The sequence below is a fragment of the Sphingobium sp. JAI105 genome, from assembly GCF_015752145.1.
Taxonomy (GTDB): domain Bacteria; phylum Pseudomonadota; class Alphaproteobacteria; order Sphingomonadales; family Sphingomonadaceae; genus Sphingobium; species Sphingobium xenophagum.
On sequence record NZ_JADOUC010000001.1, the window covers coordinates 911566 to 1139014 of the forward strand.

General features: G+C 63.9%; 218 protein-coding genes, 5 tRNA genes and 1 pseudogene (1 of these 224 cut by a window edge). 115 read left to right on the plus strand and 109 right to left on the minus strand.

All coding sequences use genetic code 11. The features are described 5' to 3' along the window. Positions 1 to 76: 76 nt before the first annotated feature. Complete coding sequence (locus IWY39_RS04250) at positions 77 to 268, minus strand: hypothetical protein (protein WP_017184628.1); 192 nt, start codon at positions 266 to 268, stop codon at positions 77 to 79. A gap of 102 nt (positions 269 to 370) precedes the next feature. Between IWY39_RS04250 and rpiB the strand changes: the two genes are divergently transcribed. The 4 genes from rpiB (at position 371) to IWY39_RS04270 (ending at position 3899) form a co-directional block, all read left to right on the plus strand. Beyond that, positions 371 to 808, plus strand: coding sequence for a ribose 5-phosphate isomerase B (rpiB, locus tag IWY39_RS04255; RefSeq protein ID WP_017184629.1), 438 nt, complete (start codon positions 371 to 373; stop codon positions 806 to 808). Positions 809 to 832: 24 nt separating this feature from the next. Further along, entirely contained in the window at positions 833 to 2134 is a 1302-nt protein-coding gene (gene glyA, locus IWY39_RS04260) for a serine hydroxymethyltransferase (RefSeq protein WP_019052530.1), read from the plus strand. A 129-nt stretch (positions 2135 to 2263) separates the two neighbouring features. Further along, complete coding sequence (gene nrdR / locus IWY39_RS04265) at positions 2264 to 2722, plus strand: transcriptional regulator NrdR (RefSeq protein WP_026002674.1); 459 nt, start codon at positions 2264 to 2266, stop codon at positions 2720 to 2722. Positions 2723 to 2804: 82 nt separating this feature from the next. Next, positions 2805 to 3899 carry a TrmH family RNA methyltransferase gene (locus tag IWY39_RS04270; protein ID WP_107125078.1) on the plus strand — a complete coding sequence of 365 codons (1095 nt, stop codon included), beginning with the start codon at positions 2805 to 2807 and terminating at the stop codon, positions 3897 to 3899. Between the two features lie 35 nt (positions 3900 to 3934). Here the strand turns inward: IWY39_RS04270 and IWY39_RS04275 are convergent, their stop codons facing one another. Then, positions 3935 to 4231 carry a chorismate mutase gene (locus IWY39_RS04275; RefSeq protein ID WP_017184633.1) on the minus strand — a complete coding sequence of 99 codons (297 nt, stop codon included), beginning with the start codon at positions 4229 to 4231 and terminating at the stop codon, positions 3935 to 3937. A gap of 214 nt (positions 4232 to 4445) precedes the next feature. Between IWY39_RS04275 and rpsD the strand changes: the two genes are divergently transcribed. The 4 genes from rpsD (at position 4446) to IWY39_RS04295 (ending at position 6041) form a co-directional block, all read left to right on the plus strand. Next, positions 4446 to 5060, plus strand: a complete 615-nt coding sequence (gene rpsD, locus IWY39_RS04280; protein ID WP_017184634.1) for a 30S ribosomal protein S4 — start codon at positions 4446 to 4448, stop codon at positions 5058 to 5060. Between the two features lie 57 nt (positions 5061 to 5117). Next, entirely contained in the window at positions 5118 to 5369 is a 252-nt protein-coding gene (locus IWY39_RS04285; RefSeq protein ID WP_017184635.1) for a hypothetical protein, read from the plus strand. Positions 5370 to 5412: 43 nt separating this feature from the next. Continuing rightward, on the plus strand, positions 5413 to 5943 hold the full coding sequence (gene folK, locus IWY39_RS04290) for a 2-amino-4-hydroxy-6-hydroxymethyldihydropteridine diphosphokinase (protein ID WP_107125077.1): 531 nt from the start codon (positions 5413 to 5415) through the stop codon (positions 5941 to 5943). 22 nt (positions 5944 to 5965) lie between these two features. Beyond that, a tRNA-Lys gene (locus IWY39_RS04295) sits at positions 5966 to 6041 on the plus strand. A 2-nt stretch (positions 6042 to 6043) separates the two neighbouring features. Here the strand turns inward: IWY39_RS04295 and IWY39_RS04300 are convergent. The 7 genes from IWY39_RS04300 to IWY39_RS04330 all read right to left on the minus strand — a co-directional run bounded on the left by IWY39_RS04300 (position 6044) and on the right by IWY39_RS04330 (position 17321). Further along, a complete protein-coding gene (locus tag IWY39_RS04300; RefSeq protein ID WP_017184637.1) occupies positions 6044 to 6604 on the minus strand; it encodes a PaaI family thioesterase in 561 nt (186 codons plus the stop codon). Positions 6605 to 6719: 115 nt separating this feature from the next. Beyond that, on the minus strand, positions 6720 to 8606 hold the full coding sequence (gene glgX / locus IWY39_RS04305; protein ID WP_107125076.1) for a glycogen debranching protein GlgX: 1887 nt from the start codon (positions 8604 to 8606) through the stop codon (positions 6720 to 6722). Next, the gene (gene glgA, locus IWY39_RS04310) at positions 8603 to 10051 is read right to left on the minus strand and encodes a glycogen synthase GlgA (RefSeq protein ID WP_107125075.1); all 1449 of its coding nucleotides are present in this window, start codon (positions 10049 to 10051) and stop codon (positions 8603 to 8605) included. Before glgA ends, glgX begins: the two co-directional genes overlap by 4 nt. Positions 10052 to 10059: 8 nt before the next feature. After that, complete coding sequence (gene glgC / locus IWY39_RS04315) at positions 10060 to 11322, minus strand: glucose-1-phosphate adenylyltransferase (RefSeq protein WP_107125074.1); 1263 nt, start codon at positions 11320 to 11322, stop codon at positions 10060 to 10062. A gap of 56 nt (positions 11323 to 11378) precedes the next feature. Beyond that, the gene (gene glgB, locus IWY39_RS04320) at positions 11379 to 13538 is read right to left on the minus strand and encodes a 1,4-alpha-glucan branching protein GlgB (RefSeq protein ID WP_107125073.1); all 2160 of its coding nucleotides are present in this window, start codon (positions 13536 to 13538) and stop codon (positions 11379 to 11381) included. Between the two features lie 20 nt (positions 13539 to 13558). Continuing rightward, positions 13559 to 16027 carry a glycogen/starch/alpha-glucan phosphorylase gene (locus tag IWY39_RS04325; protein ID WP_107125072.1) on the minus strand — a complete coding sequence of 823 codons (2469 nt, stop codon included), beginning with the start codon at positions 16025 to 16027 and terminating at the stop codon, positions 13559 to 13561. 85 nt (positions 16028 to 16112) lie between these two features. Beyond that, entirely contained in the window at positions 16113 to 17321 is a 1209-nt protein-coding gene (locus IWY39_RS04330; protein WP_107125071.1) for a serine hydrolase domain-containing protein, read from the minus strand. 289 nt (positions 17322 to 17610) lie between these two features. Between IWY39_RS04330 and IWY39_RS04335 the strand changes: the two genes are divergently transcribed. From IWY39_RS04335 to IWY39_RS04350, 4 genes are all read left to right on the plus strand, one after another. Further along, positions 17611 to 18123, plus strand: a complete 513-nt coding sequence (locus IWY39_RS04335; protein WP_107125069.1) for an RNA polymerase sigma factor — start codon at positions 17611 to 17613, stop codon at positions 18121 to 18123. A 55-nt stretch (positions 18124 to 18178) separates the two neighbouring features. Further along, complete coding sequence (locus IWY39_RS04340) at positions 18179 to 19120, plus strand: FecR family protein (protein ID WP_107125068.1); 942 nt, start codon at positions 18179 to 18181, stop codon at positions 19118 to 19120. Next, the gene (locus tag IWY39_RS04345; RefSeq protein WP_107125067.1) at positions 19104 to 21527 is read left to right on the plus strand and encodes a TonB-dependent receptor domain-containing protein; all 2424 of its coding nucleotides are present in this window, start codon (positions 19104 to 19106) and stop codon (positions 21525 to 21527) included. The genes IWY39_RS04340 and IWY39_RS04345 overlap by 17 nt, the downstream gene beginning before the upstream one ends. An 87-nt stretch (positions 21528 to 21614) precedes the next feature. Beyond that, positions 21615 to 24818 (plus strand): autotransporter outer membrane beta-barrel domain-containing protein, encoded by a 3204-nt coding sequence (locus IWY39_RS04350; protein WP_107125066.1) that lies wholly within the window; start codon positions 21615 to 21617, stop codon positions 24816 to 24818. Between the two features lie 174 nt (positions 24819 to 24992). On the opposite strand, the gene gatB is transcribed toward IWY39_RS04350, so the two are convergent. The 3 genes from gatB to gatC all read right to left on the minus strand — a co-directional run bounded on the left by gatB (position 24993) and on the right by gatC (position 28427). After that, on the minus strand, positions 24993 to 26498 hold the full coding sequence (gene gatB / locus IWY39_RS04355; protein ID WP_017184648.1) for an Asp-tRNA(Asn)/Glu-tRNA(Gln) amidotransferase subunit GatB: 1506 nt from the start codon (positions 26496 to 26498) through the stop codon (positions 24993 to 24995). 160 nt (positions 26499 to 26658) lie between these two features. Beyond that, entirely contained in the window at positions 26659 to 28143 is a 1485-nt protein-coding gene (gene gatA / locus IWY39_RS04360; RefSeq protein WP_107125065.1) for an Asp-tRNA(Asn)/Glu-tRNA(Gln) amidotransferase subunit GatA, read from the minus strand. After that, positions 28140 to 28427 (minus strand): Asp-tRNA(Asn)/Glu-tRNA(Gln) amidotransferase subunit GatC, encoded by a 288-nt coding sequence (gatC, locus tag IWY39_RS04365; RefSeq protein WP_017184650.1) that lies wholly within the window; start codon positions 28425 to 28427, stop codon positions 28140 to 28142. The genes gatA and gatC overlap by 4 nt, the downstream gene beginning before the upstream one ends. A 140-nt stretch (positions 28428 to 28567) precedes the next feature. Here gatC and IWY39_RS04370 point away from each other — a divergent pair, with 140 nt between their 5' ends. Together IWY39_RS04370 and ruvX are read left to right on the plus strand one after the other, a co-directional pair. Next, positions 28568 to 29686, plus strand: a complete 1119-nt coding sequence (locus tag IWY39_RS04370; protein ID WP_107125064.1) for a DUF3089 domain-containing protein — start codon at positions 28568 to 28570, stop codon at positions 29684 to 29686. Beyond that, entirely contained in the window at positions 29683 to 30153 is a 471-nt protein-coding gene (ruvX, locus tag IWY39_RS04375) for a Holliday junction resolvase RuvX (RefSeq protein WP_017184652.1), read from the plus strand. Before IWY39_RS04370 ends, ruvX begins: the two co-directional genes overlap by 4 nt. A 163-nt stretch (positions 30154 to 30316) precedes the next feature. Here ruvX and IWY39_RS04380 read toward each other — a convergent pair whose 3' ends face one another. The 3 genes from IWY39_RS04380 to serB all read right to left on the minus strand — a co-directional run bounded on the left by IWY39_RS04380 (position 30317) and on the right by serB (position 33178). After that, complete coding sequence (locus IWY39_RS04380) at positions 30317 to 31867, minus strand: L,D-transpeptidase family protein (protein WP_409994353.1); 1551 nt, start codon at positions 31865 to 31867, stop codon at positions 30317 to 30319. An 8-nt stretch (positions 31868 to 31875) separates the two neighbouring features. Beyond that, positions 31876 to 32130: a hypothetical protein gene (locus tag IWY39_RS04385; RefSeq protein ID WP_107125151.1), complete on the minus strand. Its 255-nt coding sequence runs from the start codon at positions 32128 to 32130 to the stop codon at positions 31876 to 31878. Between the two features lie 169 nt (positions 32131 to 32299). Further along, entirely contained in the window at positions 32300 to 33178 is an 879-nt protein-coding gene (gene serB, locus IWY39_RS04390; RefSeq protein ID WP_107125062.1) for a phosphoserine phosphatase SerB, read from the minus strand. Here serB and miaA point away from each other — a divergent pair. The 7 genes from miaA (at position 33177) to leuA (ending at position 40987) form a co-directional block, all read left to right on the plus strand. Next, positions 33177 to 34121, plus strand: a complete 945-nt coding sequence (miaA, locus tag IWY39_RS04395) for a tRNA (adenosine(37)-N6)-dimethylallyltransferase MiaA (RefSeq protein ID WP_107125061.1) — start codon at positions 33177 to 33179, stop codon at positions 34119 to 34121. The two genes, serB and miaA, sit on opposite strands and share 2 nt — an antisense overlap. Before the next feature lie 100 nt (positions 34122 to 34221). Continuing rightward, positions 34222 to 35973, plus strand: coding sequence for an acetolactate synthase 3 large subunit (locus IWY39_RS04400; protein WP_107125150.1), 1752 nt, complete (start codon positions 34222 to 34224; stop codon positions 35971 to 35973). A 10-nt stretch (positions 35974 to 35983) separates the two neighbouring features. Further along, positions 35984 to 36343 carry a hypothetical protein gene (locus tag IWY39_RS04405; RefSeq protein WP_017184658.1) on the plus strand — a complete coding sequence of 120 codons (360 nt, stop codon included), beginning with the start codon at positions 35984 to 35986 and terminating at the stop codon, positions 36341 to 36343. Then, positions 36343 to 36858, plus strand: a complete 516-nt coding sequence (gene ilvN, locus IWY39_RS04410) for an acetolactate synthase small subunit (protein ID WP_107125060.1) — start codon at positions 36343 to 36345, stop codon at positions 36856 to 36858. Before IWY39_RS04405 ends, ilvN begins: the two co-directional genes overlap by 1 nt. 219 nt (positions 36859 to 37077) lie before the next feature. Further along, positions 37078 to 38097 carry a ketol-acid reductoisomerase gene (ilvC, locus tag IWY39_RS04415; RefSeq protein ID WP_017184660.1) on the plus strand — a complete coding sequence of 340 codons (1020 nt, stop codon included), beginning with the start codon at positions 37078 to 37080 and terminating at the stop codon, positions 38095 to 38097. A gap of 248 nt (positions 38098 to 38345) precedes the next feature. Then, positions 38346 to 38972 carry a YceI family protein gene (locus tag IWY39_RS04420; protein ID WP_017184661.1) on the plus strand — a complete coding sequence of 209 codons (627 nt, stop codon included), beginning with the start codon at positions 38346 to 38348 and terminating at the stop codon, positions 38970 to 38972. Positions 38973 to 39316: 344 nt separating this feature from the next. Then, on the plus strand, positions 39317 to 40987 hold the full coding sequence (gene leuA / locus IWY39_RS04425; protein WP_019052555.1) for a 2-isopropylmalate synthase: 1671 nt from the start codon (positions 39317 to 39319) through the stop codon (positions 40985 to 40987). Positions 40988 to 41079: 92 nt separating this feature from the next. Here the strand turns inward: leuA and IWY39_RS04430 are convergent, their stop codons facing one another. Beyond that, the gene (locus IWY39_RS04430) at positions 41080 to 42447 is read right to left on the minus strand and encodes a M20/M25/M40 family metallo-hydrolase (RefSeq protein WP_107125059.1); all 1368 of its coding nucleotides are present in this window, start codon (positions 42445 to 42447) and stop codon (positions 41080 to 41082) included. Between the two features lie 328 nt (positions 42448 to 42775). On the opposite strand from IWY39_RS04430, the gene IWY39_RS04435 reads away from it, so the two are divergent. Beyond that, complete coding sequence (locus IWY39_RS04435; protein ID WP_107125058.1) at positions 42776 to 44080, plus strand: dicarboxylate/amino acid:cation symporter; 1305 nt, start codon at positions 42776 to 42778, stop codon at positions 44078 to 44080. Between the two features lie 126 nt (positions 44081 to 44206). After that, entirely contained in the window at positions 44207 to 45550 is a 1344-nt protein-coding gene (gene trmFO / locus IWY39_RS04440; RefSeq protein WP_026149581.1) for a methylenetetrahydrofolate--tRNA-(uracil(54)-C(5))-methyltransferase (FADH(2)-oxidizing) TrmFO, read from the plus strand. 76 nt (positions 45551 to 45626) lie between these two features. Here trmFO and IWY39_RS04445 read toward each other — a convergent pair whose 3' ends face one another. Together IWY39_RS04445 and IWY39_RS04450 are read right to left on the minus strand one after the other, a co-directional pair. After that, complete coding sequence (locus tag IWY39_RS04445) at positions 45627 to 46091, minus strand: EF-hand domain-containing protein (RefSeq protein WP_107125057.1); 465 nt, start codon at positions 46089 to 46091, stop codon at positions 45627 to 45629. A 35-nt stretch (positions 46092 to 46126) separates the two neighbouring features. Further along, positions 46127 to 46801 (minus strand): hypothetical protein, encoded by a 675-nt coding sequence (locus IWY39_RS04450; protein ID WP_107125056.1) that lies wholly within the window; start codon positions 46799 to 46801, stop codon positions 46127 to 46129. Between the two features lie 83 nt (positions 46802 to 46884). Here IWY39_RS04450 and IWY39_RS04455 point away from each other — a divergent pair, with 83 nt between their 5' ends. From IWY39_RS04455 to IWY39_RS04465, 3 genes are read left to right on the plus strand one after another with little or no spacing between them, the layout of a single operon-like run. Further along, positions 46885 to 48918, plus strand: coding sequence for a TadE/TadG family type IV pilus assembly protein (locus IWY39_RS04455; protein WP_107125055.1), 2034 nt, complete (start codon positions 46885 to 46887; stop codon positions 48916 to 48918). Beyond that, positions 48915 to 49535 carry a TadE/TadG family type IV pilus assembly protein gene (locus IWY39_RS04460; RefSeq protein WP_107125054.1) on the plus strand — a complete coding sequence of 207 codons (621 nt, stop codon included), beginning with the start codon at positions 48915 to 48917 and terminating at the stop codon, positions 49533 to 49535. The genes IWY39_RS04455 and IWY39_RS04460 overlap by 4 nt, the downstream gene beginning before the upstream one ends. A 10-nt stretch (positions 49536 to 49545) precedes the next feature. Next, positions 49546 to 50223, plus strand: a complete 678-nt coding sequence (locus tag IWY39_RS04465; RefSeq protein ID WP_107125053.1) for a TadE/TadG family type IV pilus assembly protein — start codon at positions 49546 to 49548, stop codon at positions 50221 to 50223. Positions 50224 to 50284: 61 nt separating this feature from the next. Here IWY39_RS04465 and IWY39_RS04470 read toward each other — a convergent pair whose 3' ends face one another. From IWY39_RS04470 to eno, 4 genes are all read right to left on the minus strand, one after another. Next, positions 50285 to 51667, minus strand: coding sequence for a pyruvate dehydrogenase complex E1 component subunit beta (locus IWY39_RS04470; RefSeq protein WP_107125052.1), 1383 nt, complete (start codon positions 51665 to 51667; stop codon positions 50285 to 50287). Then, on the minus strand, positions 51667 to 52743 hold the full coding sequence (gene pdhA / locus IWY39_RS04475; RefSeq protein WP_026002681.1) for a pyruvate dehydrogenase (acetyl-transferring) E1 component subunit alpha: 1077 nt from the start codon (positions 52741 to 52743) through the stop codon (positions 51667 to 51669). The genes IWY39_RS04470 and pdhA overlap by 1 nt, the downstream gene beginning before the upstream one ends. Before the next feature lie 224 nt (positions 52744 to 52967). Then, a complete protein-coding gene (locus tag IWY39_RS04480) occupies positions 52968 to 53279 on the minus strand; it encodes an FtsB family cell division protein (protein WP_017184673.1) in 312 nt (103 codons plus the stop codon). A gap of 77 nt (positions 53280 to 53356) precedes the next feature. Beyond that, positions 53357 to 54631, minus strand: a complete 1275-nt coding sequence (eno, locus tag IWY39_RS04485) for a phosphopyruvate hydratase (protein WP_017184674.1) — start codon at positions 54629 to 54631, stop codon at positions 53357 to 53359. A gap of 231 nt (positions 54632 to 54862) precedes the next feature. Here eno and IWY39_RS04490 point away from each other — a divergent pair, with 231 nt between their 5' ends. From IWY39_RS04490 to IWY39_RS04510, 5 genes are all read left to right on the plus strand, one after another. After that, entirely contained in the window at positions 54863 to 55528 is a 666-nt protein-coding gene (locus IWY39_RS04490; protein WP_107125051.1) for a hypothetical protein, read from the plus strand. 40 nt (positions 55529 to 55568) lie between these two features. Then, positions 55569 to 55958, plus strand: a complete 390-nt coding sequence (locus tag IWY39_RS04495) for a phage holin family protein (protein ID WP_107125050.1) — start codon at positions 55569 to 55571, stop codon at positions 55956 to 55958. Further along, positions 55955 to 56278 carry a hypothetical protein gene (locus IWY39_RS04500; RefSeq protein WP_107125049.1) on the plus strand — a complete coding sequence of 108 codons (324 nt, stop codon included), beginning with the start codon at positions 55955 to 55957 and terminating at the stop codon, positions 56276 to 56278. The genes IWY39_RS04495 and IWY39_RS04500 overlap by 4 nt, the downstream gene beginning before the upstream one ends. Beyond that, positions 56271 to 56825: a DUF883 family protein gene (locus IWY39_RS04505; RefSeq protein WP_107125048.1), complete on the plus strand. Its 555-nt coding sequence runs from the start codon at positions 56271 to 56273 to the stop codon at positions 56823 to 56825. The genes IWY39_RS04500 and IWY39_RS04505 overlap by 8 nt, the downstream gene beginning before the upstream one ends. 104 nt (positions 56826 to 56929) lie before the next feature. Continuing rightward, complete coding sequence (locus IWY39_RS04510) at positions 56930 to 57151, plus strand: DUF4170 domain-containing protein (RefSeq protein WP_017184679.1); 222 nt, start codon at positions 56930 to 56932, stop codon at positions 57149 to 57151. A 4-nt stretch (positions 57152 to 57155) separates the two neighbouring features. On the opposite strand, the gene IWY39_RS04515 is transcribed toward IWY39_RS04510, so the two are convergent. The 6 genes from IWY39_RS04515 to carA form a co-directional block, all read right to left on the minus strand. Continuing rightward, positions 57156 to 57794, minus strand: a complete 639-nt coding sequence (locus IWY39_RS04515; protein ID WP_107125047.1) for a rhomboid family intramembrane serine protease — start codon at positions 57792 to 57794, stop codon at positions 57156 to 57158. A gap of 23 nt (positions 57795 to 57817) precedes the next feature. After that, positions 57818 to 58294: a transcription elongation factor GreA gene (greA, locus tag IWY39_RS04520; RefSeq protein ID WP_017184681.1), complete on the minus strand. Its 477-nt coding sequence runs from the start codon at positions 58292 to 58294 to the stop codon at positions 57818 to 57820. Positions 58295 to 58374: 80 nt separating this feature from the next. Next, positions 58375 to 61710: a carbamoyl-phosphate synthase large subunit gene (carB, locus tag IWY39_RS04525; RefSeq protein WP_107125046.1), complete on the minus strand. Its 3336-nt coding sequence runs from the start codon at positions 61708 to 61710 to the stop codon at positions 58375 to 58377. Continuing rightward, positions 61694 to 61963, minus strand: coding sequence for a hypothetical protein (locus IWY39_RS04530; RefSeq protein WP_019052571.1), 270 nt, complete (start codon positions 61961 to 61963; stop codon positions 61694 to 61696). The genes carB and IWY39_RS04530 overlap by 17 nt, the downstream gene beginning before the upstream one ends. Positions 61964 to 61980: 17 nt before the next feature. Further along, a complete protein-coding gene (locus tag IWY39_RS04535) occupies positions 61981 to 62349 on the minus strand; it encodes a ribonuclease E inhibitor RraB (protein ID WP_017184684.1) in 369 nt (122 codons plus the stop codon). After that, on the minus strand, positions 62346 to 63596 hold the full coding sequence (gene carA / locus IWY39_RS04540; protein WP_107125045.1) for a glutamine-hydrolyzing carbamoyl-phosphate synthase small subunit: 1251 nt from the start codon (positions 63594 to 63596) through the stop codon (positions 62346 to 62348). Before carA ends, IWY39_RS04535 begins: the two co-directional genes overlap by 4 nt. Before the next feature lie 157 nt (positions 63597 to 63753). Here carA and IWY39_RS04545 point away from each other — a divergent pair, with 157 nt between their 5' ends. The 10 genes from IWY39_RS04545 (at position 63754) to IWY39_RS04590 (ending at position 74298) form a co-directional block, all read left to right on the plus strand. Further along, positions 63754 to 64206, plus strand: coding sequence for a GatB/YqeY domain-containing protein (locus IWY39_RS04545; protein ID WP_107125149.1), 453 nt, complete (start codon positions 63754 to 63756; stop codon positions 64204 to 64206). A 121-nt stretch (positions 64207 to 64327) separates the two neighbouring features. Beyond that, positions 64328 to 64732 (plus strand): GIY-YIG nuclease family protein, encoded by a 405-nt coding sequence (locus tag IWY39_RS04550; protein WP_107125044.1) that lies wholly within the window; start codon positions 64328 to 64330, stop codon positions 64730 to 64732. After that, the gene (dnaG, locus tag IWY39_RS04555) at positions 64732 to 66633 is read left to right on the plus strand and encodes a DNA primase (protein ID WP_107125043.1); all 1902 of its coding nucleotides are present in this window, start codon (positions 64732 to 64734) and stop codon (positions 66631 to 66633) included. The genes IWY39_RS04550 and dnaG overlap by 1 nt, the downstream gene beginning before the upstream one ends. A gap of 77 nt (positions 66634 to 66710) precedes the next feature. Further along, on the plus strand, positions 66711 to 68768 hold the full coding sequence (rpoD, locus tag IWY39_RS04560; protein ID WP_017184689.1) for an RNA polymerase sigma factor RpoD: 2058 nt from the start codon (positions 66711 to 66713) through the stop codon (positions 68766 to 68768). A 335-nt stretch (positions 68769 to 69103) separates the two neighbouring features. Continuing rightward, entirely contained in the window at positions 69104 to 69259 is a 156-nt protein-coding gene (locus IWY39_RS04565) for a hypothetical protein (protein WP_196871397.1), read from the plus strand. 45 nt (positions 69260 to 69304) lie between these two features. Further along, positions 69305 to 69985, plus strand: a complete 681-nt coding sequence (locus IWY39_RS04570; RefSeq protein WP_017184690.1) for a DUF6975 family protein — start codon at positions 69305 to 69307, stop codon at positions 69983 to 69985. A gap of 87 nt (positions 69986 to 70072) precedes the next feature. Further along, positions 70073 to 70918 (plus strand): AAA family ATPase, encoded by an 846-nt coding sequence (locus tag IWY39_RS04575; RefSeq protein ID WP_026002685.1) that lies wholly within the window; start codon positions 70073 to 70075, stop codon positions 70916 to 70918. Between the two features lies 1 nt (position 70919). Beyond that, positions 70920 to 71333, plus strand: a complete 414-nt coding sequence (locus IWY39_RS04580; RefSeq protein WP_107125042.1) for a GFA family protein — start codon at positions 70920 to 70922, stop codon at positions 71331 to 71333. A gap of 91 nt (positions 71334 to 71424) precedes the next feature. Beyond that, positions 71425 to 72447 (plus strand): hypothetical protein, encoded by a 1023-nt coding sequence (locus IWY39_RS04585; protein WP_107125148.1) that lies wholly within the window; start codon positions 71425 to 71427, stop codon positions 72445 to 72447. Between the two features lie 180 nt (positions 72448 to 72627). Then, a complete protein-coding gene (locus IWY39_RS04590) occupies positions 72628 to 74298 on the plus strand; it encodes an MFS transporter (RefSeq protein ID WP_107125041.1) in 1671 nt (556 codons plus the stop codon). A 31-nt stretch (positions 74299 to 74329) separates the two neighbouring features. Here IWY39_RS04590 and putA read toward each other — a convergent pair whose 3' ends face one another. Then, entirely contained in the window at positions 74330 to 77929 is a 3600-nt protein-coding gene (putA, locus tag IWY39_RS04595; protein ID WP_107125147.1) for a trifunctional transcriptional regulator/proline dehydrogenase/L-glutamate gamma-semialdehyde dehydrogenase, read from the minus strand. Positions 77930 to 78027: 98 nt separating this feature from the next. Here putA and IWY39_RS04600 point away from each other — a divergent pair, with 98 nt between their 5' ends. After that, entirely contained in the window at positions 78028 to 78507 is a 480-nt protein-coding gene (locus IWY39_RS04600; RefSeq protein WP_107125040.1) for an Lrp/AsnC family transcriptional regulator, read from the plus strand. Between the two features lie 6 nt (positions 78508 to 78513). Here the strand turns inward: IWY39_RS04600 and IWY39_RS04605 are convergent, their stop codons facing one another. From IWY39_RS04605 to IWY39_RS04615, 3 genes are read right to left on the minus strand one after another with little or no spacing between them, the layout of a single operon-like run. Further along, positions 78514 to 79983 (minus strand): mannitol dehydrogenase family protein, encoded by a 1470-nt coding sequence (locus IWY39_RS04605; protein WP_107125039.1) that lies wholly within the window; start codon positions 79981 to 79983, stop codon positions 78514 to 78516. Further along, positions 79980 to 81395: a glucuronate isomerase gene (gene uxaC / locus IWY39_RS04610; protein WP_107125038.1), complete on the minus strand. Its 1416-nt coding sequence runs from the start codon at positions 81393 to 81395 to the stop codon at positions 79980 to 79982. Before uxaC ends, IWY39_RS04605 begins: the two co-directional genes overlap by 4 nt. A gap of 3 nt (positions 81396 to 81398) precedes the next feature. Further along, complete coding sequence (locus IWY39_RS04615; protein ID WP_107125037.1) at positions 81399 to 82685, minus strand: MFS transporter; 1287 nt, start codon at positions 82683 to 82685, stop codon at positions 81399 to 81401. Between the two features lie 513 nt (positions 82686 to 83198). Here IWY39_RS04615 and IWY39_RS04620 point away from each other — a divergent pair. Continuing rightward, complete coding sequence (locus IWY39_RS04620) at positions 83199 to 84290, plus strand: LacI family DNA-binding transcriptional regulator (RefSeq protein ID WP_145169697.1); 1092 nt, start codon at positions 83199 to 83201, stop codon at positions 84288 to 84290. A gap of 92 nt (positions 84291 to 84382) precedes the next feature. On the opposite strand, the gene purB is transcribed toward IWY39_RS04620, so the two are convergent. Next, on the minus strand, positions 84383 to 85699 hold the full coding sequence (gene purB, locus IWY39_RS04625; RefSeq protein WP_107126129.1) for an adenylosuccinate lyase: 1317 nt from the start codon (positions 85697 to 85699) through the stop codon (positions 84383 to 84385). A 281-nt stretch (positions 85700 to 85980) separates the two neighbouring features. Between purB and IWY39_RS04630 the strand changes: the two genes are divergently transcribed. Next, the gene (locus IWY39_RS04630) at positions 85981 to 86421 is read left to right on the plus strand and encodes an EF-hand domain-containing protein (protein WP_017184702.1); all 441 of its coding nucleotides are present in this window, start codon (positions 85981 to 85983) and stop codon (positions 86419 to 86421) included. A 117-nt stretch (positions 86422 to 86538) separates the two neighbouring features. Here IWY39_RS04630 and IWY39_RS04635 read toward each other — a convergent pair whose 3' ends face one another. Continuing rightward, positions 86539 to 86733, minus strand: coding sequence for a hypothetical protein (locus IWY39_RS04635; protein WP_019052590.1), 195 nt, complete (start codon positions 86731 to 86733; stop codon positions 86539 to 86541). A 208-nt stretch (positions 86734 to 86941) separates the two neighbouring features. On the opposite strand from IWY39_RS04635, the gene IWY39_RS04640 reads away from it, so the two are divergent. The 4 genes from IWY39_RS04640 (at position 86942) to pyrF (ending at position 90287) form a co-directional block, all read left to right on the plus strand. Further along, positions 86942 to 88354, plus strand: a complete 1413-nt coding sequence (locus IWY39_RS04640) for a sugar porter family MFS transporter (protein ID WP_019052591.1) — start codon at positions 86942 to 86944, stop codon at positions 88352 to 88354. Continuing rightward, positions 88351 to 89208, plus strand: a complete 858-nt coding sequence (locus IWY39_RS04645; protein ID WP_181316845.1) for an aldose 1-epimerase — start codon at positions 88351 to 88353, stop codon at positions 89206 to 89208. The genes IWY39_RS04640 and IWY39_RS04645 overlap by 4 nt, the downstream gene beginning before the upstream one ends. 69 nt (positions 89209 to 89277) lie before the next feature. Then, entirely contained in the window at positions 89278 to 89616 is a 339-nt protein-coding gene (locus tag IWY39_RS04650) for a lipopolysaccharide assembly protein LapA domain-containing protein (RefSeq protein WP_181316844.1), read from the plus strand. After that, positions 89613 to 90287, plus strand: coding sequence for an orotidine-5'-phosphate decarboxylase (gene pyrF, locus IWY39_RS04655; RefSeq protein ID WP_017184707.1), 675 nt, complete (start codon positions 89613 to 89615; stop codon positions 90285 to 90287). The genes IWY39_RS04650 and pyrF overlap by 4 nt, the downstream gene beginning before the upstream one ends. 82 nt (positions 90288 to 90369) lie before the next feature. On the opposite strand, the gene IWY39_RS04660 is transcribed toward pyrF, so the two are convergent. The 5 genes from IWY39_RS04660 to IWY39_RS04680 form a co-directional block, all read right to left on the minus strand. Then, a complete protein-coding gene (locus IWY39_RS04660; protein WP_017184708.1) occupies positions 90370 to 91023 on the minus strand; it encodes an outer membrane protein in 654 nt (217 codons plus the stop codon). A gap of 209 nt (positions 91024 to 91232) precedes the next feature. Then, positions 91233 to 95411: a translocation/assembly module TamB domain-containing protein gene (locus IWY39_RS04665; RefSeq protein ID WP_107126122.1), complete on the minus strand. Its 4179-nt coding sequence runs from the start codon at positions 95409 to 95411 to the stop codon at positions 91233 to 91235. Further along, positions 95411 to 97453, minus strand: a complete 2043-nt coding sequence (locus IWY39_RS04670) for a BamA/TamA family outer membrane protein (RefSeq protein WP_181316843.1) — start codon at positions 97451 to 97453, stop codon at positions 95411 to 95413. The genes IWY39_RS04665 and IWY39_RS04670 overlap by 1 nt, the downstream gene beginning before the upstream one ends. Positions 97454 to 97530: 77 nt before the next feature. Further along, entirely contained in the window at positions 97531 to 98010 is a 480-nt protein-coding gene (locus IWY39_RS04675; RefSeq protein WP_017184711.1) for a DUF1465 family protein, read from the minus strand. A gap of 121 nt (positions 98011 to 98131) precedes the next feature. Then, the gene (locus IWY39_RS04680; protein WP_017184712.1) at positions 98132 to 98311 is read right to left on the minus strand and encodes a YdcH family protein; all 180 of its coding nucleotides are present in this window, start codon (positions 98309 to 98311) and stop codon (positions 98132 to 98134) included. Positions 98312 to 98499: 188 nt separating this feature from the next. Between IWY39_RS04680 and IWY39_RS04685 the strand changes: the two genes are divergently transcribed. Continuing rightward, positions 98500 to 98658, plus strand: a complete 159-nt coding sequence (locus IWY39_RS04685) for a YdcH family protein (protein ID WP_006966541.1) — start codon at positions 98500 to 98502, stop codon at positions 98656 to 98658. A 146-nt stretch (positions 98659 to 98804) separates the two neighbouring features. On the opposite strand, the gene IWY39_RS04690 is transcribed toward IWY39_RS04685, so the two are convergent. The 5 genes from IWY39_RS04690 to IWY39_RS04710 all read right to left on the minus strand — a co-directional run bounded on the left by IWY39_RS04690 (position 98805) and on the right by IWY39_RS04710 (position 101764). Next, positions 98805 to 99179, minus strand: a complete 375-nt coding sequence (locus IWY39_RS04690) for a PilZ domain-containing protein (protein ID WP_107126121.1) — start codon at positions 99177 to 99179, stop codon at positions 98805 to 98807. Positions 99180 to 99247: 68 nt separating this feature from the next. Then, positions 99248 to 99712: an RNA polymerase-binding protein DksA gene (dksA, locus tag IWY39_RS04695; protein WP_006966545.1), complete on the minus strand. Its 465-nt coding sequence runs from the start codon at positions 99710 to 99712 to the stop codon at positions 99248 to 99250. Positions 99713 to 100271: 559 nt separating this feature from the next. Further along, positions 100272 to 100841 (minus strand): hypothetical protein, encoded by a 570-nt coding sequence (locus IWY39_RS04700; RefSeq protein ID WP_107126120.1) that lies wholly within the window; start codon positions 100839 to 100841, stop codon positions 100272 to 100274. Between the two features lie 18 nt (positions 100842 to 100859). Then, complete coding sequence (locus IWY39_RS04705) at positions 100860 to 101225, minus strand: hypothetical protein (RefSeq protein WP_229380771.1); 366 nt, start codon at positions 101223 to 101225, stop codon at positions 100860 to 100862. Between the two features lie 98 nt (positions 101226 to 101323). Next, positions 101324 to 101764 (minus strand): host attachment family protein, encoded by a 441-nt coding sequence (locus IWY39_RS04710; protein WP_017184716.1) that lies wholly within the window; start codon positions 101762 to 101764, stop codon positions 101324 to 101326. 93 nt (positions 101765 to 101857) lie between these two features. Here IWY39_RS04710 and serS point away from each other — a divergent pair, with 93 nt between their 5' ends. From serS to rimO, 5 genes are all read left to right on the plus strand, one after another. Continuing rightward, positions 101858 to 103138 (plus strand): serine--tRNA ligase, encoded by a 1281-nt coding sequence (gene serS, locus IWY39_RS04715; protein ID WP_107126118.1) that lies wholly within the window; start codon positions 101858 to 101860, stop codon positions 103136 to 103138. Between the two features lie 110 nt (positions 103139 to 103248). Beyond that, the gene (gene surE / locus IWY39_RS04720) at positions 103249 to 104013 is read left to right on the plus strand and encodes a 5'/3'-nucleotidase SurE (RefSeq protein WP_107126117.1); all 765 of its coding nucleotides are present in this window, start codon (positions 103249 to 103251) and stop codon (positions 104011 to 104013) included. Positions 104014 to 104085: 72 nt separating this feature from the next. Then, positions 104086 to 105096: a M23 family metallopeptidase gene (locus IWY39_RS04725; protein ID WP_107126116.1), complete on the plus strand. Its 1011-nt coding sequence runs from the start codon at positions 104086 to 104088 to the stop codon at positions 105094 to 105096. Between the two features lie 62 nt (positions 105097 to 105158). Next, positions 105159 to 106148 (plus strand): potassium channel family protein, encoded by a 990-nt coding sequence (locus IWY39_RS04730; protein WP_409994352.1) that lies wholly within the window; start codon positions 105159 to 105161, stop codon positions 106146 to 106148. 46 nt (positions 106149 to 106194) lie between these two features. Continuing rightward, complete coding sequence (gene rimO, locus IWY39_RS04735) at positions 106195 to 107577, plus strand: 30S ribosomal protein S12 methylthiotransferase RimO (RefSeq protein ID WP_181316841.1); 1383 nt, start codon at positions 106195 to 106197, stop codon at positions 107575 to 107577. 126 nt (positions 107578 to 107703) lie between these two features. On the opposite strand, the gene IWY39_RS04740 is transcribed toward rimO, so the two are convergent. After that, on the minus strand, positions 107704 to 108540 hold the full coding sequence (locus IWY39_RS04740) for a PdaC/SigV domain-containing protein (RefSeq protein WP_107126114.1): 837 nt from the start codon (positions 108538 to 108540) through the stop codon (positions 107704 to 107706). Further along, positions 108540 to 108740: a hypothetical protein gene (locus IWY39_RS04745; protein ID WP_017184723.1), complete on the minus strand. Its 201-nt coding sequence runs from the start codon at positions 108738 to 108740 to the stop codon at positions 108540 to 108542. The genes IWY39_RS04740 and IWY39_RS04745 overlap by 1 nt, the downstream gene beginning before the upstream one ends. Before the next feature lie 144 nt (positions 108741 to 108884). On the opposite strand from IWY39_RS04745, the gene IWY39_RS04750 reads away from it, so the two are divergent. The 4 genes from IWY39_RS04750 to argC all read left to right on the plus strand — a co-directional run bounded on the left by IWY39_RS04750 (position 108885) and on the right by argC (position 112558). Further along, positions 108885 to 110279 carry a leucyl aminopeptidase family protein gene (locus IWY39_RS04750; RefSeq protein WP_107126113.1) on the plus strand — a complete coding sequence of 465 codons (1395 nt, stop codon included), beginning with the start codon at positions 108885 to 108887 and terminating at the stop codon, positions 110277 to 110279. Positions 110280 to 110341: 62 nt separating this feature from the next. Next, on the plus strand, positions 110342 to 110749 hold the full coding sequence (locus tag IWY39_RS04755; RefSeq protein ID WP_017184726.1) for a MarR family transcriptional regulator: 408 nt from the start codon (positions 110342 to 110344) through the stop codon (positions 110747 to 110749). Continuing rightward, positions 110709 to 111617: a C40 family peptidase gene (locus IWY39_RS04760; protein WP_107126112.1), complete on the plus strand. Its 909-nt coding sequence runs from the start codon at positions 110709 to 110711 to the stop codon at positions 111615 to 111617. Before IWY39_RS04755 ends, IWY39_RS04760 begins: the two co-directional genes overlap by 41 nt. After that, positions 111614 to 112558 (plus strand): N-acetyl-gamma-glutamyl-phosphate reductase, encoded by a 945-nt coding sequence (gene argC, locus IWY39_RS04765; RefSeq protein ID WP_107126111.1) that lies wholly within the window; start codon positions 111614 to 111616, stop codon positions 112556 to 112558. The genes IWY39_RS04760 and argC overlap by 4 nt, the downstream gene beginning before the upstream one ends. Before the next feature lie 27 nt (positions 112559 to 112585). Here the strand turns inward: argC and IWY39_RS04770 are convergent, their stop codons facing one another. Beyond that, on the minus strand, positions 112586 to 112795 hold the full coding sequence (locus IWY39_RS04770; protein ID WP_017184729.1) for a hypothetical protein: 210 nt from the start codon (positions 112793 to 112795) through the stop codon (positions 112586 to 112588). Between the two features lie 235 nt (positions 112796 to 113030). Here IWY39_RS04770 and IWY39_RS04775 point away from each other — a divergent pair, with 235 nt between their 5' ends. Together IWY39_RS04775 and IWY39_RS04780 are read left to right on the plus strand one after the other, a co-directional pair. Next, positions 113031 to 113204: a hypothetical protein gene (locus IWY39_RS04775; RefSeq protein WP_017184730.1), complete on the plus strand. Its 174-nt coding sequence runs from the start codon at positions 113031 to 113033 to the stop codon at positions 113202 to 113204. Between the two features lie 60 nt (positions 113205 to 113264). Next, positions 113265 to 114590, plus strand: a complete 1326-nt coding sequence (locus IWY39_RS04780; RefSeq protein WP_107126110.1) for a PQQ-dependent sugar dehydrogenase — start codon at positions 113265 to 113267, stop codon at positions 114588 to 114590. An 87-nt stretch (positions 114591 to 114677) separates the two neighbouring features. On the opposite strand, the gene IWY39_RS04785 is transcribed toward IWY39_RS04780, so the two are convergent. Continuing rightward, the gene (locus tag IWY39_RS04785) at positions 114678 to 115493 is read right to left on the minus strand and encodes an ATP-binding protein (RefSeq protein WP_107126109.1); all 816 of its coding nucleotides are present in this window, start codon (positions 115491 to 115493) and stop codon (positions 114678 to 114680) included. A gap of 136 nt (positions 115494 to 115629) precedes the next feature. On the opposite strand from IWY39_RS04785, the gene IWY39_RS04790 reads away from it, so the two are divergent. Then, entirely contained in the window at positions 115630 to 116586 is a 957-nt protein-coding gene (locus tag IWY39_RS04790) for an L-threonylcarbamoyladenylate synthase (RefSeq protein WP_107126108.1), read from the plus strand. 49 nt (positions 116587 to 116635) lie between these two features. Here the strand turns inward: IWY39_RS04790 and IWY39_RS04795 are convergent, their stop codons facing one another. The 7 genes from IWY39_RS04795 to IWY39_RS04825 all read right to left on the minus strand — a co-directional run bounded on the left by IWY39_RS04795 (position 116636) and on the right by IWY39_RS04825 (position 123648). After that, complete coding sequence (locus IWY39_RS04795) at positions 116636 to 116902, minus strand: hypothetical protein (RefSeq protein ID WP_107126125.1); 267 nt, start codon at positions 116900 to 116902, stop codon at positions 116636 to 116638. 98 nt (positions 116903 to 117000) lie between these two features. Continuing rightward, positions 117001 to 117534, minus strand: coding sequence for a peptide-methionine (S)-S-oxide reductase MsrA (msrA, locus tag IWY39_RS04800; protein WP_107126107.1), 534 nt, complete (start codon positions 117532 to 117534; stop codon positions 117001 to 117003). 87 nt (positions 117535 to 117621) lie between these two features. Further along, positions 117622 to 119328, minus strand: coding sequence for an AMP-binding protein (locus IWY39_RS04805; protein ID WP_107126106.1), 1707 nt, complete (start codon positions 119326 to 119328; stop codon positions 117622 to 117624). A gap of 137 nt (positions 119329 to 119465) precedes the next feature. Next, positions 119466 to 120149, minus strand: a complete 684-nt coding sequence (locus IWY39_RS04810) for a DUF1013 domain-containing protein (protein WP_017182776.1) — start codon at positions 120147 to 120149, stop codon at positions 119466 to 119468. 115 nt (positions 120150 to 120264) lie between these two features. Beyond that, complete coding sequence (locus tag IWY39_RS04815; RefSeq protein ID WP_107126105.1) at positions 120265 to 121293, minus strand: glycosyltransferase family 4 protein; 1029 nt, start codon at positions 121291 to 121293, stop codon at positions 120265 to 120267. A gap of 112 nt (positions 121294 to 121405) precedes the next feature. Then, positions 121406 to 122281: a UDP-2,3-diacylglucosamine diphosphatase gene (locus IWY39_RS04820; RefSeq protein ID WP_107126104.1), complete on the minus strand. Its 876-nt coding sequence runs from the start codon at positions 122279 to 122281 to the stop codon at positions 121406 to 121408. 335 nt (positions 122282 to 122616) lie between these two features. After that, entirely contained in the window at positions 122617 to 123648 is a 1032-nt protein-coding gene (locus IWY39_RS04825) for an NAD(P)H-quinone oxidoreductase (protein ID WP_229380770.1), read from the minus strand. 78 nt (positions 123649 to 123726) lie between these two features. On the opposite strand from IWY39_RS04825, the gene IWY39_RS04830 reads away from it, so the two are divergent. Continuing rightward, a complete protein-coding gene (locus IWY39_RS04830) occupies positions 123727 to 123924 on the plus strand; it encodes a DUF1192 domain-containing protein (RefSeq protein WP_017182772.1) in 198 nt (65 codons plus the stop codon). 156 nt (positions 123925 to 124080) lie between these two features. After that, entirely contained in the window at positions 124081 to 126411 is a 2331-nt protein-coding gene (clpA, locus tag IWY39_RS04835; protein ID WP_019052618.1) for an ATP-dependent Clp protease ATP-binding subunit ClpA, read from the plus strand. Positions 126412 to 126754: 343 nt separating this feature from the next. Here the strand turns inward: clpA and IWY39_RS04840 are convergent, their stop codons facing one another. After that, a complete protein-coding gene (locus tag IWY39_RS04840) occupies positions 126755 to 127954 on the minus strand; it encodes an MFS transporter (RefSeq protein ID WP_107126102.1) in 1200 nt (399 codons plus the stop codon). 294 nt (positions 127955 to 128248) lie between these two features. On the opposite strand from IWY39_RS04840, the gene IWY39_RS04845 reads away from it, so the two are divergent. Further along, positions 128249 to 128878 (plus strand): glutathione S-transferase family protein, encoded by a 630-nt coding sequence (locus tag IWY39_RS04845; protein ID WP_107126100.1) that lies wholly within the window; start codon positions 128249 to 128251, stop codon positions 128876 to 128878. A gap of 179 nt (positions 128879 to 129057) precedes the next feature. On the opposite strand, the gene IWY39_RS04850 is transcribed toward IWY39_RS04845, so the two are convergent. After that, positions 129058 to 129792 carry a Bax inhibitor-1/YccA family protein gene (locus IWY39_RS04850; protein ID WP_107126099.1) on the minus strand — a complete coding sequence of 245 codons (735 nt, stop codon included), beginning with the start codon at positions 129790 to 129792 and terminating at the stop codon, positions 129058 to 129060. 125 nt (positions 129793 to 129917) lie between these two features. Here IWY39_RS04850 and thpR point away from each other — a divergent pair, with 125 nt between their 5' ends. Further along, a complete protein-coding gene (gene thpR / locus IWY39_RS04855; RefSeq protein WP_107126098.1) occupies positions 129918 to 130460 on the plus strand; it encodes an RNA 2',3'-cyclic phosphodiesterase in 543 nt (180 codons plus the stop codon). Between the two features lie 66 nt (positions 130461 to 130526). Here the strand turns inward: thpR and IWY39_RS04860 are convergent, their stop codons facing one another. The 11 genes and pseudogenes from IWY39_RS04860 to IWY39_RS04910 form a co-directional block, all read right to left on the minus strand. Beyond that, positions 130527 to 131060, minus strand: coding sequence for a superoxide dismutase family protein (locus IWY39_RS04860; protein WP_107126097.1), 534 nt, complete (start codon positions 131058 to 131060; stop codon positions 130527 to 130529). 383 nt (positions 131061 to 131443) lie between these two features. After that, the gene (locus IWY39_RS04865) at positions 131444 to 132520 is read right to left on the minus strand and encodes an OmpA family protein (protein WP_196871398.1); all 1077 of its coding nucleotides are present in this window, start codon (positions 132518 to 132520) and stop codon (positions 131444 to 131446) included. A gap of 201 nt (positions 132521 to 132721) precedes the next feature. Further along, positions 132722 to 133219: a DUF2793 domain-containing protein gene (locus IWY39_RS04870; RefSeq protein WP_017184499.1), complete on the minus strand. Its 498-nt coding sequence runs from the start codon at positions 133217 to 133219 to the stop codon at positions 132722 to 132724. Positions 133220 to 133251: 32 nt separating this feature from the next. Then, a complete protein-coding gene (locus IWY39_RS04875; RefSeq protein WP_181316840.1) occupies positions 133252 to 135441 on the minus strand; it encodes a phage tail protein in 2190 nt (729 codons plus the stop codon). A gap of 47 nt (positions 135442 to 135488) precedes the next feature. Further along, positions 135489 to 135854: a hypothetical protein gene (locus tag IWY39_RS04880; RefSeq protein WP_107126094.1), complete on the minus strand. Its 366-nt coding sequence runs from the start codon at positions 135852 to 135854 to the stop codon at positions 135489 to 135491. Beyond that, positions 135851 to 136672, minus strand: coding sequence for a DUF2163 domain-containing protein (locus IWY39_RS04885; RefSeq protein WP_107126093.1), 822 nt, complete (start codon positions 136670 to 136672; stop codon positions 135851 to 135853). Before IWY39_RS04885 ends, IWY39_RS04880 begins: the two co-directional genes overlap by 4 nt. After that, positions 136669 to 139017, minus strand: a pseudogene (locus IWY39_RS04890) (DUF2460 domain-containing protein). The gene IWY39_RS04885 and the pseudogene IWY39_RS04890 overlap by 4 nt, the downstream one beginning before the upstream one ends. Then, entirely contained in the window at positions 139017 to 139571 is a 555-nt protein-coding gene (locus tag IWY39_RS04895) for a hypothetical protein (RefSeq protein WP_019052629.1), read from the minus strand. The pseudogene IWY39_RS04890 and the gene IWY39_RS04895 overlap by 1 nt, the downstream one beginning before the upstream one ends. Before the next feature lie 256 nt (positions 139572 to 139827). Further along, entirely contained in the window at positions 139828 to 140025 is a 198-nt protein-coding gene (locus tag IWY39_RS04900; RefSeq protein WP_019052630.1) for a phage tail assembly chaperone, read from the minus strand. Beyond that, positions 140022 to 140345 carry a gene transfer agent family protein gene (locus tag IWY39_RS04905; protein WP_107125249.1) on the minus strand — a complete coding sequence of 108 codons (324 nt, stop codon included), beginning with the start codon at positions 140343 to 140345 and terminating at the stop codon, positions 140022 to 140024. The genes IWY39_RS04900 and IWY39_RS04905 overlap by 4 nt, the downstream gene beginning before the upstream one ends. Further along, positions 140342 to 140749, minus strand: a complete 408-nt coding sequence (locus IWY39_RS04910) for a phage major tail protein, TP901-1 family (RefSeq protein ID WP_017184507.1) — start codon at positions 140747 to 140749, stop codon at positions 140342 to 140344. Before IWY39_RS04910 ends, IWY39_RS04905 begins: the two co-directional genes overlap by 4 nt. Positions 140750 to 140803: 54 nt before the next feature. On the opposite strand from IWY39_RS04910, the gene IWY39_RS04915 reads away from it, so the two are divergent. Beyond that, the gene (locus IWY39_RS04915; RefSeq protein ID WP_017184508.1) at positions 140804 to 141133 is read left to right on the plus strand and encodes a hypothetical protein; all 330 of its coding nucleotides are present in this window, start codon (positions 140804 to 140806) and stop codon (positions 141131 to 141133) included. A gap of 103 nt (positions 141134 to 141236) precedes the next feature. On the opposite strand, the gene gp17 is transcribed toward IWY39_RS04915, so the two are convergent. From gp17 to IWY39_RS04940, 5 genes are all read right to left on the minus strand, one after another. After that, entirely contained in the window at positions 141237 to 141629 is a 393-nt protein-coding gene (gene gp17 / locus IWY39_RS04920; protein WP_107125248.1) for a tail completion protein gp17, read from the minus strand. Then, positions 141626 to 141817: a hypothetical protein gene (locus IWY39_RS04925; protein WP_107125247.1), complete on the minus strand. Its 192-nt coding sequence runs from the start codon at positions 141815 to 141817 to the stop codon at positions 141626 to 141628. The genes gp17 and IWY39_RS04925 overlap by 4 nt, the downstream gene beginning before the upstream one ends. After that, positions 141814 to 142350, minus strand: a complete 537-nt coding sequence (locus IWY39_RS04930) for a head-tail connector protein (protein WP_026002648.1) — start codon at positions 142348 to 142350, stop codon at positions 141814 to 141816. The genes IWY39_RS04925 and IWY39_RS04930 overlap by 4 nt, the downstream gene beginning before the upstream one ends. Continuing rightward, a complete protein-coding gene (locus IWY39_RS04935) occupies positions 142350 to 142628 on the minus strand; it encodes a phage fiber-tail adaptor protein (protein ID WP_107125246.1) in 279 nt (92 codons plus the stop codon). Before IWY39_RS04935 ends, IWY39_RS04930 begins: the two co-directional genes overlap by 1 nt. 156 nt (positions 142629 to 142784) lie before the next feature. Further along, positions 142785 to 143915, minus strand: a complete 1131-nt coding sequence (locus tag IWY39_RS04940; protein ID WP_107125245.1) for a phage major capsid protein — start codon at positions 143913 to 143915, stop codon at positions 142785 to 142787. A 180-nt stretch (positions 143916 to 144095) separates the two neighbouring features. Here IWY39_RS04940 and IWY39_RS04945 point away from each other — a divergent pair, with 180 nt between their 5' ends. Further along, positions 144096 to 144764, plus strand: coding sequence for a phytanoyl-CoA dioxygenase family protein (locus IWY39_RS04945; RefSeq protein WP_107125244.1), 669 nt, complete (start codon positions 144096 to 144098; stop codon positions 144762 to 144764). Positions 144765 to 144825: 61 nt separating this feature from the next. On the opposite strand, the gene IWY39_RS04950 is transcribed toward IWY39_RS04945, so the two are convergent. From IWY39_RS04950 to IWY39_RS04970, 5 genes are all read right to left on the minus strand, one after another. Beyond that, positions 144826 to 145275, minus strand: a complete 450-nt coding sequence (locus tag IWY39_RS04950) for an HK97 family phage prohead protease (RefSeq protein WP_107125283.1) — start codon at positions 145273 to 145275, stop codon at positions 144826 to 144828. A 167-nt stretch (positions 145276 to 145442) separates the two neighbouring features. Continuing rightward, positions 145443 to 145763, minus strand: a complete 321-nt coding sequence (locus tag IWY39_RS04955; protein WP_017184515.1) for a DUF6127 family protein — start codon at positions 145761 to 145763, stop codon at positions 145443 to 145445. Positions 145764 to 145824: 61 nt separating this feature from the next. Next, on the minus strand, positions 145825 to 146946 hold the full coding sequence (locus IWY39_RS04960; RefSeq protein WP_107125243.1) for a phage portal protein: 1122 nt from the start codon (positions 146944 to 146946) through the stop codon (positions 145825 to 145827). A 297-nt stretch (positions 146947 to 147243) separates the two neighbouring features. Further along, positions 147244 to 147582 carry a hypothetical protein gene (locus tag IWY39_RS04965; protein ID WP_017184517.1) on the minus strand — a complete coding sequence of 113 codons (339 nt, stop codon included), beginning with the start codon at positions 147580 to 147582 and terminating at the stop codon, positions 147244 to 147246. 62 nt (positions 147583 to 147644) lie between these two features. Continuing rightward, complete coding sequence (locus IWY39_RS04970; RefSeq protein ID WP_229380670.1) at positions 147645 to 148910, minus strand: DNA-packaging protein; 1266 nt, start codon at positions 148908 to 148910, stop codon at positions 147645 to 147647. 214 nt (positions 148911 to 149124) lie between these two features. Between IWY39_RS04970 and IWY39_RS04975 the strand changes: the two genes are divergently transcribed. Next, complete coding sequence (locus tag IWY39_RS04975) at positions 149125 to 149667, plus strand: hypothetical protein (protein WP_107125241.1); 543 nt, start codon at positions 149125 to 149127, stop codon at positions 149665 to 149667. A 65-nt stretch (positions 149668 to 149732) separates the two neighbouring features. On the opposite strand, the gene IWY39_RS04980 is transcribed toward IWY39_RS04975, so the two are convergent. From IWY39_RS04980 to IWY39_RS04995, 4 genes are all read right to left on the minus strand, one after another. Continuing rightward, on the minus strand, positions 149733 to 151031 hold the full coding sequence (locus IWY39_RS04980; RefSeq protein ID WP_107125240.1) for a M28 family peptidase: 1299 nt from the start codon (positions 151029 to 151031) through the stop codon (positions 149733 to 149735). Between the two features lie 63 nt (positions 151032 to 151094). Then, positions 151095 to 151634 (minus strand): hypothetical protein, encoded by a 540-nt coding sequence (locus tag IWY39_RS04985; RefSeq protein WP_196871399.1) that lies wholly within the window; start codon positions 151632 to 151634, stop codon positions 151095 to 151097. A gap of 158 nt (positions 151635 to 151792) precedes the next feature. Continuing rightward, on the minus strand, positions 151793 to 152443 hold the full coding sequence (locus IWY39_RS04990; protein ID WP_107125238.1) for a glutathione S-transferase family protein: 651 nt from the start codon (positions 152441 to 152443) through the stop codon (positions 151793 to 151795). 75 nt (positions 152444 to 152518) lie between these two features. Then, a complete protein-coding gene (locus tag IWY39_RS04995; RefSeq protein ID WP_107125237.1) occupies positions 152519 to 153244 on the minus strand; it encodes a hypothetical protein in 726 nt (241 codons plus the stop codon). An 83-nt stretch (positions 153245 to 153327) separates the two neighbouring features. On the opposite strand from IWY39_RS04995, the gene IWY39_RS24305 reads away from it, so the two are divergent. The 5 genes from IWY39_RS24305 (at position 153328) to trmB (ending at position 157856) form a co-directional block, all read left to right on the plus strand. After that, positions 153328 to 153459 (plus strand): hypothetical protein, encoded by a 132-nt coding sequence (locus tag IWY39_RS24305; RefSeq protein ID WP_261375936.1) that lies wholly within the window; start codon positions 153328 to 153330, stop codon positions 153457 to 153459. A 12-nt stretch (positions 153460 to 153471) separates the two neighbouring features. Beyond that, positions 153472 to 154107, plus strand: a complete 636-nt coding sequence (locus tag IWY39_RS05000; protein ID WP_017184525.1) for a YqaA family protein — start codon at positions 153472 to 153474, stop codon at positions 154105 to 154107. 1 nt (position 154108) lies between these two features. Then, positions 154109 to 155764 carry an apolipoprotein N-acyltransferase gene (gene lnt, locus IWY39_RS05005; RefSeq protein ID WP_107125236.1) on the plus strand — a complete coding sequence of 552 codons (1656 nt, stop codon included), beginning with the start codon at positions 154109 to 154111 and terminating at the stop codon, positions 155762 to 155764. 57 nt (positions 155765 to 155821) lie between these two features. Continuing rightward, on the plus strand, positions 155822 to 157021 hold the full coding sequence (gene metK, locus IWY39_RS05010) for a methionine adenosyltransferase (RefSeq protein ID WP_107125235.1): 1200 nt from the start codon (positions 155822 to 155824) through the stop codon (positions 157019 to 157021). A 139-nt stretch (positions 157022 to 157160) separates the two neighbouring features. Continuing rightward, positions 157161 to 157856: a tRNA (guanine(46)-N(7))-methyltransferase TrmB gene (gene trmB, locus IWY39_RS05015; protein ID WP_107125234.1), complete on the plus strand. Its 696-nt coding sequence runs from the start codon at positions 157161 to 157163 to the stop codon at positions 157854 to 157856. Positions 157857 to 158009: 153 nt separating this feature from the next. On the opposite strand, the gene IWY39_RS05020 is transcribed toward trmB, so the two are convergent. The 3 genes from IWY39_RS05020 to IWY39_RS05030 form a co-directional block, all read right to left on the minus strand. Next, positions 158010 to 159746 carry an acyl-CoA dehydrogenase family protein gene (locus tag IWY39_RS05020; protein WP_107125233.1) on the minus strand — a complete coding sequence of 579 codons (1737 nt, stop codon included), beginning with the start codon at positions 159744 to 159746 and terminating at the stop codon, positions 158010 to 158012. Between the two features lie 164 nt (positions 159747 to 159910). Beyond that, entirely contained in the window at positions 159911 to 160351 is a 441-nt protein-coding gene (locus IWY39_RS05025) for a DUF1772 domain-containing protein (RefSeq protein ID WP_107125282.1), read from the minus strand. 278 nt (positions 160352 to 160629) lie between these two features. Beyond that, positions 160630 to 160893 (minus strand): hypothetical protein, encoded by a 264-nt coding sequence (locus tag IWY39_RS05030; protein ID WP_017183673.1) that lies wholly within the window; start codon positions 160891 to 160893, stop codon positions 160630 to 160632. A 65-nt stretch (positions 160894 to 160958) separates the two neighbouring features. On the opposite strand from IWY39_RS05030, the gene IWY39_RS05035 reads away from it, so the two are divergent. Next, the gene (locus tag IWY39_RS05035; RefSeq protein ID WP_107125231.1) at positions 160959 to 162095 is read left to right on the plus strand and encodes a pyridoxal phosphate-dependent aminotransferase; all 1137 of its coding nucleotides are present in this window, start codon (positions 160959 to 160961) and stop codon (positions 162093 to 162095) included. Between the two features lie 253 nt (positions 162096 to 162348). Here IWY39_RS05035 and IWY39_RS05040 read toward each other — a convergent pair. Continuing rightward, positions 162349 to 162433: transfer RNA gene (locus tag IWY39_RS05040), tRNA-Leu, on the minus strand. Between the two features lie 229 nt (positions 162434 to 162662). Here IWY39_RS05040 and zwf point away from each other — a divergent pair. From zwf to IWY39_RS05065, 5 genes are all read left to right on the plus strand, one after another. Next, positions 162663 to 164126, plus strand: coding sequence for a glucose-6-phosphate dehydrogenase (gene zwf, locus IWY39_RS05045; RefSeq protein ID WP_026002580.1), 1464 nt, complete (start codon positions 162663 to 162665; stop codon positions 164124 to 164126). Continuing rightward, positions 164119 to 165960: a phosphogluconate dehydratase gene (edd, locus tag IWY39_RS05050; RefSeq protein ID WP_107125230.1), complete on the plus strand. Its 1842-nt coding sequence runs from the start codon at positions 164119 to 164121 to the stop codon at positions 165958 to 165960. Before zwf ends, edd begins: the two co-directional genes overlap by 8 nt. Before the next feature lie 111 nt (positions 165961 to 166071). Next, complete coding sequence (gene glk / locus IWY39_RS05055) at positions 166072 to 167046, plus strand: glucokinase (RefSeq protein ID WP_019052660.1); 975 nt, start codon at positions 166072 to 166074, stop codon at positions 167044 to 167046. A gap of 2 nt (positions 167047 to 167048) precedes the next feature. Beyond that, positions 167049 to 167672 (plus strand): bifunctional 4-hydroxy-2-oxoglutarate aldolase/2-dehydro-3-deoxy-phosphogluconate aldolase, encoded by a 624-nt coding sequence (gene eda, locus IWY39_RS05060; protein ID WP_026149598.1) that lies wholly within the window; start codon positions 167049 to 167051, stop codon positions 167670 to 167672. Positions 167673 to 167730: 58 nt separating this feature from the next. After that, positions 167731 to 168243: a hypothetical protein gene (locus IWY39_RS05065; RefSeq protein ID WP_017184182.1), complete on the plus strand. Its 513-nt coding sequence runs from the start codon at positions 167731 to 167733 to the stop codon at positions 168241 to 168243. Positions 168244 to 168349: 106 nt separating this feature from the next. Here the strand turns inward: IWY39_RS05065 and IWY39_RS05070 are convergent, their stop codons facing one another. After that, positions 168350 to 168919 (minus strand): gamma carbonic anhydrase family protein, encoded by a 570-nt coding sequence (locus IWY39_RS05070; RefSeq protein WP_181316778.1) that lies wholly within the window; start codon positions 168917 to 168919, stop codon positions 168350 to 168352. A 1-nt stretch (position 168920) separates the two neighbouring features. Beyond that, positions 168921 to 169916 (minus strand): porphobilinogen synthase, encoded by a 996-nt coding sequence (gene hemB, locus IWY39_RS05075; protein WP_107125228.1) that lies wholly within the window; start codon positions 169914 to 169916, stop codon positions 168921 to 168923. A 149-nt stretch (positions 169917 to 170065) separates the two neighbouring features. Here hemB and gloA2 point away from each other — a divergent pair, with 149 nt between their 5' ends. Further along, complete coding sequence (gloA2, locus tag IWY39_RS05080; RefSeq protein WP_107125227.1) at positions 170066 to 170452, plus strand: SMU1112c/YaeR family gloxylase I-like metalloprotein; 387 nt, start codon at positions 170066 to 170068, stop codon at positions 170450 to 170452. Positions 170453 to 170458: 6 nt separating this feature from the next. Here gloA2 and IWY39_RS05085 read toward each other — a convergent pair whose 3' ends face one another. Then, positions 170459 to 172048: a M28 family metallopeptidase gene (locus IWY39_RS05085; protein ID WP_107125226.1), complete on the minus strand. Its 1590-nt coding sequence runs from the start codon at positions 172046 to 172048 to the stop codon at positions 170459 to 170461. A gap of 108 nt (positions 172049 to 172156) precedes the next feature. Here IWY39_RS05085 and IWY39_RS05090 point away from each other — a divergent pair, with 108 nt between their 5' ends. The 6 genes from IWY39_RS05090 (at position 172157) to IWY39_RS05115 (ending at position 175723) form a co-directional block, all read left to right on the plus strand. Next, positions 172157 to 172918, plus strand: a complete 762-nt coding sequence (locus tag IWY39_RS05090; RefSeq protein ID WP_107125225.1) for a head GIN domain-containing protein — start codon at positions 172157 to 172159, stop codon at positions 172916 to 172918. Then, a complete protein-coding gene (locus IWY39_RS05095; RefSeq protein WP_107125224.1) occupies positions 172870 to 173592 on the plus strand; it encodes a GIN domain-containing protein in 723 nt (240 codons plus the stop codon). The genes IWY39_RS05090 and IWY39_RS05095 overlap by 49 nt, the downstream gene beginning before the upstream one ends. Before the next feature lie 65 nt (positions 173593 to 173657). Continuing rightward, positions 173658 to 174422 (plus strand): 4-hydroxy-tetrahydrodipicolinate reductase, encoded by a 765-nt coding sequence (gene dapB / locus IWY39_RS05100; protein WP_107125281.1) that lies wholly within the window; start codon positions 173658 to 173660, stop codon positions 174420 to 174422. Positions 174423 to 174439: 17 nt separating this feature from the next. Further along, a complete protein-coding gene (gene nth / locus IWY39_RS05105) occupies positions 174440 to 175081 on the plus strand; it encodes an endonuclease III (RefSeq protein ID WP_107125223.1) in 642 nt (213 codons plus the stop codon). A gap of 100 nt (positions 175082 to 175181) precedes the next feature. Then, positions 175182 to 175559, plus strand: a complete 378-nt coding sequence (locus IWY39_RS05110; protein WP_017184191.1) for a hypothetical protein — start codon at positions 175182 to 175184, stop codon at positions 175557 to 175559. Between the two features lie 87 nt (positions 175560 to 175646). After that, a tRNA-Arg gene (locus IWY39_RS05115) sits at positions 175647 to 175723 on the plus strand. Between the two features lie 39 nt (positions 175724 to 175762). On the opposite strand, the gene modB is transcribed toward IWY39_RS05115, so the two are convergent. The 7 genes from modB to IWY39_RS05150 all read right to left on the minus strand — a co-directional run bounded on the left by modB (position 175763) and on the right by IWY39_RS05150 (position 184561). Continuing rightward, on the minus strand, positions 175763 to 176464 hold the full coding sequence (modB, locus tag IWY39_RS05120; RefSeq protein WP_107125222.1) for a molybdate ABC transporter permease subunit: 702 nt from the start codon (positions 176462 to 176464) through the stop codon (positions 175763 to 175765). A gap of 37 nt (positions 176465 to 176501) precedes the next feature. After that, complete coding sequence (locus IWY39_RS05125; protein WP_107125221.1) at positions 176502 to 177185, minus strand: ATP-binding cassette domain-containing protein; 684 nt, start codon at positions 177183 to 177185, stop codon at positions 176502 to 176504. A 90-nt stretch (positions 177186 to 177275) separates the two neighbouring features. Then, complete coding sequence (locus IWY39_RS05130; protein ID WP_107125220.1) at positions 177276 to 178055, minus strand: SDR family NAD(P)-dependent oxidoreductase; 780 nt, start codon at positions 178053 to 178055, stop codon at positions 177276 to 177278. A gap of 144 nt (positions 178056 to 178199) precedes the next feature. Beyond that, positions 178200 to 178691 (minus strand): methylated-DNA--[protein]-cysteine S-methyltransferase, encoded by a 492-nt coding sequence (locus IWY39_RS05135; RefSeq protein WP_107125219.1) that lies wholly within the window; start codon positions 178689 to 178691, stop codon positions 178200 to 178202. Positions 178692 to 178840: 149 nt separating this feature from the next. Further along, the gene (locus tag IWY39_RS05140) at positions 178841 to 180253 is read right to left on the minus strand and encodes an efflux transporter outer membrane subunit (protein WP_107125218.1); all 1413 of its coding nucleotides are present in this window, start codon (positions 180251 to 180253) and stop codon (positions 178841 to 178843) included. 3 nt (positions 180254 to 180256) lie between these two features. Beyond that, positions 180257 to 183409 (minus strand): efflux RND transporter permease subunit, encoded by a 3153-nt coding sequence (locus IWY39_RS05145; RefSeq protein ID WP_107125217.1) that lies wholly within the window; start codon positions 183407 to 183409, stop codon positions 180257 to 180259. 3 nt (positions 183410 to 183412) lie between these two features. Then, entirely contained in the window at positions 183413 to 184561 is a 1149-nt protein-coding gene (locus tag IWY39_RS05150) for an efflux RND transporter periplasmic adaptor subunit (protein WP_107125280.1), read from the minus strand. 172 nt (positions 184562 to 184733) lie between these two features. Between IWY39_RS05150 and IWY39_RS05155 the strand changes: the two genes are divergently transcribed. After that, the gene (locus IWY39_RS05155; protein ID WP_107125279.1) at positions 184734 to 185279 is read left to right on the plus strand and encodes a TetR/AcrR family transcriptional regulator; all 546 of its coding nucleotides are present in this window, start codon (positions 184734 to 184736) and stop codon (positions 185277 to 185279) included. A gap of 37 nt (positions 185280 to 185316) precedes the next feature. On the opposite strand, the gene IWY39_RS05160 is transcribed toward IWY39_RS05155, so the two are convergent. From IWY39_RS05160 to IWY39_RS05170, 3 genes are all read right to left on the minus strand, one after another. After that, the gene (locus IWY39_RS05160; protein ID WP_107125216.1) at positions 185317 to 188205 is read right to left on the minus strand and encodes a M16 family metallopeptidase; all 2889 of its coding nucleotides are present in this window, start codon (positions 188203 to 188205) and stop codon (positions 185317 to 185319) included. A 133-nt stretch (positions 188206 to 188338) separates the two neighbouring features. Beyond that, positions 188339 to 189721 carry a DEAD/DEAH box helicase gene (locus tag IWY39_RS05165; protein ID WP_017184201.1) on the minus strand — a complete coding sequence of 461 codons (1383 nt, stop codon included), beginning with the start codon at positions 189719 to 189721 and terminating at the stop codon, positions 188339 to 188341. A 342-nt stretch (positions 189722 to 190063) separates the two neighbouring features. Beyond that, on the minus strand, positions 190064 to 190534 hold the full coding sequence (locus IWY39_RS05170; protein ID WP_107125215.1) for a pyridoxamine 5'-phosphate oxidase family protein: 471 nt from the start codon (positions 190532 to 190534) through the stop codon (positions 190064 to 190066). A 97-nt stretch (positions 190535 to 190631) separates the two neighbouring features. Between IWY39_RS05170 and IWY39_RS05175 the strand changes: the two genes are divergently transcribed. The 10 genes from IWY39_RS05175 to IWY39_RS05220 all read left to right on the plus strand — a co-directional run bounded on the left by IWY39_RS05175 (position 190632) and on the right by IWY39_RS05220 (position 198320). Beyond that, positions 190632 to 191207: a NifU family protein gene (locus IWY39_RS05175; protein ID WP_107125214.1), complete on the plus strand. Its 576-nt coding sequence runs from the start codon at positions 190632 to 190634 to the stop codon at positions 191205 to 191207. Between the two features lie 83 nt (positions 191208 to 191290). Next, positions 191291 to 191920: a tRNA (adenosine(37)-N6)-threonylcarbamoyltransferase complex dimerization subunit type 1 TsaB gene (gene tsaB, locus IWY39_RS05180; RefSeq protein ID WP_017184205.1), complete on the plus strand. Its 630-nt coding sequence runs from the start codon at positions 191291 to 191293 to the stop codon at positions 191918 to 191920. Beyond that, the gene (gene rimI / locus IWY39_RS05185; RefSeq protein ID WP_107125213.1) at positions 191917 to 192396 is read left to right on the plus strand and encodes a ribosomal protein S18-alanine N-acetyltransferase; all 480 of its coding nucleotides are present in this window, start codon (positions 191917 to 191919) and stop codon (positions 192394 to 192396) included. The genes tsaB and rimI overlap by 4 nt, the downstream gene beginning before the upstream one ends. Before the next feature lie 111 nt (positions 192397 to 192507). Continuing rightward, on the plus strand, positions 192508 to 192936 hold the full coding sequence (locus IWY39_RS05190; protein ID WP_017184207.1) for a MucR family transcriptional regulator: 429 nt from the start codon (positions 192508 to 192510) through the stop codon (positions 192934 to 192936). Between the two features lie 123 nt (positions 192937 to 193059). Then, on the plus strand, positions 193060 to 193482 hold the full coding sequence (locus tag IWY39_RS05195; protein WP_017184208.1) for a Fur family transcriptional regulator: 423 nt from the start codon (positions 193060 to 193062) through the stop codon (positions 193480 to 193482). A gap of 4 nt (positions 193483 to 193486) precedes the next feature. After that, positions 193487 to 194269 carry a lysophospholipid acyltransferase family protein gene (locus tag IWY39_RS05200; protein ID WP_107125278.1) on the plus strand — a complete coding sequence of 261 codons (783 nt, stop codon included), beginning with the start codon at positions 193487 to 193489 and terminating at the stop codon, positions 194267 to 194269. Positions 194270 to 194276: 7 nt separating this feature from the next. Next, a complete protein-coding gene (gene miaB / locus IWY39_RS05205) occupies positions 194277 to 195626 on the plus strand; it encodes a tRNA (N6-isopentenyl adenosine(37)-C2)-methylthiotransferase MiaB (protein WP_026149825.1) in 1350 nt (449 codons plus the stop codon). Positions 195627 to 195727: 101 nt separating this feature from the next. Beyond that, positions 195728 to 196729: a PhoH family protein gene (locus tag IWY39_RS05210; protein WP_017184211.1), complete on the plus strand. Its 1002-nt coding sequence runs from the start codon at positions 195728 to 195730 to the stop codon at positions 196727 to 196729. Positions 196730 to 196851: 122 nt separating this feature from the next. Continuing rightward, positions 196852 to 197367, plus strand: a complete 516-nt coding sequence (gene ybeY, locus IWY39_RS05215) for an rRNA maturation RNase YbeY (protein ID WP_107125212.1) — start codon at positions 196852 to 196854, stop codon at positions 197365 to 197367. An 8-nt stretch (positions 197368 to 197375) separates the two neighbouring features. Further along, complete coding sequence (locus IWY39_RS05220; RefSeq protein WP_107125211.1) at positions 197376 to 198320, plus strand: hemolysin family protein; 945 nt, start codon at positions 197376 to 197378, stop codon at positions 198318 to 198320. A 48-nt stretch (positions 198321 to 198368) separates the two neighbouring features. Here the strand turns inward: IWY39_RS05220 and IWY39_RS05225 are convergent, their stop codons facing one another. Both IWY39_RS05225 and IWY39_RS05230 read right to left on the minus strand, forming a co-directional pair. Next, a complete protein-coding gene (locus IWY39_RS05225) occupies positions 198369 to 199016 on the minus strand; it encodes a histidine phosphotransferase family protein (protein ID WP_017184214.1) in 648 nt (215 codons plus the stop codon). Between the two features lie 100 nt (positions 199017 to 199116). Further along, entirely contained in the window at positions 199117 to 199518 is a 402-nt protein-coding gene (locus tag IWY39_RS05230; RefSeq protein WP_017184215.1) for a Mov34/MPN/PAD-1 family protein, read from the minus strand. A 17-nt stretch (positions 199519 to 199535) separates the two neighbouring features. Here IWY39_RS05230 and IWY39_RS05235 point away from each other — a divergent pair, with 17 nt between their 5' ends. The 4 genes from IWY39_RS05235 (at position 199536) to mtgA (ending at position 203652) form a co-directional block, all read left to right on the plus strand. Beyond that, positions 199536 to 200492, plus strand: a complete 957-nt coding sequence (locus tag IWY39_RS05235) for an RluA family pseudouridine synthase (RefSeq protein ID WP_107125210.1) — start codon at positions 199536 to 199538, stop codon at positions 200490 to 200492. A 77-nt stretch (positions 200493 to 200569) separates the two neighbouring features. Next, positions 200570 to 201484, plus strand: coding sequence for an RNA polymerase sigma factor RpoH (gene rpoH, locus IWY39_RS05240; protein WP_196871400.1), 915 nt, complete (start codon positions 200570 to 200572; stop codon positions 201482 to 201484). A gap of 150 nt (positions 201485 to 201634) precedes the next feature. After that, positions 201635 to 202924, plus strand: a complete 1290-nt coding sequence (locus IWY39_RS05245) for an MFS transporter (protein ID WP_107125209.1) — start codon at positions 201635 to 201637, stop codon at positions 202922 to 202924. A gap of 32 nt (positions 202925 to 202956) precedes the next feature. Then, positions 202957 to 203652: a monofunctional biosynthetic peptidoglycan transglycosylase gene (mtgA, locus tag IWY39_RS05250; RefSeq protein WP_107125277.1), complete on the plus strand. Its 696-nt coding sequence runs from the start codon at positions 202957 to 202959 to the stop codon at positions 203650 to 203652. 123 nt (positions 203653 to 203775) lie between these two features. On the opposite strand, the gene IWY39_RS05255 is transcribed toward mtgA, so the two are convergent. The 6 genes from IWY39_RS05255 to IWY39_RS05280 form a co-directional block, all read right to left on the minus strand. Further along, positions 203776 to 206277 (minus strand): TonB-dependent receptor, encoded by a 2502-nt coding sequence (locus tag IWY39_RS05255; protein WP_107125208.1) that lies wholly within the window; start codon positions 206275 to 206277, stop codon positions 203776 to 203778. Positions 206278 to 206643: 366 nt separating this feature from the next. Then, positions 206644 to 207912 (minus strand): ATP-dependent Clp protease ATP-binding subunit ClpX, encoded by a 1269-nt coding sequence (clpX, locus tag IWY39_RS05260; RefSeq protein WP_017184221.1) that lies wholly within the window; start codon positions 207910 to 207912, stop codon positions 206644 to 206646. A gap of 140 nt (positions 207913 to 208052) precedes the next feature. Then, the gene (gene clpP, locus IWY39_RS05265; RefSeq protein ID WP_017184222.1) at positions 208053 to 208688 is read right to left on the minus strand and encodes an ATP-dependent Clp endopeptidase proteolytic subunit ClpP; all 636 of its coding nucleotides are present in this window, start codon (positions 208686 to 208688) and stop codon (positions 208053 to 208055) included. An 89-nt stretch (positions 208689 to 208777) separates the two neighbouring features. Continuing rightward, positions 208778 to 209755: a glycosyltransferase family 2 protein gene (locus IWY39_RS05270; RefSeq protein WP_017184223.1), complete on the minus strand. Its 978-nt coding sequence runs from the start codon at positions 209753 to 209755 to the stop codon at positions 208778 to 208780. Between the two features lie 144 nt (positions 209756 to 209899). Further along, positions 209900 to 211504, minus strand: a complete 1605-nt coding sequence (gene tig, locus IWY39_RS05275; protein WP_107125207.1) for a trigger factor — start codon at positions 211502 to 211504, stop codon at positions 209900 to 209902. 59 nt (positions 211505 to 211563) lie between these two features. Continuing rightward, positions 211564 to 211648: transfer RNA gene (locus IWY39_RS05280), tRNA-Leu, on the minus strand. A 127-nt stretch (positions 211649 to 211775) separates the two neighbouring features. Between IWY39_RS05280 and IWY39_RS05285 the strand changes: the two genes are divergently transcribed. The 3 genes from IWY39_RS05285 to IWY39_RS05295 all read left to right on the plus strand — a co-directional run bounded on the left by IWY39_RS05285 (position 211776) and on the right by IWY39_RS05295 (position 213702). Next, positions 211776 to 211973: a hypothetical protein gene (locus IWY39_RS05285; protein WP_017184225.1), complete on the plus strand. Its 198-nt coding sequence runs from the start codon at positions 211776 to 211778 to the stop codon at positions 211971 to 211973. 177 nt (positions 211974 to 212150) lie between these two features. Continuing rightward, complete coding sequence (locus IWY39_RS05290; RefSeq protein WP_017184226.1) at positions 212151 to 212756, plus strand: sigma-70 family RNA polymerase sigma factor; 606 nt, start codon at positions 212151 to 212153, stop codon at positions 212754 to 212756. Further along, positions 212674 to 213702, plus strand: a complete 1029-nt coding sequence (locus IWY39_RS05295) for a FecR family protein (protein ID WP_107125206.1) — start codon at positions 212674 to 212676, stop codon at positions 213700 to 213702. Before IWY39_RS05290 ends, IWY39_RS05295 begins: the two co-directional genes overlap by 83 nt. A gap of 196 nt (positions 213703 to 213898) precedes the next feature. Here the strand turns inward: IWY39_RS05295 and IWY39_RS05300 are convergent, their stop codons facing one another. Next, positions 213899 to 214600: an NAD-dependent deacylase gene (locus tag IWY39_RS05300; protein ID WP_019053815.1), complete on the minus strand. Its 702-nt coding sequence runs from the start codon at positions 214598 to 214600 to the stop codon at positions 213899 to 213901. Positions 214601 to 214709: 109 nt separating this feature from the next. On the opposite strand from IWY39_RS05300, the gene IWY39_RS05305 reads away from it, so the two are divergent. Both IWY39_RS05305 and IWY39_RS05310 read left to right on the plus strand, forming a co-directional pair. Then, on the plus strand, positions 214710 to 215981 hold the full coding sequence (locus IWY39_RS05305) for an ammonium transporter (RefSeq protein ID WP_107125205.1): 1272 nt from the start codon (positions 214710 to 214712) through the stop codon (positions 215979 to 215981). Between the two features lie 5 nt (positions 215982 to 215986). Further along, entirely contained in the window at positions 215987 to 216832 is an 846-nt protein-coding gene (locus IWY39_RS05310) for a glycosyltransferase (RefSeq protein WP_107125204.1), read from the plus strand. 31 nt (positions 216833 to 216863) lie between these two features. On the opposite strand, the gene IWY39_RS05315 is transcribed toward IWY39_RS05310, so the two are convergent. Continuing rightward, the gene (locus tag IWY39_RS05315; protein ID WP_107125203.1) at positions 216864 to 218198 is read right to left on the minus strand and encodes an MFS transporter; all 1335 of its coding nucleotides are present in this window, start codon (positions 218196 to 218198) and stop codon (positions 216864 to 216866) included. Between the two features lie 164 nt (positions 218199 to 218362). On the opposite strand from IWY39_RS05315, the gene cyoA reads away from it, so the two are divergent. The 9 genes from cyoA to IWY39_RS05360 all read left to right on the plus strand — a co-directional run. Then, positions 218363 to 219493 carry a ubiquinol oxidase subunit II gene (cyoA, locus tag IWY39_RS05320; RefSeq protein ID WP_107125202.1) on the plus strand — a complete coding sequence of 377 codons (1131 nt, stop codon included), beginning with the start codon at positions 218363 to 218365 and terminating at the stop codon, positions 219491 to 219493. A 150-nt stretch (positions 219494 to 219643) separates the two neighbouring features. After that, positions 219644 to 221662, plus strand: a complete 2019-nt coding sequence (gene cyoB, locus IWY39_RS05325) for a cytochrome o ubiquinol oxidase subunit I (RefSeq protein ID WP_107125201.1) — start codon at positions 219644 to 219646, stop codon at positions 221660 to 221662. Between the two features lie 5 nt (positions 221663 to 221667). Then, positions 221668 to 222312 (plus strand): cytochrome o ubiquinol oxidase subunit III, encoded by a 645-nt coding sequence (cyoC, locus tag IWY39_RS05330; protein ID WP_017181379.1) that lies wholly within the window; start codon positions 221668 to 221670, stop codon positions 222310 to 222312. Beyond that, the gene (gene cyoD, locus IWY39_RS05335) at positions 222309 to 222671 is read left to right on the plus strand and encodes a cytochrome o ubiquinol oxidase subunit IV (RefSeq protein ID WP_107125200.1); all 363 of its coding nucleotides are present in this window, start codon (positions 222309 to 222311) and stop codon (positions 222669 to 222671) included. The genes cyoC and cyoD overlap by 4 nt, the downstream gene beginning before the upstream one ends. Next, entirely contained in the window at positions 222668 to 223366 is a 699-nt protein-coding gene (locus tag IWY39_RS05340; protein ID WP_107125199.1) for an SURF1 family protein, read from the plus strand. The genes cyoD and IWY39_RS05340 overlap by 4 nt, the downstream gene beginning before the upstream one ends. Then, positions 223363 to 224688 carry an ATP-binding protein gene (locus IWY39_RS05345; protein ID WP_107125198.1) on the plus strand — a complete coding sequence of 442 codons (1326 nt, stop codon included), beginning with the start codon at positions 223363 to 223365 and terminating at the stop codon, positions 224686 to 224688. The genes IWY39_RS05340 and IWY39_RS05345 overlap by 4 nt, the downstream gene beginning before the upstream one ends. After that, positions 224678 to 225211 carry a response regulator transcription factor gene (locus tag IWY39_RS05350; protein ID WP_107125197.1) on the plus strand — a complete coding sequence of 178 codons (534 nt, stop codon included), beginning with the start codon at positions 224678 to 224680 and terminating at the stop codon, positions 225209 to 225211. The genes IWY39_RS05345 and IWY39_RS05350 overlap by 11 nt, the downstream gene beginning before the upstream one ends. A 50-nt stretch (positions 225212 to 225261) precedes the next feature. Then, positions 225262 to 225335: transfer RNA gene (locus IWY39_RS05355), tRNA-Gly, on the plus strand. Positions 225336 to 225420: 85 nt separating this feature from the next. Beyond that, positions 225421 to 227449, plus strand: the 5' portion of a protein-coding gene (locus IWY39_RS05360) for a DNA methyltransferase (RefSeq protein WP_229380664.1). The gene runs 350 nt beyond the window's last position; only the first 2029 of its 2379 coding nucleotides appear in the window; its start codon is at positions 225421 to 225423; its stop codon lies off the right edge, out of view.

Consider the following 227449-nt stretch of genomic DNA (forward strand, 5'->3'; position numbering starts at 1 on the left):
CAGGGCTTCGACTGCGCTCAGCCCGAACGGTGTTAAAACAGGCCGTTTGCCCCTTGCTCGGCCTTGCCCGTATGGCTCAGCGCTGTTCCAGCCCCGGCAGGTCCGGCCCCGGAATCGCCGTGATCGCTACATTGCCAAACATAACCAGCCCCGCGACGATCATCAGCGCGCCGCGCTTGCGATCGCGCAGCTTGACCATCACATACAGCCCGCCGCCTGTCAGCAGCAGCCCGGCCAGCATCAATATAGATAAAATCGTGCCTGTCATGGCCCTTCCCATAAGGGCGTCGGTCCAAGGTGGCAATTGCCGCCCTCACCCCCTATGAGGCGCGGGAACGAATCACCCCCGTGGTGAAGGGACACATTCCATATGAAAATCGCCATCGCATCCGATCATGCCGCCGTCGATCTGAAAGCGGAACTAGCCCAATGGCTGCGTGATGAAGGACATGATGTCGCCGATCTGGGTCCGGCCACTGCCGACCGGGTCGATTATCCCGATTATGGTTACAAACTGGCGACAGCCATAGCGTCTGGCGACGCCGAACGTGGCATTGCGCTCTGCGGCTCCGGCATTGGTATTTCGATCGCGGTCAATCGCAACCCGGCCTGCCGCGCCGCGCTGGTCGGGGAACCGCTGTCCGCCGCGCTCAGCCGCGAACATAATGACGCCAATGTCCTGGCCATGGGCGCGCGCCTGACCGGCGTGGACATGGCCAAGGCCTGCGTCACCGCTTTCCTCACCACCGAATTTGGCGGAGGCCGCCACAGCGGCCGCGTCGAAAAACTGTCCCAACCCGCAATCTGACCCGCGCTCTGAAAGGAATTTTCGATGAGCATCGACACCCTCGCCCCCGCCATCCGCCAGGACGGCTTTTTCAGCGAAAGCCTTGCCAGCGCGGACCCGGAAATCTTCGGCGCGATCGGCAATGAGCTGAAGCGTCAGCAGGACAAGATCGAACTGATCGCGTCCGAAAACATCGTGTCGAAGGCGGTGCTGGAAGCCGCTGGCTCCATCTTCACCAACAAATATGCCGAAGGCTATCCGGGCAAGCGCTATTATGGCGGCTGCGAATATGCCGATGTGGTCGAAACGCTGGCGATCGAGCGCGCCAAGCAATTGTTCGGCGCCAATTTCGCCAATGTGCAGCCCAATAGTGGCAGCCAGATGAATCAGGCCGTATTCCTGGCGCTGCTCCAGCCGGGCGATACCTTCATGGGTCTCGACCTGTCGTCGGGTGGCCACCTGACCCATGGGTCGCCGGTCAATATGAGCGGCAAATGGTTCAACCCGGTTCCCTATGGCGTGCGCGCCGACGATCATCTGATCGATATGGACGAAGTCGCCCGCATCGCGCGCGAGTGCAAGCCCAAGCTCATCATCTGCGGCGGCACCGCTTACTCGCGCGTGTGGGATTTCCCGCGCTTCCGCGAGATTGCCGACGAAGTGGGCGCCTATCTGCTCGCCGACATGTCGCATTTCTCCGGCCTGGTCGCGGGCGGCGCGCATCCCTCGCCCGTCCCTCATGCCCATGTCACCACCACCACAACCCACAAGTCGCTGCGTGGCCCGCGCTCCGGCATTGTCCTGTGCAATGACGAAGCGATCGCCAAGAAGATCAACAGCGCCATTTTCCCCGGCATGCAGGGCGGCCCGCTGATGCACATCATCGCGGCCAAGGCAGTCGCGTTCAAGGAAGCGCTCAGCCCTGAATTCAAGGCCTATGCCCACCAGATCGTCGCCAATGCCCGGACGCTGGCCGCCACGCTGGCCGATGCTGGGCTGTCGATCGTATCGGGCGGCACCGACAATCACCTGATGCTGGTCGATCTGCGCGCCAAGAACACCACGGGCAAGGCCGCTGAAAAGGCGCTCGACCGCGCTTTCATCACCTGTAACAAGAATAATGTGCCGTTCGACACCGCTAGCCCGTTCGTGACGTCGGGCGTCCGCCTTGGCACCCCCGCCGGCACCACCCGCGGTTTTGGTGAAGCGGAATTCCGTGAGATCGGCGAACTGATCGCGCAGGTCGTCGAAGGGCTCAAGCGCAACGGCGACGAAGGCGACGGCCAGGCCGAAGCCCATGTGCGTGACAAGGTGCTGGCCCTGACAAGCCGCTTCCCGATTTATTGAGCAACATGAAGCCCCTCTCCTTCAGGGGAGGGGTTGGGGTGGGGCCTGTCCGGCTTAGGCAGCGTTAGGACAGGCCCACCCTCTGGCCCCCTCCCGCAAGCGAGAGGGGGAACTTGTGGGAGAATGTGAATGCGCTGCCCCTTTTGCGCCCATGAGGACAGTCAGGTGAAGGACAGTCGGCCGACGGAAGATGGCAATGCCATCCGCCGTCGCCGCCAGTGCGAAGCCTGCGGCGCGCGCTTCACCACCTTCGAACGCATCCAGTTGCGCGACATCTGGGTAGTCAAGAGCGAGGGCCGCAAGGAAGCCTTTGAGCGCGACAAGCTGACCCGTTCGATCGGCATCGCCTGCCGCAAGCGCCCGATCGACCCCAGCCGGATCGAAAAACTCATCTCAGGCATCCAGCGCCAGCTCGAAACCAGCGGCGACAGCGAAGTCTCTGCCCGCACGATCGGCGAACTGGTGATGGAAGGCCTCAAACGCCTCGACAGCGTCGCCTATATCCGCTTCGCCAGCGTCTATAAGGACTTCACCGACGCCAAGGATTTCGAGGAATTTGCGAGCACGGTGAAGGAAGTGGGGGGGTGAGTATGAGACGCGCAACCCCTCACCCGTTCGCCCTGAGCGAAGTCGAAGGGCTCGACCGAGCGCAGCGAGGTTCTGATAGGCAATGACTTTTCACGCCTATATGCTGCGCTGTTCAGACGGTTCTTATTATACTGGCCACACAGACAGTTTTGAGACCCGGATTGCCCAGCACCAGTCAGGCGCAATCAAAGGTTACACGTTCGACCGTCGCCCTGTCGAACTTGTCTGGTGTGCCGAGTTTGGAACCCGCGCAGAAGCGCTCGCCAGTGAACTGCAAATAAAGGGCTGGTCTCGCAAGAAAAAGGAAGCCTTGATCGCGGAAAATTGGGATTCGCTGAAGAAGGCTTCTGTTTCCCGCACTTCGCCTTCGCTCAGTGACGCCCTTCGACTTCGCTCAGGGCGAACGGAGGATAAGACTGATCCTTCTGACCAATCGGAACCCGTCATGTCCCCTCCCCCCGTCACCACCCCGCCCGTCATCGTCCTGGTCCGCCCCCAGCTTGGCGAAAATATCGGCAAGGCCGCGCGCGCCATGCTCAATTTCGGTCTTACCGAAATGCGGCTGGTCGCGCCGCGCGATGGCTGGCCCAATCCGGATGCCGGCCCTTCAGCCGCGGGCGCAGACTTCATTCTCGATCAGGCGCAGGTCTTTGAAACCCTGGCCGACGCTGTGTCCGATTGCGCCCATGTCTATGCGACCACCGTGCGCAAGCGTGGCGTGACCAAGCCCGTCGTCACACCAGAGGAAGCCGCCCGCGAAATCCACGTCGCTCAGGGCCGCTGCGCCTATATTTTCGGGCCGGAGCGATCCGGTCTGGAAACCGAGGATGTGGCGCTCGCCCGCAAGATCTTGACCGTGCCGATCAACCCGGAATTCGGTTCCCTGAACCTTGCCCAGGCGGTCATCCTCTGCGCCTATGAATGGTCGAAACAGGCTAATCTGTCGCAACCGACCGTCACCGACCTGGGCGAACCCGCGCCGCAGGTGGAGTTGGAAGGGATGATCGAGCAGCTCAACACGCTGCTGGAAAAGGTCGGCTATTTTTTCCCACCCGATCGCGCGCCCGCAACCAAGCTGACGTTGCGCAACCTGCTGACCAAGCCGGGCTGGAACCATCTGGAGGTGCGGACGCTGCGTGGCGTCCTGTCCCACCTCAATCGCCCGCGCGAACGCTAAGGGTCTGGCGCCCCTCCTCCGAACGGGTCGGGATTCTATCCTCGCGTCCGGTCGAATTCGGCCATTTCATAGGCAATCGACGCTTCGACCAGCTGCTCCCAAAGATCGGCGACGATTGCCACCGGCACGCCCAGTTGCGCCGCCTGCGCGCAGGCCTGATCGATCACCTGACGCTTGCGCGCCTCGTCCCGCACGGCGCCGCGATCCGGCTTGATCCGGGCGGCGGCGCGCATATGGGCAAAGCGTTGGGCCAGCAGCGCCACCAGATCGCGGTCGATCGCATCGACGCCCGCCCGCACCTCTGCCATGCTGCTATAGTCATCAGGGTTCATGCCCCGCCAATTAGGCGCAGCCTGCGCCCCTGTCGAGGGTTGACATGCCGCCCCCTTGTGGCCATAGGCGCGCCTTCGCAATTGGCCTCGCATCCCGGTGAAGCGGCGGCCCTGCCCCTGAGCGCACCAACGCAAAACGGACGTAGGCGATACCGGGAATGATGCTCACCCTTTCAGGGCGGGCTTAGTTGTTAGCATTTGTAAGGAATTATCTATGACGAAGCGCACAAGCGCCAAGTATAAACTCGACCGTCGCATGGGCGAGAATATCTGGGGCCGTCCCAAATCGCCTGTCAACAAGCGCGAATATGGTCCCGGTCAGCACGGCCAGCGCCGCAAGGGCAAGGTGTCCGACTATGGCATCCAGCTGCGCGCCAAGCAGAAGCTGAAGGGCTATTACGGCGACATCACCGAAAAGCAGTTCAAGAAGAACTATTTCGAAGCCAGCCGCATGAAGGGCGACACCGGCCAGAACCTCATTGGTCTGCTCGAACGCCGCCTGGACGCCGTCGTCTATCGCGCCAAGTTCGCGCCGACCATCTTCGCGTCGCGCCAGATCGTTTCGCACGGCCACATCTATGTGAACGGCGTGAAGTGCAACATTGCCTCGCGTCTGGTGAAGCCGGGCGACGAAATCACCCTGGGCAAGAAGGCGCAGGAAATGGCGCTGGTGATGGAAGCGCAGGCTCTGGCCGAACGCGACATCCCCGACTATGTCTCGCCCGATGGCGCTGCCAAGGTCACCTATGTCCGCGTTCCCACGCTGGACGAAGTGCCCTATCCGGTGAAGATGGAACCCAATCTGGTCGTCGAATTCTATTCGCGCTGATCGGCTTTCACCCAAGGCTTTACAAAAGGGCGGCCCCGCAAGGAGCCGCCCTTTTTCATGCACAAGGTTCCACCACAGACCATGACCGACACCGAAAGCGCGTCGCCGATCGGCAGGACGCAACGACGCCTGCTCAGGCGAATCTATAATGGCCGCACCGTGCCGATCATCGCCGATGGCAAGGATTTCCTGACCTACAAGGCCGCGATCAAATATCTGGAGGCGCTGGAGCCCGATGCGCGCGACGTCGTCTATGAAGAAATGAAGGCATCAGCGAAACATGGCAAAGCGCCACCCGCACAATCCTGAACGCGCGACTTGCGCGCGCGCGCCACAGCTGTAAGCGCAGCCCATGGCGACCGCGATCCTCCATCTCTATGCCCTGGCGCTGGGATCGAACCGCGCCCTGTCCGCTCGCCTGACGCCGCGCAGGCTATTGGTCGAAGCGACTGCGCGAATCGCGCAGCGCGGCCGGGTGATCGCAATCTCGCCGACGATCAAAACGCCACCCATCGGTCCGTCCCGCCGCCGCTACGCCAACGCCGCGCTGCTGGTCCAAAGCCCGCTTGCCCCGCCCGCCATGCTGGCATGGCTCCAGTCGATCGAACAGGCGCTGGGCCGGCGCCGCTACCGCCGCTGGGGCGCGCGCAGCATCGACATCGACATCATCCTGTGGTCGGGCGGCGCATGGGACAGCCCTGCACTGACGATCCCCCATCCCGCCTTTGCCGCGCGCGATTTCGTTTTGACCCCGCTCCGCAGCATCGCCCCCACCTGGCGCGATCCTCGCTCAGGGCTCAACGTCCGTCACCTCCGCGCCCGCCTGCAAAAAGCCAGCCAAAGCATGCCACAAGAGGTTGACCATCCCCGCCGCCCCCTCTAGGGCGTCCGCACCTAAGCAGTTGGGGTCCATAGCTCAGTCGGTAGAGCAACTGACTTTTAATCAGTAGGTCGCTGGTTCGAACCCAGCTGGACTCACCACATCATTGCTGGCCGGGCAGCAGTTCCAGAAACAGCCCGTCGGCATCGGCGCACAGCCGCTCGCCATCCTTCAATTCCCCGCGCACGAACCGCTTTCTGCCTTCGATTGCATAAACGGTCGCGGTCACCGTCAATGGCCGGTTCATGGGTGTGATCGCGCGATAATTGATGTGCAGATAGGCAGTGCGCGCCACGCCGCCCGGACCAGCATTGGCCGACATGCCCAGCAGTTCGTCGAACATCAGCGACACCGCACCACCATGAGCGGCCGCATTGCCCCCCAGAAAATAGTCGCCAAAGGTCACCTGCGCCCGAACAGACGTCTCATCCAGCTCTTCGATGTCGATGGCGGGACACATGACCTGACCATGGCCCGGCACATTGTCGACCCGCCCGAACATCCGATGTTCCTCACTCGCCTTCAACGGCGCCAGTCGCCCGCGCCATTGCTGCAGGTCCGCTGCCAGCGCCTCTATCGTCGTTTCATCAAGCTTGGCAGCGGCGAGATCGTCCAGAAAATCGCGCAGCGTGTCGATCATCGCTGGATAGGCCGAACCCGGCATGGCCCCCTTGCCCTTTCCGCGCCGATAGCCTCGAAATATGGGGGGCTGTTCTTCCGGCATCAGCTCAACTTTCTCTTGCTCGTTCCAATCCCGACCGTCGGGAGACTCACGCCCCTTAGCGGGGTAATGGATCGAGCAACAACAGGCTTCGGCTGGCAACAGTTACGCAACGATCATCGCCCAGGTGAAATTCGCGGGGCTCTGCGCTGCCATTCACGCACAATGTCCATCCCGATCGCAGGAAATGCAGCGCAACGCAGCGTCGCTCCGGCTGCTCCCATTGGGCAACGTCCATGGCGCGGCCGCTCTCGTCGGTCCATGCCACATCCTCCGCACGCAGCATGGCAATATCCTTGAAATCAGGACATCGCGCCCGCAGCGCTGCCAGGGTGAAGGCGTGGGCTTCAATCTCCCGGTCACGCCCGGACCAGTCGATCCATCCAATCGCATTATCCTGCGCATAGGCATTATTATTGCCCTGCTGGCTGCGGCCAAATTCATCCCCCGCGCTCAGCATGATCGCCCCGCGCGAACAGAAGAGGGTGGAGAGCAGCGCCATCACGTCGCGCCGCCGGGCCGCTATGATGACGGGATCGTCGCTTACCCCCTCGACACCATTGTTCCAGCTCAGATTTTCGCCATGGCCATCGCGATTCTGCTCGCCATTGGCGTGGTTATGCCGCTGCTCATAGGCGGTAAGGTCCGCCAGCGTGAAACCATCATGCGCGGCCAGAAAGTTGACGGTCCGGGTCACATCCCCGCCGAATATGTCGGACGATCCCGTCAGGCGCGTGGCAAATCCACCCAGCATCCCGGCGTCGCCCCGCCAGAAGCGCCGCATGTCGTCGCGATAGCGGTCGTTCCACTCCAGCCACCCCTGCCCGAACCGGCCCAGTTGATAACCGCCCGGTCCAATATCCCATGGTTCCGCGATCATAACCCGGTCGGCCAGCACCGGATCGGCCCGCATCTCTTCCAGCAACGGCGCATGGGGATCGAACCCGTCCGTCATCCGCCCCAGCGCTGGCCCCAGATCGAAACGGAAGCCATCCACCCCCGCCTGCGTCACGAAATGGCGGAGTGTATCCAGGATCAGGCGGCGCACCATCGGCTGGTTGCACGCGATGCTGTTGCCGGTCCCGGTATCGTTGATCAGTTCCCCACTGTCGGCATGGCGGAAATAGTCGCGGGCATTGAGGCCACGCAGCGACAGCGTTGGCCCCTGCATGTCGCTCTCGCCATTATGATTATAGACCATGTCCAGGATCACGCCGATCCCTGCGTCCTGCAAAGCCGCCACAGTGGCGCGCAGTTCCGCCATGCCGCCCGGCGCCAGGCGCGGGTCGATCGCAAACCAGCTGACCGGATTATAGCCCCAATAGTTGGTCAGGCCGATCGGCCCCAGATGCCGCTCGTCGATCCAGGCGTTGATCGGCATCAGTTCCACGGCGGACACATGCAACTGCTTCAAATGCGCGATGATCGCCGGATGGGCCAGCGCGGCGATGGTCCCGCGCAGCGCCTCCGGCACATCGGGATGCAGCATCGTAAAGCCGCGCACATGCAGTTCGTAGATCAGGCCGCCCGGCGTCAAATGCGGCGGCCTGGCCGGGACAGGCATTAACGGCGCAGCCACCACCCCCTTCGGGCAAAGCGGCGCCGTATCCTCGCCCTCCCCCCGCTTGGCCGTCAGCGCCGGGTCATAGACGAAGGCCCGGTCGACTGCCGGAGCATAGGGATCGAGCAGCAGCTTGTCGGGATCGAACCACAGCCCCGCCGCCGGATCATAAGGGCCATCCGCGCGCACGCCGTACCGCGCGCCCGCCCCGACACCGGACAGCTCGACATGCCACACGCCATCGACGTCGCGCAGCATCGGCACGCGCCGCTCCCGATCCGCGTCATCGAACAGGCACAGCCATAGCTGTTCGGCCTCCGGCGCCCAGATCGAAAAGCGGGTGGCGGTGGCGCCGATGACCGGCGCACATCCGCCCCCGCTCACGCCACCTCCGCCAGCAACGCCCGGTACAGCGCCGCATAGCGCGCCGCGCTATGATCCCACGACACTTCGCTGCGCATCCCCGCCCGCTGCATCGCCTGCCAGACCGGCCGTTGCCCATGCAATCGCACCGCCCTGCCGATCGCACCATGCAAGGCCAGCGGATCGGACGGGGCAAAGACGATGCCTGTCGCCGCCCCTGCCGCCAGCGCCGCCTCATTGGCGTCGATCACCGTATCGGCCAGCCCGCCGACCCGCGCCACCACCGGCACGCAGCCATAGCGCAACGCATAAAGCTGGGTCAGTCCGCACGGCTCGAACCGCGACGGGATCAATATGGCGTCTCCCCCCGCCTGCATCAGGTGCGACAGCGGCTCATCATAGCCGATCTGCACGCCGATCCGTCCGCGATGCCGGTCCGCCGCGCCCAGAAATGCACCCTCCAGCGGATGGTCGCCCGATCCCAGCACGGCGAGCTTCGCCCCCAGCCCGACCAGATGATCGATCGCGTCCACCAGCAGGTCCATCCCCTTCTGCCAGGTCAACCGGCTGACGATGATGAAGATCGGCGCACCGTCATGATCCAGGCCAAATCGGCTTTCCAGCGCCCGCCGGTTGGCCATCCGCCCACCAAGCGATCGTGCGGAATAAGTTTTTGAAATCAAAGCATCATTTGCCGGATTCCAGATGTCGGTATCGACCCCGTTCAATATGCCGTGCAGGCGGTCCACCCGCCCGTTGATCAGGCCGTCCAGCCCCATGCCGTGGACCGGCGAGCGAATTTCCTCCGCATATGTCGGACTGACTGTCGTAATCGCATCCGCCGATACCAGCCCCGCCTTCAAATAACCGATGCCGCCATAATATTCGACGCCATCCACCCCCCACGCCTCCTGCGGCAGGCCCAGCGCGGCAAAGATGTCGGCACCGAACCGCCCCTGAAACGCCAGATTGTGGATCGTCACCACCTTGGGCACGCCATGGGCCGGGCCAAAGCGCATATAGGCCGCGGTCATTGCCGCCTGCCAGTCATGGACATGGACGACATCGGGCCGCCAGCTCTTCAGTCCCTCCGCTGCAATATCCGCCCCCACCCGCGACAGGGCCGCAAAACGCCGCCAGTTGTCAGGCCACTCATTGCCCGCAGGATCGCCATAGGGACCGCCTTCGCGCGCGTAGAAATCGGGCGCATCCAGTACCAGCAGGTCCAGTCCGTCGACGCTCGCCGCCAGCACCGTCGCGGGAACGCCGAACAGCGCCTCATAACGACGCACCACCTTCGCCTTGCCCAGACGCGCAATCACGCCGGGATAACCCGGCACCAACGTGCGCACCTGCACATCCTGCGCCGCCAGCGCCCCCGGCAGCGCACCTGCGACGTCAGCCAGACCGCCCGTCTTGACCAGCGGATAGATTTCGGACGCAACCGACAGCAATTTCATCGCCATGCGACCGCTCAAGCCACCAGCCGCTCGATCATCGGCTGCGTGACCAGACATATGCCGCTGTCGGTCCGGCGAAAGCGTTGCGCATCCTCCTCCGGATGTTCGCCGATGATCAGGCCGGGCGGAATGATGATGCCGGAATCGAGCACGCATTTGTGCAACCGCGCGCCGCGCCCGATCTCGCAATTCGGCATGATCACACTATCGGTGACAGACGAGAAGCTATGCGTCTTGACCCCGGAAAACAGCAGGCTGCGATGCAGCGATGAACCCGACACGATGCAACCGCCCGCCACCAGCGACGATGTCGCGGACCCGCGCCGCCCATCCTCATTATGCACGAACTTGGCTGGCGGAGTGACTTCGGAATAGGTCCATAGCGGCCAGCTGCGGTCATACAGATCCAGCGAGGGTACCACGTCGGTCAGGTCGATGCTCGCCTGCCAATAGGCATCGATCGTCCCCACGTCGCGCCAATAGGGAACCAGCTCGCTTTCGGCACGTACGCAACTGCTCGAAAAGCGGTGCGCCACCGCTTTGCCATGCTTGACGATATGGGGGATGATGTCGCCGCCAAAGTCGCGCTCGCTTGCCGGATCGTCCGCATCGCGGCGCAACTGCTCGATCAGGAACCGGGTCTGGAAAACATAGATGCCCATCGACGCCAGGGCCATGTCGGGCTGGCCGGGAATGGCAGGCGGGTCTTTCGGCTTTTCGACGAAGGCGGTGATCCAGTCCTTTTCATCGACATGCATCACGCCAAAGCCGGACGCCTCGCTACGCGGCACTTCCATGCATCCGACCGTCACGTCCGCGCCGCTATCGACATGCTGCTGGAGCATCAGCTCATAGTCCATTTTATAGACATGATCGCCCGCCAGCAGCACCATATATTCGGGCGCATAACTTTCGATGATGTCGATATTCTGGAACACGGCGTCGGCGGTCCCTTCATACCATTGGCTTTCCGATACGCGCTGGCTGGCGGGCAGAATATCGAAGCTCTCGTTGCGTTCGGGGCGAAAGAAGTTCCAGCCGCGCTGCAAATGGCGGATCAGCGAATGCGCCTTATACTGCGTCGCCACGCCGATGCGGCGAATACCGCTGTTAAGCGCATTGGACAGGGCAAAATCGATGATCCGCGCCTTGCCACCAAAATGGACGGCAGGCTTGGCGCGCTTGTCGGTCAGTTCCGCCAGGCGACTGCCGCGCCCTCCCGCCAGCACATAGGCCATGGCGTCACGGGCGATCGGCTGGTTTCGTGGTTGCTGCATTTCGGGCCTCTCCTCGCTTTGCCCCGTCCGTCGCCTGCACGCGCCCGTCGGCTTCCTTAAATATCCAGTTCCAGCATCAACGTCGCGAATGGGGGAATGGTTACATTGGCCCATCCCTCCTCATCCGCCGTCACCATGCCCATATTTCCTGCATTGCTGCCGCCATAACCGGCCGCGTCGCTGTTCAATATTTCGCGCCACGTTCCGCCCGATGGCAAACGCATCCGGTAACCATGCCGCAGCAATGGCGTAAAATGGCTGATGACGACGATCGGACGCGCGCCGGGTGCCCGCCGCACCCAGGCAAAGACGGAGTCGGCGGCGGCATCTACCAGCACCCATTCAAACCCCTCCGGCTCGCAATCGCGCGCGTGCAGCGCCGGTCGGGAGCGATAGAGATGGTTGAGATCGCTCACCCATTGCTGCACGCCTTGATGGGGGGCATGATCGACCAGATGCCAGTCGAGCGCCCGTTCCTCGCTCCACTCCCCGCGCTGGGCGAACTCCTGCCCCATGAACAGCAGCTTCTTGCCCGGATACCCCCACATCAGGCCATAATAGGCCCGTAGCGTGGCGAATTTCTGCCAGTCATCGCCCGGCATCTTGTGCAGCAACGACGCCTTGCCATGCACCACCTCGTCATGGCTCAGCGCCAGCACGAAATTCTCGGTAAAGGCGTAGAGCAGGCCGAAGGTGATGTCGTCATGATGATGGCAGCGATGCACCGGATCGCGCTGCAAATAGCGCAGCGTGTCGTGCATGAACCCCATATTCCATTTGAAACCGAAACCCAGGCCACCGCTATGCACCGGGCGCGACACATCGGGCCAGCTGGTCGATTCCTCCGCGATCGTCATCACCCCGCCATGGGTGCCGTACAGGACGGTGTTGAGTTGCTGGAGGAAGGCCACTGCCTCCACATTCTCCCGCCCGCCATGATCGTTGGGCACCCACTCGCCGGGCGCCCGCGAATAATCGAGATAGAGCATGGAAGCGACGGCATCGACGCGCAGCCCGTCGACATGATAGCGCTCGGCCCAGAACAGCGCGTTATTGACCAGATATTGCGATACCTCGCGCCGCCCGAAATTATAGATGGCGGTGTTCCAGTCGGGGTGGAATCCCTTGCGCGGATCGGCATGTTCATACAGCGCCGTGCCGTCAAAATAGGCCAGCCCATGTTCGTCGGTCGGGAAATGCGCCGGCACCCAGTCGAGGATCACGCCGATCCCGGCCTGGTGCGCCCCGTCGACAAAACGCGCAAAGCCCGCCGGATCGCCGAACCGCGCGGTCGGCGCATAGAGACCCAGCGTCTGGTACCCCCAACTGGGATCATAGGGATATTCGCTGATCGGCAGAAATTCGATATGGGTAAAGCCCATGCCGACGACATAGGGGATCAACCGCCGCGCCAGTTCATCCCAGCTCAGGAAATCGCCGGACTCGTCCCGCTGCCATGACCCGGCATGGACTTCATAAATCGACACCGGCTCACGCCGTGCATCGGCCTTCTGCCAATGGTCCTTATGCCGTTCGTCGCCCCATTCATGGTCAAGCGGCGCGGCGACGATCGACGCGGTGGAGGGGCGCAGTTCGGACTGAAAGGCAAAGGGGTCGGCCTTGAGCGGCAGGATGACGCCATCGGCGCCCATAATCTCATATTTATACGCGCTGCCCGGCCCGACATCGGGCAGGAAAATCTCCCACACGCCAGCGTCCGCCCGGTGGCGCATCGGCGCGCGGCGGCCATCCCAGCGATTGAAGTCGCCCACCACCGACACGCGCTTTGCATTGGGCGCCCACACGGCAAAATGCGTGCCGGTCACCCCATCATGGGTCATTGCATGCGCGCCCAGCTTGTCGAACAGGCGTCCGTGCGATCCTTGCGCGAAATAATAATCATCCATCGGCCCCAGGACCGGGCCGAAGCCATAGGGATCGATCATGACATGGTCGCCGCCATCGCCATAATGGGCGACGTAACGCAACGGCTGGCGCTTGCGGATTTTCACCTTCCCGAAAAACAGCCCGTCCGGGTGGATCGCCGCCAGTTCGCCGACCGGCTTGCCATCCAGCGTCTGGGCGCTGACGCCGACCGCTTCGGGCAACAGCACACAGGCGGTAAAGCCGCTTTCAGCCGGATGCACGCCAAGCGTGGCAAAGGGGTCGTCCTCGCGACCTTGTATCAGCCGGTCAATCTGTTCCGGCGTCAACACCGCTTATCCTCGCATTCCGCTCATGGCTTTATCTTCCAGATGTCGGTCGCATATTCGCGGATGGTCCGGTCCGACGAGAACCAGCCCATCCGGGCAACATTATGTATCGCCTTCTTCGCCCACAAAGCGCCATCCGTCCAGAGCGCATCGACATTGCGCTGCGCGGCGGAATAGCTGTCGAAATCCGCCGCCAGCATGAACCAGTCATGGTCATAGATGCCCTGGATCAGCCCCCTGTAGCGATCGGGGTCGTCGGGCGAGAAGACGCCGCTGGCAATCGCGTTCAGTGCCTGCGACAATTCGCGGCTCTGATCGATCACCTCACGCGGATTATAGCCGTTGGCACGGCGCTCGTTCACCTCCTGCGCGGTCAGGCCGAAGATGATGATATTCTCCTCACCCACATGATCGCGCATCTCGACATTGGCGCCATCCAGCGTGCCGATGGTCAGCGCGCCATTGACCGCGAACTTCATATTGCCGGTGCCCGACGCCTCCATCCCCGCGGTCGAAATCTGTTCGGACAGGTCAGCCGCCGGGATCATGACTTCGGCCAGCGACACGTTATAATTGGGCACGAACTGCAATTTAAGCAGCCCCTGCACTGCCGGATCATGGTTGACCGCGCGCGCCACGTCGCCCGCCAGCTTGATGATCAGCTTGGCATTATGATAGCTCGATGCCGCCTTGCCGCCGAACAATTTGACCCGCGGCACCCAGTTCTTTTCCGGGTGTGACCGGATCTGGTCATAGAGCGACACGGCCTCGACGATGTTGAGCAATTGCCGTTTATATTCGTGGATGCGCTTGATCTGGATGTCGAACATCGCGCCCGGATCGATCCGGGCGTTCACCTTCTGGCGCAATATATTGGACAGCGCTTCCTTGTTCGCCCGCTTCACGCCCAGGAATTTCTCCTGAAACGCGCTGTCGTCGGCAAAGGGATCAAGGTCGCGCAGCGCTTCGGGATCGTCCATGAAACGGTCGCCAATCGCCTCGCGGATCAGCGCGAACAGCCCCGGATTGCACTGCATCAGCCAGCGGCGGAAGGTGACGCCATTGGTCTTGTTGTTGATCCGCGTCGGATAGAGATTGTGCAGGTCGGCAAAGACCGTGACCTTCATCAGATCGGTATGCAGCGCCGACACGCCATTGACGCTGTGCGATCCGGCAAAGGCCAGATTGCCCATCCGCACCCGCCGGTCGCCGCCCTCGTCGATCAGGGAGATGGCGCCAATCCCATGGTCGTCAAACTGACCGGATTTGCGCGCTTCGGCCAGCAGGCGGCTGTTGACGGCATAGACGATCTGCATGTGCCGGGGCAGCAATCGCTCGAACAGCGGCACCGGCCAGCTTTCCAGCGCTTCGGGCAGCAGCGTATGGTTGGTGTAGCTGAAGGTGCGCCGGGTGATGTCCCACGCCTCGCCGAAATCCAGCCCATGATCGTCGAGCAATATCCGCATCAACTCGGCCACCGCAACCGCCGGATGGGTGTCGTTAAGCTGGATCGCGGCCTTGTCCGGCAGGGTCAGGATGCTGCCGAAATATTGCAGATGCCGCCGCACAATGTCCTGCAGGGACGCGGAGGAGAAGAAATATTCCTGCCGCAGCCGCAATTCCTGCCCCGCGGCTGAACTGTCCGCGGGATAGAGAACACGGGTCAGCGCCTCGGCACGATTGCTTTCGGCCAGCGCGCCCAGATGGTCGCCCGCATTGAATTTTTCGAGCAGGATCGGATCGATCGGCTGCGCCTGCCACAGCCGCAGCGTATTGACCCGCTTGCCGCGCCAGCCGGCGATCGGCGTATCATAGGGCGTCGCGATCACCCGTTCGGACGGATGCCAGTGCATCTGATGCGGTCCGGCATCCTCGCTCTCGACGGGATCGACCCGTCCGCCAAAGCCGATCTCGTAACTGGCCTCGCGCCGCTCAAACTCCCAGGGATTGCCGTGCGCCAGCCAGGTTTCGGGCAGTTCCACCTGCCAGCCGTCGGAAATTTCCTGCCGGAACATGCCGTTCACATAGCGGATGCCATAGCCATAGGCTGGCACGTCCGTCGTCGCCATGCTCTCCATGAAGCAAGCGGCCAGACGGCCAAGCCCGCCATTGCCCAGCGCCGCGTCCGGCTCCAGCGCCGCGATAATGTCTATATCGACGCCCAAAGAGGCAAGCGCTGCCTGCATGTCGTCCAGCATTTCCATATTGGACGCGGCATCGCGCATCAGGCGGCCGATCAGAAATTCCAGCGACAGATAATAGACCCGCCGCCCTTCTTCCTCATAGGTTTTCTGGGTCGACGTGATCCAGGCGTCGATCACCCTGTCGCGGATGGAAAGGATGACGGCGTGCAGCCAGTCGTGCGGCTTGGCGGCGGCGGCATTCTTGCCGATGCGATAGGTGAGCCGCTCGACAATCTCATGGGCAAGAACCTGGGGATCGACCCGGCGCGGTTCGGGGATAGGAAGTTTGGTCTGGCCCTTGAGGTTCATGCGGCTGGTCCCCCTATATTGTCGGCGCGATGATGGCACAGCGTCGCGCCCCAAGCCAAAGGGTTTTTGCGGCGCAGCAAAAAAATCAATGCGCCTGACCGCCCCGATGATCGACAATCGAAGCCCGGACACCACCGCGCAGATCGGCCCGCACCGGATAGGCGCTGGACGGGAGCAACTGGGTCATGAAAATGCCGATCAGTCGCTCGATCGGGTCGATCCAGAAAAAGGTCGAAAACACCCCGCCCCAATAATATTCCTGGCTTTTGAGATCCATTGCAAAGCCGAGGCCAAAGCCGACGCCATTATAGTCGGCCTCACTGAACATGCCGGTCGAATAGCGGGCCAGGTCGCTGCCGCCCGGCAACTGATTGTCCCGCATCATCCCCACGGTTTCGGGCCGCAACAGCCGCGCGCCATCCAATTCTCCGCCGCGCAGCAACATGCGCGCAAAGCGATGATAATCCGACACGCCCGATACCAGCCCGCCGCCGCCGGACAGGAAGCGGCCCTGCCGCCGCCAGCCGCTGCGCGCGCCCAGGTCGGCGATGACGCGTTCGCCATCCTCGTTCAGCCGCCAGGCATCGGTCATCCGCTCGACCTGATCGTCGCGCAGGACGAAGCCGGTGTCGATCATGCCGAGCGGATCGAATATGCGGGCGCGGAAAAACGCATCCAAATCCATGCCGCTCAGCCGTTCAACCACCACGCCCAGCACATCGGTCGACACGGAGTAGATCCACCGCTCACCGGGCGAATATTCCAGCGGCAGCCGGGCAAGATCGGCAATGAATTCGTCCGACGTGCGTTTCTGCTGAAATTCGTCCAGCCCCAGTTGCCGGTATCGCGCGTCGATCGGCGTCTGGCGTTGCAGCCCATATGTCAGCCCCGACATGTGCCGCAGCAGGTCGATCATCCGCATCACCTGCTTGGGCCGCGCGCGATTGCCCCGTCCGACGCGCAGGTTGGCGAATTCGGGGATGACGTCCGTCACCGGCGTATCCAACGCCACCTTGCCAGCCTCCACCAGCATCATGAAGGCGACCGACGTGATCGGCTTGGTCATCGACGCAATGCGGAGCAAGGCATCGTCCCGTAGCGGCTCGCCAGTCGCCCGCGCCGCGCCGCGCGCCACCGCCAACACGGGTTGTTCATCGCGCGAAATCAGCAATTGCATGTGCGCCAGCTTGCCAGACGCCAGATAGGTCGTGTCGAGCTGGTCAATCAGCGCACCAAGCCGGTTGGGGTCCATCCCCGCCGCCTGCGCCGCCGCCTTGTCCACGCCATCTGTCATGCTCAACGCTGCTCCCTATAAGGATTGAGATTTGAACCCATCCTCCCCTGCAAGGGAATGTGGATGGCCGCAGGCCGGACGGAGGGGGGCAAGCTATCGATGGCTTCACACCCCTCCATCATCGCTCCGCGCTGACACATCCCCTTCCAGGGGAGGATGGTAAAGTCTGGATCAATTCCGACCCTAAAACAGCAACGCACGCCCGTAAACAGCTTGCCGATTGCCAAGACCCCGCTCGGCCATCTATGGCAACCTGCCAAGACTTGCCTCGCATTGGATATAGACAGGCATGGCCACCGGCCTCTCCGCACTATTCATGGCAAACCGCGCCGCCTTGCTGCGCTTCCTTCGGGCGCGCGGCGCCGGGGAAAATGCGGAGGACTTGATCCAGGACATGTGGATGAAGCTGGAGTCGAAGGATATCGGCCCGGTCGCCGATCCGCTCCCCTATCTTTATCGCATAGCCAATAATCTGATGCTGGACCGATACCGATCCGCCACGCGGCGCGAACGGCGCGAACAGGATTGGGCGGAAGGGGCAGGCGGCGTGATGGCCGATCCGGTCGACGACATGCCGGTCGACGAACGACTGATCCTCAACCAGACGCTGGATGAAGCGCGCGAGGCGCTGCGCGCGCTCGGCCCGCGGGTCGAGATGGTGTTCCGTCGCTTCCGTATCGAGGGTGTCGGGCAACGCGCGATCGCCGAGGAACTGGGGGTCAGTCTGACCACGGTGGAGAAGGATCTGCAAAAGGCCTATCGTGCCATGATCGCGCTCAAGCAGAAAATGGATACGGCATGAGCGGGTCGGCGGCGTCAGTCTCTGCAAGGGGCAAGAAATGAACAGGGCTGGAGCCATGATGCAAGAGGAAGCGCTGGGATGGGTCATCCGCACGCGCGATCCCGACTTTGTCGATTGGGAGGCGTTCACGCTGTGGCTGGAGGGCGACCCGGCGCGCGCCGCCGCCTATGACGCATTGATGGTGGCCGACGCCGACCTGGACGCCATCATCCCGTCCAGTCCCGCAGCCCTGCCCGCTGCCTTGCCCATTGCCGCCAATGATCCGGGCGAACCCCGGCACCGGACATGGCGCTGGGTTGGCGGTGGCGCGATTGCAGCAGCGCTGGTCGCGACCATTTCGCTGAGCATGATGAACCGTGCCGACATCTACACCATCACCACCCGGCCCGGCGAAACGCAGACCATCGCGCTGGACGATGGCACGCGGATCGACGTCAATGGCGGCACGACGCTGCGGCTCGACCATAACAATACCCGCTTTGCCGCGCTCGACAGCGGCGAAGCGGCCTTCACCGTACGCCATGATGCGGCCGATCCCTTCCGCGTGACCGTGGGCGATGCCGTGTTCGAGGATGCGGGCACGATATTCAACATCGTCCACACCGGCGGCGCGACCCGGATCGGCGTATCCGAAGGCAAGGTGATCTACAATCCGCAGGCCGAAGCGATCAGCCTGCCCGCCGGACGCGCGCTGGCCGATGATGGCGATGGATTGCGGGTGATGGACGTTGCGCCTGCCGCCGTCGCTAGCTGGCGGCAGGGACGCCTCGTCTACGCCAATGCCGCCGTGGCCGACATCAGCCAGGACATCGCCCGCTCGCTCGGCATCGCGCTGACCACCACGCCCGGCGCGCGGGCGATGCGCTTTACTGGCACGATCCGGCTGGACAAGGACCCTGCGCGCTTCTTCGCCGGGGCCGCGCCGCTCATGGGGCTGAGCGCGATACGCACTGGCGACGGCTGGGTGCTGAAGGAAGGGAATGGGCCGCAAAGCTGAGCTCCTGATCGTCACCGCCCTAGCGATCGCAACGCCCGCGCACGCGGCGGACAGACAGACTATCAGCATCGCCCCTTCACGGCTGGGCGAGGCCGTGGTGGCGCTTGGCCGCCAAACCGGCGTCAGCGTCGGCATGTCGGACCAGTCGCTCGCCGGCATAGCCACCCCCGCCGTCAAGGGCCGCCTGTCGGTTGAAGCGGCGCTCAAGCGCCTGCTGCGGGGAAGCGGTGCCAGGGCCATGATGATCGACGCCTCGACCTGGCGCATCGTGCGCGCGCGCCCGGCGGCAACCGCCCAAGCCCCCGTCCGCGCACCGGCAGCCCCCCTGCCCGATCAGCCCGTTGCGGAAATCATCGTCACCGCGTCCAAACGCTACACGCCCCTGCCCCGCTATGCCGGCATGGTCGAAGCGATCGACGCCAATCTCTTTTCCAGCGGCGAAGCGTCGGGCGGCACGGCCACGCTGCTGGCGCGGGTCGCCAGCCTCAGTTCCACCCATGCGGGCAATGGCCGCAACAAACTGTTCATCCGCGCCATCGCCGATTCCGGCGTCGCGGGACCAACCCAGGCCACAACTGGCCAATATCTGGGCGACATGCGCCTCAATTATGCCGCGCCTGACCCGGACCTCAAACTCTATGATGTCGGCCGGGTCGAGATATTGGAAGGACCGCAGGGTACGCTTTACGGCGCGGGGTCGCTTGGCGGCATCATCCGCATCATGCCCAATGCCCCCAATCTGGGTGAATTTGGCGGGCAGGTATCGGCGGGCCTTTCCGCCACCCAGCATGGCGCGCCGGGCGGCGATCTGTCGGCGACGATCAACCTGCCGATCATGCCGGAAAAAATTGCGCTGCGGGTCGTTGGCTATGGCGTGCAGGAGGGTGGCTATATTGACGATGTCAGGCGCGACCTGAACGATGTCAATCGCACCCGCACCTATGGTGGCCGGGCGGCTTTGCGCTTTGCCCCGGACGAAAACTGGACCGTCGACCTGAACGGCGTGTACCAGCATATTCATGGTCGCGACGCGCAATATGCGACCCAGTCGCTCGACCGGCTCCAGCGCGCCTCCAGCGTCGCCCAGCCTTATTTTTCCGACTATCTGCTTGGCAATATCAGGGTCGAGCGCCAATGGGACAGCCTGCGCTTCGTCTCCTCCACCGGCTTCGTCCATCATGAACTCGCCGAAAGCTACGACGCCACGCAACAGGATGGACCCAGCGCGCTGTTCCGCCAGCGCAATGACATCGACATCTTCTCGACCGAAAACCGGCTGGTGCGCGATCTCGACAACGGTCTGGGCTGGATATTGGGCGCATCCTATCTGCAAAGCCAGTCGAAGCTCCGGCGATCGCTGACCTCCTATGGCACCGCCATGTTCCAGCCGCAGGTGATCCCCGGCGTGCCCATGATCGGCCGCGGCTTGCCCGCCACCGCCACCGGGGTCCGCAACAAGGTCAAGGAAGCGACCCTGTTCGGCGAAGCCTCTTTCGAGCCAGCCAGGGGCCTGATCGCGACCGTTGGCGGACGGCTGACCAACAGCCGCCTGTCGGGCGAGGCGCTCGATCCCATTGCCGCCCTGTCCTTTGCCGAGATCGCCCGCGCCGAAGCGCAGGCGGACCGCAGCGAAACCATCTTCCTGCCCTCCTTCGCGCTGCTGACGGACGCGATCCCCGGCGTCACCCTCTACGCCCGCTATCAGCAAGGCTTCCGGCCCGGCGGTCTGGCGGTGGATGACCAGCGCGTCCGCCGGTTCCAGAATGACCGCATCTCGACGGCCGAAATCGGTTTTCGCAAAGGCGTGGCGGGGCGCGACGCCATCGCGATCAGCGCCAACCTCGCCTATACCGACTGGCGCAATATCCAGGCCGACGTGACCGACCGGATCGGCCTGCCCACCACCGCGAATATCGGCGATGGGCGCATATATACCGCCGAAGGACGCATCGTTGTGCGCGCGATGCAGCGCCTGACGCTGGATGCCAGCATCATCTATAATGACAGCCGCCTGACCCAGCCGGCGCAATTCCTGCGGGCGCTATCCTTCGAAGGGCGCTCGCTGGACTTGCCCAACGTCGCCAATCTGGGCGGACGGCTGGCGTTCGACTATCGCACTGTGATGGGCAATGGGATGCGTCTGCATCTGTCAGGATTGGCCCGTTATGTCGGCAAGTCGCAACTGGGCGTCGGACCGATATTGGGGCGGACGCAGGGCGATTATGTCGACACCAGCCTGTCGGCCAGCGCGACGCGCGGCCCGGTGCAAATATCCCTTTCGCTGGCCAACCTGCTCGACAGCGACGGCAACCGTTTCTCGCTCGGCACGCCGTTCGACCTCCATACCGACTATTACACCCCGCTACGCCCCCGCACCGTCCGCATCGGCATGGATTTCGCTTTCTGAACATCGGTTCAGACGGAAATGCCGATCCGGCACCGTCCTTCCTGCACGCGCGCATAAAAATCAGGCGCGGGACGCAGAGGAGACATCATGCGACATCTACTGGCCTGCACGGCCATCGCCCCGGCGCTGGTCGCGCTGACGCTGGCCAATGCAACGGCCGCCACCACGATCGGCACTTCGACCACTACCCCAGTCAGGACATCGACCGTAGCGAATGGATCGGCGGACGACATCGTCATCAGTTCCGCTGGATCGATCACGCTGACCAGCGGCACCGGGGTCACGCTCGACAGCAACCATGACGTCAGCAATGCCGGCACGATCACGATCAATGACGCGAACGATGTTACCGCCATCCTCGCCGCACCCGGCACGACGGGGGACATCACCAACAGCGGCACGATTACCCTGACCGAAAATTATACCGCGACCGACACCGACAGTGATGGCGACATAGACGGCCCCTTCGCCAAAGGATCGGGCAAGACCGGCATCCGGGTCCAGTCCGGTGCGCCGCATGTCGGCAATATCGACCATAGTGGTACAATCACGATCGAGGGTAACCAGTCGGCGGGCCTTCGGCTGGACGGTGCGCTGACCGGCAATCTGTCGACCAGCGGCATCACCAACGTCACCGGCGACAATAGCTACGGACTGGTCGCCAATGCCGTCACCGGCAACGTCACGCTGCGCGGTTCGACGTCGGTGCAGGGCGCCAACAGCATCGGCGCGGCTTTGCTGGGCGACATCAATGGCGCGCTCAAAATCCAGGGCAACATTGCCAGCACTGGCTATCGCTCCACCACCCGTCCGACCGACGTGACCAAGCTGGATGCTGACGATCTGCTGCAGGGCGGCTCCGCCGTCGTCATCGCTGGCAATGTCAGCGGCGGCGTGATCTTCGACGTACCGCCGACGCCCAGCAGCACGGATACCGACGTGGACGATGACGGCCTGCCCGACGCCAGCGAAGGCAGCGCCTCAATCGTCACCTATGGCTCCGCCGCTGCGGTGCAGGTCGGCGCTTCCAATGCCGACACCGTCATCGGCGCGGTCGCAGCCGACAGTTCGGGCTATGGCCTGATCGTCAAGGGCCAGATTGGCGGCTTTGGCGTGTATGACGGGGTTGCCGCCAATGGTTTGAGCATCGGCGGACTGGGCGGCAATGTCACCATCGCCAACGGCATCGGGATCGACGGCACGGTGTCCGCCGTCTCCTACGACAGCAACGCCACTGCATTGCGGCTTGGATCGGGCGCCAGTACCGGCACGATCAAGGTCGGCGGCACGGTCGGCGCGGCAGGATCGGCGCTGGCTGGCACATCGGCTCGCGCCATCGTCATCGACGCTGGCGCGTCGGCCAACGCCCTTACCATCGGCGGCACCGTCAGCGCGTCGGCAGCCAATCAGGAAAAAGGTACGGCGATCGCCATACTCGATTCCTCCGGCACGCTCGCCAGCCTGTCCAACACTGGCCGGATCAGCGCATCGGGCGGCCTGACCAACACCGCCATAGACCTGACCGCCAACAGCAGCGGCGTCACCCTGACGCAGGCGCTCGCGTCCTCGACAGCTGCTGCGCCGACCATTATCGGCGATATTCGACTGGGATCGGGCAATGACGGGCTCACCGTTTCGGCCGGCAGCATCACCGGCAATCTGACGCTGGGCGCAGGCAATGACAGCATAGCCCTGTCCGGCGCATCCAGCCTGACCGGCAATGTCGACTTCGGTGTCGGCAATGCGAACCTCTCCCTGGCCGACAGCGCCAGACTGGACGGCGCGGTCGATTTCGGCAGCGGCAGCGGCACGCTGACCCTGGGCGGCACGTCGGCGCTGACCGGCGCGATCAGCAACAGCGGTAACATGGCTGTCGTACTGAACGGCGGCACGCTCAACGCCACCAACAGCGGCCCGGTGTCTCTTGCGTCGCTGTCCGCCAGCGGCACATCGACATTGGGCGTCACCATCAACGCGGCGACCAATGCCGCCACCGTCTATAATGTGGCGGGCGCGGCCAGCTTCGCCAGCGGATCGCAGGTGAAGGTCAACCTGACCCAGGTCGGCGGATCGGCGGGCGACTATATCATCGTCCGTGCCGGATCGCTCAGCGGAGCCCCGGCGTTGGCGACCAGCACCCTGCTCCCCTATCTGTTCAAGGGCAACATCAGCGGCGACAGCAATGCCGGGACCGTCACCCTCTCGATTGCCGCCAAAAGCGTGACCGAACTGGGGCTGACCGGCTCGCTCGCCCGCGCCTATCCGGCGATCTTCAATGCGCTCGATAATGATGCCGCCGTCGCCACCGCCTATCTCGGCATCAGCGATGGCACGACTCTGGCCACCAATCTGCGCCAGATGCTGCCCGATCATGCGGGCGGCACGTTCGAAGCAGTGACGTCGGGATCGCGCGCGACCGCGCGCATCCTGTCGGATCCCAATGGCGTGTATCGGACCAAGGACGGGCGGCTGGGCTTCTGGCTGCAACAGGTGGGCTTTGGCGGCGCCAAGAGCGTGGGCGATACAGCCTCCTACGACATCAACGGCTGGGGCGCAGGCGGCGGGGTCGAATATCTGACCGATCTGGGCGCGTTCGGCGGCTCCTTCGCCTATATCCACGCCAGCGACAGCGGCGGCAGTTCCAACAATGCGGTCGATTCCGATCAATATGAACTGGCGGCGCACTGGCGCGGCCAATGGGGTCCGCTGCTGGCCTTTGCCCGTCTGTCCGCCGCCCATATCGGCTTTGACGGCACCCGCCGTTTCGACAATGGCGATGTCACCCGCACCGCGAACGGCAACTGGAACGGCAAACTCTATTCCGCCACGGCCGGCGCCTCCTATCAATGGCAGATGGGCCGCATCAGCCTGCGCCCGGCGATCGGCATCGACTATTATCGCCTGAAGGAGGATGGCTATAGCGAGAGTGGCGGCGGCGACGCCTTCAACCTCACCGTATTGGGCCGGACCAGCGACGAAACCACGGCCAGCGGCACAGTGACGGCGGGCTATGACTTTGGCAGCCTGAAGCGTGAAGATGGCTGGGTCCGACTGGAACTGGAGGGCGGTCGTCGCCAGATCATTGGCGGATCGCTGGGCGACACGGTGGCCAATTTCAAGGATGGCGATCGTTTCACCCTGGTTGCCGACGATCGCACCAATGGCTGGACAGGCCGCGCGCGCCTCTATGGCGGCACCGACACGTTCCGGGTCGGCGGCGAATTCGGCGCGGAAGAACAGCAAAATCACGTCGCCATCTCATTTCGGGCGACGGTTAACTTCGTGCTGTGACGTCTTGCCTATGAATGGACGGGCCACACCCCACAGACTTCCCGGCCCGTCCATTTCCGCCCCGGCATGATCCCTCCCCCAGGGGCCGGGCACAAAAGAGGGGCGTCGCCATCCCCACCGGCGACGCCCCTTAAATTTGCCCCATCCTCGCCAGCCGGAGGATGAATTTTCCGCTTACCCGGCCAATGCCTTCTTCACCAGTTCGTTCACGACCTGTGGGTTGGCCTTGCCCTGCATGGCTTTCATGGTCTGACCCACGAAGAAGCCGAACAGCGCTTCCTTGCCGCCGCGATATTGTTCGACCTTGTCGGCGTTGTTCGCCAGCACAGTGGCCACTGCCGCCTCGATCGCGCCAGTGTCGGACGTCTGCTTCAGGCCCTTTTCCTCGACGATCTTGCCGGGCTTATCGCCGGTTTCCAGCATGATCTCGAACACCTGCTTGGCGATCGTGCCGCTGATCGTGCCGTCGGCGACCAGTGCCAGCAGTTCCGCGCCATCGGTTGGGCCGACCGGGCTGGTCTCCAGCGTCTTGCCCAGCCGATTGAGTGCGCCATAGAGTTCCGACAATAGCCAGTTGGCCGATGCTTTCGCGACATCGCTCTCGCTTTTGCCCTGGATGCGCGCGGCTTCGGCCACCAGCGTCTCGAACCAGCGCGCCGTGTCGGCGTCGGCGGTCAGCGTCGCGGCATTATAGGCGGACAGGCCCAGCGCCTGCTCATAGCGCTTGCGCTTGACGTCGGGCAGTTCGGGCAGCGAGGCGCGGCATTCGTCCAGAAACGCATCGTCCAGCACCAGCGGCAACAGGTCGGGATCGGGGAAATAGCGATAGTCGTGCGCGTCTTCCTTCGACCGCATCGACCGCGTTTCGTTGCGATCGGGATCGTAGAGCCGGGTTTCCTGCACGATCTTGCCGCCGGCTTCCAGCACATCGACCTGCCGGTTGGCCTCATGCTCGACCACGGCCATGACGAAGCGGACCGAATTGACATTCTTCGTTTCGGTACGGGTGCCGAATTCTTCGCCGGGCTTGCGAACCGACACGTTCACGTCGGCACGCATCGACCCCTGGTCCATATTGCCGTCGCACGACCCGACATAGCGCAGGATCGTCCGCAGCTTGGACAGATAAGCCCCGGCTTCCGCTGGCGAGCGCATGTCGGGCTTCGACACGATCTCCATCAGCGCTACGCCCGACCGGTTGAGGTCGACATAGGAACTGGTGGGATGCTGGTCATGCATCAGCTTGCCCGCATCCTGCTCGACATGGATACGCTCGACGCCGATCACCTTGGTGCTGCTGTCCGGGTTCTTCTCGTCCAGGACGATCTCGATCTGCCCCTCACCCACGATCGGGTGGTAGAGCTGGCTGATCTGATAGCCCTGCGGCAGATCGGCGTAGAAATAATTTTTCCGGTCAAAGCGCGACCATTTGTTGATCTGCGCCTCGATCGCCATGCCGGTGCGGACTGCCTGACGGATGCACTCGCGGTTGGGGACGGGCAGCATGCCGGGCATCGCCGCGTCGACCAGGCTGACCTGCGTGTTCGGCTCTGCCCCGAACGCGGTTGCCGCGCCGGAAAACAGCTTCGCGTTCGACGTCACCTGCGCGTGAACTTCCAGGCCGATCACGACCTCCCACTCGCCGGTTGCGCCCTGGATGCGATAGGTTGATTCAGTCATCTATGCTTCCGTCTGTTCGCGCGCTCGCGAGCGCGCCGTTCCAGAATTTTCTGTCTATCGCGGGTCTGCGATGCGAGCTTCGACCGCCCGAATTTCAGCCGCTTGAAACCTTCGACGAGGCCTTCTCCAATAAATTGGACGAAAATCTCGCCGATCCAGTTCACCACCACTTGTCCGGCCGCGCCGTGAACCCGGCCCGCTCTTCAATGGCAAGGCTCGCGTTCAGCACAGTCTGCTCGTCCAGCGCCTTGCCAATCACCTGCAAACCAATTGGCAGCCCCGCCGAATCCAGCCCGCCCGGCACAGCCATCGCGGGCAGCCCCGCCAGCGACGCGGGCACGGTGAAGACGTCGTTCAGATACATGGCCAGCGGATCGGCCTGCTTCTCGCCCAGCGCGAAGGAGGAACTGGGCGCGGTCGGCGTCAGCAGCAGGTCGCATTTTTCAAATGCCAGTTCGAAGTCGCGCGCGATCAGTGCCCGGACCTTCTGGGCCTGGGTATAATAGGCGTCGTAGAAGCCCGCAGACAGCACATAGGTGCCGATCATGATCCGGCGCTTGACCTCCGGCCCGAAACCGGCGGCGCGGGTCGCGGCATACATGTCCTGCAAGCCTGCGCCATCGGGCAGGTCGCGCTGGCCATAGCGCACGCCGTCATAGCGGGCGAGGTTGGACGACGCTTCGGCAGGCGCGATGATATAATAGGTCGGCAGCGCATATTGGGTATGCGGCAGCGATACCTCCACCACATTGGCGCCTGCGTCCTTCAGCCATTCGATGCCGCGATCCCACATGGCGGAGATTTCGGCGTTCAGGCCATCGGGACGATATTCCTTCGGAATGCCGACCGTCTTGCCCTTAAGGTCGCTCGACAGATTGGCTTCCCACTGCGGCACCGGCAGGTCGAGGCTGGTCGAATCCTTGGGGTCAAAGCCCGACATGACTTCCAGCAGGATCGCATTGTCGCGAACCGTCCGCGCCATCGGCCCCGCCTGATCGAGCGAGGACGCAAAGGCCACGATGCCCCAGCGCGAGCAGCGGCCATAGGTCGGCTTGATCCCCGAAATGCCAGTGAAGGCGGCAGGCTGGCGGATCGAGCCCCCAGTATCCGTGCCGGTCGCCGCCGGGCACAGCCGCGCGGAAATGGCCGAGGAGGAACCGCCCGAAGAGCCGCCAGGCGCGAGCGCGGCATTTTCGCCGCCGCCACGCTTCCATGGGGAGATGACATTGCCGAAATAGCTGGTCTCGTTGGACGATCCCATGGCGAACTGATCCAGGTTCAGCTTGCCCAGCATCCCCGCGCCCGCCGCCCACAGCTTGCCCGACACGGTGGATTCATAGGTCGGCACGAACCCTTCCAGCATGTGCGATGCCGCGGTGGTCTGCACGCCTTTGGTGCAGAACAGATCCTTCATGCCGATCGGCACACCGGCCAGCGCGCCCGGCGTTTCGCCAGCAGCCTTCGCCTTGTCGGCCGCGTCGGCGGCTTCCAGCGCCTTGTCCGGCGTCTCGACGATGAAGGCGTTGAGCGCCTTGGCCGCCGCGACATTGGCGTTGAACCCTTCGGCCACTTCGCGCGCAGAAAAATCGCCAGCGCGGAACCCGTCGCGGATTTCGGCTACGGTCAGGTCAGTCAGATTGGTCACTCGATCACCTTGGGAACGGCAAAAAAGCCATGTTCGGCCTGGGGGGCATTGGCCAGCACGAGTTCGCGGACATTGCCGTCGGTCACGACATCCTCACGCAGGCGCTGAACATTGGGAATGACGGCGGTCATCGGCTCTATGCCGGTGACGTCCACCTCGCCCAATTGCTCCACCCAGCCAAGGATGTTGTTGAGTTCGGGCACCATCGCTTGCGCTTCGGCGTCAGTCACCGAAATGCGCGAAAGGCTGGCGATCTTTTTTACGGTTTGAAGGTCTATCGACATGGCTTCGCCGCTAGCACTCGGTTCAACCTGCTTCAAGGGGCGACCTGTCGACCATGGTTCATCTTGCGCAGGCGCAGCGCTTGCGCCAGACAGGCGGGAAGAAGGGCGGGCCAGGGTCCGCCCGACATCGGAGAGCAGTCGTGGCGCGCAAATTCCTCTATGTCATCGCTGGCCTGATTGTGTTGGTGATCGTGGGTAAGCTGGCTTATGGAATCTTGCAGCCCCAATTGATGCGTATTGCGATGGTCCCGCGCGAAGCGTTTAGCGACCTTCAACCCCTGCCTGCCGACGCTTATGACAAGCAGGCGATGTGGATCGCCAGGCCCGACATCTTAAAGGATAATCCCGCGCTCTGGACGCCACAGGGGGTCAAGGATGCGCCCGTTCCGGAAAAGGCTGCGGTATTCTTCATCCACCCTACCAGCTACATCACCACCTTTAGCAACGCTCATTGGAACGCGCCGATTGGCGAGAAAGAAGCTGACGCAACCGCGCGCCGCTTCGTGACCGGCCAGGCCAGTGCGTTCAATGCGGCTGGCAATATCTGGGCGCCGCGCTATCGCCAGGCCAACTTTGGCGCTTTTCTGACCGACGGGCCGGAGGGGGACAAGGCGCTCGCTGTCGCCTATCGCGACGTGGCCCAGGCGTTCGCCGCTTTCCTGAAAGCCAATCCTGCCGGGCCGCTGATACTGGCCGGGCATAGCCAGGGGTCGCGCCACCTGCTGCAATTGCTGCGCGAACAAGTCGCGGGTAAGCCGGTAGAGAAGCGGATCGCCGCGGTCTATGCCGTGGGCTGGCCGATTTCGGTCGAGGCAGACCTGCCCGCACTCGGCCTGCCTGCCTGCGCGCGGGCTGCGCAGGCACATTGCATCGTCAGTTGGCAAAGCTATGCCGAACCGGCAGATCCGTCAGCGGTGATCGAAACATTCGGCAAGAAAACCGGCTATACCGGCAAGCCGCGCAAGGGCACCCACATGCTCTGCACCAACCCCATCACCGGCGCGTTCAACGGCGCAGCGCCCGCCAGCGCCAATCGCGGCACGCTCGACAGCCGCGACGCAGGCAAGCCCCCGCGCCTCCTGTCAGGCATCGTGCCTGCCCGCTGCGACACCAGCGGCGTGCTGATGATCGGCGAACCGGTGGACATGGGCCCCTTCACCCTGCCCGGCAACAATTACCATGTGTATGATTACAGCCTGTTCTGGGCCAACGTCCGCAACGACGCCCGGCAACGGCTGGCCGCATTCCTGAAGTCATGAGCCTCCTGACCACGGATCGCGTCGCCTTTCGCGAGTGCCTGCCCGAAGGCGGGCGACTGATCGGCATGGATGTCGGCACCAAGACGATCGGACTGGCGCTGTGCGACGATCGCTGGTCGATCGCCAGCCCGGCCCACACGATCAATCGCGGCAAGTTCACCAAGGACAAGATCGCGATCGCCGCCTTCATCGCGCAGCAGCAGGTCAAGGGCATCGTCATCGGCCTGCCGCTAAACCTGGACGGCACAGGCAGCCCGCGTAGCCAGTCCAGCCGCGCCTTTGCGCAAAATCTGACCGATCTGGGCCTGCCCATCCTGTTGTGGGACGAACGCTGGTCGACCCAGGCCGTCACCCGCACCCTGCTGGAAGCCGACGCCAGCCGCGCCCGGCGCGAGGTACTGGTCGACAAGCTGGCGGCGAGTTACATTTTGCAGGGCGCGATTGATGGGCTGGTGGCGGGTCTTTAGGCCAGCGAATGCTCCATCCTCAACGTCATCCTGAATTTATTTCAGGATCCATCGTGCCCCAAAAGCCGCCGCTGGAGACGAGAAATGGATGCTGAAACAAGTTCAGCATGACGATGATGGCGGGGGCGGAGTCATATATGATAGCCCCGCATTTGATGCGCCCCTAATCCCCGTCCCGCCCGTACACATCCGGCAGAAACTGCACCCCCTGCGCGGTCGGAACGGCGGTCAGATAAGTGAGATATACCGGCACCGGCTGCGGCAAAGGCCGATGCTGTTCCGGCGCGCTGCCGTCCGCCACCGGCTGCTTGCCGAAGAACCAGCGGCCAAGGCGCTGCGCATCCTCCAGACGGACGCAACCATTGCTGAAATGGCGCGCAGGCTTGGCGAACAGGTCGCGCGAAGGCGTGTCGTGCAGGTAGATGCCAAGGTCGTTGGGAAACATGAATTTCACCCGGCCCATGGCATTGTCGCCGCCCGGCAATTGCCGCACCCGCACTTCGCTGCGCCCCGCCGCGACCGAACCCCAGTCGACCGCACTCTGGGCAAGAGGCGCGGGATTGGCGCTCCAGTCGGCCAATGCCTCATAATGCATGCCCTTGAGCGAGGCGCCTTTCAGGATTTTTGGCGCGACCCGGCTTTGCACCAGATCGGGCGGGATGTTCCAATAGGGGTTGAGCGTGGCGTAGCGGATCATGCCCGCCATCATCGGCGTCTGCGATTCCCTGGCGCCCGCCACGACCTTCATCGTGCCGTCGAGCGCGCCTTTGCTGTAATACCAGAGGCGGGCCGATGCGGCATCCACCACGACATGCCGCACCCAGGGTCCGGGCAACAAGCGAGCCCGCTCCATATTGAGCGCCAACTGCTGGTCATAATAAGCCGGTCCCCGGTTGAGCGCGCTGATCGTCTGCCCGCCCGCTATGCCGTCCGCGGCCAGCCCATGATCGCTCTGGAACGCGCGCACACGCGCTGTCAGTGCCCGGTCATAGGCGGCGCCCTGGGCCAGGCCGAGCCGATGGCGCAGCAGCGCGATTTCCGGCGTACTGCCGCCGGGGCGCAGCTTCACCCCTTCCGGCACCGTAACGCCCGGCAGGTCGCCCCAGCGCGCCCGGTAATCGGCGCGGGCCGTGCGCAGGCGCATATAGAAGGGACTCATCCAGCCAGCGGTCTGGATATAGTCGGTGAGCGACGGGGTCACGGCAGCGGCACGCAGCAGGTCCGATGGATCGGGATCGCGCGGTTCGACTTCCGGGTCCAAATAGCGCATGCCGATGCCGCGTGCGGGACGGCGCATGTCTGCGACCAGCGCGGCAAAGGCTTTTGACAGCGCCAGATCGGCGCGGGCCAGTGCCTTGGGCGTGGGGCTGGCGTCCGCTTCCTCGATCAGGCGCTGGAGGCCGCGCGGATCATAGTCACGCGGGGCCAGGCCATCGACATCGACGCTGGCGATCAGCGCCAGCAATGCGTCGGCCTGCGGCCCGATCGCGTCCTTTTCCACCCAGAGCGGCCAATAGCCGCGCGGGCCGTAGAAATCCTTGAGCTTTCCGCTCACGCCCGCGCGAATTTCGCTCGCGACGCTGGCTTTGGCCGCATCCGCAGGCGCATCGGCGGGCTGGGCACGCGCGGACACAGACGGCGAGACGGCGCAGGCCGCAAGCAGCATAGCGAGGGGAAAGGCGCGGGCGCGGCGGTGGTGCCGCGCCCGCTTCATCTTACGGATCAGCCGCGTTCTCCGCGACGGGGCGGCGGCGGCGGGGGCGGCGGCGGGCAAGGCGGACCCTGCACGGCGTGATACATGCCGTCCGACGTGTAATAGCCATCGACATAGCCGTCGCCATCACGATCGGCAGCGACCGTGCCGGCAATCGCGCCCGGCCCGACGGGCGGCGCTGCGGTGACGGGCGGTTCATTCTTGGCGCAGGCGCTCAGCGCGAACAGCCCGGCGGCAGCCAAAGCCATATGGTTGATTTTCATATCTTCTCCCTGGGCGCGATGGCGGGGATCGCCGGACGCCGCATTGACCTCTAGCCGCAGCAGGTGCGACGCGAGGGCAACGTGCGAACCGCGCAAAATAATCCATTACCGGAGCGAAATGACGGCGAACAGTGGCTTAACCACGATAATGTGACGAAATGGCCGACAATCAGTCCTGCACCCAGTCGGCCGAGGCGATGCCCTGCGCATAAAGCAGCACCGACAGGTCGCCATGGACGATTTCCGCAGCGGCCGCCGCGCGGGTCTTGGGCTTGGCATGATAGGCGACGCCCAGCCCCGCCCCCTCGATCATCGGAATATCATTGGCACCATCGCCCACAGCCAGCGTCAGCGCGCGATCCATGCCGCCAGCGATCATGCCTTCCAGTTCCGCCCGTTTGCGCGCGGCATCGACGATCGGGCGCGTGACAGTGCCCAGAAGCGCGCCGTCGGCTATCTCCAGCACATTGGCGACAGCGGCATCGAAGCCGATTTCCGCCGCGACCGGATCAGTGAAGCGGGTAAAGCCGCCCGACACCAGCAGGGCTTTGGCACCCCGCGCCTTCATCGTGCGAACCAGTGCCCTGGCGCCGGGCATGATTGTCACCCGTTCGGCGCGGCAGCGGTCGATGGCGCTGTCCTCCAGCCCTTTGAGCAGCGCGACCCGCTCGTCCAGCGCACCCGCAAAGTCCAGTTCGCCGCGCATCGCCCGTTCGGTGATTTCGGCGATCTGCGGTTTGATCCCGGCATAGTCGGCCAGTTCGTCGATACATTCGACCGTGATCATGGTCGAATCCATGTCGGCGATGATCAGCTTTTTTTCGCGGGTGGCGGCGGGTTGGACGATCACGTCGATGCCCTGCCCCAGATCGGCAAGCGCGGCACGGGCTCCGGCCGGGTCGGCGGCGAAAAGGATGTCGGCGGCTTTGCCCGCGTCCAGCCAGATTATATCGCCCGGCCTGCATCCCGCCTGAGCGAGTCTGTCCGCCCCTTGCGCAATATCCCCCTGCCCCATCGAGGCGCTTGCCACTAAGGTCGCGACGAACATGCACACTCCTGAACCACAACAGGGCGAATCCCGCCCACGGGTCGCGCTTATTGCCGGGCCGACCGCCAGCGGCAAGAGCGCGCTTGCCATTGCGCTGGCCAAAGCCGCAAATGGCATCGTCATCAATGCCGACGCCAGCCAGGTCTATGCCGATCTGGCGATCCTGTCCGCCCGTCCTTCGCCAGAGGAAATGGGCGACGTGCCGCACAAGCTGTTCGGCCATATCGACGGGGCGGATGCCTGCACCGCACCGCGCTGGGCGGCGGAGGCCAAGGCAGAGATTGCTGCCGCCCATGGCGCCGGACGCCTGCCCGTGCTGGTCGGCGGGACCGGCCTTTATATCCGCACGCTGCTGGACGGCATCGCGCCGGTGCCTGAGATCGACCCGGAGATTCGCGCGGCGGTGCGGGCGTTGCCGGTCGCTGACGCCCATGCGGCATTGCGCGTCGAAGATCCCGAAGCTGCCGCCCGACTGGCCCCTGCCGATACGACGCGGGTGGCGCGGGCGCTGGAGGTCGTGCGATCGACCGGCAAGCCGCTCAAAGCCTGGCAGCAGCATAAAAGCGGCGGCATCGGCGACGCCATCACCCTGACCCCGATGATCCTGCTGCCGCCGCGCGAGTGGCTGATGGAGCGGTGCGACCGGCGGTTCGGGCAGATGATGGAACAGGGCGCAGCGGCGGAGGTGGAGGCGCTGCTGGCGCGCAATCTGAACCCCGACCTGCCGGTGATGCGGGCGATCGGCGTGCCGGAAATCCGCGGCTGGATCAAAGGCGACACTGAGCTGGACATAGCAATTGAAAAAGGTCGGCTGGCGACGCGGCAATATGCCAAGCGGCAATATACCTGGTTTTCGAACCAGCCGCCGCCAGGCTGGACGCGCGAAAGGCGGGATATTGATGATAAAATAGTCGACGAATTGGCAATTAAATTACAACAATAGTATTTGACACGTCATTTTGTGTCAGATAGTGGCGGCTACCTTGCCATTTCGCGTCGCTTGACGCAAAGGGCCCGGCTTGAACAATGCGAAGGAATCTATCGTGGCCGAAAAGAGCGGCGCGGACATTTTGGTCGAATGCCTGCTGGATCTGGGTGTCGAAGTCGTGTTCGGCTATCCGGGCGGCGCAGTGCTGCCCATTTACGACGCACTCTTCAATCATCCCACGATCAAGCATGTGCTGGTCCGCCACGAACAGGGCGCGACCCATATGGCGGAGGGCTATGCCCGGTCGACCGGCAAGCCCGGTGTCGTCCTGGTCACGTCCGGCCCCGGCGCGACCAATGCCGTCACCGGCATCACCGACGCGCTGATGGATTCGATCCCGATGGTCGTCATCACCGGCCAGGTTCCAACCCAACTGATCGGTACCGACGCTTTTCAGGAAGCGGATACGGTCGGCATTACGCGCCACTGCACCAAGCATAATTATCTGGTGAAAGACCCGGCGAAACTGGCAGGCGTCATTCATGAGGCGTTTCATATCGCCACGACTGGCCGCCCCGGCCCCGTCGTCATCGACATTCCAAAAAATGTCCAGATCGCCACCGCGCCCTACAAGCGTCCCGCGCCGGTCGCCCATGCCAGCTATCATCCGCAGACCAAGGCGGACGCCGCCGGGATCGACGTTGCGGTCGAGATGCTGGCCGCTGCGGAACGGCCGGTTTTCTATACGGGTGGCGGTGTCATCAACAGCGGGCCGGAAGCCTCCGCCCTGTTGCGCGAACTTGCGGCCCTGACCGGCGCGCCCGTCACGTCGACGCTGATGGGCCTGGGCGCCTATCCCGCGACCGGCCCGCAATGGCTGGGCATGCTGGGCATGCACGGCACCTACGAAGCCAATTTCGCGATGAACAAGGCGGACCTCATCATCTGCGTCGGCGCGCGTTTCGACGACCGGGTTACTGGCCGTCTGGATGCTTTCGCGCCCAACAGTCGCAAGGTCCATATCGACATCGACCGCAGCAGCATCAACAAGATCGTCGATGTCGACGTCGCCATCGTCGCCGATGTCGGCAGCGCGATGGCGGACATGGTGGCGCTGTGGAAGGCGCGCGGTCATGAAGCCGCCGACCTGTCGGCCTGGTGGGCGCAGATTGACGGCTGGCGTGCGAAAAAGTCGCTTGGCTATGCCGAAGACGGCGCCGAAATCATGCCCCAGCGCGCGATCGCCGACCTGTACTCGGCCTGCACCGCGACCGGCAAGGACGTCATCATCACCACCGAAGTCGGCCAGCACCAGATGTGGGCGGCGCAGCATTTCGGCTTCGATGCGCCCAACAAATGGCTGACCTCCGGGGGTCTCGGCACGATGGGCTATGGTTTCCCGGCCGCCATCGGCGCGCAGATGGGCAATCCCGACAGCCTGGTCATTTGCGTCGCGGGCGATGCGTCGATCCAGATGAACATTCAGGAAATGGGCACCGCCAGCCAGTATCGCCTGCCGGTCAAGATCTTCATCCTGAACAATGAATATATGGGCATGGTCCGCCAGTGGCAGGAACTGACCTATCAGAGCCGCTATTCCAACAGTTATTCCGACAGCCTGCCCGATTTCGTGAAGCTGGCCGAAGCCTATGGCTGGACCGGCATTCGTATCGAGGGGCCGGACGATCTGGAAAGCGGCATCCGCGCCATGATCGACACGCCCGGCCCGGTGATCGTCGACTGCCGCGTGGCCAAATTGTCCAACTGTTTCCCGATGATCCCGTCGGGTGCGGCGCACACCGACATGCTGCTCGACCCCAGCCAGGTGAAGGGCAGCATGACGGACGAAGCCAAGGCGCTGGTATGAGGATGACGGTGTGACGCAGCACCTGAAACTGCGCATTCACGTCACGGAACCATGGGATTTCGAGCGGAACGTGGGCAGCGCCGAGCTGACCGGCTGGACCATCGACCATGCCGATCCGGACAATGACGAATGGGAAGTGCATCTGGACCAGGGGTTCGACCATCATGAGCGGCATATCGGCACGCTGCTGATCGGCCCGCGCTATGTGGGCGAGCATCTTAGCCGGATGTTCGATGCGGTTACGGGCTTTCCCGTCCGCCTCGCCCACCGGCAGGATGGCGGCTGGCACTATGCCTTTACGGCGATGATTTCGCAGCGACCCGACAAGGCGGACGGGGACGCAGAGCAGGAAAACGGGACAAGCATCTGATGCATATTCAGGAAGAATTGAGCCAGCGACACGTCCTGTCGCTGACCGTCTCGAACGAGGCCGGCATATTGGCGCGCATCGCGGGCCTGTTCACCGCGCGCGGCTATAATATCGACAGCCTGACCGTGGCCGACATCACCCCCGACCATGGCGTAAGCCGCATCACCATCGTCACCAGTGGCCCGCCCAAGGTGATCGACCAGATCATCGCCCAGCTCGACCGGCTGGTCCCGGTGCATAAGGTGACGGACCTGACCGAAAGCGGCCCCTTCGTCGAGCGCGAGCTGGCGCTGGTCAAGGTGTCGGGCACAGGCGAGGACCGGATCGAGGCGCTGCGCCTGGCGGACGTGTTCCGCGCCAAGGTGGTCGACACGACGATCGAAAGCTTCATTTTCGAAATCACCGGCACAACCGACAAGGTGGACAATTTCGTCGGCCTGATGCGCCAGATCGGCCTGGTCGAGGTTGGCCGCACCGGCGTCGTCGGCCTGATCCGGGGGAAAGAAGCGATTTAACCTGAATTCTCCTCTCCCCGGCGGGGAGAGGAAGCGAGACCAGGCAGTCGATTTAGAGCACATGACTCTGATCGACTGCCTGGTCGCAGCTGGAGAGAGGGCTGACACAGCGGTCCTCCTCTCCAACTTCATCTAGGCACGGCTTCGCCGCGCCAAGATTTCGTATCCTCTCCCCTGAAGGGGCGAGGAAAATGGCACGGTTCGAGGGAAGAGACACTCATGAAGGTTTATTACGATCACGACGCGGACATCGGCCTGATCAAGGGCAAGAAGATCGCTATTCTGGGCTATGGTTCGCAGGGTCATGCCCATGCGCAAAACCTGCGCGACAGCGGCGTTGCGGAAGTCGCCATCGCGCTGCGCCCCGGTTCGGCGTCGGCCAAGAAGGCCGAAGGCGCCGGGTTCAAGGTGTTCCCGAACGCCGAAGCCGCCGCCTGGGCCGATGTCCTCATGATCCTGGCCCCCGATGAGCATCAGGCCGCCATCTACGCCGACGACATCCACGCCAATCTGCGCCCCGGCGCGGCGCTGGCCTTTGCCCATGGCCTGAACGTCCATTTCGGCCTGATCGAGCCGCGCAAGGATGTGGACGTCATCATGATCGCCCCCAAGGGTCCGGGCCACACCGTGCGCAGCGAATATCAGCGCGGCGGCGGCGTCCCCTGCCTGATCGCCGTCTATCAGGACGCGACCGGCAACGCCCATGACATCGCCCTGTCCTACGCCAGCGGCGTTGGCGGCGGCCGCAGCGGCATCATCGAAACCAACTTCCGCGAGGAATGCGAAACCGACCTGTTCGGCGAGCAGGCCGTGCTGTGCGGCGGCGCGACCGCGCTGGTCCAGGCCGGCTTCGAAACGCTGGTGGAAGCCGGTTACGCACCCGAAATGGCCTATTTCGAATGTCTGCACGAACTGAAGCTGATCGTCGACCTGATGTATGAAGGCGGCATCGCCAACATGCGCTATTCGATCAGCAACACCGCCGAATATGGCGACATCAAGACCGGCCCGCGCATCATCACCGAAGAAACCAAGAAGGAAATGAAGCGCGTATTGGCCGACATCCAGTCGGGCCGCTTCGTCAAGGACTTCGTGCTCGACAACCGCGCCGGTCAGCCGGAACTCAAGGCCAGCCGCATCGCGGCCAAGCGTCACCCGATCGAGGAAACCGGCGCGAAGCTGCGCGCGATGATGCCCTGGATCGCCGCCAACAAGCTGGTGGATCAGGAAAAGAACTGACCGATCATTCCTCCCCTGCAAGGGGAGGGGGACCGCCGCGTAGCGGTGGTGGAGGGGTGTCGCCCTATCGTGAGGGCGACACCCCTCCGTCTGGCCTTCGGCCATCCACCTCCCCTCAAAGGGGAGGATTTTTGATCTCGTGACAGCGCCAGAAGGGGGAACGATCCGGTTCTGGTTACGGCTCTGGAACTTGTCGGGGGCGCTGCCTATTGTGGTAGCGCCCCTTGATCGTTGTGGAGAGTTTTCCCATGCAAAAATATCTCATCCCCGCCGCTGCCCTGATCGCCCTGACCGGCGGCACAGTCCTGATCGCGCAGGCGCCGATGACCGCGCCCGGCACCAAAGATCCGGCCAAGGTGACAGGCGGCACCTACACCGTCGATCCGGGCCATACCCAGGTGGTTTTCGCGTGGGACCATATGGGTTTCACCAGCAATATGGGGACCATCGCCGAACCGACCGGCACGTTGACCCTGGACAAGGCGAACCCGGCCGCATCCAAAGTGTCCGTCACCTTCACGGTCGCCAATCTGCGCACGGGCGTACCCAAGCTGGACGAGCATCTGATGAAGGCGGATTTCTTTGACGCCGCCAAATTCCCGACCGCGACCTTCGTGTCGACCAGCGTGAAGCCCGATGGCGCGACCGGGGCGGACATCACCGGCAATCTGACGATCAAGGGCGTGACCAAGCCCGTGACGCTGGACGCTGAACTTTATGGCGCGGGCAAGGCTCCGGCGATGGCGGGCGGCAAGGAAAATGTCGGCTTCGTCGCAACCACGACGATCAAGCGCAGCGATTTCGGCATGGCCTATGGCGTGCCGATGGTCGGCGACGCGATCGAACTGAAAATCGTCGCCGCGTTCCAGAAATAAGGCGATCAATCCCCCTCCGTCACCCCGGACTTGCTCCGGGGTCCAGAGCGTCCGGCGCTGTGTGCCGGACCCTGGATCCTGACTTTCGTCAGGATGACGGATCCGGGTTGGGCAATAACCACTGGACGCCCCGCCACAAAAGCGGCTATGCCGTCCCCATCATGCAGAGCGCGACGCTTCTTCCCCTGCTACGACTTACACGCCCTTAGGCGTGGTTTTTGCGCTGCCTTTCGATTATGGGCAGCAACGATACGCCTAAGGGCTTCCTTTTCGCTGATCATCGTTAACCGGGCCGCGCGCCATCGAATAGCCGCGCGCCCGTTCGCAAAAGAAGTAGCTGACCCATGATGTTGACTGATCCATCCCAGAAATATCGCGCCTTCCCACAGATCGACCTGCCCAACCGCCAATGGCCGGGCAATGTCATCACCAGCCCCCCACGCTGGCTCTCGACCGATCTGCGCGATGGCAATCAGGCGCTGATTGACCCGATGAATGCGGAGAAGAAGAGCCGCTTCTTCGACCTGCTGGTAAAAGTCGGCGTCAAGGAGATCGAGGTCGGTTTCCCGTCCGCTGGCGCGACCGAATTCGACTTCATCAGCGCGCTGGTGAAGGATGGGCGCATTCCCGACGATGTGATGGTGCAGGTGCTGACGCAGGCGCGTGAGGATCTGATCGCGACGACGTTCGAAAGCCTGCGCGGCGCGAAGAAGGCGATCGTCCATGTCTATAACGCGGTGTCGCCTGCCTGGCGGCGGATCGTGTTCGGCATGGAGCGCCCGCAAATCAAGGAGATCGCCGTCACCGCTGCCAAGCTGCTGCGCGACAATGCGGCGGCCCAGCCCGATACCGACTGGCATTTTGAATATTCGCCCGAAACCTTCTCCACCGCTGAACTGGATTTCAGCCTGGAATGTTGCGAGGCGGTGATGGACATTTTGATGCCCACGCCTGACAAGCCGCTGATCCTGAACCTGCCCGCGACGGTCGAGTGCGCCACGCCCAACATCTATGCCGACCAGATCGAATGGATGTGCCGCCATATCAGCAAGCGCGACAGTGTCGTCATTTCGCTGCACCCGCATAATGATCGCGGTACTGGCGTTGCAGCGGCGGAACTGGGGCTGATGGCGGGCGCGGACCGTGTCGAAGGCTGTCTGTTCGGCAATGGCGAGCGCACCGGCAATTGCGATCTGGTGACGGTGGCGCTCAACATGTACACGCAGGGGATCAACCCCGGTCTGGACTTCAGCGACATTGACGAGGTCATTCAGACGGTCGAATATTGCAATCAACTGCCCGTCCATCCGCGCCATCCCTATGCCGGCGAACTGGTGTTCACCGCTTTTTCCGGCAGCCACCAGGACGCGATCAAGAAGGGCTTTGCCGCGCAGGAAGCGCGCAACGACCTGATCTGGGACGTGCCCTACCTGCCGATCGACCCCAAGGATCTGGGCCGCGACTATGAGGCGGTGATCCGGGTCAATTCGCAGTCGGGCAAGGGCGGCGTCGCCTGGGTATTGCAGCAGGACAAGGGCTTCAAGCTGCCCAAGCGGATGCAGGCCGATTTCAGCCGCGTGGTGCAGGGCATGGCCGACCAGTCCAGCCGCGAACTCAATGCCGCCGACATCTGGACCGCGTTCCAGGACCATTATCATCTGGGCGGCGAACAGGCCTATCGCCTGATCGACTATCAGGAAGGCGGCGCGGCAGGCGACCGCATCTTCACCGGCAAGATCGCGCACAAGGGCGGCGAACGCTCAATTTCGGGGCGTGGCAACGGCCTGCTGTCGTCCGTGCTGGCCGCGCTGCGCGAGGAACTGGGCGTCGAACTGGAAATCGCCGACTATAGCGAACATGCGATCGGATCGGGCAGCGACGTGAACGCCGCCGCCTATGTCGAATGCCGCACGCCCGACGGGCGCACCGTGTTCGGCGTGGGAACCGACGCCGACGTCGCGACGGCTTCGGTGCAGGCGGTGCTGTCGGCTGCCAACGCGGTGGCGCGGGGGTAATAGCCTCACCGTTCGGGCTGAGCGAAGCGAAGTGCCCTCCCGCTGGTCGGGCGAGCCCTTCGACTTCGCTCAGGGCGAACGGAGGTTGTGTTCTACTTCGCCAACGCCCGCAACACAGTGTCCCATTGCAGCAGCGACTCCCCGATCCCAGCGACCGGCACCCGCTCGTTCAGACCGTGGGCAAAACCATCCTCCGCCTTCATGAACAGGCTGGAGACGCCGTAACTCGGCACCCCCAGCGCGCGGAAATAGAGGCTGTCGGTCGCGCCCGCCGACATGCCGGGCATGACTATGATGTCAGGCGAACGGGCGGTTACCGCGTCGCGCACCACCTTCATGACGTCGGTGCGCAGGGGTGACGCATCGCTGGCCAGCGGATCGCCCAGCGTTTTGACGGTCGCGCCGCTGTCGGCCACCACTTTCACCAGTTCAGCCTTTACAGCCTCAATAGCCACGCCGGGGAAGATGCGACAATTGACCATCACCTTGGCGCTCTGTGGCAGGGCGTTGAGCGCATGGCCCGCCTGCGCCATGGTGGCGACGCACGTGGTGCGGACCTGCCCGACAAATTCCGGCCTGGTCGACAGCAATTCCGCCGCTGCCGCATCGCCCGTTTCGGCATAACGCCGCATCGCCGCGCCAACCTCTCCGCCGATCCGGTTTGCCGACAGCGCCAGCGACGCCCTGGTCAGTTCATTGCGCATTGCAGGAAATTGATAGGCGGCGATCCTGTCGATTGCTTTGGCCAGCCGATAGATGGGATTGCCCGGCGTCGGCGCGCTCGAATGCCCGCCCGGATCGGTGAAGGCGATTTCGAAATCGGCATAGGTCTTCTCGCCAGCCTGCAATTGATAGAGGACCGGCTTCCCCTCCTCATTCAGCAGTCCGCCGCCGCCATCGCCGTTCAGCAGCATTTCCGCTTCCTTATATTGCGCGGCCAGCGCCCTGGTCGTCACCATCGCGGTTTCTTCATCGCCTGACAGCAGCAGGATGACGGTGCGGCGCGGGGTCCAGCCCTGATTTTTCAGTTGCGCCAGCGTCGCGACCATCATCGCGACGTCATATTTATTGTCTTCTGCGCCGCGCCCGAAAATATAGCCATTTTCTTCGACCGGGACGAAGGGGTCGCGGGTCCAGTCCGCCCGATCGGCCGCCACCACATCCATATGGCCGATCATCAGCAGCGGCTTCAATGCGGCGTCGCGGCCCTTGATCGTCGCGGCCAGCGTCGCCGTCTCGCCCATTGGCGTGATGACGACGTCCGCGTCGGCAAAGCCAGCGCTTTTCAGCACCGATGCGTAATAGGCCGCCAGCTTTGGCACCTGCCCCGCCCCCTCGACCGTGCGGAAGGCGACCGAGCGCATCAATATATCCTTCGCCGCCGCCGGGTCAGCCGCCGCCATCGCCCCTTGTGGCAGCATCGCCGCCGCGCCCGCCAACAGCCCCAGTCGCCAGTTCATATATGCCCTTTCAATCCATTTGCCCGGCAATGTGGCATAGTGGTGGGCAGCCGCCAATCTGATCGCATGAAAGAACTCTACGTCCGTTCGCCCTGAGCCTGTCGAGCCGGAGGCGACCGAAGATCAACGAACGTCCTTCTTCTCAAGGCAGAAAGGACGAGGCTTCGACAAGCTCAGCCCGAATGGTTGTTGTGACTGAACGCGAAGGGGGGATGCCAAACCCCCGACCCACCCCGGCAAAAACTAAACCCGGCGCAATTTTTGCTTGCGCGCAATTATATGTCGTCGTCCCATATTGATCGGCCTTAGCCCCGCAGGACGTTCAGCCATGGCCCTACCCTATCGCAGTTTCGGATTTCAGGTACTGGTCGGCATGGTCGCCGGACTGGCGCTGGGCGTTGTCGCCCGCCAGATCGGCGCGGGACCGGATGGCGACCTCAACTGGCTGGCGACCACGCTCCAGACGGTCGGGTCGATCTTCGTTTCCCTGCTGAAAGCCATCGTCCCGCCATTGGTGTTCGCGGCCATGGTCGCGTCGATCGCCAATCTGCGCGCGCTCGACAATGGCGCGCGGCTGGCCGGGCAAACCTTGTTATGGTTCGCCATCACGGCCCTGATCGCGGTCATCATCGGCCTTGCCATCGGCCTGATCGTTCAGCCGGGCGTGGGGCTGAGCACCGCTGCGCTTGCCGCCAAGCAGCCGGACGCCGTGGGCGGCTGGCTCGATTTCCTCAAAGGATTGGTGCCGGGCAACAGTCTGGCGCTCAGCGGCAGCACCTCGGTGGGTGCGGATGGCACGACCAGCACCAGCATCGGCTTCAACATCCTGCAATTGCTGGTCATCGCCATCGCGGTCGGGCTGGCGACGCTGAAGGTCGGGGAAAAGGCGGAGCCATTCCTTGCCTTCGTCCGCTCCCTGCTGGCGGTCGTGCGCGCGCTGCTCGGCTGGGTCATTCGCCTGACGCCGATCGGCTCGGCAGGCCTGATCGGCGCGGCGGTCGCGACCTATGGCTGGGACGCGCTGGCACGGCTGGGTGTGTTTACCGGCGCCATCTATCTGGGTTTGGCGATCGTCCTGCTGATCGTTTACCCCACGCTGCTGATCGCCCATGGCCTGAAACCCCTGCCCTTCTTTGCGAAGGCATGGCCCGCGATCCAGCTGGGGTTCGTCTCCCGCTCCTCGGTCGGCACCATGCCGGTCACCGAAGCCGTGACCGAACGCCTGGGCGTCGACAAAAGCTACGCCGCCTTCGCCATTCCGCTGGCGTCGACCACCAAGATGGATGGCTGCGCGTCGATCTACCCCGCGCTGTCGGCGATCTTCGTCGCGGGCTTTTACGGCATCCCGCTGAGCGCGGTCGATTATGCGCTGATCGCGCTGGTATCGGTGATCGGTTCGGCAGCAACGGCAGGCCTGACCGGCGCGACCGTGATGCTGACGCTGACCCTGTCGACGCTCGGCCTGCCGCTGGAGGGCGCGGGGCTGCTGCTGGCGATCGACCCGATCCTCGACATGGGCCGTACGGCGGTCAACGTCACGGGACAAGTGCTGGTGGGCGTGGTCGTTGCCAAGCGCGAGGGGATTTTGGACGAAAGCGCTTATTATGGCGAGGGGGTTTTGGTGGGGGTTTGAGCGCCCGCCGGTCCGCGCCATGACGATCGCAAGGCAATGAAGCTGCATCACTGCCCTGTCCTGTCGCGTCACCTTGGTCTATAGGCCGTGGCCCGAACGGCAGAAGTGCGACATCAAGGCGGATCAGTGACAGAGTATCAGGTGCATATCATCGGCGGCGGTTTGGCCGGGTCCGAGGCGGCGTGGCAATTGGCGCAGGCGGGGGTGAAGGTGCGCCTGTCGGAAATGCGCGGCGCGGGGGATATGACCCCTGCGCACCAGACCGAGGGGCTGGCGGAGCTGGTCTGTTCCAACAGTTTCCGGTCCGACGATGCCGACAAGAATGCCGTAGGGCTGCTGCATCAGGAAATGCGGCGGCTCGATTCCGTCATCATGGCGCAGGCCGAGCCGGCCAAGGTGCCCGCCGGCTCCGCTCTGGCGGTGGATCGGCACGTCTTTTCGGGCGGCGTGACCCGCGCGCTGGCCGATCATCCCAATGTCGAGATCGTCCGCGAACGGATCGACACGCTGCCCACGTCCGGCATGACCATCGTGGCGACCGGGCCGCTGACCGCGCCTGCGCTGGCGGCCAGCATCGGCCAAGCGGCTGGCATGGAGCATCTGGCCTTTTTCGACGCGATCGCGCCGGTCGTCCATCATGACAGCATCGACATGGATCAGTGCTGGATGGCCAATCGCTGGGACAAGATCGGCCCCGGCGGTGGCGAGGGCAAGGATTATATCAACTGCCCGATGAACCGGGAGCAATATGAGGCTTTCGTCCAGGGGCTGATCGACGGCGAAAAGACCGAGTATAAGGAGTGGGAGGCCAACACCCCCTATTTCGAGGGCTGCATGCCGATCGAGGTGATGGCGTCACGCGGCCCGGAAACGCTGCGCCATGGGCCGATGAAGCCGATGGGGCTGGACAATCCGCGCACCGGGCGCTGGCCCTATGCCGTCGTGCAGTTGCGGCAGGACAATGCCAGCGGGACGTTGTGGAACATGGTCGGGTTCCAGACCAAGCTGAAACATGGCGCGCAGGTGGAACTGTTCCGCACCATACCGGGGCTGGAGAAGGCCGAATTTGCGCGGCTGGGCGGGCTGCATCGCAATACGTTCATCCAGTCGCCCAAGCTGCTCGATCCGACGCTGCGCCTCAAAAGCGCGCCGCATATCCGCTTTGCCGGGCAGATGACGGGGTGCGAGGGCTATGTCGAAAGTGCCGCGATCGGGCTGCTGGCGGGGCGGTTCGCAGCGGCGGAATTGCAGGGCCGCGTCATGACGCCGCCGCCCGCCGACACCGCGCTGGGCGCGCTGCTCGGCCATGTGACGGGCAATGTCGTGAGTGCCGACTATCAGCCGATGAATGTCAATTTCGGCCTGTTTCCAACGCTGGACGAGGTGAAGAAAAAGCAGCGCAAGGAGGCCTACACGGCGCGCGCGCGCGCATCGCTGGGGGCGTGGCTGGGCGAGATGGAGATCGCCTGAACAACAAGGTGCTCCCGCGCAGGCGGAGCCTAGTTCGGAGCGTGGGACTGGGTTCCCGCCTGCGCGGGAACACGAATCAGCATTTGCACTTGGGCTTTGCACTGCGTTTGGGCGCTGTCGCCGCGAACTCCGCCGGGGTGAGCTTGCCATCCTTGTTCCCGTCCGCCGCGCCAAAACGATCGGATGTCGCGACCGCCCACTCCTCGAAAGAGAGGAGATTGTCGCCATCCTTGTCGAGCGCCTTGAACGCCTTGGTCCGGCTGCCCATCATCTCGATCCGGGTGATGACGCCATCGCGATTGCGGTCGTAACGGGCAAAACGCCGCTGCTCGCGGCTTTGCGGGCTGGCCTCGGCCGGCATGGGCGGCGCGTCGCCGATGGCGTCTGGATCGCCCTGCGGCAGGCTCTCGACCGGCGGCGGTGGCGGCGGGGCGAATGCGAGTTGCGGGACCGGCTGGTTGCTCGCTTGCCCCTGCCACCAGAACAGGCCGCCCGCGATCAGCAGCAGCATCGCCATCGCGCCTGCCAGCAATCGCCCCATGCCCTCATTCTCCCCGGCTGCTTCGCCAGCCTATCCTAGCGCCCGAACAGCGCAACCCGCAACAGCCGCAACGCCAAGGCGCGCGGCATGGCGGCGGGCGCGCGGCGTCCGGCCAGCACATCCTGCCGGGCGAGCGTATAGGCGATCCGCAGCGGCTTCCAGGCGCGCGGCCAGTCGGGTGGCGGGTCCGTCACGAATTGCTTGGCCAGCGCCAACGCTTCATCGGCCAGCCGATCATCGCCGACATGGCCCGAAAGATCCCATAATGCCCACACCTGCCCGGCCTGCACCAGCCAGTCGGGGGCGTCCGCCTCCCCCGCCAGGGCGCGGAACAGCCCGCCGCCGCGTCCCACCGCATAGCTGCGCAGGCCCGCCACATCGATTTCCGGCTCCACCACCAATATTTCCCAGCCGTCGATCATCGCGACCAGTCCCGGTGCGGCAGCGGCGCCCGTCGCGCGCATCGCGTCGATCACTGGCTCCCCCTGCCCCTTGATCCCCGACGCATCGTCGATGACGTCATTCCACCATGCCAGCCGCATCTGGCCGATCGTGGGTTCGCGGGTCGATCGCGCGATATGCGCCAGCCGCCCATCATAGGCCCAGATCGCCCGATGCCGCGCCCCGTCCGCCCCCGCATGGGCGCTCAGCAGCGTCGCCAGCGGGGAAAGGCCATCATCAGGCGCGGTAGTTATCGGTCCTTTAACCATCTTCCTCATACACATTCTAACCAGAGTGCCTGCATAGGCGAACAGAATTGCCCCGCCCGGACATGGGGGGTGTTGGGCGCGACATGGGTGATTGCGGACAGATGGGCAAGCAGATCAATCGGACGAACGGGTTTATGGCCCGGTTGGCACATAACGAGGCTGGCAATGTCCTTGCCATCGTTGCCGCGGCGATTTTCCCGCTGGCGGGCCTGATCGGCGGGGGTATCGACGTCAGTCGGCTCTACCTGGCCAAGACCCGCCTTCAGCAGGCATGCGACGCGGGCGCGCTGGCGGGGCGCCGCTCCATGTCAGGCATTACCTGGACGACCGGCACGAACAGCAATGAAGAAACCGCCAAGAATTTCTTCAATCTGAATTTTCCCGCCAACAAATATGGCGCGGGGGCACCCACGATCCACTATGCCGCATCAGACACGGGCGCCGTGACCGGCACCGCGTCCGTCGCGGTGCCCATGACGCTGATGAAATTGTTCGGCTTCAGCAGCCGTACCATTTCGGCTGAATGCACGGCGGATTTGCAACTGCCCAACACAGACGTCATGTTCGTGCTAGACACCACCCTGTCGATGAACGACGTCAACCCCGGCGACAGCGAAAGCCGCATCGCCGTGCTACGCACCGCCGTCCAGAATTTCTACAATGCCCTGCAACAGGTGAAGCCGGCGGGCAGTCATATCCGCTATGGTTTCGTGCCCTATTCCTCGACGGTCAATGTCGGCATGTTGCTCAAGCGCAACTGGATTCAGGACAATCCGGTCTATGATTCCCGCGTGCCGGACGGAACATCGGTTATTCCGGGGTCAACCCAGGGCGGAACCATCACTACCAACACATCTGTCTTGGATAGTGGCGATAAATCGACAGGCACGAAATATCAGGGCTCTTCGGAAACATGCTCCGCGCCTGCGAATTCGCTGAGCGATAGCTACACCCCATGGTCGGCATGGTCGCCGTCCGCCACCGCCCTGCCCCGATCGCGGACGCGCGTCCGGACGCGCGATGGCGTCACCTATTCGGCAGGCCTGAATAAAGGCATCTGCTGGATAACGCCCACCAACTGGAATAACTATATCGAAACCTACACCCAGACGGTGTCAGAAAATCCCAATGCCGGTGACCAGAATGCGGATAAGACAGCCTATCACTGGATTTATCAGCCAGTGACATACCCCGCCGCCGATTTGAAGGGCGCCGGTTCAGGCGATGAACTGGTCAGCGGCGGCTTTTTTACAGCACCAGTATCCAATAATTTCGGCGCGGCTCGAAAAATCAGTTGGACTCAGGCCAACGGCTGCATCGAGGAACGCGCCACCCGTCGCAACAATGAAGGGACTGATGTTCCCCGCTACGACATGGACATCGATCTGATTCCCGATCCGGCCAAGCCTGAAACGCAATGGAAGCCATTCCTTCCTGGGGTTATCTATGGCCGCCGCGCCAGTGGTGCAACCTCGACGTCGGGCTGGGAATATAGCGGTTCGGCGCCGACCTACACCCGCGTCGTCTCGCCCAATTCCACGACCAACTATTACACGCCCAACGGGTCAACCGACCAATATGCCGCCTGTCCGACCTATGCGCGCAAGCTGGCGGAAATCGACTCCTCTACCCTGTCGACCTACATGAACGGGCTGACGACGGCGGGCTTTACCTATCATGATATCGGCATGCTCTGGGGCCTGCGTCTCATGTCACGCGAAGGCTTGTTCGCGGCCGAGCATGCAGCAGCGGAATCGACCGGGCGCTACGCCCGCAACCTCATCTTCATGACCGACGGTGAAACCGACACGCGCATCGGGAGCTATGACGCATGGGGTCTGTCCGCCGTGTCCCGGCGCCGGACATCCACGGCGTCCATCCCAACCGACGCCGATCAGAATGCCATCACGGAAGCTCGTCTCACTGAATTGTGCACGATTGCCAAGACCCAGAAGAATATCACCGTCTGGGTCATCGCCTTCGGCACCAATCTCACGACGCTACTGTCGAACTGCGCATCGCCTGGCCGTGCCTATCAGGCGGACAATGCCGATCAGTTGACGACGACCTTCTCGCAGATCGCGTCGCAGATCGCCCAATTGCGGATCACACGATGAAACACGCTGCCTCGCGATGGCCCGGCAGGGGGCTGCTGCGCGCCCTGCGCCTTGACAAGCGCGGGGTGACGGTCCTGGAATTCGCCTTTGTCGCGCCAGTGCTGATCCTCATCCTGATGTTCCTGTTCGACACTGCCTATTATCTTTATGCGCGGGCGATCCTGAGCGGCGAGGTACAGGCAGCCGGGCGCGCATCGGCGCTGGAAACGGCAACCCAAGCCAATCGCGATGCGCTCGACGGGATCGTGGAAGCGTCGGTAAAGCGCCTCGTGGCGGGCGGCGATTTCAGCTTCTCGCGCATGGCGTACAAATCCTATGGCCGCGCGCAATCGAAGGCCGAAGCCTTTGTCGACGGCAATGGCGACGGCATATGCAACAATAACGAAACCTTCGATGACGCCAACGGCAACAATGTGCGCGATCTGGATTCAGGCGTGACTGGCCAGGGCGGTGCGAAAGACGTGACCATTTATACCGTAACGCTGCGCTACAATCGCATCTTCCCGATGGCCTATCTGCTGGGCTGGTCGCAACAAGTGACCATGGCGTCCAGCACCATCCTGCGCAACCAGCCCTTCGACAAGCAGTCCGAACCCCTCACCGGCAATTGCATATGAAGATCACAGCATGACCGCGATCCTGCCTTCCCCTTCCGCCCTTCGCAACGGATGGCGACATCATGCGCGCAGTCTGCGGCGCAGTGAAAGCGGCATGGCGCTGGTGGAATTCGCCATGGTCCTGCCTTTCCTCATGATCCTGACGACATCGGCGCTGGAGCTGACCAACTATGCCATCACGGTCAAACGGGTCGGCGAACTGGGCGTGATGGTGTCGGACAATGCGTCCCGCATGGGCGCGCAAAGCGCGATCAACGACAAGCCGATCAGCGAAGCGGAAATCAACGATGTGTTCATCGGCGCGGATCTTCAGGCATCGGGCCTGAACCTGGCAGCCAACAGCCGCATCATCCTGTCCAGCCTGCAACTGAACGGCGATGGCGGACAGACGATCAAATGGCAGCGCTGTTTTGGAGCGGTCAACTATGCCTCGGCCTATGGCACGCAGGGCACTGGCGCAACCGGTACATCATTCGCGGGCATGGGACCGACCGGCAAGGAGTTGAAGGCAGCGACCGGAACCGCCGTGATGTTCGTAGAAATCCGATATCGTTACAAAAGGCTGATGCCGTTATTCTGGTTGCCGCTCAATGACATCACCGAAACCTCAGCCTTCAATGTCCGCGACAGCCGCGATCTGACCCAGGTTTACAATTCGGAAAATGTCACAGCCTCGACCTGCTCCTGACGGGCCGTAGCGACTGAAGGAAGAAACGGGCGGCGTTTTTCCGCCGCCCGCACCCTGATATTTATTTGTAGCAGACCTTCTTGGCCGCCGCGACGACGCGGGCCGAGTCGATCAGGGCTGCCTTTTCCAGGTTCGCGGCATAGGGCAGCGGCACGTCTTCGTTCGCGACGCGCAGGACCGGGGCGTCGAGATCGTCAAAGCCCTGCTCCATGACCACGGCGGCGATTTCCGACGCGATCGAGCAGGTCGGCCAGCCTTCTTCCACCACGACAAGGCGGTTGGTCTTTTTCAGGCTTTCCAGCACCGTCGCCGTATCCAGCGGGCGCAGCGTGCGCAGGTCGATGACCTCCGCATCGATACCCTCTGCCGCCAGCGTTTCGGCGGCTTCGAGGGCAAGGCCAACGCCAATCGAATAGCTGACCAGCGTGACGTCGCTGCCCGGCCGCATGATCCGTGCCTTGCCGATCGGCAGGACATAGTCATCGATCTTGGGCACGTCGAAGCTGCGACCGTAGAGCAGTTCGTTTTCAAGGAACACGACCGGGTCCTGGCTGCGGATCGCGGCCTTGAGCAGCCCCTTGGCATCGGCAGCGTCATAAGGGGCGATGACGATCAGGCCGGGGACGGCGGCATACCAGGGGCCGTAATTCTGGCTATGCTGCGCGCCCACGCGGCTGGCCGCGCCATTGGGACCACGAAACACGATCGGGCAACGCATCTGGCCGCCGGACATATAATTGGTCTTGGCCGCCGAGTTGATGATGTGGTCGATCGCCTGCATGGCGAAGTTGAACGTCATGAATTCCACGACCGGGCGCAAACCGCCCATCGCCGCGCCCGTGCCGATGCCGGCAAAGCCATATTCGGTGATCGGCGTGTCGATGACCCGCTTGGCGCCGAACTCGTCGAGCAGCCCCTGCGTTACCTTATAGGCACCCTGATATTCGGCGACTTCCTCACCGATCACGAACACGCGCTCATCGGCACGCATTTCCTCGGCCATGGCGTCGCGCAGCGCTTCGCGGACCGTGGTTTTCACGAACTCGGTGCCTTCGGGGATGGCGGGGTCCTGAACCGACGCCTTGACGTTGCTGGCCAGCTTGGACGTGCCGCTCTCGGCCTTCTTCGGCGCTTCGGACGCGGCCTCTGTTTTAGGCGCTTCCTTGGCTTCCGCCTTGGGTGCGGGCGCAGCGTCCTCGCCGCCCTCGCCCGCCATCTCGGCGATCACGGTGCCGACCTTCACGCCTTCGGTGCCCTCGGCAATCATGATCTTGCCGATCTTGCCTTCGTCGACCGCCTCGAATTCCATCATCGCCTTGTCGGTTTCGATTTCGGCCAGAATGTCGCCCGAACGGACCTCATCACCTTCCTTGACCAGCCATTTGGCCAGCGTGCCCTCTTCCATCGTCGGCGAGAGCGCCGGCATCTTGATTGCGATACCCATTAATATTGCTCCACCAGCACGTCTGTATAGAGTTCAGCCATCTCCGGCTCAGGCGACGTTTCAGCAAAATCAGCCGCTTCGCTGACGATCTTGCGAATGTCCTGATCGATCTTCTTGAGTTCGTCCTCACCCACGCCTTGCGCGGAGAGATAGGCTTTGACGCCCTCGATCGGGTCGGACTTGTCGCGCATCGCCTGGACTTCCTCACGCGAGCGATATTTGGCCGGGTCGGACATGGAGTGGCCGCGATAGCGGTAGGTTTTCATTTCCAGCAGGATGGGGCCATTACCGCCCTGCACCCATTTGAGCGCTTCCTCGGTCGCGCCGCGCACGGCCAGCACGTCCATGCCGTTGACCTGGATACCGGGAATGCGGAAGCTTTCGCCCCGGCGATAGAGCTGGTCCTCGGCCGACGAGCGGTTGACGCTGGTGCCCATGGCGTACTGATTATTTTCGATGACGAAAATGATCGGCAGCTTCCACAGTTCGGCCATGTTGAAGGATTCATAGACCTGGCCCTGGTTGGCCGCGCCGTCGCCGAAATAGGCGACGCACACGCCGCCATCGCCATTATATTTGTGCGCAAAGCCCAGCCCTGCGCCCAGCGACACCTGCGCACCGACAATGCCATGTCCGCCGTAAAATTTATGTTCGACGCTGAACATGTGCATCGAACCGCCCTTGCCGCGGGAAATGCCCGCTTCACGGCCGGTCAGTTCTGCCATGATGACATTGGGGTCGATACCATAGGCCAGCATGTGGCCATGGTCGCGATAGCCGGTGATGACGCTGTCCTTGCCGGGCTTGAGCGCCGACTGGATGCCGACGGCGACCGCTTCCTGGCCGATGTAAAGATGACAGAAGCCACCGATAAGGCCCAGGCCGTAAAGCTGGCCGGCTTTTTCTTCAAACCGGCGGATGAGGACCATCTGTCGGTAGAATTCCAGCAACTCTTCCTTGGATGCCTTGTAATCAGTGGGAGTTTCAGGGCGAGGCCGGTTATGGTCCGCGCCGGCGGCGGGTGCAGCCGCCTTTGCCGTTGCGCGTGAAGGACGCGGCGTCGTTGGTTTCGCCAAGGCTCTTATCCTTTTGCGTGGGGTAGGATGGAAGGAAGTCCGATATAGCGGGAGTGCTGGAGATATTGCAACGACGAAGCCCCTGAATCCGGGCCAGATCAATAAGAATTCCGCAAACTTCACCCCATCTGCGAAGTTTGCAAAGCCAAGATCAATCCGTCCGCAGTAAAATTGCGGCTACGGCGATTTCTACGCAAAAACCTTACGTTTTCCTTGAAGGCGGCTCAGTTGAGCGGAACGATCACTTCGTCATGGTGGATGACGCCGAGCTGGCGACGGATCAGTTCATCGGCCAGATCGGGATCGACACGGCGCGGATCGAGCGCCTCGACGCGATTGCGCAATTCGGCGCGCGTCGCCTGCGTGCTTTTCAGTTCGGCCTTGGCCGCGCGCAACTGACGCGAATAATCGCCCCACGCCAGCACCCCGTTCGACCCCAGCACGACATAGAGGGCAAAGACGAGCAGCAGCAGCAGCGCGACCGCCGGACCAAAGGCCGAGAAAAGAAGGGAACGAAGCTTCGCGATATGCGCCATGACCAAGATGAATCACAGGGAGAGACTGGCCGCAAGTAAAAAATGGTTAACTTGCGGCCAACCGAATCCCGACAGTTTTAGCGGAAGATGGAGCGGCCCGCATAGACGGCGATGTCGCCCAGTTCTTCCTCGATACGGATGAGCTGATTATATTTGGCAAGCCGGTCGGAACGCGCCAGCGAACCCGTCTTGATCTGACCGCAATTGGTGGCGACGGCGAGGTCCGCGATGGTCGCGTCCTCGGTCTCGCCCGACCGATGCGACATGACGGCGGTGTAGCGCGCGCGATGGGCCATATCGACGGCCGCCAGCGTCTCGGTCAGCGTGCCGATCTGGTTGACCTTGACCAGCAACGAGTTGGCCAGCCCCATGTCGATGCCCATGGCCAGACGCTTGGGATTGGTGACGAACAGGTCGTCGCCGACCAGCTGGACCGAACCACCGATCTTGTCGGTCAACGCCTTCCAGCCTTCGAAATCATCCTCGCTCATGCCATCCTCGATCGACTTGATCGGATAGTCGGCACACAGGGCGGCAAGATAATCGGCCATTTCGACCGGGCTGAGCGACAGGCCTTCGCCCGAAATCTCATATTTGCCGTTCTTGAAAAATTCGGTCGCGGCGCAATCGAGCGCCAGCACGACATCGTCGCCCGGCTTGTAGCCCGCCTTTTCGACCGACAGCATGATGAAATCCAGCGCATCGCGGGTAGAGGCGATGTTGGGGGCAAAGCCGCCCTCGTCGCCCACCGACGTCGCCAGCCCCTTGTCATGCAGGCCTTTTTTCAGCGTGTGGAAGATTTCCGACCCGATCCGCACGGCGTCGGCGATGCTTTCCGCGCCGACCGGCATGATCATGAATTCCTGAAAGTCGATCGGATTGTCGGCATGTTCGCCGCCGTTGATGATGTTCATCATCGGCACCGGCAGGACATGCGACGACACGCCGCCGACATAGCGGTAGAGCGGCAGGCCGCGCGCATCGGCAGCCGCTTTCGCCACCGCCAGGCTGACGCCCAGGATCGCGTTGGCGCCAAGGTTCGACTTGTTGTCGGTGCCGTCCAGCTCGATCATCGCGGCGTCGACTTCGCCCTGATCTTCCGCGTCCAGGCCGATCAGTTGTTCGGCGATCGTGTCATTGACGGCGGCAACCGCCTGCAGCACGCCCTTGCCCATATAGCGGCTCTTGTCGCCGTCGCGCTTTTCCACCGCTTCATAGGCGCCGGTCGATGCACCGGACGGGACGGCGGCGCGGCCAAAGCTGCCATCTTCAAGGGTGACGTCGACTTCGACGGTGGGGTTGCCCCGGCTGTCGAAAATCTGGCGGGCGTGAATGTCGAGAATGGCGGTCATGGTCGCTCCCTGAAATATGGCCTGCGCTGCGGCAGGACGCCTATTTTCGCGCTCCGCTTAGCCAGCGCCCCCGTGCTTGGCAATGCAGAGGGGCTTGCATGGGCGGAAAAAATGCCGATGGTCGAAATTGGAACGGCTACGGAACTGTGAGCGACCGCAAAGCATTTGACCCAAGTATCATTTGCCGCGGCGCGCGCCCCAGCCGCGCAACCGAAAGGGAGACTTAGGACCATGGCCGACACGCCCGACACCCCGCCCGCCAAGACAGCGCCGAAAAAGTCGGTCGGCAGGCCGCGCAAGGCCAAGCCGGTCGAGGCCACCGCAGCCAGCGCCCCCGTGGTCAAGGCAACGCCAGTGCGCAAGACGCCCGTGCGCAAGGTAGCGGCCGCAAAGGCAACGACCGCAAAGGCGACCACCAGCGCGAAGGCCACGAAGAAGCCCGGCAACGGCGCATCATCGACCGGCTGGTCGGCGCAGATCGCGCCCATCAAGGCGAAGGCGGAACAGGCGGCCAAGTCCGCCACCGACGCGCTGGGCGCTGTCGACTGGAAGTCGCATATCGACCCGATCAAGGAACAGGCAGGCAAGACCGCCAAGTCGGCTGCTGGCGTCGCCAAGGAAAAGACCGGCACGGCGATGCAGAGCCTGGCCAAGCTGATTTCCGATACGGCAGGCACGGTCGATGCAAAGCTAGGCCCGCAATATGGCGATTATGCCCGGCAGGCGGCCGAATCGGTTGCCGGCGCGGCGGACACGCTGGACAGCAAGGATGTCGACCAGTTGATGAGCGAAGCGCGCGATTTCGTGCGTAAAAGCCCGGCTGTCGCCATCGGCGCGGCGGCGGTGGTCGGCTTCGTGTTGATGCGTCTGGCCAAGGGTTCGGACAGCGACACCTGACATCTGCGCAAAGGCCCCGGCGAACGGGGCGGAGGAAGATTTGACAGACAAGCCAGCGGAAACGGCGGTCACGCCGCAAGCCGACGGGCATGAGGACGGCGCGCCCGACGAATCGGTGCGTGATGTCTTTGCCCGTCTCTATGCCGATGGCCGTGCTTATGCAGCGGCGGAAGCGGACAAGCAGAAGGCGCGCGCCGGCCTTATCGGGGCAGGCGTGCGCGATGCCGCGATCTTTGCCGTGGTAGCGATCATGCTGATATTCGCCACGCTGGTGGCATTCCTGATCGGGCTGATCATCGCGCTATCGCCACAGCTTGGCCCGCTTTGGGCGACCTTCGCGGTGCTGGGCGCCAGCCTGCTGGTCACGACCGGGCTTTTGCTGATAGCAAAGGCACGGATCTCCCGGATGAAGAAGGCGATTACCCCATGAGTGGTCCGTTGCAATATCGTGAGGCTGTCGCGCGGGCCGAGGCCGCAAAACAAAGCCTGATTTCCAGCGCTCAGGCTGCCAAAGCGCGGGTAACGCCCGCCCGGTTGAAGCAGGACGCCACGACCAAGGTGGTGGATGTTGCGATGGACGGCATGGCCTATGCCGCCGCCACGGCACGCCAGCGGCCAGCCATGGTCGGGGCGGCGGGCGCGGCCATCCTCCTCTTCCTTGTCCGTCGCCCGCTCGCGGCACTTTTCGGGCGGCTGTACGTTGGACATACCGACACGAACCCCGACCATTCGGAGACTGAAAATGGCTGATATTCGCGCCCAACTGAGCCGCGTTCGCGAAGCGGCAAATTATGTCGCGGCAAGCGCGACGGACAAGATCAAGGATGGCACCGGAAAGGCCCGCGAAGGCGCAGGCGAGCTGATCCAGACCAGCCGGGATAAAGCGAGCGAAGCCTATGGCGACGCGCGCGACCGTACGCAGAAAATCGCAACGCGCGCCAACCAGATCGTGCAGGAGCATCCGGTCGTGGCCGTCGCTGGCGCCGTCGCGGCGGGCGCGCTGGTCGCATGGATGTTCCCCAAGAGCCGGGCTGCAATGAAAGCGCTGCCGGGCATTGCCAGCGCCGCTGGTGCGCGCGTGGTCGAGGCAGCGCTTGCTGCCCGATCGGCCGCGACCGACGGCGCGGAATCGATCAAGCAGAGCGCAAGCGATCTGGCCGCCACGGCGCGCAAGACGGCAGCGTCGAGCGATCTGCCGGGCAAGGCTACGCACATCACCGAAGATGTCGTGGCCCTCGTCAACGCCAAGGTTGACGCGCTGGCCGATGCGATAAAGGCGCGATTGCCGAAAAACTAATCGCGCCGGCAGCAAAAGCACGCAATTGCCCCCTCTGCCCCCCTTGGATGGACGCTGCACCGCTGCTAGGAGCAGCGTTCACCCAAAAGAGGACAGATAACGCCATGAGCAAAATGCATCTGGTGATGGGCGGTCGCGTTACCGATCCACAAACACTGGATTTTCAGGACCTGAGCAAGGTCGATCTGGTCGGCGTGTTCCCTGACTATGTGTCGGCGGAGAAAGCGTGGCGCAGCGCCGCGCAGCGGACCGTCGACGACGCGGAAATGCGCTATGTGATCGTGCATCTGCACCGGCTGCTGGAACCGGAACTGCCGTCCAGCTGATGATTTAGTTGAGGGGCTGGGGCGGCTTTCGGAAACGCCAGCGCAACAGCGGGCGCGTCAGCACCAGCCCCACAAGAAAGCCGCCAATATGCGCGGCAATGGCGATCTGGCCAAGCTGCCCCATCCTGCCAGCGGTCGCGATGCCGATCATCAGTTGCAAGCCGATCCACGCCGCCGCCAGCCAGAGCAGGCGCACGATATTTGCCGAGATCGGCCCAATGCTACGCACCGTCTGCTGGCTGTATAGCAGGGCATAGGTCGCCATGATCGCCGATATCGCACCGCTGGCGCCCACCATGGGATTGGTCGAACCGGGGTCGATCGCCCATTGCGCGGCGCATGCGCCATAAGCGCCGGTCAGATAGAGGCAGAGCGTACCGCCCTTCCCCAACACCTGTTCGACCTGCCGCCCGCAAAACACCAGCATCAGCAGGTTGAAGCCGATATGCAGCCAGCCTGCGTGGATCAGCGTGCAGCTGAGCGGCGTCAGCCAGGCAGGGACAGCCGCCATGCCATCCAGCAGCGCCGGATCGGCAATGCGCGCAGGAATGAAGCCGCCGATGATGGCCGCATCATCCGTGCGCCCGGTCAGATCAAGCAGCAGAAACGCGACGAAGGTTATCGCCGCGATCCCGTTGGTCATCCTGCCTGCAGGTAATCTCACGATCAGATGAAATCGATTTTTTCGACCTGGTAGAATTTGTCGCCCGACGGGACAGACACTTCCACATCTTCACCGACCGTGCGGCCAATCAGCGCGCGGCCAAGCGGGCTGTTATAGGAAATCATGCCCAGCTTCGCGTCCGCTTCGGCCTGACCCACAATCTGATATTTGACCGGCTTGTCATCCTCGTCCAGCAAGGTGACAGTCGCGCCGAACACGATCTTGTCGCCCGACAGGCTCTTGGGATCGATGATCTGCGCGCGCGAAAGCTTGTCCTCCAGATCGGAGATGGTGGCCTCCACCTGCCCCTGACGTTCCTTCGCCGCATGATATTCGGCATTTTCCGACAGGTCGCCATGGGCGCGCGCCTCTTCGATGGCGTCAACGATCAATGGCCGTTCAGCCTTGAGTTCGCGGAGTTGCCCCATGAGCTTGTCATAGCCCACCTGCAACATCGGCATCTTCTCAACGGTCGCCATTATGCAAATCCTTCGTCAAAACTTCCCTTTGGCGGCGACCAACATGGTGCCACCCGCAGCGTGTGTCCTTGTGCAGGGGATCAGGCTTGCGACAGGGGATAATAGGACTGGAGCGACCGCACTTCAAGGGGATGGTCCCGCAAAGCCTCGATTGCATCCGCTGCGGCGACGCTGGCGGCGGCCGTGGTGAAACTGGCAATCTTCGCCCGTAGAGCCGATGTGCGGATCGCCTTGCTGTCCTTCAAGGACTGCCAGCCTTCGGTGGTGTTGAAGATCAGTTGCACGTCACCGTCGGTGATCCGGTCGACGATGTGCGGACGGCCCTGCGCCACCTTGTTGACGGTTTCGACCGCAATGCCATGGTTGGCCAGGAAGGTGGCGGTGCCGCCGGTCGCGATGATGCGGAAGCCCATGGCGGCCAGCTTCTTGGCAGCGGGCAGGATGACCTGCTTGTCGCCATCCTTCAGCGATATGAACACCGTGCCGCCAGTCGGCAACATGGTGCCAGCGCCGATCTGCGCCTTGGCGAAGGCGGTGGCGAAATCGCTATCGATTCCCATGACTTCGCCGGTGCTCTTCATTTCCGGTGACAGGACTGGATCGACGCCGGGGAAGCGACCGAAGGGGAATACCGCTTCCTTGACCGCGACATGGTTGATCGCATTGCGGTCGATCGTGGGCAACGTTTCCAGCATCTCGCCCGCCATCACGCGCGCGGCGATCTTGGCGATGGGGGTGCCGATCGCCTTGGCCACGAAGGGGACGGTGCGGCTGGCGCGCGGGTTCACCTCAATGAGGTAAACCGTGCCATCCTTGACCGCGAACTGGATGTTCATCAGCCCGCGCACCGACAGGGCATGGGCCAATATTTCGGTCTGCCGTTCGATTTCCGCGATGATGTCATTGCTCAGGCTATAGGGCGGCAGCGAGCAGGCGCTGTCGCCCGAATGGACGCCGGCTTCCTCGATATGCTGGAGCACGCCAGCCACGACGACGTCGGCGCCGTCGCACAGGGCATCGACGTCAACCTCTATCGCATCACGCAGATACTGGTCGATCAGCACAGGCGATTCGCCCGACACCAGAACGGCGGTCGTGATATATTCTTCCAGCTGCGCCTGTCCGTCGACAATCTCCATCGCCCGGCCACCCAGAACATAGCTGGGGCGCATGAGGACGGGATAGCCGATGCGGTTGGCGACCGCGATCGCCTCCTCCCGGCTGCGGGCGATGCCGTTGGCGGGCTGACGCAGCTTCAGCTTGTCGATCAGCGCCGCGAAACGCTCGCGGTCTTCGGCCAGGTCAATGGCGTCGGGCGAAGTCCCCAGGATCGGGATGCCCGCATCCTCCAGCGCCTGCGCCAGCTTGAGCGGGGTCTGGCCGCCAAACTGGACAATGACGCCCTTCAACGTGCCATTCGACTTTTCAATGTCGAGGATTTCCAGCACATCCTCGGCAGTCAGCGGTTCGAAATAGAGGCGATCCGACGTGTCATAGTCGGTCGACACGGTTTCGGGGTTGCAGTTGACCATGATGGTTTCATAGCCAACGTCGCTCAATGCGAAGCAGGCATGGACGCAGCAATAGTCGAATTCGATCCCCTGCCCGATCCGGTTCGGCCCGCCGCCCAGGATGACCACCTTTTCGCGATCCGTCGGGGCGGATTCATTTTCCGCTTCCCCAAAGATCGGCGCTTCATAGGTCGAATACATATAGGGCGTTTTCGCCTCGAACTCGGCGGCGCAGGTGTCGATGCGCTTGAACACCGGGCGCACGCCCAGCTTATGGCGCAGCGCGCGCACTTCATCCTCGGTCACGCCGCCGGTCATCGCCTTGACCGCTTCGTGGATCAGGCCGGAACCGCGCGCGATGCCGCGTTCCATGCCGCGCAGATTGGCAGATTTGAGCGCGAGATAGGCCAGGCGCTTGTCGGAAAAGCCCATGGATTTCAGGCGCCGCATCCCGTCCGCATCGCGCGGCAGGCCGTTTTCCAGAACCTCGCCTTCCGCATCGATAATTTCCTTGATCCGTTCAAGGAACCAGGGATCGAACTTGGCGATATTGTGGATTTCGCTGACGCTCAGCCCTTCGCGCAACGCCTGGGCCGCGACCAGCAATCGGTCGGGCGTGGGCTGCGACAAGGCGGCGACGATGTCATCCTTGGGCGCGCCGGCCAGATGTTCGACATCGTTGAAGCCGCACAGGCCGGTTTCCAGACCGCGCAGCGCCTTCTGCATCGATTCATGGATGTTGCGGCCAATCGCCATGACTTCGCCAACCGATTTCATCGCGGTGCCAAGCAGCGGTTCCGCGCCCTTGAACTTTTCGAACGCGAAGCGCGGGATTTTGGTCACGACATAGTCGATGGTCGGCTCGAAGCTCGCTGGCGTCGCGCCGGTAATGTCGTTGGTAATCTCGTCGAGCGTATAGCCCACGGCCAGCTTGGCCGCGACCTTGGCGATCGGGAAGCCGGTCGCCTTCGACGCGAGAGCCGAGGAGCGCGAGACGCGCGGGTTCATTTCGATCACGATCAGGCGGCCATCCTTGGGATTGACCGCGAACTGTACGTTGGAACCGCCTGTTTCGACGCCGATTTCGCGCAGCACCGCAATGGATGCGTTGCGCATGATCTGATATTCCTTGTCGGTCAGCGTCAGCGCCGGGGCGACGGTGATGCTGTCGCCGGTATGAACGCCCATCGGATCGACATTTTCGATCGAGCAGATGATGATGCAATTGTCGTTGCGGTCCCGCACGACCTCCATCTCATATTCTTTCCAGCCGAGCAGCGATTCCTCGATCAGCACTTCGGTGGTGGGCGATGCGTCCAGGCCACCGCGCACGATGGTCATGAACTCATCGCGATTATAGGCGATGCCGCCGCCGGTGCCGCCCATGGTGAAGCTGGGGCGGATGATGGAAGGCAGGCCGGTAAATTCCAGCGCCTCCAGCGCCTCCTCCATGGAGTGGGCGATGCGCGAACGGGCGGATTCCAGGCCGATCTTGTCCATGGCGTCGCGGAACTTGATCCGGTCCTCCGCCTTGTCGATGGCTTCGGCGTCCGCGCCGATCATCTGAACGCCGAACTTCTCCAGCGTGCCGTCATTGAACAAAGCCAGCGCGGTGTTGAGCGCGGTCTGCCCGCCCATCGTCGGCAGCACCGCATCCGGCCGCTCCTTCTCGATGATCTTCGCCACGATTTCGGGCGTGATCGGCTCGACATAGGTGGCGTCGGCAAATTCCGGGTCGGTCATGATCGTGGCCGGGTTGGAATTGACCAGGATGATGCGATAGCCCTCTTCCTTGAGCGCCTTCACCGCCTGCGTGCCCGAATAATCGAACTCGCACGCCTGGCCGATGATGATCGGACCAGCGCCGATGATGAGGATGGAGGAGATGTCAGTGCGCTTGGGCATTGGAAGCCTCTTCTTTATAGAGTTCGTTACCAACAAAGCCCATTTTCAATGGATAGTTGGCTTTTTTAAGTTCTTTGAGGATGCAATCGACCGCTTCATATTTTGCGTCCAGTGGCGGCTGGAGTTGAAGCTCGTCCTTGCCCCTCAAATTCAAAGTTGATCGCGGCAAGCCACATTTATCGGAGATCTTATCGAAATCGCTTTGAGAAAATTTGCGATCACTTGCACATCCCGCAAGCGCGATTGCGATCAAAATCCACGGTACTTGCCTCAATGCACCGCCCCCGTCCGCGCCTCGCACCCCCAGCCGTCATATTCGACGCCGCAGAGGATTTCGATCTGGAGGCATTTCTTCGTCAGGGCGCGGATCGAAGCTTCGTCGACTGCCTGTTCGCATTCCAGGAACAGGAACAGGTCGCCTTCCTCATCTTCCTCCCGGTCCAGTTCCACCATGCCGAACTGGCTGGCAATGGTCAGGACGCGCTCGAAATCCTTTTCCGATCCGCGAAAGCTCACGTCCACCGGGCGCGGGATCATCGCCTTGTCGCCATTGGCGGCGAGGTTGGCGAGGACTTGACGGTCCGCTTCCCATTCGGCGGCCAGCCGCGCCTCATCGACGGGGGGCAGCTTGATGCTCATGCCGCCACGGCTTTTTTGAGGCCATCGACGAAGCGCTGGAACAGGTAGAAACTGTCCTGCGGGCCGGGCGAGGCTTCGGGGTGATACTGGACCGAGAAGGCGTTTTTGTCAGTGAGCGCAATGCCGCAATTGCTGCCGTCGAACAGCGAGACATGGGTGGCGCGGACATTGGCGGGGAGCGTGGCCGCGTCGACCGCAAAGCCGTGGTTCATGCTGGTAATCTCGACCAGCCCGTCCTCCAGCCGCTTGACCGGATGGTTCGCGCCGCGGTGGCCCTGATGCATCTTGATGGTCTTTGCGCCGACGGCAAGGCCAAGCAACTGGTGACCAAGGCAGATACCGAACACGGGAATGTCCGCGTCCAGCACCTGCCGGATCACCGGCACGGCATATGCGCCGGTCGCGGCGGGATCGCCCGGACCGTTGGAGAGGAACACGCCATCGGGCGACAGGGCCGACACCTGATCGAAGGTCGCGGTGGCGGGCAGCACGGTCACGCGCGCGCCGGCCTTCACCAGATTGCGGAAGATATTGTTCTTCGCGCCATAGTCGATGGCGACGACATGGGGTCTTGAACTGGCTCCGTTCGCTTCGAGCGCAGTCGAGAAGCCGCTTTCCGGTGTCTCGACTGCGCTCGACACGAACGGAGTTTGGGTTTCGTTCAGGCTATAGCCCTTGCCCAGCGTCCACCCGCCATCGTTCCACAAGCGGCTGTCCTTGGCGGTGACTTCGATGGCCAGGTCCATGCCCTCCAGCCCCGGCCAGGCGGCGGCCTTGGCAGCCAGTGCGGCGATGTCGAACTGACCGTCGGGATCATGGGCGATGACGATGTTGGGCGCGCCCTTTTCGCGGATCATGCGGGTCAGCGCACGGGTATCGACCCCCGACAGGCCGATGCGGCCATGATCGCGCATCCATGCGTCAAATGGCTGGACGTTGCGGAAATTGCTGGGTTCGGTGACGTCCTGCCGCACGACGCAGCCCAGCGCGAAGGGCGTATCCGCTTCCACATCGTCGGCGTTGGTGCCGACATTGCCGATATGGGGAAAGGTGAAGGTCACGACCTGACCCGCATAGCTGGGGTCGGTCATGATTTCCTGATAGCCGGTGATGGCGGTGTTGAAGCAAAGTTCGCCCACCGCTTCGCCCACAGCGCCGAAGCCACGGCCGAACACGGCGGAACCATCGGCAAAAACCAATACCCCTGTCGCTCCTTTGGGCACAATGAGGGTCTTGGCGTCAGCCATGGTCGGGTGGTCCTTTTTTGCTTTTGCGGGGTCCCGTCTGGTGCGGGTTAAACGGCCGGTCACCTATGCCTGTGCGACGTCGCGGTCAACGCCTGTTAAAAATCTCTTTTGGCGTTATATCTACTTCTTTCCCGATCAGAACAGGATTCGCTTCGCCATGATTCGCGATACCATCAAGAGCGCCCAGATCACAGCCATGAAGGCGGGCGACAAGGAACGGCTGGCCGCCGTGCGCCTGATCCTGGCCAAGCTGAAGGACCGCGACATCGAATTGCGCGTGGCCACCAGCGTGCCCGACGACGATGTGGTCGTGGTCGAAGTGCTGCAAAAGATGGTCAAGCAGCGCCGCGAATCGATCGACATGTTCAAAAATGGCGGGCGCGACGAATTGGCCGCCAAGGAACAGAGCGAACTGGACGTGATCGAAAGCTTCCTGCCGCAACAGTTGAGCGAGGAGGAGACGAAGGCGGCGATCGAGGGGATCAAGGCCGAAGTCGGCGCGGCGAGCGTCAAGGATATGGGCAAGGTGATGGCGGTGCTGAAGGAACGGCACGGCCAGGTGATCGACATGAGCAAAGCAAGCGCGCTGGTGAAGGCGGCGCTTGGTTGACATATTATAGCCCCTCCCGCCCAAGGGAGGGGTTGCCCACAACCGCCGTTCGTTTCGAGCGAAGTCGAGAAACGCTGGGCATGACGCTCGACTTAAAGGCCGGTTCAGGCATATTCCGCACATGGCTTTCTGGACCTACATGCTGAAATGCTCTGACGGTCGATATTATACCGGCCACACCGACAATCTGGATCACCGCGTGGGCCAGCATCATAATGGTGAAGGCAGTGCGTTTACGCGAAAACGCCGTCCGGTAGTGCTGGTCTGGAGCGAAACGTTCGGCACGCGGATCGAGGCGTTGGAAGCCGAGCAGGTCATTGGCGGCTGGTCGCGCGCCAAGAAAGAGGCGCTGATTGCCGGGAACTGGTCAATGCTATCGCACTTCGCCAGACCGCCGCACGAGCGAAATCCGTCCCGCACGCCGTTCGTTTCGAGCGCAGTCGAGAAACCGCAAATGCCGCGTGTGGGTTTCTCGACTTCGCTCGAAACGAACGGCGGTGGTGAAGTGCCGCCGGAGGGGAGTTAATGTCCCTGACCCCCGCCTTTCTCGATGAATTGCGTGCGCGTACATCGCTGTCCACGCTGATCGGGCGTACCGTGAAGGTGCAGAAGGCGGGGCGCGAATATAAGGCGTGCTGCCCGTTCCATAACGAGAAAACGCCCAGCTTCACGATCAATGACGAGAAGGGCTTTTACCACTGCTTCGGCTGCGGCGCGCATGGCGACGCGATCCGGTGGATGACGGACCAGCGCGGCCTGCCCTTCATGGAGGCGGTGAAGGAACTGGCGCAGGCGGCGGGGATGGACGTGCCTGCGGCCGATCCGCGCGCGGCCAAACGGGCGGAGGCGGCCAAGGGGCTGCATGACGCGATGGCGGCGGCACAGGGCTTTTTCGAGGAGCAACTGGGCGGCATCGACGGGGCGGACGCGCGGGCCTATCTGCAAAAGCGCGGGATCAGCGATGCGACGCGGCGAGCGTTCGGCTTTGGTTATTCGCCCGATGGACGCGGGCGGCTGAAAAGCGCGCTCAAGGAATTTGGCGAACCGATGCTGGTCGAGACGGGCCTCCTGATCGACCCGGACGGTGCCGAGCCGGATGGCGGTAAGACCAGAAAGCGCGACACGTACGACCGTTTCCGCGGGCGGCTGATGCTGCCGATCCGCGATATTCGCGGGCGGGTGATTGCCTTTGGCGGGCGGATATTGGGCGCAGGGGAGCCGAAATATCTCAATTCCCCCGACACGCCTTTGTTCGACAAGGGACGCACCCTCTACAATATCGACCGCGCCTCCCCCGCCAGCCGCAATACGGGCCGAGTGATCGTGGTCGAAGGCTATATGGACGTGGTCGCGCTGGCGCAGGCGGGCTTTGCCGATGCGGTCGCGCCGCTGGGCACGGCGCTGACCGAGCATCAGATCGAACGATTGTGGAAGATGGTCGAGGTGCCGATCCTGTGCTTCGATGGCGATTCGGCGGGGCAGAAGGCAGCGATCCGCGCGGCGATGCGCGCCCTGCCCCTGCTGCGCCCCGGCCATAGCCTGGCCTTTGCGACGCTGCCTGCGGGCAAAGACCCCGACGACCTGATCCGCGCCGAAGGGCCAGCGGCGATGGACGCGGTGCTGGCCGCCGCGCAGCCGCTGGTCGACCGGCTGTGGAGCCACGAACAGACTGTCGCGCCGCTCGATACGCCCGAGCAAAAGGCGGCGCTCAAGCACAGGCTGGCGGCGATTACCGAGGCGATCGGCCATCCCGACGTGCGCGCCCATTATGCCCATGCGTTCCGCGAGCGCTATGACGCGCTGTTTTTCGCCCGGCCCGCCTTCAGCAACGCCCCGCGCGGGCAAGGTGCCAATAATGCTGGCCGTTGGCAGCGCGACAAGAAGGGGAATTGGAAACCGCCGATCGCCCCGGTCGGCCAGGAAGCCCGCGCGATCGGCGCAACCGGCATGGAACAGCGGTTGCTGCGCGCGATTCTGGCCAGTTTGCTGCGCCATCCCGACCAGATTGTTCGCCATCGCGAGACATTGGCGAGCCTGCAAGTGGCGGATCGGGCGCTGGGTCAATTGCTCGCCGCGATGATTGCTGCATCCTTTCGCAAAGAAACAGTTGAAACCGGTGGCCTCCTTACCATATTGGGGCCAGGTGAAGTGTATAATATGGCGAAGGGGATGCTTCGGGCCGACACGTTCACATTCACCCCCCACAGGATGACAACCGACGCCGATCGCGTGACCCGCGATCTGGAGGAGGCCATTCGGGTGATGGCGCAGGGACCGGAGCTGGACGCTGCATTGGCGGAGGCGACGAGACGGGCGAGGGAAGACCTCAACGAGGCAAGCTATGCCGAGCAGCAACGGGTCCATCGGCTGAAAATGGACCATGAAAGCCGCCTGGCGGAACTCGCGCAGTCCGACGACATTGAGTGATATGATCGTCCCGTCATGGGACGAGGGATTTGAATGATCGCTCCGGCAAGAAGGAGCGGCGGAGTTAAGGCGAATAAATGGCGACCAAGGCGAACAGCAAAAGTGCGGGTGCGGGTGATGGCGGAGATGAAGGTGGCGATGCCCCGCTGCTCGACCTGAACGAAGCCTCGGTCAAGAAGCTGCTCGCCCGTGCCAAGAAGCGCGGCTACATCACCTATGACGAGCTGAACAGCGCCCTGCCCCAGGACCAGATGTCGTCCGAGCAGATCGAGGATGTCATGTCCGCGCTCAACGACATGGGCGTCAACATCGTCGAAAATGAAGAAGCCGGCGATGATGGCGAGGACCAGCAGCGCGAGGACGACAATGACGACGCCAATGAAGTGGCGGAGGACGATGACGGCTCGCCCCGGCTGATCACCGAAAAGAAGAAGGAAACGGTCGATCGCACCGACGATCCCGTTCGCATGTATCTGCGCGAAATGGGCGCGGTGGAACTCCTCAGCCGTGAGGGCGAAATCGCCATCGCCAAGCGGATCGAGGCCGGTCGCGACACCATGATCCTGGGCCTGTGCGAAAGCCCGACGACCTTCAACGCGATCATCGAATGGTCGACCGCGCTCAACAATGGCGAAATGCAACTGCGCGAGATTCTGGATCTCGACGCGATGCTGTCCAAAGACCCTGCGCCCGAAAGCCTGGAAGAAGGCGCCGAGGATGATGATGGCGAAATAAGCGAAAAGACTGCCGGTCCCAGCTTCAAGGAAGAGGAGGAGCCCGAAGAGGAGTCCGCCGACGCCGACGAGGATGAGGATGGTTCGGGCGAGCGTCGCACCCGCCGCGCCGAAGAGGAAGAGGAAGAGGACAACACCCTCTCCCTTGCGCAGATGGAAGAAACGCTCAAGCCGATGGCGCTGGAGAAGTTTGCGACCATCACGGAGATTTTCCGTGCCTTTTCGAGCATCCAGGCCGCGCGCATGCTGGCTATGGGCAATGGCGATGCGCTGAGCCAGGCGGAAGAGGATCGCTATCACGAACTGCGCGAAAGCCTGACCGCCGAGGTCGAAAGCGTCCAGTTCCACCAGCAGAAGATCGAATATCTCGTCGATCAGCTCTATGCCTATAACCGGCGCCTGACCGCGCTGGGCGGCCAGATGCTGCGTCTGGCCGAGCGGCACAAGGTGCCGCGCAAGGACTTTCTCGACCGCTATGTGAACCATGAGCTGGACGATGGCTGGCTGGACCGGGTTGCCGGCATCGACAAGAAATGGACCGCCTTCGTCGCTGCCGAAGGGCGCGCGGTGGAACGCATCCGCACCGAAGTCAGCGAAATCGCGCAGGCGACCGGCATGTCGCTCAGCGAGTTCCGCCGCATCGTCAACATGGTGCAGAAGGGCGAGCGCGAGGCGCGGATCGCCAAGAAGGAAATGGTCGAGGCGAACCTGCGCCTCGTCATCTCCATCGCTAAAAAATATACGAACCGTGGCCTGCAATTCCTTGATCTTATTCAGGAAGGCAATATCGGCCTGATGAAGGCCGTCGATAAGTTCGAATATCGCCGCGGTTACAAGTTCAGCACCTATGCGACCTGGTGGATCCGTCAGGCGATCACCCGGTCGATCGCGGATCAGGCGCGGACCATCCGTATTCCGGTCCATATGATCGAAACGATCAACAAGCTGGTCCGCACCAGCCGCCAGTTCCTGCACGAGCAGGGCCGCGAACCGACCCCGGAGGAGATGGCCGAGCGCCTGTCCATGCCGCTGGAGAAGGTGCGCAAGGTGATGAAGATCGCCAAGGAGCCGATCAGCCTCGAAACGCCGATCGGCGACGAGGAAGACAGCCATCTGGGCGACTTCATCGAGGACAAGAATGCGATCATCCCGGTGGATGCCGCGATCCAGGCGAACCTGAAGGAAACCGTCACCCGCGTGCTGGCGTCGCTGACCCCGCGCGAGGAACGCGTGCTGCGGATGCGCTTTGGCATCGGCATGAACACCGACCATACGCTGGAGGAAGTGGGCCAGCAGTTCAGCGTGACCCGCGAACGTATCCGCCAGATCGAGGCCAAGGCGCTGCGCAAGCTCAAGCATCCGAGCCGCAGCCGCAAGATGCGCAGTTTCCTCGATCAATAAGCTGCTGCTTGTCGGTGAGTATCAAAGGGCGGTCTGACTGGGCCGCCCTTTTTCATGGCGATCATGTCGTTTGCCGACGCGGCATCGGCGGATTGAACAGGCCCATCCTCCGTTAGTATCGCATCTGATTTCTCGTCATGACACAACGTCATCCTGAATTTATTTCAGGATCCATTTCCCGTCACTAGTGGTCCGATTCTGACATTTGCTACCTTATGGGATAAGGCGTGTTCAAATGTCAGAATCTTTTCGGACCACTAGCAATCTTTTGTTTCTATTGGATTTTACGATAGCGGCGGCCTGTGGTGCACGATGGATGCTGAAACAAGTTCAGCATGACGATGAAGGAGCAGACAGTTCCCTATGCGATACCGCTTTCCAGCCGGGGGAGGATGAACGCTTTTCAAAACGCCATTAGCGGCTTTGCAAAGATCGTGATCGCCTTTTTTCTCGTCCGTAAACCGCTCCTTTACCCCGTTCCCGTAGCTTGACCGTCAAATCCCCGCTGGCGGACCGGGGCGAACAGGGAATGGCATATGAGCGAAGCGGCACCACGCTATCAATTTGGCGATATATCGCGGATATTGGAGGCACTCGTCGCTGCCGATGGCACGGCGGCCCATGCCTATGCCAATCGCGCGGGCGCCAGCGTGGCGCGGGATTCGCTTCTGTCGCTGGGTGATCTGGCGGATGGTGCCTATTATCTGTGCCTGCTGCATGGCCGGCATCCCGGCGTGATCGATCATGCCGCCACGCGATCGGCCGACAATGCCGCGCGTGCATGGTTGATCGAGGCCGCCGATTCCTTCGCATCCGAACGCGCCTATCTGACCCAGGTTTCGGTCGCGGTCGGCCCCGCCCCCAGCACGGCGGGCCAGGCCGATTGCGAAACCACCGTTGGCCAGCAACGCCATGCGCTCGACATGCTGGCCCAGTCCGACCGGCGCGGTTGCGCCATGGGGGCGGCGATGGCGCTGGTGCTCGACTGGCGCGCGGTGCGCCACATCCTCGACATGGCGGCGCTTCGTGCCGGCATGGAACCGCACCGCTGCACCCTGCCCGAACGGGCCGCCACGCTGGAGGTCGCGCGCGCGATCGGCGGGGATGACGTGGTCGACCGGGCCATCCAGTTCGGCGCGCGCCAGTTGCTGAACCAGCATCGCGGCCTGTGGGATCTGCTGGCCGCCCGCGCCGACATCCGCGCGCGCCAGAACTGATCCTGGGGCCATATCGCCCGCGTGGCTTGCGCACCCGCATCGCTTTGCCTAGTCCGGTAGCCATGACAGGCAAGCGGACGAACTATGATGCGTTTTGAAGGCACCCAGGATTATGTCGCCACCGACGACCTGAAGGTCGCGGTCAATGCCGCGGTGCTGCTGCGCCGCCCGCTGCTGGTGAAGGGGGAGCCGGGCACCGGCAAGACCGTGCTGGCGCAGGAGATTGCGACAGCGCTGGGGGCGCCGCTGATCGAATGGAACGTCAAATCGACGACCAAGGCGCATCAGGGGCTTTATGAATATGACGCCGTCGCCCGTCTGCGCGACGGCCAGCTGGGCGACGAGCGCGTCCACGACATTGCCAACTATATCCGCAAGGGCAAGCTGTGGGAGGCATTCACCTCCCCCACCCTGCCCGTGCTGCTGATCGACGAGATCGACAAGGCCGACATCGAATTTCCCAACGACCTGTTGCAGGAACTCGATCGCATGGCGTTCCATGTGTATGAGACTGGCGAGACGATCGCGGCCAAGGATCGCCCGATCGTCATCATCACGTCGAACAATGAGAAGGAATTGCCCGACGCCTTCCTGCGTCGCTGCTTCTTCCACTATATCAAATTCCCCGATCGCGACACGATGCAGGCGATCGTCGATGTGCATTTCCCCGGCATCCAGAAAATCCTGGTGTCGAAGGCGATGGATATTTTCTACGACATCCGCGACGTGCCGGGCCTTAAGAAAAAGCCCAGCACCAGCGAGTTGCTCGACTGGCTCAAGCTGCTGCTGAATGAGGATATGCCGCTGGACGTCCTCCAGAACAGCGATCCGACCAAGGCCATCCCGCCGCTTCATGGGGCGCTCCTTAAAAATGAGCAGGATGTGATGATGTTCGAGCGGCTGGCCTTCATGGCCCGGCGTCAGGGGCGCTGACATGGCGCATGAAGGCGGGTGCCTGTGCGGTGCCGTCCGCATCAGGATCGACGCGGAACCGATGGCGGCGCGGCAATGCTGGTGCCGCCTGTGCCAATATCTGGGCGGCGGGTCCGGCACGGTGAATATCTGCTTCCCCAGCGAGCATGTCGTCACCACCGGCGAGGTGCGCTGGCATGACAGTGTCGCCGACAGCGGCAATGCGATGAAGCGCGGCTTCTGCCCGACCTGCGGCACGCCGTTGTTCAGCCTGGCCGAATCGCGTTCGCACCTGACCTTCATCCGCGCCGGCGCGCTGGACGATCCGGCACTGTTGGGTCCGCAGGCCATTATCTGGACCGATGCAGCCCCTGCCTGGGCCCATCATGATCCCGACCTGCCCCATTATCCGGCACAAATCCCGCCTGTCGCCTGATTTAGACTCTTGCGCGCACGCGCTTTGCCTGTAGCCTTTCCTTCACATTCAAGGCCGCGCCAAGACGGTCTGGATCTGGAGAAGGATGCCGATGCCCAAGCGCGCCCTCATCATGGTTTCAGCCGCCCTCTGCCTGGCCGTGCCCTCGCTGGCGCGCGCAGCGGATGACGCGGAAGCATGGACGCCCACCGAAACCGCGATCCGTGCGACGACAGCGGGGATCAGCCTGCCGCAGACGATCGGCGGCCTGTCGCTGACGAAGAGCGGCGAGGCGTCCAATGGCGGGCGCGCGGTCGACAATTATGCGCAATTCCTGTCCGACGACGGCGCGATCCAGGCGACGCTGTACGTCTATCTGCCGACCTATGCCGACGCATCCCTGGCCGCCTACATGACCGACAAGGCGATCATGGAGCGGTTCGGATCGCGCACGCGCCGCACCGCCTATGCCAGCGCGCCAGTGGCAGGCAAGGCGGACAGCGCGATCCGCGCCGTCTATGACGATGCCGCCGATGGCGAATTGACGACGGCGGCGGGCTTTGTCCATGCCGGGCGCTGGATCGTCAAAATCCGCGTGACCGGGCCGACGGAACGCCGCGCCGATGTGCTGGCCGGGCTGGACGGCATGCTGGCCGGACTGGCGCTGGACGATCCCGCTGCGTTGCACAGGACCGGGCCAGCGCGCTTCGACGCCTGCCCCGCCGCCGACATGCGCGACGCGCAGTTGACCAAGGATGCAGCGACGCCAGCCACGATCCCGCAGGAGGTCCGCATTCCGCGCGATGGCAAGGACATCCTGTGCGTGCGCGGATCGGTGACCACGGCCGATGGCAGCTATGACATGCTTCAGCAGGCCGGGCGCAGCGACGGCGCGATCATCGTGCCGGTGGATGACAGCGGCACGGTGCTGGCCTTCGATCCGACGGCGGCGGGCAAGGGATATAAGCTGTCGATCCATATGGTCGGGCAGACCGACCTTTATGGCGTCTATGACCGCGTCCCCAGCCCCCGCCAGATCGCCGCGATCCTTGACGGCAAAGACCCCCAGACGGCGCAGGCAGAGGCGACCGCCGCCTATGCCGCCAATGGCGCGGTCACAATGGTGCGGCACTGACGCGCCACAGCAACCGTCCGTAGCGGATTGCGGCATCGACCATGCGTACCGCGCCATCATGCGGCTATTGATGGCACGATCATTCCGAAGCGCGCCTGACAATGGCATCTGGCCACTGGATTTTCATCCCGACTGCTGCCATGCAGGAATGATAACGGTAACATTGGGGAGAAATGGGTCATGGTGACCGACATTGAGGGCGGCCTGCCCAAGCATCATGGCGCAACCCAGAATGAGAAGCTGGTCATCGCCGCTTCCTCGCTGGGGACGGTGTTCGAATGGTATGATTTCTATCTCTACGGGCTGCTGGCCACCTATATTTCGGCGCAATTCTTCTCCGGCGTGAACGAAACGACCGGCTTCATCTTCGCGCTCGCGGCCTTCGCGGCGGGCTTTGCGGTGCGACCGTTCGGGGCTATCGTGTTCGGGCGGATCGGCGACATGGTCGGGCGCAAGAATACATTTCTGGTGACGATGGGCATTATGGGCCTGTCGACCTTCGCGGTCGGCCTGCTGCCAAGCTATGCGAGCATCGGCATGGCCGCGCCGATCATCCTGCTCGTCATGCGGTTGGCGCAGGGGCTGGCGCTGGGCGGCGAATATGGCGGGGCGGCGACCTATGTGGCCGAACATGCGCCGGAAAATAAGCGCGGCCTCTATACCAGCTGGATTCAGACGACGGCGACCTTCGGCCTGTTCGCCGCACTGCTGGTCGTGATCGGCTTTCGCTTCGCGCTGGGCGAGGACGCCTTTGCCGCCTGGGGCTGGAGGCTGCCCTTCCTCATTTCCATCCTGCTGCTGGGCGTGTCGATGTGGATACGGCTGCAACTCAACGAAAGCCCGGTCTTTCAAAAGATGAAGGACGAAGGCACGACGTCGAAGGCGCCGCTGACCGAGGCGTTCGGGCAATGGGGCAATCTGCGCTGGGTGATCATCGCGCTGCTGGGCGCGGTGATGGGTCAGGCGGTGGTCTGGTACACCGGGCAATTTTATGCGCTCTTCTTTCTGGAAAAGACGATGCGGATGGATGGGGCGACGGCGAACATCTTGATCGCGATCGCGCTGGCGCTGGCGACGCCCTTCTTCATCTTTTTCGGCTGGCTCAGTGACAAGATCGGGCGCAAGCCGATCATCCTGGGTGGCTGCGCGCTGGCGGCGATCAGCTATTTTCCGCTGTTCGCTGCGCTGACCACTGCTGCTAATCCGGCACTGGCGGCGGCGCAGGCGTCCGCCCCCGTGACGATCGTCGCCCATGGTGGCGAATGTTCATTCCAGTTCGATCCGGTCGGCAAGAACCGGTTTGACCAGACAAGCTGCGACGTTGCCAAAGCCTATATGGCCAAGAGCGGGGTGAGCTACGCCAATGTCGAAGCGGCAGCGGGCAGTCCCGCCGTGGTGAAGGTGGGCAGCGTCAGCTTCACCGCGCCCGACGCGGCGACCCTGGCCGGACCCGACAAGACGGCGGCAATCGCGGCATTTCAGGATGCGCTAAAAGCCGGGCTGGCGCAGGCCGGCTATCCCGAAAAGGCGGACAATGCACGGATCGACAAGGTAGCGGTGGTCGCGATTTTGTGGGCGCTGGCGATGCTGGTGACGATGGTTTATGGGCCGATCGCCGCGATGCTGGTCGAACTGTTCCCCAGCCGCATCCGCTATACGTCGATGTCGCTGCCCTATCATATCGGCAATGGCTGGTTCGGCGGGTTCCTGCCCACGACCGCCTTCGCGATGGTCGCGGCGACGGGCAATATCTATTATGGCCTCTGGTATCCGGTGCTGATCGCGGCGGCCACCGTCGTCGTCGGCTTGCTGTTCCTGCCCGAAACCTTCCGGCGCAATATCGACGAGTGAGACAGTGAAGCCGACATGGTGATCGGCCTGCTCAGCCGATCATCATCAGGCTTGCATTGCCACCCGCGGCCGTCGTGTTGATGGAGGTCGACACTTCCTCCATCAGCCAGTCGAGGCAATAGCCATCCGGCCCCGGCGCATGGACCGGGACGATGCGGCCCGGCCAGTCGGCGACGGCCTGCACCATGGCGGAGACTATGTCCGGCTCACCGTCGACCAGCACGGCGGCGACGGGCGTGTCGGCGGGTTTGGCGAAGCGCGCGGCGACATCGGCTGGCAGGCCGGGGGGCAGCGCCATGCCCTGCACCAGCGCATCATTGCCGGTAGCGAGGATCGCGGCCATCTGCCGGAACAGGCCCGCGCGGGTCGTGGGGCGCAGCAGCATCGTGCCGCGCGGGTGGAGGCTGTAGAGATTGCGTTCCCCCACAGGGCCGGGCAGCGTCAGTTCCAGCCCCAGCGCGGACCTGTCGCCAATGCGGCGGACCTGGGTGGCGGCCTCGCCCTCCCCTTGCGCGTCGAGCCAGTCAGCAAAGCTGTTGAGCGGGGAGATGAGCGGCGTAACCCGCGTGGCGCTGACCGGGGGCGTGGTGACGAGGCGGCCAAGATAGAGCGGGCCGCCCGCTTTTGGCCCGGTGCCCGACAGGCCGCATCCGCCAAACGGCTGAACCCCGACGATCGCACCGATGACGTTGCGGTTCACATAGATGTTGCCGACCTTCACGCGGCTCGTGACCCGCGCGATGGTTTCGTCCAGCCGCGTATGCAGGCCGAATGTCAGGCCATAGCCGGTGGCGTTGATCGCATCGACCAGCGCATCGATCCGGTCGCGCCTGAACCGCAGGACGTGGAGGACGGGACCGAAAATCTCCCGATCGAGATCGGCCAGGCTGTCGATTTCGATGATGGTCGGCGCGACGAAGGTGCCGTGCGTGGCTTCGGGCGGGAGCGCTTGTTGCTCGACCTTGCGGCCCAGCGCGCGCATGGCGTCGATATGCGATGTGATGCCGTTGCGGGCTTCCGCGGTGATGACCGGGCCTATGTCCACCCGCAGCGCGTCGGTGCGGCCAATGCGCAATTCGGCCAGCGCGCCCTTCAACATGGTGAGGGTGCGGTCGGCCACTTCCTCTTGCAGGCACAGGACGCGCAGGGCCGAGCAGCGCTGGCCCGCACTGTCGAAGGCGGATGCAATGACGTCGGCCACCACCTGTTCGGCCAGCGCGCTGCTGTCCACGATCATCGCATTCTGGCCGCCGGTTTCGGCGATCAGCGGTATGGGATGGCCGGTGGGCGACAGACGGGTGGCGAGCTGGCGCTGGATCAGGCGGGCGACATCGGTGGAGCCGGTGAACATGACGGCGGCGGTCTGCGGCGCGCCGACCAGAGCGGCGCCGATGCTGCCGTCGCCGGGGACCAGATGAAGCGCGTCGGTCGGCACGCCCGCTTCATGGAGCAGGCGCACGGCTTCGGCGGCGATCAGCGGCGTTTCCTCGGCAGGCTTGGCCAGCACGGCGTTGCCAGCGACCAGCGCGGCGGCGACCTGGCCGGTGAAGATGGCCAGCGGGAAATTCCACGGGCTGATGCAGGTGACGACGCCCAGCGGCGTCTGTTCCGCGCCAAGGCGGGCGCGGGCCTGCTGCGCGTAATAGCGCAGAAAGTCGATCGCCTCGCGCACTTCGGCGATGGCGTTGGGGATGGACTTGCCCGCTTCGCGCACGATGAGGCCGAGCAGGATGGGCATCCGTTCCTGCATGGCGTCCGCCGCCCGTTCCAGCGCGGCGGCGCGATCGGCGACGGGCGTGGTGGGCCATGCGGACGCGGCGGCACGGATGGCGGCGGCCTGGGCCTCCTGCGCCGTGGCGTCGATGACGGCGCCGACGATGTCGCGATGGTCGGCGGGGTTGCGGACCGGGCGCGCCACCCCTGCTCCGCCAGCGGGCGCGGCGCTCCAGTCGAGCGTAGCGCTGTGCTGGAGCGCCTCGGTCAGGCTGGCCAGTGTGGTTTCGTCGCTAAGGTCCAGGCCATCCGCGTTGCGGCGGTCGGGATAGATGGCAGCGGGAAGCGCGATGAGATCATGATGCGCGCCGGGTCTTGGCATGGCTTTGACCATGTCGACCGGGTCGGCGATCATCTCCTCGACCGAGACGGCGGGGTCGGCGATGCGATTGACGAAGCTGCTGTTCGCGCCATTTTCCAGCAGGCGGCGGACGAGATAGGCGAGCAATGTCTCATGCGTGCCGACCGGCGCATAGATGCGGCAGGGGCGGTTCAACCTGGTCGGCCCGACCACCTGTTCGTAGAGCGGTTCGCCCATGCCGTGGAGGCACTGAAATTCATAGCTGCCGATGCTGAAATCCGGGCCTGCCATCTGGTAGATGGTGGCGAGCGTCTGGGCATTATGGGTGGCGAATTGCGGGAACACCGCATCGGGCGCGGCGAGCAGTTTGCGGGCGCAGGCGATATAGGCGATGTCGGTATGCAGCTTGCGGGTGTAGACCGGAAAGTCGGCTAGGCCATCGACCTGCGCACGCTTGATTTCCGCGTCCCAATAGGCGCCCTTCACCAGCCGCACCATGATCCGGCGGTCGGCGCGGCGTGCGAGGTCGACGATCCAGTCGATGACGAACGGGCAGCGCTTGCCATAGCCCTGCACGACAAAGCCAAGGCCGTTCCAGTCGGTGAGCGCGGGATGAAGCGCCAGGCTTTCGAGCAGGTCGAGCGAAAGCTCCAGCCGGTCGGCCTCCTCCGCGTCGATGTTGAAGCCGATATTATAGCCCTTCGCGATCGCGGCGAGTTGCTGCACGCGCGGCAGCAATTCGGCCATGACCCGGTCCGCCTGCGCGCGGGCATAGCGGGGATGGAGGGCGGACAGCTTGATCGAGATGCCCGGCCCGGCATAGATGCCGCGTCCGCCCGACGCCTTGCCAATGGCGTGGATCGCCCGTTCATAATCGGCATAATAGCGTGCGGCATCGGCCGCGGTGGTCGCCGCTTCGCCCAGCATGTCGTAGCTGTAGGCGAACCCCTTGGCCTCCATGATCTTGGCGCGTTTGAGCGCTTCCTTGATGGTTTCGCCCGTGACGAACTGTTCCCCCATCATCCGCATGGCAAGATCCACGCCGCGCCGGATCACCGGCTCGCCCGCGCGGTTGAGCAGGCGGGCCAGCGCCGCGCCCAGCCCGCGATCATCGACGCTGCCGACCAGCTTGCCAGTGACCACCAGACCCCAGGTGGCGGCGTTGACGAACAGCGACCTGTCGGTGCCCAGATGCGATCCCCAGTCGCCATCGGCGATCTTGTCGCGGATCAGCGCGTCGCGCGTCGCCGCATCGGGAATACGCAGCAGGGCTTCGGCCAGGCACATCAGCGCGACCCCTTCCTGACTGGAGAGCGCATATTCCTGCACCAGCCCTTCGACCCCGCTGCCCTTGTGATTGGCGCGCAGCGCGGTGACGAGCGTGCGGGCGGTTTCGCGGGCGGCAGCGCGGGTCGCATCGGGAAGGGTTGCAGCGGCGATCAGCGGCGCAAGCGCCTCTGCCTCGTCCCGGCGATAGGCCGCGGTAATCGCCTGCCGCAGCGGAGATTGCGCGCGGATGGCAGGGGCAAAGGCGGCGAAAGGTGGCTGAGCGGTCATGGCGTGCAGAATATCGCATTTCATCAGGTCAATCCGCCTTTTCAATGGCGCATTCATGATCGATATGACCTATGATTGAATCATGTCAGGCAATGTGAATGGGTAAACCGCCACAAATAGTCGATCTGGATGATTTCGATCGCCGGATCATCGCCGCGCTGGTGGAGGATGGGCGGATGACCGTGACCGACCTTGCCATGGCGGTCGGGCTGTCCAAGACCCCCTGCCAGGTACGGCTGCGACGATTGCAGGAAAGCGGCGTGATCCGGGGGTTCCGGGCGATGGTCGATCCGGCCAAGCTGGGGATCGACCATGTCGCCTTTGCCGAGGTCAAGCTGTCCGACACGCGCGAAAGCGCGCTGACCGAGTTCAACGACGCGGTGCGGCGCATTCCCGAAGTCGAGGAATGCCATATGATCGCCAGCAGCTTCGACTATCTGCTCAAGGTGCGGACGGCGGACATCCGCCGCTATCGCACCGTGCTGGGAGAAAAGATTTCCAGCCTGCCCCATGTCGCCAGCACATCGACCTTCGTGGCGATGGAAACGGTGCTGGAGGCCGGGGGCAGGCGGAAATAGGCAGCGTCAATTGGGGCGAAAAGTCTCCAGCGCGGCGCGCGCGCCATAGGTTTCCAAAATGGTCAGCCAGCGGACCAGTATATCGCGGAACAGCGGATTTGCGCCCAGAGCAGGCGGCACGACCGCGTCAAAGGCGAGGATGGCGGCGACCCGATCCTGCGTCGTCGCTGTCGCGCCCAGCATGGCGGCGATCGGCACGGCCAGCGGATCGTCCACGACATGCAGATTGCCCAGATCGTCATGGCCCACCTGCCAGCGAATCCAGGCGGCGACCGCCAGCGACAGGGCGTCGATCCCCTGCCCTGTCTCGATCCGCGCGGCGATGGTGGCAAGCAGGCGCTGGGGCAGTTTCTGCGATCCGTCCATCGCGATCTGGTGCGTACGGTGACGCAGCATAGGATTGTCGAACCGGGCCATCAACTCGCGGCGATAGGCCGCCACGTCGAGTTCGGCCGGGGGGGAAAGGGTCGTTTCCGCCTCGTCCCATAGCGTTTCGACGAAGATGCGGGCTTCGGGCAGGGCTAGGACGTCATGGACATAGTCGATCGCGGCAAGGCCACCCAGATAGGCGATGCCGCTGTGCGCGCCGTTGAGCAGGCGGAGCTTGGCTTCCTCCCATGGGGCGACGGCGGCGGTGATCTGAACGCCTGCGCCAAAGTCAGGGCGCGGGCCGCAAAAATCATCCTCGATCACCCATTGGATGAACGGTTCGGTCTTGACCATGGCCTGATCCTCAACGCCCAGACGCATGGTCAGGGCGGCTATGTCGTCGGGCGTGGTCGCAGGAACGATGCGATCGACCATGGTTTCGGGGAAAGCGCCTTCCGCCGCGATCCATTCCGCCAGAGCGGCATCGTGACGACGGGCGAGCGCCAGTACTGCATTGCGCAGGCGGGTGCCGTTATGGGGAAGATTGTCGCAACTGATCGCGGTGAAGGGAGGCAGTCCCGCCGCTTTGCGCCGCGCCAGCGCCGCGACGATATAGCCGGGCGCAGTCTGCGGCTGTTCCAGCGACAGGAGGTCGGCGGCAAGTTGCGCGTCATCCTCGATCAGCGCGCCGGTGGCAGGGTCAAGCTTATAGCCTTTTTCCGTGATGGTGAGCGTAACGATATGGGTGTCGGGCGCTGCCATGGCGGCGATGAGCGCCTGCGGCGCCCTGGGCGCGACGATGACGTCCTGCACCGCACCGACGATGCGCGCCTGTTCCGATCCGCCATCGCGCACCAGCATAGTATAATGGCCGTCCTGCGGCACCATCTGGTTGCGCACGGCAGGCGAACGCAGAGAGGCGGCGGTGATGCCCCAGCGCAGGTCGCCTGCGTTCAGGGCGTCGTCAAACAGCACCGCCTGATGTGCGCGGTGAAACGCGCCGATGCCCAGATGGACGACTCCCGGCTTGACCTGGCTACGGTCATAATTTGGGCGAATGACGTCGGCGGGAAGTACCGCGAGCATCTGACTCGACAGGCGGGTCACAGCTTGTAGGCCTGCTTGACGAGGTCATAGGCCAGGGCGCGGGCGACATCGAACGCTTCATCCTCCTCCATGCGATGTTCGACCACCAGTTGCGCCAGCCAGCCGCAATCCATGCGGCGGGCGACGTCATGGCGCGCCGGGATCGACAGGAAGGCGCGGGTATCATCGTTGAAGCCGACCGTGTTGTAGAAACCGGCGGTTTCCGTCGCGCGCTCGCGAAAACGGCGCATCCCTTCCGGGCTGTCATGGAACCACCATGGCGGGCCAAGTTTGAGCGCGGGATAATGGCCGGCCAGCGGCGCCAGTTCACGCGAATAGACATCTTCGTCGAGGGTGAAGAGAATGAGGGTCAGGCGCGGGTCGGTGCCATAAAGGTCGAGCAAGGGCTTCAACGCGGTGACAAATTCCCCTGCGGTCGGGATGTCGGCGCCCTTGTCCTTGCCAAAGCGCGCCAGCACGGCGGCATTATGGTTGCGGTGTACGCCGGGGTGCAACTGCATCACCATGCCGTCCTCAATCGACATGCGCGCCATTTCGGTGAGCATATGGCCGCGGAACAGTTCCGCCGCCGCCGCGCTGACCGGACCGGTGGTGACCCTGGCGTAGAGCGCCTCAATCTCCGCGCGGGGCAGGTTGGCGGTAAAGGCGCACGGATGGCCATGGTCGGTCGAGGTCGCGCCCGCAGCGCGAAAATCCGCGCGGCGCTTTTCATGGGCGCGCAGATAGCCGGCATAGCTGCCCGCATCCTCGCCCGTCATGGCGCAGAAGCGCTGGACATTGGCGATGAACTTGGGATCGTCGGGGTCGAGCACCGGATCGGGACGATAGGCGGTGACGACCTTGCCGCCCCAACCACTGGCGCGGATCGCGCGGTGGTGGTCGAGCGGGTCGAGCGGGCCTTCGGTTGTGGCGATGACTTCGATATTATAGCGATCGAACAGCGCCCGCGGGCGGAATTGCGGGGTTTTGAGCGCGGCGTCGATCAGGTCGTAATAATGATCGGCCGTCTCCGCCTCCAGCCGGACGTCGATGCCGAACGCCTCGGCAAAGACCCAGTCGAGCCACATGCGCGATGGCGTGCCGCGGAAGAGATGATAGTTGGCGGCAAAGATGCGCCAGATGGCGCGCGGATCGCTGGCGGTTGCGCTGCCATCGACGGTGGGAACGCCCAGTTCGTCCAGCCTGACGCCCTGGCTGAACAGCATGCGGACCACATAATGGTCAGGGACGATCAGCAACTCCGCCGGGTTGGCGAAGGGCTCGTCATAGGCGAACCAGCGCGGGTCGGTGTGGCCGTGGGGCGAGACGATGGGCAGATCCCTGACGCTGGCATACAGCGCGCGGGCGATGTCGCGGGTGCGCGGTTCGGCCGGGAACAGACGATCGGGATGCAGAATGAGAGGCTTAGGCAAGAATCATGCTCCTTCGACGCGGCCTATGCCAGCGGTGGTGACGACCTGATAACGCGGAATGACAAGGTGGATGGCGCATAGCGCGACGAGATAGGCACAGGATGCGACGGCAAAGATCGGTCCGTAGCTGCCGATATTTTCCAGGATGGTCCCAGCAAATTTCGCCATCATCATGCCGCCGATCGCGCCCGCCAGCCCGCCGAGGCCGATGACTGATCCGGCCATCCAGCGCGGAAACACATCACCCGGCAATGCGTAGAGATTGGCGGAAAAGCCCTGATGCCCGGCGCAGGCCAGCCCGATCAGGCCGACCGCCACCCACATGTTGGGCGCGTGGGTCGCAAAGGCGATCGGCACGGCACACAGGGCCGCCAGAAACATCGCGCTCTTGCGCGCGCGGTTAACGCTCCAGCCGCGCCCCATGAAGCGCGAGGATGCCCAGCCGCCAGCCACCGACCCGACATCGGCCAGCAGATAGACCGCGACCAGCGGCGGGCCGAAATCCAGCATCTTGACGCCATATTGCTTGTTGAAGAAGTCCGGCAACCAGAAGAGGAAGGTCCACCAGACCGGGTCAATCAGGAAGCGGCCCAGCATATAGGCCCATGTCTGGCGCAGTCGAAACAGCGCGGTCCATTTGACGGGGCGTTGTTCTTCGACAGGGTCGGTTTCGATCCAGGCCAGTTCCTGCGCACTCAGGCTCTTTTTCTCGCGCGGGCGGCGGTAGAAACCGAGCCAGGCGGCCAGCCAGACCACGCTCAGCAGGCCGGTGAGGATGAAGGCCCAGCGCCAGCCCATGGTGACGGCGATGACAGGCACGATCAACGGGGTCAGGATCGCGCCGACGTTGGACCCGGCATTGAAGATGCCGATGGCGAGCGCCCGTTCCTTTTTGGGGAACCATTCATTGGTTGCGGCGATCGCGGCGGGGAAGGTACCCGCTTCGCCCAGCGCGAGCGGGATGCGGGCGATCAGCATGCCCGCGGTTGAGGTGAAAAAGATATGGGCGACATGGCCGATCGTCCACAGCGTCACCGCCACCGCATAGCCCGCGCGCGCGCCGATCCTGTCGATCAGTCGGCCGAAAAGAACATAGGCGATGCCGTAACCGGCCTGAAACCAGATGGCGAGGTCGGCATAGCCACGCTCCGTCCAGCCATAACGTTGCTGAAGATCCGGCTTGAGCGTCGGCAGGACGAGCCGATCGATATAGGAGAGCACGACCGCCGCGAACAGCAGGGCACAAACGATCCAGCGTATTTTACCCGATGGCTTTGGGATGTCGGTCATGCAGACGCTCCAGGGAAAATCATTCGTCCTTCCGACGAAGGCGGGGGTACCGATTATGTTTGAGCGTCACGCCCGCTCGACCGGCCATGGGAAGGGTGAGGGCCGGCGTGCAGACCGCCCCCACCCTTCCGCGCCAATGGCGCGCTTTCCCTCCCCCGGCAGGAGAGGAAAACTCTGTTCAGCGTCGCTATCACCTGTTCGCCATGACGGCACCGCCATCGCGGCGGTCACAGGTGACGAAATGCTTGGCCCTAATGTTCTTTGCCATGGAACGGTCCTGCTGCGACGCTTCCGGCGGTGCGATCCGAGTGATGCCGCCGCGTGGTGATGAATAAATGATAGCGGTACCATTGGAACAAGTGCAGCAGGCTTGTCAATCGTGCAGCGCAGCATGAACAACTCGCGCGCGATAGCGCCTGATGCTGGGCCAATTCATGTCTATTGTGGCGTGTCATTTTGCGCTTCGCGATGAACGCCAGATTGCGCTACGAACCTCGCCGTAAAACATTTAGCATGACAAGGCCCAATCCGTTGAGTGACAGCAGAGCATCCCGCCGACAGCGCAATGCGCCAACGATCAATGACGTGGCCCGTGAGGCCGGGGTGTCGCCGATGACGGTCTCACGCGTCATCAACGGGGAAAAGGCCGTCCGCCCGGCAACGCGCGCCAAGGTGGACGTAGCGATTGCCGCCCTGAATTACGCGCCGAGCGCAGCGGCGCGCAGCCTGGCCGGTGGCGAGGAGATGCGGATCGGCCTGCTCTACAGCAATCCGTCCTCATCTTATCTGAGCGAATTTCTGGTCGGCAGCCTGGAGCAGGCGAGCGGTAGCGGCGTGCATCTGGTGGTCGAGAAATGGGATGAGCAAACCTCCATCAAGGCGGTGATCGACCATCTGCTGCGCGGGCGAATCGATGGGGTGATCCTGCCGCCCCCGCTCTGCGACCTTCAGGACATGGCGCATGCCCTGGTCGCGGCCAATATTCCCGCCGTCGCCGTCGCCACCGGGCGATCGGATGGCGAACTGGCGGCTGTGCGGATCGACGATCGGCAGGCCGCCCATGAAATGACCCGCCACCTCGTCTCGCTGGGTCACAGCCGCATCGGCTTCATCAAGGGCCATCCCAATCAGAGCGCCAGCATCCGGCGGCTGGAAGGCTATGTCGATGCGCTGGACGAAGCAGGCATCGCCGTCCAGAATGATTATATCGCCCAGGGCTATTTCACTTACCGATCCGGGCTGGACGCCGCCGAACATATATTGGCGCTGCCCAATGCGCCGACGGCCATCTTTGCCAGCAATGACGATATGGCGGCCGCAACCGTGGCGATCGCCCATCGGGGCGGGCTGGACGTGCCGGGCGACCTGACCGTATGCGGCTTTGACGACACCTCGCTGGCAACCACGATCTGGCCCGAACTGACGACGATCCGCCAGCCCATCAGCGCGATGTCGCGCGCGGCGGTGGAGTTGCTGGTCAAGATGCTACGCGCGCGGCGCGCGCAGGATGAAGACATGCCCGCGCATCTCGTGCTGGATCATCAGTTGATCCGGCGCCAATCGGACGCTCCGCCGCGGGTGCGGCCAAGAGTAGTCGGGCGGTAGCAACATCGGTTCGTTTAGGGCGAAGTCGAGAAATATCCGGCACGGCGCCTTGTGTTTCTCGACTTCGCGCGAAACAAACGACTGTTCGATTGTTATGCTTCGCCGAACACCCGGCGGAAAATGGTGTCGACCTGCTTGAAATGATAATCGAGGTTGAACTTGTCCTCAATCTCGGCAACCGGCAGCGCGGCGGTGACGTCAGCGTCGGCCTTGAGCAGTTCGAGCAGCGAGAGTTGGCCGTCTGATTCCCAGACCTTCATCGCGTTGCGCTGGACATAGCGATAGCTGTCCTCGCGGCTGACGCCCGCCTGGGTGAGGGCCAGCAGCACGCGCTGCGAATGGACAAGCCCGCCCATCTTGTCGAGATTCTTCATCATCCGCTCAGGATAGACCAGCAGCTTGTCGATCACGCCTGTCAGGCGACCCAGCGCGAAGTCGAGCGTGATGGTCGCGTCGGGACCGAAGAAACGCTCGACCGACGAATGGCTGATGTCGCGTTCGTGCCACAGCGCGACATTTTCCAGCGCGGGCACGACGGCGGCGCGCACGACGCGGGCCAGGCCAGTCAGATTTTCAGTCAGCACCGGATTGCGCTTGTGCGGCATGGCCGACGAACCCTTCTGGCCGGGCGAGAAATATTCCTCCGCCTCCAGCACTTCGGTGCGCTGGAGATGGCGAACCTCGACAGCCAGGCGCTCGATCGAACTGGCGATGACGCCCAGCGTCGCGAAGAACATGGCGTGGCGATCACGCGGGATCACCTGGGTCGAGACCGGCTCGACGGAAAGGCCCAGCTTCTGCGCAACATGCTCTTCAACAGCGGGGTCGATATTGGCGAAGGTGCCGACCGCGCCGGAAATGGCGCAGGTGGCGACTTCGGCGCGCGCGGCGATCAGGCGCGCCTTGCAGCGGGTGAATTCGGCATAGGCTTCCGCCATTTTCAGGCCAAAGGTCACCGGCTCGGCATGGATGCCATGGCTGCGGCCAATGGTCGGGGTCAGCTTATGCTCAAACGCCCGGCGCTTGATCACGTCGAGCAGCTTGTCGAGATCCTCGATGAGAATGTCGGACGCGCGCGCCAGTTGCACCGCCAGGCAGGTGTCGAGCACGTCGGAGCTGGTCATGCCCTGATGCATGAAGCGGGCTTCATCGCCCACCTGTTCGGCAACCCAGGTCAGAAAGGCGATCACGTCATGCTTGGTCACCGCCTCGATCGCGTCGATCGCCGCGACGTCGATCACCGGGTTGGTCGCCCACCAGTCCCACAGCGCCTTGGCCGCCGAGGGCGGCACGACGCCCAGTTCGCCTAGCTTCTCGGTCGCGTGCGCTTCAATCTCGAACCAGATTTTGAAGCGGGCTTCCGGTTCCCAGAGAGCGGTCATTGCGGGGCGGGCGTAGCGAGGGACCATGGGCGAATCCTGCATAGGAAGGGAAAGGTGCCGCGCGCCTAGCAGCGTCCTTGCGCCGGGGCAAATCGCGCCGATTGCGCCAAAGAAAATCGAGTTAAACGCTTCGGCTGATCGCAATTGGAACAGCAAAGACAGTCGAATCGAGTATATTCCCAAGACAAGCCGTTAGACATGAACGGATGTTCAGGAACATTACCCGCTTTTGGGTCATTATCCCCTCGTCATTCAATGCCGAACAGATTGTTTTATCCTGTAATGGCCAAGTAACCGAGGAGATTGCCATGATCCGCACGCTTCTAATCACGAGCGCCCTTGCTATCGCCGCTCCCGCCATCGCGCAGGAGACGATGCCATCACAGGGCGCAATGCCCGCGACGCCGGCCCAGCCGGCCATGCCGGGCGATCCGCAGGCGGGCATGCCGCAGGCCGAAACGCCAGCGACTCCCGCAACGCCAGCCAACCCCGGCAATGCAGTCGCATCGATCGTCGACACCGAATTTCCGGCCTATGACGCCAATAGCGACGGCCAACTCGACCAGGCGGAATTTTCCAAATGGATGGTTGCCCTGAAGGATCAGGAAATGAAGGCAACCGGCAAAAGCTTGCCTGCCGAGCAGGTCACGGCATGGGCCAGCGGCGCATTCACCACGGCGGACACTGACAAGAGCGTGTCCATCAGCAAGCCGGAACTGGTCGCCTATCTGAGTGGCGGCGCCGGTTAAACAGACGCAAAGATCCTCCCCGTCGCGAAGGACGGAGAAGAAGAGCCCGAAAGGGTCGCAACAAATGAGCGGTATGGTGAAGACCATGCCGCCCTTTTTGCGTGGCCGGGATTTTCTCTAGCTGCGTTTCCGCGCGTACAGCAATGCCGCGACGATCGCGGCCGAGCCGATGCCGACAGCCGCGCCGGTCCAGGCGACTTTGCCAGCGGATTTGCGCGCCGCGCTGGCAAGGTCGCGCTTGTCGTCAACGGGTTGCACGGGGGTGGCGGATGGAGCGTCGGTGTCCGGCGCAGTCTTTTCGGTTTTGCTCATGACGGCGACAGCTATGCCGCAAAGCGGCGGCGGGGAAAAGATGAAAGGCGGCTACATGACAACTATCCGTCGCAATCCGCCTGTGCCACCATCCTTGTCCAACCTGCCCCTTGACTTCCAAGCAATGACGATGTTGTTAGCGCTATCAGTAACGGTCGGATGGCCGGGGCATGTTGCAACGAGATAAAGATGGGAAGGACGCGAGAGGATGAGTGAGGGCAGCGCGCAGAAGGTCAACATGGCCTTTATCGCGGCGATCGTTGCGGTGGCGACGATCGGCGGTTTCATGTTCGGTTATGACAGCGGGGTCATCAACGGCACGCAGAAGGGGCTGGAAAGTGCCTTTGACCTGGGCAAGCTGGGCATTGGCATCAATGTCGGCGCGATTCTGGTCGGGTCGTCGATCGGTGCCTTTGGCGCGGGACGGATGGCCGACATGATCGGGCGGCGCGGCGTCATGATGCTGGCGGCGATCCTGTTCCTGCTCAGCGCGCTGATGGCCGGGGCCGCCGGTTCTTCCGCCATCTTCATCCTTGCGCGGATCATCGGCGGACTGGGCGTTGGCGCGGCGAGCGTGATTTCGCCGGTCTATATTTCCGAAGTCACCCCGGCTGCGGTACGCGGGCGGCTGTCGAGCGTCCAGCAGGTCATGATCATTTCCGGCCTGACCGGCGCGTTCGTCGCCAATTTCGTGCTGGCGCGCCATGCCGGCGGATCGACCGCCCCGCTCTGGCTCGATTTCCCGGCATGGCGCTGGATGTTCTGGCTACAGGCTATTCCGGCGGCGATCTATTTGCTCGCTCTGTTGTTCATCCCTGAAAGCCCCCGCTATCTGGTCGCGCGCGGGCGCGAGGACGAGGCGCTGGCGGTATTGACCCGCCTGTTCGGCGCGCAGGAAGCGGCGCGCAAGGTGGTGGAGATTCGCGACAGCCTGGCCGCCGACCATCATCGGCCCAAATTGTCCGACCTCATTGAAAAAAGCAGCGGCAAGATCCGCCCGATCGTGTGGACCGGCATCGGCCTGGCCGTGTTCCAGCAGCTGGTCGGCATCAACGTCGTCTTTTATTATGGCGCGACACTGTGGGAAGCCGTCGGCTTTTCGGAAGATAATGCGTTGCAGATCAATATATTGTCTGGCGTACTTTCGATCGGCGCTTGCCTGGGGTCGATGTTGCTGATCGACCGGATCGGGCGCAAGCCGCTGCTGCTGATCGGATCGGCGGGGATGGCGGTGACGCTGGCGATCGTCGCCTATGCCTTTTCCACCGCCATCACCGGCGCGGATGGCGGGGTCACGCTGCCGGGGCATAATGGCCTGATCGCCCTGATCTCGGCAAATCTCTACGTGATCTTCTTCAACATGAGCTGGGGCCCGATCATGTGGGTGATGCTGGGCGAGATGTTCCCCAACCAGATTCGCGGATCGGGTCTGGCGGTCGCGGGCTTTGCCCAATGGATCGCCAATGCGGCCATATCGGTCAGCTTTCCCGCGCTGGCTGTATCGCCGGGGCTGGTCATGACCTATAGCGGCTATGCGCTGTTCGCCGCGATCTCCTACTTCTTCGTGCGCAAGATGGTGCAGGAGACCAAGGGTCGCGAACTTGAGGAGATGGTTGGTTGAGCGACGGGCCGCTTGTATTGCGGGCGGGGGCGCTGGAAGCGGCGCTTTCCCCCGCTGCGGGCGGATCGCTGCTATGGCTGCGCCATGGGGGCGAGGATGTGCTGCGCCCCGCGCCGGGGGACTGCCATGATCCCCTGGGCATGGCGAGCTTTCCGCTCGTTCCCTATGCCAACCGGATAGCGAATGGGCGGTTCGGCTTTGACGGGCGCGACTATCAGTTGCCGCGCAATTTCGGCGATCATCCGCACAGCATCCATGGCACTGGCTGGCAGGCAGCCTGGACCGTCGCCGATCAGGGGGCGGATGCGGTGCGGCTGGTTCAGGATCATGCGCGCGGCGCGGCATGGCCATGGCCCTATCGCGCCGAGCAGCATGTGGCGCTGCGCCCCGACGCGATCGACATGCGCCTGACGCTGACCAATATCGGCGATGCGCCGATGCCGGCCGGGCTGGGATTTCACCCTTATTTCCTGGCCGACGCCGGGACGCAGCTGCGCTTCGCAGCGACCAGCCTGTGGCTTTCGACGCCCGACATGCTGCCGGACCGGGAAGTCGCCGCCGACATGTTGGGCGACTGGTCGCGCGGGGCCAGGGTGATGGGCGACACGCTGATCGACAATGTCTATGGCGGATGGGACGGGCGCGCGATCATTGCGCGCGGCGATGGCATGCGCATTGTCGTGACAGCGAGCGGCGCGGATTGGCTGCATGTCTATCGTCCGCCCAATTCGGTCGATTTCTGTATCGAGCCAGTCAGCCACTGTCCCGACGCGATCAATCGGGCGGACGGCATGACCGTGCTGGCACCGGGTGCCGCCACCCAATTGTCGATGACGATCCGCATCGACAAATAGGATGAGACGCTTCCGAAATGTGACGGGATCGCCTAAGCTGCCCCTGTTGAGCAGCAAGAGGACATGCCGATGCAATTTTTGCGGACTGCATTCTGGGTCGTAATCGCGGTCGCCCTGGCCTTTTTCTGCATGGCGAATTATGTGCCCGTGACCGTCCGCCTGTGGGGCGACATGGTGATGGAAACCAAGTTGCCGGTCTTGCTGATCGGTGCATTTCTGATGGGCGCGCTGCCCTTCTGGATCATGGCCCGCGCGACGCGCTGGCGGTTGAAGCGTCGGCTGGACAGCGCGGAACGCGCGCTGGCCGTCACCGCCGCCGCCACGCCGCCTGCGGTCGTCACCCCGCCTCTGGACGCGGACGTCCCCTCTCCGCCCCTTTCCCCTCTCAATCCTACAGGACCCGTATGAGCAGCCCCCTCTATGTCGCGATCGACACGCCGGACCTCGGCAAGGCGCAAAATCTGGCGCAGCAGGTGCGTCATCATGTCGGCGGGCTGAAACTGGGTCTCGAATTTTTCTGCGCCAATGGTCATCACGGCGTGCATGAGATGATGAAGTTCGGGCTGCCGATCTTTCTGGATCTGAAGCTGCACGATATTCCCAATACGGTGGCCAAGGCGGTGCAGGCATTGCACATGCTGGAACCGGCGATCCTGACCGTCCATGCCGCAGGCGGACGGGCGATGCTGGAGGATGCGAAGGCCGCGGCGGGCATAAAGACCAAGGTGGTGGCGGTTACGGTGCTGACCAGCCTGGACGATGCCGACCTGCTCGACATCGGCGTGGGCGGCAAGGCGGAGGATCAGGTGCGGCGATTGGCGGACCTGGCACAAAATGCCGGGCTGGACGGCATCGTCTGTTCCGGCGAGGAAGTGGCGATGGTCAAGAAACATTGGCCCGACGGCTTTTTCGTCGTGCCCGGCGTGCGCCCGGCGGGCGGCGCGATGGGCGACCAGAAGCGCGCGGTGACGCCGCGACAGGCGCTGGATCGCGGCGCATCCATCCTGGTCGTCGGGCGGCCGATCAGCCTGGCGGAAAATCCCGATCTCGCCGCGCGCGAGATTGAAGCGACGCTGTAGGGTCTAATGCGTTCACGATGATGTTGGACGTTTCATCCTGTAACGAGAAACGGGGCGGGATTTCTCCCGCCCCGCCCTGCTTTTAGAAGCGCCAGCCGACGCTGGCCACGACCTGATGCCGGTCAGTGTCAATGTCGAATTCGCTGCTGGTGGCGCCGTCCATATAGTCGATATGGGCGCTGTCATATTTGGAGTAGCGATATTCCAGCTTGGCAAAGGTGTTCTGGTTGATGGCGCGCTCCACGCCGCCACCGATGCGCCAGCCGTCGAGCTTGAACGCGGTGTCGGTCGTTTCGTCGGTATCGCCCGCCAGCACGTTGAGCTTGGTGTTGGTGTAGCCGCCTTTCACATAGACCAGCGTATTGGGGCTGGCGAGGATACCGGCGCGCGCACCGATATAGAGGTCACGGCCCTGGCTCACCCGGCCGAAACCGAACTGGTCGGTCAGGTCGTAGCGATCGCTCTTGGCAGTCGAGTCGGTATATTCACCTTCGACGCCCACGACCGCGCTGCCCAGATTGATGTCGTAGCCAGCGCCCACACCGTAGAGCAGTCCGTCGATCGACTGGTCGTCGCGACCATTATTATTGTCGACATCGCTGCCCGCGCCGACATGGTCATAGCCCAAAATCGCTTCGACGCGCGGGCCGGTGAAGGTCGGGCCGACGTCCTGGGCCAGAGCAGGTGTGGCGACCGCGGTTCCGGCCAGAAGGGTTGCGACCACAAACTTACGCATATGCTTAACTCCAATTGTCATTCACGCCCCGCAGGGGTGAGACGTTGAAGCCGGAACAAAGCCGTTGGTTTCATGAACCTAAGATAAACAAGGACTTATGTTGCCGAATTGGCACAGTTCAGGCCGTTTCGTCCCCGTCCTGAGTGCTGGGAACGACGAACTGATCGTACGCCGTTCAGAGTTCCACCGCATCGACGGCGTCGGTGTGATCAATAATCCTTCGACACGCGCACGTTGGCGCTTTCGCGGCCCAGCGTCGATATGGCGCCAAGCAGCGATAGCCAGCGCGTGACCTGATATTCGATCCGGGTCGCGCTGTATCCCTGCCCGTCGGTGATCAGTTCGACATAGGTCTTGCGGGTCAGATATTTGCCCGCCGCGATCGACGTCCCCTGCCCCTGCGTCGGATCGGCGGCGATGATGCGCAGCCGGTCCAGCCCCGCCGCCTTGCGCACCGCATTGATCGGGTCCAGCCCGCCGCCGCCCTGTAACGAACCGACCGCTGAAGCGAGCTGCAAGGCTTCGGGCGCGGACAGGTTGGTGATCGACGTGCCAAAGAGGATGCGGGACAGAAGTTCGTCCTGCGGCAGCGCGGGAACGCTGGTGAAGGTGATTTCGGGCTTCAGGCCGGTGCCGCCGACATGGATGGTGGCGGTAAGATCACTGACGTCGGCCTGCGCGTCGATGTCCAGCGTCGGGTTGACGGGGGTCTTGCCGTCAAACTGGATGCGCCCTTCGCGCAGGTCGAACCGGCGCCCGGCAAATTCATAGCCACCACGCACCAGTTCCGCCCGGCCCGCAATCGCCGGGTTGGTGACGGTGCCGCCAATGTCGAGAATGGCGCGCCATTCGCTGTCGAGCCCAAGGCCGGTGACGGTCAGGCGGTTGCGCGCCCGCGCCTTGATCGCCAGCGCCCAGGGGACGTTGGCGCGCACCCGCTCAACCTCTTCGCCACGCCTGTTGATTTCGGTCACCGCCAGTTCCGGAATCTGCGCCACGGCGGCAGCGCGGCCCAGCGTGAAGCGGCTCTTGTTGAGCGTCAGGTCGCCGCCGATCGTCCCGCCCACGCCATCAGAACGCAGGGTGATCGGCCCGGTGACCGTGGCGGCAATATCGTCCCGTTCCAGCAGGGCAGCATTGTCCGCCTGCATGGCCAGGTCCATGCCGACGCCCGCTATGCCGTTGAAGGTGAAGCGCCCGGTGCCGCTTACGCTGCCGCCATTTTGCGCGGTCGCGGCAAAGCTGGAAATGACCAGTTGCGCGCCGGAGAAACGCCCGCGCGCCTTGACATTTTTCAGCCGCATACCGGTGACGGGGCTGTTGATCGCGGCATTTTCGGTCGCCAGCGATCCGGTGATCTGCGGGTTGCCCAGCGTGCCGCGCATGTCCGCGGAAACATCGACAGGGCCACCGATGTCGACAATTTCCACCCCGGTCAGCCGCCACAGCGTGTCCGCCGTGCCGCCATAGCGCAGCTGCGCGAAGAGTGGCGCGCGGTTGAGCCGTTCGACCAGGCCGCCTTCACGCCCCAGCGGATTGAGCAGCGCCTGCGCCCGGCCGATCGTCTTGCCATCGGCAACGAAGATCATGCGGGTGGCGAGACGGTCCGCCGTCAGTGCGGCGTTGACGCCCACATCGACCGGGCGGGAACTCAGGGACAGGCCAGACCGCGACAGGCCACGGATGCGCAGTTCCGCGGTCCCGGTCGGCAGGCCGCCGCCGCGCGGCTGGGCGTAGCTGAGCGAGCCTGTCGCGGTGCCGCCCAGACCCAGATTGTCATAGCCAATGTCGAGCAGGGACAGCGGCAGTTTCTGCATCCGCGCCTCGACATGGGTGGATGCGCTGCCCAGTTCGCCCGCCAGTTGCAATGATCCGCCCGCATAGCTGATGGTCGCAGGCGACAGGCGCCAGCCATCATCGGTACGGGTCAGGAGCGCCGCGCGGGTCAGGCGGATGGGACGCTTGTCGACAGTGCCGCCAGCGGTCAGGCGGATATGATCGGCATCGACCTGCGCTTCGCCCTGTATGTCGAAGATGCGGCCGCGCTGCCCGGACAGGCTGCCGCGTATCTTGCCCTGACCATCGACCAGATCGGCATTGGCGGCAAAGCGCCCCAGCAGCACCCCGCCGACGCGCAGGCCCCGCGCCTGCGCCGTGGCCGTCAGCGTCGTGCGCGAAGGATCAAGCAACATGGTCGCATCCAGCGTGCCGCGTCGCACCGCGATGACGGTCGGTCCGTCGAAGCTGGCATCGTTGGCGGTCAGTTTGAGCTGGACCTGCTGGATCGCATCCACTGGTTTCAGGCTGATATAGCCCGTCACCGGGCCGTTGACCGCCAATTGGCCGTCCAGCCCGCCGGTTACCGGGCGAATATCGCCGCTGGCGGTGACGCCGGACACGTCGATCCGTGCGATGCGGACCACCGCCTGCCCGCCCTGCGGCAACAGGATGACGCCCCGGCCGGTGAAGGGACCAAGGGTCGATCCGCCCGCAGCGGTATAGCTGTATCCGCTTGCATCGGGGATCAGCTTTGCGCGCACGTCGCGCAGGCCCAGCGCCTTCATCGGGCTGGCCAGCAGCACATCGATGGTCGGGCGGTCGATCCTGCCATCCAGCGTCAGCCTGACCGGACCATATTGGCCATGCCGTCCCTGCCCCTCCAGATGCATCGTGCCGTCGCGATGGCGCAGGCCATTGCCCGTCAGCGTCAGCAGCGGCGCATCAAGCTGCAAATTGGTGAGCGCCAACTGGCCATCGGGGCGCAGCGCGAGCGCGCTGCGAACGGTCGGCAGGCCACCGCCCAGCGTACGCAGAAATTCATTGTCCAGCCGCCGCACCCGCGCCAGCGCATTGCCGCTCAGGCCAAAGCTGCCATTGGGACCGGGCACTGCGCGCAATTTCGACGTCAGGTCGACGATGCCGAAGCCACGAATGGCCAGGCCGACAATCTGGCCATCCAGACCAAAATCATACCGACCTGTCCGAAGGTCGGCGAGCATCAGCAGCTTGCCGCGCAGCTTGTCCGACCGCACGTCCATCGGATTGCTGACGATCTGCTGGCCCTTGATCTGGAGCACGCCGTCGAGCGCGAAATTGCGGACGATCCCTTCGACCAGTTCGCCCTGCCCATCGAGCCGCGCGGCGCGCAGGCGTACCGGGACCAGCGCCGGGCCATTTTCCGACCGACGTCCCTTGCCATCCATCCGCACGGTGCTGATCACCGTCTTGTCGAACGCCAGCTGGCGGGCGGTGAGCAGATATTCATAACCCAGCGTCGCGAATGCACCGTCCAGGCGGATTTTCGCCGCGACATCCTGCCCGCGCATAGTCTTGAACAAGGCCTGTGGATGGGCGAGCTTCAACTGCACCAGCATATTGTCGAGCGCATTGTTGCGCAGGTCGATAGCGCCATCGGCTTCCAGATCGATCGCGGCGGAACGGAGCCATAGGCGACCGTCGATCACCCGGTCCACCATCGTCCCATTGGCGCGCACGACCAGGCGCGGCGCGGCAATACGCTGGACAAGGCCATTGCCGGCGATCGCGCCGCCCTCGATCGAACCACGGGCCGAATAGGCGCCCTGGCGCGCGGCCAGCACGAAATCGGCGACAGGCTGGGCGTCGAGCGTGGCGGACAGGCGACCGTCCCAGCGGCTCCAGCCGCCCTTGCCGCCGATGCGCAGATTGGCATCCTGCTTCAGGCCCGCCATCGCCGCCAGAACGCCGCCCTTTGGCGCATTGACCGTGACGTCCAGGCGGAAACGATCATCGTCGGGGCGACTGTCCAGCGCGATGGTCAGCGCGTCCTGCCCGTCGATCACGCGGGCGGTCAGGTCTATGATCGCCCGGCCACCGCGAATGTCGGCGTCGCCCGCCATCGTCGCCTGCTGCGCACGGCCAGTAATGCCCGGCGCGATCGTCAGCCGTCCGACCGAAAATTCCATCAGCCGGATGTCGAAACCGGGAAGGATCGGCCCCTGCTTCCGGCTGGGATTGAGCTTGGGCAATTTGTGCAGGGTGGCGCGCGGGATGACCAGCCGGTCGATGTCCAGCCGGTTATAGGCCCAGGCGAAAGGCCACCAGTCCAGTTCGACCCGTGGCGCGTCGAAGAAGCGGCCCGTCGGGTCGGACAGGGTCAGATTGTGGAGAACGGCCTTGTGATAAATGCTGCCGTCGATCCGGTCGACCTGGATGCGCAGGCCCGATGGCGGCTTGATCGTCGCGATCCGGCTGATGAGGAAGCGATGGCCGGGCGCCGTGTCGAGCCAGGCCAGCGCGCCCGCGACGATCAGCAGCAATGTGACGATGATGCCCAGCACCCAGCGCTGCCAGCGTCCATCCCAGGCGCGGCGGCGATGCGGCTTCGCGGCGGGCGCTTCGTCCACCATCAGAAGGCCTGCCCCAGCGACACATAGACGGCGACGCGCGGGTCGCCCTTTTGCGGGTTGATCGGCGTACCGACGTCGATGCGGATCGGGCCGAAGTTGCTATAATAGCGCAGCCCAAGGCCGGTGCCGATGCGCAGATCGCGGAAGCGCGGCAGGAAGGTGGTGGAGATATTGCCTGCATCGATGAAGGGCACGACGCCGAAATTGCCAAAGCGCACCCGCCCCTCCAGCGAGAATTCCGCGAGACTCTTGCCGCCGACCGGGTCGTTGTCCACGCCGAAACGCGGGCCGATCGCCTGATAGCCATAACCGCGAACCGACGCGCCGCCGCCCGCATAGAAGCGCCGCGATGGCGCGATCTGATCGACGGTGGAGCCAAGGATCGTGCCAAAGCGCGCACGGGCCGCGACGACGAGCTTTTCGCCCATCGGCTGGTAGAGGCTGCCATCCACCTGCACCTTGGCATAGCCGAAGGTCTTGTCCTGAAAGGAAAGTTCGGGACTGAACCGGCCACCCAGGCGAAAGCCCTTGGTCGGGTTGAGCAGATCATCGCTGCCATCATAGGTCAGGCTTAACGGAATTGCGCCGATCAGGAAGGTGCGCCGCGCACCGCCGCTGAAGGCATCGGCTTCGTCGGAAGCGATGAGTTCCGCGCCGATGCGCCACACCCAGTCCTTCTGGAACAGGATGTTCGTCTGCCGCTCCAGCCCGCCGGCCAGGGTGATGGTACGCGCGTCATAGGCGTCGCGCCTGATGTTGCTGACCGACAGCAGGCCGGTCAGCACATTGTCGCGGCGGTGGAAATTGTTGCGGCGATAGGTGAAGGACGCGGTCTGTTCCTGCGTGCCGACGACGCCGCGCACCGTTACCGCGCCTTCGGGCGGGAAGAAATTGCGGTGCTGCCAGCTGACTTCAGCGCGATAGCCTTCGCCCGTGCCATAACCCAGCTGCCCCGCGATGGTGCGTAGTGGCGCCGGGCGGACATCGACCGCCAGATCGACATGGGAACCATCGCCCGCCTCTTTGGGTGTCAGGTTGACCGAGGAGACAAGCCCGGTTGCGACGATGGCGCGGCGCAGATCCTCGACATCCGACGCCTTGTAGGGATCGCCGGGATGGAAGCGGGCGATTTCCTGAACATGGTGCGCGCTGAACAATTTTTCGTTGTTCATGCGGATCGCACCGAAGCTGCGATAGCCGCCCGGCGTGATGATGATGTCAAGGTCGCCCTTGCGCTCCTCATGGTCGATCCGCACTTCGGGTTGATCGACCTTGGCAAAGGGGAACCCGGTTTCGGCCAGCACCACGGACAGCGCGTCGCGCCCGGCCAGAATGGCGTCGGCATCGACCGGATCGCCGACCTTGGGCGGGAAGGCGGCGCGCAATTGCGCTTCCTTGTCGCCGGTTTCGGCAAGGCCGGTCAGATCGACCGAATCGAGCAGATATTGCGTGCCGGGGACAATGTCGAAGCTGACGGCCAGACGATCGCTGCCCGCTGGCGGCGCGGCAACCGCGCCCCGGATGCGCGCGGCATAATAGCCCTTGGCGCGCAGCAGCCGGTCCAGCAGTTCATTATCCTCTTTGATGCGACGATTGATCTGCGCGAGGTTGGCGGGCTTTCCATCGCCCTGCCGCAGCGCCGACAATTCCTCGAAGCGCTGCTTGAAGGTCGCATCGGCAATCGTGTCGATGCCGTTCAGTTGCACGGTGTAACGCCGCTCCTCCCCCGCGTCAGCAAAGGTCGCGGCTTCCTCGACCGGCTCGACCGGCTGGGCGGCGTCAGGGAGAGCGTCAGGCGTCGCCACCTGCGTATCAGCCGGGTCGGCGGGCAGCGGCTTCACCCTGTCCTCCTGCCCCATGTCCGGCCAGTCCAGGCCTATGTCCGGCATGGTGTCGAGCGACTGGTCCGGCACGGCTTGCGGTGGCGCGACGGACTGCGCCAGCGCCCCGCCCGGACAGGCGAGCAACATCGGAACAAGCAGGAGCCGTGCGGAATGCGGGCGGCCAGGAGGGCGGCGAAAGGTCCGCAAACCATGGGTCATGGCGATGGTCTAGACCAAATATGGGCGAAAGCGCCAGCCTTAGAAGCGGTAGAATGCGGCCAGTTGCCGCGACACGATCAGAAGGCGCTGTGCAGGCGATCGATCAGCGCGCGCGCCGGGTTGGCGTCCCTGACCGTGGCCGGACCCAGCATCATGTCCATCCGGTCCTGCAATCGCGCGACGCGATCGTATAATTCCTGGCTCGCATCGATCAGCGACCGGGCCATGAAGGGAAAATCGGCGGCGAGTTCGGGCGGCGTCTGGGTCGCGCGGCCAAGCCGATATTTCTCGTCCGACAGATCGGCATCGCCAATCTCGCCCCGCTGCCAGGCCCGCTGGCTGAGCAACCAGGCGATGATGTGCATCAGCCGGGTGGTCACTTTCAGCGATTCGCAGGCGAAGGAGACGCGGCGCAGCGGGTCGCTCATCCCCTCGTCCAGGCTGTTGCTGCCGTCGAAATAGGACCGTGCCTCGTCAGCCATGACCATGGCTTCGAGATACAGGCCGTCGACCAGCCGCCGGTGAAGGCCACGATCCAGAAAAGCTGCGCTCTGCATGCAGGATGACTGACATATTATCGCAACCTTGTCAGGCCCATCGATGCGCTTTTAGCGGGGGCTGTCCCATTCAGGGCCGGTTAGCGCGACGTTAACCACAAAATTCCGCGCCAGCACCGATTTACGCGATGATGTCGGGCACCAGCCCGTCTTCCAGCTGCGCAATCTCGTCGCGCAGGCGCAGCTTGCGTTTCTTGAACCGGGCAATCTGCATCTGGTCGCCTGCACCCGACTCCATCAGCACGGCAATCGCGCTGTCGAGGTCGCGATGCTCCACCCGCAACAATTCCAGGCGGCGCATAATATCTTCCCGACTCACTGCGCCCCCGATCCGTCACCCACGCTCGTCATGTCCCCTGATACCCTGCCGCCCGGACGCGGGCCATCGCAAATTTTTCTCATTCAGGCGCAGCGTGCGAATCAGCGCGAGACACGATGATTATTTCATGATCTACTTCGTCGTCCATCACCCCTCATCTGGAGAATGTTATGGAAAACAGCCACATTTCAGCTCTTTCTGCCAAGCACGCAGGTATCGACGCCCGAATCAAGGCGGAGACGAGTCGGCCTATGCCCGACGCTATTTTGGTGGCTTCGCTCAAGAAGCAGAAATTGCGGTTGAAGGAAGAACTGGAAGCGCAGCACTAAGCATCTAGCGCGCTACGGGAGGAGGCTGGGACACGGCGGCTACAGGCTGCCGGTCCGGCCCTTCGCCTTCATTCCGGTCCACATTTTCAGACAATAAAAAGCCCCGCAACCAACAGGTAGGCGGGGCTGTTTATGTCCGGGCCGGATCAGCGCCGCGGCAAGCCGTGCTGATGCAGTCGCAGGTAATCGGGCATCGTCTGTTGCGCCGTACCGGTCGAAACAGGCTTGCGCGCCAGTTGCGGGTCGATCGGCTCGTCAAAGGCCAGACCAATCTTGTCCTCGCGCGCCCAGGCGACAGTTCCGGTCATCTTGCCGATGCCGCGCAGTTCAAATTCCACCTTGGCGCCCGCCGGGACAGCGCGTTCGCAATCGGCCATCAGGCCGGTGGCCGACAGGTTGCGGACGCGGGCTTTGCCCAGCGGGACGCCTTCGGGCGTCATGAAACTGGTAAGCAGGAACAGGCTGTCACGCGGCGCGGCGCGGGCCGGTCCCCGATCGGAAGATTCCTGTTGGTCGTTCATGCCAAGACCCGCGAATAAAATGCCAGATAGTTGGCGGGCACCATAGGCGCGGGGGGATGGAGAAAGGGTTAATCGTCGCGGGAAATCTTCTCTTGCCGCTCATGCCGTTCCTGCGCTTCGACCGTCATGGTCGCGATCGGCCGGGCCTCCAGCCGGCCCAGCGAAATCGGTTCGCCGGTGACTTCGCAATAACCATATTCGCCGTCCTCGATCCGGCGGAGCGCCGCCTCGATCTTGGAGATCAGCTTGCGCTGGCGGTCACGGGTGCGCAGTTCGATCGACCAGTCGGTCTCGCTCGATGCGCGGTCGTTCAAGTCGGGTTCGCGTAGCGGCTCATTCTGAAGGACGGCAAGCGTCCCTTCGGCTTCGGCATGGATCTGCTTTTTCCAGTCCCACAAGCGCTGCCGGAAATATTCCAGCTGCAACGGGTTCATGAATTCCTCATCGGCGGAAGGCCGGTAGTCTGCAGGAAGTTCGACAGTCGATTTGGGCGGCTTGTCGCCGTCTTTATCGGAATTCAGGACCGATGCCATCTGGCTCTCCGACTCGGAGGACGCCGGCGCTTAACGACCGGGCGCCCATGACTTTTCATTGAGGGCGCGTCATAGCGACGGGCGAAGGGCGACACAAGCAGGCAATATTGCTGCGGTTCGTTTTCATCGGGGCCTGACGCCGGCGCAGCCGAGTCCCGCGCGCAAGGCAAATCGGCGAAACGCATCAAGCGATTTTTACCTGGCTCGCGACAGTCGTTCCATAGTGGGACGTTAACCATTTCCCTTTGGAAGAAGGCAGGATTTTCCTCGACTTGAATATCATATTCGGGGTTAACAGCGTTGCAGTTAACGCTTTCTTTTGCGTTCTTACGCATAGGAAGTTCCTACCAGCCCATCATTGGAAAAAGCCAATGCCGGGTCAGGGGGCAACAAAGTAAAGAGTGGATCCTATGTCGGTACGGATGGCATTGGCTAAGTTATGCGCCTGCACTTGCGGCGGAGCGATCATTGGCGGTGGCGCGGTGCATGTCGCCGAAAATGCGCGGCCGGCAGTGGTTCATAGCAGCAAGAGCACGAAGGCGGCAGCGCCGCGCAAACGCTATGCCGTGCGGACAGTGAAGCGCAAGGTGGTGCGTACGGTGAAAACCAGCACGCCGCGCACGGTCACGGTCGTCACGCAACAGGCTCCCATTCCCCTGCCAGCGCCGATGCCGATGGCCGAAATGCCGGTCATGTCCGGCGGCGGGGGCGCGGTTCCTGTCGTCATGGGCGGTGGCGGCGGCTTTGGCGGCGGCGGCTTCATCGGCGGCTTTTTCGGCGGCGGTGGCGGCGGCAGCGGCGGCGGGTCGGTGGTGATCTCCTCGACCAGCAGCTCGACCGGCGGCATCAGCAGCTCGACCAGCTCGACCACTGGCGGCGTATCGACATCGACCGGCGGGGTTTCGACTTCCACCGGCGGCGTGTCCACGTCAACGGGTGGCGTGTCCACCTCCAGCGGCAACGTGTCGACATCGAGCGGCGTTTCGACGTCGAGCGGTAATGTCTCCACGTCGAGCGGCAATGTCAGCAGCAGCTCGTCCTCGTCCAGCTCCAGCTCGTCATCGTCCAGCTCCTCGTCCAGTTCTTCATCGAGCAGTTCGGGCGGATCGAGCGGCGGCAAGCCTGGCAAGCCGGGCCATGGCCATGATCACGGGTCGAGCGGCTCCAGCGGCAGTTCGGGATCGAGCGGCAGCAGCGGTTCGTCGGGCAGCTCCGGGTCGAGCGGCAGCAGTTCGTCGTCCTCTTCCTCGTCATCCTCGTCGAGCAGTTCCTCCTCGTCGGGCGGATCGTCCAGCTTCGGCAGCACGGGCAGCAGCGGATCGAGCGGCAGTTCGGGGTCGAGCAGTTCCTCCTCGTCGAGCAGCAGCAGTTCTTCTTCTTCTTCGTCCAGCAGTTCCAGCGGCGGATCGAGCAGCAGCAGCGGCGGCACGGACGTCCCTGCCCCGCCGATGATCCTGCTGTTCGGTGCAGCCGCGGTCGCACTGGTCGCCCGCCGTCGCTTTGCTGATCGCAAGGTCGACAAGGCCGCCTGACCCGTCAGGCAATGACATGAAAAAGGGCGGCTCCCGATATCGGGGGCCGCCCTTTTCGTTGGGGCAAAACTGGTGCGGATCAATTGTCGGCAATGATCCGTTCGATGTCCGCGATCGGATGATTGACCAGATCCTTGGCGATCTCGCCTGCCAGGCGGCTTTCGACTTCCTTGTGATAATGTTTGCGCATTTCGCCCAGCGTGCCGGGCGGGGCCACGATGATTAGCTTTTCATAATCATTGGCGAAGGCGCGATGCTTGAGGATGTCGGCGGCCTGCGCGGCAAAGCGGTCCTCCTCCAGATCGTGAAAATTCGTTTCCGACATGGCGCTGCGATGGCCGCCCACCGAATTGAACGCGCGGCCAGGTGTGTCGCTGCCCTGTTCGCGATCGGCCGGATTATCCTGCTTCTCGACCTGCTCGGTTTCCAGGCTGGGAATGGCGGCATCGCCCTTGTTCCGGAAAAACAGCATCTTGCGGCCGTCAGCTACCAATATGAGCGCGTCCTGTTCTATCTGCATCGCCTGGTCCTTTTCATTTTAGCGGATGCCTGTTCAACGATCGGCAGCGCGCAGGGTTGCGTGGCTCGTCGCACGACGGCATAGGACTGGCCCATGCACGACATCCGTTTCATCCGCGAAAATCCCGCCGCTTTCGACGCTGGCCTGGCCCGGCGCGGGCTGGCCCCCTTGTCCACGCAGATATTGGCGCTGGACGAGCAAAGCCGGGCGATCAAGACGCAGTTGCAGGTCGGACAGGCCCGCCGCAACGAGGCGAGCAAGCTGATCGGGCAGGCCATGGGCGCCGGCGACAAGGACAAGGCGGAAGCGCTGAAGGCCGAAGTCGCGGCGATCAAGGAAAGCACCCCCGGTCTGGAAGCGCAGGACCGGGAAGTCGGCGACGCGCTGGGCGCGATGCTGGCGGCGATCCCCAACCTGCCCGCCGACGATGTGCCGCAGGGCGACGATGAAGCCGACAATGTGGAAGCCAGCCGGTGGGGCACGCCCCGCGACTTCGATTTTGCGCCGCAGGACCATGCCGATTTCGGCCCGGCGCTGGGGCTGGATTTTGAGGGCGGCGCAGCCTTGTCCGGCGCGCGGTTCACTGCGCTGCGCGGCAAGATGGCGCGGCTGCACCGGGCGCTGGCCCAATTCATGCTGGACCGGCAGACGGCCGAGAATGGCTATGAGGAGGTCAACCCGCCGCTGCTGGTGCGGGATGAGGCTTTGTTCGGCACCGGGCAATTGCCCAAATTCGCCGAGGATCTGTTCAGGACCACCGATGGCCGCTGGCTGATCCCCACCGCCGAAGTCAGCCTTACCAATCTGGTCGCGAACCAGATCGTGCCGCTCTCTGACCTGCCCGTCCGCCTGACCGCGCTGACCCCCTGTTTCCGTTCCGAAGCGGGGTCCGCCGGGCGCGACACGCGCGGGTTCATCCGCCAGCACCAGTTCGAGAAGGTCGAGCTTGTCGCGATCTGCGCGCCCGACGAGTCAGAGGCGGAGCATGAACGCATGTGCGCGGCGGCGGAGGGTATCCTCCAGGCGCTTGGGCTTCCCTATCGCAAGATGCTGCTCTGCACCGGCGACATGGGCTTTGGTGCGCGCAAGACATGGGATCTGGAAGTCTGGCTGCCCAGCCAGAACACCTATCGCGAGATCAGCTCCGTTTCCAACTGCGGCGATTTTCAGGCGCGGCGGATGAACGCGCGCTACAAGCCGGAGGGGGAGAAGCAGACCCGTTTCCTCCACACGCTGAACGGATCGGGCCTGGCCGTGGGCCGTACATTGGTGGCGGTGCTGGAAAATTACCAGCAGGCCGACGGCAGCGTGATCGTGCCGGAGGCGCTGGCGCCCTATATGGGTGGGGTGACGCGCCTGACGCCAAAGGCTTAGCCGTTCGCCCTGAGCGAAGTCGAAGGGCCATGCCGAGCGCTAGCGAGGCGGCTTCGCTTCGCTCAGCGGAAGGCTTCGATAAGCTCAGCCCGAACGGAGTTGTTTATTCCATGCGTATCCTCCTCACCAATGACGATGGCGTTCACGCGCCCGGCCTCAAGGTACTGGAAGTCATCGCCCGCCAGTTTTCCGACGATATCTGGATCGTCGCGCCGAGCGAGGAACAGTCGGGCGCGGGGCATAGCCTGACGCTCACCCGGCCCCTGCGCATCCGCAAGCATGGCGCGCAGCATTACAGCGTCACCGGCACGCCGACCGACGCGGTGATGATGGCCGTGGGGCATTTGATGAAGGACGCGCGGCCGGACCTCATCCTGTCGGGTGTCAATCGCGGTGCCAACCTGGCGGAGGATGTGACCTATTCGGGCACTGTGGCCGCCGCGATGGAAGGGGCGATTTCGGGGATCAGGTCGATTGCGCTGAGCCAGGTCTATGCGCGTGAGGGGATGGGCGACACAGTACCCTTTGCCGCTGCGCAGGCATGGGGGGCAAAGGCCATCGCTCCGCTGATCGCCATGCCGCCTTCGCGCCGGATGCTGTTCAACGTCAACTTCCCGGCGATCGAACCCGACGCGGTCAAGGGCATCCGCGTCGTGCGGCAGGGCTTTCACGATGTCGATCGCACGAAGATCATCGAAGGGACCGACCCGCGCGGCTACCGCTATTACTGGTTCAGCCTGGGCAGCAGCGATGCAGTGCCGGAGGGGAGCGATCTGGCGGCGATCGCGCAGGACTATGTTACCGTTACGCCCCTCCATTACGACCTGACGCAGGACAGCGCCATGGCGGCGACTGCGGCGGCGTTCGGGCAATAGCGGCAGGGGGTGGCAAGCGCGGCGCGATGCGATAGACAGGCGGCGATGTCACGTCCGCTTCTTCCATCCGCCATGCTGCTTGCGCCGCTGATACTGGCCGCCTGTATCCCCATGGAGGCCCGCAACGAAACGCCCCCGCCGCAGTTGAATGCCGACGCGGGTGCCGTCGAACTGGTGGAAGCCGAGCCGGTATGGACCGCGCAGCAGGTGGTCGCCAATGCGCAGACGGTGGCGACGTCCACCTATGTCGTCCAGCCCGGCGACACGCTGCGCGGCATCGGCAATCGCACCGGCGCAGGATCGGAGGCGATTGCGCGCGCCAATGGGCTGACGCCGCCCTTTGCCATCCGCATCGGCCAGAAACTCACCATTCCCGGCGGTCGCTATCATCTGGTGGCGGAAGGGGAGACGGGCATCGCCATCGCGTCCGCCTATGGCGTGGCGTGGAGCCGCATCGTTGCCGCCAACGGCCTGACGGAACCGTTCATGCTGCGGCGCGGACAACGGCTGCTGTTGCCGGGCGAAGCTCCGGCGACGGCCCCCAGCCTGGAGCAGCGCGCCGCCGCGTTCCATATCGACATTGACGATGTGCTGACCGGCGGCCAGCCAGCGGCGGCGGAAAATGCGCCGGTGGCAGTCGCTTCGTCCCAGCCGCGCCCGCTGCCAAGCAACGTGCCGATGGCCCAGCCCGGCAGCTTTGCGGGGCGTTTCGACTGGCCGGTCAAGGGCAAGCTGCTATCGCGCTTTGGCCCCGGCGAAAGCGGCGCGAAGAATAATGGCATCGATATTGGCGTCCCCGCCGGCACGCCGATCCGTGCGGCGGCGGACGGCGTTGTCGCCTATGCGGGCGACCGGGTGGCGGTGTTTGGCGGGCTGGTGCTGATCAACCATGGCAGCGGCTGGGTCAGCGCCTATGGCCATGCCAGCCGCGTGGATGTGGTGCGCGGCCAGAAGATCACGCGCGGCCAGACCATCGGGCTGACCGGCGACACCGGCTATGCCAGCCAGCCCAAGCTGCATTTCGAATTGCGCAAGGATCGGGTGCCGGTAAATCCCGTTACGCATCTGCCGACCGCGCCATGAGGATAAACCGGGGATCATCGCGGACGACCGAAGGCTTTTTGCGGCGGCGCTCCTCCCTGCCGATGTGGGTGGACCTGAGCTGGCGCGTCGGCCTGGTATTCGCGCTGATCACGGTGGTGCTGCTGCTCCACTGGGTCGGGCGGGACGGGCTGAAGGATAATCTCGACAATCATATCAGCTTTGTCGATGTGCTCTATTTCACGACCGTCACCGTGACGACGGTGGGCTATGGCGACATTGTCCCGGTCACGCCCGAAGCGCGATTGTTCGAATCGCTGTTCGTCACGCCGATCCGGCTGTTCGTGTGGCTCATTTTCCTCGGCACAGCCTATTCGCTTTTCCTCCGCAACATCCTCTACAGGTGGCGCATGGCCCGCATACAAGCCGATCTGCACAATCACATCATCGTCACCGGCTTTGGCACCAGCGGGCAGGAAGCGGTGCATGAACTGCTGGCGCGCGGCACCGACCCGCGTGAGATCGTCGTGATCGACGGCAGCGAAGCCGCGCTGGAACTGGCCGAGGCGCAGGGGTGCAATATATTGTGCGGGGATTCGACCCGCGACCGGACGTTGAAGGATGTGGCGATCCACCGCGCGCGCAGCATGATCGTATCGGCCGGGCGCGACGATACGTCGATCCTGATCACGCTGACCGCCCGCCACCTCGCCCCGCGCCTGCCGATCAGCATCGTCGTGCGGAACGAGGATAATGAACTGCCCGCGCGGCAGGCGGGCGCGACCACGGTGATCAACCCGGTCAGCTTTGCCGGGCTGCTGCTGGCGGGCAGCACCAGCGGCAAGCATATCGCCGACTATATGGCCGATCTGGCGGCCTCTGGCGGACGGGTGAAGCTGAACGAGCGTTTCGTCAGCCCGCAGGAAATTGGCGGGCCGCTGTCCGCCATCACCACCGGCCTTGGCGTGCGCATCTATCGCGACGATCGGCCGATCGGTTTCTGGGAGCCGGGCGCGCAGCAGCTTCAGACCGGCGACCTGATCATCGAGATTGTCGAGAGCGAGGGTCTGGGGACAGGCGGCGAACCGGCCTGAAAGCGCGCCCCAATCGCGCAGCGTGACATTCCGCGCAAAAATCCCTATGTGCGCGGCCATCATGGCAACCAAATTTCCTGACGCGCCGAAAATCGGCATGGTTTCGCTCGGCTGTCCCAAAAACCTGGTGGACAGCGAACGCATCCTGACGAAGCTGCGCTCCGACGGCTACCAGATGTCCGCCGACTATGCCGGCGCCGACGTCGTGCTGGTCAATACGTGCGGCTTTCTCGATTCGGCCAAGGAGGAATCGCTGGAGGCCATTGGCGAGGCGATGGCCGAAAATGGCCGCGTCATCGTGACGGGCTGCATGGGGGATGAGGCGGACCTGATCCGCGCGAAATTCCCGCAAGTACTGGCCGTCACCGGCGCGCATCAATATGAGCAGGTCGTCAACGCGGTGCATGACGCATCGCCGCCCGTCCCCAACGCCTTTGTCGATCTGGTGCCCGAAGGCGGGCTGAAACTGACGCCGCGCCATTACAGCTATCTGAAGATTTCCGAAGGCTGCAACCATCGCTGCTCCTTCTGCATCATCCCCTCGATCCGGGGCGATCTGGTGTCGCGGCGGATCGACGCGGTGCTGCGCGAGGCGGAGAAGCTGGTCGCGGCGGGGACCAGGGAATTGCTGGTGATCAGCCAGGACACGTCGGCCTATGGCGTCGATACGCGGCATGAGGCGCGGTCGTGGAAAGGCCGCGACGTGCGCGCGCACATGACCGACATGGCGCGCGAACTGGGGCAGCTGCGCACCGCCGAAGGGCGCGCGCCCTGGGTGCGGCTGCACTATGTCTACCCCTACCCCCATGTCGATCAGGTCATCCCGTTGATGGCCGACGGGCTGCTGACGCCCTATCTCGACATTCCCTTCCAGCATGCCGCCCCCAGCGTATTGAAGGCGATGAAGCGTCCGGCCAATGAAGCCAAGGTGCTGGACCGCATCCATAAATGGCGCAGCATCTGCCCGGACATCACCATCCGCTCGACCTTCGTGGTCGGCTTCCCCGGTGAGACGGAGGCGGATTTCCAATATCTGCTCGACTGGCTGGACGAGGCGCAACTCGACCGTGTCGGCGCGTTCCGCTTCGAGCCGGTCGAGGGCGCGGCGGCCAACGCCCTGCCCGGCGCGGTGCCCGAAGAGATCAAGGAAGAACGCTATCAACGGATCATGGAAAAGACCGCCGCGATCAGCGCCGCCAAGCTCTCGGCCAAGGTCGGTCGCGTGCTGCCGGTAATCGTCGATGAAGTCGGCGAACCGGACGAAGAAGACGGCTCGATCGGCGCGACTGCGCGCTCACAGGCCGACGCGCCGGAAATCGACGGCAATGTGTTCCTGCGCGATGTCGGCGAAGGGCGGAAGGCTGGCGACATGATCGACGTCACAATCGAGGATGCCGACGAGCATGATCTCTATGGGGTGCCGGTTTAGGGTCTAAGGTCTTTTGCCGAAAGCTGAAACACAACATCCGTTCGTTTCGAGCGAAGTCGAGAAACCGCTCGCTGCCGTTTCTCGACTTCGCTCGAAACGAACGGGTCTAGCTAAGTTCCTCCCGATTTACCCCGCCACAAACCCATCCTGATACTCCGTCTTGATCGCCTTGCGCATCGCCGCATCGACCGGCAGCGCGACCTCATACGTCCCTTCCGCGTACGGCCCGGCGCTGTATGGGCCGACCACGACGGTCACGCCGTCGATCAGCTTGCCGTCCTTGGACGTCAGCACCAGCACCTGTTCCATAGGATCGATGCACTGGCTGAATTCATCGGCGTCCTGCACCACCGGCGCACCGCGTTTTTCCGCGCGTTGCTTATCGAGTTCGGCACAGAAGCGGTCGCGGATGGCGGCGGCGAAGGCGGCGGGCGTGGTCATCACCGCCTTGACGCTGGTTTCGCGGCTGCGCGCCTTGTCCCATAACAGGCTGTCATAGCCGGTCATGCCGTGCGCGCCGCCGGTAAAGACGTAGGTTTGCGACTGGAGCGCCAGGAAGCGCGGGGTATCGGCGGACACGCTCCATTCCGTTTCCAGGCTGTGCGCGCGAAACGGATAGCCGGCTTGCTTGGCGGACGCGCTGTCATCCTTCGCCATTTTGAGCGCATCGGCCTTGGACGTCGTCAATTGCTTGTCGAACTTGTCGACCAGCGCGGGGATGGCAGCCGCCTGCGCCGGATAGGCATAGGCGAATTCCAGCAGCGCGCTCTTGTCCGTCTGCTTGAAGGGTTTGGCCGGGGGAGCCGGCGGCGGCGTTCCCGCCATCCTGTCGGCAAAGCGGGTCGCCGCGACATTGGCCGCATCATTGCCGCCCGCCTCCTCGTGCGAGGGGCTGCAAGCAACCAGCAGCATCGCGGCGATACCCAAAAGCCCCGCCGACCGGGCCAGTTCCCCCTGCCGCATCAGTGCGCCCGCGCAGCGCGGCAACGTTCGCCGATCGCCTTGCGCGCATAGTCGCTTTGCAGCGCCTGCCCGGCATTGGGCCAACCCTCGGCGATCAGCGCCTGTTCGACGGCATGGCCATTTTCAAAACGGCCGCTCTCCGCCAGCACATAGGCACGGGCGCGGGCGGCCTGGAGGCCGCGGTCATCGGAATGAATCATCGTCTCTCTCCTTGGCATTTTGCGATGCAGATGAAGCTAGGCCTCAGCGGCGCGGGACGCAAATGGGGAAAGGGCGACATGTGCGATGCGGGCGATGAAATTTCGCGCTTTCCATCCCTTGCGCCTTTCTCCTAAACCGACCCCATGACCGATTATTCAGCCTTGCTCAAAGCCGACAACGACCAGCCCGCCCGTTCGATCCACCTTGTCGAGGCGGCAGGCTATGACGATTGGCTGGCGGCGCAGCCGGATCGGGTACGCGCGATTGTGGCGGCGCAGAAATTTCAGGGAAAGCCGGGTGAACTGGCGATCGTGCCGGGCGAAGCCGCAGGCGATTGGTGGGTGGTGGCGGGCATCGCCAACAAGGCCGCGCCCGGCCCCTGGTGCCTCGCGAAACTCGCCGAAACCCTGCCCGAAGGCATGTATCGACTGGCCGAAGGATCGCCCGATGCGGCCGCCCTTGGCTGGCTGACGGCGCATTACCGGTTCGATCGCTACCGCAAGGACGAAAACCCGGTGGCGCCCCGCGTGCTGCTGACCAGCGACGTGGCGCGGATCGAATCGACGGTGCAGCTGGCGCAGGCGATCGCGCTGGTGCGCGACCTGGTCAACACGCCTGCCGCCGACATGGGGCCGGCCGATCTGGAAGCCGCCGTGACGCAACTGGGCAAAACGTTCGGCGCCAGCGTCAGCACGACCCGCGGCGATGCCCTGGAACAGGGCTATCCGATGATCCATGCGGTGGGCAAGGCTGCGGACAAGAGCTTCGCGCCGCGCCTCATCGAACTGACATGGGGCGATCCGGCAGCACCCCGTATCGCGATCATCGGCAAGGGCATCTGCTTCGACAGTGGCGGGCTGGACATCAAGCCTTCGTCGGGCATGCGCCTGATGAAGAAGGATATGGGCGGCGCGGCCCATGCCCTGGCGCTGGCGCAACTGATCATGGGCGCGCGTCTGCCGGTGCGGCTGCACCTGCTGATCCCGGCGGCGGAAAATGCGATCAGCGGCAACGCCTTCCGCCCCGGCGACATATTGCGCACCCGCAAGGGGCTGACGGTCGAGATCGGCAATACCGATGCCGAAGGAAGGCTGGTGCTGGGCGACGCGCTGACCCGCGCTGGCGAGGAAAAGCCGGAGCTCATCATCGACTATGCCACGCTGACCGGCGCGGCGCGGGTCGCGGTGGGACCGGATCTGCCCGCGCTGTTCGCCAATGACGATGCCCTGGCGACGGAGATGGCGACAGCAGGCACAGCTGTGGATGACCCGACCTGGCGGCTGCCCTTGTGGGATGGCTATGCCGACATGCTGAAGTCCGACATTGCCGACATCAACAATGCGGGCGAAGGCGGATTTGCCGGGGCGATCACCGCCGCGCTCTTCCTCAAACGCTTCGTGCCGGACGATGTGCTCTGGCTGCATCTCGACACGTTCGCCTGGCGACCGAGCGCGAAACCGGGCCGGGCGAAGGGTGGCGAAGCATTGGGATTACGCGCGGTTTTCCGACTGTTGCAGCAGCGATACGGGCGTGATTGATATTGCAAGAGAATGTCGGCGTCCGTTACGCAACCGGATTGTGCATCGTGCGTTAAGGCCACATGAACGCTCATCCCGCCACCGATCTTTCGCCCGCAATCGACCGGCCCGGCCTGCTGCCGCTGACCCACTGGATGCGCACCCTTGTTGACTATGTCCGGTCGGGCAAGCCCGATCTGACCAACCGGCAGATGGCGCTGATGCTGACCGTCTATATTGCCGCCGGGCCACATACGGTAAGGGGTCTGGCCGAAGCGCTGCATGTGTCAAAGCCCGTAATCACCCGCGCACTCAACAAATTGTCGGCCCTGGGCTATCTGCGCCGCGAACGCGATGTCAGCGACCGGCGCAATATTTTTATCACCCGGACCACCAAAGGGGCGGAATTTCTTGACGCCTTTCACCTTTTCATCGCAGGAACCGCGCGCGATGACAGGTACGAACAACCCCGCGCGGAACGAACCGCCTGAAAGAACCCGTTTCAAGCTCGACGGGCGTTCCGTCGCGCTCGACCGCCGCGTTCATGCGGCGCGGGGTGACCTGGCCGACCTGGCGCTGGCGGGGACGTTATTTTCGGCCCATTACGCCCGCGCCGTCCCGCTCACCTGCGTCGCACCCGGCTCGCCGATCCTGACCGCGCCATCGGCGACGGGCGAAGCGGTCAGCGAATTGCTGCGCGGCGAGACATTCCATGCGCTGGACGTGATGACCGACTGGGCCTGGGGCTTTTGCGGGCATGACGGCTATGTCGGCTATATCCGTCGGGAAGCGCTGGACGTGCTGGAACCAGTGAGCCACCGGATCACCGTCAACACCGCTCCCCTGTTCAGCGCGCCGGACATCAAGGCGCCGATCGCTGACTACTGGCCGGGCGGCGCGCTGTTTTCGGGCGAGGCGGAGGATGGCTTCATCGCCTGCGCCGAAGGCTTCATCCATATCCGTCATGCCACCCCGCTGGACACGATCGCCACCGATTGGGTCGCCGTGGCGGAGCGCTATCTGGGCCAGCCCTATGTCTGGGGCGGGCGCGGGCATCGCGGCATCGACTGTTCGGGGCTGGTGCAGGTCGCGCTCGGCCAGTGCGGCATATCCGTACCGCGCGACACGGACCTGCAATGCGAAGGGATCGGCAATCCGATCGACAGCGAGGCCGTGTTGCAGCGTGGCGACATCCTCTTCTTCCCCCGCCATGTCGGCATCATGATCGACGGCAAGACCCTGCTGCACGCCAATGCACACTGGATGGCGGTGGTCGCGGAACCCCTGGCCGACGTGGTCGCGCGGCTGGCCGGGGATCATGCCCAACCCATCATCGCGCGGCGGAGGATCGGCGCATGACGACACAGGTTTTCATCGACGGCGGAGTCGGCACCACCGGCATCGAAATCGCCGACCGGCTGGCCGGACGGGCTGAATTGTCGCTGATCCGTCTGGACGAGAAGGATCGCAAGGATGCGCGCTCGCGCCGCGATGCACTGAACGCGGCTGACGTCGTGATCCTGTGCCTGCCCGACGATGCTGCGCGCGAAGCCGTGGCGCTGATCGACAATGACCGCACCTGCGTGATCGACGCATCGACCGCGCATCGGGTGGCGGATGGCTGGACCTATGGCTTTCCCGAACTGGAACCCGGGCATCGCGAGAAGCTGGCCGCCAGCCGCTTCGTCGCCAATCCGGGCTGCTGGCCGACCGGCTTTCTGGCGCTGGTGCGGCCGCTGACGCTGGTCGGTCTGCTGCCGGCCGACTGGCCCGTTACCGTGTCGGGCGCGTCGGGCTATTCGGGCGGCGGCAAGGCGATGATCGCGGAATATGAAGGGACCAACGGCGCACCGACCGCTCTGCGCGCCTATGGCCTTGGCCTGGCGCACAAGCATGTGCCGGAAATGACCCGCTATTCGGGACTAAGCCACGCCCCCCTGTTCGCGCCCGCCGTCGCCAACGCCTATCGCGGGATGCTGGTGGAAGTGCCGTTGCAATTGCGCGCGATGCCCGGATCGCCCACGCTGGCGGACGTCCATGCGGCTTTGGCGTCGGCCTATGCCGGATCGCCGATCGTGAGCGTCGCCACGCTGGCTGACAGCGACGCCATGGGCAAGATCGATCTGGAACAGGTTGGCGCGACCGACCGGCTGCAACTGTTCGTGTTCGGCAATGCTGCCGCCGGTCAGGCGCGGCTGGTCGCGGCGCTCGACAATCTGGGCAAGGGCGCGGCGGGCGCGGCGGTGCAGAATCTCAACATATTGGCGGGACTGCCCGAAACCGCCGGATTGCGCCTCTAGGACTTCAAACCCGTCGCGGGTCGACCGTCAGTGAATCGTGCCCAGCGGCTGATCATGGGTCAGCAGCACGATCAGGCGTTCGATCTGCCGCCAGTGGCAAAAATGGATATGGTTGCCCACGTCCAGGCTGCGGTCGGCGCGGGCAGCGGCTTCATAACCGGCATTTTCGCCGAACAGCGCCATCAGTTCGGCGGCGTCCTCATAGCTCTTTCGGCCCGAAAGATATGGCAACTGCATTGCGACCCCCATTATATTTCCGGCGACACCCATTGGTTCGCTCCCTTCTTCAATCTCCGTGCCATTTCAACGCTTTGACGGGGTTAGCGGGATGCGAGGGTGAACAGGTCATTAGCCAAGTCCCACGATGGGACAAACATCCCGCAACGGCACGGCCAGTCCCGAAACGACGCCCGCGGCCCTGTGACAGCAAAGCCGCTGGCCTTGTCGCATCGTCCATGGCAAGGGGCTGCGCATGAGCAATGACAGGAAAGAGCCGACTGGTGCGGGCGCGATCATCGCCCTCCTCATCCTGGGGGGGGCGATCACTGGCGGGATGATGGGCCAGCCCAGCATCGGCCTGCTGGCGGGCGTGGCCGCTGGCGTGCTGATCGCCGTGCTGCTGTGGCTGCGCGACCGGCGCAAATAAGCGTCGAAACTGCCGCCCATCAACCTTGCCCGATGCGGCACGGCGACATAGATGTGGGGGATGAACAAGCATCTGATCGCCCTCCCCCTCGTCGTCCTCACGCTGGCCGGCGGCGCATTCCTCTATCTTGCGCAAGGGGACACGGCCCAGTTGCCACCCGGCGCGGACACGGGGCGCGAACCGGTATTCACCGGACCGCGCAGCGAGATGATCCCGACGGTCAATATCGCCGAAGTAAAGCCCTGGACCGCAGGCGAAGCGCCGGTGCCCGCCAAGGGGCTGGCCGTCGCCCGTTTTGCCGACGGACTGTCCCATCCCCGCTCCATGCTGCGCCTGCCCAATGGCGACGTGCTGGTGGCCGAAACCAACAGCCCGCCCCGCCCGACCGGCGGCATCGTCAACCGGGTGATGAATTATCTGATGAACAAGGCGGGCGCTGGCGATCCATCGCCAAACCGCATCTCGCTGCTGCGCGACGCCGATGGCGACGGGCGGGCCGAAACCAAGACAGCCTTCCTGACCGGGTTGAATTCGCCCTATGGCATGGCGTTGCTGGGCAATACGCTGTTCGTGGCCAACACGGACGCGCTGATGGCCTTCCCCTATAAGCCGGGCGATACAAGGATCAGCGCACCGGGCCGCAAGATATTGAACCTGCCCGCGCAGGCGCCCAACATGCACTGGACGCGCAGCCTGACCGTCAGCTCCGAAGGGATGCTCTATGTCGGCGTCGGGTCCAACAGCAATATCGGCGAAAACGGGCTGGAAACGGAGGCCAATCGCGCAGCCGTGCTGGAGGTCAACCCCAGGACCGGCGACTATCGCATCTGGGCGTCGGGCCTGCGCAACCCGGTGGGCCTGGCCTTCGAACCCAGGAGCGGCGCGCTGTGGGGCGTAGTGAATGAACGCGACATGCTGGGCAGCGACCTGGTGCCTGACTATCTGGCGCGGATCGAATTTGGCGGCTTCTATGGCTGGCCGTGGAATTATTGGGGCGGGTATGAGGATCGTCGTGTCCAGCCGCAGCGCCCGGAAATCCGTGAATATACCAAGCGGCCCGACTATGCGCTGGGCAATCATGTCGCCGCGCTGGGTCTGACCTTCGCTGACAAGGTGACGCTGGGCGCGCCCTATACCGACGGTGCGTTCGTCGGCCTGCATGGCAGCTGGAACCGCAAGCCTGCCGCAGGATATAAGGTGGTGTTTGTCGGCTTCACCGATGGCGAGGCGGGCAAGGCCAAGCCGGTCGATGTGCTGACCGGCTTCCTCGACCAGGATGGCAAGGCCCATGGTCGCCCGGTCGACGTGACCGCCGACGCCAAGGGCGCGCTGCTGGTCAGTGACGATGTCGGCGGCGTGGTGTGGCGGGTGACGAAAGTGAAGTGATCCCCAGATCCGTTCGCTTCGAGCGAAGTCGAGAAGCCCTGGCTAGACGTTTCTCGACTTCGCTCGAAACGAACGGATCTATGCTTGTTACACGCGCAACCCGTTGCGACCCGCCAGTTCGACGACATATTGCCATGCCACCCGCCCCGACCGGCTGCCGCGCTGGGTCGACCATTGGACCGCCTCCATCGGATCGAAGCCGATGCCAAGCTTGTCCGCATAGCCGCGTACGATCGCGACATAGGCGTCCTGGTCGAGCGCGTGGAAGCCCAGGCTCAAACCGAACCGATCAGACAGCGCCATCCGGTCATCGACCACGTCGCGCGGGTTGATCGGGTCATCTTGCTCCGACAGATGCCGGGGCACGATGTGGCGGCGGTTGGACGTCACATAGAGCCGCACATTGGCCGGGCGCGCCGCCGTGCCCCCCTGCAACAAGGATCGCAGCGACCGGGCATCGCCCACCCCTTCGTCAAAGCCCAGATCGTCGAGGAACAGGATGAAGGGCCGGTTCGTGCCGCGCAGCAGAGAGAAAAGCGCGGGCAGGCTCGCCAGTTCGTCGATCGCGCATTGCAGCAGGGCGATGTCCCGCCCCTCCCGCTGCAACTGGCCGACGACGGACGCCACCACCGCCGACTTGCCCGTCCCGCGCGCACCCCATAGCAGCACGTCATGCGCCGCATGGCCCGCCGCATGACGGCGGCTATTGTCGAGCAGCGCGCGCTTTTGCGCGTCGATCCCGGTCAGCAGATCATAATCTACCGGCGCGAATGCCTCCACCGCCCGGATGGCCCGACCGTCCCATACATAAGCAAGCGACGCGGCGAGATCGGCGGACGGCGCGGGCGGCGGCGCGAGCCGTTCCAGCGCCTCGGCAATGCGGATGAGGAGATCGTCGGTCATGCCGGGGACTTACCGGGCGAGCGACAGCGCGGCAAGCCATGGCGCGCCTCGCATCCGCTCCTCTCGTCAGCCCATGTCATGCGACTGACGCAATGGCCTTTTACTCGGTCGGTTCGCCGTCTATATCGCGGGGGCCGTGACCATCCCAAATCCAGCCTATTCCACCCGATCCTGCCGCTACGGCGCAGAATCCCTGCGCGAGGCGGCGTTGCTGATCCGCGCTGGTGAGCCAGTCGCGGTACCCACCGAAACCGTCTATGGCCTGGCCGCCGATGCAACCGACAGCCACGCCGTCGCCGCCATCTACAGCGCCAAGGGGCGACCGAGTTTCAATCCGCTGATCGTCCATGTCGCCGACCGGACGATGGCCAAGCGGCTGGCGGATTTCTCGCCCGTCGCCAACAGCCTGGCGGATCGTTTCTGGCCGGGACCGTTGACGCTGGTGCTGCCGGTCCGGGCCGACAGTGGCCTCTCCCCGCTGGTGATGGCGGGGCTACCCACAGTGGCGCTGCGCTTGCCAGCGCACCCCGCGATGCGCGCGCTGATCCGCGAAAGCGGACGGCCCCTTGCCGCGCCATCGGCCAATCGCAGCGGGTCGATCAGCCCGACACGGGCCGAGCATGTGCTGGCCAGCCTCAATGGCCGGGTGCGCTTGATACTGGATGAAGGGCCAACCAGCGAAGGCGTGGAATCGACCATCGCCGCGCCGGAGCATGATCATGTGCGGCTGCTGCGCCCCGGTTCAGTGACGGCGGCGATGCTGGAGGAAGCGACCGGCCTGCCCGTCCTGATCGGCAAGGGCGAAACGAAGATCGAAGCGCCGGGCCAACTGGAAAGCCATTATGCGCCGTCCAAGCCGGTACGGCTCGACGCCATGCGGGCGGAGCGGGACGAATATCTGATCGGCTTCGGCCTGATGCCTTGCCACATCAATCTCAGCCCGGAGGCGGACGTGCGGGAGGCGGCGGCCAACCTCTTCGCCGCGCTGCACATCGCCGACGCGAGCGCGCAGCAGCGCATCGCCGTCGCCCCCATCCCTGATGATGGGATAGGCGCGGCGATCAACGACCGGCTGAAACGCGCGGCGGCTTAGAGCTTCAATTCCACGTGCGGAGGTCGGAATTACAGTCCAAAGTCGTTGTTTAATCGCAATTGGCGTAGCCGGCATCCCTGCACTGGCGGCGGCGTTCCTTGTCCGCCTTCTTGCGCGCCTTGCCATCGCGCGCTTCCTGCTCGCGCATCTTGCGACCATAATTGCGGTCGGCCTCGTCCTGGCTGGTCGTCGCCCAGTCCGCCGCCTGCGCGCCCGCGCGCACCGGCATGGTGGCGATGTCCAGCGCCGTCTTGGCAATACAGCCGGGCAGAGCCAACAGCATCAGCGGCGCGGCCAGCATCATCATCTTGTTCATCTTCAGTCCCCCGACGTGGTTCGCCGCCCTACTGGCATAGCCCATCTTAACCATAGCCTAAACTGGCTACAAAATGCGGTAAAGCACGTCGCGGAAAATCAGGCGTCCATCTTTTCGGCAAAGCCCTTGCGCAGCTTCGCGAGCTTGGGCGGGATCACCGCCATGCAATAGGGATTGCGGTCGCCCACCCGGTCCCAATATTGCTGATGATAATCCTCCGCCGGATACCAGGGGCCGTCCGGCTCGATCGTGGTGACGATTGCGTCGGCATGGTCCGGCTGCGCCCGGCCGATCGCGGCCTTTGCCTCGGCCTCCTGCGCGGGCGAATGGGGGAAGATGGCGGATCGATACTGGGTGCCGACATCATTGCCCTGCCGGTTCAGCGTCGTCGGGTTATGCGTCGCAAAGAAAATGTCGAGCAGATCGGCATAGCTGATCACGTCGGGATCGAAACTGACACGGATCGCTTCGGCATGGCCGGTCGTGCCGGAACAGACCTGTTCATAGGTCGGGTTGGGCCGCTCCCCGCCAATATAGCCGCTCTCGACAGCGCTCACGCCTTTCAGATTCTGATACACCGCCTCGGTACACCAGAAGCATCCACCTGCCAGCGTCGCGATTTCCTGCACCATGATTATTCCTTCCAAACCTGATTTGTCCCCGCCGCCGTTCGTCCGAACGGTGGCAGGAGCAATGCTTGGACATGCAGATAGGAAGGCTCAGGCCGCTGTTCCAGCCTCCGCAGTGCGCGCGGCCGCTTTGGCGCGTTCCTCGGCGACCAGTTCCTTGCGCGATAGCTTGCCGACCAGCGTGCGGGGCAGGTTCAGCCGCACCTCGACCTCGCACACCCGTTCATGCTTGCCCAGTTGCGGATTGAGCCAGTCCTTCAATGCCGCGCCGTCAATCTCCGCATCCTCGGCCAGCGTCACGAACGCCTTGGGCTGTTCGCCGCGATAGCGGTCGGGGATGCCGATCACCAGCGCTTCCTTGACCATCGGATGATGGTAGAGGACCGCTTCGACCTGGCTCGGAAACACTTTGAAGCCGCCAACGGCGATCATGTCCTTCAATCGGTCGACGATGCGGACATAGCCATCCTCGTCAATCTCGCCCACATCGCCGGTGCGGATGAAATCGCCGATAAAGACATCGGCGTCGGCATCCGGCCGGTTCCAATAGCCTTTCATGATCTGCGGCCCGGCGAACAGCAATTCGCCCGGCTCTCCCGGTGGCGGCGGCCTGGTCGGGTCCTCGCGATCCACCAGCTTCACCCGCGTCCCCGGCACCGGCTGTCCCACCGTCCCGGTCTTGTTCAGCCCCTCATAGGGATTGGAACAGACGATCGGGCTGGTTTCAGTCAGGCCATAACCTTCGATCAGCTTGGCGCCCGTCGCCGCCTCGAACCGTTGCCGCACTTCCAGCGGCAGCGGCGCACCGCCCGAAATACAGGCCCGCAGCGACGAAAAGTCGATGTTGCGGATCGCTGGATGATCCAGCAGCGCCTGGAACATGGTCGGCACGCCCGGCAGCGATGTCGCCTTGACCCGCTGCACCGCCGCCAGCACCTGCGCTGCGTCGAAACGGGGCAGCATGACCATCTCGCCGCCATTGATCACGGTGCGGTTGAGCGTGCAGGTATTGGCGAACACATGGAAGAAGGGCAGCACCGCGATGATGCGATCCTCCTCATTCGCGTGCGGGTCGATCGCCTGCGCCTGCCGCGCATTGGCGGTCAGATTCTGGTGGGTCAGCATCGCCCCCTTGGGCGTGCCTGTCGTACCGCCTGTATATTGCAGCAGGGCGATGTCCCGCTCCGGGTCGATCGAGGGCACCGTGCAGTCGCCCGCATTGGCGATCAGCCTGTCATAACGCAGCACGCGCGGATCGTCCGGCAAGGGCACGGACTCGCTCGCCTTGAACAGGCGGAACAGCAGGGATTTGACCGGGGGCAGCATCTCCGCCACCGATCCGACGACCAGCTTCTCCAGGCTGCTATGCTCCAGCACTTCCAGCGCGGTAGGAAGCAGCGCCTTGGCCGACAGGGTGAACAGGATTTTCGTCCCGCTATCCTCGACCTGATGTTCCAGTTCGGCAGCGGTGTAGAGGGGGGAGAAATTGACGACGATCGCGCCAGCGATCAGCGCGCCATAATAGGCCGCGACATAATGGGGCGTGTTGGGCAGATACAGGCCCACCCGGTCGCCCTTCTGCACCCCCATCGCCTGCAAACCGCACGCAATGCGGCGGATTTGCCCGAACATCGTGCCATAGCTGAACCGGCGACCCATGAAGTCGATCATCGGTGCATCGGGGTGGGCCAGCGCGCTGCTGGTGACCATCTCACCCATCGACAAAGGGGGGAATGTTCGTTCCCATACGGTGGGGTGCTGATAATGCTCCCGCCAGATTTTCTCTATGCTCTCCATGGGGGAAGTCTATGGCCAACGGTCACTTTACGCAAGCGTCAACCTCAGCAAAAAGGCCGCGCCGATTGCCCGGCGCGGCCCTGAAAAAATGCTGCATTGCGGCGACTTACAGCCAGTCGCCCAATGACGCTACGGCATCAAACGCTGCCCTTGTTGTTGCTGAACGGATCAAGGATCGTGGCGATGCCCGAAATCAGTTCCGCCTCGCTGCGCAGCGCCTCATCAGCGCGCCGGGCGTTGTCGTCACGCTCGCGCCGCAGCTCCTCGATCAGCGCCGCACGGTCGCCATCCAGCCGCGAATCGGCCGGCGCCTCGATGCCCAGCTTCTTGGCGGTCTTGGCGACCAGAGCGTCCAGTTCGCGCTGCGAACACAGACCCAGCGTCACCGGGTCTTTGGGCGTGATGTTGGAAATGTTCCAGTGCGTCCGGTCGCGGATCGCCGCGATGGTGGTGCGGGTGGTGCCGATCAGCTTGCCGATCGCGCCATCGGACACTTCGGGGTGATTGCGCAGGATCCAGGCGATGCCATCGGGCTTGTCCTGCCGCTTGGACACCGGCGTGTAGCGCGGCCCCTTGGTGCGACGGACAGGCTCCGGGCCTTTCAGCATCTTCAGCTTATAGTCGGGATTCTGTTCGCCCTTGTGGATTTCTTCCATCGTGATTTCATGGGCGCGCACCGGGTCACGGCCGGTATATTTGGTGCTGGCGGTATCATCGGCGATCGCCTGCACTTCCAGGATGTGAAGCCCGCAAAATTCCGCAATCTGTTCAAAGCTCAGAGCGCTGTTGTCGACCAGCCAGCTGGCGGTCGCATGGGGCATGAGTGGCTGGGACACGGGAACATTCTCCGGCACAAAAACGATAAGGGCCGCCCAAGCAGGGCGGCCGCGACCGTCTGGAGATAGTCGATCATGCCCGTTCGAGCAAGGAAAAGCGTCAGGCCGCGCTGTCCAGCCCCAACCGGTCGATGGTGTGCAGTCCCGCCAGGAACTCGCGCGCGCTGCGTTCCCAGCTAAAGCTGCGGCCATAGGCTGCACAGGCCGCCCGGTCGCAGGCCAGCGCAGTGGCGATCGCCTGCCCCAGATCCTCCGACAGCGCGCCGCATTCGGGGGTCACGATATCGACCGGCCCGGTGACGGGATAGGCCGCGACCGGCGTGCCGCAGGCCAGCGCCTCTATCATCACCAGGCCGAACGTGTCGGTGCGGCTCGGAAAAACGAACACATCGGCCCCGGCATAGGCGCCCGCCAGCGTTTCGCCGAACAATGGCCCCATGAACAGCGCTTCGGGATAGCGCCGCTCCAGCGATGCGCGCGCCGGGCCATCGCCGACGACCACCTTGGTGCCGGGATGATCGGTCGCCAGAAAGGCTTCCAGATTCTTCTCCACCGCCACCCGGCCAACCGCCAGCATGATCGGCCGGGGCAGATCGGCGAACAGGGCGGGCGGCTGCGCGTCCGGCGTAAAGGCGGTCAGGTCCACGCCCCGGCCCCATGGCAATACATTGTGCAGCCCATGGGCGCGCAGTTGCGCGCGCACCGATCCGGTCGACACCAGCACCGCCTGCGCCGGGCCGTGAAACCAGCGGATATAGCGCCAGAACCAGGCCGGGGGCAGCCCGGTGCGCTGCGCCACATAATCGGGGAAATGGGTGTGATAGGCGGTGGTGAACGGCACGCCGCTGCGCAGGCACCAGCGCCGCGCTGCCAGGCACAGCGGCCCTTCCGTCGCCAGATGCACGGCTTCCGGCTGGAAGGCGGCGATCGCCTGTCCCACCACGCCCGGTCGCACCAGCGCCAGCCTTATTTCGGGATAGGTCGGGCAGGGAATGGACCCGTACAGATCAGGCGAAAGCACCCGGACCTCATGCCCCATCGCCTCCAGTTCCGCGCGGATCGTCTGGAGCGTGCGCACCACGCCATTGACCTGCGGCGTCCATGCATCGGTGACGATCATAATGCGCATGGGATCACTTCGTCATCTCGCCCTAATCCCGCGTGTTCCCGCGCAGGCGGGAACCCAGTTCAGACGTTTGGACTGGACTCCCGCCTTCGCGGGAGCACGACTGCTTGAATTCTTAAGCCGCCATCCGCGCCCGTTCGCCCTGCTGCCCTTGGGTCCGCGCGGCGATTTCATCGGCCCAGTGCAGCACTTCCATCCGCCCGCAATCATGCTCGACCAGCGCGGTGCAGCCTTCCACCCAGTCGCCGTCATTATAATAAGCGACGCCGGCAATCTCGCGCATTTCAGCGTTGTGGATATGCCCGCATACCACGCCATCCACGCCCCGCGCGCCCGCTTCATGGGCGACCACTTCCTCAAATTGCGAAATGAAGGATACGGCGTTCTTGACCTTGTGCTTGGCCATCTTGCTGAGCGACCAATAGGGCAGGCCCATGCGCTGCCGCACCGCATTGACCACGACATTCAGCCGCATCAGCGTGGTGTAGGCGGCGTCGCCGACAAAGGCGAGCCAGCGATGCGCCAGCATGATCGTGTCGAATTCATCGCCATGCAGCACCAGCAGCTTGCGCCCGTCGGCCGTCATGTGGATCGCCTTGCGCCGGATTTCCACGCCACCGAAATTCATGCCGGTGAACTGGCGGAACATCTCGTCATGATTGCCGGGGATATACACGACCCGCGTGCCGCGCTTGGCCCGCTTCATCAGCCGCCACACCACGTCATTATGGCTGGCGGGCCAGTAAAAGCGCTTCTTCAGCCGCCATCCGTCAATGATGTCGCCCACCAGATAGATGGTGTCGCTGTCCACATTGTCGAGGAAATCGATCAGCATCGCCGCATTGCAGCCGCGCGTGCCAAGATGGATGTCGGAGATCCAGATGGTGCGAAACCGGCGGCGCTCGCCCTGCGTCCGTTCGGGTACGGAAAATGGCTCGGCGCCGTCCTCCGGCAGGTCCGCCAGAAATGGCAGGCGCGTGATGGCGTTCATGATGCGATCCCCAAAGACTGATGCCCTCAGGACCGGTTCCCTACCGCTGCAATGTTACAGTTCCGAAGCGAATATGACGGAAATGCTACGGTTTCCGGCCTTTTACAGCTCCCCTCCCGCCCACGGGACGGAGCTATCACAGATTGAAGGCGCGTCATTTTACTTCGTCATGCTGAACTTGTTTCAGCATCCATCGCGCGCCATGAGCCTCCGCTTGTGACGAGAAATGGATGCTGAAATAAATTCAGCATGACGTGGGGATAGGAACGACGTCCTGCACGGTCTTCATGCCTGCGGGAAGCGCATGTAGCGTACGCCGCCAGCCCCACGCCCCCTCAAACCACCAGCACGATCTTCCCGAAATGCTCCCCCGCATCCATCCGCGCATGCGCCTTGGCTGCGTCCGCCAGCGCGAACCTTTGGTCCATCGCCGGGCGCAGCTTGCCGTCCTCGACGAAGGACCACACCGTCCGCACCAGTTCGTCGGCGACCAGGCTCTTGAAGCCCACCGACCGCGCCCGCAGCGTCGATCCGGTCAGTGTCAGCCGCCGCTGCATGATGGCCGGAATAAACACTTCCGCCTTCGGCCCGCCCAGCACCGCGATCGACACATGCCGCCCATCCTCGGCCAGGCACTCCAGGTTGCGCGGCAGATAATCGCCGCCCACCATGTCCAGCACCGCCTGAACGCCCTGTCCGCCGGTGATCCGCTTCACTTCCGCGACATAATCCTGGGTCTTGTAATTGATCGCCTCGTCCGCGCCCCATGCCCTGGCGGCCGCGCATTTCTCGTCCGATCCGCAGGTGACGATGATCTTCACGTCGAACAGGTTGCACAGCCGGATCGCCATGGTGCCGATCCCGCTGGTTCCGCCATGCACCAGCACCGTGTCGCCGCCCACCGCATAGGCGCGCTCGAACAGGTTGGTCCATACGGTAAACAATGTCTCCGGCAGCGCCGCCGCCTCGATCAGGTCATAGCTCGCCGGCACCGGCAGGCATTGCCCCGCGGGCGCCAGGGCATATTCCGCATAACCGCCCCCGGCCAGCAGCGCACAGACGCGCTGCCCGATCAGCAACTCGCCGCCCTGCCCGGCCGCCACGATCGTGCCGGATACTTCCAGCCCCGGAATGTCCGAAGCGCCGGGCGGCGGCGGATATTTGCCCTGCCGTTGCAGCACGTCGGGCCGGTTCACCCCGGCGGCGGCCACGCGGATCAGCACCTCGTCATCGCCAGGGACCGGCACTGGCCGCGTCTGCGGCACCAGCGCATCAGGCCCACCGGGCACGGGAATGGCGATCGCCATCATCTCGCCCGGTACGCGGTTGCCATCGGCCATCGTCGCTTCCCCCCAAAACCTGCTCATGCTGCATCGCACCAAAATCGACCGGCGGAATGCGCGCCCTTATTGACAGAGTGGCCCGCAGGGTCAACATTACCGTTCATGGACAAGGATGATGATCTCCCTCACCGGGCTGACGATCCACTGGCCCGGCTGCTGATGCAGGATCTGGACCCTTTGTCCGTGGCTGAACTGGACGCCCGCATCGCCGCCCTGAAGGCGGAAATAGCGCGGACAGAAGCGAAAATGGAATACGCCGTTAACCATAAGGCAATAGCCGAGGCGTTATTCAAGCGATGAACCCGCGCCTTGCCCCACGCACCCTGACGAAGGGTTCTACCGGGCACGGTCAGTCTGGCAATTCCGCAGGTCAAGGCGCGCGTCTTGATCCGGCGTCGAGCAATGCCGACATAAGGTTCAATACCGCCCTCTCATCGGGCCAGGAGTAGAACAGACATGCCTTCTTTCGCACCCGCTCTGGAAACCACCTTGCACAATGCGCTGACCCATGCGTCGGAACGCAAGCATGAATATGCGACGCTGGAGCATCTTCTGCTGGCGCTGATCGACGATGAGCATGCGTCGAAGGTGATGCAGGCATGCGGCGTGGAAATCGGCGAGCTGGGTGATGCCGTCACCCAATATCTCGATACCGAACTGGACAGCCTCAAGGTCGAAGGGGCGAGCGACCCCTCCCCCACCAGCGGTTTTCAGCGCGTGGTCCAGCGCGCCATCCTCCACGTACAATCCTCCGGCAAGGATGAAGTGACCGGGGCCAACGTCCTCGTCGCGCTCTTTTCCGAACGTGAAAGCTACGCCGTCTATTTCCTGCAACAGCAGGATATGAGCCGTCTCGATGCCGTGAGCTTCATCAGCCATGGCGTCGGCAAGGGTACGCCCACGCCTGAGCGTCAGGAGACCAAGGGGGCAGCCGAAGAGGAGAAGAAGGTGCAGGACGGCAAGGGTAAGAAGGACAGCGCCCTCGATCAGTTCACCGTCAACCTGAATGAAAAGGCGGAGCGGGGCAAGGTAGACCCCCTCATCGGCCGCGCATCGGAGGTTGATCGCACGATCCAGATCCTGTGCCGCCGGTCGAAGAACAACCCGCTCTATGTCGGCGATCCCGGCGTCGGCAAGACCGCGATCGCCGAAGGTCTGGCGCGCAAGATCATCGAAGGCGAAGTGCCCGACGTGCTCAAGGAAGCCGTCATCTACTCGCTCGACATGGGCGCGTTGCTGGCCGGCACCCGCTATCGCGGCGATTTTGAAGAGCGGCTGAAGGCCGTCGTCACCGAACTGGAAAAGCTGCCGCACGCCGTCTTGTTCATCGACGAAATCCATACCGTGATCGGCGCTGGCGCAACCAGCGGCGGCGCGATGGATGCCTCGAACCTTCTGAAGCCCGCTTTGTCCGGCGGCACGATCCGTTGCATCGGCTCGACCACCTACAAGGAATTCCGCAACCATTTCGAAAAGGACCGGGCGCTGCTCCGGCGCTTCCAGAAGATCGACGTCAACGAGCCCTCGGTCGAGGATACGATCAAGATCCTCGCTGGGCTGCGTTCGGCGTTCGAGGAGCATCACCACGTCAAATATACGCCGGACGCGATCAAGGCGGCGGTGGAACTCTCCGCGCGCTACATCAACGACCGCAAATTGCCCGACAAGGCGATCGACGTGATCGACGAAGTCGGCGCGATGCAGATGCTGGTCGTGCCCTCCAAGCGCAAGAAGACGATCACGCCCAGGGAGATCGAGCAGGTCATCGCGACCATGGCCCGCATCCCGCCCAAGACCGTGTCGTCCGATGACAAGAGCGTTCTGGAATCGCTGACCACGGACCTGAAGCGCGTCGTCTTTGGCCAGGACAAGGCGATCGAAGTGCTGTCCAGCGCGATCAAGCTGTCGCGCGCGGGCCTGCGTGATCCCGACAAGCCGATCGGCAACTATCTCTTCTCCGGCCCAACCGGCGTCGGCAAGACGGAAGTGGCGCGTCAGCTTGCGACCCTGCTCGGTATCCCGCTCCAGCGTTTCGACATGTCGGAATATATGGAACGCCACTCGGTCAGCCGCCTGATCGGCGCCCCTCCGGGCTATGTCGGCTATGATCAGGGCGGCCTCCTGACCGATGCCGTCGACCAGCAACCGCACAGCGTCCTGCTGCTCGACGAAATCGAAAAGGCGCACCCGGACCTGTTCAACATCCTGTTGCAGGTGATGGATAATGGCCGCCTGACCGACCATCACGGCAAGACCGTCGATTTCCGCAACACCATCCTCATCATGACCACCAATGCCGGTGCGTCGGACATGGCGAAGGAAAGCATCGGCTTTGGCGAACTCACGCGCGAGGATGTGCAGGAAGACGCGGTTAAAAAGCTTTTCACCCCCGAATTCCGCAACCGTCTCGATGCGATCGTGCCGTTCGGCTATCTGCCGCCGGAAATCGTCGCCCGCGTCATCGACAAGTTCGTGCTGCAACTCGAACTGCAACTGGCCGACCGCGACGTCCACATCACCCTGGACGAAGAGGCGAAGGCCTGGCTCACCAAGAAGGGCTATGACAAGCTCTACGGTGCCCGCCCGATGGGCCGCCTGATGCAGGAAAAGATCAAGCAGCCGCTGGCCGAGGAACTGCTCTTTGGCAAGCTGGTCCATGGCGGCGAAGTCCATGTCCATATGAAGGAAACCGATGGGGTTGGGGCCCTGGCCTTCGAAATCACCCCCGCCGCCCCCAAAAAGGGCAAGAAGGGCGGCAAGGCCAAGACGCCGGAAGGCACCAAGTAAGCGCGATTACAGTCGCAAACAAAAAGGGCGGCCCGCAAAGGCCGCCCTTTTTCATGCCACCCCACCAATCCCCCAACCCCGTCATCCCCGCGGAGGCGGGGATCCATCCTTCGCTCCACACCTCAAATAGCGACGATAGAAGACACTGGATTTACTGACTTATTAGGGCAGTTAGTGGACGCGCGGGTACGGCTAGGACAGCCTAAGAGCCGCCGTTTCACGGCGCCCAAAACCCTCCCCGTGAGATTGTCGAGCAATTTCACAACCCAACAGTATTTTTCGCACATCAGAACACACGCACAGCGCCGTTCTTTCAAGCCGCTGAACCACTCCGATAATCATGTCATTTTCGCCAGCGGGTCGTTTTGACTGGTTTTGAAAACCACCGCTCATTGAACATACGCCATCCGAATATGCCCGCGCCAATGCCAAGCAGGCCGCCTACGAGATAGGCGGTTGGCGCATCGTCCGGCACGAAGAGGCCGCCAGCGACATAGCCGCCGATTACGGCGGATCGCGTCACTGCGCCATAGATCGCCGCGACCTTGCCATGATCCGAGGGAGGGCATTCCGATTGCAGTAAGGTCCGGACAGCAACATTATGGATGCTGTTCGCGCCGCCCCCAAGCATGAAGGCTACGGCGATAATAGCAAATCCGGTCGGCGCGAGACCGATCAGCAGCATTGTCACGCCCATGACGGTGGCGGTGCTGAACACGGCCAAGCCGATCCTAGAGCCAATAGCCTTTTCGGCAAACCCAGCGCCGATCAACATCCCACCTGCCCATAATGCGGTCAGCACGCCAAAGGCAGTCGGCCCGCTCCCCAGCGTCACTATGACGAGGAACACGAAAGCAACGTCGGCAATGGCGGTCGCGAACACTTCAAGGCTGAGAGCGCTTGTCACCACCATCAAGCGTCGATTGCGAAGCAGAGGCAGATAGTCCGCAAGCAGGGTTTGTCCCTCCCGATCGCCCCGTTGCGGCTTGCGGCGTAGACCGCTTGCCATCACGACAATCGCCAGAAGGGCGAAACTGACGGCATCGCCCAAAAGCACATTGCTCGATCCGATCGAGCCCACCAGCACGCCGCCAGCGACAGGGCCGGCAAGCATTCCAAGGCTGCGGAGTGTTTCCAAAAGAGAATTGGCGCGCGCGAGCGTTATCCCTAGCTCCCTTGCCAGCACTGGTATCATCGCGAACGTTGCCGCGCTGCTAATCGTAAACAGCACGCTCAACAGCGCAGCCCCTGCGAGCGTGAACATGGGATAGTAGGCGATGAGGGCGATAACGCCAGCTTGTAGCGCCGATGCCATGACAAGAATGCGTCCGGCGTCCTGGCGGTCTATCAGCCGCCCTGCATAAGGCGCGACGATAAGGCCCGGCAGCAACTCCGCGATCAGCAGCAGAGGCACCGCATAGGCGGCCGTGTTCTCGGCAGTGCGGAACATGAGAGTAAGCAGCGTGATTTCATCGCCGATCGTCGAAATCGTCAAGGCGGCAAGAACCAACCATCCCCAGCCTTGCCGAAACTCAACGCCCACTCAATTAACCTTTCACATTGGCCCCTCTTGGCCGGATTGCTTCGCACAGACAGGATCACGGGGAAGCGGATAGCGGGTTATGTCAGCGAAAGCTGGAAATCTCATGGCAATTTTCAACCAATAATCAGGTGTTTCCCATGAGCATCCCTTCCGACCATTCCATACTTCATCATAACAGGCTGGATTGGCCACCACCCGCCTCCGTCGAAACCCGGCACCCTACAAACCCCCTGGCCCCGTCCCCACATTTCCTCCACCCTTTCCCCAACCGCCCCGCCAAAGGAGAGCCACACCATGACCGACACCCTCACCTTCTACACCAACCCCATGTCGCGCGGGCAGATCGTCCGCTGGATGCTGGAGGAAGTTGGCGTTCCCTATGACCCCGTCCTGCTCGACTATGCGACGACGATGAAGGCTCCCGACTATCTCGCGATCAACCCGATGGGCAAGGTACCCGCGATCGTCCATAACGATACCATCGTCACCGAATGCGCCGCCATCTGCGCCTATCTCGCCGATGCTTTCCCCGCCGCCAACCTCGCCCCGCCAGCCCAAGCGCGCGGCGCCTATTATCGCTGGCTCTTCTTCGCGGCCGGGCCGCTCGAAGCCGCGATCACCAACAACGCCATGGGCTTCATCCTGCCGGAAGGGCGCGAACGGACCGCAGGCTATGGCTCGCTCGACGACGTGCTGAATACGCTCGAACAGGCGGTGGCGGGCGAGGCATGGATTTGCGGCGACCAGTTCACCGCCGCCGACGTCTATGTGGGGTCACAGATCGACTGGGGCCTGTCCTTCGGCACCGTGCCGGAGCGGCCCGCCTTCACCGCCTATGCGGAACGCCTGCGCGCACGCCCCGCCTATCAGCGACAAAAGGAGATCGACGGCGCACTGATCGCGGCGATGCAGAACCAGGGTTAAGTCCCCAACCCCGTTCGCTTCGAGCCTAGTCGAGAAGCAAGCAGCGCAGCATTCGCGCCTGACACGCCTCATTTCTCGACTGCGCTCGAAACGAACGGATGTTGGCGCAAGACTTGTACAAAAAAAGCCCGGCGGAGGTGTCTCCGCCGGGCCTTCCTTTATCTCGCTATCCAGACCAATCAGTCGCGATTGCCCATGAAGCGCAGCAGGAACAGAAACATGTTGATGAAGTCGAGATAGAGGTTCAGCGCCCCCATGACGACCGACTTACCCATCATGTCCGTGCCCACGACATGCGCGTAGATGCTCTTGATCTTCTGCGTGTCATAGGCGGTCAGGCCCGCGAACAGCAGCACACCGATGAAGCTGATGACCAGGTCCATCGCGCTCGATTTCAGGAACAGGTTGATGAGGCTGGCGACCAGCAGGCCAACAACGCCCATGATCAGGAAGGTGCCGAAACCCGACAGATCCTTCTTGGTGGTATAGCCAAACAGGCTCAGCCCCGCAAAAGCGGCTGCCGTCGCAAAGAAGGTCTGGGCGATCGAGGTGCCGGTATAGACCAGGAAGATGGACGAGAGCGACAGGCCCATCACAGCCGCATAGGCCCAGAACAGACCCTGCGCCGCCACCGTCGACAGCCGGTTGATGCCAAAGCTCAGCACCATCACGAACACCAAAGGCGCGAACATGATGACATATTTCAGGATGCCGGGACCAGCCAGCACCTGATAGGCCAGCCCGCTCGACGCAAACAGCACCGCGACGATGCCCGTCAGCAAAACGCCGCTCGCCATATAATTATAGACCGACAGCATGTAGCTGCGCAGACCGGCGTCGAACGCCTCGCCCCGCGCGACGCTATTACCGCCAAAGCCCGCAATATTGGAACGGGGATCGGACCAGTTGGCCATGAAAATTCTCCTTCGTCGGCGTCATTGTCGCCGCTGATTCCATTATCGGCGCTAATGGCCGGATATTCAAGCGCTCTCGTAACCGCACTGGCCTAACGCGCGGTAAAGCCTATAGTCGGCCCGTCATGCATCGCCTGTTCGTCGCCATCCGCCCGCCGGCTGCCTACCGCGCGCAACTGCTTGCACTGATGGGCGGGGTCGCGGGCGCCCGCTGGCAACGCGACGATCAGTTGCATCTGACGCTGCGCTTCATCGGAGAGGTCGATCGGCACCGCGCGAGCGACATTGCCGACGCGCTGCGCGCCATCCGCTTCGCCCCGTTCGACGCCAGAATTGCGGGCGTCGGGGTGTTTGATCGACGCGGTCTCATCGACACACTCTGGGCCGGGGTCCAGCCGCGCGATCCGCTGGCCAGCCTGCATCGCAAGGTCGATCGCGCCTGCGTCGCCATGGGTCAGCCACCCGAAGAGCGCGCCTATTGGCCGCACATCACCCTCGCCCGCTTCGGGCGAAGCGGTGCTCTCGTCGATCCCTTCCTGGCTACCCACGCCGCGCTGAACAGCCCACCCTTCACGATCGACAGCTTCGCCTTGTTCGAAAGCCGCCTCGGCAACAATGGCGCACACTATCAGATCGTCGAGGATTATGGCCCCGGCAGCCCGGACTGATGGATTGGTTCTGATATTTGCACCCCATGGCTCTGGCATGGGCATGCAAATATCAAGATCCGATCATTAACTCGCCTTCAGGACACCGCAGGCGACCCGTCCGCCGGCATTGCCAGCCGGGTCGCTGACATTGTCGTCGGCCTTCGCATGGATCACGACGGCCGCGCCATCGGCGTCCAGCAACGGCATCGCCCCGCTGCTGATCGTCCCGTCGGCGATGACATATTCAATCGCGCCGGTCCCGTCCGTTCCGACCGTCATGTTGGGCATATCGCCCATATGCTTGCCCGCCGGATTATCCATGCCATGTTGCCGCCCGGTCGGGTTCCAATGGCCCCCGGCACTGGTGAAATCCGGTGCCGTGCAGGCGCCAGTCGTATGCACATGGACAGCGTGGATACCCGGCGTCAGCCCCTGCGCCTTGACCAGCACATGCAGCCCGTCCGCCGCCTCGGTAACGCTGGCGGTGCCGCGCGCCGATCCATCTGCTGCCATCAATTTGGTGCCAGCCATCGGCGCTGCCGCGGGTGTCGCGGTCGTTGCGCAAGCTGAAAAGGCGACGGCCAGCGGCAGCGCGAACAGGATAGGGGTAAATTTCATGATACACTCCCGGAGATGGCGAATATGAAAGCGAACGCTGAAGCCTCGCTTTTGTTGCCGATCATGACGGGGCTGTCACTGTGATTTCGCCCGAAAGGTTACAGAAGCCCTGATTTGGCCTTCCCCGGCCCGTCACAAAGACGGTCATGGCTCCGCACCAAACATAAGCCAAGACCTTGGCCCTGCCGGGACCAGGGAAACCCACGCCCGCCTACTATCCGCGCGGTACCGGCAAAGTCAGGCGCACTACGCTTGTTCCGCGGCGGAAAACGCCAATCGCCCGACCCCGCGCTGCCGACGTCACCCGGATCGCAACGAAAAAGGGGCCGGTCTTTCGACCAGCCCCTTCAACGGCTTTCCATCCTCGCGGACGGAAAAGTCTCTTACATGCCCGAACCCGGACCGTAGGTGATTTCCACGCGACGGTTCTGCAGTTCGCGAACACCGTCGGCGGTTTCGACGCGGGGGTTCGATTCACCGAACGCCTGGGTCGTCATGACGCCGTCGGGGATGCCCTTCGAAGCCATGTAAGCCTTGACTGCGTCAGCGCGACGCTGCGACAGGCCGACGTTGTACGAAGCCGAACCCGACTTGTCCGCATAACCCGCCAGCATGACCTGGGCGCTGCCGCAGTTGCTGTAGGCCGAAACCGCGTTGTCCAGAATGGTGGCGGCGTCAGGCGTGACGTCTGACTTGTCCCATTCGAAGAACACGATGTACGGTCCGGGGCTGCACTCTGCCACTGGCGGCGGCGGCGGCGGCGGCGGAGGCGGCGGGGGAGGCGGCGGGGGCGGGGGCGGCGGCGGGGGAGCAGCCGGTTCGCCGAAGTTGTAGGTCAGACCCAGCAACAGGCTGTGCGTACGCAGCTTGGTGTCGGCGGTCGAACCTGCAACCCCGTAAGGGGTGGTGTAAGCCGGGATCAGCTTGAGATCGTCCTGATTGAAGAAACGATACTTCAGCGAAACGTCGACATTGTTGGTCACCGGATAGCGAACGCCGGCGATTGCCTGCCAGGCAAAGCCCGTGTCGCTGTCGTTGACGATGTCCGAAGCAACCTTGCCACGCGAAACGCCGACGCCGCCGCCGACAAAGCCCTGCAGGCCATCGTCGGGACCGAAGTCGAGCAAGCCGTTCAGCATGAACGACAGGGCCGAAGCCGCGCCGCCAAAACCGCCACCGGTCTTGTCGAGATCAATCTTTGCGCGCTTGTAAGCGGCTTCGGCTTCCAGACGGAAACCGCCGAAATCATAGCCGATGTTGGCGTCGAAATCATAACCCTTATGATAATCGATCGAAGGGACCGGACGGCCACCGGCAGGCACTGCCGAGAAAGTCATGTCCTGGTCTTCGACCAGCAGCACACCGGCGTCAACGCCGACATACCAGCTGTCGTCACGTGCCATAGCCGGGGTGGCCAAAGCAGTGGTAGCAAGAGCAGCCGCGAGGGCAAGCTTCCGCATCTGAATTCCCCTTTCAAAAGTGTCACGAAGGACTGCTGAAACCCTGTATCGGGAAGAAAGTTTCATGGCAAGTCCACAAATAGTGAAACCGTTGCAAAAATAACGCAGTAGCGCCTGGGAGCGCCAGCTACGAGGCTAATCGCAAGGTTTATCGCTCCAATAGCCAGAGGTCATGACAATAAAAAGTAAATTCTGCCAAACTCAGCTTTCGATCAGCCCATGTGTCCTTAAAGCAACTAGGACAGCGCCCAGTGTAGTGCGCGCCTCAACGTCAATCGTCGCCCCGTCCGTGGGTGCCGCGATCGCGGCCTGCCGCGCGCCGACCACTTTCTGCCCGTCCAGATACAGCCCGTCGCTCCGCAATAATGCGTCGCGCCAAAGGCTGCCGTCATGAAAAAGCGCATGCCCCCGGTCCGCGACATCCATCGACAGACCGGCACGCGGCGCGACGAACCGCCAGCCGCCCTCGCTCCAGCAGGCGATGCAGCCCGCCTGCTCCGCCCACGCCCCGGTCGCGCCCGCCGCCACGATCCAGCATTGCCCGATCGTCGGCGTTTCGGGCGGCGTTGCGACGTCCGCACTCTCTACCCTGCCGTGCAGCAGCGCATCGATCCGCGCCAGCGCTTCATTGTGAAAAACTTCCTTCTGCGCCTGCCCGGCAAACAGCATCGGCATCGCCCATCGCGCCGTCATGTCCATCACCCTTGCTCCCCTATGCTCCAATTTCCGCGTCAGATCGCGATTGCGACCGTCGCTGCCCGCCCGGTCGCAAAAGTGCCGACCTGCCGCACCTCCACGCTCAGCGCGCCGTCATGCCCCGCGCCGCTGTCCACAGCGATCATCGCCGCATCATAGGTCCAGCCCGGCGCCATCGTCTCGGCGCTGCGCACCACGGCATCGCCGTTCAGCACCCGCACGGCATAGCGCTCGCTCTCCTCGCCGAGCGGCACATCGCCCCCGCTGCTCCATCGCCATCCCGCCCGGCTGCGCCGCGTCCAGGCGATCTGCCAGCCGCCACTCTCCGCTCGCGCCCGCACATGCACGGGCGCAGGCGGCATCAGCGCCTCGCCGGTGATGGCGACACCGGCCACCACAGGCTCCACATCGCCCAGCCCAATCGCCGACAATTGTACCGTTCCGCCGATCTCGCCCGCCACGCCCAGCATCGCCAGCGGATCGACGAGTCGCTCTTCCTCGATCAGCAGGAACGGTTCGCCCGCCACATGCGCGTCCATCGCCCATTCGGTCCCGCGCAACCCCCGGCGCAAATCGCTCAGGCGATAGCACGCCTCGCCGTTCTGCACCGCCACGCCGAACTGGATCAGTTCGCGCCCCACCAGACACAGGTTGCGCCCCTGCGCCAACCCTTGCTCGTCCGCCGACAACAATGCCATGTCCGCAGCCAGCAATGTCACGTCCAGCGTATTGCGCCCGTCCACCATCGTCACGCTGCCAGGTGGCAGAGCATGATCCGCCACGCCCATCACCGCCCGCGGCGCGCTCCGGCCGATCGGCACCGCCTCGCCCGTTCCGCTCATCGCAAACAGCGCCGCGCTGCGCCACCCCGGCCCGCCACTGGCCGCCGCGATCACCAGCGGCGCATCGGCCACGCCCTCGGTCAGTCGCGGCAGATCGGCCAGCATCAGGCTCGTGACGCCATGGGGCGCATCCACCTGCCGCACGATCGCGCCGGACGAAGCACCGCCCGGCATCACCCCGCCAGCCCCCGGCACCCGCCGCAGCGACAGCCGCACCGCCATCGCCTCCCATTCCCGCTCCTCGATCCGCCATAGCCCCGGCGCATCGCTCACCCGCACCACCTCGCCCGGTTCCAGCCCCAGCGCGGCCCAGCCACAGCGCAGCACCATCGTCGCCCGCCCGGTCCAGCCGCTTGCCAGCCGCGCCCCCGCCAGTTCCCGCGCCGCATCCGCCGCCAGCACCGCGGGCAGCTCGATCCCGCGCTCGGCCCGCCCCGGCCCCGGCCGCGTCACGCGCTGCACGCCTGCCTGATAATCGCGCGCCGCATCATAATGGCGCAGCGACAATGCCACCGGCACAGCGTCGGCCGCCCCGCCGGCATGTTCCACCGCATCGATCGTCCGTCCATTGACCCGCGCCGCCAGCGCCGCCGCGCCGATCTCGCCCGCGCTCTCGCCCGCCGCCGTCAGCTGCAACCCCTGCAACGCCAGCCCATGCGACTCGACCAGCGGCGTGATAGCCTCGCGCACATCCGCCCCGCTCGCGGCATAGCCCTCGACACTGGCCAGCCCGGCCCCGCCGATCCGCCCGTCACTCACCGCCGCCGCGATCGCCTCGATCGCCACGGCTTGCGCATCCGCCACCACCTCGAACGTCAGCGACGGGATACGATTGCCATAATCCTCCAGCGCCAGATCCTCGAACACGACATAGGCCATGCCCCGATGGGCCGGGGTCACCGCCACGCCTTGCGCCGCGGCGATCAGCGGATCGACCGCCTGATCCGCCCCACCGTCATGCACCCGGAAAGCCGACAGCGCGCTCTTGAAATCCCCCGCCGCCCCGCGCAGCAAATTGCCATCGGCCCATATCCGCCCGATCGACCCGATCGCCCGCGCTGACAAGGCGACCGCAAAACTCGCCGAATAGCTGTAGCTGGTCACGCTCGGCCGCCCCTTGCCGCCGCCGCTCTTGCTTTTCGTTTCGCGCAGATCGGTTGCCCAGATCACCGTTCCCGCCACCCGCATCGTGCCGAACAGTCGCGGCACCTGTGTCCCGTAACTCGACGTCTGCACCTGTAACTCGCTCAGGCGCGGCCCTTCCCGCCCCTTGGGCTTGAACAGCACCGCATGGTCGATCGCATTGCCGATCAGCGCGCCGACAGCCCCGCCGATCGGTCCGCCAATCACCGTGCCCACCGCGCTCAGCACCACTGTCGCCATAACAATCTCCCAAAACGCATCCTGCTCCCGCGCAGGCGGGCGCACGTTCATATCAAGGCCCACCAACCCATCACTGGCCAGGGCGATGGCCCCGGCATCTCGACCACACGGCGCAACCCGGCATGGGCATGGACGAAGCCGCCCGGCACACAGATCATCAGATGCAATTGCAGGGGACCGGGCCGCACCAGCGCAACATCGCCCGGCGCGCCGCCTGCTACCGGCACCAATCCCGCCGCCCGCAGCCAGCCTTCGGCCCGCCCGGCATCGCCGCTGCGCAAACCATAGGCGCAGGGCGCATTCCGCCCCAACGCCAGCGCCACCAGCCCGACGCAATCCAGACCGCTCTCGCTGCGCCCATGCAGGCGGAACGGCACGCCGACCAGCGCCCGCGCCCGCTCGACCGCGCTCATGCGCCGGGATAGCGGGTCAGCAAATCCATCCCCGGCAGATAGGGTTCGCCCCGGAAATTCACCCCATTGCCAAAGCGCCCGGCGCAGGTCGCCATCTGCCGGTCGCACCCCTCCGTCAGCAACGCCAATGTCCCCGCCGCCACCGCAAAGGCCGGCGGGTCGGCCAGCGTCACCGCGTCCGCCCCATTGTCCGTCACAGCCTGCACCAGCCCGACATTCGCCCCGCCCAGCCAGCGCAACGTCCCGAACGCATAGTCGCCGGGCGTCAGCCCGGTCGCGGCGACCACCGCCCCGTCCACACCCGACACGCTCACCACCCGCCGCCGCGCCGCCATGTCCACCCGGCACGCCCGGTCGCCCAGGGTCGCGCGACAATCGGGCGATGTCGATGGCGCAACCGCCGCCCCCAGCACCGCCGCCGCGCCGATCAGTTCCGCGCTGAACGCCGCCCCCTTGCGCGCCACCGAGCCAATTTCGCCCCGCGCCAGCGACAGCCACAGGTCGCCCGGCGCTTCTCCCAAAGCCCCCCATTGCGTCAGCCACACTTCCAGCGCCGCGCCATCCCAGCGCCCCGCCATCAAATCCGCCTCGCTGATCGCATCGCTGGAAAGCGCCCCCGCCAGATCGCTATCCTCGCCCTCCAGCCCGATGCCGCTGCGGATCGCCGATGGCGTCATCCCCGGCGCGGCGCGATAGGTCAGCCCGCCGATCGCCAGATCGCGATCATGGCTCGTCAGCCCGATAGTCACCCCGTCCCGCCGCTCGATCCGCCAGCAAAAGGCCAGCGTGACCAGCGGCTGCTCCAGCGCCCCGATCATGCCCATTCGCGTATCTCCACCAGCGGCACCGACGGCGCTTCCCCGGCGGCAAAGGTCGCGCGGTTGATGTCCAGCCGATCCTCGGCAAAGCGCACCGGCACGTCGAAGCGAAAACCAGCGGTCAGCAGCACGCCCGCCGCCGGTGCCTCGTCAAAGGCGATGATCCCCATTCCCGCATGGCTCCACCCGCTGGTCAGCTCCACGCCATCGGCCGCGACCCGGATCGTCCCTGCGACCGGCCGGGTGATGATCCGCGCCTGCGCATCCTCGCCCGCACCATAATAGCGCGTCAGCTGGAACGAGGCCTGCACCCCGTCCCCCACGCCCAGCCTCTGGTCGATCGGCCCCGGCGCCTGCCCAGGCGCGCCGCTGCGATCGTCATAGGGATCGCTGAACCGGAACCCCCGCGCCGCGCCCCGGCGCGCCCGGAAAAAGCCGATCAGCGTCGCTATGTCCGCCTCGGACCGCACCCCCGGTCCCGCGTCGAAGGACAGCCGCGCATCCGCCCAGTCGCTGCTGCGCCGTTCATGTCCCGACGGGCTTTCGACGATCTAGGTCGAAAAGGCGGGCGACAGGCTTGCCTCCCGCCCTATGCCCAGCGGAAAGACAATATCGTCAAAGGCTTGCATCGCACCCTCTCCATTGATCCTGAACGCGGTAAAGCCATCGCGGCACGCCTGGGGCAGCGCCCAGATGAAGGTAGCCGCCGTCCCCCGGTCCACCGACGCCTGCGCCGCCGCCGCGATGGCGCGCCACTGGCCCGCCTGTTCGGGCAACAGCACGAAGCCCGAAAAATAATGCTGCTCCTCGATCGGATAGCCCAGCCGCGCCGTCGCAAGCTCTATGCCCCGCGCCGTCAGCCCAGGCCGCTCCTCGGTCACCCAGTCATAATCTTCCAGTTGCAGCACATCGAAGGCAGGCGAGGCCCAGCCCAGCGGCATGTTCGCCCGTTTGGCCTGCGGCGCGCGCGGGTCCAATATCGTCGGCAGATAGGCCAGCAAATGCGTCACCGCCCCCGGCGCGACCGCCTTCACGGCCGCGCATAAGGCCGCGGTGGACGCCGCCAGCACCGCTCCCGCCTGATCCAGCAAAGCGCATTGCGCCTCGTCCAGCGGCGTCCAGATGCTCGCAATCGACATCGGACTGCCGCCAAAGGCCGCCCGCGCCGCATCATCATAGATGCATATCCGCCCGTCGCCCGGCACGACCCACCACCATGGCTCACCGACCTGAAACAGGATCGGCAAACCGACTTCCAACCCAATGGAAACAAAGGCGCTTGCGATGGCCTGCACATATCCCATCGCCCCGCTATGCGCGGGCGACAGCAATGTCGATGGCGGCACCCAGCCGGTCAGCGCCGGGTCGCCATTCTCCGCCCGCTGCTTCCAGTCGTTCCAGCAATGCGCGTCAAACAGTTCATAGGATAGCGACCAGATGACATCGAAACCCAGCGACTTCGCCCGGCGCGCAAAATCCCGGTGCCATGCCGCGCAGGGCGCGTTCAGCGCCCCGCCGGTCAGACTGACGTACAGCCCCTCCGCGTTGGAAGGATCGGGCCGTTCGAGCCGGAAATAATGGCTCATGCCCACATAATGGTTGATCGCCCCGCGATAGCCCAGCGCATGGATCGCCGCGACCACCCGTTCGGGCGTCTGGTTGAAACAGTCATCATAGCCGGTCGCCATCGCCAGCCCATGGTCGGGCACCATGATGTCACCTGTCGCCAGCACGGAACCCGCCCCGTCGCACGCCATGTCGGACAGTTCGGCCCAGCCCTCGACGCCGCTGGCAAAGGGCGTGTCCCCCGCATCATAATCGGGCGGCACCAGCGATATGAACATCCGGTCCACATCGCCCGCCCACACCGGATCGGCCTCCTCCGGCAACAGGAAGCCGCCGTCCAGCGCCGCGAAATCCAGCGTGATAACCGCGTCTTCCGGCCCGCCGTTCGCATAATTCCACAGCCGCACATACCAGGCGCGCGGATTGCCCGCCGCATCCCGCCCCTCGATCGTCAGCGTCGGCCCATGCGTCTCGTCCAGCGTGCGCAGGCCGCCGCTCCGCCACCGGAACCGCAGCACGCATGCCTTGAAATCCCGCGCCGTCTCATAGGCCAGCAGGGGATGGCTCCACCCGTCCACCGCCTCCCAGATCAGCCCCGCCAGATCGCCCGACCCGTAAAAGGTCGCATCCACCCGCAACGCATCCGGCCCGGTCGTGACCACGCTCGCCATCATCGGGCGCGGAAAATTGACGGTCCAGTGGCTCGGCACAAAGCGCTTCATCCAGCGCGTCTCCTGCCCCCGCCGCGCATCCGCCAGCCAATAGTCCAGCTTCCCCATCAGCCCAGCGCCCCCTTCACCGCCCGCGCCACCTGCCGCGCGCTTCGCGCCAGCAGCCGCGCCTCGCTCTCCTGCCCGCGACCATTCACCGCAATGCTCACCCGCACATCGCGCGCACCGCCGCCATGCGCCACCACTTGCCCGCTGCTCGTCGGCACGAACATTTCAGGCCCGCGCTCGCCGACCATATAGGCCCGCCCCGGCGCCACCGGCCCGCCCGTCGCCCGCCCCGGCAGCCCCAATGCCGACGTCAGCAGCGACGCCCCCAGATTGACAAGCCCGCCAGCGCCGCCGCCAGCGCCCCCCATCGCCCCGCGCAACGCGCTGCCCGCAATCTCGTCCAGCACGGACAGGGCGATCCGCCGCAAATCCTCAAAACCGAACTTGCCCGTCCGCACCGCGCGCAGCAGCCCTTGCTCGATCCGCCGCCCGGCCCGCTCCGCCCCGTCCCCCAGCGGCCCCTCAATCCCCGCCCGCATCGCCTCCACGTCCCGGCTCAACCCCTGCGTATCGGCCCGAACCCGCACCACCAGCGTCTCGATTTCCTCGTCCATCCGGGTCACTCCCTTTCACAATGTCCGTTCGCCCTGAGCGAAGTCGAAGGGCCAGCCTGAGCGAAGTCGAAGGCACTGCGCCTGCGGCTCAGTGGTCGGCTTCGACTTCGCTCTCCTGAACTTGTCGAAGGGCCGAACGGCAAATGGTTCAATCCGGCATCGCCCCCGCCACCTGAACCCAGTGCTCCCGCGCAGGCGGGAGCCCAGTCCCGCCCTCTCGCCTGTGCTCCCGCGCAGGCGGGAGCACGCCGCCCTGCTAGTCCGGCATCGCCCCCATCAACCGCTTCAGCTCATGCCCATCCACCCCCGCATCGACCGCCTCGTCCCCGCGCGCGGCCGCCAGCACCGCCGCCAGTTCAGCGGGCGTCGCGCGCCAGAATTCATCGGGCCGCCAGCCCAGCAGCCACCCGGCCACCCCCGCCAGCCGCGCCGCCCCTTGCGCAAAGCGCGTCATTTGCCCGCCAATATCTGCTGCAAAATGGCCTTGAGCACCGGCGTCACCTTGGCCAGTCCCACCGCCAGGATCGCCTCGCCCAGCGTATCGCGATCCATCCGGTCGCGATCGACCAGGCAATGCCAGAACAACGCCACCAGATCGCCCAGCGACAGCTTGCCGTCCGCTGCCCGCTCTACCAGCGCGAACAGCGGCCCCAGTTCCGCCTCCGCCGCCACCAGCGCCGCAAAACTCGGCCGCAACGCCAGCATGTCGCCGCCAATCGCCAGCGCCGCCTCGCCCCGTTCGGGATTTGGGCGCTCCGCGTTAGGCCCGCTCACTCCGACACCACCGCGCCGGAGCTTTCCAGGCTCAGCGCATAATTGCGCTCGCCATTATAGTCCCCGGCATAGTCGAGCCGCGTCACCAGAAAGCGCCCGCGCATCCGCTCACCGCTCTCGAAACTCAGCTCATAATCCTCGATCGTGCCGGACAGCGCATGGTTGCGGATTGCCACCTCCGCCGCCGATCCGGTGAACAGCCCCGCCGCCGACACGCTGACCGATCGCACCCCCGCTCCCGACAGCAATTCGCGCCACCCGCCCGAATCCTTGGACGTGATGTTCACCGCCTCGCCATTCACGGACAATTGCGTAGTGCGCATCCCCGCAACCGTGGCATATGTTGCTGGAATGTTGCCATCACCAACCTTCAACAGAAACGCACTTCCCTTTTCGACGCCCATGGCGCATCCTTTCTTCCGATAAAGCGTGCAAAACGCTGGTTAAGGAGAGTCTCAATGATCTTCATCGCACCGCTCATGTTGCTGGTCACAACCGCAGCCGCCGCCCCCGCCGATCCTGTCGGCATGGGTCGCAAGGCCTATTCGCAATGCCTGTCGGCCCAGATTCAGCCGGGCCTGGAAAAGAAGCTGACGCTGGGCGATTTTCAGGCCGACATGAAAAAGACCTGCGCCGCCAAGGAAACCGCCTTCCGCACCGCGATCGTCGCAGCGGACAAGGCTGACGGCATGTCCGAAAAAGCAGCGCAGGCCGACGCCGACGACCAGATTTCGGAATATGTCGACAAGATCACCAGCGAATATGAAGATTATAACGCGCCGGGCTGACGCGCATATTTATCTCTCCCCATCGGGGAGAGATACGAAGGCTTGGCAGCTTGCTGCCTAGCCGCAGTTGAGAGGGGGCACGGCGTTCGCGGCATCGCGCGCTCTACCCCTCCCAAACCGCCCGCAACCGATAATCCACCACCGCAGACCAGCCCGCGCCCTGCCGCGCCACCCGCGACCGCACCAGCCGCGCCGTTACCACCCGCCACCCATCGCGCACCGCCACGCCCGCCAGCACCGGGTCGATCCGCGCGATCATCCCCGCCAGCCGCGCCGGCGTCTCGCCGCCATCATGCAGGCCGATCGTCAGCCGCAACTCGCGCCCCGCCACATCCTTGCCGCCCCAGTCCGCGCCGATGCACTCGCCCACCACGCCATAGGGCTGGCTGGCCCGCACCGGATCGCCGTCGAACAAGCCGTTCAGCCCGTCCATCAACAGCGTGTCCGCCCGCAACGCATCGATCACCGCCCCGCGCACCGCCACTTCAGCGCTCATAGTCCGCCCCTCCCCGCTTCCCGCAGCGCCAGATCCCGCCACCAGCGCGCCACCAGGCCGCGCCCGGACGCCCGCACCAGTTCGCCATCGATGCTGACGTCCAGCCCCGCCTCATCCAGCGCCGCCGCCACCGCCGCCCGTCGCCGCGCCGCTTGCTGCGCCACCATCCGCGCCAGCGCCGCCCTCATCGCAACCGCATCCGCCGCCATGGCCGCCACAGCGCGCTCACCACGGCGGGGGGCGCGGCCCCTTCCGTCCCGCGCGCGGAAAAATGCTCCGCCGCCAACCGCACGATCCCCTGCCGCAATGCTTCGGGCAGGCCGTTCATCTCGCTCGCCATGCCCGCCGAATAGCGCACCAGCAATCGCCGCCCGTCGCCCGCGCGCGTCGATCGCACCCACCCCTCGCCGGTCGCATCGATGTCGATCGCATAGCCATCGACCGGCAGGGCGACCGCCATGCCATCCGCCTCCACCGCCTCGACACTCTCGATTCCCACCACGGGCCGCGCCGTCAGCCGCTGCCAGCTCCCATCGCCCGCCACCATCTCCTGCGCGCCCCGCACGATCAGCCACTGCCCGACAAATTGCTCGCACAGGGCCGACGCGCTGCGCAGCAACCCGGCCAGCACCCCATCCTCGCCACTCGTCTCGATCCGCAAATAGGCCTTCAGCTCGGCCAGCGACGCCGCCAGCGTCCCGCTCTCATCCTGCGCCAGCATCAGCATTCCTCCACCCGAAATGTCACCGACCGCGCGTCCACCTGCCCGTCGGACAAAGTGACCCGGTTCGTCAGTCGATAGAGCCGCCCGATCAGCCCGCCGCTCACCCGCGCGCTGGTCCGCAAGCCCTCGATCGCGGAAGCCTCCACGCTCAATCCGCCCGCTTCGACCGGCGCCACGCTCCACAGGCTGGCGACGATGCTCTGCCCCGCCAGATGGGCGGACCAGTCGATCCCATGATCGATGCTGCTGTCGGCATCCTTCAGATACAGGCTCATCGCCGCTTGCTCCCCCCAAACAAAAAAGGGGGAGAAACGCGAACGCCTCCCCCCCAAAAAACCTTCTCCCCTGGGGGGAGAAGGATACGCAGCCTTACTGGCGCAGCCAGTTAGGCGAAGTTGGATGAGGGGGCACAACGCCGGCCCCCTCGCCCCTCACGAAGCCGCAAACTTCATCAATTTAATCGCCTCGCTATTCGCCACGGCCCCGCCGATCCGCTTGACCGCGTAGAAATGCACGAACGGCTTGTTGCTGAACGGATCGCGCAGGATGCTGGTGTCGCTGCGCTCGGCAATGACATAGCCAGCCTGGAAATTGCCGAACGCGATCGACAGGCTACCCGCGCTGATGTCCGGCATATCCTCGGCCTCGACCACCGGATAGCCCAGCAGCGTCGCGGGCTGGCCAGCGCTCATCGACGGCTGCCACAAAAATGCGCCATCGCTGGTTTTCATCTTGCGAATGGCGCTCAGCGTCGCGCTGTTCATGACAAAGCTCGCCCCCTGCCGGTAGGGCGCGCGCAGGCTCTGCACCAGGTCGATCAACCTGTCCTGCGGGTTGGACGCGGCAAAAGCCCCCGCCGCGCCCGACGCGACATATTGCAGCGATCCGAACGCCCGCACGCTGTCCGCCTCATTGGTCGTCGTATAGGTCAGGAAGCCCTTGGGCTTGTTCGTGCCATTGCCGGTGATGAAGGCCGCGCCTTCCGCCACCGCAAATTCACGGGCAATCTCGCCCGCCAGCCAGCCTTCGACATCGAACTGCGCATCGTCCAGCATCGCCTGGCTCGCCGCCGGATTGGCGAACAGTTCGCCCGATGGCGGCGCGATCTCGTTTAAGCTTGGCGTCCCAGTCTCGCCCCGCGCGCCCGTTTCGCTGGCCCATCCCGACACGATCCCGCCCGCACTCACCAGCTTGCGATAGCCCGCCGTCCCGGTCCGCACGACATTGGCGATGCTACGAATGGGCGAAATGCCTTTCAGCGTCGCATCGATCAGCTGATCGATCTCGCGCGGCACCGCATATCCCCCGCTCGCGCCCGAAGCCCCGGAAAAGCTCTTCAGCTCCACGCCCGCTTCCTGCCCCTGCCGCAAATAACGATCGACAAAAGCGCTACGGGCCGGATCACCAAAATTTCCTGGCGCCCCGCCCTTCACCCCATCCAATGCAGGCCGCTGCATCGCCACCCGCATCGCACTCAAATCCGCCTCCAAAGCCGCAATCCGCTCCCCCTGAAGCACCACATCAAAGCTCCCCTCCAGAGCATCCGTCACGCCGTCCGTCATGTCATTCTCCCGCTAGAAAACACAAAAAAGGGCAGCCCCGGATGGGACCGCCCTTAAAAAACAAACCTTCTCCCCACGGGGGAGAAGGATACGAAGCCTTGCCAGCTTGCTGGTTAGGCGCAGTTGGATGAGGGGGAGCGCGCCGCTTGCTTCACGCAATGCGTCGCACCATAAAGCCCCATGCCCCTGACTCTAGCCATCGACGGCGCGCAACATATCCCCGCGGCCCTCGACCCGCTCACCCTCGTCGCCATCGAAGCCGCCCTCGCGACGCTACCAACAGACCGTCCTGGCCAACGCCTGACAGCTCTTGCCGAACTGGCGCCACTCCTCGCGTCGGCAGGATCCATCGGCAGCCATGCCGCCGCCCATTTGGGCCAAGCCGCAAAACCTGTCCGCGCCATCCTGTTCGATAAAAGCCAAACCACCAATTGGGCGCTCGGTTGGCATCAGGACCGCACTATCGCCGTGCGCGAAAGGATAGAAACAGCTGGCTTTGGTCCCTGGACCATAAAGTCTGGTCTGCACCATGTCGCGCCACCGCAATCCTTGCTCGACCGCATGGTCACGTTGCGCGTCCATCTCGATCCCGTCGATCCCGACAATGCGCCGCTGCTTATCGCCCCCGGCTCCCACCGCCATGGCCGCATCGCGGAAAATGATGTCGCGGCAATGGTCGATCGCTGCGGCACCGTCGCCTGCCTCGCGTCGCGCGGCGACATCTGGCTCTACGCCACGCCCATCCTTCACGCCTCAGACGCCGCCGCCAATCCCCGCCACCGCCGCGTCCTCCAACTCGACTATAGCGCCGATGATCTGCCCGGCGATCTGGAATGGCTAGGGATATAGACCCCACAAAAACCTTCTCCCCACGGGAGGAGAAGGATACGAAGCCTTGCCAGCTTGCTGGCTAGGCGCAGTTGGATGAGGGGGCGCGCGTTGGCGTAAATCCCTCCACCTTATGCACCCGCGCCCGATCCTGCATCGGATGCGTCACCAGGCTCACCTCCACCAGCTCCAACGCCAGCAATTCGCGCGGCCCCAAACCTGCTCCACCGCCACGCGCCTCGCGCACCCTATACCCAAACGACAGCCCATCCAGCGCCCCGGCCTTCAGCCCCGCCGCCGCCTCCCGCCCGGCCGCCGTCCGCGCCGACACCCGGCCGATCACCCGCAACCCGCGCGCATCCTCCTCCAGCCGCTCGATCGCGCCGATCACCTGCCCCGGCCCATGCTGCCACAGCAACGGCACCCCCGCCGCGCGCACGCTACCGAACGCCCCCGCCCGCACCACATCCCCGCCCCGGTCCACCCGGTCGAAAATCGCCGCATAACCGGCAAAGCGCACGTCTTGAGCCATATAATCTCCGTTCGCCCTGAGCCTGTCGAAGCCTGTCCTGAGCGCCTGCCGCAGGCGGGCAGTCGAAGGGGGCTTGCCTGCGCTTGTCGAAGGCTTCTGACCTCGCTCCGCGCGGCCAAGGGCTTCGACTTCGCTCAGCCCGAACGGAACAGGCGCCCCATCGCCGCTCACGTTCTGACCAACCCGACCAGCCCGGTCTTGACCGCAATCCCCAGCAGCACCAGCGCCAGCGCGATCCGCACCAGCCAGCCGATCACCGCCCCGCGCGCCGCCTTCTTGGCGTCGCGCCAGGCGCGCAGCAGTTCGCGCAGCTCGCGCACATCGCCCTCCGCCCGCCGGTCGGCCAGCCCCAGTCGCTCCAGCGCCCGCCCCGCGCCCAGCTCGCTCGCCTCCTCCACCAGCGCCCGGATCATCACCATGTCCATCGCCCCCGGCCCGCCTTCCGCCTGCGCCACCAACCGCGCCAGCATCTCGCCATCCTGTTTCATCACGCCCTCCAATCCCCTCGCCCCCTTGGCGCGGTTGGGAGAGGGGGAACCGCCGCCCGCCTCACAACCCTAACAGCCCCTTTTTCTCCTCCGCCGACAGGAAATCCGCCCCCGCGACCCGCTCCCACAGTGCTGCCCGCTCGTCGCTCAGCGCCGCGATGCCATCCAGGTCCGGCTCGATCCGCAGCCCCGGCCACCAGCCGCTCAGTCCCTGCCCCAGCCCCGCGCCGATCTTGCGCACCAGCGGCAATATCGTCTGCCGCCACAGCGCCTTGTTCGCCTCCCGATAATTGGCGTAGCTATTGTCGCCGGGCAGCCCCATCAGCATCGGCGGCACGCCAAAGGCCAGCGCAATCTCCCGCGCCGCCGCCGCCTTCAGCCCCACAAAGTCCATCTCCGCCGGGGTCAGGCTCAGCGCCTTCCAGCTCAGCCCACCCTCCAGCAGCATGGGCCGCCCGGCATTGGCCGCGCCCGCAAAGGCGATCTCCATCTCGCGCTTCACCCGCTCATACTGGTCGGGCGCCATGACCGATCCGTCCCCCGGATCATAAACCATCGCCCCGCTGGGCCGCGCCGCATTGTCGAGCAGCGCCTTGTTCCACACCGTCGCGCTATTGTGGATCGCCACCGCCCCCGCTGCCGCGCCGACACAGCCCAATCCATAATGATCGTCCAGCGGATGCAGGCTTTTCAAGTGCAGCACCGTGGTCCGCCCCGCGCCATCTTCGGGCGACAGGCGCGTCACGCTCTCCCCGACGCGATAGAGATAGGCCGCGGGCCACCCCCGCGCATCGGCCTCCACCGACACCCGCTCAGGGCGCAGCGCGAACAGTTCGGCGGGCATCCCGTCCGCCCCGCCGATCACCTGCACATAGGCATTGCCATGCAGCAACAGGTGACAGGCCAGCCTCTCCACCAGCCCCTGCCCCGCCGAAGCCCGCGCCACCAGCGCCAGCACCCGCGCGCCATCCTCCACGGCAGAGGCTTTCAGCGCAGTCGCCCCCGCCCCTTCCGACACCAGCCGCATCGCCCGCTGCGCCACCGGATTGCCGATCACGCCGCCACGCACCTGCGCCTCATAGCTGGCGGGCCACTCGCCCAGCGCCACCGCCCCCGTTCCCCAGGCGCGCGCCAGCACCGGCCGCGCATCCGCCTGCACGGCCTTCATCCCAAAGAATTTCATGCTTGCCTCCCGCACAACAAAAAACCCTCACCCCGACGGGGAGAGGGCCAAAGCGATTTCCAATCAGATAGACTATTCGATGACTCGGAAATCGCGTTAAACCTGAAGCGAAGGCTGGCAGCAAAGCCGCCTGCCGCAGCTGCGAGAGGGAGAGCGCCCCACCCTCAAGTCAAACCAGCACGGCTTTCGTTTGCTCCCCAACCTCCGTTCGTTTCGAGCGAAGTCGAGAAACCGCACGCCGCCGTTTCTCGACCTAACCAGACCCGAACGGGTCAAGGTCGAGCTACCGTCGCTAGATCAAGGATTGCGCCGCAACACCCGGTCGCAGGTCGAGTTCGTCCCCTCGCTCTTGCCGATCACCCGGCCCGCCAGCGCCCCGGCGCCCGCGCCCAGCAGCGTCTCGCCCAGGCCACCACCGGCGACCAGCCCGACGCCAGCACCGCCAGCCGCGCCGATCACGGTGCCCTTGTCGCGCCCCTTCTTCCCCTGGATCAGGCAATAGCGCACATCGTCGCGATCGCGCGGTGCCGCCCTCGCCACCCGCGCCCGCTCCTTCGCGCTCAGCGTCACCGCCATCACCGGGGTAGCCACCAGCGTCGCCCCGACCAGCGCGCCGAGCATCGTCACCATCTTCATCGCCAAATCTCCACTTCAAATCCGATGCTCCCGAAACGACCGACGGCACCGCGGGGTTCCCCTCACAACCCCCGCACCCGCGCCTCGCCCCGCCGCCCCAGCATCAGTTCGGTCAGCGCCCATACCAGCGCGTCGGCGCGATCGGGCGATCGGCCCGGCCCCACATAGCCGCCCCCGGCCAGCAAGCCGCACATCTCATCCTCCAGCCGCGCGAACGCCCCGCGATGCGCCACCCGCCCGGCTTCGTACAGTGCCGCCACGGGTTCCGCCCGCGCCACTTTGCCGCGCGAGGCATGGACCAGCTTCACCGGCAGCATGGCATCCGCCGCGCGCAGCACGCTTTCCACCATCGCCCCGCCATTATTCGCTTCGGCCACCACCTTGTCAGCGCCATGCACCAGCGCCGCCGCAGCCACCGCGCGCGCCCATTGTTCGGGCGAACATCCCTCGACGCTCGCATCGGCAATCACATAGGCGCGCCCGTCACCGCCCACGCCCGCCACCACGATCCCGCACGCATCGCCATGGGCGGACGCAGGCGGATCGACCGCCACCACCACCCGATGCAGCGCCGCCCCGTCGCCTGCGCCCGGCACATGCGCCACCCGGCATCGCTCGATCAGGTCGCGCGACCAGAGCGCACCCTCCACCTCCTCGATCAGTTCGCCGTCCAGTTCCTGCCGCCCCAGCCGCGTGCCGCCATAGCTGCGCTCCATCGCCTCGACAAAGCCCTCGGCCAGGTTCGCGCGATTGTCCGCCGTCCGCCCCCGCGTGACGATGACATCCCGGTCCGCCACCAGCCGCCGCACCAGCGCCACCGGGCGCGGCGTCGTCGTCGCCATGACGCGCGGACTTTTCCCCAGCCGCATCGCCATCATCAGATTATCCCACGCGCCCAGCGCAAAGGGCCATTTGGCGATCTCGTCGGCCCAGCCATGGCTGAACTGCGGCCCGCGCAGACTTTCCGGTTCCGCCGCGCCGAACAGGGTCGCCACCGCGCCATTGGGCCATGTCAGCTTGCGCAGCGCAGGCGCAAAGACCGGGCGGCACCACCAGGGCGCAATCGTCAGCAACCCGGACGCCCCTTCCACCATCACCCGCCGCGCCTCGCCCAGCGTCGCGCCGACCAGCGCGATCCGCGCGCCGGGTTGGGCCTCCGCAATGCCCCGCACCCATTCGGCCCCGGCCCGCGTCTTGCCAAAACCGCGCCCGGCCATCATCAGCCAGATACGCCAATCACCCCCCGGCGCCTTCTGCCCCGGCCGCGCCAGCCAGTCCCATTCACGGCTCATACGTTCGCGGCCAGCCTCCTTCAGCCGCCGCAACATCCTTGCCTGCGTCTGCTCTTGCTGGTCCAGCCATTCGTCATGCGAACTCTCCATCGCCCTCCCCTTGCCGGGGCGGCGACAGGCGCGCCCCTATTTGCGCGGCGCCATCCCGCCGAACGTCACGATGCTCTCGCCGGGGCGTGCCCGGAAGAAACTCCATATCGGATCATATTTAACCGATTGATCGCCCGGAGGCATTTTCGAACAGACGAAAATGCGTCAGAATCCTTCACTTCACCAGCAGAACAGCAATGAAGAGGTACAACTGATGGTTGACCGGATAGGAGAGATTGAACGCCACATGATCCTGCTTGGGATCAGCAAAAAGGCCATAGCAGACCTTTCAACCATGATTCGTGCGCACGCGACTGTCGCACCGGACGCTGACCCTGCCATCCACCCGCAGGTCTTGACTGCCGAAATAGGGCAAATTGCCCGCACTTTTCATAAATCCTCGCTGCGTCGTGGGGAAGCGTTGCATTATCCCATATCGGACCCTGGCTGGAACATGCTGCTCGCTCTTGTCACGGATGCGACGGAATATCGCACGTCATGCGTCACATCCTTATGTTACGCCAGCGGCTCACCGATGACGACGGCCCTGCGTCACCTCAGCAGGCTTGAACGGGACGGCAAAATTCAGCGGCGCGAAGACCGGCACGATTCTCGCAAATGCGTCATAGAAGCTACGCCGGAGACGCTGGAAATCATGAGAAACCTCATCGTCAGCTTCTGCGTCGAACCGCCCCTTCATTAAGCCGCTCGCCGACCAAACACGCACACACATGGACTTTTCTTACAGGGGCGGCGACAGGCGCGCCCCTATTTGCGCGGCGCCATCCCGCCGAACGTCACGATGCTCTCGCTTCCATCCTTGGCCACGGCCGCCACGCCGATGAAATGATCGTCCACCACCACATCTTTCAGCAGCAGTTCGGTCGCCCCGGTCACCAGCCGGCTATCCGTCCAGTCCTGCGCATCCGCCCGCCGCCAATAGACGCGATAGGCCGCCGCCCCCGGCACTGCGTCCCAGAATACCCGCGTATCCATCGACAGCGCGCCATCCAGCGACACGCTCGCCGGTGCCGCAGGCGCGCTTGCCAGAACACGCAACGCCGCGACATTCAGCGCCGTCACCTTCGCCAGATAGGGAAAATCCATGCCGACAACCGTGTCGCCATAATCGCGCCCACCCTCGACCCGCAGGTCCTGATGCTGCCGGTCGTAATTCTCGATCCCCACCGAAAAACGCACCGCCGGATAGCCCGCCTCCAGCAACGGGGTATGATCGCCACCGCGCCCGAAACGGTCGGGCCGCCGCACCGCAAACACGTCCAGCCCGATCTGCGGATTGGCCTCCGCAATCCCGTCGATCGCCTTGGCCAGCGCCCGCGACGGCCCGTCATCCTCGCCGCCGATGCCGCGCCGGGTCAGCCCCGCCTTGCCATCCTCGGACGATCGTATCCCTTCGGAAAAGACCCGCACCCGGTCCGCCACGATCTGGCCGTTCAGCCCGGTCGTGTTGCCGACAATATCGTTGTTCAGCATCGCCCGCACCTGCCAGCCGCGCGCCTTGGCCGTGTTCGCCAGTAATTTGCCGGACAGCAGCGCGTACACGATCGTCCCGTCAAACGTCTCGCCCGCCAGCACCCGCGCCGCCTCGATCACCAGCGCGCTGCCCGATCCATTGTCGTTCGCGCCCGGTGCATCGCTGGTGAAGTCCATCACGTCGCTGACCCGGCTGTCGATATGCCCCGCGACGAACACCACCTGATTGGGATCGCCCGTCCCGGTCTGGATCGCCAGCACATCGACAATATCCGCGCCATCGGGCACGCGCGGCGCGGTGAAGCGCTCCGACACGCTCTCAACCTTCAGGCAGCCGCCGCACCCCTTGGAAATCCGCGCAAACTCCGCCGCCGCCCAGGCCCGCGCCGCCCCAATCCCGCGCTTGGGATCGGTCGCCGACGACAGCGTATGCCGCGTCCCGAAACTCACCAGCTTCTCGACCGTCGCCTTCAACCGCGCGGGATCGGGCGCCTTCCCCTCCGCCAGCGCGGGCGAAGCCAGAAGCGAAGTCGAAAGCGCCGAAGCAGCGGCGAGCAGGATCAATTTTCTCATGACCCACAGGTCTATCGCCAATCGGACAAGTGTAAAGAGACGAAGCCGGTTCGCCCTCACGCATCAAGTCCCCGTCGCCGCCCTCATCCGTTCGACCTCTTCCACCATCCGCCGCACCCGTCGTACCACCGCAGGGCTATCGGGCCGCTCCTTTTGCGCCGCCGCGCTCGTGCGATAGGCCAGCACCCGGTCGCGATGCCGGGTCAGCAGTTGCAGCGCCAGTTTCAGGTCATGCCCGCGCTTGATCTTGCGGCTCTTCACGCTCCCCTCGCCGTCCAGCAGGATCTCCTCGCTCTCGCTGCCGAACAGGGCTTCGCGCATCAGCATCGCCTCGATCTCGGCATAGCCAATATCCATCGCCCGTTCCCAGTCGGCGGCAAAGCGCCGGTTGCGCTGCCTGCGGTCATAGGCGCTGGTCCGGCACACGCCCGCCACCCGCGCCGCCTCGCTGGTGTTGCAGGTCATCGCCAATGTCTGCAGGAACAGCCGCTCCTGCTCCCTGGTCCATCCATCCTTGCGCGGACGGCGCATTTGCGCGCGCGCTGCGCCCGCCATCTTCCGGCGCGCCGGTTCCAGCATCTGCGCCTCCATCCCTTCCGCCATGCTCGTCCCTTCCCCGCATGCGCCCGGCCAACGCAAAAGGGGCCGACCCGTCCGGATCAGCCCCTTTTTGCGTCGCCCCGTTGGCGACTCACATTTTTCCACTATGGCCATCTCTGCCAGAACAGCGTGACGCTGTCAAGACAAATGTTCCAAATGGGTTATTTTTTGGCCATCAATCCTTCCACCATCGGCGCCTCCAGTTCCAGCGCTTCCGCCACGCTGGGCCACGCCTTCACCGCCTCGATCCACGCCGCGACCTTTGGCCAACGCCCCGTCGCCAGCTGGTCCGAACAATAGCATATGTTGATGATCGGACAGGCCGCCGCCAGATCGGCCAGGGTGAAGCGATCCTCGACCAGCCAGCCCCTATCGGGCAAAACCCCTTCCAGATAGTCGTAGATACGCGGCATTTCCTCCGCCTCGGCCTTGTCCGCCGCCGCCAGATCCTGCGGAAATTTCATCGCGGGTGCCACGACCCGGTTGAAAAATATCTTCTGCCCCGCCGGCTGGACGATCGTGTCGCCAAATTCCTCGAACCATATCGTGCGTGCCCGCGCCTTCGGTTCTGCCGGGATCATCTCCTCGCCGGGGCGCAGGGCATCCATATAGGTTATGATCGCGCTCGAATCGCACAGCAGGAAATCGCCATCTTCCAGTGCCGGAATCTTGCCGAACGGCGATCCCTTCAGATAGCCTTCCGCCCCGCGCCCGAAACCGGCCGCCTCCACCTCTGCCGCAATCCCCTTCTCCGCTGCAAAGACGATAACCTTGCGCACAAAAGGCGAAGGCCGCGCACCATGGATGATCATGCAATCTCTCCTTGTCCTGTTCCGGATCGCAAAATGCCGAAACAGTATCGAAATGCAACTATTTAATGCAGGCGCTCACTCGCCGCCCGCGCCAGCGCCACCCCCGGCACGCGCCACCGACCGCGTATAATCTATCCGTATCCGCACCCAGCTGCCGACCAGCACCTTGCCATTCTCGCGCGGCGGCAGCACCAGAAACTGCCACGCCGCCAGCCGCACCGCGCGGGCAAAGCCGGACCCCAGCGGCGATTCGCCCAGCGTCTGGCAATTATCGACATGATAATGATCGACCGTCTTGCACGCGACCATGCCCCACCCATTGGGCGGCGCATTGGCGGGCAGGAACGGGGAAAGCTCCGCATCGGTGGGCCGCCGATACCATTCGGCGTTGAACAATTGCACGCCGCCTGGCCCCTCGCCCGGTCCCGCGACCGCGGCGCTGTTGCCCTGCCCCGCCGCGCTCGCCCCTTTCGCCGCCTTGGGCATGCGGCCAATATCGGCCGACGCCATCTGCTCCCGATCCAGCGTCAGGAAGGGGAAGGGCGACGGCGGATCTTCGGCGGGCTTGGCGACCGGCACGGGTGGCCGCACCACCGCCTCGGCCTGTTTTGGCGCTGCCGCATCCTCCTTCTCGCGCCGCTCAGCCTTGGGCGCGCGCTTCTGCTCCGTCTCCGCCTTCTGCCCGGTCTCGACGTCGAACGTCACCGGCATCCGGTCGTCCACCTTTTTGGGTTCGGGCTTGGGGGCCAGTGTGAACAGCGCAAGCAGCAGGATAGCGTTCAGCACCAGCGCAAACGCCATGCCGCCCGCGCGTTGCCGCACTCTGGCCCAGGATATGGTTGAAACTGTCAAACGCGCCGACCGAACAGGACTGATGATGGCTCATGCCCAGACGTCGCCGTCCCGTCAACGCCGTCGCGCCAGGCGGAGGCCATGGCCTGCCAGCGCCGCGCCATCGATACGCCATGGATCGCCACCCGCAAAAGGCGCTGGCGACCGGCCATCATCTCGGCTAGGGGTCGGCCCCGATGCTGACCAGGCTTTACCAATGGATGCTGGCGAAAGCCGCCCACCGCCACGCCGAACGCTGGCTGTTCGCCTTCAGCTTTATGGAATCCAGCTTCTTCCCCATCCCGCCGCATCCGCTGCTCGGCCTCATGTGCCTCGCCCGCCCGGAACGCGCGCTGCGATTCGGCTTTATCTGCACCCTGGCATCCGTGCTGGGCGGACTGATGGGCTATGCGATCGGCTATTTCCTCTATGAAACGGTCGGCCAGCAATTGCTCGCAGCGCTCGGCCTTGCGGCCAAATTCCCGGTCGCGGCCTGCTATCTGCGTGAATTCGGGGCGGAAATCATCCTGATCAAGGGCGCGACGCCGATCCCGTTCAAACTGATCACGATCACGGCGGGCTTCATCGGCCTGCCGCTCTTCACCTTCATCTGGGCCAGCCTGCTCAGCCGCGCTTTTCAATTCATGCTGGTCGGCTTTCTGTTCTGGAAATTCGGCCGCCCGATCAAGGCGTTCATCGAAAAATATCTCGCCCTCCTGTCGGGCCTGTTCCTCGTCCTCATCGTCGGCGGCTTCATCGCCGCGTCCATGCTGACCGGCGGCCCCGGCAAGAGCGACAGTTGCAGCGCCGCAACGATGGAATCGATCCGCTGACGTGCTGAAGCAAGCCTTCGCTCGCCATCCCAAAGTCGCGGCGCTGCTGGCGGGGTTCGCCTCCGCCACCGGCTTTGCTCCCCTCAATCTCTGGCCGGTAACGCTCGCCTGCCTGATCGCGCTGATTCTCCTGATCCAGCACGCCCCGGACCGCCGCGCCGCCTTCACCCGTGGCTGGCTCTTCGGGCTTGGCCATTTCACCCTCGGCCTCAACTGGATCGCCCACGCCTTCACCTTTCAGGACATGATGCCGCACTGGTTCGGCTATGGCGCGGTGCTGCTGCTGTCGCTCTATCTGGCGGTCTATCCCGGCCTGGCGACCCTAGGGACATGGTGGTTGTCTCATTCCTCCCCTGCAAGGGGAGGGGGACCACGAAGTGGTGGAGGGGTGTCACCCTATCGTGAGGGCGACACCCCCCCGTCATCGCTACGCGATGCCGCCTCCCCTGCAAGGGGAGGATGGATGGCACTGCCCCCCCTCCTCCTCTTCGCCGCCTTCTGGCTGGGCACGGAATATCTGCGCGCCTGGGCTTTCACCGGCTTCGCCTGGAACCCGCTCGGCGTCACCCTGCTCCCCACCGGCATCGCCATCGCCGCCACCCTGATCGGCACCTATGGGCTGAGCGCCCTCACCATCCTCGCGGCGGGCGCGCTGCTTCTTGCGTTCCAGCGCCACTACCGCCCGGCCGCCGCGATCGCAGCCCCGCTTCTCCTCCTCGCGCTCTGGGGCCATCTCGCCCCCGCCCCGGTCACGCCCCCCGGCGCGCCGCGCGTCCGCGTCGTCCAGCCCAATATCGGCCAGGACCAGAAATATTCGGTCGAAAACGAAGTCGCCAATTTCCGCAAGCTCGCCGCCCTCTCCGGCCAGCCTCGCCCCGCCCCGCGCCTCATTTTCTGGCCCGAAGCCGCCATCCCCGCCTATCTCGACATGGAACCGGGCTGGCGCGCCCGCCTCGCCAGCCTGCTTGGCCCCGGCGACCTGCTGATGACCGGCGCGGACAAGGTCTATTTCAAGCCGGTCGAGGAAAATGGCGTCATCACGCAAAAGCTGGCGGGCGCGAACAACAGTGTCTGGATCGTCACCCCTGACGCCCGCCTGCTTGGCCGCTACAGCAAGGCGCATCTCGTCCCCTATGGCGAATATCTGCCGATGCGGAACATCCTCGAACCGATCGGCCTCTCGCGCCTCGTACCGGGCGATGCCGATTTCTGGCCCGGTCCCGGTCCGCAAAGCCTCCCGCTGCCCGCAACGCTCGGTCGCCCCGACCTCAAAATGGGGGTGCAGATCTGCTATGAGATCATCTTTTCGGGTCAGGTGATCGACCGCGCCAATCGCCCCGATTTTCTCTTCAACCCCTCCAACGACGCCTGGTTCGGCAGCTGGGGTCCGGTCCAGCATCTGGCGCAAGCCCGCCTCCGCGCGCTGGAAGAAGGCATCCCGATCATCCGCTCCACCCCCACCGGCGTCTCCGCGATCATCGACGCGCGCGGCCATGTCGTTCATGCTCTGGGCCTCAACCGCGCCGGTTTCCTCGATTCCGGCCTGCCCCCGCCGCTTGCCCCCACCCTCTTCGCACGGGTCGGCAACTGGGCGCCCTTCGCCCTCATGCTGCTGCTCGCCGGACTGGCCATTGCCATGCAGCGCAGCAAAAGCTAATAGCCACATAAACTATTCTTTATATCGTTTTCCGGTTCAGCCGTTTACGGGAGTCCCATGCGTAACCAATTCCTCTTCACCTCGGAATCCGTGTCCGAAGGCCATCCCGACAAGGTTGCAGACCAGATTTCCGACGCCATCGTCGACCTCTTCCTGTCGAAAGACCCCGAAGCCCGCATCGCCTGCGAAACCCTGACCACGACCCAGCTCGTCGTCCTGGCCGGTGAAATCCGCTGCAAGGGCGTCTATGAAAATGGTGCCTGGGCACCGGGCGCGCAGGAAGAGATCGAAGCCACAGTCCGCGCCACGGTCAGGCGCATCGGCTATGAGCAGGACGGCTTCCACTGGCAGACCTTCCGCTTCGAAAATAATCTCCACGGCCAGTCCGCCCACATCGCGCAGGGCGTCGATGAAAGCGGCAACAAGGATGAAGGCGCTGGCGATCAGGGCATCATGTTCGGCTATGCGTCGGACGAAACCCCCGACCTCATGCCCGCCACCCTCTATTACAGCCACAAGATCCTCGAACGCATGGCCGCCGACCGCCACGCGCAGGTCGTCGACTTCCTCGAACCCGACGCCAAGAGCCAGGTCACGCTCGAATATATCAATGAAAAGCCGGTCCGTGCGACCGCTCTGGTCGTATCGACCCAGCATGCCGCGGGCATGGACAATGACGAAAGCCGCGCCAGGCTGCGCGACTATGTGAAGGGCGTCATGGCCGACATCCTGCCCGAAGGCTGGATGCCCGGCGAAGAAGCGATTTACGTCAACCCGACCGGCCTGTTCGAAATCGGCGGGCCGGACGGCGACGCTGGCCTGACTGGCCGCAAGATCATCGTCGACACCTATGGCGGCGCGTCGCCCCATGGCGGCGGCGCGTTCAGCGGCAAAGACCCGACCAAGGTTGATCGCTCGGCCGCCTATATCACCCGCTACCTCGCCAAGAATATCGTCGCCGCCGGGCTCGCCCGCCGCTGCACGATCCAGCTTTCCTACGCCATCGGCGTCGCCGAACCGCTTTCGCTCTACGTCGACCTGCACGGCACCGGCACTGTCGAAGCCTCGGCGATCGAAGCGGTCCTGCCAACGCTGGTGCGCCTGACGCCCAAGGGCATCCGCACCCATCTCGGCCTCAACAAGCCCATCTACCAGAAAACCGCCGCCTACGGCCATTTCGGCCGCACCCCTGAAGGCGACTATTTCCCCTGGGAAAAGACCGATCTGGTGGACGCGCTCAAGGCCGCTCTGGCCTGATCCAAACAAAGAGGGGCGCGCAAAACGCCCCTCTTTCTTCTCCCCTCCCTTTCAGGGAGGGGAGAAGAACGCGCCTCTCCGAATAGCAAGGCCAAGCCCCCCTTGCCCCCACCCCTCCTGCCCGCTAGTCAGCCGCCCCATGACAGCGCATAAATCCGGCGATCCAACGACCCTTAACCGCCTCTATGGCCGCCAATCGGGCCACAAGCTGCGGCAGGGGCAGCAGGAACTGGTCGACACCCTCCTCCCCGCCATTTCCGTGCCCGAAGAAGGCGACATCACCGCCGCCGCCCTCTTCGGTTACGATCGCCCGCTCCATTTCGAAATCGGCTTTGGCGGGGGCGAACATCTTGCCTATCGCGCAGACATGCTGCCAGACCATGGCTTTATCGGCTGCGAGCCTTTCCTGAACGGCGTCGTCACTGCGCTTGGCCATGTCCGCGACGGTGCGCTCGGCAATGTCCGCCTGCACATGGGCGATGCGCTTGAGGTGCTCAGCCGCATTCCAGACGGCGCCTTGAGCTTCGTCTATCTGCTCCACCCCGACCCCTGGCCCAAGGCGCGCCATGCCAAGCGCCGGATGATGAACCCCGGCCCGGTCGCGATGATCGCCCGCAAGCTCAAGCCGGGTGGCGAATTCCGTTTTGGCACCGATCATCCCATCTATCTGCGCTGGGCGCTGATGGTGATGAACGGCCATCCCGATTTCGACTGGCTGGCCAGCACCCCCGCCGACTTCCTCACCCGCCCCGGCGGCTGGCCCCAGACCCGCTACGAGGCCAAAGCCCGCAAAAAGGGCCATGAAGTCTGGTACTTCCGCTACCGGCGCAAATGAAATCCTCCCCTGCAAGGGGAGGTGGCAGGGCGCAGCCCTGACGGAGGGGTGTCACCCTCTCGATGGGGCAACAGCCAACCCGATGATTGTACCCTGCTCCGTTCGTTTCGAGCGAAGTCGAGAAACGTTGCGCACAGGTTGATGCTTGCCCCCCTAAAACGCCTCCGCCGCCAGCGCCATGATCGCCCCTTCGCCCGCCGCGATGCTCGCCGCCAGCCCGCTTGCCTGCGGCAACACCCGCCGGGCATAATAGTCCGCTACCGCCAGCTTGCCTTGATGCAACGCCGTCTCGCCAGACCCGGCGGCGACCGCCATCCGCGTCCACATCCATCCCATCGCCACCAGCGCGAACAGCCGCAGATAGTCGACCGCCGCGGCCCCGGTCGCGTCCACATCCGCCCCGCGCAGCGCCACCGTCGCCTCGCGCAGCAAGGCCAGCGCCTCGCCCGTCCGCACCGCGATCACCCGGTCGCCCGCCGCCGCCACATCCGCCGCGATCCCGTCGAAAAAGCCCTCGACCACCGCGCCGCCGGCCATGGGCAGCTTGCGCCCGACCAGATCCATCGCCTGCACCCCGTTGGTGCCTTCGTAAATCTGCGCGATCCGGGCATCGCGGACAAATTGCTCCATCCCCCATTCGCGAATGTAGCCATGACCGCCGAACACCTGCTGCGCCTGCACCGCGCATTCAAAGCCATAGTCGGTAAAGGCCGCCTTGATCACCGGCGTCAGCAACGCCACCAGCGCGTCCGCCTGTCCCCGCTCGCCCGCATCCTCATGCGCTTTCGCCCGGTCGAGTTGCAGCGCGGTCCATCCCGCCAGCGCCCGGCCCGCCTCCACGAATGCGCGGACATTCAGCAGCATCCGCCGCACATCGGCATGCTCGATGATCGCCACCGGCCCGCGCGCCCCGTCCGCGCTGCGCCCCTGCAACCGGTCCCGCGCATAGGCAACCGCCTGCTGATAGGCGCCGCCTGCAATCCCCAGTCCCTGAATGCCCACCATCAACCGTTCGGCATTCATCATCGTGAACATCGCCGCCAGCCCGCGATGCGCCTCCCCCACCAGCCAGCCGGTCGCATCATCATAATGCATCACGCAGGTCGGCTGGGCGTGGATGCCCATCTTCTTTTCCAGCGACCCCACCGACATGGCGTTGCGCACGGTAAAACCACCATCGGCATCCGGCAGGAACTTGGGCACCAGGAACAGGCTGATCCCCTTCACGCCGGGTGGCGCATCGGGCAGCCGCGCCAGCACCAGATGGACGATATTGCCGCCAAAATCATGGTCGCCCGACGAAATGAAAATCTTGGTCCCGGCCACCGCATAGCTGCCGTCCCCCTTTGACGTCGCCCGCGTCTTGAGCAGCGCCAGATCGGTCCCCGCCCCGCTCTCGGTCAGCGCCATCGCGCCCGTCCATTCGCCGCTCACCAGCGGCTCCAGATAGGCGGCCTTCAGTTCGTCGCTGGCATGGGCCGCGATCGCCTCGCACGCCCCGCGCGACAGGCCGGGGAACAGGCCGAAGGACAGGTTGGTCGCCGACATCATCTCGTCGAACCAGAGTTGCAGGACAAAGGGCAGCCCCTGCCCGCCATGCGCCGGGTCCGCCGACAGCGACGTCCAGCCACCCTCGGCAAAGTCACGATAGGCCTGCGCAAAACCATCGGGCGTCTGCACCGCGCCATCGACCAGCCGGCTCCCCTGCTCGTCCCCTTCGCGGTTCAGCGGCTGCAAGCGCTCGGCACAGACCTTCCCCGCCTCCTGCAGCACCGCCACCGCCAGATCGGCATCCACCTCTTTCCCCAACTCCGCCATCGCCTGGTCGAAACCCAGTACGTCGTTCAGCAGAAATCGATAATCGTCGATCGGCGGGGTATAGCTTTGCATGGCGGTTCCTCTTCTATCGCGCGAACATTACACCAAACATATGTTACAGTCAATTTTCACCAGCCTGAAAGCCTGCCGCAAACGGCTGGTTCAAGGCCGACGACGAAGGGCGCCCGAAAAAGGGTGCCAGTCTGCAAGCGACTATTTTTGATGGAAGACGGCCGCTAACCTGCACCGGCCAATGCCCACGCAAAAATAAGCGCCGCGGCTGATCCCAGTGCGCTTCTGACGTTATGCAACTTTCCCCACTGGATCAGCATCGCCCGGCTTCCAGCGCCCGCCTCACGCTCCGACATCGCCATCAAGCGTTTGTTGACTGGCATGATGATGAAGAGCGTAAACGGCCAGTTGGCGAGTATCAGGTTGCTTCCCGCAAACCACCGCCAATCGGCAGAGTAATATCCAACGATCAGGCCCGCCAAGCCGCTGGCGACGGCCAGCCCAGACTGGATTGGAAGCGCCCGCTTGTAGCTGGGCTGCCACTGCATCAGCAGAGGACCGTCTGCTAGTCCGACACGCGCCGGATGTTCGACGAGGCTTATATAGAGTGCAGCGCCAGCAAACAGCGCGGCGAAAAGAAGTGCAGCTATCGAGAGCTGAAACATGAACATTCCTCGGCATCAGCCGGGAAGGCGCGAAACACAGAGCAGCGCCTTCCCAACGAGTTGGGTTGACGCCGTGGCTGGGAAGAACCCGATGAACGGGCGCAGGAGCTACCGACCTGCAACTCTATTTTCGGCAACCGAAAAATGACCGGAAATGATGTCAATTGCAAGGCTCGGAATGTCTGCAAGAGGGTGACTGCTGCCGAACGATTTTATACCGCATCACGTCAGCCCTTCCCCTCAGGCGACATTCCACGACCACCACCGTCCGCCGCCCGCTAATCCCGCGGCTTGTGCGACGACAGCAGGTAGCGCCAGACGCCGACCATATTGATGCCCAGCATGGCGACATTCTGCCAGCCTATCCCCTCGCTGTCCTGCGCCAGAAACCCCCACAGGATCAGCGCAATCGAACTGGTGACGAACAGTACGAACGCCCATCCGGTCACGCGCCGCCCGATGTTGAGCGACACCAGCAACGCCGCCAGCGTCGCCGCCGCCGCGCCATAATATTGCAGCCCCGTCAGCACAGCCTCATCCATCCCGCCCCAACGCGCTGCCGCCCGCCAAGGTTGCAGCCAGGCCCCGCCCCCTCTAGGCAGGCTGCATGATCGCCAGCATTGACCCGTTCCACGCCATCGCCATCAGCCGCGAAGCCCACAGGCTCGAAGCGGCGGGCCGCTCCATCCTTCACATGGAATTTGGCCAGCCCTCCACCGGCGCGCCGGCCGCGTCCATCGCCATGGCCCATCATGTGCTGGATACCGACCCGATGGGCTATTGGGAAAGCCAGCCGCTCAAGGACCGGATCGCCCGCCATTATCGCGACAGCTATGGTCTCGCCATCGATGCCGAACGCATCCTGCTCACCTGCGGTGCGTCCCCCGGCCTGGTCCTTGCGCTGACCAGCCTGTTCGCACCCGGCGCGCGCGTCGCCACCGCCCGCCCCGGCTATGTCGCCTATCGCAACACGCTCAAGGCGCTCTATCTCTCCCCCGTGGAGGTCGCCTGCGGTCCGGCGGAACGCTATCAGATCAGCGCCGACGCGCTCGCCGCGCTCGATCCAGCGCCCGACGGCCTCATCGTGGCCAGCCCGGCCAACCCCACCGGCACCATCATCCCCGCCGACGAACTGGCCCGCATCGCCGCGACCTGCGCCGCGCGCGGCATCGCCATCGTCTCGGATGAAATCTATCACGGGCTGTCCTTTGGCGACCCGGCCCGCTCGATGCTGGAATTCGCGCCCGACGCGATCATCGTCAACAGCTTCTCCAAATATTTCAGCATGGCCGGCTGGCGTCTGGGCTGGATCGTCGTGCCGCCTGTCCTGATCGACGCCGCCCGCGCCCGCATGGGCAACCTGTTCCTCACGCCCCCAGTCCTGGCTCAGCAGGCCGGGCTACAGGCGTTTGAGGAAAGCGCCGAACTGGACGGCCATGTCGCCACCTACCGCCGCAACCGCCAGTTGCTGCTCGACGCCCTGCCCGCGCTCGGCCTCGCCAGCATCGCCCCGCCCGATGGCGCATTCTATCTATACGCCGACATCAGCCATCTGACCGACGACAGCCTGGCCTTCTGCCACCGCCTGCTACAGGACACCGGCGTCGCCACCGCGCCCGGCATAGATTTCGATCCGGTCGAAGGGCGCCACTTCATCCGCTTCAGCTTCGCCGTCTCCACCGACCGGGTAGAGGATGCCATCGCCCGGATGGTGCCATGGTTTCAGGCGCAAGGCAGGCGTTGAACGCTGGAAATCCTCCTCTGCAAGGGCAGGCTTTTCGCATATGAACTGCCTCCTCCTTCATCGTCATCCTGAACTCGTTTCAGGATCCATTTCTCCTTACGAGCGGCGGCCTGTGGGGCAGGATGGATGCTGAAATAAATTCAGCATGACGTTGGATGGATAGCGGAAAGTCATATGCAACCGCCCTGCCCTTCCATGGAAGGATGCACTTCGATCTGAATTGCAATGTCGGAAACAAAGTCCGGCCAAAAAATGGTGCGGGCGGTCGGAATCGAACCGACACTCCTTGCGGAACCGGATTTTGAGTCCGGCGCGTCTACCAGTTTCACCACGCCCGCACGGCCTGGGAGCCGCCAAATGACAAAATCCGGCTCCCTCGTCCAGCCGAAAATCAGTCCGGCCCATATTCATCGCCCAAAGCGCCACGCCCGCCAGACTTTCACCATGCGATAGCAAGCCGTTGCAGCATTGCCGCCGGGACGATAGCCTCCTTGCGCTATCATCCGCGCGCGCTATAAGGGCGTCATCGTGCAGATATAGATATGTTCAACGGAAAAGGACCATCCTTTGGCCGAATCATCTGCTACGTTCCTATTATTCGGCGCTACGGGGGATCTCGCGCGACGGATGATCTTCCCTTCGCTCTATAATCTCCTGTCCGACGGGCTGCTGCCTGACGATTTCCTGATCGTCGCTTCCGGCCGGTCGGAACTGGACGACGACGCCTTTCGCGACGATGTCGATGCGGCGCTGCGCCAGTTTCTGGCGGCCGACCGCTATGACAGCCAAGTCGCCGCCACCTTCCGCGCGATGATCTGCTATCAGCCGGTGGAGGCAGGCAATGCGACCCAGTTCGCCGCCCTTGCCGATCGGATCGACGGGCGGCTGGAACGCGGCCTGTCGGTCTATCTCTCCACCCCGCCATCGCTGTTCGCCCCCACGGCGCAGGGTCTGGCGGACGCCGGCCTCATCACCCCGCTCACCCGGATCGCGATGGAAAAGCCGATCGGCAAGGATCTGGCCTCCTCCAAACAGGTCAATGACGGCATCGGCGCGCTGTTCGAAGAGGATCAGATTTTCCGCGTCGATCATTATCTGGGCAAGGAAACCGTCCAGAACCTGCTGGCGCTGCGTTTTGGCAATCTGATGTTCGAACCCTTGTGGAACGCGACCGGCATCGACCATGTCCAGATCACTGTCGGCGAAACCGTGGGCCTGGAAGGCCGCGTCTCCTATTATGACGGCGTCGGCGCGCTGCGCGACATGGTTCAGAACCATATGCTCCAGATCCTGTCGATCATCGCCATGGAGCCGCCCGCCCGCATGGACCCGACCGCGGTGCGCGATGAAAAGGTGAAGGCGCTGCGCTCGCTGCGCCCGATGACCGCCGAAACCGTCAAGACCCATAGCGTGCGCGGCCAATATACGCCGGGCGCCGTGGGCGGCCAGATCGTCACCGGCTATGCCGACGAACTGGGCAAGCCCTCGACCACGGAAACCTTCGTCGCGGTAAAAGCCTATATCGACAATTGGCGCTGGCAGGGCGTCCCCTTCTACCTGCGCACCGGCAAGCGGATGCCGGAACGCCAGTCCGAAATCATGATCCAGTTCAAGCCGGTCCGGCACTCCATCTTCGGGCGGGACGGCCATGGATCGGGGCTTGAATCCAACACGATGGTCATCCGCCTCCAGCCCGAAGAATATATCCGCCTGACCATCATGTCGAAACGGCCGGGCCTCGAACGACAGGTGCATCTCGACGAAGTGACGCTCGACGTCTCGCTGACCGCCGCCTTTGCCGGGCAGCGCCGCCGCATCGCCTATGAACGGCTGATCCTCGATCTTCTGGCCGGCGATCCCACCCTGTTCGTCCGCCGCGACGAGGTGGAGGCGCAATGGACCTGGATCGATTCGATCATCGACGGGTGGAAGGAAGCGAATATGAAACCCGCCCCCTATTCTTCCGGGAACTGGGGCCCATCCTCGGCCATTGCCCTTATCGAACGTGACGGAGCCAGCTGGCATGACTGAACTGAACCCCATCATCGCCAAGGTGACGGAACGCATCGTAAAGCGCAGCGCCAGGAGCCGCCGCCACTATCTCGACCTTATCGAGCGTGGCCGCGACGCTGGCACCAACCGCGATCAGCTAAGCTGCGGCAACCTCGCCCATGCCTTTGCCGCTAGTGGCGAGGACAAGCCGGTCATCCGCACCGGCGCGGCGATGAATATCGGTATCGTCACGGCCTATAACGACATGCTCTCGGCGCATCAGCCCTATGGCCGCTATCCCGAAGCGATCAAGCTGGCCGCCCGCGAAGTCGGCGCCACGGCCCAGGTGGCGGGCGGCGTGCCCGCCATGTGCGACGGCGTGACCCAGGGGCAGGCGGGCATGGACCTTTCGCTCTTCAGCCGCGACACGATCGCGCTGTCGACCGCCATCTCGCTGTCCCACGCCATGTTCGAAGGCGTCGCCCTGCTCGGCATCTGCGACAAGATCGTGCCCGGCCTGCTGATCGGCGCGCTGCGCTTTGGCCATCTGCCCACCATCCTGATCCCCGCCGGGCCGATGCCCTCTGGCCTTGCCAACAAGGAAAAGGTCCGCATCCGCCAGCTTTATGCCGAAGGGAAAGTGGGCAAGGACGAACTGCTCGAATCCGAAAGCGCCAGCTATCACGGCGCTGGCACCTGCACCTTCTATGGCACGGCGAACAGCAACCAGATGATGATGGAAGTGATGGGCCTCCACATGCCCGCCGCTGCCTTCGTCAATCCCGGCACGAAGCTGCGCCAGGAACTCACCCGCGCCGCGACGCACCGGCTGGCGTCGATCGGCTGGGCCAAAGACGGACAACCAAATGACGATTATCGTCCCCTGGGTCACTGCGTGGATGAAAAGGCGATCGTCAACGCCATCATCGGCCTGATGGCGACCGGTGGCTCCACCAACCATGCCATCCACCTGCCCGCCATCGCCCGCGCCGCCGGGATCAGCATCGACTGGACCGATTTCGCCGAAATCTCCGATGCCGTCCCGCTGCTCGCCCGCGTCTATCCCAATGGTTCCGGCGACGTGAACCATTTCCACGCCGCTGGCGGCATGAGCTATATCATTCGCGAACTGCTCGACAATGGCCTGCTCCATCGCGACATCATGACCGTCGCGCGCGGTGACCTCACCGATTATGGCAAGGAACCCGTGCTGGAAAATGCAGCGCTCCAGTGGCGCGACGTCCCCGCCTCGCGCGATGAAAACATGCTCCGCCCCGTTGCCAATCCGTTCAGCGCCGATGGCGGGATGAAGCTGCTGGCGGGCAATCTGGGCCGCTGCGTCATGAAGGTCAGCGCCGTCGATCCCGCGCTCTGGACCATCGAGGCGCCAGCCGCGATATTCCACGATCAGGACGACGTCCTGCGCGCCTTCAAGGCGGGCGAACTGGAACGCGACGTCGTGGTCGTCGTCCGCTTCCAGGGGCCAAAGGCCAACGGCATGCCCGAACTGCACAAGCTGACGCCTGCGCTTGGCGTACTGCAGGATCGCGGGTTCAAGGTCGCGCTGGTGACCGACGGGCGCATGTCCGGCGCATCCGGCAAGGTGCCCGCCGCCATCCATCTTTCGCCCGAAGCCTTGGGCGGCGGCGCCATCGGCAAGCTGCGCGATGGCGATCTCGTCCGGGTCTGCGCGCAGAGCGGCACCATCGACGCGCTGGTCGACACCGCGACTTGGGACGCGCGCGACATCCCCGCCACGCCGCCCCCGCCCTATGACACCGGCCGCGAACTGTTCGCCCTGTTCCGCCATCATAGCGACCTGGCCGAACAGGGGGCGTCCCCCATTCTCGCCGCCATGGAAGCCGAACTATAATCTCCACCGTCATCCCGGCCAACGCCGGGATCTCTCTTCTGCTTGCGCCACGCAAAGGAAGAGGGATGCCAGCCTGCGCTGGCATGACGGACATAATGATAGGATGCCCTGATGACCAACATCATCGCTGCCGACATTGGCGGCACCAACGCCCGCTTCGCGCGCGCCTCGCTCGATGAAAGCGGCGTGCCGACGCTCGGCACGGTGCGCAAATATAAGGTCGCCGACTATTCCAGCCTGCAATCCTGCTGGGCCGCCTTCACGCAGGATGAGGCGGACAGCGGCGCGGGCGACCTGCCCGACGCCGTCTCCATCGCCTTCGCCACCGCCATTGGCCGCGACGTCATCAAGCTGACCAACTCCAGCTGGGTGATCCGCGCCGATACGCTGGCCGAGGATCTGGGCGTTCGCACGGTCAAGCTGGTCAATGATTTCGAAGCGGTCGCCCATGCCGTCTCTCGCCTTCCGCAAGACAATCTGCCCTTGCTGTTCGGCGAGGATCGCCCCTTCCCCCGCGATGGCGGCGTCACCATCCTTGGCCCCGGCACCGGCCTTGGCGTTGCGATGATCGCCTATGACAATGGCCACCCCCACGTCATCGCGACCGAGGGTGGCCATCTCGATTTCGCCCCGCTCGACAGTCTGGAAGAAAAAATCCTCGCCTATCTGCGCGACAAATTCCTGCGCGTTTCGACCGAGCGGATCGTGTCCGGCCCCGGCCTCAACAATATCTACAAGGCGATGGCGACGATCGGCCATCATCGCGTGATGTTGATGGAAGACCCCGAATTGTGGCAGGCGGCGCTCGATGACAGCGATGCCTTCGCCCGCAATGCGCTCGAACGCTTCTGCCTCTGCTACGGCTCGGTCGCCGGCGATCTTGCGCTGGCCCATGGTCCCCATGCCGTCGTGCTGGCCGGTGGCCTGACCCAGCGGATGCGCGATTTCCTGCCGCACAGCGGCTTCCACACCCGTTTCAAGGCCAAGGGCCGGTTCGAAAGCCTGATGGCATCCGTTCCGATCCGCATGGCCGTCCATGATGAAATCGGCCTTTTCGGGGCCGCCGCCGCCTTCAGGGAGCAATGATTATGAGCGAATTGACCGTCGAACAGGTGATGGAGCTGGCCCCGGTGATCCCGGTGCTGGTGGTCGATCGGGTGGAGGACGCCCTCACCATCGCCCGCGCGCTCGTCGCCGGTGGCCTGCCCGCGCTCGAAGTCACGCTGCGCACCCCCGCCGCGCTCGACGTGATCCGCGAAATGAGCCAGGTGGAAGGCGCTGTCGTCGGCGCCGGCACCGTCCTCAATCCCGATCAGCTCGACGCCGCGATGGCGGCAGGCGCGCGCTTCGTCGTCAGCCCCGGCCTGACCGAACCGCTGGGCAAGGCCGCGATCGCCGCGAACATCCCCTTCCTGCCCGGCACCGCCACGGCGGGCGACATCATGCGCGGCATGGACATGGGCCTGACCCATTTCAAATTCTTCCCCGCCGAAACATCGGGCGGCCTGCCCGCGCTCAAGGCGCTTGCCGCGCCGCTGCACACCGCCCGTTTCTGCCCGACCGGCGGCATCACGCTGGAAAGCGCGCCGACATGGCTGGCCCAGCCCTTCATCAAATGCGTCGGCGGCAGCTGGGTCGTGCCCAAGGGGCCGGTCGACGGCGCGAAGATCGAGCAACTGGCGCGCGCCGCCGCCGCCCTCCCGCGCGGATGATCGTGCGCGGGTGACGGGGCCATTGCGCGCCGTCACCCGCCACCCTAGATGCAGGTTCATGATGACCCGTCGGCTGCTGCCCTATCTCGCCCTGCTCCTGTCCGGCTGCACCGGCGGACAGCTGACCTATCCCTCGCTTGCCAAGCGGCCAATCGAGAGCGCCCCGGTCGCGCAGGCCGCGCCACCCCCCGCCCCGGTCGCCGCCGATGCTCAGTTGACCGAGCAGATCGCCCGCTTCACGGCGCAGGCGGAAACCGGCCGGACCGGCTTCGATGCTGCCTATGCCAAAGCGGAAAAAGCCGCCCGCGCCGCATCTGGATCGTCCGTCTCCAGCGACGCCTGGGTCGCCGCGCAGGTCGCGATCAGCGCGCTGGAAACCGCCCGCAACGACAGCGTTTCCGCCCTCGCCAGCCTCGACACCCTCTATGTCAATCGCACCAGCGCCATTGCCGATGGCAAGGAAAGCGGCGGCCTAGACGCCCTCGACACCGCCCGCACCACGGCCCTCGCCATCGTCGACAGCCAGAATGACCGCATCGACGCGCTCAAGGGACAACTGGCCCAGCCCTAGGGCGGAATAAACCCCACTCCGTTCGTTTCGAGCGAAGTCGAGAAACCTGGGCGCGACGTTTCTCGACTTCGCTCGAAACGAACGGGTTAGGTTAGAGTCATGCGCCCTAAACCGCGTCCACCGCTGCCTTATGCGCCCGCGCATAGTCGACATAGCGCGCCGCGCCGCCGCTCAGCTTCTTCACCATCTCGTCGGACAGGTCGCGCATATATTTGGCCGGTCGCCCCGCCCATAATTGCCGCCCCTGCAGCCGCTTGCCCGGCGACAGCAACGCTCCCGCCGCCAGCATCCCGTCACTCTCGATCACGCATCCGTCCATGACGATCGCGCCCAGCCCGACAAACGCCCGGTCCTCCAGCGTGCAGCCATGCACCATCGCCATATGGCCGATCAGCACATCATCCCCGATGATGGTCGGCCATCCTTCCAGTGGCCGATCGATCCCGTCGCCGGGGCTGTCGCAATGGATCACCGTGCCGTCCTGCACATTGCTGCGCGCGCCGATCCGTATCCGGTTCACATCGGCGCGGATGACGCAATTATACCAGATGCTCGCATCCTCGCCGATCTCGACATCGCCGATGATCCGGCATCCCGGCGCGATGAAGGCGCTGGGGTGGATGACCGGCGTCTTGCCCTTGAACGGGACGATGCTGACGCCCGGATAATCGCTCATCTCAAGCTCCCAGCAGCCGCGCCGCATGCAGCGCATGATAGGTCAGGACGCCCGAACAGCCCGCCCGCTTGAACGCCATCAGTGTTTCGAGCACCAGCGCGTCGCGGTCCCCCGCGCCAGCGGCGGCGGCATGTTCGATCATCGCATATTCGCCCGACACCTGATAGGCGAACACCGGCACCGCGAACTGGTCCTTCACACGGGCGATGATGTCCAGATAGGGCAGCCCCGGCTTCACCATCACGCTGTCCGCCCCCTCGGCCAGGTCCAGCGCCACCTCGCGCAACGCCTCTTGCCCATTGGCCGGGTCCATCTGGTAATTTTTCTTGTCGCCCTTCAGCAACCCGCGCGATCCCACCGCATCGCGGAACGGCCCGTAGAATGCGCTCGCATATTTGGCCGCATAGGACATGATCTGGACATTGACATGGCCCTCGCGCTCCAGCGCCGCGCGGATCGCGCCGACCCGCCCGTCCATCATGTCGCTGGGCGCAATGATGTCCGCCCCCGCCGCCGCCTGATTGAGCGACTGGCCAATCAGCAAATGGACGGTCGCATCGTTGAGGACATAGCCCCCATCGTCCAGCAGCCCGTCCTGTCCATGCGCGGTATAGGGGTCCAGCGCCACGTCGGTCAGCACGCCAATGTCCGGCACCGCATCCTTGATCGCCCGGATCGCCCGGCACATCAGATTGTCGGGGTTCAGCGCCTCCGCGCCGTCGTCGCTGCGCCGCTCGGCCTGCGTATTGGGGAACAGCGCCAGGCAAGGAATGCCCGCATCCCGCGCTTCCCGCGCCCGCGCGACGATGCCATCCACCGACCATCGCGACACGCCCGGCAGCGCCCCGATCGGCTCCTCCACCCCCTCGCCCTCGGTCACGAACAGGGGCCAGATGAAATCGCTAGGCGACAGGCGATTTTCCGCAAACATCGCCCGGCTCCACGCCGAAGCCCGTGCGCGCCGCATCCGCAGCGCCGGATAGGAAGATTGGGTCATGGCGCGGGTCTAGGCGCGCGAAGCCGGGGGATCAAGCCAGAGTGATCGAACACAGGCCAGCGCCCCGCTCCCCTCGACAGGAAGGCCGCTCCATCCCCCATCCCCCATCCCCCATTCCCCTGCGCCTGCCCCTGCGATAGAAGGCCCTCATGCGCGCCATCCACCATATCGCCGTCATCTGTTCCGACTATGCCCGCTCGCGCGCCTTTTACCGCGACATATTGCAGTTGCCGGTGATCCGCGAAGTCTGGCGCGCCGAGCGCCAGTCATGGAAGTGCGATCTTGACGCAGGCAATGCCCAGATCGAGCTGTTTTCCTTCCCCAATCCGCCTGCCCGCACCAGCCGCCCCGAAGCCTGCGGCCTGCGGCACCTTGCCTTCACCGTCGCCAATATCGATGCGGAAGTGGCACGGCTCGACGCCGCCGGGGTCGCGTGCGAACCGATCCGGATCGATGAATATACGGGCCAGCGCTTCACCTTCTTCACCGACCCTGACGGACTGCCGCTCGAACTTTATGAGCAACCAGCGCCCTGACCGCCGCTACTTGGCAAAGCGCCGAAAGAAACTGTCCGCGTTCCAGGTCGGCCGCGCCGCCCCATTGGCCACGCGCAGCGTCACCGCCGTCACATAGTCGTTCAGCTTCGCGCTTTCGGCGGGCATTACCGGCTGGTTCAGATCATCAAAGGGCGAATGGTAGATATTCGCCCGCCACACCTTTTCTACCGTCGCTTCGGGCGTCCCCGCCTTGAACCCATATTTGAAGAACAGCGCCGGTATGCCTTCGCGGATGAAGGCATATTGGTCCGACCGGATGAACACGTTGCGGTCGGGAAAGGGGTCGGGCGTGATCGGCAGGTTCATCGCCGCGCTCACGGCTTCCGCATCCTTGCCCAGCGAACTTTGGTCATAGCCGATCGGCGTCACGCTGGTCAGCGGGAAGATCGGCAGCGCCATGTCGAAATTCAGGTCGGCAATGATGCTCTTCTGCGGCACGGTCGGGCGGCGCGCGAAATAGCGGGAGCCCAGCAATCCCTTCTCCTCCGCCGTGACAATCGCGAACAGGATCGACCGTTTGGGCTTCACCTTGCCGGCTTTGAGCGCGCGCCCGATCTCCAGCAGGCTGGCCACTCCGGACGCGTTGTCCAGCGCGCCATTATAGATCGCATCGCCCTTGATCGGCGTGCCCACGCCATAGCCGTCCAGATGCGCCGACAGCACGACATATTCCTGCCGCAGCTTCGGGTCGCTACCGGGCAGCACCGCGATCAGATTGGGCGACGACAGGTCGGCCCGCGTCGCGCTCACCTGCGCCTTCAGCCGCAGCGCCAGCGGAAAGGACGCCACCGGCGCGGACGCATCCGCCGCCGCCACGATCGCGGCAAAATCCTGTCCCGACCCGGCAAACAGCATGTCGGACTTGGCCGGATCGAGCTGCGCGCTCAGGAAAGGCGTCTGCGTGTCGCGCAGGCTGACATCGCTATAATAGAGCGCGGGCGCCCCCGACAGGGCGATCCGCCGTACCCACGGGATCTCCACCTGCCTGGGCGTCACCAGCGTGATCAGCCCCAGCGCGCCCTGCTCCGCCAGCCATTGCGACCGTTCCGACCGCGCATGGGATTTGAGCGCGCCCGACAGGGTCGCCGGCCCGCCCGACAGCACGACGACGATCTTGCCCTTCAGGTCCAGCCCGGCAAAATCATCATACCCCGCTTCGGGCAGATGCAGGCCATAGCCCGCAAACACCATTGGCGCGTCGACGCTTTCGGGCACCGGCCCGCCCCCGCCGCCAAAGATCAGGTCGCCCGGCACCGCCAGCGGCACCTCCCCCTGCGGTCCCACCAGCGCCGCGCTGGACTTGTCGGACAGGATGCGCTGCTCCACAAACGCCACCGGCTGGCGATAGCCCTGCGTGCCAGCGGGTTTCAGCCCCATCGCCTTGAACTGCCCGATCACATAGTCCGCCGCCCGGTCATAGCCCGGCGTCCCGGTCCCGCGCCCCTCCATCGCATCATTGGCCAGCGCCTCGACATGCGCCCACCAGCGCGCGCCCTTGTCCCCCTCGCCCGCGGCCGGCGCGGCGCTGCCCGCCATCAACGCGATCAGGGATATGCCGAAGGAAAGGCCGCGCATGGTCGTGCTACTCCGTTCTAATCTCGTCTCTATCTTGCCTTATCCTGCCTGACGAACAAGGGGGCTTGGAACCGCTACCATGAGCGTGTATTACAATGGCAATACAGTATGGAGATGACGATGACCCGTTCCCCTTCCCTGTCGGCCCTGCTGCTTGCCGGGCTTGCCCTGTCGACCGCCGCCTGCTCGCGCCCTGCCGATGATGCCGCGCCCGCCGCGAAGGGCGGCGCGACGCAGGACTGGTCGACGCTCAAGGATTTCAACGCCATCGAAGCGACCGGCCCGGACGATGTCGCCGTGACGATCGGCGATGCCTATTCGGTCCGCGCGGAGGGCGATCCCAAGGCGATCGAAAGGCTCACCATCGCGGTCAAGGGCGACCGGCTGGTGATCGGCCGCAAATCGGACGGCAACTGGGCCTTTGGTCGCAAGAATGACGATGGCGACGTCACCGTCCATGTCACCATGCCCGCCATCCGCGCCGCTGCGCTGACCGGCGCAGGCGACTTCACGCTAGATCGGGCGGAAGGCGACACGCTGGACCTGTCGCTGACCGGCGCTGGCGATTTCGCCATTGGCACTGTCAAACTGCGCAGCCTCAAGACCGACATTACCGGCGCCGGATCGGTCAAGATCGCGGGCACCGCCGACTCAGGCGAACTCGCCATCACCGGCGCGGGGGACATCGACGCCGACGACCTCAAACTGGGCACGGCCAAAGTGTCGATCCTGGGCGCGGGCAACATCGCCTTTGCGTCGGACGGCGCGGTCGCTATCAGGATCATGGGGCCGGGCGACGTGACGGTGAAGGGCAAGGCGCAATGTACGACCAGTGGCACAGGACCGGGCGAGGCGCGCTGCGCGCCCTGATCGGCGCGACCATCCTGATCGCGACGCCCGCAGCGGCGGCGACCCGCGGCTATACCATCACCAGCTTCGACGCGATCCGGGTCGATGCGCCGGTCACCGTCATCGTCACCACCGGCGCAGGCGCATCGGCCCGCGCGGAGGGGGATCAGGCGCTGCTCGACCGGCTGAACGTCGCCGTGTCGGGCCGCCTGCTCATCATTGGCATCACCCGCGCGCGGCCCGGTGAAAAAGGCGGCGGCGCGGCGACCCTGCGCGTCTCCACCGGCGACCTGTCCCGCATCGTCCTGACCGGCGGCGGATCGGTCGCGGTCAGCCGGATGAAGGGGCTGCGCGGCGACATTGTGCTGGGCGGCAATGGCGACGTGAGCGTGGCGGCGGTCGATCTCGACCGGATCGACCTGTCGCTGGCGGGCGGTGGCCGCGCGACCCTGGCCGGGCGAACCGGCGTCGCCAATATCCGCGTCTCCGGCCCCGGCGCGGTCGCGGGCGAAGGTCTGCGCGCGCGGCAGGCGACCCTTGCCAATGACGGGCCGGGCAGCATCGCCCTCAGCGCAGACGTCACCGCCAAAATCACCGCCACTGGCTCGGGCGACGTCACCGTCACTGGCAAGGCCGCCTGTTCGGTCGACAATCGCGGCACCGGGCGCATTGCCTGCGGCGGCGACTCCTATTGAACGATAATGACAAAGCGCCGTCGCTCTGGCATCGGTCGCTACGACTGGATGTGAACGGGGCGAACATGACGACTATCGGGATTTTCGGGGCAGCAGGCCGCATGGGCCGCGCCATTGCGCAGGTCGCGGCGGACGCTGGCCTTGGCATAGCGGGCGGCACCGACCGCGACGGCGTGGGTGAGATCGCGCCGGGCATCGCCATCACCACCGATCCGCTGGCACTCGCCGAGCGCAGCGACGTGCTGATCGACTTCTCCGTACCGGGCGCCCTCTCTGTTCATCTCGATGTCTGCATTGCCGCCAACAAGCCGATCCTGATCGGCACCACGGGTCTTGAATCCGTCCATCACGCCCTGATCGACGAAGCCGCCGCAATGATCCCCGTCCTCCAGACCGGCAACACGTCGCTTGGCGTCAACCTGCTTGCCGCGCTGGTGGAACAGGCCGCAGCGGGCCTTGGCGATGACTGGGATATAGAGATTGTCGAGATGCATCACCGGCACAAGGTCGATGCCCCGTCCGGCACCGCCCTGCTGCTGGGCCAGGCCGCTGCACGCGGGCGCGGCATCACGCTCGCCGACCATAGCGAACGCGGCCGGGACGGCATCACCGGCGCGCGGGCTAGCGGCGCGATCGGCTTTGCGGCCCTGCGCGGCGGATCGGTCGCGGGCGACCATCAGGTCATCTTCGCAACCGAAGGCGAACGGATCGAAATCGGCCACCGCGCCGAAAACCGCACCATCTTCGCCCGCGGCGCGGTCAAGGGCGCGCAATGGCTGATCGGCCAGAGCGTCGGTCGGTACGACATGAAGGGCGTATTGGGCCTCTGACGCACCTGAGCATCGTCATGAACAAAGCGCAGATCTTCGACTTTTTCAGCCGCCTGGCCGAAGCCAATCCCGCGCCCGTGACGGAGCTGGAATATGGCAACCCCTATCAGCTGCTGGTCGCGGTGACGCTGTCGGCGCAGGCCACGGACGTCGGCGTCAACAAGGCGACCCGCGCCCTCTTCGCAGACGTCACGACGCCGCAGCAGATGGTCGATCTGGGCGAGGATGGCCTCAAAGCCCATATCCGCACGATCGGCCTGTTCAATACCAAGGCGAAGAATGTCATCGCCCTGTCGGACATATTGGTGCGCGACTTTGGCGGGGAAGTGCCCCAGGATCGCGACACGCTGACCACCCTGCCCGGCGTCGGGCGCAAGACCGCCAATGTCGTCGTCAACACTGCCTTCGGGCAGGAAACCTTAGCGGTCGACACCCACATCTTCCGCGTCGGCAACCGCACCGGGCTGGCACCGGGCAAGACGGTGCTGGCGGTCGAGGCGAAACTGGAAAAGCGCGTCCCCCAACCCTTCCGCCGCGACGCCCATCACTGGTTGATCCTGCACGGCCGCTATATCTGCAAGGCGCGCAAACCCGAATGCTGGCGCTGCCCCGTCGCCGACCTGTGCCGGTTCAAGCCCAAGACCCCGCCGCCCGCCTGACGCCTGCTTGTTCTTCCTGCGTTCAGAACCGGTCGGCTAGGACGGTTTTCACAGTCCTGCGACGTCGATTCGTTCAAAGACGTCTCTAAGGAGAGAATATATGTCCGTCCGTTTCGCTTTGGGTTTCGCGCTGGCCCTGGCCGCCGCCCCCGCCATCGCCAAGACCACGCCCGACCCCTATGTCCCGACCGGCGCGAAGGCCATGGATTGCATCCCGCTAACCTCGATCCGCTCGACCAATGTTCGCGATGACCGCACCATCGATTTCATCATGAACGGCAATAAAATCTACCGCAACACCCTGCCCAACAGCTGCCCCAGCCTGGGCTTTGAAAAGCGCTTTTCCTACCGCACCAGCCTGTCGCAACTCTGTTCGGTCGATATCATCACCGTGCTGTGGAACAATGGTCCCGGCCTGCAACCGGGGGCCAGCTGTGGCCTGGGCAAATTCCAGCCGATGAAAAAAGCATCGAAATAAGATGGCCCGGCGGCGATTTTGCCGCTGGCGCGGACGAACGGCCTTTGCTAAGCGGCCTGTCTGACACGGCTCACCGGCCAGCGTCATGCACCCATAGCTCAGCTGGATAGAGCGTTGCCCTCCGAAGGCAAAGGCCAGTGGTTCGAATCCACTTGGGTGCACCACCTCATCCGGGGGCACGCAATTTCCTATATCCCGGCGGCCTAGGCCCGATAGCTTCGAACCCCCGCCGCCATGCGCCGGGCCAGCACTTCGGACAATAGCAGGGCGGTCAGCGACAGCAGGATCGACGCGATCGCCAGCCGCGTGACAACGGCCTCCGCGCCGGGGGCTTGCAACGCTGCGTAGATGGCGATGGGAAGCGTGCGGGTTTCGCCGGGAATATCGGACACGAAGGTGATGGTCGCGCCGAATTCGCCGATGGACCGGGCAAAGCCCAATATCACCCCCGCCAGCACGCCGGGCAGCGACAGCGGCAGGGAAATGGTCAGGAACACCCGCAACGGTCCGGCCCCCAGCGTCCGGGCCGCGCCTTCCAGCCGTCGATCCACCGCCTCGATCGAAAGGCGGATCGCCCGCACCATTAGCGGCATGGCCATGATCCCGGCGGCCAGTGCCGCGCCGGTCCAGCGGAACAGCAGGGTGATGCCGAACCAGTCCGCCAGCCAGCGCCCGATCGGGCCGTTCGCGCCGAACAGCAGCAGCAATAGCCACCCCGTGACGACCGGCGGCACCACCAGCGGCAGATAGACCAGCGCGTCCAGCAGCATCCGGCCGGGGAAACGCCATCGCGCCAATATCCAGGCCAGCGCGAACGCAATCGGCAGCATCACGCCGACCGCAACCGCGCTGACCTTGATCGACAGGGCGATGATCGGCCAGTAATCGGGCGGCAGGTCCAGCATCACGTCATGCTCCTGTGCTGGGTCCGGCTGGCGGCCATCATGGGAAATCCATCTGGACGATATGCGCGGACAGGCGCTCCGCCTCCGACAGGTCGTGGGTGACATACAGGATCGGCACGCCTACCTCGTCCCGCAACCGTTCAACCAGCTGCAATATGTCCGCGCGCCGCGCGCGGTCGATCGACGCCAGCGGTTCGTCCATCAACAGGCAGGACGGGTGCGTCAGCAGGGCGCGGCCAATCGCCACGCGCTGCGCCTCCCCCATCGACAGGGTCGATGGCCAGCGATCGAGCAGCCCCGCTATGCCAAGGAAGCGGGCCATCTCCTCCAGCGCCTCGGCGGCATCGGGCGCATGACGCACGCCGTAGAGAAGATTGCCGCGCACCCGCAGGTGCGGGAACAGCCGGGCGTCCTGAAAGATATAGCCCAGACGCCGATGTTCCGGCGCGACATTGATGCCCCGCGCGGCGTCGAACAGCGGCACGTCGCCCACATGGATATGGCCGCCATCGGGCCGCAACAGCCCGGCGACCATGTTGAGTATGGTCGTCTTGCCCACCCCCGACGGGCCGAGCAACGCCGTCACGCCCTGCCCGGCATCGATCCTGCACGCGATCCGTCGGTCACCCAGGTCGCGCCAGACGTCGATGCGGAAAGTCGACGCGGTCGCAGGCGGCGATGGATCGGGACAGGCTGTCACAGCGGGGCGGGGAACGGACATTGCCGCCCTTGTGCCCCGATCCGCTCAGCCGATGCAAGCGCGCAGCGATGGCGCGGGGCGATCCATCGCGACGTGGGCATAAACCCCCGCTCAGCCGGGCGCAGCGGCCGATCCCGCCAGCAGCCCGCCATCGATATTCACCTCCGTCCCGGTGATATAGGTCGCCTCGTCGGACGCCAGCATGACCGCGACCGTCGCGACTTCATCGCTCGTGCCGAACCGCTTGAGCGGCGTATCGGCGACCAGCGCCGCCATCCGCGCCTCCCGCTCAGGGCCATCGCCGATCATGCTTTCCCACATCGGCGTCAGGATCGCGGCGGGGTGGATCGAATTGCAGCGGATGGCCCAGCCCTGCTGCGCGCAATAGAGCGCGACCGACTTGCTATGGTTGCGGATCGCCGCCTTGGACGAGGCATAGGCCGCCGCCAGCGGAATGCCGACCAGCCCAGACCGCGACGAAATGTTGATAATCGATCCGCTGCCCTGCCCCTTCATCGCGCCGATCGCGTATCGACATCCCAGAAAGGTGCCGTCCAGGTTGACGTGGTGGACCGCCCGCCAGTCGGCCAGCGTCGCATGTTCAGGATCATGGGCGACCATGCCCTGTTCGAACCCGGTTACCCCGGCATTGTTCACCATGACGTCGATCGCCGGAACCGCCTCGGCCAGCCGCGCCCAGTCCGCCTCCTCCCGCACATCCAGTGCGATGAAGCGGCAGCCGATTTCAGCCGCAGCCGCAGCCCCGCCCGCCTCATCAATGTCGGTCAGGATGACGCGCGCGCCTTCGGCATGAAAACGCGCCGCGATCGCCCGGCCAATGCCGCGCGCAGCGCCAGTGACGACGCAAATCTTGTTGGTCAATTTATGCATGATATTCTCGAAACAGAGCCAGATGGGCGGATTGATCCGCTGCTATAGGTCGTGCCGCTTCAGCGGTTACGCTGGTTCATTTCGATAACTCCTGTTGCCAGTCAGACTAGGCGGATCGCCGCCCCGGCGCAACAGGCTATGGCCTTATGTTCCCAAAACCTGCCGCTCATGCGCGATCAGCCATGTCTTGGCCGCCAGTCCGCCGGCAAAACCCGTCAGCGCCCCGTTACTGCCCACCACCCTGTGACATGGCGCAAGGATCGACAGCGGGTTGCGGCCATTGGCCGCCCCCACGGCGCGCGATGCGGTCGGCTGGCCGATGGTGCTGGCGATCGCGCCATAGCTGCGCGTCTCCCCGAACGGGATCGCCAGCAAGGCCGCCCACACCCGTTGCTGAAAGGCCGTGCCGCGCATATCCAGCGGCACGTCGAAATGCTGCCGCGCCCCGGCGAAATAATCCGCCAGTTGCGTCGCGGCCTGCCGCAGGACGGGATGGTCGGGCCGTGCCGCCGTCACCGGCAGGCGTACCCGTGCAGGATCGTCATTCTCCCACAACACCGCCACCAGTCCGGCGTCGCTGGCCACCAGCGTCAATGTGCCGACGGGCGAAGCAAACAGGGTCGTGGCTAGCGTCATGGAACAGTCTCCCTATCGGTTCCGCCCCATCTAGTGGTTCGATTCTGACATTTGCTACCTTATGGGATAAGGCGTGTTCAAATGTCAGAATCAATCGACTAGCAAGGGGCAGGCCCATATGCCTCCCGCCCCTTGCGATCAAAGCCGCCTTATTTCAGGCCGCCGCCCATGGCACGATAGAGTTCGACCATATTAGTCGCGCGGGTCAGCCGCGTCGCCAGCAGGCTCTGCTCCGCCGTGAACAGCGCACGCTGCGAATCCAGCGTCGTCAGAAAGGGATCGACCCCGGCCCGGAAACGCGCGTCCGACAGCGTATAGGCGGCCCGCGCCGAATCCCGTTGCGACGTCTGGGCTTCCATCTGCTGGGTCATCGTCCCGCGCCTTGCCAGCGCGTCCGCGACTTCGCGAAAGCCCGTCTGGACGCTCTTTTCATAGGTCGCCAGCATCGCGTCATAGGTCGCCCTGGCATAGGCCAGATTGCCCTTATTCTTGCCGAAGTCGAAGATCGGCAGCGAAGCCGACGGTGCGACCGACCAGAACTGGCTGCCCGACCCGAACAGGTTGGACAGGCCCAGGCTCAGCGAACCAAACGCCGCCGTCAGCGAGATATTGGGGAAGAACGCCGCCCGCGCCGCGCCGATATTGGCGTTGGCGCTGCGCAACTGATGCTCCGCCGCCGCAATGTCGGGCCGCCGCAACAGGACGTCGGACGATATGTCGGCGGGCAGATTGTCGATCGTCGCGCCTGCCGCTGGCAGCGCATCGGGCAGGTCGCTTGCCGCGACGGTAGTACCCGCCAGCAGATTGAGTGCATTCTGGTCCTGCGCCACCAAAGTCAGCGTCTCGGCGATCGTCGATCGTGCCGAATCATAGCTGGTCTGCGCCTGCCGCACCTCCAGTTCGGACGCGATCCCCTTGGCAAAGCGGGCGCGGTTCAGTTCCAGCGTCTTGCCGAATGCGCTTTCCAGATCGCGGGCTATACGCAGCCGTTCCTGGTCCGCCGCCATCGTCAGCCACGCATTGGCCACCTCCGCAATCAGCGCGGTCTGCGCTGCGTTGCGGGTTTCGACGCTGGCGAAATATTGCTCCTGCGCGGCCTTGCTCAGATTGCGGACCCGCCCGAACAGGTCGATTTCCCATGCCGATATGCCAACCTGCGCCTGATAAATATCCGTCCGACCCGACCCGGCGAGCGAAAAGGGCGAATCCTGATAGGTCGCATTGCCGCCCGCCGTCACACCGGGCAGCAGGTCGGCGCGCTGCACCCGATATTGCGCCCGCGCCTGCTCCACATTGGCCAGCGCAACACGCAAATCGCGATTATTGGCTAGCGCTGTGTCAATGACCCGCGCCAGCCGCGCATCGGTGAAGAAATCGCGCCATGCCGTATCGGCCGGGACGATCGCCGCCCTGTCCACCGCCCCGTCCGCCGCGCCATAGGCCGGCCCCTGCGGGCTGCTCGCCGGAACCGGCAGCGCGGGCCGCACATATTTGGGCGCCATGTCGCAGGCGGCCAGCGCCAGCGACAGGGTGATGGCGCCCAGCGCCTTGATGTTACGCATCTCTTATGCCTCCTGCGGCGTGGCGGGCGTTGCCTGCTCTTGCGCCGCATCATGGGTCTTATGTTCACGGAACAGCCGCTTCACCACGGTGAAGAATACCGGCACGAAGAAGATCGCCAGCACTGTTGCGGACAACATGCCCCCGACCACGGCCCAGCCGATCGCATTCTGGCCACCGGCCCCTGCCCCAGTCGACAGCGCCAGCGGCAGCACGCCGAAGATGAAGGCAAAGCTGGTCATCAGGATCGGCCGCAGACGCAGCTTGCCTGCCTCCAGCGCGGCCGCGCCCGGCGACATGCCCTCGCGCATCTTCTCCTCGGCGAATTCCACGATCAGGATCGCATTCTTCGCCGACACGCCGATCGTCGTGATCAGGCCGACCTGAAGGTAGATGTCGTTGTTCAGCCCCGCCAGCGTGGCCGCGATCACCGCGCCCAAAACGCCCAGCGGCACCACCAGCATCACCGCGATCGGCACCGACCAGCTTTCATACAGCGCAGCCAGGCACAGGAACACGATCAGCATCGACAGGGCATAGACATAGGGTGCCTGCCCGCCGGACGTGCGTTCCTCATAGGAAATGCCGTTCCAGCTATAACCGATGCCGGCGGGCAATTTGGCGGCATATTCCTCCATCGCCTTCATCGCCTCGCCGCTCGACACGCCGGGCGCGGGCGCGCCTTGTATGTTCATAGACGGCACGCCGTTGAACCGCTCCAGCCGGGCCGGACCCGTGACCCATTCCGTCGTGGAGAAGGCCGACAGGGGTGCCATGACGCCGCTGCTGCCCCGGACATGCAGCGCCCCGATCGAATCGGGGGTGGTGCGGAACGGCGCGTCGGCCTGCACGAACACGCGCTTCACCCGGTCGCGATCAATGAAGTCATTGACATAGGCGCTGCCCAGATTGGTGCTGATCGTGTCGTTGACGTCCGCCTGCGCGATGCCCAGCGCACCCGCCGCCGCCTGATCGACGGTCAGCTTCAACTGCGCGCTGTCCTCCAGGCCATTGGGCCGCACCTGCGCCAATCGCTTGTCTTGCATCGCCATGCCCAGCAACTGGTTGCGCGCCTCCAGCAACTTTTCATGGCCCACACTGCCAAGGTCCAGCAACTGGAAGTCGAAACCCGACGCATTGCCCAGTTCCTGCACCGCTGGCGGCACGAACGCGATGACCATGCCTGCGGAAATCTTGTGCAGGGCGGCATTGGCGCGCTCGGCGATCGCCATGACGCTGTTGTCCTGCCCCTTGCGCAGCTTCCAGTCCTTCATCGGCACGAAGGCGATACCGACATTCTGGCCCTGCCCGACAAAGCCGAAGCCGGAAATGGTAAAGACCGCCGCGACATTGTCCTTTTCCTGCGTCAGATAATAGTCGCGCACCCGGTCCAGCGTCCGCTCCGTCTCCTCGATCGTCGCGCCGGTGGGCAGCGAAATCTGGTTGATGATGCGGCCCTGATCCTCTTCGGGCAGGAAGCCGGTCGGCAGGCGCAGGAAGATAACCGCCATGCCCACCGTCACCAGGCCAAAGACCAGCATGGTCCGGCCCCAGCGCCGCTCGACCTTCTCGACGCCCTGCCCATAGCGGACAACGCCCTTGTCGAACGTGCGGTTGAACCAGCCGAAAAAGCCCTTCTGCGTCGCATGGTCATGCCGGGCCGGTTTCAGGATCGTGGCGCACAACGCGGGCGTCAGGATCAGCGCGACCAGCACCGACAGGATCATGGACGAAACGATGGTGATCGAAAACTGGCGGAAGATGACGCCGGTGGAACCGCCAAAGAATGCCATGGGCAGGAACACCGCGGACAGGACGAGGCCGATGCCGATCAGCGCGCCGCTAATCTCGTCCATCGACTTTTTCGCCGCTTCCTTGGGACTGAGGCCTTCATCCTGAATCAGCCGCTCGACATTTTCGACGACGACGATGGCGTCGTCGACCAGCAGGCCGATCGCCAGCACCATGCCGAACAGGGTCAGCGTGTTGATGGTAAAACCCGCCGCATGCAGGATCGCGAGCGATCCCAGCAGCACGACCGGCACGGCAATGGTGGGGATCAACGTCGCGCGCCAGTTCTGGAGGAACAGGAACATGACGACGAACACCAGCAACACCGCCTCGATCAGCGTGTGGATGACCTGTTCGACCGACAGTTTCACAAAGGTCGAATTGTCGACCGGGAAGTCATATTTGACCCAGGACGGGAAGTTCCTCGACAGCGTCTTGATCTGCGCCTTGACGTCCGTAACCGTGTCCAGCGCGTTGGCGCCCGGCGCCAGCTTGATGCCGAACCCGGCGGCCGGATGGCCGTTGAACTTCGCGCCGAAACTGTAATTTTCCGATCCCAGTTCGACCCGCGCCACGTCGGACAGCAGGACGACCGACCCGTCGCTGTTGCTGCGCAGGCGGATGGCGCGGAATTCCTCCGGCGTGCGCAACCGCGACTGGGCGGTGACGGTGGCGTTGAGCGCCTGGCCCTTGGGCGATGGCGTGCCGCCGATCTGGCCCGCCGATACCTGCGCATTTTGCGCCTGGATCGCGGCCTTCACGTCGCCCGTCGTGACGCCCAGATTGGCCATCTTGTAGGGGTCCAGCCACACCCGCATGGCATATTGCGCACCCAGCAACTGGGTGTCGCCAACCCCGGTGACGCGACTGATCGGATCTTGCAGCGATGACGCGATAAAATCGCCCGCGTCCTGCTGATCATGGATGCCGTCATCGGAATAGACCGCCATCACCATCAGGAAGCTGGCGGTCGATTTGGTGACGCGCAGACCCTGCTGCTGCACTTCCTGCGGCAGGAGCGGCGTGGCCTGCGCCAGCTTGTTCTGCACCTGCACCTGCGCGATGTCCGCATCGGTGCCCTGCTCGAACGTCAGCGTGATGTTCAGGTTGCCCGCGCTATCGCTGGTGGACGAGAAATAGCGCAGATTGTCGATGCCCTTGAGCTGCTGCTCGATGATCTGGGTCGTCGTGCTTTCCAGCGTCTGGGCATTGGCACCCGGATAGCTGGTTGCGATGCTGACCGTGGGCGGCGCGATTTCAGGAAATTGCGCGACGGGCAGCGCCCTGATGGCGAGCAGACCCGCCAGCATGATGACGATGGCGATGACCCATGCAAAGATGGGCCGGTCGATAAAATAGCGGGCCATGATTTACTGCGCCCCGCCGGTGGACGCGGTAACCTGCTGCGGCGCACCGGGCTTGACGACCGTGCCGGGGCGCAGATTGAGCAGCCCTTCGACGATCAAACGGTCGCCCGGTTTCAACCCGCCGGTAACGATCCACTTGTCGCCCACCGGGCGATCGACCGTCACCTGGCGCAATTCCGCCTTATTGTCCTTGCCGACGACCAGCGCCGTCGCGCGGCCGCGCGCGTCGCGGCTGATGCCCTGCTGCGGCGCCAGGATGACCTGGCGGCGCTGGCCTTCCACTACCCTGGCGCGCACATACATGCCGGGCAGCAACAGCCCGTCGGGATTGGCGAAGGTCGCGCGCAGCGTCACCGCGCCCGACGTCGGATCGACCGACACTTCGGAAAATTGCAGCCTGCCCTCGATCGGATAGGTGCTGCCATTGGGCAGCAGCAACTGGATGCGCGCGCCGTCCACGCTGCTGACGCCGCCCTTCTTCATCGCCTGCTTCAGGTCGATGATCTCCGCGGCGGACTGGGTGACATCAACATAGACCGTGTCGGTACGCTGGATCGTCGCCAGCGGGTCCGCCTGCCCGGCCTGCACCAGTGCGCCCGGCGTGAACAGCGAACGGCCGATACGACCGGAAATGGGGGCGCGAATGCGCGTGAAATTCTGGTTCACCTGCGCTGATTGCAGCGCGCCACGCTGCGCTGCAACATCGGCGCGCGCCTGCTGGGCAGCGGCGTCCGCATTGTCATATTCCTGACGGCTGACGGCGTTGATGCCCACCAGATCCTTGTAGCGCTGCGCCTGCAGGCTGGTGGCCCGGATCGCTGCATTGGCCCGCGCCAGCGCACCCTGCGCCTGCGCGACGGCGGCGCGATAGGGGGCGTCCTCGATTTCGTAGAGCAATTGCCCGGCCCGCACCATGCCGCCCTCGGCAAACAGACGGCGACGGATAACGCCGCTGATTTGTGGCCGAACTTCGGCGGTTTCCACCGCTACGATCCGTCCCGGCAGCTCATTGATCAGCGGCGCGGTGCCGGTTTCGAGCGTTACGACGCCCACGGCGGGGGGCGGCGGCGCAGGCGGCGGACTGTCCCCGCACGCACTCAGAGTCAGCGCCGACGCACACGCCAGCAGACCGATGAACTTCCCCTTTTGCATCGCGCATATTTCCGTTTTGATAGGATACTGATCGGAATGAACGTTCATTCCGCTTGCGCCGCAGGTAGGATCATGCCAATGTGAATTCAAGAGAGAAAATGTCTAGGAGGGCAAATTGGTTGCAACGCAGCAAAAACAGACCGTACCGGAAAGGTCGGGTAAGGAGCGGATCATGGAAGCCGCCCGAACGCTGTTCGACAGCCATGGCTTCCATCAATCCTCCATGGCCGAACTGGCCGTAGCAGCCCAGGTTTCGGTCGGGCAGATCTATCGCCTGTTCAAGGGCAAGGAAGACATCATCGCCGCCATCGTACAGGCGGATTATGACGAACGCTGCATGCATATGGATGCGCTGCGCTCGCGGCTCGACGCTGGCGAACTGACGGTCGAACAGACGTTCGAGGAATTGCTGCTGCATGTCGTCGATGAAAAGGACGAAGCGCTGTCCTTCGACATTCTGGCCGAAAGTTTCCGCAACCGGCCGGTCGGGGATATGATCGCGGCGATGTGCGTGCGGTTTCGCGGCTATATTCGCGACTTTGCCTGCGCGGCCAATCCTGACCTGTCAGGCGAAGCGCTGGACGGCGCTGAGGAAATTGTCCTCGCCTGCCTGTTCGGCCTTGGCCATCGCAGCCTTTCGCGCCCCAGCCTCAGCGCAACCGATACCGCCCGCCTCTCCGCGCGGATGATCGTCGCGGCGCTGCGCGCCATCTGCTAGACAAAAGCGGGGCGCCGGACCAGCAGCGCCCCCCCGGTTATTTCGCCTCGACCCCTTCTGGCAGGACAATCGCCGACCAGCTTTTGGCCGGAACCAGATAGCGGGCGGCCAGCGCCTGCAACTGGGCTGGCGTGACAGTCAGCATATCCTGCGCCATCGTCTGCATCGCCGCCACATAGCGCGCATCATGGGTCGCGCCTTCCATCTGGTTCATCCAGAAGGCATTGCCCGTCCCGGCCCGCATCAGCATCTGCCGCATCGGCGCGACCGCGCGCTGCAATTCATCCTCGCTGACCGGCGTCCTGGCCAGATCGGTCGCGGTCGATTTCACCACATCGTAGAAATAGGCGATCCGGTCAGGCCGCACCTGGCTCGTCACCAATATATAGCCACCACTCTCATAGGAAAATGGCCAGCTATTCTGGACGCTGGGCGAATAGGCCGCGCCCTCGGTCGATCGCAGCCGATCAAACAGCCGGTCGTTGAAGATCTGCGTCAGTATCTCCAGCTGGCGCGCTTCCTTTTGCAGGGTGAAGCCCCCCGATGTCGGCCATGCCATGACGGCGGCGGCCTGTTCCTTGTCGCCCTTGTGCCGCAACACGATCGGGGTTTCGACATGGGCGGGAAAGCGCATCGCCAGGTTGGCGGCGGGCACGGGCGTATCGGCGCGGGGCGGCAACGCGCCCAGCGTCTGCGCCACTGCCGCTATCGCGTCGTCCGGCTTCACCTGCCCGAAAATCTGCACCTCTATCGGTCCCGACGCCAGAATCGGTTCCCATGTCGCGCGGAAGGCCTGCGGCGTCAGCGCGTTGATTTCGGCCAGCGACGGGGTGCGAAACCGCACATCCTTGTCATGCAGCAACCAGCCCAGATCACGCCCCAGCACGGCGTCGGGCGACCGGGTCATGGCGTCATAGGCGACGGTCGCGCCTGCCTTGACCCGCGCGATCGGCGCCGGGTCCCATCCGGGCGCACCCAGCTTGGTCGCGAACAGGCGCAATTGGTCCTTATAGTCGGCCGGGCGCGTCACCGCCTGCAATTCGAACGCATCTTCGTCGATCGAAAAGTCCATGCCCATGCGGCGACCATTGGTCAGGTCGTCCAGTTCACGCTGGCCCAGCGTACCGATGCCACTGGCCACCAGCGCATAATCCCCTGCCCAGCTCGCCACCGGCTTGACCGGCGAGAAGGCCTGCTGGCCATGACCGAAGCGGACGTTGATCCGCACCTTTTCCGTCTCGGCATCATTGGCAAACAGGGTCAGCTTCACCCCGTTGGAAAAGGTGATGCTTTCCATCCCGGCCAGGCCAATGGGCGTGCGGGAAACGACCGTGGCCGGCGCACCCAGCTTGGGCAGGTCCGCCATCGTCACGATCTTGTCGGCCAGCCGCGCATTGGTCGCCGCCTTGACCGGCGCGGCGACGGCCGCCGCCAGCTTCGCGTCCAGCCCCTGCTGCGCCGTGCCCGTCACCAGCAGGGCGCGGAACACGCCTGCCGAAAACAGCCGGTTGGTCGATTCGACGATCTTGGCAGGGGTCATGTTCGCCTTGCCAGAGCGGAAGATGCTGAGCGCCGCGTCGGGGCTGACCGTCGTTTCGCGAATATCGACCGCACTGATCAGGTCGCTCGCCTGTTTCGCGCCCGCCTCCGTATCGGCATTTTCGACCTGGATCGCCAGCGCCGTATCCATCTGCGCATATTCGCGGTCGATTTCGGTCTGGCTGGGCGGCGTGGTCTTGGCGTCCTCCACGATGCCGCGGACATCGGCCAGCGCCTTTTGCCAATTCTCGCCCACCGGGATGATGGTCATGAACGTACCGTCGACCGATCGGCTGACATCCTGCTGTTCGACGCTCGATTGCAGGAAGCTGCCACCGCTGCGCGCCGCCTGCTCCAGCCGGCGGCTGATGATCTGCAACGCCAGCATGTCGGTCAGCTTGTCCTGATTGTAGAGGATAGTGTCGGCGCGCGGCTTCCACGGGCGCAGCCAGGCAAGCGTCAGGCCCAGCGGCACGCCCGGCTCCACCGCAACGCGGGTGGCGGGGAATTTGGGATCGGGCGCGCCGAAGTCCGGCATGGGCGCACCCTTGCCGGGCACGGACCAGCCGCCAAACTGGTCCTTGATCAGCTGTTCGGCCAGCGCCGGATCAATATCCCCCGCTATCGCGATCACGGCGTTTTCCGGGCGATACCAGCGCTCGTGAAACGCCGTCATCTTCGCCGCCGTCGCGGCGTTGAGCGTCGCCACCGTGCCGATCGGCGCACGATCGGCCATGGGTTGCCCGGCGAAGAAATGCTCGCGGCTGACGTCGGAAATCCGCGTCTGCGGCCCGTCGCTCTCGCGCCGTTCGGCCAGCACCACCGCGCGCTCTGCATCGACCGCGCTGTCGACAATATTGGGGTCAGCCATCATCCCCGCCAGAATCTTCAGGCTTTCGCCCAGGCTCTGCGGCGTCGCCTGCGGCAGGTCGAGCGCATAGCTGGTGCCGGTCGGCGTCGTCTGCGCATTGCTGTCACTGCCGAATGTCACGCCCAGCCGCTGCCAGATACGCTTGGATTCGCCATCGGGGACATGGCGTGACCCACGAAAGGTCAGATGCTCCATGAAATGGGCATAGCCCTGCTCGTCGGGCCGCTCCATCAGCGATCCCGCGTCGATCCGCAAACGCACGGACACCTGCCCCGGCGGCACGCCATTGCGACGGATCGCATAGCGCAGGCCGTTGGACAAAGTGCCGAACCGCCATGCGGCATCGATCGGCACATCGCTATTTTCGTAAAGCCACGGCCGCACCTTCGGCGCAAGCGCGCCTGACGTGGCGGCAGGGGCAGATTCCGTCCGGGCCGCCAGCGGCGCGGGCGCGCCCGACAGCAGCAGGGCAAGGACAGTCAGCGAAGCGGCGGCGCGCCGGGGGAAAAATCTCATAGGCCGGGGAGCCTAACGGGATTTTCCTGAATGGCTACTGACAAAGATGGTCATGGGACGCCGCAAAATATCGTTCGCTCCGAGCGTGTCGGAATAGTTTTCCGACCACGCTCGAAACGAACGGAAGATTGCATCAGCGCGGCGCGCCGGTGCGCTGGACCGCGCCCTTGTGCGCGCCAACGCCACCGCCGCTGCGGCGACGGCGGAAGGGTCGCTTCTCGCCACCCTCGGCATCGGTGCGATGCGCCCGATCGGGGGTGCCGCGCTGCTGGCGCTGGCCATCCTGATATTTGCGCTGCCCTTCGGCGCGACGCGCCTGCTGCTGCGGCGTCTGGCTCGGTCCCTTCTTGGGGGCGGCTGGCTTGGGCAGGTTCCGCACCGCTTCCATGAAATTCTCCGGCAGCGGTTCGATCGCCAGCTTCACCCGCGTCGCCCGTTCGATCGCCTTGAGATAAGGCCGCTCATCGTCCGCCACGAAGCTGATCGCAACGCCTTCGGCCCCGGCGCGCGCGGTGCGGCCGATGCGGTGGACATATTGTTCGGGCACATTGGGGATTTCAAAGTTGATGACGTGGGACACGCCCGACACGTCAATGCCGCGCGCAGCGATGTCGGTCGCGACCAGCAGCTTCACTTTGCCCTGGCGGAATGCCTGGAGCGCGGTGGTGCGCTGGCCCTGACTCTTGTTGCCATGGATAGCGAACGCCTCGATCCCCGCGCCTTCCAGGAAACGCACGACGCGGTCGGCGCCATGCTTGGTGCGGGTGAAGATCAGCGCGCGGTCAATGTCCTCGCTCTTCAGGATCAGGTGGAGCAGCGCCTGCTTCTCGGCCTGATTGACGAAGGTGGCGCGCTGTTGGACGCGCTCCGCGGTGGTCGATTGCGGCGCAACGCTGACCTTGACCGGATTATTGAGGAACTGGGCGGCCAGCGCCTCGATTTCCTTGGGCATCGTGGCCGAGAAGAACAGGTTTTGCCGATCGGCGGGCAGCATCTTGGCAATGCGCTTCAATGGCTGGATGAAGCCCATGTCCATCATCTGGTCCGCTTCATCGAGCACGAAGATTTCCGTGTCCTTGATGGTCAGCGCGCGCTGGTCGATCAGGTCGAGCAGACGGCCCGGCGTCGCGACGACGATGTCGACGCCCCCGGCCAGCGCCCGGATCTGCTTGCCGATGGGCACGCCGCCGAACACGGTTTCGACCGACAGTCTCAAAAAGCGGCCATAGTCGCGGAAGCTCTGCGCAATCTGCGCGGCCAGTTCGCGGGTCGGGGCCAGCACCAGCATCCGGCAGCCCTTGATCGGCGTCGGCTTGGGGTTGCGGGCAAAATAATCGAGGCTGGGCAGCGCGAAGGCCGCGGTCTTGCCGGTGCCGGTCTGGGCGATGCCGCACAGATCCTTGCCGTCCAGCAGCACGGGAATCGCCTTTTGCTGGATAGGCGTGGGCGTCACATAATTTTTGGAGGCAAGCGCCTTGGTGATCGGCTCGGCCAGACCAAAATCGTTGAATTGCATTTGGAAAACTCACAAGTGGGCCTTTACGCCAACTTGCTCTGCGGACGCAGGAAGGGCGCGAGGCGGGTTACGAAACGACCCGCGTGAAAAGGGAAGCCTCAAGCTTGGCGCAGACTCTCATTGGCCGGTCCGTGATCCTATTGCGGCTGTTCCAGCCGCCCAGGTTGCGGACGATCACGCTGCCAATCGCTATGGAACCGTCATGGCCCCTCTGCTGCGCTGCAACGCATATGGCGAAGATGCAGGCAAATAGCAAGCGGCCGCGCGATGAAGCGCGGCCGCTTGCCCTTGGGAACGCGCCTTCGCACGCCCATGGGGTTCAGTATATGCCGCTCAACCGCCTTACAGCGCGACCTCGGCATGCTTGGACTTCATCTCCTTGGACACATCACCGCCGAACATCATCTTGAAAACGCCCGTCAGCGACAGGTCGGCCAGCCAGATTTCCGCCGTGCCAAGGTCGAAGCGCAGCATCAGCAGGTTGGGATCGTTGCGACCGCCCTCATACCAGGCCTCAACCTGCTTGGACCAGTAGCGGTCGATCACCGCCGGGTCGGTCTCCTCGACCAGCGTGCCGTTGATGCAGGCGAACAGGCCATGATCCTTCGCCGCGAACTGGGCCATGGCAGGGCCGCCGGGGGCCAGGCGATTGTCGCGCGACGTATAGAACCAGAAGCAATGATCGGCATCGGGATCAAGCTGGGCCGTCATCGGCAGGCTATGCTCCTGACTATTGCTCAACCCCACCATGACGAAGGGGCTTTTGCTCATATCGCTCCAGAAATGTTCGCGAATATTCTTTGGCGTCGTCATTCTATCTCTCCTGCTGGGTCATTCCCAACAATCGACGGGTGCCAGCGAAGTTCCCGCAGCGCTTGATCTTGCGCCTGCAAATCGCCACATAGCGGCCATGCTGATAGAGACCGAACTGACGCCCAATCCGGCAACCATCAAATTCCTCCCCGGCCAGGCGGTCATGGGCGATGGAACGCGCGATTTCGCAACCCCTGAAGAGGCGGAGGCATCGCCCCTCGCCAACGCGCTGTTCGGGCTGGGCGATGTTACCGGGGTCTTTTTCGGCGGCAATTTCGTGTCGGTGACGATCGCGCCGGGATCGGAATGGCGGGACGTGAAGCCGGACATACTGTCGATCCTGCTAGACCATTTTTCCGCCAACATGCCGCTGTTCGCGCCGGGATCGGCCGCGGGCATAGCCGTGCCGCTGGATGACGACGCCTTTGGCGACGCCCCGGAAGATGCTGAAATCGTCGCGCAGATCCGCGATCTTATCGACACGCGCGTCCGCCCCGCCGTCGCCAATGATGGCGGCGACATCGTCTATCGCGGCTTCGACAAGGGCACCGTATTCCTCAAGATGCAGGGCGCCTGCGCTGGCTGCCCCTCGTCCAGCGCAACGCTGAAAAACGGGATCGAGCAACTGCTCAAACATTATGTCCCCGAAGTGACGGAAGTCCGCGCGGTCTGATCGGGTCAACCTTCCCTTTCCACCATTTGGCAAATCACGACAGATCGACTAACCGCAAGAAGGAAGGTTGAGGGGGGTAAGGTTTGCGCCTGCTGGTGATCGACACCGCGACACAGGCTTTGTCCGTCGCGCTGCTGGAAGATGGGGCGCCCGTTGCGCGCTTCCATGAAATTGTGGGGCGCGGCCACGCCGAAGCCCTGTTGCCCGCCATTGCCGCCCTGCCCGGCGGTGGCCGCGCCGATGCCATCGCCGTCAATGTTGGCCCCGGCAGCTTTACCGGGGTTCGCATCGGTATCGCCGCTGCCCGCGCGCTGGCGCTGGCCTGGCAACTGCCGCTACGCGGATATAGCGCGCCGTCGCTGATCGCGGCGCAAGCGGCGCAACTCCATGCTGGCGACGGACCGATTGCGGTCACCATCACTGGCGGCCATGGCGAACTATTCTGGCAATGCTTCACCGCCGACGGGCTGAACGCGACCAGCCCGGTCGCCTCGACCCCCATCGCCGCCCTGGCGACGCAGCTCGACATCGACACGCTCTACGGCACCGGGGCGGAAGCATTGGTGACCGCGCGCGGCCATGGCGCCGCAGTCAATCTCTATCCCGACGCAGCGGACTATGGCCTGATCGCCGCCCAGCCCGCCCTGCCCGCAACGCCCATTTATGGCCGGGGCGCAGACGCGCAGACCATGGCGGAGCGCGCCGCCTCATGATGCCGGGTCTTGTCCTCGATACCTACGACCAGAGCGAACGCAACGCGATGGCCGATGCGATGACGGTGATGGAGGCCGCCTTCGATCCGGTTTTTGGTGAGGCATGGACATTGCCGCAACTGGCCGGCGTCATGATGATGCCCGGCACCTGGCTGACGATCGCGCGCGTGGACGCGGCGGCGCTGGGCTTTGCGCTGGTGCGATCCGTGCTCGACGAATGCGAATTGCTGCTGCTGGCGGTCGACCCCGCCTGGCGTGGACGGGGCGTTGGCGAAGCGTTGCTGCGCGACAGTTTGCGCACGGCGCGTCGCAGAGGCATTACATCCATGAACCTGGAAGTGCGCGCCAGCAACAACGCCGTGCATCTCTATGAGAAAACAGGCTTTGAATACGTGCATCGCCGCCCCGGTTACTATCGCGGCAATGATGGACAACTTTATGATGCTCTAAGTTTTCGCATCGACATGCTTGCTTGATGCCAAATGCTCTTGCGAAATTATCCGGCAAGGTTTAGCGAACACATACCGTTCCTGAAATGAATCTCGTAGGACGGGTCGCGCAACAATAGCCTTACAGGATGCAGGACAATGGAAATAGAATCCGCACAGAGCGAACTGCTCATTACTTTGACATCGGACATTGTCGCCGCGCATGTCTCCAATAACAGCGTGTCTGTATCTGACGTTGCTGCTCTGATCCAGAATGTCCACGCTGCCTTGTCGGGCCTGAGCGAGCCGACTGCCGTGCCGGACGTCAAGCCCGAACCTGCGGTTTCGGTCCGTTCGTCGATCAAGCCGGACTTCATCATCTGTCTGGAAGATGGCAAGAAGCTCAAGATGCTCAAGCGCCACCTGATGACCCATTATCAGATGACGCCCGAAGACTATCGCGCAAAATGGGGCCTGCCCGCCGACTATCCGATGGTCGCCCCCAACTATGCCGAACAGCGCCGCTCGCTGGCCAAGAAAATCGGCCTGGGCACCAAGCGCCGCCGTAGCGGCAGCGCCGCAAAGTAATCCGCCCGGCTGACGGAACGGTCTTGTGTAAAGGGGCACATGCAGCCATGTGCCCCTTTACGCGACAGGAAAAGCCGCTAGGCTTCGTCTGACTGTCCGCACCTCTAAAGCCAGCGAGACTCCATGAACCGCAAGATCGACGTCGAAGCCCTGTGTCACGAAAAGGGGCTGCGCATCACCGAACAGCGCCGGGTGATCGCCCAGGTGCTGAGCGATGCGACCGACCATCCCGATGTCGAGGAATTGCACAAGCGATCCGCCGCGATCGACCCAGGCATTTCGATCGCCACCGTCTATCGCACGGTGCGCCTGTTCGAAGAGGCCGGCATTCTGGAACGCCATGATTTTGGCGATGGCCGCGCCCGTTACGAAGCTGCGCCCGAATCGCATCACGATCATCTGATCGATGTCGAAACCGGCAATGTGATCGAATTTGTCGACCCCGAACTGGAACAGTTGCAGAAGCAGATCGCGGAAAAGCTGGGCTTCCGGCTGGTCGATCATCGCATGGAATTGTACGGCGTCGCCCTCGACCGGAAGAACTGACGCGCTGCTGCCGCTTCGTCGCTTGTCGCGCATAGCCGCGCTGATTGCCAGCCTGCTGCTGTGCCTGCCTCCCCACCTGCTCTGGCGCGTCCTTCGTCGCCCGTCGCCCTGGCCGCGCCGCTTCTTGGGCGTGGCCGCGCGCGCCGTCGGCGTGCGGGTGCGGATCGCTGGACAGCCGCATGGCGGCGACATGTTCCTGCTGGCCAACCATGTCAGCTGGATCGACATATTGGTCATGGGTGGCGCCACCGGCGCGGCCTTTGTCGCGCATGACGGCATTGCTCGCTGGCCGGTCGTCGGCTGGCTCGCGGCGCAGAACAACACATTGTTCGTCGCCCGTGAGCGGCGCGGCGCGCTGTCGGGCCAGATCGACGCGCTGCGCGCCGCCATGCTGGGGCATCAGCCGGTCGCGCTATTTCCCGAAGGCACGACCAGCGACGGCAGCGGGCTGCTGCCGTTCAAGCCATCGCTTCTGGCCGTGCTGCTGCCGCCGCCGCGGGCGGTGCTGATCCAGCCGGTGCATATCGACTATGGCGCGGCGACATCCGCTATCGCCTGGCATGGCGACGAACCGGCGGGCGCCAACGCATGGCGCGTTTTGGGGCGCAAGGGGCGGCTGGACGTGACGCTGCGCTTTCTGCCGCCGTTCGATCCCGCCGATTGCGCCGATCGCAAGGTCATAGCGGCCACGGCACGCGGGGCGATCGCGGCCAGCATCGCGCAAAATGCGTCCGATAGCGCCGCATCGCAGCATCGGCCTTCCGCTACCCCCCTGCCGCCTGTATAGCTGGGCCATGAATCGTCCCTTACCGCCCAAGACTCCAGCCACCTTCCACGTAAAATCCTTCGGCTGCCAGATGAACGTCTATGATGGCGAACGCATGGCCGAGATGCTGGGCGAGCGGGGCATGACCGCTGCTGCGGACGGGAATGACGCCGATCTGGTGATCCTCAACACCTGCCACATCCGCGAAAAGGCGGTGGACAAGGTCTATTCCGACATTGGCCGGATGACGCGCGAGGATGGCAGCCGCCCGATGATCGCAGTCGCAGGCTGCGTCGCGCAGGCGGAGGGTAGCGAAATCAGCCGCCGCGCCCGGACGGTCGACATCGTCGTCGGCCCGCAGGCCTATCATCGCCTGCCCGACCTGATCGCAAAGGCGGGTCGCGGCGAAGCGGCGGTCGATACCGATATGCCGGCGGAATCGAAATTCGGCGCCTTGCCCGCCCGCACCAAACAGGCGCGGCCCACCGCCTTTCTGACGATCATGGAAGGGTGCGACAAATTCTGCACCTATTGCGTCGTCCCCTATACGCGCGGCGCGGAAATCAGCCGGTCATGGGGCGCGATCCTCGACGAGGCGAAGGCGCTGGTGGATGGCGGGGTGAAGGAAATCACGCTGCTGGGCCAGAATGTGAACGCCTGGACCGGCGAGGATGACAAGGGCCGGGCACAGGGCATGGACGGTCTGGTCCGGGAACTGGCGAAGATCGATGCGCTCAAGCGTATCCGCTATACGACCAGCCATCCCAATGACATGAGCGATGGGCTGATCGCCGCCCATGGCGACGTGGACAAGCTGATGCCCTTCCTCCATCTGCCGGTGCAATCGGGCAATGACCGCATCCTCAAGGCGATGAACCGCAGCCATAGCGTCGAGGGCTATCTGCGCCTGATCGATCGCGTCCGCGCGGCCCGCCCGGACATTGCCCTGTCCGGCGACTTCATCGTCGGCTTCCCCGGAGAGACCGAGGAGGAATTTGCCGACACGCTGCGCATCGTCGACGCCGTGGGCTATGCGCAATGCTATTCGTTCAAATATAGCCCCCGCCCCGGCACGCCAGCAGCCGACATGGACGGGCAAATACCCGCCGACGTCATGGACGATCGGCTCGTGCGGCTACAGGCGGCGATCAATCGCCATCAGGTCGGCTTCAACGCCGCCACGGTCGGACGCCGCACCACTATATTGCTGGAACGCGCGGGCCGCTATCCCGGTCAATTGATCGGCAAGACGCCCTGGCTGCAATCCGTTCACGTCACCGCCCCCGACCAGGCGATAGGCGATATGATAGAGGTCGACATCATCAGCGCCGGTCCCAATAGTCTGGCCGGCGAAATTGGCAGGAGGAAAGCCGCTTGAACCAAAGCCTCGTCATTCCCGCAACAGCGGGACGCCATCTCTTCGATCTGCGGCTCTGGCCGATCCTAACGAGATGCATGACAGGCAAGGGAGGCTTTTGAATGGGCAAGAAACCGCATCAACCCCGCACCGACATCGCCGAACGCGCGCGGCTCGAAGTCACGTTCGAAAAGCCGCATCTGCTGGGCACCCTGTTCGGGCAATATGACCAGAATCTGGTCGCCATCGAAAATCGGCTGGGTGTCTATATCGCTGCGCGCGGCAACAAGTTGCAGATCGAGGGCGAGGCGGAAGCCGCCGCCCGCGCGCGCGACGTCATGACCGGCCTCTATAACCGCATCGTCGCCGGGCAACAGATTGATACGGGCGCAGTGGAAGCCGTGATCGCCATGTCATCGGAACCCACGCTGGACGGCATCATCCGCCATGACGTGGCCGAACCGCCCACGGTGATGATCCGCACGCGCAAGAAAACCATCGTCCCCCGCTCCGCCACGCAGGTCACCTATATGGAGGCGATGAACCGGAACGACATCATCTTCGCCCTGGGGCCGGCAGGTACAGGCAAGACCTATCTGGCGGTGGCGCAGGCGGTCAGCCAGCTCATCACCGGAACGGTCGACAAGCTGATCCTCTCGCGCCCCGCGGTCGAGGCGGGCGAGCGGCTGGGCTTCCTGCCCGGCGACATGAAGGAGAAGGTCGACCCCTATCTCCGCCCGATCTACGACGCGCTCTACGACACGCTGCCCGCCGAACAGGTCGAGCGGCGCATCGCCAGCGGAGAGATTGAGATCGCCCCGCTGGCCTTCATGCGCGGGCGAACTCTGGCCAACGCCTTCATCGTGCTGGACGAAGCGCAGAATACCACCATCGCCCAGATGAAGATGTTCCTCACCCGCTTTGGCGAAGGCAGCCGCATGGTCATTTGCGGCGATCCCCGCCAGGTCGATCTGCCGCTGCCGGGCGCTTCGGGCCTGGCGGACGCAGTCGCGCGACTGGACGGAGTGGAGGGCATCGCGATGGTGCCCTTCGGCATCGGCGACGTGGTGCGTCACCCGGTCGTCGGGCGGATCGTGCAGGCTTATGAGGGGCCGGATGCGTAAGCAAAAAAATCCGTTCGCACTGAGCGAAGTCGAAGTGCCCAACCGAGCGGAGCGAGGTGCCTTCGCTCCGCTCTGGCAAAGGCTTCGACTTCGCTCAGCCCGAACGGAGGAAAGTTCGTTCCATGATTGACGTCGCCGTCCTCCATGACACCGGCTGGCCCGATACGGACTGGGAAGTGCTCGCCCAGCGCGCCGTGTCTGCGGCCATCGCCCACAGCCCCTTTGCCGCCTTCGCCACCGATGCGGCGACCTACGAAGTCGCGGTCAAGCTGACGACGGACGAAGAAGTCCATGAACTCAACCGCGCCTATCGCGACAAGGACAAGCCGACCAACGTCCTGTCCTTCCCGATGGTACAGGCCGACCTGCTGGAAGGCACGGCCAATACGGACGATGGCGAAATATTGCTGGGCGACATCGTGCTGGCGGAGGGGGTTTGCGCCGCCGAAGCAGCCGACCGGGGCATCTCCATTGCCGATCATGCTGCGCATTTGATTATCCACGGGACTTTTCATTTGCTTGGATATGATCATATGGACGACAATGAAGCCGAAGTCATGGAAGCGCTGGAAGTCGCGGCGCTGGCCAGTCTTGGGCTTTCGGATCCCTACGGGGATAATATTCTATCAGGGGTGTAGGACGAACTATGGCTGAGGGCAGCCCAAAGGACGGCAACGGTTCCAAGGAATCGGACAGTAGTAATGAAGGCGGTTTATGGAGCGGCATAAAGTCGCTTCTGTTCGGCGATAACGAATCCACGACGCTGCGGCAGGAACTGGAGGAAGCGCTCGACGAATATGACGAGGAGGAGCAGGACGAAGGCGCGGCTGCGCCCGCCAAGGGCGACCTGTCGGCGATCGAGCGCCAGATGGTCCGCAACCTGCTTCATTTTTCCGAACATACCGTCGATGACGTCGCCGTGCCGCGCGCCGACATCATCGCGATCGAGGAAAAGGCGAGTTTCGCCGATCTTGCCGCGCTGTTCGCCGAAGCGGGCCATAGCCGCATCCCGGTCTATCGCGACACGCTCGACACCATCGTCGGCATGGTCCACATCCGCGATGCTTTCGCGATCCTGGCGGGCAAATCCCCCGTCCCCGACACGCTGGCCCCGCTGATCCGCCAGCCGCTCTATGTCCCCGAAAGCATGGGCGCGCTCGACCTGCTGGCCGAAATGCGTGCCAAGCGGACCCATCTCGCCATCGTGCTGGACGAATATTCGGGCACCGAAGGACTGCTGACGTTCGAGGATCTGGTCGAGGAAATCGTCGGCGATGTCGAGGATGAGCATGACGACGCCCCCGAAGCGATGCTGGTGCCGCTGCCCGGCGGCCTGTGGGAAGCAGACGCGCGCGCCGAACTGGACGATGTCGCCGAAGAGATTGACGAGAAGCTGGGCGAAATTGACGAGGATGTCGATACGCTGGGCGGCCTCGCTTTCATCATCGCTGGCCGGGTGCCGGAACCGGGCGAGATACTCGACCATGAACAGAGCGGCTGGAAACTGGAAATATTGGCCAGCGATGGCCGCCGCGTAAGCCGCCTGCGCCTGCACCCCCCGGTGGAAGCGCTTATGGACGATGAGGATTGAGGCGCATTTGCGGACGCTAACCCGTTCGGGCTAGGCCCGCGCCCCCTCTCACTCTGGAATGGACGCGCCAAACAGCAGCATAGGCTCGCCTGCGGGCGACAGCGCGATCTCGCCGCCTGCATTGGTCACCAACTGCCGTACCATCCATGCCGCTGCCGTGCGCGAAGCCAGTCCTTCGGCGGGCAGCGTCCCTGCCAGCGCCGCGCGCAGATCGGGGTCCAGCACGACCTTTGGCCCTTCGCCCCGCACGACAATCTCGGTCACGCCGGGCCGTTTTTCCGCGCCAATATCCAGCTGCCCGCCCCGCACCAGCGCGTCGCCGACGATCAGCGCCAGGTTCAGCAGCACCTTGACCGGCAGCTTGCCCAGCATCTGTTCCTCGACCATCCAGCCGATCTTGACCCGGCCAGTCCCCGCGAACATCCCCTCGATCGCGACCCGCGCCTCATGCGGCGGCACCGCGTCGCCAAAGCCCCCGGCAGAACCGAATGCCAGGCGGAAGAATTTGAGCTTGTTGGCGGATGTGCGGGCACTGTCGGCCAGCAGGTCCAGGCAGCGCTGGCGCATGTCCGGGTCGGTTTCGTCCGCCATCAGTTCCAGCCCGTTATTCAGCGCGCCAACCGGACTCAACAGGTCGTGGCACAGGCGCGAACACAGAAGGCTGGCAAATTCGATGCTGTCGATGGGGTGGGTCATGTCAGGGTCTGCACCGCCGATTTTGTGGAAACTAAGGATGGCCTGACTGGCTAATGCGCTGCTGCGCCGGGCGATGCAACCCCGCCGCGCGCCCTTTCGCTCATACGACCTGCAACGTCGTCGGGGCGAAGCACACGCCACCCGCGCCATCCCCCTGCGCCACCCAGAGCCGCGCCTCGCCCGCCGCGACGATCAGCCACAGGCTGCCATCGGGCGCAGCGCAGGCCGTATCGGTCGCCGATGGCACCGCCACGCCGGACGGATGCGAATGATAATGGCCGATGATCGGCGGCCCGCCCGCCCGCGCTGCCCGGTGCGCAGCGATCAGCGCCGCCGGGTCCAGCTCGAAATGGCGCGCGGGGTCCGGCGCGACGTTGGCAGCGGGCGCGATGGCCGCGATTCGCTCCGCCGTGCCGAACAACAGACCGCACACCTCCGCCCGGTCCGCCGCCGCAATCGACTGAATCTGGTCCAGCAGCGTCCTTGATATTGCAATCGCCATGCCTACATCCCTACCCAATGGGTTCGGGGGTTTCCATCATCGAAGCGACAATCGCGCAGGCGCAGGACGGGATGCGGCTCGACCGGGCGCTGGCCGACCTGCTGCCCGACCTGTCGCGCGAACGGTTGAAGGCGCTGATCAACGACGGCCATGTCCGCTCGACCGGCCAGCCGATCAAGATCGGCACTACCATCAAGGTCGCAACCGGCCAGAGCTTCGCCATCACCCTGCCCGCGCCCGTAGCGCTGGAAACGCAGGCGCAGGATATTCCGCTCAACATCGTACATGAGGATGCGGACCTGATCGTGGTGGACAAGCCCGCCGGGCTGGTCGTCCATCCTGCCGCGGGCAATCTGGACGGCACGCTGGTCAATGCGCTGCTGCATCATTGCCAGGGTCAGTTGTCGGGCATTGGCGGCGTCGCCCGCCCCGGCATCGTCCACCGCATAGACAAGGATACGTCCGGCCTGCTGGTCGTCGCCAAATCGGACAAGGCGCATGACGGGCTGGCGCGCCAGTTCAAGGATCACAGCATCCAGCGACTCTATGCCGCGATCGTCTATGGCCACCCCCAGCCCGCCACCGGCACAGTCGACGCCTGGCTCGGTCGTTCGGACGCTGATCGAAAGAAGATGGCGGTTCATCGCGAAGGACGCGGCAAACATGCCGTCACCCATTATCGCACCGTGGAACGGTTACGCGACGCGGCCATGGTGGAATGTCGGTTGGAAACCGGCCGCACCCATCAGGTCCGCGTCCATATGCACCATATCGGACACCCCTTGATAGGTGATCCGGTTTACGGTAGAGAAAGAAAAGGTTTCAAATCAATACTGGAAACGCTGGGTTTCAAAAGGCAGGCATTGCACGCAAAAAGCCTGGGGTTCATACATCCGGTAACGGACGAACGGCTTATGTTCCAAAGTGCACTCCCTGCCGATATGCAGGAACTGTTAAGCCTGCTCCACGTATAGAGATGAACAAGTTTGCGACGGTCTTTGTGACGCCTCTTCTGGGTCCGACCGCGCATTAAAGGGAAAGGTGAAGCGACATGGCCAAGACGAGCAATGTCCCCGCGGTTCCGGCGCTGGGCGGTGAAGCCAGCCTCAACCGCTATCTGTCGGAAATCCGCAAATTTCCGCTTCTGACCCCTGAGCAGGAATATATGCTCGCCAAACGGTATGAGGAGCATCAGGATCCTGAGGCTGCGGCCCAGCTGGTGACCTCGCATCTGCGCCTCGTGGCGAAGATCGCGATGGGCTATCGCGGCTATGGCCTGCCGATCAGCGAACTGATCTCCGAAGGCAATATCGGCCTGATGCAGGGCGTGAAGAAGTTTGAGGCTGACCGCGGCTTCCGCCTGGCGACCTACGCCATGTGGTGGATTCGCGCCTCGATCCAGGAATTCATCCTGCGCAGCTGGTCGCTTGTGAAAATGGGCACCACCGCGTCGCAGAAGAAGTTGTTTTTCAACCTTCGCCGGATGAAGAACAATATCGAAGCGTTCGAGGATGGCGATCTGAAGCCGGAAGATGTGACCAAGATCGCGACTGATCTGGGCGTGTCCGAACAGGATGTCGTGTCCATGAACCGCCGCATGGCGATGGGCGGCGATACGTCGCTCAACGTCCCCATGCGGGAGGATGGCGACGGCCAGTGGCAGGATTGGTTGCAGGATACCGATCCATTGCAGGACGAGCGCGTGGCCGAGGAGCAGGAACGCACCCAGCGCCACGAAATGCTGGTGGAGGCGATGACGGACCTCAACGATCGCGAAAAGCATATCCTGGCCGAACGGCGTCTGGCCGAAGAACCCAAGACGCTGGAGGAACTGAGCCAGGTCTATGGCGTATCGCGCGAGCGCGTCCGCCAGATCGAGGTGCGCGCCTTTGAAAAGCTGCAAAAGGCGATGATGCGCATTGCCGGTGACAAGCTCAGCCACATGGCGCGCTTCGCCGCCGCCTGACGCCAAATACAGGCTAATCGGAAAAGGCTTCGAAGCGATTCGGAGCCTTTCTGTTGCCCAGGGTCCATCGGACCGCAACTGGCGTCTTGTTGGCCCCTTGCACGTCGGTCATATGGCGGTGATCCGGCTGACGCGCGAAGGGGATGTAGCTTGATGTCGACTGCCTTGGCCCGGCGTCTGGCGACCGGCAAAATCCATTATGGCTGGGTCGTCCTTGCCGCCACCTTCCTCACCATGCTCGTGGTCGCAGGCGCGGTTGGCGCGCCCGGCGTGTTCATCGTGCCGCTGCAACGCGAATTTGGCTGGACCGCCGCCGACATTTCCGCTGCGCTGGCCATCCGCTTCCTGCTGTTCGGCCTGATCGGCCCCTTTGCCGCTGCTTTCATGAACCGCTTTGGCGTGCGCCGGATGATGCTGATTTCGCTCGGCATCGTCACGATCGGCCTGCTGCTGTCGCTGGGCATGAGCCAGTTGTGGCAATTGGTGCTGCTATGGGGCGTGGTCATCGGGCTGGGCACTGGCCTCACCGCCATGGTGCTGGGCGCAACCGTCGCCACCCGCTGGTTTTCGCACCGGCGCGGGCTTGTCATGGGGCTGCTGTCCGCCAGCATGGCGACTGGCCAGCTGGCTTTCCTGCCGCTGCTCGCCGGAATGACCGACACTTTGGGCTGGCGCTCTGCGGTGCTGCTGGTGTGCGGCGCGATCTTGCTGGCGGCGCTGGTCGTACTGCTGCTGATGCGCGATCGCCCGTCCGATCTCGGCCTGCCACCCTATGGCGACAGCGCTATCCAGCCGCCGCCGGTCCAGACGATCGGCTTTTGCCCGTTGCTGATGACGCCGATCACGGTTCTGCGCGACGCGGCCAAAGTGCCGACCTTCTGGTTCCTCTTCCTGTCCTTCTATATTTGCGGTGCCAGCACCAACGGTCTGGTCCAGACCCATTTCATCGCCCTGTGCGGCGATTATGGACTGGCGGCGATCGGCGCAGCGTCGATGCTGGCGATGATGGGGCTGTTCGATTTCGGCGGCACGCTGGCGTCGGGCTGGCTGTCGGACCGATTCGACAATCGCTGGCTGCTCTTCTGCTATTATGGCCTGCGCGGCGCGTCGCTGCTCTATCTGCCGTTCAGCGACTTCTCGCTCTACAGCCTGTCGCTGTTCGCCGTCTTTTACGGTCTGGACTGGGTCGCGACCGTGCCGCCCACGGTCAAGCTGACCGCCCAGCGCTTCGGGCCGGAACGCGCCAACATCGTCTTTGGCTGGATCTTTGCCGGCCATCAACTGGGTGCGGCCAGCGCGGCGATGGCGGGCGGCCTGTCGCGCACGGTCTGGCACAGCTATATGCCTGCCTTCGTTGCGGCGGGGCTGCTATGCCTGATCGGCGCGGGGCTGGTGCTGATGATCAACCGGGGTCGCCCCGCCATCTTGCAGGGCGCTTGAAACACAAGGCCGTGGCGCGTTACGCTGACGGCATGACCGCCAAAACCCCCTCTCCCCGCCGCCGTTCCCGCTGGATCAGCATCCCGCTCAAACTGCTGATCGGCTTCGTCATCCTCTCGCTGCTGATGGTGACGCTCTACCGCTTCGTACCCCCGCCAGTGACGATGACGATGCTGCTCGATCCCAATGGCATCACCAAGGACTGGGTGAGCCTGGACGAGATTGACCCGGACATGGCGCGCGCGGCGATCGCGGCGGAGGACGGCAAATTCTGCGCCCATCACGGCTTCGACGTCGACGCCATCGCCAAGGCGGCAATCCACAATGCGAGCGGCGGCCGCGTGCGCGGCGGATCGACGATCAGCCAGCAGACCGCGAAAAATGTGTTCCTGTGGCAAGGTGGTGGCTTCATCCGCAAGGGGTTCGAAGCCTGGTTCACCATGTTGATCGAGGCGATCTGGGGCAAGCGGCGGATCATGGAAGTCTATCTGAATGTCGCGGAAACCGGCATCGGCACCTATGGCGTGCAGGCCGGCGCCATCCGCTATTTCAAACATGGCGCCGGACGCCTGACCCGCGCCGAAGCCGCCCGCATCGCCGCCGTCCTCCCCCTCCCCAAACGCCGCGCCGCCATCGCCCCCAGCGGTTTCACCCGCCGCTACGGCAACACCATCGCCGCACGGATCGGCGTGGTACAGCGCGACGGGCTGGACGGGTGTTTGCAGTAAAAGTCTTCAAACTTCGCCGATATCGCACCATTCTATCGCCAGTAGCCGGCGATTTCCTACATTGCCACGCAAAAAGGGCGGAGATTGCTCCCCGCCCTCCCGTTTTGGCAATGATCGGTCGGATCAGAAGCCGACGACCACTGAACCAATAAAGGTCCGCGGCGCGCCGATCTGGGCGAAGGTCACGCTGGTGTTCGACAATGTGCCATCGAAGCCGCCAACATAGACCTTGTCGAATACGTTGGTCACGTTCAATTGAACAGCGACACCAGGCGCACCGAACTTCTCCAAAGAGTAGCGAGCGTCGATATCGACCAGTGTATAGGCCGGTGCCTTGGCACCATAGACCTGGGTCGAAACGCCTCCGATCGTCTGGAATACGGGCAGATTCTGGTCGTTGATGTAGCGCGGACCGGTCCGCTTGGCCTGCACGCCCAGGCGGAAGCCTTCGACTTCGCCCTGGATACGACCGCCGAACGTGTAGACCGGCGCACCGGATTCGCGCTTGCCCGACGTCTGAGCAACTGTCGTTGCCGACAGTTCGACATCATCCTTGATCTTCGACTTCAGATAGGAACCGAACACATAGGCCATGAATTCGGGGATCGGCTGATATGTTACGCTGCCGTCGATACCATATTTATCGACCCGACCCAGATTGCGATAGATGGTCGTGTCAAGGTCACGGTCATAGGCCGATGCCAGACGATCGCTGTAGATGGTGTACCAACCGGACAACTGCGCTTGCAGCTCGGGTGAGCGATAGCGCACGCCAAGGTCGAAATTGTCTGTGGTTTCTGGGGTCGGGCTGGCGTTGGGGTTCGACGGATCATAGAAAAAGGATTGGTAGAGATTGTCCGTCCCCGGAACCTGCAAACCCTTTGAATAGTTGCCAAAAACATCGAACGCGTCGGTCGCATTAACGACAAAGCCAGCGCTGGGCAGCAATTTGTCATATTTGAACACGCGGCGCTGTGGACCCTGAACGGTCGGGTTAGCGGCAGCATAGGCGGCCTCCGCCGCTGATCCATTTTCAAAGCAACGCAGATTGCCGGAGGCCGTCGCCGTGGCACAATAATTGTTCAGATCACGTTTGAAGAAAGGTGCGCGCAGACCGACAGTCACGGTCAGCATGTCCATAAACTTCCCACGATATTCACCCGATACCTGGTGCAGGATCGCGTAGGACAGACGATTGCGCTTTTGGACTGCCGCGCCGTTGACGTCGACGATGGGATTGTTGACTGGGAATGGCCGCGCGCCAAAGCCATTGTCGGTCAAGTAACCCGCTTCGCCCGTCTGGCGGTGACGACCGCGATCAAAGCTATAAGCAACGCGAATCGTGTTGTTAGGGTCCAGATCGTAACGCAGCGACGTGATCAGGCCATAGCGATGGGTCTGTGTCTGGCTGGGCGTGTGGAGGCGCACGGTGTCCAGCATATCGCCGTCACCGTTGATATCACGGCCGAAGAAATACTGCGCCGCGCTCGACGAACCTTGGATAAAGCCCGTTGCGCCAGCCAAGCCCGACGAGGCCGATGTGAGCCCTTCCGAACCAATGCTGGTGCCGCCGCCATTGGCCTTAGTATATTGATAGCTGGGATCGACGGTAAGAATTAGGCCATCGCTGAGCGTAAACCGCGAATTGACGCGGATGTTGCCGGTATTCGACGGATTGTAGCGATATTCAAAATCCGAACCGCAGCTGCTGGCGGTATCGGCTATGCCCGCCCGCGGATCGGCGATGATGCAACGTGCGGTTTGATAGAAGCGCTCATCCTTGCCAACGGGGAATCGGTTGGCACTGCCGCCACCCACGACACGGTCCGCATCCAGACGTAGCGGAACCGAGCCGAAGAAGTTGTTGCGGTTTTCGTTATAATGGCCCGCCAGCGAGATGAAGTCGCCGTTGCTACCGATCGGCTGATAGATTTTCGCATTATACTGCTGCTTGTCGATTTCGCCGATACCGCCATAGATGGCGTTGTTCGTCGCGCGGCTGGCCGACAGGAAAGCGCGTGTACCCCATTTGGTGAAGTTGCCGGTCTGGACCAGCCCGAACATACGGAAAAATTCAAAGTCGCCGACCGACGCTACCATCTTGGCACTAAAATCTTCGCTAGGCGTGATGGAGCGATAGTTGACGGTCGAACCGGTCGCGGCGGCCGTCGGGCTATCGACGTCGGTGGACCCAAGGTTGACGTTCACCTGCTCGATAATTTCCGGGTCGAGCTGCTGGTTGGAATAGAGCGCATAGCCACCGGTATCGTTGAGCGGAAGGCCGTCGAAAGTCTGCGAAATGCGCTGATCATCAAAACCACGAATCGTCAGCGTGCCACCAGCCGAACCGAAAGGGTCGTTATTCTGGAAGCTGACACCAGGCAGCTGGTTGATGATTTCGTTGATGGTCTGGCCCGGTGTCTGTGCTTGGATGAACTCGGCACCCAAAACCGCCTTGGCGCGGCTTGTATCCGGCACGATGACGCCAGCAATGCCTTGCTCAGTCTTGGCACCGGTGACGACGATCTCATTTTCAAAATCGATCGAACCCGTCGACTGGGCGAAGGCTGCGGAAGGAGCGGCTACGGCGATCATCGCGGCGCTGCACATCAGAAACTGTTTCATGTGACCCTTTGTCCCTTGTTCAGGAGCGGCGCTGACACGCCATACTGTTATGCTCTTGCAAGCCGGAGCCGCCTGTGACGGCCTCTGGCGACGCCCCTGTGATGCTATGGCTGCACTTTTGTTACAATGTGCAACATGCTCTGTCACAGGTGCGAACAGATGAGCGGGATGGCGTGAGAGACAAGCCGTCCGCATCACACAAGCTATTGTTTTAATTATATTTTATAGGTGGTTCTGCCCACTATTTGACGGTGGTGCAATTTTGCAACGCAGCAGGAATATTTGTGTCAGCGTGGAACCGGACCAACAAAAAGGGGCCGACGGTCACCCGTCAGCCCCTTTTTCGTCTCCGGCCTGGCCTTGCGATCAGGCGGCGTCTTCGGCTCGCTTGCTGTTTTCGCTGAATACGCGAATCGGTTCCTTCTTGCCCGCGACGACATCCTTGTCGACCACCACTTCGCCCACGCCCTGCATGGACGGCAGGTCGAACATGGTGTCGAGCAGGATCGCTTCGAGGATGGAGCGCAGCCCGCGCGCGCCGGTCTTGCGTTCGATCGCCTTCTTCGCGATCGCGACCAGCGCTTCGTCGGTGAAGCTAAGGTCGACATTCTCCATCTCGAACAGCTTGCCATATTGCTTGACCAGCGCGTTCTTCGGTTCGCCCAAAATCTTGACCAGCGCCGACACGTCCAGATCCTCCAGCGTCGCGATGACCGGCAGACGACCGACAAATTCGGGGATCAGTCCGAATTTCAGCAAATCTTCCGGTTCGCTCTGCCGCAGCAGCTCGCCCGTCTTGCGCTCTTCGGGTGCAGCGACATAGGCGCCAAAGCCGATCGACTTGGCCTCCAGACGATCGCCGATGATCTTTTCCAGACCAGCGAACGCGCCGCCGCAGATGAACAGGATGTTGGTCGTGTCGACCTGCAAAAACTCCTGCTGCGGATGCTTGCGCCCGCCCTGCGGCGGGACGGAAGCGGTGGTGCCTTCCATCAGTTTCAGCAACGCCTGCTGCACACCCTCGCCCGACACGTCGCGGGTGATGGAGGGGTTTTCCGCCTTGCGGCTGATCTTGTCGATCTCGTCGATATAGACGATGCCGCGCTGCGCCTTCTCGACATTATAGTCCGACGCCTGAAGCAGCTTGAGGATGATATTTTCCACATCCTCGCCGACATAACCCGCTTCGGTCAGCGTCGTCGCATCGGCCATGGTGAAGGGCACGTCGAACGTCTTGGCCAGCGTCTGCGCCAGCAGCGTCTTGCCGCATCCGGTCGGGCCGACCAGCAGGATGTTGGACTTGGCCAGTTCGACCTCGCCCGGCTTGCTGCCATGGTTCAGCCGCTTGTAATGGTTATGGACCGCGACGGACAGTACGCGCTTCGCCCGGTTCTGGCCGATCACATAATCGTCCAGCACGTCGCATATTTCCTGCGGGGTCGGCACGCCGCCATCCTTCTTGCCGACGAGACCGCCCTTGGTCTCCTCGCGGATGATGTCGTTGCACAGCTCGACGCACTCATCGCAGATGAACACGGTCGGCCCAGCGATCAGCTTGCGCACTTCATGCTGCGACTTGCCGCAGAAGGAGCAATAGAGCGTGCTCTTGGAATCGGAGCCGGTAAGCTTAGTCATTCGCCAATCTTTCTTCCCTGCCGGTTCAACAATCACCAAAACCGCATTCCGGCGCGGGTAATCTGGTCCATAGTCATCCTAGACCGTGGCGCGCCGGTTTCACAAGGGGTGAAAGTAGCGCGCCCCGGTAAAGATGGGCTTTAAGTCTCGCTCGCTTCGGGCAGCGCGGGCCGGCTGGTGAACACTTCATCGACCAGACCGAAGGCCTTGGCCTCATCCGCTTCCAGAAAGGTGTCGCGGTCCATCGCCCGCTCGATCTCTTCGAGCGACCTGCCGGTATATTGGACATACAGGTCGTTCAGGCGACGGCGGATACGCAGGATTTCCTTGGCCTGGATCTCGATGTCGCTGGCCATGCCCTGCGCGCCGCCCGATGGCTGGTGGACCATGATGCGGGCATTGCCCAGCGCGATCCGCTTGCCCGGTTCACCGGCCGCCAGCAGAAAGCTGCCCATCGACGCCGCCTGGCCGATGCACACGGTGCCGACCTGTGGCCGGATATATTTCATCGTGTCGTGGATCGCCATGCCCGCCGTCACCACGCCGCCGGGCGAGTTGATGTACATCCAGATGTCCTTCTTCGGATTTTCCGATTCGAGGAACAGCAACTGGGCGACGATCAGCGAGGCCATATGATCCTCGACCTGGCCGGTCACGAAGATGATCCGCTCACGCAACAGGCGCGAAAAAATGTCGAAGCTGCGCTCGCCACGGTTCGACTGCTCGATAACGATAGGAACCAGCGCGGCCATGGGATCATGCATGATGTTGGTCATTGTGCTCTTTCAGTCAGGTGCTTTTGCCCACCCCTACATCGGCACAAACGGCAAATGGTTCAAGGGGGGCTTGCAGGAAGGAAGCCGGTTCAGTCGCGCCGGGCGAAGTCGGACGGCGCGCGAAAACCCAAATAGGACAGCCGCCGCACCTCCCGCCGCCCGCGCACCACGGTGTCGAGGATAAGCCCGCACATGCCCGACAGGGTGGCAAGGATCATCAGGCCGGTGACCAGGATGGCGGTCGGGAAACGCGGCACAAGGCCAGTATGCATATAGGTCACGATCAGCGGCGCGGCCAGCCCCAGCCCCAGCGCGACAAGGAACGCGGCGATCACGCCGAAGAACAGGATCGGCCGCTCGATGCGATAGAGGGTGAAGATGGTGCGCAGGATGCGAAAGCCGTCGCGATAGGTGGAAAGCTTGCTGACCGATCCTTCGGGCCGCGCGCCATAGGCGGTGACGACTTCGGCGACCGGCATGGCAAGTTCGAGCGCATGGACGCTGATCTCGGTCTCGATCTCGAACCCGGCCGACAGCACCGGAAAGCTTTTGACGAAGCGGCGGGAAAAGACGCGATAGCCCGACAATATGTCGGTAAAACTGCGCCCGAACAATTGCTTGAGCAGGCTGGTCAGCGCCCAGTTGCCCAGGCGGTGGCCGGGGCGATAGGCCTCTTCCGCCTCCGACTTGCGGCAACCGACGACCATGTCGAGATTATCGTCGAGCATGGCGGCAACCATCGCGGGGGCGGCGGCGGCCTCGTAGGTCGCGTCGCCATCGGCCATGATATAGATGTCGGCATCGACGTCGGCGAACATGCGGCGCACGACATGACCCTTGCCCTGCTGGGTCACGCGGCGGACGATCGCGCCAGCACCGCGCGCCAGTTCGGGGCTGCCGTCGCTGCTGTTATTGTCGAACACATAGATGTCGGCATGGGGCAATGCGCGGCGGAAATCCTGCACCGTCTGCACGATCGCGCCGGCTTCATTATAACAGGGCAGGATGACCGCGATGCGCGGGACTGCCAGCGCGCTGTCGCTGGTCATGGCGGGATATTCCTTCATCGGCCTTCGCATCCTGCTGCCTTCCGTGCCCGATGGCATGGACCGGCAGGGTTAATATTTCCTCTGCCATGGCGCGTGCGAAATGAAAAGCGCCCGCGCCTCCTGTCGGAAGCCGGGCGCTTGTCCATCGCTTTTCAGCCGGGCTTATTCAGCCTTGGCAGCGGCCTTCTTGGGAGCAGCCTTCTTCTTGGGCTTTTCCTCGGCAGCGGCCTCTGCGGCCGGCGCGTCCGCTTCCGCCGCGACAGGGGCTGCCTTCTTGGCGGCGGCCTTCTTCGGCTTGGCCGGGGCTTCCTCGGCTACCGCTTCGGCTTCGGCGGCGGGTTCGGCAGCGGCCTTCTTGGACGCGGCCTTCTTCGCCTTGGGCTTTTCGTCATGGTCATGGCCGCAATCGGGGCCATGGACGTGGGGCTTGATGTCGCCATCTTCGGCTTCGATCGCCGCTTCCAGCTCTTCCTTGGTCACGGCGCGGTCGGTGACTTCGGCCTTGTCGAACAGGAAGTCGACGACCTTGTCCTCATAAAGCGGCGCGCGCAGCTGGGCTGCGGCCATCGGGTCCTGACGGACATATTGCACGAAACGCTCACGGTCCTGCGGGCCGTACTGCTGCGCGGCCTGCATGATCAGGCGGTTCATTTCCTGGTCGCTGACGGTCACGCCATTGGCCTGGCCGATTTCGGAGAGGAGCAGGCCCAGGCGAACGCGGCGCACGGCGATGGCGCGATAATCGTCCTTTTCGGCTTCCATTTCGGCGATCGCGGCGGCCGGATCTTCCTCATGGCTCGCTTCATGCTGAAGCTGCTGCCAGATCTGCTCGAACTCGGCCTCGACCATGCTCGGCGGCACGTCGAAGTCATGGGCCGACGCCAGCTGGTCAAGCAGCTTGCGCTTCATATGGGTGCGGGTCAGGCCATTATGTTCCTGCTCGATCTGGCCCTTGAGCAGATCCTTGAGCTGGTCCAGCCCTTCCAGGCCCAGCGACTTGGCGAAATCATCGTCCAGCTTGGGCTTGTCGCCGTCCAGGATCGACTTCACCTTGATGTCGAAGGTCGCCAGCTTGCCGGCCAGGTGCGCCGCGCCATAATCTTCGGGGAAGGTCACTTCGATGACCTTTTCCTCGCCCTTCTTCACGCCGCCCAGCTGTTCCTCGAAACCGGGGATGAACTGGCCAGAGCCGAGCTTGAGCTTGATGTCCTCGGCAGCGCCGCCTTCAAAGGCTTCGCCGTCGACCTTGCCCAGAAAGTCGATGACCAGCGTGTCGCCGTCCTGCGCGACATGATCGTCGCCCTTTTCTTCCAGCGCGCCCTGCTGCGTGGCGATGCGGCCAGCGGCCTCATCGACCTGCGCGTCGGCGACTTCGACGGTCAGCCGTTCCAGCTTGATGCCTTCGATGCTGGGCGCCGCGATGTCGGGCAGCACTTCGAGCGCAACCTTGATTTCCGCGTCCTTGCCGAACTCGAACCCTTCGTCCAGCTCGACCGAAGGCTGCATCGCGGGACGCAACTTCTGGTCAGCGATCAGCTTCTGGATGCTTTCCTGAATGCTGTTGTTGAGCGCGTCGCGCTGGAGCGCTTCGCCATGCATTTTCTTGACGAGATTGGCGGGCACCTTGCCGGGGCGGAAGCCGGGCATCCGCACCTGCGGAGCCATGGCTTTCACTTCCTTGTCCACTCGCGCGTCGATATCCTTCGACGTGATGGTGACAGTGTAGGCGCGCTTAAGGCCTTCGTTCAACGTCTCGACAGTCTGCATCTCTTCTCTCAAACGCTTTCTTCAGCTGAATTTCGGTGGCGCTGCCGCAGGTGGCATACTGGTGCGGGCGAAGGGACTCGAACCCCCACATCTTGCGATACCAGAACCTAAATCTGGCGCGTCTACCAATTTCGCCACGCCCGCATCGGTCGCCGGTCGGCGCGGCATAGAGAAAAGCGTGGGCAAGGGCAAGGGATAGTGAGTCGGGTCGCGGAACCGGGGCGACGACCCATGCGTAACCTCTCCGCCCCCTTAACAGAGAGAAGCAGATATGGCCACCCAGCCCGACCCCACACCCAACCCCGATGGCGTGCCCCCGCCGGACATTATCGACCCGCAGTCGCCGCCCGAAACCCCCGCCCCCGCGACTCCGCAGGAATTGCCGGTGACGGAGCCGGACGAGATCGTGCCGGTCGGCCCCGATTATGATCAGCCAGACAGCGCGCCAGCCGAAGTGCCGCCGGATTAAGCGCAATTTTCGGCCGATAGGCCAACATATCCACAATTTTTATGTCACTTTGCGGAACCTTTTTGGTTGATCGTTAAAATATGATGGCCCCGCCGCTGGACAGACCCCTGCAAGCATGATTGAATTGTTACAAATAGAAATGACGGAGAGGCGCGGCTGACAAAATAGGGGGTCGACGTGCATAGGGTTCGCGCAAAACTGGATTGGTTTAAAACCGTCATCCTGCCACAGGAAGCAGCATTGCGCGGTCGTTTGCGACGCATTTTGCCCTCCACTCATGAACTGGACGACATGGTCGCCGAAGTCATGACCCGCGCCTATGCGACGGAAAATTGGGAAAATGTGACGACAGGCCGCGCCTATCTCTTCACCATCGCCCGCAACCTCGTCATCGACACCGCCCGCCGTAACAAGGTGGTCAGCTTCGAAACCATGGCCGACCTGGAACTGCTGGGCGGCGAAAATACGATCGAAGCGCAATTGAACGCCCGCGAAGCGCTGCGTCAGGTACAGGTCATCGTCGAGTCGCTGCCTGCCCAGTGCCGTCGCGTGTTCATTCTTCGCCGCATCCACGAAAAATCCATGCTGGAAATAGCGGAGGAGATGTCCCTATCCGTTTCTACTGTTGAAAAACATCTGGCCAAAGCCATCGCGATAGTTATGCGGGCCTGGGCGGAACGTGAGGAAACGGATTTCGAACGTGCAGGGGTCGGAGCCAGGATCAAGCTGCGGGACCAGGGCCGCGATCGAAGCGGAAGCAGCGCGCCTGCTGGCCAGGCTTAACAGCGATCCCAGCCCGCAGGACGAAGCCGAAATTTGCGCATGGGTAGAGGCTGACCCCAGCCACGCCGTTGCGTTCGCCCGTGCCGAAGCAGCATGGGAAGCGGCCGAGCGACTGAAAAGCGCCGCCGCCGAAGTCACCCTGCCCCCGCTGGCGCAGATCGTCAGCGAAGAACAGCAGCGCCGCCTGTCGCGCAACGTCATGGTCGCCGCCGCCGTCGCGGTCATGCTCTTCATCGTCGCCGCCATCGTCACCGTCCGCACGTTCAGCGGGGTGGAGCGTTTCCAGACCGGCATCGGCCAGATCCGCGACATCGCGCTGGAAGATGGATCGACCCTGCACCTCAACAGCGACAGCGAAGCCGAAGTCCGCTTCACCGACAATGGCCGCAAAGTGCGTATCCTCAAGGGCGAAGCATCGTTCGATGTCGCCCGTGACGCTGAACGCCCGTTCGACGTCGAAGCACGATCGGCGGTCATCCGCGCGGTCGGCACCGCCTTCAACGTGCGGATGCGTCCCTCGATCGTCGAACTCACCGTCACCCACGGCACCGTCACCGTCCATTCGGGCGATAATGTGCAAAAGCGCGTCAGCGCAGGCAGCGGCGCTGTGATCCAGCCGCGCACCATCGCGCTCACCCGGCTGGACCCCAAGCTGGTTGGCCAGCGCACGGCCTGGCGCGAACAGATGGTCGAACTGGACGGCGAAACCATCGAGCAGGCGGCAGGCGAGTTCAACCGCTACCGCACCGCGCCGATCCTGATTGGCGATACGCGGGTGTCGGCGCTGCGAATCGGCGGCCGCTTCCGCATCAGCGACAGCCGCGAATTCCTCTCCGCCCTGCAACTGAGCCTCCCCATCCGCGCGGTCACGGGCGAGGATGGCTCGGTCATGCTGCTCTATCGCGACGAAGAGCCGGCGATGACGGACAATGGGGTCGGATTGTGACGCGCAGGGCGGACCAATATTAAATCCGTTCGCCCTGAGCGAAGTCGAAGGGCTCGGCTGAGCCGCAGGCGAAGCCACTTCGCTCCGCTCAGGATAAGGCTTCGACTTCACCTCCGGTGAAGTTTATCCTGAGCGCCTGCCGCAGGCGGGCAGTCGAAGGGCTCAGCCCGAACGGATATATTTCTAACTCTTTGCCCTACCCCAACAACTCCCGCACCATCTCCGGCACCAGCACACTCGCCGGTCCCAGCCGGCTTTCCTCGAAATAATAACTGCCCGCTGAAGGATCGAGATTGAGCTCCAGCGTTCGCGCGCCGACATGGCGGGCGGTCTGGACGAAACCTGCCGCCGGATAGACCGCGCCGGACGTGCCGATCGACACGAACAGGTCCGCGCGCCGCAGCGCATCGTCGATCGCGTCCATCTCATAGGGCATTTCGCCAAAAAACACGATGTCGGGCCGCAGCCTGGGCTTGCCGCAGCCATCGCATACCGATCCGGGCGGCAGCGATCCGCTCCACGCCACCGCCTTCCCGCACGCCGCGCACAGCGCCGATCGCAGCGCACCATGCATATGGATCAGCCGCTTCGCCCCAGCCCGTTCATGCAGGTCATCGACATTCTGCGTGACGATCAGCAATTCGCCCGGCCATGCCCTGTCGAGCGCCGCCAGCGCCTCATGCGCGGCATTGGGCGCCACCTCGTCCAGCTTCGCGCGCCGCTCGTCATAGAAGCGATGCACCAGCGCGGGATTGCGCGCGATCGCTTCGGGCGTGCAGACATCCTCGACGCGATGCCCTTCCCACAATCCGTCCGGCCCGCGAAAGGTGGCAAGCCCGCTTTCGGCGGAAATCCCCGCGCCGGTGAGGATGACGATATTGCGTATGTCCGGGTTCATGTCGCCCAGCCTAGCCAATGCGCCGCGTCAACGCCATGCTCCTGCTTATCGAAGTCTTTACCCCGTCCGGGCTAGACCCCGACGCATTATTAAAGCCGGAACATGCCCCATGCGTTTTGCCCAGACCCTGCCCATGATCGCCGCCCTCGCGCTGCCGCAGCCCGCCTTTGCGCAGGTCGCCGTCGCCGATAGTGGCGATACCGGCTGGATGATCCTTTGCGCGCTGCTGGTGCTGCTGGCCGCATTGCCGGGGCTGATGCTGCGCCATGCGGGGCTGGTCAATGTGCGCAATGCCCTGTCGGTGATGACGCAGGGCGCGGCAGTGATTGCGATCGTGTCGCTGGTCTGGGGAATCGCGGGCTATTCCATCGCCTATGCGCCCGGCAGCGCATGGCTGGGCGGCGGCGCGAACCTGCTGCTCGCCAATCTGGGGCAATTGCGCGACGGGATGACCGTACCTGAATCCGCCTTCGTCCTGTTCCAGATGGCGTTGGCCCTGCTGGCCGCCTGTCTGCTGATCGGTGCTGTCGCGGAACGGGTGCGGCTGGGCTGGCTGATCGGCTTCGCGCCGCTCTGGCTGCTGCTGGTCTATGCGCCGACTGTCCATGCGGTGTGGGGCGGCGGCTGGCTCGCCGACCTTGGCGTGCTGGATTTTGCCGGCGGGCTGGTCGTGCATGGCGTTGCGGGCTTTTCCGCGCTGACGCTGGCCCTGATCGCCGGGCGGCGGCGCGAAGCCTCCGACCCCGGCCATTCGCCCGTACTCGGTCTGGCGGGCGGCGCATTGCTGTGGATCGGCTTGTCGGGCGTGGTCGGCGGCTGGGCACTGGGCGCAACCGATGACGCCGCGACCGCCATCCTGAACTATCATTTTGCCGCCTGCGCCGCCGCGCTGCTCTGGGCCTTGCTCGACCGGCTGCTGGGCGCGCGCACCAGCGCCACCGGCATCCTGTCCGGCGCCCTGGCGGGCATCGCCGCCATTTCGGCCAGCGCTGCTTTGGTCGGCACAGGCGGCGCGATGATGATTGGCGTGATTGCAGCAATTGTCTGCCGCATCGGCGGCGGGCTGGCGGCCCGCTGGATCGATGATCCGGCGGGCATATTCGTGGTGCACGGACTGGGCGGCCTCACCGGCGTCCTGTTGCTCCCCATCTTCGTCCTGCCGCTGCTGGGCGGGGTCGGCTATGAAGTGCCGGTCAGCCTGAGCGCTGCGCTGCTCAGCCAGCTTGCCGGTCTTGCCATCGTCGCGCTCTGGGCGATGATCGGCACCGCCATCGCCGCGCTGATCGTGTCGATGGTCATCCCCATGCGCGTGGGCGCGCAGGAAGAAGCCGACGGCCTCGACGCCAGCCAGCATGGCCAGCAAGGCTGGGATTTCCGCTAAACGCCATGACCGTTGCCGTCGCCATTTTCGCCCATCAGGAAGAAAAGCGCATTGCCACCTGCCTTGGCTCGCTGCCGCTCGACCGGGCGGATACGCTGTTCCATGTGCTGGTCAACGGCACGACCGACGCCACCGTGGTGCGCGCGCGGGAAGCGGCGGGCGGGCGGTCGAACGTCATCGTTCATGACATTGCCGCGGGCGGCAAGTCACGGACCTGGAACCATCTGGTCCATGACCTGCTGAACGGTAGCGAGCAGGCCGTCGTCTTTCTGGATGGCGACGCGGAGATACAGAGCGGGTCGATCGACGCGCTGGTGGCGCACCTTGCCGCCCACCCCCATGCCAATGCCGCCGCCGGTATGCCGGTCAATGGCCGGATGGCGCAAACCTATCGCCGCAATCTGCGTGCGGAGGGCGGGCTGTTTGGCGATCTCTACGCGCTGTCGGGGCGCTTCGTCGGCGCGATCCGCATGCGCGGCCTGCGCCTGCCCGACGATCTGATTGGCGACGATGGGCTGGTCGCGGCCTGGGCGCATACCGATCTGCAAAAGGATAGCGGCTGGGACGTTACCCGTGTGATCGCCTGCGACGGCGCGGGCTTTGCCTGCGAACAGGTCAGCCTGACCCGTCCGTCCACCTGGACGATGCAGTATAAGAGGCTGATTAACTATTCGGTGCGCTTCTTCCAGAACCGGATCGTGTCGGACATCATGACGCGGCAGGGACCGGACGGCCTGCCCCCGCGCCTTTCCAGCCTCTACCCCGACTGGCTCCCCCGCTTCCGCCCGCGCGGCGGCATCAGCGCCTGGTTCGACCGCAAGGCATTGGCCCGGATGCAGGACGCGCTCTAAGCCCCGCCGTCCGACTGGCTGGCAAACGGGTCTAGCGGTCCTTGCCCGCCAGTTCCTTGTTCACGAACAGGGCGAAGCCAGTCACCACCGCACCCGACAGCAGATAGGCGCCGGACGCCGCCAGCCCGAACTCCGCCGAAATCGCCAGCGCGACGAGCGGGGCAAAGCCCGCCCCCACCAGCCAGGCAAGATCCGACGTCAGCGCCGACCCGGTATAGCGGGTCGCGGTACGGAAATTGGAGGCTACCACGCCCGACGACTGGCCAAAGCTGAGGCCAAGCAGGATGAAGCCGAGCACCATGAAGGCGACCTCGCCCAGATCGCCGCCATTCAGCAGCAGCGGCGCGGCGACCGCGAAAAAGCCGATGCCGACCGCCGAAAAGCCCAGCAACCGACGCCGACCGATCATGTCGGCAACGAAGCCGGATACGATGATCGCCAGCACGCCGACAAAAGCGCCGATCACCTCGATCACCAGAAAGCGCTCCAGCGGCTGGTCGGTGTAGAGCGCGATCCACGACAGCGGAAACACGGTGACCATGTGGAACAGCGCGAAACTGGCCAGCGGGGCAAAAGCGCCGATGACGATGTTGCGCCCTTCGCCGCGCACGGTCGGGATGACCAGCGAAGGCTGAAGCTCGCGCTTTTCATACAGGCGCGAAAACTCCTCCGTCACCACGATCCGCAACCGCGCGAACAAAGCCACCACATTGATCGCGAACGCGACGAAGAAAGGATAGCGCCAGCCCCAATCGAGGAAATCGGCACGCGACAAGGTCGACAGGAAGAAGGCGAACAGGCCCGCCGTCACCATCAGCGCCAGCGGCGCGCCCAGTTGCGGCATCATGGCGTACCAGCCGCGCTTGCTCTGCGGCGCGTTGAGCGAAAGCAAGGATGCAAGACCATCCCAGGTGCCGCCCAGCGCGACCCCCTGCCCCGCGCGGAACAGCGCCAGCAGCACGGCCGACCAATGGCCGATCGTCGCGTAGCCGGGCAGGAACGCGATAGCCGCGGTCGATCCGCCAAGCAGGAACAGCGCGATGGTCAGCTTCACCCCGCGGCCATAGGCGCGGTCGATCGCCATGAAGATGACCGACCCGATCGGCCGGCTCACAAAGGCGAGCGCAAAGATGGCGAACGACCAGAGCGTGCCTTGCAGCGGCGACAGATAGGGGAACACATGGGCGGGAAAGACGATGCAGGACGCAATGGCATAAACGAAAAAGTCGAAAAATTCCGACGTCCGCCCGATGATGACGCCAATGGCGATCTCGGTCGGCGCGATTTTCTTGTCGCCATGCGCATGAAGATTGCGCACGTCATGCTCCGCCTGCGTCTTGTTCGGCGTTGTCGTCGCGGATGTCATGGCGTGAAAAGGGCCTTCATGCTGCGGGAACGATTGTTCGCCCTACTTCGTTGCATGGCGAATCATCGGCTTGTCAAATAGACCCATGCCCTATTTCGCAACCGCACAGGGATAGGACAAAAGGTCCAATGTCGCCCCGGTAACTTCCTGACTAGACGGAGGCCATGATCGCTCGACCGCCCGCCAAAAGCCGCGCAATTCTGCGCCGATTCGCGCCCGTTCTGCTGCTGCCGCTGGGGGCGTGCAACTGGGTGGTCATGGCCCCGTCGGGCGACGTTGCAATGCAGCAACGCGACCTCATCCTCATCGCGACCGCGCTGATGCTGCTGATCGTGGTGCCAGTGATGGGCACGATCGCCTGGTTCGCCTGGAAATATCGCGCAAAGGCGCAGGCCGCCGATTATGATCCCGACTGGGACCATTCGACCAGCCTGGAATTGCTGATCTGGTCCGCGCCGCTGCTGATCATCATCGCACTGGGTGCGGTCACCTGGACCAGCACCCATCTGCTCGACCCCTATCGCCCGGTCGAACGGCTCGACCCGCAACGCAAGGTCGATCCGGCGGCAAAGCGCCTGCAGGTCGAAGTCGTCGCGCTCGACTGGAAATGGCTGTTCATCTATCCGGAAATGGGGATCGCCACAGTCAATGAACTGGCCGCGCCGATCGATCAGCCGATCGAATTCAAGATCACGTCCGCATCGATCATGAACAGCTTTTTCGTGCCCGCGCTCGCCGGGCAGATCTATGCCATGCCGGCAATGCAGACCAGCCTGCACGCGGTCGCCAACCGGCCCGGCACCTTCGACGGCTTTTCCGCCAACTATTCGGGCGCCGGCTTTTCCAACATGCGCTTCAAATTCCACGCCATGGACCAGCGCGGCTTTGACCAGTGGGTCGCCCGCGTGAAGGCCAGCGGCCAGAGGCTGGACCGCGCCACCTATGTGAAGCTGGAACAGCCCAGCGAAAAGGTGAAGCCAATCTATTTCGCCAGCGTCGAACCCCGCCTGTTCCACGCCGCGCTCAATATGTGCGTGCAACCGGGCAAGCGCTGCATGGACCAGATCATGATGACCGATGCCCAAGGCGGGGCGGGCAAGGAATCGGCCCGCGACACGGCTGGCCTGCGCCATGACGGCACCATCGACGTGGGCGGCTATCACCCGGTCGAACCCGGCAAGAAGGGGGAGATCGCCCAGCCCGCAGGCATGACGCCCGCCGCCGAACGCACCCCCGCCGAGCGCGGCAACCAAGCGCCGGGGCAGCAAGATCATGAGGGGCATGATGGGCTTTAGAAAACCCACATCCGTTCGTGTCGAGCCTAGTCGAGACACATCATGCACTGTGCCAGCGTTTCTCGACTTCGCTCGAAGCGAACGGATGTTGTTGGCGGATGAACGCAGTTTACCACTCTCCCCCTTCCCCCTTTCAAGGCCCTAACGTCCATGTCCCCGCATCCCGCCTCCGAAAATAGCGGCATCTGGGAGCTGATCTTCGGTCGGCTCGACTGGAGTTCGCTCCCGCTGCATGAGCCGATCGTCGTCGGCACCTTCGTGATGGTCGCGCTGGGCGGCGCGGTGGTGCTGGGCCTCATCACCAAATATCGGCTGTGGGGCATGTTGTGGCGCGACTGGTTCACCACCGTCGACCATAAGCGCATCGGCATCATGTACATGGTCCTGGGGTTGATCATGTTCCTGCGCGGCTTTGCCGACGCCATCATGATGCGGCTTCAGCAGGCGATGGCCTTCAACGGCTCCGAAGGCTATCTGAATTCCCATCATTACGACCAGATTTTCACGGCGCATGGCGTCATCATGATCTTCTTCGTCGCGATGCCGATGATCACGGGGATCATGAACTATATCGTCCCGCTCCAGATCGGCGCGCGCGACGTCAGCTTCCCTTTCCTTAACAATTTCAGTTTCTGGATGACGACGGCGGGCGCCGTCATCGTCATGATGTCGCTGTTCGTGGGCGAATTCGCCCGCACCGGCTGGCTCGCCTATCCGCCCTTGTCGGGGATCGCCTATTCGCCGGGCGTGGGCGTCGACTATTATATCTGGGGATTGCAGATAGCGGGCATCGGCACGCTGCTATCGGGCGTCAACCTGATCGCCACCATCGTCAAGATGCGCGCGCCGGGCATGACGATGATGAAGCTGCCCATCTTCACCTGGACGTCGCTCTGCGCCAATATCCTGATCGTCGCCGCCTTCCCGGTGCTGACCGCCGTGCTGGCGCTGCTCAGCCTCGACCGTTATGTCGGCACCGCCTTCTTTACCAACGACATGGGCGGCAACCCCATGATGTATGTGAACCTGATCTGGATCTGGGGCCATCCGGAAGTCTATATCCTTATCCTGCCGCTGTTCGGCGTGTTCAGCGAAGTCACCTCCACTTTCTCGTCCAAGCGCTTGTTCGGCTACAGCTCGATGGTTTACGCCACGATCGTCATCGCGCTGCTCAGCTATCTCGTCTGGCTGCACCATTTCTTCACCATGGGTTCGGGCGCCAGCGTCAACAGCTTCTTCGGCATCACGACGATGGTGATTTCCATCCCCACCGGGGCCAAGCTCTTCAACTGGCTGTTCACCATGTATCGCGGGCGCATCCGCTACGAACTGCCGATGATGTGGACGGTCGCCTTCATGCTGACCTTCACCGTGGGTGGCATGACCGGCGTGCTGCTCGCCGTTCCGCCGGCGGATTTCGTGCTGCACAATTCGCTGTTCTTGATCGCCCATTTCCACAATGTCATCATCGGCGGCGTCCTGTTCGGCCTGTTCGCGGCGATCAATTACTGGTGGCCCAAGGCGTTCGGTTTCCGCCTGGAAACAACCTGGGGCAAGCGCAGCTTCTGGCTGTGGGTCGTGGGCTTCTGGGTCGCCTTCATGCCGCTCTATGTGCTGGGCCTGATGGGCGTCACCCGCCGGATGCGCGTGTTCGATGATCCCAGCCTGCAAATCTGGTTCCAGATCGCGGCGCTGGGGGCGGTGATGATCGCGGGGGGCATCGCCTGCATGCTCATCCAGTTCGCCGTCAGCATCAAGAATCGCGACCAGTTACGTGACACGACCGGCGATCCGTGGGACGGCCGCACGCTCGAATGGGCGACCAGTTCGCCCCCGCCCGACTATAATTTCGCCTTCACCCCGGTCATTCATGATGGCGACGCCTGGGCGGACATGAAGAAGCGCGGCTATGAGCGTCCGCTGACCGGCTATGCCCCCATCCACATGCCGTCCAACACCGGCACCGGCATCATCATTGCGGGCCTGTCGGTCGCCTTCTCGGTCGGGATGATCTGGTACATGTGGTGGCTGGCGGGCCTGTCCTTCGTCGCCATACTGGCGGTCGCGATCGGGCATACGTTAAACTACAAGCGCGATTTCTACATCCCACGGGACGTGGTCGAGCGTACCGAGGGCGAGCGCAGCGCGCTGCTCGCAACACAGGGCTAAACATCATGGCCACACGATCCGCAATCGACCCCGCCTTCCTCGACAATGACGGCAATCCGCTCTTTCATCTGGGCGAAGATCCGCATCATCCCGAAGGGTCCAGCACGGCGCTGGGCTTCTGGATCTACCTGATGAGCGATTGCCTCATCTTCGCCTGCCTGTTCGCCATCTATGCCGTGCTGGGCGGCAATTATGCGGCGGGGCCGGGACCGCGCGACCTGTTCGACCTCAATCTCGTCGCGCTCAACACCGCGATGCTGCTCTTCTCGTCCATCACCTATGGCTTTGCCATGCTGGCGATGGAGAAGGACAAGGTCGGCGCGACGCAGGCCTGGCTCGCCATCACCGGCCTGTTCGGCCTGGCGTTCCTGAGCATCGAACTCTACGAATTTGCCCATCTCATCCATGAAGGCGCGACCCCGCAACGGTCGGGCTTCCTGTCAGCCTTCTTCGCGCTGGTCGGCACCCATGGCCTGCACGTCACCTTCGGCATCATCTGGCTGGTGACGCTGATGGTGCAGGTCGGCCAAAAGGGGCTGATCGCCGCCAACCAGCGCCGCCTGATGTGCCTGTCGATGTTCTGGCATTTCCTCGACGTCATCTGGATCGGCGTCTTTACCTTCGTCTATCTCATGGGGATGCTGCGATGAGCGCGCACGATCACGAACATTCGCAAGGCTCCCACGGGACGATGGGCAGCTACATGATCGGCTTTGGCCTGTCGGTGCTGCTGACGGCCATTCCTTTCTGGCTGGTCATGAACCAGACCTTCGCCAATCCGCAGGTCACCGCCTTCGTCATCATGGGCTTTGCCATGGTGCAGATCATCGTCCACATGATCTACTTCCTGCACATGAACACCCGGTCGGAAGGCGGCTGGTCGATGATGGCGCTGCTCTTCACGCTGGTGCTGGTGGTTATCACCCTGTCCGGCTCGATGTGGGTCATGTATCATCTCAACAACAATATGATGCCCCATATGGAGCATGATATGAGCCAGATGCCGTGACATCGCACAGCCAGGGCCGGGCGGGTTTCCCCGTCGGCCTGACGCTGATCGCCGCCTTGCTGTTTGCGGGGCTGTGTGCATTGGGCGTGTGGCAGGTGGAGCGGCTGGCGTGGAAGCGTGACCTGATCGCGCGCGTCGACGCGCGCATCCACGCCAGGCCTGTCGCCGCGCCTGCGAGCGCCACCAGCGCCGACGAATATCGCCGCGTGCGCGCCACCGGCACCTTCCTGCACGACCGGGTAACGCTGGTGCAGGCTTCCACCGTGCGCGGCCCCGGCTTTTGGGTGCTGACCCCGCTGCGCCGCCCCGATGGCTCGATCCTCCTCGTCAATCGCGGTTTCGTGCCGCACGACGCCCGCACCCGCTACGCCCGCCCGGCAGGGACGGTCAGCATCACCGGCCTGCTGCGCCTGACCGAGCCGGGCGGCGGCTTCCTGCGGTCGAACGATCCCGCCGCCGACCGCTGGTATTCGCGCGATGTCGCCGCCATCGCCGCCGCGCGCGCCCTGCCCGCGACCGCCGATTATTTCATCGACGCCGACGCCGGGACACAGCCCGATGCCCTGCCCATAGGCGGCCTCACCGTCATCCGCTTCCCCAACAATCATCTTGTCTATGCGCTGACATGGTTCAGTCTGGCCGCCATGGTCGCGGGCGCCTATATCCTCCTCATGCGTCAAAGCCGCCGTCCATGACCCTGCGCCTGCCGATCGCCGCCCGCTGGCTGCCCAGCCAGTGGCCAGCCGACGCTGCCGGGCGCAAGAATATGGCGCTGCTGGTGCAGTTGCGCTGGATCGCGCTGGCGGGTCAGGTCGCTACCATCCTGATCGTCCATTACGGCATGGGCATCCGCCTGCCGATGGTGCCGATGCTGGTCGTCCCCTGCATCGCGGCCGGCGTGAACCTGGCCAGCCTCGCCATATTGCGACGGCGCACCGACATCACCCATGCCGAACTGTTCCTGGCGCTGCTGTTCGACGTCCTCTCGCTCACCGCCCAACTCTATATGAGCGGCGGCGCGACCAATCCGTTCATCTCGCTCTATTTGCTCCAGGTCGCGCTGGGCGCGGTGCTGCTCCATCGCTGGAGCGTGTGGGGCATCGTCGCGATCTCCGTGCTGTGCGCTGCCGGTCTCGCCTTCTTCTACCGCCCGCTGGACCTCAGCGACGCGCTGGAGGGCCGCCTGTTCGATCTGCACATCATCGGTACCTGGGTCTGCTTCACCATGATCGCGGTGTTGCTGGTGCTGTTCATGACCCGCGTCACCCGCAACCTGGCCGCGCGCGAAGCCTATCTGGCGCAATTGCGGCAACAGGCGGCGGAGGAAGAGCATATCGTCCGCATGGGCCTGCTGGCGTCGGGCGCGGCGCATGAACTGGGCACCCCCCTCTCCTCGCTCGCGGTCGTGCTGGGCGACTGGCGGCACATGCCCGAAATCACCACTCACCCCGCTCTGGTCGAGGAAGTGGAGGAAATGCAGGCCGCCGTCACCCGGTGCAAGGCGATCCTGTCGGGCATATTGCTGTCGGCGGGCGAAGCGCGCGGCGAAGCACCGCAGGTCACCAATGTCCGCGCCTTCATCGACGGCATGGCGCAGGGCTGGCGCGCCGCCAATCCGGGGATGCCGCTGCGCTGCGATTTCGGCCCGCACGATTATCCGCGCATCGTTGCCGATCCCGTCATCCGGCAGGCGATCACCAACCTGCTCGACAATGCGCGGGAGGCGGGCGCAACCTATATCGACCTGCTGGTCGGGCGCGAAAGCCAGTGGCTCAACATTGCCGTGCGCGACAATGGACCGGGGTTCGACGCGGACATGCTGGCCGATTTCGGCAAGCCCTATCGCTCCAGCAAGGGGCGCCAGGGCGGCGGGCTTGGCCTGTTCCTGGTCGTCAATGTCGTGCGAAAGCTTGGCGGCTGCGTCAGCGCCAGCAATGGCGCGGATGGCGGCGCGCTGATATTGCTGCGCCTGCCGCTCGGCACGCTCGCGATCGGGGAGGATAGCGATGACCGATAACCGCCTGCTCATGATCGTCGAGGATGACGACGCCTTCGCCAAGACGCTCAAACGCTCGTTCGAGCGGCGCGGCTATACCGTGCTGATCGCCGACAGTCAGGAAATGGTCGTGCAATTGCTGGCGGATCATGATCCGGCCTATGCCGTCGTCGACCTCAAGCTGGGCGGGCAATCCGGGCTGGTCTGCGTCCAGGCGCTCCATGCCCATGATCCCGACATGCTCATCGTCGTGCTGACCGGCTTTGCCAGCATCGCCACCGCGGTAGAGGCGATCAAGCTGGGCGCCACCAACTATCTCGCCAAACCGTCCAACAGCGACGACATCGAAGCCGCCTTCGCCCGGTCCGGCGGCGACACCGCCATCCCGCTCGCCCCCCGCCCGACGTCGATCAAGACGCTGGAGTGGGAACATATCCATGAAGCGCTCAAGGACAGCGAGTTCAACATTTCCGAAGCCGCCCGCCGCCTGGGCATGCACCGCCGCACCCTGGCCCGCAAACTCGCCAAGCGCCAGATCGGCTGACGCCCAATCGGTTGACGGCGCATTTCCCGCGTGGCAATGGGCGGTCGAACGCGGGTGTAGCTCAATGGTAGAGCAGCAGCTTCCCAAGCTGACGACGGGGGTTCGATTCCCCTCACCCGCTCCAATTTTCCCAATCCTCTGGATAATCCAAACGCGCCTTGGCGACCGGTGCTCGTCAGGCTAAGCCTTGGCGCACGTCAGGGGGATTCATGCGTTTAGGCTGGGATGAGATCAAGCGGCGGGCCAAGGCGTTCAGCGATGAATGGAAAGACGCGCACTATGAGCGCGGCCAGACCCAGACATTCTACAATGAATTTTTCGAGATTTTCGGCATCAGGCGCAAGCAGGTCGCGATCTATGAACAGCGCGTCAAGCTGCTGAACAATCGCCATGGCTTTATCGACCTGTTCTGGCCCGGCACGCTGCTGGTCGAACAGAAGAGCGCCAGCCTGGACCTTGGCCGGGCGCAGGGCCAGGCGCTCGATTATGTGGAGGGCATCCACCCGACGCAGCAACCCCGCTGGGTGCTGTCCTGCGATTTCCAGACCTGGGTGCTGCTGGACCTTGAAACCCGCACACAGTTGAAATTCCGCCTCGCCGATCTGCACAGGCATATCACCGCTTTCGATTTCATGCTGGGCCGCAAGGTCAGCTTTGAAACCCAGGCAGGCGTCACCATCAAGGCGGCGGAACTGATGGGCAAGCTGCACGACGCGCTGGAGGAAACGGGCTATGTCGGGCATGATCTGGAACAATTGCTGGTCCGGCTGCTCTTCTGCCTGTTTGCCGACGACACCGGCATTTTCCAGCCCAAGGATATTTTCCTACAGCTTGTCGAAAACGACACGCGGCCCGACGGCAGTGACGTTGGCCGTGTTCTCAATGACCTGTTCGACGTGCTGGACACGCCGGAAAATGCCCGCCAATCGACATTGCAGGCGGAACTCAACGCCTTTCCCTATGTGAATGGCCGCCTGTTCGCCAAGCGTGTCCGCACCCCGCATTTTACCCAGGCGATGCGCGATCATCTGCTGGACGCGGCGCGGCACGACTGGTCGGGCGTATCGCCCGCCATTTTCGGGTCGCTGTTCCAGTCGGTGATGGACGCGAAGGAACGGCGGGCGAAGGGCGCGCATTACACCACCGAAGCCAATATCATGAAGGTCATCGGGCCGCTGTTCCTGGATGATCTGAAATCGGAACTGGCCACCATCATCGCGCGCAAGACAGGCCGGGACCGGGCGCTGGGCGAATTTCAGAACAAGCTGGCGCGGCTGACCTTCTTTGACCCGGCCTGCGGTTGCGGCAATTTTCTGGTCATCGCCTATCGCGAAATCCGGGCGTTGGAATTGGAAGCGCTCAAGGCCCAATATGGCGAGCAACAGATTGACGCCGCCCTGCTGTCCCGCGTCACGGTCGACCAGTTTTACGGCATCGAATATGAGGAGTTTCCGGCCCGGATCGCCGAAGTCGCGATGTGGATGATGGACCATATCGCCAATAATGCGATCAATGAAGCGTTCCGCCTGAACTATGCCCGCATTCCATTGAAGGACAGCGCCCACATCCTGCATGGCGACGCGCTGGAAGCGGACTGGGCAGAGTTGCTGCCGCCGGAAAAATGCAGCTATATCATGGGCAACCCGCCTTTTATCGGAGCCAAGTTCCAGAGCGAGTTTCAGCGGGCGCAGGTCCGGCACATTGCCGGGCTGGGCGGCAGTGGCGGCACGCTGGATTATGTCGCGGCATGGTTCATCAAGGCGGGGCAATATTGCCAGACCAACCGGCGCATCCGCATCGCCTTCGTGTCCACCAATTCGATTACACAGGGCGAACAGGTGGCGCAGCTATGGCCGATCCTGTTCGACCGGCACGGGCTGGAAATCACCTTCGCGCATCGCACCTTCAACTGGTTCAGCGAAGCCAAGGGCAAGGCCCATGTGCATGTCGTCATCATCGGCCTTGCCCATCGCGACCATGAGCCAGCGGAAAAGCGGCTGTTCAGCTATCCCGACATTAAGGGCGATCCGGTCGAAAGTCGCCATGCCGCACTCACGGCCTATCTGTTCGATGCAAAGGGTGTGGCGAACCGGCATCTGGTGGTGAAGGAGGAAAGCAGGCCGATCAATGGGGCGCAACGCTTGATAACGGGCAGTAAACCAGTTGATGGTGGATATTTGATTTTGAGGGGGCAAGAACGGGCAGACGTCAGTTTAGCCGAACCCGACATTCTTGAGT

Excerpts from the sequence above, each read along its gene's own strand:
- IWY39_RS04250 (WP_017184628.1), bottom strand. The coding sequence starts at position 268 with ATGACAGGCACGATTTTATCTATATTGATGCTGGCCGGGCTGCTGCTG.
- rpiB (WP_017184629.1), top strand. The coding sequence starts at position 371 with ATGAAAATCGCCATCGCATCCGATCATGCCGCCGTCGATCTGAAAGCG.
- glyA (WP_019052530.1), top strand. The coding sequence starts at position 833 with ATGAGCATCGACACCCTCGCCCCCGCCATCCGCCAGGACGGCTTTTTC.
- nrdR (WP_026002674.1), top strand. The coding sequence starts at position 2,264 with ATGCGCTGCCCCTTTTGCGCCCATGAGGACAGTCAGGTGAAGGACAGT.
- IWY39_RS04270 (WP_107125078.1), top strand. The coding sequence starts at position 2,805 with ATGACTTTTCACGCCTATATGCTGCGCTGTTCAGACGGTTCTTATTAT.
- IWY39_RS04275 (WP_017184633.1), bottom strand. The coding sequence starts at position 4,231 with ATGAACCCTGATGACTATAGCAGCATGGCAGAGGTGCGGGCGGGCGTC.
- rpsD (WP_017184634.1), top strand. The coding sequence starts at position 4,446 with ATGACGAAGCGCACAAGCGCCAAGTATAAACTCGACCGTCGCATGGGC.
- IWY39_RS04285 (WP_017184635.1), top strand. The coding sequence starts at position 5,118 with ATGCACAAGGTTCCACCACAGACCATGACCGACACCGAAAGCGCGTCG.
- folK (WP_107125077.1), top strand. The coding sequence starts at position 5,413 with ATGGCGACCGCGATCCTCCATCTCTATGCCCTGGCGCTGGGATCGAAC.
- IWY39_RS04300 (WP_017184637.1), bottom strand. The coding sequence starts at position 6,604 with ATGCCGGGTTCGGCCTATCCAGCGATGATCGACACGCTGCGCGATTTT.
- glgA (WP_107125075.1), bottom strand. The coding sequence starts at position 10,051 with ATGGCGATGAAATTGCTGTCGGTTGCGTCCGAAATCTATCCGCTGGTC.
- glgC (WP_107125074.1), bottom strand. The coding sequence starts at position 11,322 with ATGCAGCAACCACGAAACCAGCCGATCGCCCGTGACGCCATGGCCTAT.
- IWY39_RS04325 (WP_107125072.1), bottom strand. The coding sequence starts at position 16,027 with ATGAACCTCAAGGGCCAGACCAAACTTCCTATCCCCGAACCGCGCCGG.
- IWY39_RS04330 (WP_107125071.1), bottom strand. The coding sequence starts at position 17,321 with ATGACAGATGGCGTGGACAAGGCGGCGGCGCAGGCGGCGGGGATGGAC.
- IWY39_RS04335 (WP_107125069.1), top strand. The coding sequence starts at position 17,611 with ATGGCCACCGGCCTCTCCGCACTATTCATGGCAAACCGCGCCGCCTTG.
- IWY39_RS04340 (WP_107125068.1), top strand. The coding sequence starts at position 18,179 with ATGATGCAAGAGGAAGCGCTGGGATGGGTCATCCGCACGCGCGATCCC.
- IWY39_RS04345 (WP_107125067.1), top strand. The coding sequence starts at position 19,104 with ATGGGCCGCAAAGCTGAGCTCCTGATCGTCACCGCCCTAGCGATCGCA.
- IWY39_RS04350 (WP_107125066.1), top strand. The coding sequence starts at position 21,615 with ATGCGACATCTACTGGCCTGCACGGCCATCGCCCCGGCGCTGGTCGCG.
- gatB (WP_017184648.1), bottom strand. The coding sequence starts at position 26,498 with ATGACTGAATCAACCTATCGCATCCAGGGCGCAACCGGCGAGTGGGAG.
- gatC (WP_017184650.1), bottom strand. The coding sequence starts at position 28,427 with ATGTCGATAGACCTTCAAACCGTAAAAAAGATCGCCAGCCTTTCGCGC.
- ruvX (WP_017184652.1), top strand. The coding sequence starts at position 29,683 with ATGAGCCTCCTGACCACGGATCGCGTCGCCTTTCGCGAGTGCCTGCCC.
- IWY39_RS04380 (WP_409994353.1), bottom strand. The coding sequence starts at position 31,867 with ATGAAGCGGGCGCGGCACCACCGCCGCGCCCGCGCCTTTCCCCTCGCT.
- IWY39_RS04385 (WP_107125151.1), bottom strand. The coding sequence starts at position 32,130 with ATGAAAATCAACCATATGGCTTTGGCTGCCGCCGGGCTGTTCGCGCTG.
- miaA (WP_107125061.1), top strand. The coding sequence starts at position 33,177 with ATGCACACTCCTGAACCACAACAGGGCGAATCCCGCCCACGGGTCGCG.
- serB (WP_107125062.1), bottom strand. The coding sequence starts at position 33,178 with ATGTTCGTCGCGACCTTAGTGGCAAGCGCCTCGATGGGGCAGGGGGAT.
- ilvN (WP_107125060.1), top strand. The coding sequence starts at position 36,343 with ATGCATATTCAGGAAGAATTGAGCCAGCGACACGTCCTGTCGCTGACC.
- ilvC (WP_017184660.1), top strand. The coding sequence starts at position 37,078 with ATGAAGGTTTATTACGATCACGACGCGGACATCGGCCTGATCAAGGGC.
- IWY39_RS04420 (WP_017184661.1), top strand. The coding sequence starts at position 38,346 with ATGCAAAAATATCTCATCCCCGCCGCTGCCCTGATCGCCCTGACCGGC.
- leuA (WP_019052555.1), top strand. The coding sequence starts at position 39,317 with ATGATGTTGACTGATCCATCCCAGAAATATCGCGCCTTCCCACAGATC.
- IWY39_RS04430 (WP_107125059.1), bottom strand. The coding sequence starts at position 42,447 with ATGAACTGGCGACTGGGGCTGTTGGCGGGCGCGGCGGCGATGCTGCCA.
- IWY39_RS04435 (WP_107125058.1), top strand. The coding sequence starts at position 42,776 with ATGGCCCTACCCTATCGCAGTTTCGGATTTCAGGTACTGGTCGGCATG.
- IWY39_RS04445 (WP_107125057.1), bottom strand. The coding sequence starts at position 46,091 with ATGGGGCGATTGCTGGCAGGCGCGATGGCGATGCTGCTGCTGATCGCG.
- IWY39_RS04450 (WP_107125056.1), bottom strand. The coding sequence starts at position 46,801 with ATGGTTAAAGGACCGATAACTACCGCGCCTGATGATGGCCTTTCCCCG.
- IWY39_RS04455 (WP_107125055.1), top strand. The coding sequence starts at position 46,885 with ATGGGTGATTGCGGACAGATGGGCAAGCAGATCAATCGGACGAACGGG.
- IWY39_RS04460 (WP_107125054.1), top strand. The coding sequence starts at position 48,915 with ATGAAACACGCTGCCTCGCGATGGCCCGGCAGGGGGCTGCTGCGCGCC.
- IWY39_RS04465 (WP_107125053.1), top strand. The coding sequence starts at position 49,546 with ATGACCGCGATCCTGCCTTCCCCTTCCGCCCTTCGCAACGGATGGCGA.
- IWY39_RS04470 (WP_107125052.1), bottom strand. The coding sequence starts at position 51,667 with ATGGGTATCGCAATCAAGATGCCGGCGCTCTCGCCGACGATGGAAGAG.
- IWY39_RS04480 (WP_017184673.1), bottom strand. The coding sequence starts at position 53,279 with ATGGCGCATATCGCGAAGCTTCGTTCCCTTCTTTTCTCGGCCTTTGGT.
- eno (WP_017184674.1), bottom strand. The coding sequence starts at position 54,631 with ATGACCGCCATTCTCGACATTCACGCCCGCCAGATTTTCGACAGCCGG.
- IWY39_RS04490 (WP_107125051.1), top strand. The coding sequence starts at position 54,863 with ATGGCCGACACGCCCGACACCCCGCCCGCCAAGACAGCGCCGAAAAAG.
- IWY39_RS04500 (WP_107125049.1), top strand. The coding sequence starts at position 55,955 with ATGAGTGGTCCGTTGCAATATCGTGAGGCTGTCGCGCGGGCCGAGGCC.
- IWY39_RS04505 (WP_107125048.1), top strand. The coding sequence starts at position 56,271 with ATGGCTGATATTCGCGCCCAACTGAGCCGCGTTCGCGAAGCGGCAAAT.
- IWY39_RS04510 (WP_017184679.1), top strand. The coding sequence starts at position 56,930 with ATGAGCAAAATGCATCTGGTGATGGGCGGTCGCGTTACCGATCCACAA.
- IWY39_RS04515 (WP_107125047.1), bottom strand. The coding sequence starts at position 57,794 with ATGACCAACGGGATCGCGGCGATAACCTTCGTCGCGTTTCTGCTGCTT.
- greA (WP_017184681.1), bottom strand. The coding sequence starts at position 58,294 with ATGGCGACCGTTGAGAAGATGCCGATGTTGCAGGTGGGCTATGACAAG.
- carB (WP_107125046.1), bottom strand. The coding sequence starts at position 61,710 with ATGCCCAAGCGCACTGACATCTCCTCCATCCTCATCATCGGCGCTGGT.
- IWY39_RS04535 (WP_017184684.1), bottom strand. The coding sequence starts at position 62,349 with ATGAGCATCAAGCTGCCCCCCGTCGATGAGGCGCGGCTGGCCGCCGAA.
- carA (WP_107125045.1), bottom strand. The coding sequence starts at position 63,596 with ATGGCTGACGCCAAGACCCTCATTGTGCCCAAAGGAGCGACAGGGGTA.
- IWY39_RS04545 (WP_107125149.1), top strand. The coding sequence starts at position 63,754 with ATGATTCGCGATACCATCAAGAGCGCCCAGATCACAGCCATGAAGGCG.
- IWY39_RS04550 (WP_107125044.1), top strand. The coding sequence starts at position 64,328 with ATGGCTTTCTGGACCTACATGCTGAAATGCTCTGACGGTCGATATTAT.
- dnaG (WP_107125043.1), top strand. The coding sequence starts at position 64,732 with ATGTCCCTGACCCCCGCCTTTCTCGATGAATTGCGTGCGCGTACATCG.
- rpoD (WP_017184689.1), top strand. The coding sequence starts at position 66,711 with ATGGCGACCAAGGCGAACAGCAAAAGTGCGGGTGCGGGTGATGGCGGA.
- IWY39_RS04565 (WP_196871397.1), top strand. The coding sequence starts at position 69,104 with ATGACGATGAAGGAGCAGACAGTTCCCTATGCGATACCGCTTTCCAGC.
- IWY39_RS04570 (WP_017184690.1), top strand. The coding sequence starts at position 69,305 with ATGAGCGAAGCGGCACCACGCTATCAATTTGGCGATATATCGCGGATA.
- IWY39_RS04575 (WP_026002685.1), top strand. The coding sequence starts at position 70,073 with ATGCGTTTTGAAGGCACCCAGGATTATGTCGCCACCGACGACCTGAAG.
- IWY39_RS04580 (WP_107125042.1), top strand. The coding sequence starts at position 70,920 with ATGGCGCATGAAGGCGGGTGCCTGTGCGGTGCCGTCCGCATCAGGATC.
- IWY39_RS04585 (WP_107125148.1), top strand. The coding sequence starts at position 71,425 with ATGCCCAAGCGCGCCCTCATCATGGTTTCAGCCGCCCTCTGCCTGGCC.
- IWY39_RS04590 (WP_107125041.1), top strand. The coding sequence starts at position 72,628 with ATGGTGACCGACATTGAGGGCGGCCTGCCCAAGCATCATGGCGCAACC.
- putA (WP_107125147.1), bottom strand. The coding sequence starts at position 77,929 with ATGACCGCTCAGCCACCTTTCGCCGCCTTTGCCCCTGCCATCCGCGCG.
- IWY39_RS04600 (WP_107125040.1), top strand. The coding sequence starts at position 78,028 with ATGGGTAAACCGCCACAAATAGTCGATCTGGATGATTTCGATCGCCGG.
- IWY39_RS04615 (WP_107125037.1), bottom strand. The coding sequence starts at position 82,685 with ATGACCGACATCCCAAAGCCATCGGGTAAAATACGCTGGATCGTTTGT.
- IWY39_RS04620 (WP_145169697.1), top strand. The coding sequence starts at position 83,199 with ATGACAAGGCCCAATCCGTTGAGTGACAGCAGAGCATCCCGCCGACAG.
- purB (WP_107126129.1), bottom strand. The coding sequence starts at position 85,699 with ATGGTCCCTCGCTACGCCCGCCCCGCAATGACCGCTCTCTGGGAACCG.
- IWY39_RS04630 (WP_017184702.1), top strand. The coding sequence starts at position 85,981 with ATGATCCGCACGCTTCTAATCACGAGCGCCCTTGCTATCGCCGCTCCC.
- IWY39_RS04635 (WP_019052590.1), bottom strand. The coding sequence starts at position 86,733 with ATGAGCAAAACCGAAAAGACTGCGCCGGACACCGACGCTCCATCCGCC.
- IWY39_RS04640 (WP_019052591.1), top strand. The coding sequence starts at position 86,942 with ATGAGTGAGGGCAGCGCGCAGAAGGTCAACATGGCCTTTATCGCGGCG.
- IWY39_RS04650 (WP_181316844.1), top strand. The coding sequence starts at position 89,278 with ATGCAATTTTTGCGGACTGCATTCTGGGTCGTAATCGCGGTCGCCCTG.
- pyrF (WP_017184707.1), top strand. The coding sequence starts at position 89,613 with ATGAGCAGCCCCCTCTATGTCGCGATCGACACGCCGGACCTCGGCAAG.
- IWY39_RS04660 (WP_017184708.1), bottom strand. The coding sequence starts at position 91,023 with ATGCGTAAGTTTGTGGTCGCAACCCTTCTGGCCGGAACCGCGGTCGCC.
- IWY39_RS04665 (WP_107126122.1), bottom strand. The coding sequence starts at position 95,411 with ATGGTGGACGAAGCGCCCGCCGCGAAGCCGCATCGCCGCCGCGCCTGG.
- IWY39_RS04670 (WP_181316843.1), bottom strand. The coding sequence starts at position 97,453 with ATGACCCATGGTTTGCGGACCTTTCGCCGCCCTCCTGGCCGCCCGCAT.
- IWY39_RS04675 (WP_017184711.1), bottom strand. The coding sequence starts at position 98,010 with ATGCAGAGCGCAGCTTTTCTGGATCGTGGCCTTCACCGGCGGCTGGTC.
- IWY39_RS04680 (WP_017184712.1), bottom strand. The coding sequence starts at position 98,311 with ATGCGCCGCCTGGAATTGTTGCGGGTGGAGCATCGCGACCTCGACAGC.
- IWY39_RS04685 (WP_006966541.1), top strand. The coding sequence starts at position 98,500 with ATGGAAAACAGCCACATTTCAGCTCTTTCTGCCAAGCACGCAGGTATC.
- IWY39_RS04690 (WP_107126121.1), bottom strand. The coding sequence starts at position 99,179 with ATGAACGACCAACAGGAATCTTCCGATCGGGGACCGGCCCGCGCCGCG.
- dksA (WP_006966545.1), bottom strand. The coding sequence starts at position 99,712 with ATGGCATCGGTCCTGAATTCCGATAAAGACGGCGACAAGCCGCCCAAA.
- IWY39_RS04710 (WP_017184716.1), bottom strand. The coding sequence starts at position 101,764 with ATGCAGATAGAACAGGACGCGCTCATATTGGTAGCTGACGGCCGCAAG.
- serS (WP_107126118.1), top strand. The coding sequence starts at position 101,858 with ATGCACGACATCCGTTTCATCCGCGAAAATCCCGCCGCTTTCGACGCT.
- surE (WP_107126117.1), top strand. The coding sequence starts at position 103,249 with ATGCGTATCCTCCTCACCAATGACGATGGCGTTCACGCGCCCGGCCTC.
- IWY39_RS04725 (WP_107126116.1), top strand. The coding sequence starts at position 104,086 with ATGCTGCTTGCGCCGCTGATACTGGCCGCCTGTATCCCCATGGAGGCC.
- IWY39_RS04730 (WP_409994352.1), top strand. The coding sequence starts at position 105,159 with ATGTGGGTGGACCTGAGCTGGCGCGTCGGCCTGGTATTCGCGCTGATC.
- rimO (WP_181316841.1), top strand. The coding sequence starts at position 106,195 with ATGTGCGCGGCCATCATGGCAACCAAATTTCCTGACGCGCCGAAAATC.
- IWY39_RS04740 (WP_107126114.1), bottom strand. The coding sequence starts at position 108,540 with ATGCGGCAGGGGGAACTGGCCCGGTCGGCGGGGCTTTTGGGTATCGCC.
- IWY39_RS04745 (WP_017184723.1), bottom strand. The coding sequence starts at position 108,740 with ATGATTCATTCCGATGACCGCGGCCTCCAGGCCGCCCGCGCCCGTGCC.
- IWY39_RS04750 (WP_107126113.1), top strand. The coding sequence starts at position 108,885 with ATGACCGATTATTCAGCCTTGCTCAAAGCCGACAACGACCAGCCCGCC.
- IWY39_RS04755 (WP_017184726.1), top strand. The coding sequence starts at position 110,342 with ATGAACGCTCATCCCGCCACCGATCTTTCGCCCGCAATCGACCGGCCC.
- IWY39_RS04760 (WP_107126112.1), top strand. The coding sequence starts at position 110,709 with ATGACAGGTACGAACAACCCCGCGCGGAACGAACCGCCTGAAAGAACC.
- argC (WP_107126111.1), top strand. The coding sequence starts at position 111,614 with ATGACGACACAGGTTTTCATCGACGGCGGAGTCGGCACCACCGGCATC.
- IWY39_RS04770 (WP_017184729.1), bottom strand. The coding sequence starts at position 112,795 with ATGCAGTTGCCATATCTTTCGGGCCGAAAGAGCTATGAGGACGCCGCC.
- IWY39_RS04775 (WP_017184730.1), top strand. The coding sequence starts at position 113,031 with ATGAGCAATGACAGGAAAGAGCCGACTGGTGCGGGCGCGATCATCGCC.
- IWY39_RS04780 (WP_107126110.1), top strand. The coding sequence starts at position 113,265 with ATGAACAAGCATCTGATCGCCCTCCCCCTCGTCGTCCTCACGCTGGCC.
- IWY39_RS04785 (WP_107126109.1), bottom strand. The coding sequence starts at position 115,493 with ATGACCGACGATCTCCTCATCCGCATTGCCGAGGCGCTGGAACGGCTC.
- IWY39_RS04795 (WP_107126125.1), bottom strand. The coding sequence starts at position 116,902 with ATGAACAAGATGATGATGCTGGCCGCGCCGCTGATGCTGTTGGCTCTG.
- msrA (WP_107126107.1), bottom strand. The coding sequence starts at position 117,534 with ATGGTGCAGGAAATCGCGACGCTGGCAGGTGGATGCTTCTGGTGTACC.
- IWY39_RS04805 (WP_107126106.1), bottom strand. The coding sequence starts at position 119,328 with ATGGAGAGCATAGAGAAAATCTGGCGGGAGCATTATCAGCACCCCACC.
- IWY39_RS04810 (WP_017182776.1), bottom strand. The coding sequence starts at position 120,149 with ATGCCCCATGCGACCGCCAGCTGGCTGGTCGACAACAGCGCTCTGAGC.
- IWY39_RS04815 (WP_107126105.1), bottom strand. The coding sequence starts at position 121,293 with ATGCGCATTATGATCGTCACCGATGCATGGACGCCGCAGGTCAATGGC.
- IWY39_RS04820 (WP_107126104.1), bottom strand. The coding sequence starts at position 122,281 with ATGAACGCCATCACGCGCCTGCCATTTCTGGCGGACCTGCCGGAGGAC.
- IWY39_RS04825 (WP_229380770.1), bottom strand. The coding sequence starts at position 123,648 with ATGAGCAGGTTTTGGGGGGAAGCGACGATGGCCGATGGCAACCGCGTA.
- IWY39_RS04830 (WP_017182772.1), top strand. The coding sequence starts at position 123,727 with ATGGACAAGGATGATGATCTCCCTCACCGGGCTGACGATCCACTGGCC.
- clpA (WP_019052618.1), top strand. The coding sequence starts at position 124,081 with ATGCCTTCTTTCGCACCCGCTCTGGAAACCACCTTGCACAATGCGCTG.
- IWY39_RS04845 (WP_107126100.1), top strand. The coding sequence starts at position 128,249 with ATGACCGACACCCTCACCTTCTACACCAACCCCATGTCGCGCGGGCAG.
- IWY39_RS04850 (WP_107126099.1), bottom strand. The coding sequence starts at position 129,792 with ATGGCCAACTGGTCCGATCCCCGTTCCAATATTGCGGGCTTTGGCGGT.
- thpR (WP_107126098.1), top strand. The coding sequence starts at position 129,918 with ATGCATCGCCTGTTCGTCGCCATCCGCCCGCCGGCTGCCTACCGCGCG.
- IWY39_RS04860 (WP_107126097.1), bottom strand. The coding sequence starts at position 131,060 with ATGAAATTTACCCCTATCCTGTTCGCGCTGCCGCTGGCCGTCGCCTTT.
- IWY39_RS04865 (WP_196871398.1), bottom strand. The coding sequence starts at position 132,520 with ATGCGGAAGCTTGCCCTCGCGGCTGCTCTTGCTACCACTGCTTTGGCC.
- IWY39_RS04870 (WP_017184499.1), bottom strand. The coding sequence starts at position 133,219 with ATGGACATGACGGCGCGATGGGCGATGCCGATGCTGTTTGCCGGGCAG.
- IWY39_RS04875 (WP_181316840.1), bottom strand. The coding sequence starts at position 135,441 with ATGGCGACAGTGGTGCTGAGCGCGGTGGGCACGGTGATTGGCGGACCG.
- IWY39_RS04880 (WP_107126094.1), bottom strand. The coding sequence starts at position 135,854 with ATGAGCGCGGTCGAGCGGGCGCGGGCGCTGGTCGGCGTGCCGTTCCGC.
- IWY39_RS04885 (WP_107126093.1), bottom strand. The coding sequence starts at position 136,672 with ATGATCGGGGCGCTGGAGCAGCCGCTGGTCACGCTGGCCTTTTGCTGG.
- IWY39_RS04895 (WP_019052629.1), bottom strand. The coding sequence starts at position 139,571 with ATGGACGAGGAAATCGAGACGCTGGTGGTGCGGGTTCGGGCCGATACG.
- IWY39_RS04900 (WP_019052630.1), bottom strand. The coding sequence starts at position 140,025 with ATGACGCGCTTTGCGCAAGGGGCGGCGCGGCTGGCGGGGGTGGCCGGG.
- IWY39_RS04910 (WP_017184507.1), bottom strand. The coding sequence starts at position 140,749 with ATGGGCGTCGAAAAGGGAAGTGCGTTTCTGTTGAAGGTTGGTGATGGC.
- IWY39_RS04915 (WP_017184508.1), top strand. The coding sequence starts at position 140,804 with ATGATCTTCATCGCACCGCTCATGTTGCTGGTCACAACCGCAGCCGCC.
- gp17 (WP_107125248.1), bottom strand. The coding sequence starts at position 141,629 with ATGAGCGCTGAAGTGGCGGTGCGCGGGGCGGTGATCGATGCGTTGCGG.
- IWY39_RS04925 (WP_107125247.1), bottom strand. The coding sequence starts at position 141,817 with ATGAGGGCGGCGCTGGCGCGGATGGTGGCGCAGCAAGCGGCGCGGCGA.
- IWY39_RS04930 (WP_026002648.1), bottom strand. The coding sequence starts at position 142,350 with ATGCTGGCGCAGGATGAGAGCGGGACGCTGGCGGCGTCGCTGGCCGAG.
- IWY39_RS04935 (WP_107125246.1), bottom strand. The coding sequence starts at position 142,628 with ATGAGCCTGTATCTGAAGGATGCCGACAGCAGCATCGATCATGGGATC.
- IWY39_RS04940 (WP_107125245.1), bottom strand. The coding sequence starts at position 143,915 with ATGACGGACGGCGTGACGGATGCTCTGGAGGGGAGCTTTGATGTGGTG.
- IWY39_RS04945 (WP_107125244.1), top strand. The coding sequence starts at position 144,096 with ATGCCCCTGACTCTAGCCATCGACGGCGCGCAACATATCCCCGCGGCC.
- IWY39_RS04950 (WP_107125283.1), bottom strand. The coding sequence starts at position 145,275 with ATGGCTCAAGACGTGCGCTTTGCCGGTTATGCGGCGATTTTCGACCGG.
- IWY39_RS04955 (WP_017184515.1), bottom strand. The coding sequence starts at position 145,763 with ATGAAACAGGATGGCGAGATGCTGGCGCGGTTGGTGGCGCAGGCGGAA.
- IWY39_RS04960 (WP_107125243.1), bottom strand. The coding sequence starts at position 146,946 with ATGAAATTCTTTGGGATGAAGGCCGTGCAGGCGGATGCGCGGCCGGTG.
- IWY39_RS04965 (WP_017184517.1), bottom strand. The coding sequence starts at position 147,582 with ATGAAGATGGTGACGATGCTCGGCGCGCTGGTCGGGGCGACGCTGGTG.
- IWY39_RS04970 (WP_229380670.1), bottom strand. The coding sequence starts at position 148,910 with ATGTTGCGGCGGCTGAAGGAGGCTGGCCGCGAACGTATGAGCCGTGAA.
- IWY39_RS04975 (WP_107125241.1), top strand. The coding sequence starts at position 149,125 with ATGCGTCAGAATCCTTCACTTCACCAGCAGAACAGCAATGAAGAGGTA.
- IWY39_RS04980 (WP_107125240.1), bottom strand. The coding sequence starts at position 151,031 with ATGAGAAAATTGATCCTGCTCGCCGCTGCTTCGGCGCTTTCGACTTCG.
- IWY39_RS04985 (WP_196871399.1), bottom strand. The coding sequence starts at position 151,634 with ATGGCGGAAGGGATGGAGGCGCAGATGCTGGAACCGGCGCGCCGGAAG.
- IWY39_RS04990 (WP_107125238.1), bottom strand. The coding sequence starts at position 152,443 with ATGATCATCCATGGTGCGCGGCCTTCGCCTTTTGTGCGCAAGGTTATC.
- IWY39_RS04995 (WP_107125237.1), bottom strand. The coding sequence starts at position 153,244 with ATGGCGTTTGCGCTGGTGCTGAACGCTATCCTGCTGCTTGCGCTGTTC.
- IWY39_RS24305 (WP_261375936.1), top strand. The coding sequence starts at position 153,328 with ATGCCCAGACGTCGCCGTCCCGTCAACGCCGTCGCGCCAGGCGGAGGC.
- IWY39_RS05000 (WP_017184525.1), top strand. The coding sequence starts at position 153,472 with ATGCTGACCAGGCTTTACCAATGGATGCTGGCGAAAGCCGCCCACCGC.
- metK (WP_107125235.1), top strand. The coding sequence starts at position 155,822 with ATGCGTAACCAATTCCTCTTCACCTCGGAATCCGTGTCCGAAGGCCAT.
- trmB (WP_107125234.1), top strand. The coding sequence starts at position 157,161 with ATGACAGCGCATAAATCCGGCGATCCAACGACCCTTAACCGCCTCTAT.
- IWY39_RS05020 (WP_107125233.1), bottom strand. The coding sequence starts at position 159,746 with ATGCAAAGCTATACCCCGCCGATCGACGATTATCGATTTCTGCTGAAC.
- IWY39_RS05025 (WP_107125282.1), bottom strand. The coding sequence starts at position 160,351 with ATGTTTCAGCTCTCGATAGCTGCACTTCTTTTCGCCGCGCTGTTTGCT.
- IWY39_RS05030 (WP_017183673.1), bottom strand. The coding sequence starts at position 160,893 with ATGGATGAGGCTGTGCTGACGGGGCTGCAATATTATGGCGCGGCGGCG.
- IWY39_RS05035 (WP_107125231.1), top strand. The coding sequence starts at position 160,959 with ATGATCGCCAGCATTGACCCGTTCCACGCCATCGCCATCAGCCGCGAA.
- edd (WP_107125230.1), top strand. The coding sequence starts at position 164,119 with ATGACTGAACTGAACCCCATCATCGCCAAGGTGACGGAACGCATCGTA.
- glk (WP_019052660.1), top strand. The coding sequence starts at position 166,072 with ATGACCAACATCATCGCTGCCGACATTGGCGGCACCAACGCCCGCTTC.
- eda (WP_026149598.1), top strand. The coding sequence starts at position 167,049 with ATGAGCGAATTGACCGTCGAACAGGTGATGGAGCTGGCCCCGGTGATC.
- IWY39_RS05065 (WP_017184182.1), top strand. The coding sequence starts at position 167,731 with ATGATGACCCGTCGGCTGCTGCCCTATCTCGCCCTGCTCCTGTCCGGC.
- IWY39_RS05070 (WP_181316778.1), bottom strand. The coding sequence starts at position 168,919 with ATGAGCGATTATCCGGGCGTCAGCATCGTCCCGTTCAAGGGCAAGACG.
- hemB (WP_107125228.1), bottom strand. The coding sequence starts at position 169,916 with ATGACCCAATCTTCCTATCCGGCGCTGCGGATGCGGCGCGCACGGGCT.
- gloA2 (WP_107125227.1), top strand. The coding sequence starts at position 170,066 with ATGCGCGCCATCCACCATATCGCCGTCATCTGTTCCGACTATGCCCGC.
- IWY39_RS05085 (WP_107125226.1), bottom strand. The coding sequence starts at position 172,048 with ATGCGCGGCCTTTCCTTCGGCATATCCCTGATCGCGTTGATGGCGGGC.
- IWY39_RS05090 (WP_107125225.1), top strand. The coding sequence starts at position 172,157 with ATGGAGATGACGATGACCCGTTCCCCTTCCCTGTCGGCCCTGCTGCTT.
- IWY39_RS05095 (WP_107125224.1), top strand. The coding sequence starts at position 172,870 with ATGTACGACCAGTGGCACAGGACCGGGCGAGGCGCGCTGCGCGCCCTG.
- dapB (WP_107125281.1), top strand. The coding sequence starts at position 173,658 with ATGACGACTATCGGGATTTTCGGGGCAGCAGGCCGCATGGGCCGCGCC.
- nth (WP_107125223.1), top strand. The coding sequence starts at position 174,440 with ATGAACAAAGCGCAGATCTTCGACTTTTTCAGCCGCCTGGCCGAAGCC.
- IWY39_RS05110 (WP_017184191.1), top strand. The coding sequence starts at position 175,182 with ATGTCCGTCCGTTTCGCTTTGGGTTTCGCGCTGGCCCTGGCCGCCGCC.
- modB (WP_107125222.1), bottom strand. The coding sequence starts at position 176,464 with ATGCTGGACCTGCCGCCCGATTACTGGCCGATCATCGCCCTGTCGATC.
- IWY39_RS05125 (WP_107125221.1), bottom strand. The coding sequence starts at position 177,185 with ATGTCCGTTCCCCGCCCCGCTGTGACAGCCTGTCCCGATCCATCGCCG.
- IWY39_RS05130 (WP_107125220.1), bottom strand. The coding sequence starts at position 178,055 with ATGCATAAATTGACCAACAAGATTTGCGTCGTCACTGGCGCTGCGCGC.
- IWY39_RS05135 (WP_107125219.1), bottom strand. The coding sequence starts at position 178,691 with ATGACGCTAGCCACGACCCTGTTTGCTTCGCCCGTCGGCACATTGACG.
- IWY39_RS05140 (WP_107125218.1), bottom strand. The coding sequence starts at position 180,253 with ATGCGTAACATCAAGGCGCTGGGCGCCATCACCCTGTCGCTGGCGCTG.
- IWY39_RS05145 (WP_107125217.1), bottom strand. The coding sequence starts at position 183,409 with ATGGCCCGCTATTTTATCGACCGGCCCATCTTTGCATGGGTCATCGCC.
- IWY39_RS05150 (WP_107125280.1), bottom strand. The coding sequence starts at position 184,561 with ATGCAAAAGGGGAAGTTCATCGGTCTGCTGGCGTGTGCGTCGGCGCTG.
- IWY39_RS05155 (WP_107125279.1), top strand. The coding sequence starts at position 184,734 with ATGGAAGCCGCCCGAACGCTGTTCGACAGCCATGGCTTCCATCAATCC.
- IWY39_RS05160 (WP_107125216.1), bottom strand. The coding sequence starts at position 188,205 with ATGAGATTTTTCCCCCGGCGCGCCGCCGCTTCGCTGACTGTCCTTGCC.
- IWY39_RS05165 (WP_017184201.1), bottom strand. The coding sequence starts at position 189,721 with ATGCAATTCAACGATTTTGGTCTGGCCGAGCCGATCACCAAGGCGCTT.
- IWY39_RS05170 (WP_107125215.1), bottom strand. The coding sequence starts at position 190,534 with ATGACGACGCCAAAGAATATTCGCGAACATTTCTGGAGCGATATGAGC.
- IWY39_RS05175 (WP_107125214.1), top strand. The coding sequence starts at position 190,632 with ATGCTGATAGAGACCGAACTGACGCCCAATCCGGCAACCATCAAATTC.
- rimI (WP_107125213.1), top strand. The coding sequence starts at position 191,917 with ATGATGCCGGGTCTTGTCCTCGATACCTACGACCAGAGCGAACGCAAC.
- IWY39_RS05190 (WP_017184207.1), top strand. The coding sequence starts at position 192,508 with ATGGAAATAGAATCCGCACAGAGCGAACTGCTCATTACTTTGACATCG.
- IWY39_RS05195 (WP_017184208.1), top strand. The coding sequence starts at position 193,060 with ATGAACCGCAAGATCGACGTCGAAGCCCTGTGTCACGAAAAGGGGCTG.
- miaB (WP_026149825.1), top strand. The coding sequence starts at position 194,277 with ATGAATCGTCCCTTACCGCCCAAGACTCCAGCCACCTTCCACGTAAAA.
- IWY39_RS05210 (WP_017184211.1), top strand. The coding sequence starts at position 195,728 with ATGGGCAAGAAACCGCATCAACCCCGCACCGACATCGCCGAACGCGCG.
- ybeY (WP_107125212.1), top strand. The coding sequence starts at position 196,852 with ATGATTGACGTCGCCGTCCTCCATGACACCGGCTGGCCCGATACGGAC.
- IWY39_RS05220 (WP_107125211.1), top strand. The coding sequence starts at position 197,376 with ATGGCTGAGGGCAGCCCAAAGGACGGCAACGGTTCCAAGGAATCGGAC.
- IWY39_RS05225 (WP_017184214.1), bottom strand. The coding sequence starts at position 199,016 with ATGACCCACCCCATCGACAGCATCGAATTTGCCAGCCTTCTGTGTTCG.
- IWY39_RS05230 (WP_017184215.1), bottom strand. The coding sequence starts at position 199,518 with ATGGCGATTGCAATATCAAGGACGCTGCTGGACCAGATTCAGTCGATT.
- IWY39_RS05235 (WP_107125210.1), top strand. The coding sequence starts at position 199,536 with ATGGGTTCGGGGGTTTCCATCATCGAAGCGACAATCGCGCAGGCGCAG.
- rpoH (WP_196871400.1), top strand. The coding sequence starts at position 200,570 with ATGGCCAAGACGAGCAATGTCCCCGCGGTTCCGGCGCTGGGCGGTGAA.
- mtgA (WP_107125277.1), top strand. The coding sequence starts at position 202,957 with ATGACCGCCAAAACCCCCTCTCCCCGCCGCCGTTCCCGCTGGATCAGC.
- IWY39_RS05255 (WP_107125208.1), bottom strand. The coding sequence starts at position 206,277 with ATGAAACAGTTTCTGATGTGCAGCGCCGCGATGATCGCCGTAGCCGCT.
- clpX (WP_017184221.1), bottom strand. The coding sequence starts at position 207,912 with ATGACTAAGCTTACCGGCTCCGATTCCAAGAGCACGCTCTATTGCTCC.
- clpP (WP_017184222.1), bottom strand. The coding sequence starts at position 208,688 with ATGACCAACATCATGCATGATCCCATGGCCGCGCTGGTTCCTATCGTT.
- IWY39_RS05270 (WP_017184223.1), bottom strand. The coding sequence starts at position 209,755 with ATGAAGGAATATCCCGCCATGACCAGCGACAGCGCGCTGGCAGTCCCG.
- tig (WP_107125207.1), bottom strand. The coding sequence starts at position 211,504 with ATGCAGACTGTCGAGACGTTGAACGAAGGCCTTAAGCGCGCCTACACT.
- IWY39_RS05285 (WP_017184225.1), top strand. The coding sequence starts at position 211,776 with ATGGCCACCCAGCCCGACCCCACACCCAACCCCGATGGCGTGCCCCCG.
- IWY39_RS05300 (WP_019053815.1), bottom strand. The coding sequence starts at position 214,600 with ATGAACCCGGACATACGCAATATCGTCATCCTCACCGGCGCGGGGATT.
- IWY39_RS05305 (WP_107125205.1), top strand. The coding sequence starts at position 214,710 with ATGCGTTTTGCCCAGACCCTGCCCATGATCGCCGCCCTCGCGCTGCCG.
- IWY39_RS05310 (WP_107125204.1), top strand. The coding sequence starts at position 215,987 with ATGACCGTTGCCGTCGCCATTTTCGCCCATCAGGAAGAAAAGCGCATT.
- IWY39_RS05315 (WP_107125203.1), bottom strand. The coding sequence starts at position 218,198 with ATGACATCCGCGACGACAACGCCGAACAAGACGCAGGCGGAGCATGAC.
- cyoA (WP_107125202.1), top strand. The coding sequence starts at position 218,363 with ATGATCGCTCGACCGCCCGCCAAAAGCCGCGCAATTCTGCGCCGATTC.
- cyoB (WP_107125201.1), top strand. The coding sequence starts at position 219,644 with ATGTCCCCGCATCCCGCCTCCGAAAATAGCGGCATCTGGGAGCTGATC.
- cyoC (WP_017181379.1), top strand. The coding sequence starts at position 221,668 with ATGGCCACACGATCCGCAATCGACCCCGCCTTCCTCGACAATGACGGC.
- cyoD (WP_107125200.1), top strand. The coding sequence starts at position 222,309 with ATGAGCGCGCACGATCACGAACATTCGCAAGGCTCCCACGGGACGATG.
- IWY39_RS05345 (WP_107125198.1), top strand. The coding sequence starts at position 223,363 with ATGACCCTGCGCCTGCCGATCGCCGCCCGCTGGCTGCCCAGCCAGTGG.
- IWY39_RS05350 (WP_107125197.1), top strand. The coding sequence starts at position 224,678 with ATGACCGATAACCGCCTGCTCATGATCGTCGAGGATGACGACGCCTTC.